The 230,686-nt window shown below is 46.8% G+C and carries 205 protein-coding genes, 2 pseudogenes and 2 other annotated features (2 of these 209 running past the window's edge); of the genes and pseudogenes, 152 read left to right on the forward strand and 55 right to left on the reverse strand.

Going from position 1 to position 230,686, the window contains the following annotated elements; all coding sequences use genetic code 11:
- From CRO25_RS11920 to CRO25_RS11935, 4 genes and pseudogenes are all read left to right on the forward strand, one after another.
- On the forward strand, positions 1 to 902 hold the 3' portion of the coding sequence (locus CRO25_RS11920; protein ID WP_079695125.1) for a TROVE domain-containing protein. 592 nt of this gene lie to the left of the window's left edge; only the last 902 of its 1,494 coding nucleotides appear in the window; its start codon lies beyond the left edge, outside the window; it ends in the stop codon at positions 900 to 902.
- A 24-nt stretch (positions 903 to 926) separates the two neighbouring features.
- On the forward strand, positions 927 to 1,733 hold the full coding sequence (locus tag CRO25_RS11925) for a nucleotidyltransferase domain-containing protein (RefSeq protein WP_079695126.1): 807 nt from the start codon (positions 927 to 929) through the stop codon (positions 1,731 to 1,733).
- Positions 1,717 to 1,971: pseudogene (locus tag CRO25_RS11930) on the forward strand (polynucleotide kinase); the annotation flags it as partial. The gene CRO25_RS11925 and the pseudogene CRO25_RS11930, both read left to right, overlap by 17 nt.
- 247 nt (positions 1,972 to 2,218) lie before the next feature.
- Positions 2,219 to 2,470: a hypothetical protein gene (locus CRO25_RS11935; protein WP_063567677.1), complete on the forward strand. Its 252-nt coding sequence runs from the start codon at positions 2,219 to 2,221 to the stop codon at positions 2,468 to 2,470.
- Positions 2,471 to 2,666: 196 nt separating this feature from the next.
- On the opposite strand, the gene CRO25_RS11940 is transcribed toward CRO25_RS11935, so the two are convergent.
- On the reverse strand, positions 2,667 to 3,587 hold the full coding sequence (locus tag CRO25_RS11940) for an AEC family transporter (protein ID WP_063567676.1): 921 nt from the start codon (positions 3,585 to 3,587) through the stop codon (positions 2,667 to 2,669).
- Between the two features lie 121 nt (positions 3,588 to 3,708).
- Here CRO25_RS11940 and CRO25_RS11945 point away from each other — a divergent pair, with 121 nt between their 5' ends.
- The 3 genes from CRO25_RS11945 (at position 3,709) to CRO25_RS11955 (ending at position 6,578) form a co-directional block, all read left to right on the forward strand.
- On the forward strand, positions 3,709 to 4,224 hold the full coding sequence (locus CRO25_RS11945; protein WP_072735185.1) for a mismatch-specific DNA-glycosylase: 516 nt from the start codon (positions 3,709 to 3,711) through the stop codon (positions 4,222 to 4,224).
- A gap of 199 nt (positions 4,225 to 4,423) precedes the next feature.
- Positions 4,424 to 4,996 carry an RNA polymerase sigma factor gene (locus CRO25_RS11950; RefSeq protein ID WP_079695128.1) on the forward strand — a complete coding sequence of 191 codons (573 nt, stop codon included), beginning with the start codon at positions 4,424 to 4,426 and terminating at the stop codon, positions 4,994 to 4,996.
- Positions 4,977 to 6,578, forward strand: a complete 1,602-nt coding sequence (locus tag CRO25_RS11955) for a DUF4179 domain-containing protein (RefSeq protein WP_079695129.1) — start codon at positions 4,977 to 4,979, stop codon at positions 6,576 to 6,578. Before CRO25_RS11950 ends, CRO25_RS11955 begins: the two co-directional genes overlap by 20 nt.
- Before the next feature lie 133 nt (positions 6,579 to 6,711).
- On the opposite strand, the gene CRO25_RS11960 is transcribed toward CRO25_RS11955, so the two are convergent.
- On the reverse strand, positions 6,712 to 7,770 hold the full coding sequence (locus CRO25_RS11960) for a LacI family DNA-binding transcriptional regulator (RefSeq protein WP_079695130.1): 1,059 nt from the start codon (positions 7,768 to 7,770) through the stop codon (positions 6,712 to 6,714).
- Between the two features lie 248 nt (positions 7,771 to 8,018).
- Between CRO25_RS11960 and CRO25_RS11965 the strand changes: the two genes are divergently transcribed.
- Positions 8,019 to 9,338, forward strand: coding sequence for a glycoside hydrolase family 125 protein (locus CRO25_RS11965; protein WP_079695131.1), 1,320 nt, complete (start codon positions 8,019 to 8,021; stop codon positions 9,336 to 9,338).
- A gap of 48 nt (positions 9,339 to 9,386) precedes the next feature.
- On the opposite strand, the gene CRO25_RS33330 is transcribed toward CRO25_RS11965, so the two are convergent.
- From CRO25_RS33330 to CRO25_RS11975, 3 genes are all read right to left on the reverse strand, one after another.
- Complete coding sequence (locus tag CRO25_RS33330) at positions 9,387 to 9,530, reverse strand: hypothetical protein (RefSeq protein ID WP_179800937.1); 144 nt, start codon at positions 9,528 to 9,530, stop codon at positions 9,387 to 9,389.
- Positions 9,531 to 9,645: 115 nt separating this feature from the next.
- Positions 9,646 to 10,701 (reverse strand): Gfo/Idh/MocA family protein, encoded by a 1,056-nt coding sequence (locus CRO25_RS11970; RefSeq protein ID WP_079695132.1) that lies wholly within the window; start codon positions 10,699 to 10,701, stop codon positions 9,646 to 9,648.
- A gap of 75 nt (positions 10,702 to 10,776) precedes the next feature.
- Positions 10,777 to 11,664 (reverse strand): sugar phosphate isomerase/epimerase, encoded by an 888-nt coding sequence (locus CRO25_RS11975; protein ID WP_079695133.1) that lies wholly within the window; start codon positions 11,662 to 11,664, stop codon positions 10,777 to 10,779.
- Between the two features lie 130 nt (positions 11,665 to 11,794).
- Here CRO25_RS11975 and CRO25_RS11980 point away from each other — a divergent pair, with 130 nt between their 5' ends.
- Positions 11,795 to 12,682, forward strand: a complete 888-nt coding sequence (locus CRO25_RS11980; RefSeq protein WP_072735192.1) for an AraC family transcriptional regulator — start codon at positions 11,795 to 11,797, stop codon at positions 12,680 to 12,682.
- A gap of 126 nt (positions 12,683 to 12,808) precedes the next feature.
- Here CRO25_RS11980 and CRO25_RS11985 read toward each other — a convergent pair whose 3' ends face one another.
- Positions 12,809 to 13,492, reverse strand: coding sequence for a hypothetical protein (locus tag CRO25_RS11985; RefSeq protein WP_063567667.1), 684 nt, complete (start codon positions 13,490 to 13,492; stop codon positions 12,809 to 12,811).
- A gap of 264 nt (positions 13,493 to 13,756) precedes the next feature.
- Between CRO25_RS11985 and CRO25_RS11990 the strand changes: the two genes are divergently transcribed.
- A complete protein-coding gene (locus CRO25_RS11990) occupies positions 13,757 to 14,674 on the forward strand; it encodes a PD-(D/E)XK nuclease family protein (protein ID WP_063567666.1) in 918 nt (305 codons plus the stop codon).
- A gap of 151 nt (positions 14,675 to 14,825) precedes the next feature.
- Here the strand turns inward: CRO25_RS11990 and ald are convergent, their stop codons facing one another.
- Complete coding sequence (ald, locus tag CRO25_RS11995; RefSeq protein WP_079695134.1) at positions 14,826 to 15,959, reverse strand: alanine dehydrogenase; 1,134 nt, start codon at positions 15,957 to 15,959, stop codon at positions 14,826 to 14,828.
- 190 nt (positions 15,960 to 16,149) lie between these two features.
- Between ald and CRO25_RS12000 the strand changes: the two genes are divergently transcribed.
- On the forward strand, positions 16,150 to 17,820 hold the full coding sequence (locus tag CRO25_RS12000) for a PucR family transcriptional regulator ligand-binding domain-containing protein (protein ID WP_079695135.1): 1,671 nt from the start codon (positions 16,150 to 16,152) through the stop codon (positions 17,818 to 17,820).
- Between the two features lie 54 nt (positions 17,821 to 17,874).
- Here the strand turns inward: CRO25_RS12000 and CRO25_RS12005 are convergent, their stop codons facing one another.
- Positions 17,875 to 18,159, reverse strand: a complete 285-nt coding sequence (locus CRO25_RS12005) for a hypothetical protein (protein ID WP_079695136.1) — start codon at positions 18,157 to 18,159, stop codon at positions 17,875 to 17,877.
- A 344-nt stretch (positions 18,160 to 18,503) separates the two neighbouring features.
- On the opposite strand from CRO25_RS12005, the gene CRO25_RS12010 reads away from it, so the two are divergent.
- The gene (locus CRO25_RS12010) at positions 18,504 to 20,573 is read left to right on the forward strand and encodes an ATP-binding protein (RefSeq protein ID WP_079695137.1); all 2,070 of its coding nucleotides are present in this window, start codon (positions 18,504 to 18,506) and stop codon (positions 20,571 to 20,573) included.
- Positions 20,574 to 20,871: 298 nt separating this feature from the next.
- Here the strand turns inward: CRO25_RS12010 and CRO25_RS12015 are convergent, their stop codons facing one another.
- Complete coding sequence (locus CRO25_RS12015) at positions 20,872 to 22,566, reverse strand: sigma-54-dependent Fis family transcriptional regulator (protein ID WP_079695138.1); 1,695 nt, start codon at positions 22,564 to 22,566, stop codon at positions 20,872 to 20,874.
- 453 nt (positions 22,567 to 23,019) lie between these two features.
- On the opposite strand from CRO25_RS12015, the gene CRO25_RS33025 reads away from it, so the two are divergent.
- From CRO25_RS33025 to CRO25_RS12030, 3 genes are read left to right on the forward strand one after another with little or no spacing between them, the layout of a single operon-like run.
- Positions 23,020 to 24,645, forward strand: coding sequence for a collagen-like protein (locus tag CRO25_RS33025; RefSeq protein WP_257018578.1), 1,626 nt, complete (start codon positions 23,020 to 23,022; stop codon positions 24,643 to 24,645).
- 58 nt (positions 24,646 to 24,703) lie between these two features.
- Positions 24,704 to 25,060: a hypothetical protein gene (locus CRO25_RS12025; RefSeq protein ID WP_079695139.1), complete on the forward strand. Its 357-nt coding sequence runs from the start codon at positions 24,704 to 24,706 to the stop codon at positions 25,058 to 25,060.
- A 54-nt stretch (positions 25,061 to 25,114) separates the two neighbouring features.
- Complete coding sequence (locus tag CRO25_RS12030; RefSeq protein WP_097115766.1) at positions 25,115 to 27,301, forward strand: YVTN family beta-propeller repeat-containing protein; 2,187 nt, start codon at positions 25,115 to 25,117, stop codon at positions 27,299 to 27,301.
- A gap of 222 nt (positions 27,302 to 27,523) precedes the next feature.
- Here CRO25_RS12030 and CRO25_RS12035 read toward each other — a convergent pair whose 3' ends face one another.
- Positions 27,524 to 28,447: a proline dehydrogenase family protein gene (locus CRO25_RS12035; protein WP_063564617.1), complete on the reverse strand. Its 924-nt coding sequence runs from the start codon at positions 28,445 to 28,447 to the stop codon at positions 27,524 to 27,526.
- 245 nt (positions 28,448 to 28,692) lie between these two features.
- Between CRO25_RS12035 and pruA the strand changes: the two genes are divergently transcribed.
- Both pruA and rpoN read left to right on the forward strand, forming a co-directional pair.
- Positions 28,693 to 30,240, forward strand: a complete 1,548-nt coding sequence (gene pruA / locus CRO25_RS12040; RefSeq protein ID WP_079695141.1) for an L-glutamate gamma-semialdehyde dehydrogenase — start codon at positions 28,693 to 28,695, stop codon at positions 30,238 to 30,240.
- Positions 30,241 to 30,358: 118 nt separating this feature from the next.
- Positions 30,359 to 31,663: an RNA polymerase factor sigma-54 gene (gene rpoN, locus CRO25_RS12045; protein ID WP_079695142.1), complete on the forward strand. Its 1,305-nt coding sequence runs from the start codon at positions 30,359 to 30,361 to the stop codon at positions 31,661 to 31,663.
- Between the two features lie 158 nt (positions 31,664 to 31,821).
- On the opposite strand, the gene CRO25_RS12050 is transcribed toward rpoN, so the two are convergent.
- The gene (locus CRO25_RS12050; RefSeq protein ID WP_063564614.1) at positions 31,822 to 33,252 is read right to left on the reverse strand and encodes an aspartate ammonia-lyase; all 1,431 of its coding nucleotides are present in this window, start codon (positions 33,250 to 33,252) and stop codon (positions 31,822 to 31,824) included.
- A gap of 321 nt (positions 33,253 to 33,573) precedes the next feature.
- On the opposite strand from CRO25_RS12050, the gene CRO25_RS12055 reads away from it, so the two are divergent.
- The 3 genes from CRO25_RS12055 to CRO25_RS12065 all read left to right on the forward strand — a co-directional run bounded on the left by CRO25_RS12055 (position 33,574) and on the right by CRO25_RS12065 (position 36,827).
- Positions 33,574 to 34,851 carry a methyl-accepting chemotaxis protein gene (locus CRO25_RS12055; protein ID WP_079695143.1) on the forward strand — a complete coding sequence of 426 codons (1,278 nt, stop codon included), beginning with the start codon at positions 33,574 to 33,576 and terminating at the stop codon, positions 34,849 to 34,851.
- A gap of 169 nt (positions 34,852 to 35,020) precedes the next feature.
- Positions 35,021 to 35,866, forward strand: coding sequence for a hypothetical protein (locus tag CRO25_RS12060; protein ID WP_079695144.1), 846 nt, complete (start codon positions 35,021 to 35,023; stop codon positions 35,864 to 35,866).
- 247 nt (positions 35,867 to 36,113) lie between these two features.
- A complete protein-coding gene (locus tag CRO25_RS12065) occupies positions 36,114 to 36,827 on the forward strand; it encodes a stalk domain-containing protein (RefSeq protein WP_079695145.1) in 714 nt (237 codons plus the stop codon).
- 103 nt (positions 36,828 to 36,930) lie between these two features.
- On the opposite strand, the gene CRO25_RS12070 is transcribed toward CRO25_RS12065, so the two are convergent.
- Positions 36,931 to 37,905 (reverse strand): ring-cleaving dioxygenase, encoded by a 975-nt coding sequence (locus CRO25_RS12070; RefSeq protein ID WP_063564610.1) that lies wholly within the window; start codon positions 37,903 to 37,905, stop codon positions 36,931 to 36,933.
- 227 nt (positions 37,906 to 38,132) lie between these two features.
- Between CRO25_RS12070 and CRO25_RS12075 the strand changes: the two genes are divergently transcribed.
- Positions 38,133 to 38,894: a TIGR02206 family membrane protein gene (locus CRO25_RS12075; protein ID WP_079695146.1), complete on the forward strand. Its 762-nt coding sequence runs from the start codon at positions 38,133 to 38,135 to the stop codon at positions 38,892 to 38,894.
- A gap of 156 nt (positions 38,895 to 39,050) precedes the next feature.
- On the opposite strand, the gene CRO25_RS12080 is transcribed toward CRO25_RS12075, so the two are convergent.
- The gene (locus CRO25_RS12080; protein ID WP_063564608.1) at positions 39,051 to 39,845 is read right to left on the reverse strand and encodes an SDR family NAD(P)-dependent oxidoreductase; all 795 of its coding nucleotides are present in this window, start codon (positions 39,843 to 39,845) and stop codon (positions 39,051 to 39,053) included.
- 157 nt (positions 39,846 to 40,002) lie between these two features.
- Positions 40,003 to 40,260 carry a YqkE family protein gene (locus tag CRO25_RS12085; protein ID WP_063564607.1) on the reverse strand — a complete coding sequence of 86 codons (258 nt, stop codon included), beginning with the start codon at positions 40,258 to 40,260 and terminating at the stop codon, positions 40,003 to 40,005.
- 128 nt (positions 40,261 to 40,388) lie between these two features.
- Between CRO25_RS12085 and CRO25_RS12090 the strand changes: the two genes are divergently transcribed.
- Positions 40,389 to 40,571, forward strand: coding sequence for a hypothetical protein (locus CRO25_RS12090; protein ID WP_024632483.1), 183 nt, complete (start codon positions 40,389 to 40,391; stop codon positions 40,569 to 40,571).
- Between the two features lie 187 nt (positions 40,572 to 40,758).
- Here CRO25_RS12090 and CRO25_RS12095 read toward each other — a convergent pair whose 3' ends face one another.
- Positions 40,759 to 41,409: a peptidylprolyl isomerase gene (locus tag CRO25_RS12095; RefSeq protein ID WP_079695147.1), complete on the reverse strand. Its 651-nt coding sequence runs from the start codon at positions 41,407 to 41,409 to the stop codon at positions 40,759 to 40,761.
- Between the two features lie 257 nt (positions 41,410 to 41,666).
- On the opposite strand from CRO25_RS12095, the gene CRO25_RS12100 reads away from it, so the two are divergent.
- A complete protein-coding gene (locus CRO25_RS12100) occupies positions 41,667 to 42,878 on the forward strand; it encodes an MFS transporter (RefSeq protein WP_079695148.1) in 1,212 nt (403 codons plus the stop codon).
- 176 nt (positions 42,879 to 43,054) lie between these two features.
- On the opposite strand, the gene CRO25_RS12105 is transcribed toward CRO25_RS12100, so the two are convergent.
- The 3 genes from CRO25_RS12105 to CRO25_RS33335 all read right to left on the reverse strand — a co-directional run bounded on the left by CRO25_RS12105 (position 43,055) and on the right by CRO25_RS33335 (position 44,038).
- On the reverse strand, positions 43,055 to 43,264 hold the full coding sequence (locus tag CRO25_RS12105) for a hypothetical protein (RefSeq protein WP_079695149.1): 210 nt from the start codon (positions 43,262 to 43,264) through the stop codon (positions 43,055 to 43,057).
- Positions 43,265 to 43,302: 38 nt separating this feature from the next.
- Positions 43,303 to 43,671, reverse strand: a complete 369-nt coding sequence (locus tag CRO25_RS12110) for a hypothetical protein (RefSeq protein ID WP_064640255.1) — start codon at positions 43,669 to 43,671, stop codon at positions 43,303 to 43,305.
- Positions 43,672 to 43,876: 205 nt separating this feature from the next.
- A complete protein-coding gene (locus CRO25_RS33335; RefSeq protein ID WP_017690239.1) occupies positions 43,877 to 44,038 on the reverse strand; it encodes a hypothetical protein in 162 nt (53 codons plus the stop codon).
- Between the two features lie 144 nt (positions 44,039 to 44,182).
- On the opposite strand from CRO25_RS33335, the gene CRO25_RS12115 reads away from it, so the two are divergent.
- Positions 44,183 to 44,464 carry a hypothetical protein gene (locus CRO25_RS12115; RefSeq protein WP_063564602.1) on the forward strand — a complete coding sequence of 94 codons (282 nt, stop codon included), beginning with the start codon at positions 44,183 to 44,185 and terminating at the stop codon, positions 44,462 to 44,464.
- A 205-nt stretch (positions 44,465 to 44,669) separates the two neighbouring features.
- Positions 44,670 to 46,529, forward strand: a complete 1,860-nt coding sequence (locus CRO25_RS12120) for a HAMP domain-containing sensor histidine kinase (protein ID WP_256863628.1) — start codon at positions 44,670 to 44,672, stop codon at positions 46,527 to 46,529.
- A gap of 77 nt (positions 46,530 to 46,606) precedes the next feature.
- Here the strand turns inward: CRO25_RS12120 and CRO25_RS12125 are convergent, their stop codons facing one another.
- Positions 46,607 to 46,867 (reverse strand): NHLP leader peptide family RiPP precursor, encoded by a 261-nt coding sequence (locus tag CRO25_RS12125; protein ID WP_256337944.1) that lies wholly within the window; start codon positions 46,865 to 46,867, stop codon positions 46,607 to 46,609.
- A 36-nt stretch (positions 46,868 to 46,903) separates the two neighbouring features.
- Positions 46,904 to 47,851 (reverse strand): hypothetical protein, encoded by a 948-nt coding sequence (locus CRO25_RS12130; RefSeq protein ID WP_079695151.1) that lies wholly within the window; start codon positions 47,849 to 47,851, stop codon positions 46,904 to 46,906.
- A gap of 219 nt (positions 47,852 to 48,070) precedes the next feature.
- On the opposite strand from CRO25_RS12130, the gene CRO25_RS12135 reads away from it, so the two are divergent.
- Entirely contained in the window at positions 48,071 to 48,805 is a 735-nt protein-coding gene (locus CRO25_RS12135) for a hypothetical protein (RefSeq protein ID WP_079695152.1), read from the forward strand.
- 50 nt (positions 48,806 to 48,855) lie between these two features.
- On the opposite strand, the gene CRO25_RS12140 is transcribed toward CRO25_RS12135, so the two are convergent.
- Positions 48,856 to 50,106 (reverse strand): acyltransferase, encoded by a 1,251-nt coding sequence (locus CRO25_RS12140; protein WP_079695153.1) that lies wholly within the window; start codon positions 50,104 to 50,106, stop codon positions 48,856 to 48,858.
- 162 nt (positions 50,107 to 50,268) lie between these two features.
- On the reverse strand, positions 50,269 to 51,258 hold the full coding sequence (locus CRO25_RS12145; protein ID WP_063564597.1) for an LCP family protein: 990 nt from the start codon (positions 51,256 to 51,258) through the stop codon (positions 50,269 to 50,271).
- 184 nt (positions 51,259 to 51,442) lie between these two features.
- Here CRO25_RS12145 and CRO25_RS12150 point away from each other — a divergent pair, with 184 nt between their 5' ends.
- From CRO25_RS12150 to CRO25_RS12170, 5 genes are all read left to right on the forward strand, one after another.
- Entirely contained in the window at positions 51,443 to 51,994 is a 552-nt protein-coding gene (locus tag CRO25_RS12150; protein WP_079695154.1) for an undecaprenyl-diphosphatase, read from the forward strand.
- A 200-nt stretch (positions 51,995 to 52,194) separates the two neighbouring features.
- A complete protein-coding gene (locus CRO25_RS12155) occupies positions 52,195 to 53,931 on the forward strand; it encodes a methyl-accepting chemotaxis protein (RefSeq protein ID WP_256863629.1) in 1,737 nt (578 codons plus the stop codon).
- A gap of 330 nt (positions 53,932 to 54,261) precedes the next feature.
- Positions 54,262 to 57,255 carry a glycoside hydrolase family 9 protein gene (locus CRO25_RS12160; RefSeq protein ID WP_079695387.1) on the forward strand — a complete coding sequence of 998 codons (2,994 nt, stop codon included), beginning with the start codon at positions 54,262 to 54,264 and terminating at the stop codon, positions 57,253 to 57,255.
- Between the two features lie 77 nt (positions 57,256 to 57,332).
- A complete protein-coding gene (locus tag CRO25_RS12165) occupies positions 57,333 to 60,608 on the forward strand; it encodes a glycoside hydrolase family 48 protein (RefSeq protein WP_079695155.1) in 3,276 nt (1,091 codons plus the stop codon).
- A gap of 426 nt (positions 60,609 to 61,034) precedes the next feature.
- Entirely contained in the window at positions 61,035 to 61,835 is an 801-nt protein-coding gene (locus tag CRO25_RS12170; RefSeq protein WP_063564594.1) for a C40 family peptidase, read from the forward strand.
- Positions 61,836 to 61,923: 88 nt separating this feature from the next.
- Here the strand turns inward: CRO25_RS12170 and CRO25_RS12175 are convergent, their stop codons facing one another.
- Entirely contained in the window at positions 61,924 to 62,832 is a 909-nt protein-coding gene (locus CRO25_RS12175) for a transcriptional regulator (RefSeq protein WP_079695156.1), read from the reverse strand.
- 179 nt (positions 62,833 to 63,011) lie between these two features.
- Here CRO25_RS12175 and CRO25_RS12180 point away from each other — a divergent pair, with 179 nt between their 5' ends.
- Positions 63,012 to 64,517 (forward strand): alpha-N-arabinofuranosidase, encoded by a 1,506-nt coding sequence (locus tag CRO25_RS12180; protein ID WP_079695157.1) that lies wholly within the window; start codon positions 63,012 to 63,014, stop codon positions 64,515 to 64,517.
- A 213-nt stretch (positions 64,518 to 64,730) separates the two neighbouring features.
- On the opposite strand, the gene CRO25_RS12185 is transcribed toward CRO25_RS12180, so the two are convergent.
- Positions 64,731 to 65,504 (reverse strand): MBL fold metallo-hydrolase, encoded by a 774-nt coding sequence (locus tag CRO25_RS12185; RefSeq protein WP_063564592.1) that lies wholly within the window; start codon positions 65,502 to 65,504, stop codon positions 64,731 to 64,733.
- Positions 65,505 to 65,631: 127 nt separating this feature from the next.
- Between CRO25_RS12185 and CRO25_RS12190 the strand changes: the two genes are divergently transcribed.
- The gene (locus CRO25_RS12190; protein ID WP_079695158.1) at positions 65,632 to 66,063 is read left to right on the forward strand and encodes an Lrp/AsnC family transcriptional regulator; all 432 of its coding nucleotides are present in this window, start codon (positions 65,632 to 65,634) and stop codon (positions 66,061 to 66,063) included.
- Positions 66,064 to 66,075: 12 nt separating this feature from the next.
- Here CRO25_RS12190 and CRO25_RS12195 read toward each other — a convergent pair whose 3' ends face one another.
- The 3 genes from CRO25_RS12195 to CRO25_RS12205 all read right to left on the reverse strand — a co-directional run bounded on the left by CRO25_RS12195 (position 66,076) and on the right by CRO25_RS12205 (position 70,294).
- Positions 66,076 to 66,591 carry a hypothetical protein gene (locus tag CRO25_RS12195; RefSeq protein WP_079695159.1) on the reverse strand — a complete coding sequence of 172 codons (516 nt, stop codon included), beginning with the start codon at positions 66,589 to 66,591 and terminating at the stop codon, positions 66,076 to 66,078.
- Positions 66,592 to 66,696: 105 nt separating this feature from the next.
- Positions 66,697 to 68,559: an ABC transporter ATP-binding protein gene (locus CRO25_RS12200; RefSeq protein ID WP_372828770.1), complete on the reverse strand. Its 1,863-nt coding sequence runs from the start codon at positions 68,557 to 68,559 to the stop codon at positions 66,697 to 66,699.
- Entirely contained in the window at positions 68,552 to 70,294 is a 1,743-nt protein-coding gene (locus CRO25_RS12205) for an ABC transporter ATP-binding protein (protein ID WP_079695160.1), read from the reverse strand. The genes CRO25_RS12200 and CRO25_RS12205 overlap by 8 nt, the downstream gene beginning before the upstream one ends.
- A 359-nt stretch (positions 70,295 to 70,653) precedes the next feature.
- Here CRO25_RS12205 and CRO25_RS12210 point away from each other — a divergent pair, with 359 nt between their 5' ends.
- From CRO25_RS12210 to CRO25_RS12245, 8 genes are all read left to right on the forward strand, one after another.
- Positions 70,654 to 71,577, forward strand: a complete 924-nt coding sequence (locus CRO25_RS12210; protein ID WP_063564589.1) for an S-layer homology domain-containing protein — start codon at positions 70,654 to 70,656, stop codon at positions 71,575 to 71,577.
- A gap of 1,196 nt (positions 71,578 to 72,773) precedes the next feature.
- Positions 72,774 to 73,745, forward strand: coding sequence for a sugar ABC transporter permease (locus CRO25_RS12215; RefSeq protein WP_063564588.1), 972 nt, complete (start codon positions 72,774 to 72,776; stop codon positions 73,743 to 73,745).
- 16 nt (positions 73,746 to 73,761) lie between these two features.
- A complete protein-coding gene (locus CRO25_RS12220; RefSeq protein ID WP_063564587.1) occupies positions 73,762 to 74,670 on the forward strand; it encodes a carbohydrate ABC transporter permease in 909 nt (302 codons plus the stop codon).
- Between the two features lie 41 nt (positions 74,671 to 74,711).
- Complete coding sequence (locus CRO25_RS12225) at positions 74,712 to 76,307, forward strand: extracellular solute-binding protein (RefSeq protein WP_064640230.1); 1,596 nt, start codon at positions 74,712 to 74,714, stop codon at positions 76,305 to 76,307.
- Between the two features lie 33 nt (positions 76,308 to 76,340).
- Positions 76,341 to 77,627, forward strand: coding sequence for an alpha-L-fucosidase (locus CRO25_RS12230; RefSeq protein ID WP_079695161.1), 1,287 nt, complete (start codon positions 76,341 to 76,343; stop codon positions 77,625 to 77,627).
- A gap of 63 nt (positions 77,628 to 77,690) precedes the next feature.
- A complete protein-coding gene (locus CRO25_RS12235) occupies positions 77,691 to 78,713 on the forward strand; it encodes a carbohydrate-binding family 9-like protein (RefSeq protein WP_079695162.1) in 1,023 nt (340 codons plus the stop codon).
- 7 nt (positions 78,714 to 78,720) lie between these two features.
- Entirely contained in the window at positions 78,721 to 81,354 is a 2,634-nt protein-coding gene (locus CRO25_RS12240) for a transglutaminase domain-containing protein (RefSeq protein WP_079695163.1), read from the forward strand.
- Positions 81,355 to 81,359: 5 nt separating this feature from the next.
- Positions 81,360 to 82,406 (forward strand): glycoside hydrolase family 18 protein, encoded by a 1,047-nt coding sequence (locus CRO25_RS12245; RefSeq protein WP_079695164.1) that lies wholly within the window; start codon positions 81,360 to 81,362, stop codon positions 82,404 to 82,406.
- Positions 82,407 to 82,519: 113 nt separating this feature from the next.
- On the opposite strand, the gene CRO25_RS12250 is transcribed toward CRO25_RS12245, so the two are convergent.
- Complete coding sequence (locus CRO25_RS12250; protein WP_079695165.1) at positions 82,520 to 84,820, reverse strand: helix-turn-helix domain-containing protein; 2,301 nt, start codon at positions 84,818 to 84,820, stop codon at positions 82,520 to 82,522.
- A gap of 405 nt (positions 84,821 to 85,225) precedes the next feature.
- Here CRO25_RS12250 and CRO25_RS12255 point away from each other — a divergent pair.
- Together CRO25_RS12255 and CRO25_RS12260 are read left to right on the forward strand one after the other, a co-directional pair.
- Positions 85,226 to 85,315, forward strand: a pseudogene (locus CRO25_RS12255) (helix-turn-helix domain-containing protein); the annotation flags it as partial.
- A gap of 42 nt (positions 85,316 to 85,357) precedes the next feature.
- Positions 85,358 to 85,717: a helix-turn-helix domain-containing protein gene (locus tag CRO25_RS12260; RefSeq protein ID WP_063564580.1), complete on the forward strand. Its 360-nt coding sequence runs from the start codon at positions 85,358 to 85,360 to the stop codon at positions 85,715 to 85,717.
- Between the two features lie 86 nt (positions 85,718 to 85,803).
- On the opposite strand, the gene CRO25_RS12265 is transcribed toward CRO25_RS12260, so the two are convergent.
- Together CRO25_RS12265 and CRO25_RS12270 are read right to left on the reverse strand one after the other, a co-directional pair.
- Positions 85,804 to 86,331, reverse strand: a complete 528-nt coding sequence (locus tag CRO25_RS12265; RefSeq protein ID WP_079695166.1) for an NAD(P)H-dependent oxidoreductase — start codon at positions 86,329 to 86,331, stop codon at positions 85,804 to 85,806.
- Between the two features lie 222 nt (positions 86,332 to 86,553).
- Positions 86,554 to 87,471 (reverse strand): transcriptional regulator, encoded by a 918-nt coding sequence (locus CRO25_RS12270; protein WP_079695167.1) that lies wholly within the window; start codon positions 87,469 to 87,471, stop codon positions 86,554 to 86,556.
- 351 nt (positions 87,472 to 87,822) lie between these two features.
- Between CRO25_RS12270 and CRO25_RS12275 the strand changes: the two genes are divergently transcribed.
- From CRO25_RS12275 to CRO25_RS12310, 8 genes are all read left to right on the forward strand, one after another.
- A complete protein-coding gene (locus CRO25_RS12275; protein ID WP_097115771.1) occupies positions 87,823 to 88,782 on the forward strand; it encodes a glycoside hydrolase family 43 protein in 960 nt (319 codons plus the stop codon).
- Positions 88,783 to 88,915: 133 nt separating this feature from the next.
- The gene (locus CRO25_RS12280) at positions 88,916 to 90,256 is read left to right on the forward strand and encodes a sugar ABC transporter substrate-binding protein (protein WP_079695168.1); all 1,341 of its coding nucleotides are present in this window, start codon (positions 88,916 to 88,918) and stop codon (positions 90,254 to 90,256) included.
- Positions 90,257 to 90,332: 76 nt separating this feature from the next.
- Positions 90,333 to 90,518 (forward strand): hypothetical protein, encoded by a 186-nt coding sequence (locus CRO25_RS12285; RefSeq protein ID WP_079695169.1) that lies wholly within the window; start codon positions 90,333 to 90,335, stop codon positions 90,516 to 90,518.
- Positions 90,502 to 91,392: a carbohydrate ABC transporter permease gene (locus CRO25_RS12290; protein WP_062324023.1), complete on the forward strand. Its 891-nt coding sequence runs from the start codon at positions 90,502 to 90,504 to the stop codon at positions 91,390 to 91,392. Before CRO25_RS12285 ends, CRO25_RS12290 begins: the two co-directional genes overlap by 17 nt.
- Positions 91,393 to 91,418: 26 nt before the next feature.
- On the forward strand, positions 91,419 to 92,261 hold the full coding sequence (locus CRO25_RS12295) for a carbohydrate ABC transporter permease (protein ID WP_063564576.1): 843 nt from the start codon (positions 91,419 to 91,421) through the stop codon (positions 92,259 to 92,261).
- A gap of 56 nt (positions 92,262 to 92,317) precedes the next feature.
- The gene (locus CRO25_RS12300; protein WP_079695390.1) at positions 92,318 to 93,739 is read left to right on the forward strand and encodes an arabinan endo-1,5-alpha-L-arabinosidase; all 1,422 of its coding nucleotides are present in this window, start codon (positions 92,318 to 92,320) and stop codon (positions 93,737 to 93,739) included.
- Between the two features lie 708 nt (positions 93,740 to 94,447).
- Positions 94,448 to 95,428: a family 43 glycosylhydrolase gene (locus tag CRO25_RS12305; RefSeq protein ID WP_079695170.1), complete on the forward strand. Its 981-nt coding sequence runs from the start codon at positions 94,448 to 94,450 to the stop codon at positions 95,426 to 95,428.
- A 201-nt stretch (positions 95,429 to 95,629) separates the two neighbouring features.
- A complete protein-coding gene (locus CRO25_RS12310) occupies positions 95,630 to 96,475 on the forward strand; it encodes an EcsC family protein (protein ID WP_079695171.1) in 846 nt (281 codons plus the stop codon).
- A gap of 323 nt (positions 96,476 to 96,798) precedes the next feature.
- Here the strand turns inward: CRO25_RS12310 and CRO25_RS12320 are convergent, their stop codons facing one another.
- Complete coding sequence (locus tag CRO25_RS12320; protein WP_079695172.1) at positions 96,799 to 98,073, reverse strand: MFS transporter; 1,275 nt, start codon at positions 98,071 to 98,073, stop codon at positions 96,799 to 96,801.
- A 211-nt stretch (positions 98,074 to 98,284) separates the two neighbouring features.
- On the opposite strand from CRO25_RS12320, the gene CRO25_RS12325 reads away from it, so the two are divergent.
- Positions 98,285 to 98,545 carry a hypothetical protein gene (locus CRO25_RS12325; RefSeq protein ID WP_079695173.1) on the forward strand — a complete coding sequence of 87 codons (261 nt, stop codon included), beginning with the start codon at positions 98,285 to 98,287 and terminating at the stop codon, positions 98,543 to 98,545.
- A gap of 98 nt (positions 98,546 to 98,643) precedes the next feature.
- Here the strand turns inward: CRO25_RS12325 and queF are convergent, their stop codons facing one another.
- From queF to CRO25_RS12355, 6 genes are all read right to left on the reverse strand, one after another.
- Positions 98,644 to 99,135, reverse strand: a complete 492-nt coding sequence (gene queF / locus CRO25_RS12330; RefSeq protein WP_063564570.1) for a preQ(1) synthase — start codon at positions 99,133 to 99,135, stop codon at positions 98,644 to 98,646.
- Positions 99,136 to 99,258: 123 nt separating this feature from the next.
- A complete protein-coding gene (queE, locus tag CRO25_RS12335; RefSeq protein ID WP_079695174.1) occupies positions 99,259 to 100,011 on the reverse strand; it encodes a 7-carboxy-7-deazaguanine synthase QueE in 753 nt (250 codons plus the stop codon).
- Positions 100,004 to 100,495, reverse strand: a complete 492-nt coding sequence (gene queD / locus CRO25_RS12340) for a 6-carboxytetrahydropterin synthase QueD (protein WP_079695175.1) — start codon at positions 100,493 to 100,495, stop codon at positions 100,004 to 100,006. The genes queE and queD overlap by 8 nt, the downstream gene beginning before the upstream one ends.
- A complete protein-coding gene (gene queC, locus CRO25_RS12345; RefSeq protein ID WP_079695391.1) occupies positions 100,495 to 101,181 on the reverse strand; it encodes a 7-cyano-7-deazaguanine synthase QueC in 687 nt (228 codons plus the stop codon). The genes queD and queC overlap by 1 nt, the downstream gene beginning before the upstream one ends.
- 360 nt (positions 101,182 to 101,541) lie before the next feature.
- Positions 101,542 to 102,246: an AIM24 family protein gene (locus CRO25_RS12350; protein WP_063564567.1), complete on the reverse strand. Its 705-nt coding sequence runs from the start codon at positions 102,244 to 102,246 to the stop codon at positions 101,542 to 101,544.
- 18 nt (positions 102,247 to 102,264) lie between these two features.
- Entirely contained in the window at positions 102,265 to 102,720 is a 456-nt protein-coding gene (locus CRO25_RS12355; RefSeq protein ID WP_024632428.1) for a hypothetical protein, read from the reverse strand.
- A gap of 340 nt (positions 102,721 to 103,060) precedes the next feature.
- On the opposite strand from CRO25_RS12355, the gene CRO25_RS33340 reads away from it, so the two are divergent.
- From CRO25_RS33340 to CRO25_RS12365, 3 genes are all read left to right on the forward strand, one after another.
- Positions 103,061 to 103,228 (forward strand): hypothetical protein, encoded by a 168-nt coding sequence (locus tag CRO25_RS33340; protein WP_170867871.1) that lies wholly within the window; start codon positions 103,061 to 103,063, stop codon positions 103,226 to 103,228.
- A gap of 207 nt (positions 103,229 to 103,435) precedes the next feature.
- Positions 103,436 to 104,140: a hypothetical protein gene (locus tag CRO25_RS12360; protein WP_139295681.1), complete on the forward strand. Its 705-nt coding sequence runs from the start codon at positions 103,436 to 103,438 to the stop codon at positions 104,138 to 104,140.
- 162 nt (positions 104,141 to 104,302) lie between these two features.
- Complete coding sequence (locus CRO25_RS12365; protein ID WP_079695176.1) at positions 104,303 to 105,268, forward strand: YafY family protein; 966 nt, start codon at positions 104,303 to 104,305, stop codon at positions 105,266 to 105,268.
- A 54-nt stretch (positions 105,269 to 105,322) separates the two neighbouring features.
- On the opposite strand, the gene CRO25_RS12370 is transcribed toward CRO25_RS12365, so the two are convergent.
- A complete protein-coding gene (locus CRO25_RS12370; RefSeq protein WP_063564564.1) occupies positions 105,323 to 105,994 on the reverse strand; it encodes a 3'-5' exonuclease in 672 nt (223 codons plus the stop codon).
- A gap of 531 nt (positions 105,995 to 106,525) precedes the next feature.
- Between CRO25_RS12370 and CRO25_RS12375 the strand changes: the two genes are divergently transcribed.
- On the forward strand, positions 106,526 to 108,295 hold the full coding sequence (locus tag CRO25_RS12375; protein ID WP_063564563.1) for a proline--tRNA ligase: 1,770 nt from the start codon (positions 106,526 to 106,528) through the stop codon (positions 108,293 to 108,295).
- 584 nt (positions 108,296 to 108,879) lie between these two features.
- Here CRO25_RS12375 and CRO25_RS12380 read toward each other — a convergent pair.
- The 3 genes from CRO25_RS12380 to CRO25_RS12390 all read right to left on the reverse strand — a co-directional run bounded on the left by CRO25_RS12380 (position 108,880) and on the right by CRO25_RS12390 (position 111,773).
- A complete protein-coding gene (locus CRO25_RS12380; RefSeq protein WP_079695177.1) occupies positions 108,880 to 110,685 on the reverse strand; it encodes a 5'-nucleotidase C-terminal domain-containing protein in 1,806 nt (601 codons plus the stop codon).
- 191 nt (positions 110,686 to 110,876) lie between these two features.
- The gene (locus CRO25_RS12385) at positions 110,877 to 111,284 is read right to left on the reverse strand and encodes an ImmA/IrrE family metallo-endopeptidase (protein WP_062323893.1); all 408 of its coding nucleotides are present in this window, start codon (positions 111,282 to 111,284) and stop codon (positions 110,877 to 110,879) included.
- 42 nt (positions 111,285 to 111,326) lie between these two features.
- Complete coding sequence (locus CRO25_RS12390; protein WP_079695178.1) at positions 111,327 to 111,773, reverse strand: helix-turn-helix domain-containing protein; 447 nt, start codon at positions 111,771 to 111,773, stop codon at positions 111,327 to 111,329.
- A gap of 751 nt (positions 111,774 to 112,524) precedes the next feature.
- Between CRO25_RS12390 and CRO25_RS12395 the strand changes: the two genes are divergently transcribed.
- The 7 genes from CRO25_RS12395 to CRO25_RS12425 all read left to right on the forward strand — a co-directional run bounded on the left by CRO25_RS12395 (position 112,525) and on the right by CRO25_RS12425 (position 118,493).
- Complete coding sequence (locus CRO25_RS12395; RefSeq protein ID WP_064640192.1) at positions 112,525 to 113,007, forward strand: ArpU family phage packaging/lysis transcriptional regulator; 483 nt, start codon at positions 112,525 to 112,527, stop codon at positions 113,005 to 113,007.
- 95 nt (positions 113,008 to 113,102) lie between these two features.
- Positions 113,103 to 114,773: a GAF domain-containing sensor histidine kinase gene (locus CRO25_RS12400; RefSeq protein WP_079695179.1), complete on the forward strand. Its 1,671-nt coding sequence runs from the start codon at positions 113,103 to 113,105 to the stop codon at positions 114,771 to 114,773.
- 18 nt (positions 114,774 to 114,791) lie between these two features.
- Entirely contained in the window at positions 114,792 to 115,514 is a 723-nt protein-coding gene (locus CRO25_RS12405) for a response regulator transcription factor (RefSeq protein ID WP_079695180.1), read from the forward strand.
- Positions 115,515 to 115,695: 181 nt separating this feature from the next.
- Positions 115,696 to 116,271, forward strand: a complete 576-nt coding sequence (locus tag CRO25_RS12410; protein ID WP_079695181.1) for an NADPH-dependent FMN reductase — start codon at positions 115,696 to 115,698, stop codon at positions 116,269 to 116,271.
- Between the two features lie 19 nt (positions 116,272 to 116,290).
- Positions 116,291 to 116,761, forward strand: a complete 471-nt coding sequence (locus CRO25_RS12415; protein WP_079695182.1) for a VOC family protein — start codon at positions 116,291 to 116,293, stop codon at positions 116,759 to 116,761.
- On the forward strand, positions 116,758 to 117,393 hold the full coding sequence (locus tag CRO25_RS12420; protein WP_079695183.1) for a VOC family protein: 636 nt from the start codon (positions 116,758 to 116,760) through the stop codon (positions 117,391 to 117,393). Before CRO25_RS12415 ends, CRO25_RS12420 begins: the two co-directional genes overlap by 4 nt.
- Before the next feature lie 146 nt (positions 117,394 to 117,539).
- Positions 117,540 to 118,493, forward strand: a complete 954-nt coding sequence (locus CRO25_RS12425; protein WP_079695392.1) for a hypothetical protein — start codon at positions 117,540 to 117,542, stop codon at positions 118,491 to 118,493.
- Positions 118,494 to 118,548: 55 nt separating this feature from the next.
- Here the strand turns inward: CRO25_RS12425 and CRO25_RS12430 are convergent, their stop codons facing one another.
- Positions 118,549 to 119,031, reverse strand: a complete 483-nt coding sequence (locus CRO25_RS12430) for a hypothetical protein (RefSeq protein ID WP_079695184.1) — start codon at positions 119,029 to 119,031, stop codon at positions 118,549 to 118,551.
- 353 nt (positions 119,032 to 119,384) lie between these two features.
- Between CRO25_RS12430 and CRO25_RS12435 the strand changes: the two genes are divergently transcribed.
- The 39 genes from CRO25_RS12435 to CRO25_RS12625 all read left to right on the forward strand — a co-directional run bounded on the left by CRO25_RS12435 (position 119,385) and on the right by CRO25_RS12625 (position 162,115).
- Positions 119,385 to 121,238, forward strand: coding sequence for a DUF4127 family protein (locus tag CRO25_RS12435; protein WP_079695185.1), 1,854 nt, complete (start codon positions 119,385 to 119,387; stop codon positions 121,236 to 121,238).
- A 290-nt stretch (positions 121,239 to 121,528) separates the two neighbouring features.
- Complete coding sequence (locus tag CRO25_RS12440) at positions 121,529 to 122,479, forward strand: hypothetical protein (protein WP_079695186.1); 951 nt, start codon at positions 121,529 to 121,531, stop codon at positions 122,477 to 122,479.
- Between the two features lie 188 nt (positions 122,480 to 122,667).
- Complete coding sequence (locus CRO25_RS12445) at positions 122,668 to 122,868, forward strand: hypothetical protein (protein ID WP_079695187.1); 201 nt, start codon at positions 122,668 to 122,670, stop codon at positions 122,866 to 122,868.
- Positions 122,868 to 124,331, forward strand: a complete 1,464-nt coding sequence (locus CRO25_RS12450; protein ID WP_079695188.1) for a phage tail sheath family protein — start codon at positions 122,868 to 122,870, stop codon at positions 124,329 to 124,331. Before CRO25_RS12445 ends, CRO25_RS12450 begins: the two co-directional genes overlap by 1 nt.
- A gap of 94 nt (positions 124,332 to 124,425) precedes the next feature.
- Complete coding sequence (locus tag CRO25_RS12455; RefSeq protein WP_079695189.1) at positions 124,426 to 124,833, forward strand: phage tail tube protein; 408 nt, start codon at positions 124,426 to 124,428, stop codon at positions 124,831 to 124,833.
- 183 nt (positions 124,834 to 125,016) lie between these two features.
- Positions 125,017 to 125,451, forward strand: a complete 435-nt coding sequence (locus CRO25_RS12460; RefSeq protein ID WP_072734388.1) for a hypothetical protein — start codon at positions 125,017 to 125,019, stop codon at positions 125,449 to 125,451.
- 35 nt (positions 125,452 to 125,486) lie between these two features.
- Complete coding sequence (locus CRO25_RS33845; protein ID WP_256337973.1) at positions 125,487 to 125,609, forward strand: hypothetical protein; 123 nt, start codon at positions 125,487 to 125,489, stop codon at positions 125,607 to 125,609.
- A 25-nt stretch (positions 125,610 to 125,634) separates the two neighbouring features.
- Positions 125,635 to 127,446: a hypothetical protein gene (locus CRO25_RS12465; protein ID WP_079695190.1), complete on the forward strand. Its 1,812-nt coding sequence runs from the start codon at positions 125,635 to 125,637 to the stop codon at positions 127,444 to 127,446.
- A 54-nt stretch (positions 127,447 to 127,500) separates the two neighbouring features.
- A complete protein-coding gene (locus CRO25_RS12470; protein ID WP_079695393.1) occupies positions 127,501 to 128,130 on the forward strand; it encodes a LysM peptidoglycan-binding domain-containing protein in 630 nt (209 codons plus the stop codon).
- A complete protein-coding gene (locus tag CRO25_RS12475) occupies positions 128,127 to 129,113 on the forward strand; it encodes a phage portal protein (protein WP_079695191.1) in 987 nt (328 codons plus the stop codon). Before CRO25_RS12470 ends, CRO25_RS12475 begins: the two co-directional genes overlap by 4 nt.
- Complete coding sequence (locus CRO25_RS12480) at positions 129,106 to 129,516, forward strand: hypothetical protein (RefSeq protein ID WP_079695192.1); 411 nt, start codon at positions 129,106 to 129,108, stop codon at positions 129,514 to 129,516. Before CRO25_RS12475 ends, CRO25_RS12480 begins: the two co-directional genes overlap by 8 nt.
- Entirely contained in the window at positions 129,509 to 129,964 is a 456-nt protein-coding gene (locus CRO25_RS12485) for a DUF2634 domain-containing protein (protein ID WP_064640166.1), read from the forward strand. The genes CRO25_RS12480 and CRO25_RS12485 overlap by 8 nt, the downstream gene beginning before the upstream one ends.
- A 4-nt stretch (positions 129,965 to 129,968) precedes the next feature.
- Positions 129,969 to 131,108, forward strand: a complete 1,140-nt coding sequence (locus tag CRO25_RS12490; protein WP_079695193.1) for a baseplate J/gp47 family protein — start codon at positions 129,969 to 129,971, stop codon at positions 131,106 to 131,108.
- Positions 131,101 to 131,358: a hypothetical protein gene (locus CRO25_RS33030; RefSeq protein ID WP_143806537.1), complete on the forward strand. Its 258-nt coding sequence runs from the start codon at positions 131,101 to 131,103 to the stop codon at positions 131,356 to 131,358. The genes CRO25_RS12490 and CRO25_RS33030 overlap by 8 nt, the downstream gene beginning before the upstream one ends.
- The gene (locus CRO25_RS12495; protein WP_079695194.1) at positions 131,318 to 131,908 is read left to right on the forward strand and encodes a YmfQ family protein; all 591 of its coding nucleotides are present in this window, start codon (positions 131,318 to 131,320) and stop codon (positions 131,906 to 131,908) included. The genes CRO25_RS33030 and CRO25_RS12495 overlap by 41 nt, the downstream gene beginning before the upstream one ends.
- Positions 131,908 to 133,410 (forward strand): tail fiber protein, encoded by a 1,503-nt coding sequence (locus CRO25_RS12500; protein ID WP_101749460.1) that lies wholly within the window; start codon positions 131,908 to 131,910, stop codon positions 133,408 to 133,410. Before CRO25_RS12495 ends, CRO25_RS12500 begins: the two co-directional genes overlap by 1 nt.
- A gap of 31 nt (positions 133,411 to 133,441) precedes the next feature.
- Positions 133,442 to 133,867 (forward strand): DUF6838 family protein, encoded by a 426-nt coding sequence (locus tag CRO25_RS12505; protein WP_079695196.1) that lies wholly within the window; start codon positions 133,442 to 133,444, stop codon positions 133,865 to 133,867.
- An 84-nt stretch (positions 133,868 to 133,951) separates the two neighbouring features.
- Entirely contained in the window at positions 133,952 to 134,191 is a 240-nt protein-coding gene (locus CRO25_RS12510; RefSeq protein ID WP_079695197.1) for a hypothetical protein, read from the forward strand.
- Positions 134,191 to 135,507 carry a phage tail sheath family protein gene (locus CRO25_RS12515; RefSeq protein WP_079695198.1) on the forward strand — a complete coding sequence of 439 codons (1,317 nt, stop codon included), beginning with the start codon at positions 134,191 to 134,193 and terminating at the stop codon, positions 135,505 to 135,507. The genes CRO25_RS12510 and CRO25_RS12515 overlap by 1 nt, the downstream gene beginning before the upstream one ends.
- A gap of 1 nt (position 135,508) precedes the next feature.
- Positions 135,509 to 135,967, forward strand: a complete 459-nt coding sequence (locus CRO25_RS12520) for a phage tail tube protein (RefSeq protein WP_017690162.1) — start codon at positions 135,509 to 135,511, stop codon at positions 135,965 to 135,967.
- A gap of 300 nt (positions 135,968 to 136,267) precedes the next feature.
- Positions 136,268 to 136,690 carry a phage portal protein gene (locus CRO25_RS12525; protein WP_079695199.1) on the forward strand — a complete coding sequence of 141 codons (423 nt, stop codon included), beginning with the start codon at positions 136,268 to 136,270 and terminating at the stop codon, positions 136,688 to 136,690.
- Between the two features lie 201 nt (positions 136,691 to 136,891).
- Positions 136,892 to 138,877: a hypothetical protein gene (locus CRO25_RS12535; RefSeq protein ID WP_079695201.1), complete on the forward strand. Its 1,986-nt coding sequence runs from the start codon at positions 136,892 to 136,894 to the stop codon at positions 138,875 to 138,877.
- The gene (locus tag CRO25_RS12540; RefSeq protein WP_079695202.1) at positions 138,878 to 139,573 is read left to right on the forward strand and encodes a LysM peptidoglycan-binding domain-containing protein; all 696 of its coding nucleotides are present in this window, start codon (positions 138,878 to 138,880) and stop codon (positions 139,571 to 139,573) included. It abuts the gene before it with no gap.
- Positions 139,574 to 139,586: 13 nt separating this feature from the next.
- Positions 139,587 to 140,597 (forward strand): hypothetical protein, encoded by a 1,011-nt coding sequence (locus CRO25_RS12545; protein WP_079695203.1) that lies wholly within the window; start codon positions 139,587 to 139,589, stop codon positions 140,595 to 140,597.
- Positions 140,598 to 140,603: 6 nt separating this feature from the next.
- Entirely contained in the window at positions 140,604 to 140,861 is a 258-nt protein-coding gene (locus CRO25_RS12550; RefSeq protein ID WP_179132156.1) for a DUF2577 family protein, read from the forward strand.
- Complete coding sequence (locus tag CRO25_RS12555; RefSeq protein ID WP_079695204.1) at positions 140,858 to 141,271, forward strand: DUF2634 domain-containing protein; 414 nt, start codon at positions 140,858 to 140,860, stop codon at positions 141,269 to 141,271. Before CRO25_RS12550 ends, CRO25_RS12555 begins: the two co-directional genes overlap by 4 nt.
- Positions 141,264 to 142,322, forward strand: a complete 1,059-nt coding sequence (locus CRO25_RS12560; RefSeq protein WP_079695205.1) for a baseplate J/gp47 family protein — start codon at positions 141,264 to 141,266, stop codon at positions 142,320 to 142,322. The genes CRO25_RS12555 and CRO25_RS12560 overlap by 8 nt, the downstream gene beginning before the upstream one ends.
- Positions 142,319 to 142,864, forward strand: coding sequence for a putative phage tail protein (locus tag CRO25_RS12565; protein ID WP_079695206.1), 546 nt, complete (start codon positions 142,319 to 142,321; stop codon positions 142,862 to 142,864). The genes CRO25_RS12560 and CRO25_RS12565 overlap by 4 nt, the downstream gene beginning before the upstream one ends.
- On the forward strand, positions 142,865 to 146,005 hold the full coding sequence (locus CRO25_RS12570; protein ID WP_079695207.1) for a pyocin knob domain-containing protein: 3,141 nt from the start codon (positions 142,865 to 142,867) through the stop codon (positions 146,003 to 146,005).
- Positions 146,006 to 146,214: 209 nt separating this feature from the next.
- Positions 146,215 to 146,709 carry a holin family protein gene (locus CRO25_RS12575; RefSeq protein WP_079695208.1) on the forward strand — a complete coding sequence of 165 codons (495 nt, stop codon included), beginning with the start codon at positions 146,215 to 146,217 and terminating at the stop codon, positions 146,707 to 146,709.
- A gap of 454 nt (positions 146,710 to 147,163) precedes the next feature.
- Complete coding sequence (locus tag CRO25_RS12580; RefSeq protein WP_079695209.1) at positions 147,164 to 148,093, forward strand: glycoside hydrolase family 25 protein; 930 nt, start codon at positions 147,164 to 147,166, stop codon at positions 148,091 to 148,093.
- 812 nt (positions 148,094 to 148,905) lie between these two features.
- A complete protein-coding gene (locus CRO25_RS12585) occupies positions 148,906 to 150,564 on the forward strand; it encodes an ABC transporter substrate-binding protein (RefSeq protein WP_372828771.1) in 1,659 nt (552 codons plus the stop codon).
- 155 nt (positions 150,565 to 150,719) lie between these two features.
- A complete protein-coding gene (locus CRO25_RS12590) occupies positions 150,720 to 151,724 on the forward strand; it encodes an ABC transporter permease (protein ID WP_079695210.1) in 1,005 nt (334 codons plus the stop codon).
- A 248-nt stretch (positions 151,725 to 151,972) separates the two neighbouring features.
- Positions 151,973 to 152,872: a nickel transporter permease gene (gene nikC / locus CRO25_RS12595; RefSeq protein ID WP_079695211.1), complete on the forward strand. Its 900-nt coding sequence runs from the start codon at positions 151,973 to 151,975 to the stop codon at positions 152,870 to 152,872.
- A 1,218-nt stretch (positions 152,873 to 154,090) separates the two neighbouring features.
- On the forward strand, positions 154,091 to 155,971 hold the full coding sequence (gene htpG / locus CRO25_RS12605; protein WP_079695213.1) for a molecular chaperone HtpG: 1,881 nt from the start codon (positions 154,091 to 154,093) through the stop codon (positions 155,969 to 155,971).
- 608 nt (positions 155,972 to 156,579) lie between these two features.
- Positions 156,580 to 157,995, forward strand: a complete 1,416-nt coding sequence (locus CRO25_RS12610) for a deoxyguanosinetriphosphate triphosphohydrolase family protein (protein WP_063564524.1) — start codon at positions 156,580 to 156,582, stop codon at positions 157,993 to 157,995.
- A gap of 30 nt (positions 157,996 to 158,025) precedes the next feature.
- On the forward strand, positions 158,026 to 159,021 hold the full coding sequence (locus CRO25_RS12615; protein ID WP_256863631.1) for an MsnO8 family LLM class oxidoreductase: 996 nt from the start codon (positions 158,026 to 158,028) through the stop codon (positions 159,019 to 159,021).
- Positions 159,022 to 159,383: 362 nt separating this feature from the next.
- On the forward strand, positions 159,384 to 161,096 hold the full coding sequence (locus CRO25_RS12620) for a methyl-accepting chemotaxis protein (RefSeq protein WP_179132158.1): 1,713 nt from the start codon (positions 159,384 to 159,386) through the stop codon (positions 161,094 to 161,096).
- Between the two features lie 44 nt (positions 161,097 to 161,140).
- Positions 161,141 to 162,115 (forward strand): TRM11 family methyltransferase, encoded by a 975-nt coding sequence (locus CRO25_RS12625; RefSeq protein WP_256863632.1) that lies wholly within the window; start codon positions 161,141 to 161,143, stop codon positions 162,113 to 162,115.
- 136 nt (positions 162,116 to 162,251) lie between these two features.
- Here CRO25_RS12625 and CRO25_RS12630 read toward each other — a convergent pair whose 3' ends face one another.
- Positions 162,252 to 163,208, reverse strand: coding sequence for a D-2-hydroxyacid dehydrogenase (locus tag CRO25_RS12630; RefSeq protein ID WP_079695216.1), 957 nt, complete (start codon positions 163,206 to 163,208; stop codon positions 162,252 to 162,254).
- Positions 163,209 to 163,397: 189 nt separating this feature from the next.
- On the opposite strand from CRO25_RS12630, the gene thpR reads away from it, so the two are divergent.
- Both thpR and CRO25_RS12640 read left to right on the forward strand, forming a co-directional pair.
- Positions 163,398 to 164,006, forward strand: coding sequence for an RNA 2',3'-cyclic phosphodiesterase (thpR, locus tag CRO25_RS12635; protein WP_079695217.1), 609 nt, complete (start codon positions 163,398 to 163,400; stop codon positions 164,004 to 164,006).
- A gap of 130 nt (positions 164,007 to 164,136) precedes the next feature.
- Entirely contained in the window at positions 164,137 to 164,994 is an 858-nt protein-coding gene (locus tag CRO25_RS12640; protein ID WP_063564519.1) for a cell wall hydrolase, read from the forward strand.
- A gap of 277 nt (positions 164,995 to 165,271) precedes the next feature.
- Here CRO25_RS12640 and CRO25_RS12645 read toward each other — a convergent pair whose 3' ends face one another.
- On the reverse strand, positions 165,272 to 166,492 hold the full coding sequence (locus tag CRO25_RS12645; protein WP_063564518.1) for a glycosyltransferase: 1,221 nt from the start codon (positions 166,490 to 166,492) through the stop codon (positions 165,272 to 165,274).
- Between the two features lie 357 nt (positions 166,493 to 166,849).
- On the opposite strand from CRO25_RS12645, the gene CRO25_RS12650 reads away from it, so the two are divergent.
- The 3 genes from CRO25_RS12650 to gltB all read left to right on the forward strand — a co-directional run bounded on the left by CRO25_RS12650 (position 166,850) and on the right by gltB (position 175,194).
- Entirely contained in the window at positions 166,850 to 167,431 is a 582-nt protein-coding gene (locus CRO25_RS12650; RefSeq protein ID WP_063564517.1) for a TetR/AcrR family transcriptional regulator, read from the forward strand.
- A gap of 207 nt (positions 167,432 to 167,638) precedes the next feature.
- A complete protein-coding gene (locus CRO25_RS12655; protein WP_079695218.1) occupies positions 167,639 to 169,921 on the forward strand; it encodes a YhgE/Pip family protein in 2,283 nt (760 codons plus the stop codon).
- Positions 169,922 to 170,595: 674 nt separating this feature from the next.
- Complete coding sequence (gltB, locus tag CRO25_RS12660) at positions 170,596 to 175,194, forward strand: glutamate synthase large subunit (protein ID WP_079695219.1); 4,599 nt, start codon at positions 170,596 to 170,598, stop codon at positions 175,192 to 175,194.
- A gap of 479 nt (positions 175,195 to 175,673) precedes the next feature.
- Here gltB and CRO25_RS12665 read toward each other — a convergent pair whose 3' ends face one another.
- Positions 175,674 to 176,042, reverse strand: a complete 369-nt coding sequence (locus CRO25_RS12665) for a helix-turn-helix domain-containing protein (RefSeq protein ID WP_063564514.1) — start codon at positions 176,040 to 176,042, stop codon at positions 175,674 to 175,676.
- A gap of 341 nt (positions 176,043 to 176,383) precedes the next feature.
- Between CRO25_RS12665 and CRO25_RS12670 the strand changes: the two genes are divergently transcribed.
- The 23 genes from CRO25_RS12670 to CRO25_RS12775 all read left to right on the forward strand — a co-directional run bounded on the left by CRO25_RS12670 (position 176,384) and on the right by CRO25_RS12775 (position 198,672).
- Positions 176,384 to 176,809 carry a hypothetical protein gene (locus CRO25_RS12670; RefSeq protein ID WP_179800938.1) on the forward strand — a complete coding sequence of 142 codons (426 nt, stop codon included), beginning with the start codon at positions 176,384 to 176,386 and terminating at the stop codon, positions 176,807 to 176,809.
- Between the two features lie 151 nt (positions 176,810 to 176,960).
- Positions 176,961 to 177,719, forward strand: coding sequence for a tyrosine-protein phosphatase (locus CRO25_RS12675; protein ID WP_079695220.1), 759 nt, complete (start codon positions 176,961 to 176,963; stop codon positions 177,717 to 177,719).
- Positions 177,720 to 177,787: 68 nt separating this feature from the next.
- Entirely contained in the window at positions 177,788 to 178,540 is a 753-nt protein-coding gene (locus CRO25_RS12680; RefSeq protein WP_079695221.1) for a YveK family protein, read from the forward strand.
- Positions 178,521 to 179,204 (forward strand): CpsD/CapB family tyrosine-protein kinase, encoded by a 684-nt coding sequence (locus CRO25_RS12685; RefSeq protein WP_079695222.1) that lies wholly within the window; start codon positions 178,521 to 178,523, stop codon positions 179,202 to 179,204. Before CRO25_RS12680 ends, CRO25_RS12685 begins: the two co-directional genes overlap by 20 nt.
- 258 nt (positions 179,205 to 179,462) lie before the next feature.
- Positions 179,463 to 180,371 carry a UTP--glucose-1-phosphate uridylyltransferase GalU gene (gene galU, locus CRO25_RS12690; RefSeq protein ID WP_079695397.1) on the forward strand — a complete coding sequence of 303 codons (909 nt, stop codon included), beginning with the start codon at positions 179,463 to 179,465 and terminating at the stop codon, positions 180,369 to 180,371.
- The gene (locus tag CRO25_RS12695; RefSeq protein ID WP_218670779.1) at positions 180,368 to 181,036 is read left to right on the forward strand and encodes a sugar transferase; all 669 of its coding nucleotides are present in this window, start codon (positions 180,368 to 180,370) and stop codon (positions 181,034 to 181,036) included. The genes galU and CRO25_RS12695 overlap by 4 nt, the downstream gene beginning before the upstream one ends.
- A gap of 33 nt (positions 181,037 to 181,069) precedes the next feature.
- Positions 181,070 to 182,041 (forward strand): NAD-dependent epimerase/dehydratase family protein, encoded by a 972-nt coding sequence (locus CRO25_RS12700; RefSeq protein ID WP_079695223.1) that lies wholly within the window; start codon positions 181,070 to 181,072, stop codon positions 182,039 to 182,041.
- A complete protein-coding gene (locus tag CRO25_RS12705; protein ID WP_079695224.1) occupies positions 182,038 to 183,231 on the forward strand; it encodes a glycosyltransferase family 4 protein in 1,194 nt (397 codons plus the stop codon). The genes CRO25_RS12700 and CRO25_RS12705 overlap by 4 nt, the downstream gene beginning before the upstream one ends.
- A gap of 1 nt (position 183,232) precedes the next feature.
- Positions 183,233 to 184,537 (forward strand): hypothetical protein, encoded by a 1,305-nt coding sequence (locus CRO25_RS12710; RefSeq protein ID WP_079695225.1) that lies wholly within the window; start codon positions 183,233 to 183,235, stop codon positions 184,535 to 184,537.
- A gap of 8 nt (positions 184,538 to 184,545) precedes the next feature.
- Complete coding sequence (locus tag CRO25_RS12715; RefSeq protein WP_079695226.1) at positions 184,546 to 185,697, forward strand: glycosyltransferase; 1,152 nt, start codon at positions 184,546 to 184,548, stop codon at positions 185,695 to 185,697.
- 14 nt (positions 185,698 to 185,711) lie between these two features.
- Entirely contained in the window at positions 185,712 to 186,797 is a 1,086-nt protein-coding gene (locus tag CRO25_RS12720) for a glycosyltransferase family 1 protein (RefSeq protein ID WP_179132159.1), read from the forward strand.
- Between the two features lie 181 nt (positions 186,798 to 186,978).
- Complete coding sequence (locus tag CRO25_RS12725) at positions 186,979 to 187,875, forward strand: glycosyltransferase (protein ID WP_079695228.1); 897 nt, start codon at positions 186,979 to 186,981, stop codon at positions 187,873 to 187,875.
- Complete coding sequence (locus CRO25_RS12730; RefSeq protein ID WP_079695229.1) at positions 187,875 to 189,260, forward strand: lipopolysaccharide biosynthesis protein; 1,386 nt, start codon at positions 187,875 to 187,877, stop codon at positions 189,258 to 189,260. Before CRO25_RS12725 ends, CRO25_RS12730 begins: the two co-directional genes overlap by 1 nt.
- Positions 189,253 to 190,227 (forward strand): polysaccharide pyruvyl transferase family protein, encoded by a 975-nt coding sequence (locus CRO25_RS12735; protein WP_257018590.1) that lies wholly within the window; start codon positions 189,253 to 189,255, stop codon positions 190,225 to 190,227. Before CRO25_RS12730 ends, CRO25_RS12735 begins: the two co-directional genes overlap by 8 nt.
- A gap of 31 nt (positions 190,228 to 190,258) precedes the next feature.
- Positions 190,259 to 191,647 carry a sugar phosphate nucleotidyltransferase gene (locus CRO25_RS12740; RefSeq protein ID WP_079695231.1) on the forward strand — a complete coding sequence of 463 codons (1,389 nt, stop codon included), beginning with the start codon at positions 190,259 to 190,261 and terminating at the stop codon, positions 191,645 to 191,647.
- Positions 191,644 to 192,975, forward strand: a complete 1,332-nt coding sequence (locus CRO25_RS12745; protein ID WP_079695232.1) for a UDP-glucose/GDP-mannose dehydrogenase family protein — start codon at positions 191,644 to 191,646, stop codon at positions 192,973 to 192,975. Before CRO25_RS12740 ends, CRO25_RS12745 begins: the two co-directional genes overlap by 4 nt.
- A 39-nt stretch (positions 192,976 to 193,014) precedes the next feature.
- Positions 193,015 to 193,932: an LCP family protein gene (locus CRO25_RS12750; protein WP_063564500.1), complete on the forward strand. Its 918-nt coding sequence runs from the start codon at positions 193,015 to 193,017 to the stop codon at positions 193,930 to 193,932.
- A gap of 44 nt (positions 193,933 to 193,976) precedes the next feature.
- Positions 193,977 to 194,543, forward strand: a complete 567-nt coding sequence (locus tag CRO25_RS12755) for a VanZ family protein (protein WP_179132160.1) — start codon at positions 193,977 to 193,979, stop codon at positions 194,541 to 194,543.
- An 87-nt stretch (positions 194,544 to 194,630) separates the two neighbouring features.
- Positions 194,631 to 195,149, forward strand: a complete 519-nt coding sequence (locus tag CRO25_RS12760) for a hypothetical protein (protein ID WP_079695234.1) — start codon at positions 194,631 to 194,633, stop codon at positions 195,147 to 195,149.
- 243 nt (positions 195,150 to 195,392) lie between these two features.
- On the forward strand, positions 195,393 to 195,644 hold the full coding sequence (locus CRO25_RS32930) for a hypothetical protein (protein WP_064640103.1): 252 nt from the start codon (positions 195,393 to 195,395) through the stop codon (positions 195,642 to 195,644).
- Positions 195,645 to 195,676: 32 nt separating this feature from the next.
- Positions 195,677 to 196,585 (forward strand): ABC transporter ATP-binding protein, encoded by a 909-nt coding sequence (locus tag CRO25_RS12765; RefSeq protein ID WP_064640101.1) that lies wholly within the window; start codon positions 195,677 to 195,679, stop codon positions 196,583 to 196,585.
- Complete coding sequence (locus CRO25_RS12770) at positions 196,578 to 197,372, forward strand: ABC transporter permease (protein WP_079695235.1); 795 nt, start codon at positions 196,578 to 196,580, stop codon at positions 197,370 to 197,372. Before CRO25_RS12765 ends, CRO25_RS12770 begins: the two co-directional genes overlap by 8 nt.
- Before the next feature lie 202 nt (positions 197,373 to 197,574).
- Positions 197,575 to 198,672: an AI-2E family transporter gene (locus tag CRO25_RS12775; RefSeq protein WP_063564495.1), complete on the forward strand. Its 1,098-nt coding sequence runs from the start codon at positions 197,575 to 197,577 to the stop codon at positions 198,670 to 198,672.
- A gap of 349 nt (positions 198,673 to 199,021) precedes the next feature.
- On the opposite strand, the gene CRO25_RS12780 is transcribed toward CRO25_RS12775, so the two are convergent.
- Positions 199,022 to 200,365, reverse strand: coding sequence for a hemolysin family protein (locus CRO25_RS12780; protein WP_063564494.1), 1,344 nt, complete (start codon positions 200,363 to 200,365; stop codon positions 199,022 to 199,024).
- Between the two features lie 376 nt (positions 200,366 to 200,741).
- Here CRO25_RS12780 and cls point away from each other — a divergent pair, with 376 nt between their 5' ends.
- A complete protein-coding gene (cls, locus tag CRO25_RS12785) occupies positions 200,742 to 202,181 on the forward strand; it encodes a cardiolipin synthase (RefSeq protein WP_079695236.1) in 1,440 nt (479 codons plus the stop codon).
- 348 nt (positions 202,182 to 202,529) lie between these two features.
- Complete coding sequence (locus tag CRO25_RS12790; protein WP_072734452.1) at positions 202,530 to 203,438, forward strand: YitT family protein; 909 nt, start codon at positions 202,530 to 202,532, stop codon at positions 203,436 to 203,438.
- Between the two features lie 59 nt (positions 203,439 to 203,497).
- Here CRO25_RS12790 and ligD read toward each other — a convergent pair whose 3' ends face one another.
- From ligD to CRO25_RS12815, 5 genes are all read right to left on the reverse strand, one after another.
- Positions 203,498 to 204,388, reverse strand: a complete 891-nt coding sequence (gene ligD, locus CRO25_RS12795) for a non-homologous end-joining DNA ligase (protein WP_079695237.1) — start codon at positions 204,386 to 204,388, stop codon at positions 203,498 to 203,500.
- 80 nt (positions 204,389 to 204,468) lie between these two features.
- The gene (locus CRO25_RS12800; protein ID WP_079695238.1) at positions 204,469 to 205,434 is read right to left on the reverse strand and encodes an RNA ligase family protein; all 966 of its coding nucleotides are present in this window, start codon (positions 205,432 to 205,434) and stop codon (positions 204,469 to 204,471) included.
- Positions 205,435 to 205,502: 68 nt separating this feature from the next.
- Positions 205,503 to 206,600 carry an endospore germination permease gene (locus tag CRO25_RS12805; RefSeq protein ID WP_179132162.1) on the reverse strand — a complete coding sequence of 366 codons (1,098 nt, stop codon included), beginning with the start codon at positions 206,598 to 206,600 and terminating at the stop codon, positions 205,503 to 205,505.
- A gap of 218 nt (positions 206,601 to 206,818) precedes the next feature.
- Positions 206,819 to 207,688 carry a VOC family protein gene (locus CRO25_RS12810; RefSeq protein ID WP_079695240.1) on the reverse strand — a complete coding sequence of 290 codons (870 nt, stop codon included), beginning with the start codon at positions 207,686 to 207,688 and terminating at the stop codon, positions 206,819 to 206,821.
- A gap of 307 nt (positions 207,689 to 207,995) precedes the next feature.
- A complete protein-coding gene (locus CRO25_RS12815) occupies positions 207,996 to 208,907 on the reverse strand; it encodes a Ku protein (protein WP_079695241.1) in 912 nt (303 codons plus the stop codon).
- 197 nt (positions 208,908 to 209,104) lie between these two features.
- Here CRO25_RS12815 and CRO25_RS12820 point away from each other — a divergent pair, with 197 nt between their 5' ends.
- The 8 genes from CRO25_RS12820 to CRO25_RS12855 all read left to right on the forward strand — a co-directional run bounded on the left by CRO25_RS12820 (position 209,105) and on the right by CRO25_RS12855 (position 215,325).
- Positions 209,105 to 209,401: a hypothetical protein gene (locus tag CRO25_RS12820; RefSeq protein WP_063564487.1), complete on the forward strand. Its 297-nt coding sequence runs from the start codon at positions 209,105 to 209,107 to the stop codon at positions 209,399 to 209,401.
- Positions 209,402 to 209,403: 2 nt separating this feature from the next.
- Positions 209,404 to 209,580 (forward strand): H-type small acid-soluble spore protein, encoded by a 177-nt coding sequence (locus CRO25_RS12825; RefSeq protein WP_053783520.1) that lies wholly within the window; start codon positions 209,404 to 209,406, stop codon positions 209,578 to 209,580.
- A gap of 193 nt (positions 209,581 to 209,773) precedes the next feature.
- On the forward strand, positions 209,774 to 210,256 hold the full coding sequence (tsaE, locus tag CRO25_RS12830; RefSeq protein ID WP_079695242.1) for a tRNA (adenosine(37)-N6)-threonylcarbamoyltransferase complex ATPase subunit type 1 TsaE: 483 nt from the start codon (positions 209,774 to 209,776) through the stop codon (positions 210,254 to 210,256).
- Between the two features lie 2 nt (positions 210,257 to 210,258).
- Positions 210,259 to 211,107: a tRNA (adenosine(37)-N6)-threonylcarbamoyltransferase complex dimerization subunit type 1 TsaB gene (gene tsaB / locus CRO25_RS12835; protein ID WP_079695399.1), complete on the forward strand. Its 849-nt coding sequence runs from the start codon at positions 210,259 to 210,261 to the stop codon at positions 211,105 to 211,107.
- 17 nt (positions 211,108 to 211,124) lie between these two features.
- Positions 211,125 to 211,646: a ribosomal protein S18-alanine N-acetyltransferase gene (gene rimI, locus CRO25_RS12840; protein ID WP_063564485.1), complete on the forward strand. Its 522-nt coding sequence runs from the start codon at positions 211,125 to 211,127 to the stop codon at positions 211,644 to 211,646.
- A complete protein-coding gene (gene tsaD / locus CRO25_RS12845) occupies positions 211,643 to 212,692 on the forward strand; it encodes a tRNA (adenosine(37)-N6)-threonylcarbamoyltransferase complex transferase subunit TsaD (RefSeq protein WP_079695243.1) in 1,050 nt (349 codons plus the stop codon). Before rimI ends, tsaD begins: the two co-directional genes overlap by 4 nt.
- Positions 212,693 to 212,786: 94 nt before the next feature.
- Positions 212,787 to 213,144: a binding site (T-box leader), on the forward strand.
- 66 nt (positions 213,145 to 213,210) lie between these two features.
- Positions 213,211 to 213,555: a binding site (T-box leader), on the forward strand.
- Between the two features lie 5 nt (positions 213,556 to 213,560).
- Entirely contained in the window at positions 213,561 to 213,785 is a 225-nt protein-coding gene (locus CRO25_RS33345; protein WP_064640083.1) for a hypothetical protein, read from the forward strand.
- Positions 213,769 to 215,325 (forward strand): 2-isopropylmalate synthase, encoded by a 1,557-nt coding sequence (locus tag CRO25_RS12855; RefSeq protein ID WP_079695244.1) that lies wholly within the window; start codon positions 213,769 to 213,771, stop codon positions 215,323 to 215,325. Before CRO25_RS33345 ends, CRO25_RS12855 begins: the two co-directional genes overlap by 17 nt.
- Before the next feature lie 523 nt (positions 215,326 to 215,848).
- On the opposite strand, the gene CRO25_RS12860 is transcribed toward CRO25_RS12855, so the two are convergent.
- Positions 215,849 to 217,807 carry an ABC-F family ATP-binding cassette domain-containing protein gene (locus CRO25_RS12860; protein WP_063564481.1) on the reverse strand — a complete coding sequence of 653 codons (1,959 nt, stop codon included), beginning with the start codon at positions 217,805 to 217,807 and terminating at the stop codon, positions 215,849 to 215,851.
- A gap of 278 nt (positions 217,808 to 218,085) precedes the next feature.
- Here CRO25_RS12860 and CRO25_RS12865 point away from each other — a divergent pair, with 278 nt between their 5' ends.
- The 9 genes from CRO25_RS12865 (at position 218,086) to CRO25_RS12905 (ending at position 225,094) form a co-directional block, all read left to right on the forward strand.
- Positions 218,086 to 218,724 carry a 5-formyltetrahydrofolate cyclo-ligase gene (locus tag CRO25_RS12865; protein WP_079695245.1) on the forward strand — a complete coding sequence of 213 codons (639 nt, stop codon included), beginning with the start codon at positions 218,086 to 218,088 and terminating at the stop codon, positions 218,722 to 218,724.
- Between the two features lie 15 nt (positions 218,725 to 218,739).
- Positions 218,740 to 219,243, forward strand: coding sequence for a cyclic pyranopterin monophosphate synthase MoaC (moaC, locus tag CRO25_RS12870; RefSeq protein ID WP_079695246.1), 504 nt, complete (start codon positions 218,740 to 218,742; stop codon positions 219,241 to 219,243).
- A 37-nt stretch (positions 219,244 to 219,280) separates the two neighbouring features.
- Complete coding sequence (locus tag CRO25_RS12875; RefSeq protein ID WP_024630749.1) at positions 219,281 to 219,766, forward strand: molybdenum cofactor biosynthesis protein B; 486 nt, start codon at positions 219,281 to 219,283, stop codon at positions 219,764 to 219,766.
- 202 nt (positions 219,767 to 219,968) lie between these two features.
- Entirely contained in the window at positions 219,969 to 220,217 is a 249-nt protein-coding gene (locus tag CRO25_RS12880) for a twin-arginine translocase TatA/TatE family subunit (RefSeq protein WP_064640077.1), read from the forward strand.
- A gap of 78 nt (positions 220,218 to 220,295) precedes the next feature.
- Positions 220,296 to 221,078, forward strand: coding sequence for a twin-arginine translocase subunit TatC (gene tatC, locus CRO25_RS12885; RefSeq protein WP_063564478.1), 783 nt, complete (start codon positions 220,296 to 220,298; stop codon positions 221,076 to 221,078).
- A gap of 449 nt (positions 221,079 to 221,527) precedes the next feature.
- Complete coding sequence (groES, locus tag CRO25_RS12890) at positions 221,528 to 221,809, forward strand: co-chaperone GroES (protein WP_024630746.1); 282 nt, start codon at positions 221,528 to 221,530, stop codon at positions 221,807 to 221,809.
- 73 nt (positions 221,810 to 221,882) lie between these two features.
- Entirely contained in the window at positions 221,883 to 223,514 is a 1,632-nt protein-coding gene (groL, locus tag CRO25_RS12895) for a chaperonin GroEL (RefSeq protein WP_079695247.1), read from the forward strand.
- Between the two features lie 91 nt (positions 223,515 to 223,605).
- A complete protein-coding gene (locus CRO25_RS12900; protein WP_079695248.1) occupies positions 223,606 to 223,842 on the forward strand; it encodes a hypothetical protein in 237 nt (78 codons plus the stop codon).
- Positions 223,843 to 224,041: 199 nt separating this feature from the next.
- On the forward strand, positions 224,042 to 225,094 hold the full coding sequence (locus CRO25_RS12905) for an NAD(P)/FAD-dependent oxidoreductase (protein ID WP_079695249.1): 1,053 nt from the start codon (positions 224,042 to 224,044) through the stop codon (positions 225,092 to 225,094).
- Between the two features lie 120 nt (positions 225,095 to 225,214).
- Here CRO25_RS12905 and CRO25_RS12910 read toward each other — a convergent pair whose 3' ends face one another.
- The 3 genes from CRO25_RS12910 to CRO25_RS12920 form a co-directional block, all read right to left on the reverse strand.
- Positions 225,215 to 225,787 carry a hypothetical protein gene (locus tag CRO25_RS12910; protein WP_143813187.1) on the reverse strand — a complete coding sequence of 191 codons (573 nt, stop codon included), beginning with the start codon at positions 225,785 to 225,787 and terminating at the stop codon, positions 225,215 to 225,217.
- 372 nt (positions 225,788 to 226,159) lie between these two features.
- Entirely contained in the window at positions 226,160 to 226,423 is a 264-nt protein-coding gene (locus tag CRO25_RS12915) for a DUF2642 domain-containing protein (RefSeq protein ID WP_064640066.1), read from the reverse strand.
- Positions 226,424 to 226,632: 209 nt separating this feature from the next.
- A complete protein-coding gene (locus tag CRO25_RS12920; RefSeq protein ID WP_079695251.1) occupies positions 226,633 to 227,217 on the reverse strand; it encodes a TetR/AcrR family transcriptional regulator in 585 nt (194 codons plus the stop codon).
- A gap of 296 nt (positions 227,218 to 227,513) precedes the next feature.
- Here CRO25_RS12920 and CRO25_RS12925 point away from each other — a divergent pair, with 296 nt between their 5' ends.
- From CRO25_RS12925 to CRO25_RS12935, 3 genes are all read left to right on the forward strand, one after another.
- The gene (locus tag CRO25_RS12925) at positions 227,514 to 228,578 is read left to right on the forward strand and encodes an LLM class flavin-dependent oxidoreductase (RefSeq protein ID WP_079695252.1); all 1,065 of its coding nucleotides are present in this window, start codon (positions 227,514 to 227,516) and stop codon (positions 228,576 to 228,578) included.
- Between the two features lie 28 nt (positions 228,579 to 228,606).
- Positions 228,607 to 229,575, forward strand: a complete 969-nt coding sequence (locus CRO25_RS12930; protein ID WP_079695253.1) for an alpha/beta hydrolase — start codon at positions 228,607 to 228,609, stop codon at positions 229,573 to 229,575.
- 197 nt (positions 229,576 to 229,772) lie between these two features.
- On the forward strand, positions 229,773 to 230,686 hold the 5' portion of the coding sequence (locus CRO25_RS12935; RefSeq protein WP_373560308.1) for a helix-turn-helix domain-containing protein. It continues 22 nt past the right edge of the window; the window shows 914 of its 936 coding nt (coding positions 1-914); it begins with the start codon at positions 229,773 to 229,775; its stop codon lies off the right edge, out of view.

The raw sequence follows: 230,686 nt of genomic DNA on the forward strand, positions 1-230,686 counted from the left end.
CGCAGTTGCAGGCACTAGAAAAATTGAAAGCTACTCCAAACCCGGCAAGTCGGATGCATCTGATTGAAAAAGGCAAACTGCCGTATACCGTGGTCACATCGATCATGCAGCCGACACGTACGGTATGGGAGGCGTTGATGTCCCAGATGCCGACCTTTGCATTGTTACGTCATCTGAATGCAATGGATCGGGCGGGAGTGTTTGAGAAATCGAAAAATATTGATTACGTAACGGGCCGTCTAACGGATGCGGAAGCCCTGCGTAAATCGCGCATCTTACCTTTTCGATTCGCCAGTGCGTATGAAATGATCGCAAGAGAAGAGCTGCGCTATGCTTTGCGGGAAGCGGTGGAGCTATCGATTGGCAACCTGCCATCGCTGCCGGGAAGAACCGCCATTTTCCTGGATCGCTCCGGTTCCATGCAAGGGGATTATTTGCGAATTGGTTCGGTGCTGGCACTGGCGCTATATAAACAAACACGAGGCAACTCGCTGTTCTGGTTATTCGACCATATGGTTGAAGATGCTCGTCCCAAGATGGATGAAAGCATCCTTTCCCAAGCTCACCGGATTCGCGCACAAGGTGGAACCGACACGGGACGGCCTGTACGAGAGCTTCGGGATATCGGAGAAAAAGTGGATCAGATCATTATGATTACCGATGAACAGCAGAACGAAGGAAGTCCGTTATATGTTGAGCTTGAACGTTATCGCCGGATGATGAATCCGGACCTGAAAGTATTTATTGTGGATATTGCACCTTATCAGCAGGCAATGGTACCGCCACGGGATGGCAAAACCTTTTATATCTATGGATGGAGTGAAACGGTACTGACGTATATTGCTGAGACTATAGCGGGATATGATACACTTGCAAACCGGGTGAGAGAGATAGAGATTTAAATTGGAAATGTGGAGGCCACAGAGATGACTCATGTTCATGAAGAAATGAGAGATACGATTAGACAGCAACTGAAGCAGATTGAAGAGGAGGAGCAGGTACGGATCGTTTATGCCTGTGAATCGGGCAGCCGGGCATGGGGATTTCCTTCACAGGACAGCGATTATGATGTTCGTTTTCTGTATGTGAGACCGCTGGAATGGTACTTGTCCATTGAGGATAAAAGGGATGTTATCGAACGCCCAATCAGTGATCAGCTCGATATGAATGGTTGGGATTTGCGCAAAGCCTTGAAGCTGTTTCGCAAGTCGAATCCACCACTGCTGGAGTGGCTGCAATCCCCGATTCAGTATGACGAACCGTACAGCGTGGCAGAGCATATTCGTGCACTGTCGCCTTTGACCTTCTCGCCAAAGTCCTGTATGTACCATTATCTGAATATGGCGAAGGGAAACTTCCGAGATTATTTGCAGGGTGAACAGGTGAAGATCAAAAAGTATTTCTATGTGCTGCGCCCACTGCTCGCCTGTGGCTGGATCGAACGTTATGATGCGATGCCGCCGATGGCATTTGAAGAGCTGGTGCAAGAACTTGTACCTGCGACTACACCGCTGTATACGGAGATTCATGAGTTACTACGCCGGAAAAAGGCGGGCGAGGAACTGGATCTGGAGCCGCAGTTGCCAGCAATACAGACTTTCTTAGCGGAGAAGATCGAGCATTTTGAACGACTGGCCGGCCAGATGGAGAATGAGCAGATTATTCAATTTGAAGAATTGGACCGGATCTTCCGTTTTGCGCTGCAAGAGGTGTGGGATCCAACCTGCGATTAAAGTACGAGGTCGTGCGTATTTGCACATCATTTACGGTATGGATTACCTCGCACCGGACAATTTGTCCCGGCTCAGCAAACGCAAAACGTCCAAAAAAGAGCGCCACGCTCTGATGGAAAGTGCCTTGGGTATGGAGGGAATCGAGCGTTTTGTGCGCATGGAGCCTGTGGAAAGGGTTCATGAATGTGTGCTCGCAACATTGGCTTTGGAGTCTGAACCGGTGGACCCACGTTTGTAATAGAATCGGTGAAGCATGAGACTTCTGATTCCTTTGGATGCAAGGTAATAGGGCAGGTTTGGTATATCCAAGCCTGTTTTTGTTTATTTTTCGTCAAAATATTTCATTCAAGATAATTAAAATTAGGAGTTTTAACGTTAATATAAATAACTAAAGCCCTATATGTTTCCAATCCATTCTGGGTAATAATTAATAGTAAGCAAGTGGTCATTGGAATCTCACAACGTAACGATAGGGGGTAACCTGTATGGCGTCAATGATTCTGTTGGTGAAACAGACGGAAGACGATGAAAAGGTTATTTATCGATTCGGACCGAATGAGCGGAAGATGGGACTCATTGAAATGAATAAGGTCAAGGAAAGTGTGAAAGAACTGGAACCTGTTCAGGTCGAGGGTGTCAGTCCGAGTTTTTATTTCAATCGGGCCGCACAGCGACTGGTTCGATGTTTGTTCAGAGAAGGCGGTAAGTTCCCTGAACGGACGACATGTGAATCTTAGTTTTTTAAGGCTGGTAAGTCGAACAACAGACTTGATCAGATGGCATATGAAGATAACAAAAGAGGTCCAAGTGCATCCGGAATATGGATGCGTTGGACTTTTTTTAGTTGAGCTGTTATATCATCCATATCCGCATAACCAAAAAGTTCACTGCTCCTTGGAGGAAAGTGAACTGGACATTTTTTAAAATATGGTATCAGAACGTCTTCGCAAAGGAAATCAGTGCAGTAATTGTAATGATGTTAAGCAGCGTCGAGATCAAAACTGTCTGGGCCGCAAAGTCTGGCTCGTTATCGTATTCCTCGGCCAGAATGGACGCATTGACTCCAGTAGGCATACCGGATGCGATAATAAGAGCCTGAGCGGCGATACCTTGCAAACCGAGCAGCAATACAATCGAAATCCCGATGGCCGGGCCAATCAGCAAACGCAGAAATGTGCTAATATACACATCAAGACGATACAGGCGGATTGGATATTTCACAATTTGGGCGCCAAGTGTCAACAATGCTACAGCGACCATACTTTGCTGCGCGTAAGTCAGCGGCATAGACAGGAAAGTGGGCAATGGAATATTCCCCATATGAAACAAAATGCCGAGCAACAGTGCATAAGGAACGGGCATTTTTAGAAATCCAATGATTACCGCACGGTAATTGCCTTTGAGCTTCGCACCCTGAATGGACAGCACACCATAGGTAAATGTCAGCAATGCCTGTAAAGACATGACCAGTGCCTGGATGGAAGAGGCCAGCGGATCGCCACGAAATACCAGGGAGTTGATGGGCAGACCATAATTGCCTGCGTTGTCCAGCATAATGCTGTTGTTGAAGGCGGCCTTCATGCCTTTGTTCATGCGAAGCGAGCGTGCGAACACAGACCCCACAATATAGAGAATAAGTACATATAAGGCGTAAAAAAGCGTGACAGTTCCGAGCAATTCCCCCGACATATCGGAGTGATACATGCTCATAAAGACGGCTGCGGGGGTAATACAATAGAAATTGATTTTGGCGAGGGTGTACAAGTCCAACTTGAACACCTTTTGCATCCAGGACCCGACGGCAATCAGGAGAAAGACGGGCAGGACGACTTCAAGCATGATGTCTGCAATCATCAGTTCAGCTTCCTTTTTCATGAAAATTTCAGTCCGATTTCGAAAATACTTCAACCATTATATCATTTTATACACAGATGAAAGATGTAAATGACTAAAAAAGATGAGGGGGCTTTTCATTATGATTCCAGATCATCTGGATTATGGTTTATCGATATTATTTATTGGATTCAATCCCAGCATCACTTCTGGAGAGACGGGTCATCATTACGCTTATAAAGGAAACCGTTTCTGGCGCATTCTTGAACGTTCCGGATTGACCCCTCGTTTATATGATGCACAAGAGGATGGAGAGTTGCTGAAGCTGGGGTACGGATTTACGAATATTGTGGCCCGACCGACAAGAGGTATGGACGACATTACAAAGGAAGAATATGCAGAGGGACGGCAGATTTTACGGCAAAAGTTGGAGGAATACCGACCAGACATCGCCTGTTTTGTTGGGAAAGGGGTATACACCCAGTACAGTCAGCGTGCCAAAGCGGAATGGGGATTTCAGGACGACCCGGTCGTCAAGGAAATTCATGAATTTGTAGCCCCGTCATCCAGTGGGTTAGTGCGTATGTCGATGGACGAGATCGTAGCGATCTATTCCCAGCTTAGTGATTTTGTCTCAGAGAAAAGCAGGGAGGACTGAAAAACGAAGCAAAAATGAAACTCCACATGGCAGCAAGTGAAGCAGTAACAATGAACCTTCAATGGTTGCAGAGTTCGGCTATCCGGTTTAACACGGGTGGCGCGAATTCTTTTTTTTGGATAAAGTGAGAGGTTTCAGGAAGTGTTTCCGTCTATATAGTACAGAACCATGCATGGAAGCTGTAGAGAAGGGGGATTACATGACTCAACAGATACCAGAGGAGGAGCTCATTCAGCGTATTATTGCGGGGGACAAACAGCTATTTGCTGTGCTCGTGGATCGATATAAAAATAAAGTCTTCGGCATTTTGCGCGGAATGGGTGCGAGTCATCAGGATGCACAGGATCTCGCTCAGGATACGTTTCTTCGGATGTACCGCTATCTTCCGACACGAAGGGAAGGAAGTAGTTTCTCATCTTGGGTATACACCATCGCTGTGAATCGGATGCGGGATTTTATGCGGCAACAGAAACCTGTGATGACCGCTGTTCATAATGGCTTGGAACAAACCAGTGGTGAAACGCCGGAGAAACATGTACTGCATAAGGAAATGCAGCGTGAAATCTATCGCCAGATGGAGCAACTGCCGGAATCGTATCGGCTTGTGCTGCTGCTTAAATATACGAATGAGCTGAGCTATGAAGAGATTGCAGATATCACGGACATGAGTCCGGCTCAAGTGCGTAATGCACTTTATCGAGGGAAGAAAACGTTGAAGAAACAAATGGAGCGCAAAGGAGGTTTATCGACGTATGAAGCCTATTCCAAATGATGAGAATCGATTGTGGGAACAGCATTTATTCTGTGAGGAGCCGGATGCGGACTTTACGCTTGAGGTCATGCGGAAGCTGGAAGGGGTGTCCATGGAGAGTGCAGAAGACGGGGATCCATTTACGAAAAAGGCTTCCAAGTCCCATTGGATGCGCCGTACGGGAATCGCAGCGGCGGCAGTTTTGATCCTTGTGGGAGGGGTCTGGTTTGCTTTTGATCACACAGAAAAATTGACTCAACCCACGGTGAATGCCGTAAATAACCCGCCATTACCTAACATACCTGTTCCAGAGGAACTTAAGTATTCCTATTATGCCGATGATTACAAACGTTTGAAGCCACTCGGTCTAGTAGTTAATCCAAATATCAACATTGAGGATCAGGGCTACACGCTTAAGATTGAAAATGTACTTGTAGATCGTTCTCAGATTGTAATGACCTTACAGCAAAATGCACCAGATGGCAGTATGATTAATCCGGTATATCCCGATTTGGGAAGAGTTCATATTACAGATGAGAAAGGAAATTCGATTGCATCATTGTCTTCGCCTGGGGATCAGACTCTGTACAGTTCAAAATATCAAAGATTTGTATACCAGTTGCAGGACGAAATTCCGGATAAAGTCGTTGTTCGAGGGGAACTTAGTCATTTAAAGATTCCCAGTTATTATAATTCCGAAAAGGAGGAATTTGTGGAATCTAGCGCAACAGTTGACTGGAGCTTTCAATTCAACATCGATATGACCAAAGCCAAATCACTGGCTGTTGAGGCTCCCATGAACAATACCTACACCACTCCTGAGGGTTTGAAATTAGATATGACACAGCTTGTACGTACGCCAAATGGGACCCGCCTTGATATGAACATCAGTCTGGATGATAAACTGCGTGCCAAAGTCGGAGAAGATTGGGCAGATGATATGGACTTGATGTACCACCTCGAAATTCCTGAAACGAGTGAGTATCGAATATTCAACGGGAGCAGACCAGATGCCCGTCAACCCAAGTTCCGGTTCCGAGATTTGAGTGGATTAATGGATGGTGGTCCATTGAAGTTATCGGAGACATGGGACCCTGCTTTTGTTACGGTGGATGCGAAGAAGATTCGCTTTGTCCTGGAAGGCTACACCATCCCAGTGTGGGGAGAGAAGTCGGTGGAAGTGGATCTGGAAAAGATGCGTAAGGATGCTGAAATTTACACCTACGTACTGCAATTTGAACAATATGGAGATGAAATTTTATTTTCTGATTTCAATTTCAAACCGGTGTGGGAATCCTATGACAAAAACTACTCACTAGTCCTGGAGGGAAGTGGTACGTTCCGAAATGCTTTCGTGGGCGATCGCTGGGTGGCTGTAGATCCGGAAGGAAAAGAGTATCCTGTTCAAGTAATCGGTTATCCAGACCAGCCTAATAATGACGGAGAATACGTTGCAGACAATCTGAAATTGGTCATCCGTGGTTTTTACAAAGAAGATGGAACGAAATTAACCTTAAAACGAACCGTAGTTAATCGTGAGTATCGGGACGTGAATTGGGAAGTAGATCTTCCATCGTATACCAGTCTGCCTTGGCAGAAATAAAGAAACGGAACGGAATAAGCTTGGAAGAATAACAAGATAGAGATAGAAGGGCCCAGCATAATAAAATGCTGGGCCTTTTTTATATTCAATAAAGTTAAGTTGTGCTGATGCTAAAAAAGTTGTGCACATTGAGCTACGCCGATTCCCGTGGAATAAGGGATGTGGATAACATGACTGTTTCCTTCGGTGTACCTGGACGTTCAATTCTGCGCTGCAAAGCTTCGATCGCACGCTGACCGAGCTCCTCTTTGCACAGATTGACTGTGGTCAGGGGCGGGGACGATGTAGCGGCGGCATGCACATTATCGATACCGATGACAAGGCAATCCCCAGGTGTGGAGAACCCCATTTCCTGCAACTTATTCATCCACTGCAAGGCGATATCATCATTGACGCCAATCCAGGCATCAGGCCGTTCGTCGGCGGGCATGTTTTTGATTGTGGCAGCCAATTGGTCGATCCATTCGCCGTTCTCATAAGGAATATTCCATTCTCTGAACGTGGTCAACCGACTGCTATCTGCGTGGAAATGGTTCAAAGCCAGTTCGATGCCGATCTTCCGCTGCGCAAAGCTGGCAGCCCGGCCATCATCCGTAATCAGACCGATGCGGCGGCACTGCATCGACATTAAATATCTCGCCACAGTAATGCCTGCTTCCAGGTTATCATGGCTGATGGTATCACAGTTCAACAGTGGCTCCTGATGATCCACGAGCACAATGGGGCGGCCTGTCTGGCTCAGTCGTTGCAGGACTGCATGGGGGAAAGCGCCCATGGCGATGACTCCTGCACAACGTTCCCAATCCAAGTGAGGAGCGATTGCCCGTTCTGGAGGCGTGTGTTCATCAGCGACTCCCAGAGAGGGAGATACAATGGCATGATGCCATCCTCTTTCATTACAGGCAGAGATCATGCCGGAGAGGACGCGCTGCCAATAGTGGGGCTCACCCCGGTTGAGCTGATTCATGCAGATGAGAGCAAATGGGGGCTCGGATTGTTCCGTATGGATTGCAGTTGGAACAGTGCTGCTTCCTGGGGTGCTTTGGCGATATCCCAAGGCACGGGCTAATTCCAGCACACGGACGCGAGTCGCTTCGCTGACACCAGTCTTGCCACTGAGTGCACGGGAGACGGCATATTTGGATAATCCAAGCTGGTCGGCCAGCGACTGGATAGATACTTTACGTGACATTTCATTACTCCTTCATATGTAAACAATTTGCATAAAACCAACGAGCCATTTCAATCTACAAGATATGATCCAATTTATTTTTTTAATATACCATCCGTTATGAATTGACGATCATCTTCCGGCACAGTACACTTACAAATAATAATGTTATTATAATTTATCATAACGAAAATAACAATGTGACACAAATCATTGAAGGAAACGATGCAAACAAATATGGAAACTTCAATTCAAAGGAGACGACATCCGTGGAACAGTTCAGATTACCGAAAATCCCCATGCCGCATCTGGAATTACCGCAAGCTGTGCAGAACATTCTTACCGAGGCCGAGGAACGACTGCAACATAGACCCAGATTGCTGGCACAGTTCCGTAACTGTTTTCCCAACACGTTGGAAACGACGACAAAGCTATTGGATGATGGGACAACCTTTGTTATTACAGGGGATATCCCGGCCATGTGGCTGCGTGATTCAGTGGAGCAGGTGATGCACTACGTTCCGCTGGCGAAGGAAGACGAACAGCTGCAGCGGATCATTGGAGGGCTGATCAAACGGCATACGTTCTATGCGGACATCGATATCTATGCCAATGCATTCAACGAAACGGCTAATGGATGGCATTGGGATGCAAATGATGAGACAGAGATGTCGCCTTGGGTGTGGGAACGCAAGTTTGAACTGGATTCACTTTGTTTCTCTATGCGGCTCGCCTATGCGTATTGGCGTGAGACGGAATTGACGGATATATTTGACGAGCGTTTCAAGAGGGTGATGGAGAGCATAGTAAGTCTATGGAAAACAGAGCAGCGCCATGGTGAGCAGTCCCCATATCGATTCATGCGGCGGAATTGTCCAGCCCATGATACGCTCCGTAACGAAGGATTGGGGATGCCGGTAAACTATACCGGGATGATCTGGTCCGGTTTCCGTCCTAGTGATGATGCATGTGATTTTCATTATAATATCCCGGCAAATATGTTTGCAGCGGTGACTTTGCGTCAAATGGGGGAGATTGCGAGGTGGGTATTCAGGGATGAGAAGCTGGTCAGCGAGATGGCTCATTTAGAAGAAGAAATACGACACGGTATTTCCTTATACGGTACTTACCGTCACCCCGAGTATGGGCAGATTTATGCCTATGAGACGGATGGTTACGGCAACTTTTGCCTAATGGATGATGCAGGAACCCCGGGACTTATGTCTATTCCGTATTTGGAGTATGCTTCCACCGAGGACATCGTGTACCAGAATACACGGCGCTTTATTTTGAGCAAGGAAAATCCGTTTTATTATGAAGGACAAGCAGCCAAAGGCATCGGCAGCCCTCATACTCCTCCCGGCTACGTCTGGCATATGGCGCTGTCCATGCAAGGTCTGACCGCAGACAATGATAAGGAAATGCTGGAGATGATAGATCTGCTGGAGAACACAGATGCAGGTACCGGGTACATGCATGAAGGTTTTCATTCAGATGATCCAAACACGTTCACAAGGCCCTGGTTTGCTTGGTCGAACAGCCTCTTCTCGCAGCTTGTGTACAAGGCAATGAAAAAAGGAATTCTATAAAATGATGTAAGTTCAAAAAAATAACTGCCTGCAAAGCAGTCGTTCCGGTTACGAATCGTTCTTTCGATCGCTGTTATCCCCGGATTTTTTGATTCCCTTTTTGTAAGGGGAAATCCGGTGATAAAGGCGAGCACTTCGTTTCTCCAGAATCGATTTCGTTCCCTGCACTGCGTTTGCTATTTGGCATGACATTTTTTCGGCTACATCATTTCTAGAATAGAAGAGTGAGTAGACAAAAAGCCCAAACTGCTAAAGATTCGCAGTTTGGGCTTGGTTTATGAGGAAGGATATGTGACTCACGGCTTCGCTATGTGGTTTTCAGCAGATCGGCGATGAGCACCTTTTGCCCTGTGCGGGCACTTTCGAGGGATGCGAGAACCATGGCCATACTGAACTGGTTGTCACTGCAATCGGTCTCAGGCAGTCGCCCGGATTCCAGCGCTGCGAACATGTCTTCGAGGCAGCCGTGATGTCCGGTTTTCTCCATGACGGGCAGGTATCCCTCAATCCGCTCACACGGTTGGAAAAAGGACGGTTTGCCTTCCGCATCCAGATGTTGCGCCGAGACAACTTCAGCATAAATGTCATCATTGCCATCCCAGATGGCGGTTCCTTTTTCTCCGGTTACGCGCCAGGATGCTTCCCATGAAGTAGGTACACCTTCTGCGCACCAGGACCCGCGATAGTTAAACACGGAGCCGTCGGACATTTCGAAGATACATAGTGCCATCGCATTGCCTTGATACCATGACCCCGGAGGATTGAATTCGTGGCAGTACACCGAGACCGGGTTGGCACCGAGAATATAACGTGCCTGGTCGAAGGTGTGAATCGCCATATCCAGCAGCAATGGACTATCCATCAGGTCACGGAATCCTCCAAAATGTGGACCCAGGAAGAAATCTGCCCCTGCAAAACCGACTTGGCCAATCGTTCCGTCGGAAATCAACTGCCGATAGGCGCGAATACGTGGATCGAAACGGCGATTTTGCATCACAGCCTGAATATTGCCCGTACGGCGTGCAGTCTGAACAATATCTTCACAGTCAGAGAAGGATTCCGCCAGAGGTTTTTCGCCAAATACATGGCATCCTTGTTGTAACGCCGTCATTGCAATGCCGTGATGGCTCGATGGAATGGTGACATCAAATACGATATTGGCATCAGTTGCTCGAATGGCCTTACTGATATCCGTAAACGTGGGACAGGAGAGACCGTGTCGTGCAGCGAGTGCAACGGCAGTCTGTTCATACAGATCGACAAGCCCTACAATTTCCGTGTCCGGTCTCTGCATGGCGTAATCAACCCAGGTATTGGACATGGCCCCACAGCCTGCCACAACTACCCGATAAGGATGACTCATCCTATCATCTCCTTATACTTTTCATTTTCTATGTTCGTGTAATGGACATCATGCCACTCAATGTTAATCCCGTTTCTATACCGGATTGGGAACAAAATCTCCACCACGACATTGTTTCAAATATTTTAAAGCGTGCACCTGTCCGGTCATTTCGAGTTCATCTTTGTAGACAGGATCATGCCAGCCTTCAATATCAATCGTTCCCTGATACCCGTTTTGGCGCAGAATCGTAATGATGTCGGACCAGTTGGTATCCCCGAAGCCGGGCGTACGGTGCCAGACGAATTCACGTGGGCCGTGCACGCCATATTCTTTGACAATGTCCCAGGCAATGGTGGCATCTTTGCCGTGCACATGGAACACTTTAGGCGCCCACTTGCGTAGCTGCGGAATTGGGTCAATCAGGCTGGACATTTGATGGCATGGCTCCCATTCCAATCCGATGTTTTCGTCAGGAACTGCATCGAACATCATCTCCCAGGCCGTTGGATTATGCGCAATGTTCCAATCACCCGTCTTCCATGTACCGCCCATATCACAGTTTTCAAAAGCAATGCGTACACCCCGGTCTGCAGCCCGGCGTGCCAGTTCTCCAAACACTTCCTTGAACCGTGGAATCGATTGGTCAATCGGTTGATCGGTCAGTCGTCCGGTGAACCCGGAGACGATATCCGCACCGAAGAGGTGGGCATGGTCAATCACCCGTTCCCAACTGGCCAGTGTGTCGGCGTTATCCCCGGCTCCGGTGAGCGGATTGCCGAACACGCTTACTGCAGAGATGACAATTCCCTGTTCGTCCACGATTTCACGGACACGTTTGGCTGTCTCGGCGAGGTCCAGATCACCAGTCGTTTGCCAGAAGGTCAGATTGAATGATTCGAAGCCATGTTTCATAATCTGTGGAATGACGCGGACTGCGTCATGTCCACCTACAAGTGTGCCTATGCGTAACGGATTATTCATGGTTGTATTTCACTCCAATATTGGCTTATAGTACTTCGTGACACACTCATTATAGCCGGGCATCTGCCGGATGGCTCTATACAATCTTGTGCAATATTAGTCTGATCTTGTGGGGAGAGGAGGAGACAGCGTGTTGGATCTGAAAGCGCTTCACGAAAACACCCGCATTGACCATAAATCTCATCCATTTCAGCTGTTCCAGAATCGTTGCTGGGGAATGAAAATGGAAGAATGTATTCTGTACTTGCACTGGCATGAACACTTTGAACTGATTTTTATGCGGAAGGGTAGTGCACTGTTTCATATCGACAGCAGGCCTTATGTAGCTCAAGCAGGTGAGGTTATTATCATTCCTGGAGGGGCGCTGCATGTTGGGTATGCTCTGGAGGAAGGGGATATCCATTTTGATTCGGTTGTGCTCAACAGTGCATTATTTCATGATTTTACCCATGATCCCGTTCACTTGAAATATGTTGCTCCCTATCTGGAGGGGAAGGTAAGGTTCCCGGTAAAACCGGCGGAGCTCGACATAGCTTGCCAAGGCTATTACTCCCTGTTGGATGAAGCCATCGAGGAGATGGCCTCACAGCCGCTTGCCTACCAACTGGTTGTGAAATCCAAGCTGCATGCCTTGTTCACACTGCTTGCCCGTACATTTATGCCACACCAGCTTCCTGATAAAACAAAGGGATCGTATTTTCCCAATCGAGAACGTTTCAAACATTTGATTGAGCAGATTGAAGCGGAGCCAACAGGGAAAATATCCGTTACCGAGGCAGCCGGTCAGGTGGGTCTGAACACGTATCATTTTTGCAAAATGTTCAAAAAACTGACTGGACGCACCTTTGTAGAATATGTGAATGGGTGCCGAATGACGAAAGCCGAACAGTTGCTGCAGGAGAGCAGCCTTACCATTACCGAGATCGCTGCCCAGGTTGGCTGTGATAATGCTAACTATTTTACGAAGCTGTATAAACAATACAAAGGGATGACACCCTCGCAGGGGCGGTTAAAATAGGAAGGCCTTGCGTCAACAGGGTACAAACAAAAATCCGGATCACCGCCAGAGATGCGCGAGTAATCCGGATTATTTTATGAATATCAGATATCAGAACAAACATTTGATCTGTTTTATAAACATTGCTTATTTCATGAATTTCGAGAATAATCGGTTGGCCTTCTTGGAGAGGTCGTCCAATTTGATATTGGCCTGATCCAGTTGATTGTATCCCCATTTGATCGTTTGCAGCATGCGTGGGGAGATGGGCGTACCTTTGATCCGTGGATAAATGTTGTGATAGGCCCAGACGAGATGCTCCCAGCGATTATCGTTGCCGTCCTGAATATACTCCGAGACGTCGATGACTTTCCCGCGTCCATTCTGGAGAATTACATTTTTCAGGTGAATGTCCCGTGGATTCAGGCCACGGCTGCGTACTGCCTCACGAGCTTCGTCCACATCGAGCATGACCTGCTCGGGGACCGGGATTCCTTTTTCCAGACATTCGAGCAAGGTATCTCCCGCTTCAAAACTAATCACAAGAACATTCCGGCCGCTGCCGTAATAGGTAGGGAAGTAGGGCAGGCCTTTGAGCTGCTCATATACCTGTTTTTCATTTTCAAGTTTGTCCAGGGCATGATCTGAGTACATCTTGAAGGCATACTGTGGCAAGCCGTCATACGTAAATACCGCCGCATCCGTTCCTGTACCAATACAATTCAGTCCTTCTACATGGCCAATGATGTTCACGAGCTCATTCCGGTCGCTTCCGATGACTTGGATTTGTTGTAATGCTTCTTCCGCCTGGAACCAATCCGGTCGATTCATGGGTGGTGCCTCCTTTTAGGATATGCCTGTACAATTCATCTGTCTAACTGCAAAATCCTGTACTCTTTTAGTATAGTATGTGTTCTGCGTTGTAATTTCATCTTTTGGTGATGTTACTATATAAACGTTACGCATTGAATCGGAAACGGTTGCGGATAGAAGAAAATTACGGAATGGTGCTTGCGGCGTTTTTGCCCTTTCCTATATACTGTGAGCATTAAGGGATCTCATGCAGATCCGGCATACAGAAAGGCAGAATATCTTATGGCACAATACCCGCAGTGGTCTTATTCGCAGTCGCGGGCGAGTATGTTCGATGAGTGCCTGCGCAAATATTATTATCATTATTATGGAGCCCATAACGGCTGGAAGGCAGAGTCGGCTGATGAGATGCAGGTACGTCTGTATCGATTGAAGCAGCTCAGTAATCTTTACCTCGTATTCGGTGACCTCGCGCATCGGATGTGTGAATCGGCGGTACGTAGCAGGGAAGAAGGCAAGGATAAACCGCGTGAACACTTTCTGGAACTGACGATGCGCAAGCTGCTGAATCAGGCGTATGTGGAATCCATGGATCAGGATCAGTGGCGGCTCGACCCCAAGAACCGGGTGATGTTGTCTGAGATGTATTACGGGGATGACACGTTAAATGACCGGATTGCCACGATCAAAGAACGAGCCTCGGCCTGTGTCGGCAATCTGTACCAGACGCTCACGTGGGAGGACCTGTCCCGTGCGAGTACGGATATTTTGGAGATTGAGAAATGGGATACGATGATGCTGCACGATACGCGTGTGTATGTGAAGATGGACTTGTTATATCGTCGCAGCAACGGCAACATCGTCATTGTGGACTGGAAAACGGGCAAGGAGGATGACTTCTCGGATCAGTTGATGCTGTACGCATCCTATGTGAGGGAGCATTACCGGGTTCCACTGGAGCAGATTGAGCTGCGGGTGGAGTACCTGTTAACTGGGACACACCGAGAGTTTACGGCAACGGAAGAGGATATTCTGAAGGTGGAGGAGAACGTGGGGCGGTATATTGCGGAGATGCGCTCCTGTGTGGATGATGAGTATTACAACCGTCCTAAGGATGTCTCGTATTTCACGCCAATGCCTTCACGCCGCGCTTGCCGGGACTGTAATTTCCGTGAGGTGTGCAGCGAACGTGTAGTATAGAGCGCCACCCGAAGCAACTTCAGATCTCATTCCTATTTCATGTAAAAATAAAACAAGAAGCGCCAGCCTGGACAGGATCTGCCCGGACTGGCGCTTCTATTACGTTCCACAGGCCGGCGGCAAGGCGCCAGGTGGAACGGTCATATCAAGATTACTGGACCGTGGCGGTATTCTCCAGCGCCTGTCCTGCGGGAACATAGGCATGCCCGAGATCCCGGGCAACCGCCTCATACGTGATATGTCCATTCAGCACGTTTACCGCGCTGCGAATGGACGAACTGCCGCGAATCGCGGCGGCTGCACCGTGGTTCGCCAGCTGCAGCGCATAAGGCATGGTGGCGTTAGTCAGCGCCACCGTAGACGTGCGCGGCACCGCGCCTGGCATGTTCGCTACCGCGTAATGCACAACACCATGCTTCACATAGGTCGGTTCATCGTGAGTCGTGATATGATCAATGGTCTCCACAATTCCACCCTGATCAATCGCCACATCGACGATGACCGAACCAGGTGCCATGGTGGTAACCATTTGCTCGCTGACAAGAGTTGGCGCTTTGGCGCCTGGAATCAGCACCGCACAGATCAGCAGGTCGGCAGCCGCAACAGCCGACGCAATATTGGATGGACTCGATACCAGCGTATGAATCTGATTGCCAAAAATATCATCCAGCTGGCGCAGACGATTCAGATTCAAATCGAGGATGGTCACATCCGCACCCAGACCGATCGCGATTTTGGCGGCATTCGTGCCCACCGTCCCGCCACCAATAACGACGACCTTGCCACGGCTTACGCCGGGTACGCCGGATAACAGAATGCCTTTGCCACCTTCCGTTTTCTCCAGCAGCTGCGCTCCAATCTGAGCCGACATCCGTCCGGCAACTTCACTCATCGGTGTGAGCAGAGGCAGCGTACCGTTAACTTCCAGTGTCTCGTACGCAATGGCGGTTACCCGGCTTTCAATCAGTGCCTTTGCCAGTGCAGGCTCCGCTGCGAGGTGCAGGTAGGTGAAGAGAATCAAGCCAGGACGGAAATAGGCGTATTCGCTGGCAAGGGGTTCTTTGACCTTGATGATCATATCTGCCTCAGCCCACACAGTTGAAGCTGTATCCCGAAGCTCCGCTCCAGCCGATTGATATTCGTTGTCTGTGAATCCACTGCCCAATCCTGCGCCACGTTCGATCATGACCTGATGTCCAGCTCTGACAAAATCAGCAGCTCCAGCTGGGGTCATTGCTACACGATTTTCATTGTTTTTGATTTCTTTCGGAATTCCGATTCTCATCGCCATGCACCTCGTCCATTTAATGGTTGTTAGCTTATACTACAAGTTTATGACCTGGATCATCGTTTTGCACCTTACCTCATGTCTATGTTTTGAAGAATTGATTCAACATAATGTCGAGAAAAGACTATTCAGGACATTTACCCATCGCTTATAATGTAAGAAAAAATGACATTATGAGGGATCGATATTGAGAAATGACCGCGTGTTTACGATAAAGGATATTCTGGCTCGCCCCGTCTTTGCCAAAGCCCGGCTTGCTGCGGGGGAAGAAGGAACATTACGTCAGGTTGGATGGGTTCATGTGTTGGAGATTACCAATGTTTCTCCATTTGTAAGTCCCCATGATCTTATTTTATCCACTGGACTATGGCTTCAATCGGAAGAAGGGCGCGAAGAATATCTGCTCCAGTTAATCCGGAGCGAAGCGGCGGGGCTCTGCGTGGAATTTGGTACGAGCATTCATGGCATTCCCGAAGAATTGATTGAACTGGCTGACAGGCATCAATTCCCGCTTATCGTGTTTGAGCAACCGGTCCGTTTTGTTGAGATCACGCAAGATATTCACGCTTTGCTTATTAATCATCAACACCAACTGCTGAAGAGTCTGGAAACCTATTCCCGTCAGCTTCAGCAGCGAACATTACAGAGTACAGACATGTCGGCTGTACTTCATCTTCTGCATGAATACGCGGCCAAACCGGTTGTGTATATCTCGTCCATGGAACCGGGCAGTTTTGTGCCGGAGCTACCCACCGAGACACAGCAAGCGATCTACACATGGTACGAACAGGAGGTTGAGCATCTGGATCTCAATGATTCAGACACCGAATTATGGTTCCATCTGGATGAGGAACAGGTGTTACTGTGTCACCCGGTCGTATGTTTTGGGCAGGTCTTTTCCGCGGTAGGCATGGTTGTACATCCTTCAGCACCCGTTGAGTATCTTAAGCTATTGCTCGATTATACAGCGAAGGCTGCGGCGGCACTGACTCTGCGGTCGCAGTTTCTGGAGGAGAAGATGGTACGCAACCAGAATGAACTGATCCAGGATCTGATGAACGGTAACATTCTTCATGAAGAGCAGGCGCAGACCCGAATGGGGCTCCGTCTGCTGGTAAAGGGACAGTACTGGTTTGCCGGCGGGGTTATTGAGATGGAGCACCGTCTGAAAGGCATCGGCCGTGAGCGAATGGAAACCAACCATCAGGATATTCTGGTTCTGCTGCGTTCGTTACTCAAAAAGAACAATCTGGCCAGCCTCATCATGCTGAAAAATAATCAGGTATATGTATGCTGTGCCAAGGAAGAGAGCAAGACATCCACAAGAAATCAACTGGTAAAGTCACTTGAAGGCATTATTGTTGATGTGAAGAGATTTGCGAGTCGCAACCTGAAGCAGGTTACGATCCATGCCGGATTTGGCAAGGTGCGTAACCGTTTAACAGGATTGCCAGACAGTCTGCGGGAAGCGTATCAGGTCATCGAAGTTTCACGATCCGTAGATCGGCTAGAACATATTCATTTTTACGAACGTATGGGTATATATCAAATGTTAAAAGCATTGCCCCAATCGTTTCTGCAGCCTTTTGTGAATGACCATCTGGGTGTTCTGATTGAATATGATCGGACACATCATCTAAGGCTGGTGGAGACCTTGGATGCCTTTCTGCAAAACTTCGGTTCCAAGCGGGATGCAGCTGCTCAATTGTTCATACATCGGCAAACTCTGTACAATAGATTGGAGAAGTTAGAAGAATTAATGGGACCTGATTTTATGGATCAGGAAAGAAGAATCTGCCTGGAGATGGCGCTGCTTGCTCATGCCATGATCGAGGAGGAACAGGATTTTTCGTCTTGATGGATCAGGCTGGAAGACAGTCTAGACTGTGCGTTATTGAAAGATGTGCACAGTCTAGCAATTTTTACTGATGCGACGAGCTTGTCGTAATGCTCTCGGTAATACAGGGTTGCCAGAATCCGGACGGCGGCCGCGAAACAGTCTCGGTTGGCCAGAGGAAGGTGCAAGGGATAATGAGGTGGGAGCAGCCAAGCGATATGGTGAAGAGCTGCGCTCCGGAAGAGTTCCCGTCTCCATTTTTTTGGATGTAACATTGGTTTGACGCAACCATTCATCAAGTCGTTCACGGTTGATTCCTAGTTGTCCGCTCAGATTACAGATATCGAGGTTTTTTTTCACACAAATCCGCCTTTCCTGGAATATCGGGCTGTATAGGTTCTGAAAGGGAAGCATGAAGTTTGAAAAAAGTAGCTGCTTATGGACTTCAGCGTTCTGAATCACATCAAATGCCCACTAGATTGGTGTGCTCGATTAGCGGAATGGCGAATATGTTGAACATCCTCATGAAAGATGTATGTACCCAGTGTTAAACGTTTGCATACAGCTGTTTTGTGTATTTTACTATAATTTGGCTTTTATCTAGATTTTATCACTTCACATGTAACTGTGCGTCTCAATATAGTCTCAACTTGTGAGAAAATACGGTTAAGGGAAAGTACCAGTATCTAGTACGGAGGACACAGATGGAAAACAGTAGTGAGATTCAATACGACAGCCATTATGGTCATGGAAAACGTTTTGTGGGTCGAGCCAAGGAACTGATGCTGTTGGACCGATGGCTCAGCAATCCGGAAGCACCTTTAACCATTTTTTCAGTTACGGGCATGGGGGGGATCGGTAAATCATCCTTGCTGTCCGAGATGTTGTCCGTTGCTCGAGACCAGGGATTAACTGCCATATGGATGGATGGCAGATCCTGCGGCTCTACACCGTCAGTCTTTTTGGAGTATCTCTCCTCTACATTGGGACTGGAGACAATGGGGAGTGATGGTAACAAGCGGCCATTAAGCCTGCTGAGTGAAACTTCAGTTCAGAGGCGGCTGGTCCTTGCTGTGGATAATTATGAGGAGCTGGCTCTTCTGGAGAGCTGGTTTATGGAAGTCTTCGTATCCAAGCTCCCGTTATATGGAGTGCTTATCATTCTAGCCTCAAGACCGGAGCCTGCTTCAGCGTGGCGGACACATCCAAGGTTGCGGCAGCGCCTCGTGCAGATGCCTCTTCAACATTTTACGGGTGAAGAAGTGTCCGAATACATTGCGGTGGCAGGATCATTGAACAGGAGCATAGCGGGGACGATTGCGCGTATGACGGATGGACATCCGCTGGGGCTGGCGCTTGCTGTGGAGGCTGCGGATCAGCGCAGGAATATTCCTCTTTCCGAGTGGACCGAATTGTCACAAATGATCAGCGCCAGGCTGCTGCTTGAATTGACGCTTCCCCGCCTGCATCCAATGGTAGAGGTATTAACGCTGCTGGAAACAGCGAATCAGGAATTGTTGGCATCTGTGCTGCAAACAGAGGTGACGCTAGAGGAGTATAACGTCCTGAGGCGTATGTCGTTCATTCGTTCCGGTCCTAATGGTCTGGCGCTGCATGATATGGCCAGATTACATCTGCTTCGGGATTTTCGCCAACGCGAACCACAGCGTCTGCAAGCCATGCGTGTGCGAATAGCGGGGCTGTTAAAGCCGCTCCATGAACAAGCGGGTCCGCATGAGAGACGCCAGATTACCAGGAAAATGCTCCTTTTGTGTCAGGAATCCATGCTACAGCATCGGAAGTACGCTGATGTATCGGCAGATTCACTATTTTCTCCCATGGAAGTGATGCGAGCGGAAGATTTGCCGGCGTTGCACAAATTGCTCCAACAGTGGTGTGAATATAGTGTAGAGCCCTGGCAGGCGCCGTCTTATCCTGCTTTCTTAGACGAACTTGCACAGCGTTATCCTGAGGGAATTGTACTGATGCGTGACAAGGAGGGCGATCCGATCGCGATGTTCATTACGGTGCTCGTGCACCGGGAGAGCAGCGGGATGTTGTGCAACTATTTTCCGGCCGAAATGCAGGAATGTTTCACACCAGAAGAGCTGGATTGTGATCCGGACCAGACGGATACTCACTTTGCGGTACTCGCTGCAGCAAGGGATGATGTGCCAGGTTACAAACGTGAAGAACTTGTGGGTTATATGTCGCTGGATCGGCTGTCACTACTGGGAGAAGGGGCCAGGGTCATATTGGTCGCAACCAATCCGTATCTGAAGCTGTTTTTGCAGAACATTGGTTTTCGGAGTAAAAGAGCACGTACTCGTTTATGTGACCTGTATGAAGATCAGGCATCTGTGCTGGATCTGGATTTACGTAGCGGGCAATTCGGTGACTGGGTGATGTCCCTTTTGGGTCCGGATACAAAGAGCAGCGGGTTACAACAGGGGACATCTGGCGTGAGTCAGGTTCCCTGGTCCGAACAGGATGTACGCAAAATGCTGACTCATCTGCACTCTCCCGGAGAATTGCATGGGTACGCAGCGCGAGTGAATGGCCTGACGGATGGAATTCAATTACAGACTCATATCCTGGATTTGCTGGAGGGCCGGGTTCATGGTATCTCCCAGCAGGATCAGATGCTGTTATACACGGCCTATTGGACACATGCTGGCAATCCAACTGCCGCAGCACAAGCATGCTCCATGAGTCGGGCGACATTCTATCGGCATCTGCGAGCGGCTTTGGTCCGACTGGCAAGAGTGCTATAGGTGATAGAAAGCATAATATAATTTCATTGGAAATTAGCATTATCGGAAATTAATATCATTGGAATAAACCAAAAAACACACAGTAACCGGCCTTTAGAGCTGGTCCTGCGTGTTTTTTTGATGGAATCATTCTCAATCAGTGACTATAAGATCCAGGGTTATATAAGTAAGGTCGATAGGTTAGTGAAATTGAAGTATTATCGATTCGTTTCCACTAAGCAGTCGGCCAGTTCTTCTATCTGGATGATGGTGGCAATGGGGTTCCGTCAGTACCGTTATAACGACAAGAAGAGGCTGGTCATAGACCGAGCCTCTTCATGCGGTTATAGAGCGTTGCTCTGGAGATGCCGAGCTGCCGGGCGAGCGTTCTTTTGTTGCCTCCGGCGGCTTTCAGATATTGCAGCAGCAGTTCCGACTCATAGGTGTCCAACTGCTCCTGATAAGATAGGGTGGAAGTATCTTGCGACTCGTCTTGTTCTCCTTCATGTATTGAAACAGCTGGGTCCGAGCTGCCAGGTAAACGAGACGAGCCTGATTCCAGGCCAGACTGTGGATGAAGCTGTACCGTCTCGTTCAAAATGGATTGTGCCTCATCCATGGATGAAATAAAGGTGTCAGGGAGATATTCAGGCTTGACCTCGCCATCCGTGGTGAGAATGGTAATCCGTTCAATCACATTTCTTAATTCCCGTACGTTACCCGGCCAGTCATACTGGAATAACAGCTTGAACACCTCGGGAGGGACCAGTTCAATATGACGATTATAGAGCAAGGAAAACTCTTGCAGGAAGGTCTGTGTCAACTCGTAAATATCTTCCTTGCGCTTACGCAGGGGAGGAATAACGAGATTAATGACATTCAGTCGATAATAGAGATCCTCCCGGAATTGGTTGCGGGCAATCATGCCCAGTAGATTCTGATTGGTTGCGGCGATAATCCGGCAGCTTGCCTGTTTCATGCGTGTTCCACCGACAGGGAAGTAACTTTTCTCCTGCAATACACGCAACAGCTTCACCTGAAGCTCCAGCGGCATTTCACCTATTTCATCCAAAAAGAGCGTACCGCCTTCGGCCAGTTCAATTTTCCCTTTTTTTCCTTTGGGATCAGCCCCTGAAAATGCACCCTTCTCGTAGCCAAATAACTCACTTTCAAATAATGAACCAGGAATAGCTCCGCAGTTAATGGCAATAAACGGAGCTGTCTGCGGTTCACGCAGGTCATGAATGGCTTTGGCGAATAGCTCCTTACCCGTTCCGCTTTCTCCAAGAATAAGCACGGTAGCTGAGGTAGTACTGATCTTGCGTATAGTCTCCAGACAATGGTTGATTACCGGACTGCTACCCTTGATTCTGGCAAACGGATCAGAATCCGGCCGCAGACGGGCAACGGCTTTCTCCAGATGCTGGACTTTGGATGTCATATGTAATAACTCTTGATGCAGACGAATTTCGGTTGTTATATCCACTTCGGCGGCAACCGCGCCTACAATACGTCCATCGAGTTGCACTGGACGTGCATTAATCAGGGCGAACAGGTCGGGTCTTGGTTGGTGCTGCTTTCGATACACGGTTTCCCCTGTATATAACGTTTTTAGCGATTGAAGGCGATCCGGGGGAAAGAAATCCGCTGCCGGTTTCCCAATGATATCTTTTTTGTGAATGGAAAAAACATGCTCCGCACCCGATGTCCAGTAGGTTACCTTTGCTTCTTCATTAATCAACGTCAGAGCTGAGCCTGCTGTCTCCAGTGTTGTCTCGAAATAAGCCTCCATAAGCCGATGGGCATGCATCATTTCTTGCAGAACATCGGATACAGCGATATAGCCCAACGGAGGTCCATCATCCTGGACTAACAGATAAGGACTGGTATTGAAAAGGGGGATGGCATCTGCCAGTCCAGTGGTTGAAGGGATGGTGGGCATGGGGAGGCCCGAATCCAGGATACTCGTATCTGTACGTAATAAGGTCATTAATTCTGGAAGTAAATGTTTCATCGATATCACCTCAGTTAGGGCATAACTTTCGGAAAGTACACGTGTTGCACGAGCTACTTACAAGTGGCCCCCAAATGAAATGATTGGGGGGATGATGGTTACCCATATTATAGCTTTCCAAATGTAGTGTGTATATATTTTTTGACATGAAGCATACATGTTATCGGCGCAGAAGAGAGGGATATTGATTTTTATTTTTGTTATGCGCTTACAATTTTATTGTTTAGGAATAATTGTTAATTGATATGAACGAATCAGGATTTTAAGTGAGGTACGAGTTATTAAAACTGACATTTGAATGGTGAGCTGCACTGTTATCTCTCAACCTGATACCGGGCTGTTTAAGTGATTATTACTATAGAACATGAATTGTCCACACCATTAAGAAACTTCTGAATAATGCTATAAGAAGGCTCAATCTGCATGAAGAAAAATAAAAAGGAGGCTGATGAAATGGCCATTCTATCAACCGGCCCCATTGAAAATAATATTTCAGGTGTAACCGGTACTCGACCTACTCAATTCGTCACCGTCAAAATTGATAATCGGGATTCAACAGACGTATATAACGTTCTTGTTTTGGGTTATTACCTCGATGGGGTCAGAACGTTATATGTGGAAGAACTGTTTAATGTGTTGCCCAATCAGGTCATAACCAAAGACTATAGTGCAAATTTTGATGGGTTCGAGTTTGTGTTTTCCACAGCAGACCTCGCTGCCCCGGAAGCGCAAATTTCCGTATGGGGCAAAGATGCCGAAGGTGAGCTGGTCACAGCTCACCGTTTGGTATCACAGGAGTTGCTGGGTGAAACCCTGAGCATAACAGGTGTAACTGGAGCGACAGGAGCAACAGGCGGCACTGGAGTAACGGGATTAACAGGCAGCACTGGAGTGACAGGATCAACGGGTGGCACCGGAGTGACGGGAGCAACAGGCAGCACTGGAGTGACAGGATCAACGGGTGGCACCGGAGTGACGGGAGCAACAGGCAGCACTGGAGTGACAGGAGCAACAGGAGTCACTGGAGTGACGGGAGCAACAGGAGTCACTGGAGTGACAGGAGCAACAGGAGTCACTGGAGTGACGGGAGCAACAGGAGTCACTGGAGTGACAGGAGCAACAGGAGTCACTGGAGTGACGGGAGCAACAGGCGCCACCGGAGTGACAGGAGCAACGGGTGGCACCGGAGTGACAGGAGCAACGGGTGGCACCGGAGTGACGGGATCAACGGGCGCCACCGGGGTTACGGGTGCAACTGGTGCAACAGGAGTTACGGGAGCAACAGGCAGCACTGGAGTGACGGGATCAACGGGCGAAACTGGAGTGACAGGAGCAACAGGCGGCACTGGAGTAACAGGAGCGACAGGCGCCACCGGGGTTACGGGATCAACGGGCGACACTGGAGTGACAGGAGCAACAGGAGCAACAGGAGTAACAGGAGCAACAGGAGTAACAGGAGCGACAGGCGCCACCGGTGTTACGGGAGCAACAGGAGCCACTGGAGTGACAGGATCAACAGGCAGCACCGGAGTGACGGGATCAACGGGTGGCACTGGAGTAACAGGAGCGACAGGCGATACCGGGGTTACGGGATCAACAGGCGGCACTGGAGTGACGGGATCAACAGGCAGCACTGGAGTAACAGGAGCAACAGGTGCAACAGGGCAAGGTTTGTCGTCTTATGGCTACATTTTTAATACTTCAACTCAGTCTGTAGCTACCGAGACGGATATAACCTTCGATAGCAATGAAAACCTTACTAACATTACTCATACACCGGGTACGGCTGGAATTATTATTGGTAATGCTGGGGACTATGCGATATTCTTCATCGTTGCAGGCGTTCAGGCAAACCAATTCACCCTTTATCAAAACGGAGCCCCTGTAGGCGGTAGTGTCTATGGTTCAGGAGCCGGCACTCAACCGAATCCAGGAATGATTATTATCACCGCCGCTCCCGGTGATGTGTTGACATTACGAAATCATTCAAGTGCATCGACCGTTGATTTGCAAACTCTGGCAGGTGGGTCACAGATCAATGCCAATGCGTCTATTCTTATTCAACAATTGAGCAGCTAACTCAAGCTGTGAGCTCTGAAGCAGAATGGGGAATAGGCTGCCTGAAGGAGGGGATTGTATGACTGTTCTATCAACCGGACCCATTGACAATAGTCCAGTTCTTGGTGTGAATCCTTCGAGTTTTGTAACGGTGAGGATTGTGAACAGGGATTTGGTCAATAGTTCAGCTCTTCAGATTTACGGTTACATCTTGAACGGTGAGAGAACGATGTATGTCAGTGAGTTGATCGAAGTGTTTCCTAACCAGGTAATCACAAGGAATTATAGTACAAACTTCGTTGCTTACGAGTTCGTATTCACTATCAGTGGTCCAGCTGTGAATGAGACCGAGGTTTCCGTGTGGGGAAAGACATCATCGGGTGAGCTGGTAGACGCGCACCGATTAGTATCTGCCGAACAATTAGGCTCTGGATGAAATAGATAGGCAACATGAGGGGAATTAAGTCATGATACAAAGGAGGGTGATTGAATGACCATTTTATCAACTGGACCCATTGAAAATAATATTTCAGGTGTAACGGGTACACGTCCCACTCAATTTGTCACAATTAAAATTGATAACCGAAATTTGACTGATGTGTATAATGTACTTCTTTTGGGGTACTTCTTGGATGGGGTTAGAACGTTGTATGTGGAAGAACTGTTTAATGTGTTGCCTAATCAGGTTGTGACCAAAGACTATGTGGCGAATTTTGATGGGTTCGAGTTTGTATTTTCAACCGCAGACACGGCTGCTCCGGAAGCGCAAATTTCTGTCTGGGGCAAAGATGCCGAAGGTGAGCTGGTTACGGCTCATCGATTGGTGTCACAGGAGTTGCTGGGTGAATCGCTGGGTATCACAGGTGTTACTGGAGCCACAGGAGCAACAGGTAATACGGGAGCAACAGGCAGCACTGGAGTTACCGGAGGAACAGGAGTCACGGGAGCTACCGGTGTTACAGGTGCAACAGGAGCAACGGGCGATACTGGGGTTACCGGAGGAACAGGAGTCACGGGAGCTACCGGTGTTACAGGTGCAACAGGAGCAACGGGCGATACTGGGGTTACCGGAGGAACAGGAGTCACGGGAGCTACCGGTGTTACAGGTGCAACAGGAGCAACGGGCGATACTGGGGTTACCGGAGGAACAGGAGTCACGGGAGCTACCGGTGTTACAGGTGCAACAGGAGCAACGGGCGATACTGGGGTTACCGGAGGAACAGGAGTCACGGGAGCTACCGGTGTTACAGGTACAACAGGAGCAACGGGCGATACTGGGGTTACTGGAGGAACAGGGGTAACGGGAGCTACCGGTGTTACAGGTACAACAGGAGCAACGGGCGATACTGGGGTTACTGGAGGAACAGGGGTAACGGGAGCTACCGGTGTTACAGGTGCAACAGGAGCAACGGGCGATACTGGGGTTACTGGAGCAACAGGAGTAACAGGAGACACTGGGGTTACTGGAGCAACAGGAGTAACAGGAGCTACCGGTGTTACAGGTGCAACAGGGGCAACGGGCAGCACTGGAGTTACCGGAGGAACAGGAGTCACGGGAGCTACCGGTGTTACAGGTGCAACAGGTGCAACAGGAGCAACGGGCGATACTGGGGTTACCGGAGCAACAGGGGTAACGGGCAGCACTGGTGTTACAGGTGCAACAGGAGTCACGGGAGCTACTGGAGTTACCGGAGGAACAGGAATCACGGGAGCTACTGGTGTTACAGGTGCAACAGGGGCAACGGGAGCTACTGGAGTTACTGGAGTCACAGGATCCACTGGTATACCTACTTCCGTGAATTTAATTTATGTAGCTAATTCTGGAAGTAATAATGTTAGTGTAATTAACGGGAATACCAATGCCGTTGTAACCACGATTCTCGTGGGCAGCGAACCCCAGTTTATAGCAGTAAATTCAAACACGAGCCTGATTTATGTAACTAATTTTGGGGATGATACGGTTTCTGTTATTAATGGAAATACCAACACCGTCGTCACAACCATTCCAGTGGGTGTTCAGCCAGAGGGAATAGCTGTGAATCTAAACACGAACCTCATTTATGTGAATAATTTCAGCGACAACACCGTTTCCGTTATTAATGGAAATAACAATACAGTTGTGACTACCATTCCAGTGGGTACTGAACCGTTTGGTGTAGGGGTAAATCCGATCACCAACCTCATCTATGTGGCTAATTTAGGTGACAACACAGTTTCTATCATTAATGGAGATACAAATACCGTCGTAAATACTATTAATGTAGGAGCACAGCCGTTGGGAGTAGCGGTGAATCCAACAAATAACCGGATATATGTGGAAAATAATGGGGACGATACGGTCTCTGTTATTAGCGGATTTTCCGATACCGTTCTAACTGCCGTTCCAGTAGGGACTGGGCCGTTTGAAGCAGGACTGAACGCAAACACGAACTTTGTCTATGTTGCAAATAACGGCAGCAATAATGTATCTGTCATTGATGGAGATACCAATACCGTCGTTGCCACCATTCCAGTGGGATCTGCACCATCCGGTGTAGGAGTGGATGCTTTAACTAATGGAGTTTATGTCGCGAACAATACGAGTGGTACGATCTCGGTTATTGATGGAAATACCAATACCGTTACAGCTACAATTACCGTAAATTCCGGACCATTGGGAATAGGGATAAATCCTTAATGAGAGTGCACCAGTGAATAGTAATTGGGTGTGTCTAAAAAAATAGACATTTTAAATTGGGGATGCTCATTTTTTAGACATTAAGAGATAAGCCGGAGAGAAGAAAAGTTGGATGCTCTGGAATGCTGTGTATACAGAAAAACCATGTGCCCTGAAAGAAAGTGGCAGCATGGTTTTTGTTTTTTTATGCTTGTGTTTTTATGTCTGAGTCCAGTCGAGAAATTATCTGAACATGTTTTTGACCACCATCCAGAGATTTGCTGGTTTCTCGGCCAGACGGCGGGTGTAATACGGGTACCACATGGTTCCATAGGGCACGTAACAACGAATGCGGTAGCCTTCCCTGGCCAGGCGTTCCTGTTCGCCCATGCGCAAGCCGTACAACATTTGAAATTCAAATGCATCTGGGGAAATTCCCCGATCCTTCGCATATTGCTTGGTCCAGGAGATAATGTGGTCATCATGTGATGCAACTGCTGTGTATACCCCCTGATCGAGATGATTGCGAATCATCGTTTTGAATTGATCAATCACTTCTGAAGTGTTCTGATAAGCTACGGATGCAGGCTCCTTGTAAGCACCTTTCACCAGACGCAGCCGGATTCCTTCCCGAATCATATCACGTGTATCTTCTACGGTACGATGCAAGTAGGCTTGCAGTACCGTACCTGTATTATCCAGTCCTTCCGAGTGTAAACGGCGCACAATATCCAAAGTCGCTTGGGTAAATGGGCTGTCCTCCATATCGATCCGGACGAACAGATTATGCAGCTTAGCTTGGGTGGCAACCGCACGTATATTTCGATAACCTTCCTCAGGGTCCAGCGCGAGTCCCATTTGGGTAGGTTTTAGCGAGACATTGGAGTCTGCACCCTGACGGGCAATGCCTTCCACCAGACGTATATACTCATCCCGATACAACGCGGCTTCTCTTAAATGGGTAATGCCCTCGCCCAGATGATCCAGTGTAGCCATAATGCCTTTGTTGTTGAGTACCCGAATCTCTTCGAGAGCTTCTTCCAGTGTGTTGCCTGCGATAAACTTTCCAGCCAGCTTTTTGCCGTATTTGATGGAGAGATTCTCCACAGCTTTATTACCTGCGACGGTCAGCAGTGTTTTACGGTACATTTCGGTTCCGATACTCATCGGGGTTCCTCCTTATGGATCATGTTTCTTTATAACAAAGATATCAAGCAATAATCATGCCAAGGTTGTTCTGCATAGAAGAAAATGGGCGGTAATTTTGAAGGATAATATTTATTTTTAAAAAATATTCCTTCATCAACCGGAGTTGGCACGGATCTTGCTACATATATTGGGTGATGAGTAAAATGCATGGCAACTCAGGCAAACAGCCAACGAACCCCCACATCTGAAGGAGGAAATCATTCATGAATATCCCTTTTGTTAACGAACCATTCACATCCTTTGCAGTCCCGGCCAACCGGGAAGCTTTTGAGAACGCACTTCGCAAGGTGGAGACTGAACTTGGCCAGGAATACTCCATTATTATTGGTGGACAAAAAATAACAAGCGCCCGCACGGTATCCTCCGTGAATCCTGCGTACAAAAATCAGATCGTCGGAAAGATCTATCAGGCCGATCAAGAGCTTGCTGAGAAGGCCATCCAAACGGCTGCGGAAACATTCAGCACCTGGAAGCATACGGACCCGAATGAACGTGCCCGTTATTTGTACAAAGCGGCGGCGCTCATGCGGCGTCGTAAGCATGAATTCTCCGCTTGGATGGTGTACGAAGCAGGTAAAACATGGCCAGAAGCGGATGCGGACACAGCCGAAGCTATTGATTTTATGGAATTTTATGCCCGTGAGATGCAGCGTCTGACTGAACCACAGCCGCTCACACGAATTGCAGGCGAAGATAATGAATTGAGTTATATACCGCTTGGTGTGGGGGTTGTAATTCCACCATGGAACTTCCCACTCGCGATTATGGCAGGCATGACTTCTGCTGCATTGGTATCGGGCAACACGGTTGTATTGAAGCCAGCTAGCACAACACCGGTTATTGCCGCCAAATTCATGGAGCTGCTTGCAGAAGTGGGTGTGCCGGATGGCGTAGTGAACTATTTGCCAGGACCGGGCAGTGAGGTTGGCGATTATCTGGTGGACCATGCGCTCACCCGCTTTATCAGCTTTACAGGTTCCAGAGATGTCGGTCTGCGGATCAATGAACGTGCAGCACGCACCGCACCTGGTCAGAAGTGGATTAAACGGGTGATTGCTGAAATGGGTGGCAAGGATTCAATTGTTGTAGATAGCGACAGTGATCTGGAATTGGCTGCGGAATCCATCACGGCTTCCGCGTTTGGTTTCTCGGGACAGAAGTGCTCTGCGTGTTCCCGTGCCATTATTCATAAAGATGTATATGACGAGGTACTGCAAAAAGTGATTGAACGAACCAAGCAACTGAGCATGGGCAGTCCGCTTGAAGTCGGAAATCAGGTAGGCCCGGTTATCGATGACAAGGCGTATTCCAAGATCACAGAATATATTGAAATAGGCAAGGGTGAAGGACGCCTTGTACTCGGTGGTAGTACAGGGAACGAGGCAGGTTATTTCATTGAACCGACCATTATTGCCGATGTGGACCCACAAGCACGGATTTCACAGGAAGAGATTTTTGGACCGGTTCTGGCCTTTATCAAGGCAGAATCCTTCGGGGATGCACTGGATATTGCCAATAATACCGATTATGGACTGACAGGTGCGGTGATCTCGCGCAATCGCGAACATCTGGAACAAGCCAGACGGGAATTTTTTGCGGGGAATCTTTACTTTAACCGTAAATGCACAGGTGCACTCGTGGGTACACATCCATTTGGCGGATTTAACATGTCGGGAACAGATTCCAAGGCAGGGGGAAGAGACTACTTGCTGCTGTTCACCCAAGCGAAGTTGGTATCCGAGAAATATTAGTTGAAAATTGGGTCTGGGCCCGCTGTAATCGCTTGGTTTTTATGCTATCATTTCCTGAAATAGTCTTTGTTCGTCAGTATACTGGAGTAGCTTGAGCAGCGCTTAAGGGGGGAGACGGATGTTAGGATTTCAGTTGGTGCAGGAGGGGCGTATTCGATTATCCATTACGCCGGAGATGAAGCAATCCATTCATCTGCTGACCTTGTCGGGTCAGGAGCTGACTCGTTATTTGCAGGAGGCGGCGGATGAAAATCCGGTGCTTGAGCTAGAAGAGCCCTCTACCCTGCGCACCCGTCTTCCCCGACGGTTGAATCAGGAGAGGTTCTCCTCTTATGATCCGCTGTTACAGATGAAAGGCGCCGAACCTACACTTGAACATTTATTGATATCTCAGCTTCGGTTGCAGAATCTTACACCTGCAATGGAGACAACAGCTGTATATTTGGCTGGTTGTGTCAACGATGATGGCTATCTACCGATGGAATTGACTGAGGTTGCATCGGCAAGGGGAATATCGTTGACTGAGGCTGAAGCAGCCCTGGACATTCTCCAGTCGCTGGACCCGGCAGGTGTGGGAGCGCGCAACTTGCGTGAATGCTTGTTGCTTCAGATTAGGCGTGATCCATTAGCTAACCAGCATGCGGAGTACATGGTGGCGAAAGGTCTGGAGGAGTTGGTTCGTTTCCACCCAGGCAGAGCAGGAACAAGACTAGGGATTTCTTCACAGCAGGCTCAGGCAGCCTATGACTATATTGCTTGTCTAGACCCGAAACCTTGCAAATCCATCGGTTGTACGGAACGTCCACATTATATTATTCCGGATGCCGTTGTGCAGATAAGGAATGATGAACTTTCTCTACGTTTAAATTCAGCGGGTGTGCCGCGGGTATCCCTGAACGAAGCTTGTTGTCGCTGGATCAAGGAGATTGATGCAGATCAGGTATGGTCAGGCCGGGCAGCAGAGGCGAGAGCGATCATTCGCAGTGTACGCATGCGTCGCCGAACTCTGATGCGTGTCCTAGCTGCAATCATGAGCGAACAGGAATCTTTTCTGCGTGAAGGACCTGCCGGTTTGAAGCCGCTCAATCTGGCGATTATTGCCGAGGCCATCGGCATGCATGAGTCGACGGTGAGCCGTGCGGTCAATGGCAAATATGTTCAGACACCGCATGGTGTCTTTGAACTCAAGGCTTTTTTTGCATCAGGTCTTGAAACAACGAACGGAGAAATGGCCTCTGCGCCGGCGGTGAAGCTCAGACTGAAAGAGCTGATTCGTTCTGAACGGGCGGAACGCCCATACTCGGATAGCCAACTCACCGCATTACTCGCGAATGAAGGCATCGTTATCTCCCGCAGAACGGTTGCGAAATACAGGGAAGAGCTTCAGATTTTGCCTTCACTTGAACGGAAGCGCTGGGCATGAATGACGTTTGCCTTCATTATATATCCTAAACAAGTAACCCCCGCGAGCCGTGGTAACGGTCTGCGGGGGTTATTCGTTCCGATTTAACAGCAATCGGAAGGTTGTTCTATCATCGGAGTGTCAATGTAAATATTCATTAGTGGAACTTAAACAGCTTACTACCGTTCCATATTGTGCAGGAAGTGCTCACCTGCAATACCAGGAGTAGTCATCTGCTCCGGATGCAAAATTTCTTCCAGTTCTTCCGGTGTCAGTAGACCCCGTTCCAGAATGATCTCCTGCAAGGTGTTTCCGGTCTTCAACGCTTCCTTCACAATGGAGGCTGCCACATCATAGCCCAGATGTGGATTAAGCGCTGTAATTACACTAAAGCTCTGCTTCATAATCAATGCACAACGCTCACGGTTCGCTTCCATCTCTTCAACGGCATAACGAGTAAAGACGTCGATACCATTATTCATGATTTTCAGCGATTGCAGTAAGTTGAACGCAATAACAGGGCCCATGACGTTCAATTCGAATTGACCAGCTTCACAGGCCATGCAGATCGTATGGTCATTCCCCATAACCTGGAAGGATACCTGATTGATCACTTCCGCCATAACCGGATTCACTTTGCCCGGCATAATGGACGAACCTGGCTGACGCGGTGGAAGACGCAGCTCATTGAATCCTGCGCGTGGCCCAGAAGCCATCATACGAATATCGTTACAGATTTTGGACAGACTGACAGCACATACTTTCAGTGCAGCCGACAATTCCAGATAGGCATCCGTATTCTGTGTGGCATCCACAAGATCCTCGGCCGTTTGCAAATTCAATCCTGTCACATCGGACAGATGCTCCGTGACTTTAACGATGTATTCGGGTTTCGCGTTGAGACCTGTACCTACAGCCGTCGCACCCAAGTTAATGGTGAGCAGGCGGCGATTTGCGAACTCCAGACGCTCAATATCACGTCCGATAACACGCGCATAGGCACCGAACTCTTGTCCAAGTCGAATAGGCACAGCATCTTGAAGATGTGTCCGGCCTACTTTGACTACATCGTTAAATTCCTGTTCTTTTTTGCGGAACGCATCCTGCAAACGTTTCATCGTATCAAGCAACGTTTCCGACAACCGATACGCAGCAATGCGCAGTGCAGTTGGGATCACGTCATTGGTGGATTGGGACATGTTCACATGGTTATTCGGGTTACAGTGGAAATAGTCACCCTTGTTCTGCAATAACAGTTCCAGTCCACGATTGGCCAGAATTTCGTTCATATTCATATTCATGGAGGTGCCTGCACCGCCCTGAATGGAGTCAACAATAAAATGATCCAGATGATGGCCTTTCATCATTTCTTCAGCAGCCATGACGATGACATCGCCAATTTTGCGTGGCAGCATCTTCAGCTCCATATTCGTGATTGCCGCAGCCTTTTTCACCGCAGCCAGAGCTGTAATCAGTTCCCGGTGCACAGGAACGCCGGTAATCGGGAAGTTCTCTACAGCCCGAACCGTCTGTATTCCGTAATAAGCATAAGCAGGAATTTCTTTTTCTCCAATAAAATCTTTCTCCGTCCTTGTGGACATTGTAGACATTTCGTTCGCCTCCAGTGGCATCCAAAAATAGGTCAGCTCCGGCAATGCCGAAGCGCACTCAGTATATCATTTAAGCAAAATGGATGCCAAGCTAAATCATTTCACCCTTCTTGCCGATAAATAATTTAAATTAAGGATATCACCTTGGCAGATTAAAGGTTCAGTCAGTCAAAACTCGTCTTATCAATTATGCTCCACTTAGAGGAGAAGTCATGCATGAAGAATAAGATGGGGGTTAATTTGTCGTTTTCAGTGATCTAAATCACATGTAATATGGTTATCTATTGGTAAAATAGGAAAAAAGGACTATGAGGTGTGGATATGAAATGGACTTTAGGCGCAAAAACCGTCGTAGGTTTGGTACTGATTTCACTGATTACGTACGGAACTAGCGGCTTTTTTATATTTTTCCTTCAGGATTGGCTCTCGTTCTCCATGCCAAGCTGGTTGTATATCTCTATCGTACTCATCATGGGCGTATGCTGGAACGCGATTCTGGGCTGGTTTGCCTCTCGTTGGTTGACTCGTCCAATTGTGCATTTGTCCCGTGCGGCACAACAAGTCTCATCGGGGGATTTGACGGCCGAGATTCCAGAGCGGAGAACACAGGATGAAATTACTGTATTATATGATGCTTTTCGCGTAATGGTTTTTAATTTGAGAAGTATTGTAAACGATATTACAGATAGTACACGTACAACCTCACAGAACGCCCAGTCACTTAGTGAAGCAATCGCCCAGGCAGCGGAGCAGATCGAGATGATGTCTGATGCGGTGGATCATATTGCTGTGGGTGTGGAAGAGCAGAAGACGACATCACATCAGTCTTTGATTACAGCGGATGAGATGTTAAACGATTTTCAGCGTATGCACAGTCAGTCGATCGGGATGACAGAGATGTCCGGCCAGATGGAACGTTCTGTAGATCATACGAAGCAGACCTTCTCTTCTTTGATGAAAGGAATGGACGAGCTGACGGAGTCACACAACCGTTCCCGGGACATCATGGTCCTGCTTGAGAAGGAAGCCTCGGATATTGAAGCCATTACTCAATCTGTCAAAAACATTGCAGAGGAAACAGGGCTGCTTGCCCTGAATGCTTCCATTGAGGCTGCACGTGCGGGAGAAGAGGGATCGGGCTTTGCTGTCGTTGCTCAGCAGATTCGTAAGCTGGCAGATGAGAGCAAACAATCGGTGCATCGGATTAATGAGCTGATCAGCCGTGTTCAGCAGCGTATCAAGGATACAGCCCAACTGATTCATGAACAGCATGGCCTCGTTGTGAATGAGTCCGAGCGCACGATCTCTGTTGATCAGACGTTGCAGGAGCTTACAGGTACGGTAGAAGTGTTTATGAAGGGCGCTCATGAAATCGGATCCAAAATTGGGGAACAGACCAGCCGCGTAGAACAAACGCACGGCCATGTGAAAAAGATTCAAGGGAAAGCCGGATCTTTCTCGGATGAGGCAAGACGGATTATGGATGCGGCACATGAAGAGACGGCAATTATGCAGGAGATTTCATCCTCGGCTGAAGAGCTGAGACAGTTAACAGATCGATTAATGGACAAAACGAAAGCATTTCGGATGCAGCCTTAAGCTGTTTCCGGGGTGTTTTTTTGCTTATTATGGTTAAAGCCGAACGTTCTTTCGTAGAAACTGAAATATGTAAAGATTTTTTTATGAAACATTAACAAAATCGCAACGCTTGGGCGATAAATGAAGATATAATGGTAGTATTCCACTACAGATTAAGGAGCCCAGCATATTGAAAACTTGGACAGGTATCCTGCTGATGATTATTTTGGCGGTAGCTACGATTAGTACAACTTCGTCTGCCCGAACCATGAATGAATCGCAAAAACAGCTTAACATAGATGATCAATCCAGCCAGACCTCAGCGGTCGTGGCTTCCAATATAGAAACAATGAATGAAGCAGCGTTTACAACGAAGGAAACGATTCCTGTAAAGGGAGAGTACGTTTCGGTTGCTCCAGAAAATGAGAATGTAAGACTATACCCCATGAAAGTCGAAGGTTCAGGATATATATATAACGGAATGGTGTTGGAAGTGAACGGCAAGAAACGTGAATTCAGCAAATGGCAAGGAGAAGGCGGATCCTACAAACCCGAAGTGCACGAACTGGATCTGAATGGAGATGGCAAGAAGGAGATTGTTGTGTTGTTTACAGCTGGTCATGGTACAGGCATCTATCTGGGTGAAGCACATATTATCGATCCAGAAACGCTGGAAGAGATGAAGATGCAATCACTGGATGAGATTGTGAAGCAGCATGTAAATTCGAAAGTCAGTGTTACACCAGGTCAGGTGACGATCAACGTTACCGTTGATGGTGTTCATTCAGAACCTTCCCTGATGGAGGAAGACACGAGCGAGGGAGTGTATAACGAGGAGCTCAAGTTCGGCGGTGTTGTATATTACAGTGTGGAGAATGGCAAGTTGATTGTGTCGGCATCCGGTGCATACGGTATGGGTTTATATGACGGTGACTTGAACTTTGCCTATGACTATAAAGATGGCGAGTGGCAGGCTGTGGACTTGGAATACAGCACGGAAGAGTATGAAGATGAGTACTATGAATCTTTTGATTGAACGGAAGTAATCAGAGAAGCGCAGAATAGCTGAGAACAATGATAAAAAAATATGTCCCCACGGTCTGAAATGACAGAGGGAAACGGGTGAGGCTGAAAAAATGATGTACCTTTAGCCTCGCTTTGTGCTATCCAAAATCGAATTTTTTTTCAGAGATTTACCATGAAATGGTTGACACAAACACTTTAGTCGTTTAAATGTATAAAGGATGGAACTCATCTATTTCATACTTTAGGAGGGATCAATCATGAAGAAGAAGGTTGTATTGGGCTTAATGGTGGGTACACTAACTCTCGGCATCGGCACTGGCGCACTCGCAGCAACGGGTCTGGAACCGATCAAAGCATATTTGAACAGCAAGATATCTCTGAAATTAAACGGGACGACGGTAACAGCCAAAGATGCTAATGGGAAAACGGTATTGCCGATTACTTACAACGGAACGACCTATTTGCCAGTGCGTGCAGTCGGCACACTGCTCGGTACAGAAATTACGTATGACAGCGCGACATCATCCGTTAACATTGGCAGCAGTAATGGATCTGCACCGCCATCCCAAACCGGCAAGCTGACATTAAGTTCGCTGGGAACTGCAGCCTTGGGCACCTCGGACTGGCATACCAAAGATCCGGCCGAAACGGCGTACAAAGGCAAAGATTACAAAGATGTTTACCTGCATACCGACACAGCCAAGCAAGGCAAGAGCTTCCAAGTTATGACCCAGAAAAAGTATGCCAAGCTTCATCTCGATTTGGCTGTTCTTGGCGGTTCACAGAAGCTTGAGATTATGGACGAAAACAATACAACGCTCAAGACGGTATCGCTTGCTCCTGAAGACGGATTGGTTGGGGTAGACGTGGATGTTGCAGACACGGATGCCATCTTTGTTGAAATTGTTGATGAGGACCCGGGTGCCTCCCTGTTTGTTCCGTTGACGACCTCATATTTAACCAAAAAATAAACGAGATATTAAAAACGATTATCGCCTATGCATCAGCCGGATGGTTGTTCCGGATTGGCATAGTGATAATCGTTTTTTTGTTCTTTTGGGACGTATGATCAGGTTAGCGAATTGCTGTATCGAGCGGTTTGAGATTCGCTTCAATCTCTGCACGGCGACCTTCAAGGAATGGAGGCAATGCCAGGGACTCTCCAAGATGAGCCAATTCTTCATCCGTGTCGAAGCCGGGACCATCGGTTGCTAGCTCGAACAGAATGCCATTGGCTTCACGGAAGTACAGGGAGCGGAAGTAGAAACGGTCTACGAAACCGGAATTCGGGAATCGGAAATTATGAACCCGTTCTACCCATTGTTTCAGTTCTTCTTCATTATCGACGCGGAAGGCAACATGGTGCACACTGCCTCGTCCAGGGCGTTCTTGGGCAAGGTCATTTCGTTCTTCGACATGCACCTCAGAGCCATTTCCACCTTCACCGGATTCGAAGACGAGTACATCGGGTTGGCCTGCGACAAAAGCAGGATAGGTTCCTTTTTGACGGAAGCCGAGCAGTTCAGTAAGAACTGGAGCGGTAAGGGACGCGTCTCTAACGGTAAGATGGACTGGGCCTAAGCCGACAATGCCATACTCGACAGGTACAGGGCTTTGTTCCCAAGGTTTGCCCCCTGCAACACCTGTATTGTGCTCATCAGAAACCAGAATCAGACGTTGTCCTTCAAAGTCCGTAAACGAGAGAGTGGCACGCCCACCGCGTTCAGTGATTTCTCCATGGGGGACATCGAATTCATCAAAACGCTGTTGCCAGTACGTCAGGGCTGCATCGCTAGGAACACGAAGTGATGTTGCTGAGATGCTATTCACGCCTTCGCGTGTTTGTCCGGCCATTGGAATTTCAAAGAAGGTCAGTTCGGTACCCGGATTTCCTTTTTCATCTCCATAGAAGAGGTGATAGACCGAAACATCATCCTGATTGACTGTTTTTTTGATCAGTCGCAAACCCATGACGTTGGTGTAGAACCGATAATTCTCAGCGGCGTGTGCGGTCAGTGCAGATACATGGTGAAGTCCTTTAATTTGCATTATAAATTCCTCCTGGTGGCTAATTTATTTTTTATAATATTCCCGTTAAGAAAGTTACTAACTTTTTGTGTGTTTTGTTGTTGGATTTATCTTAACATAAAGATATTTAAAATACAATCCTATTTTAGAATTCCATCTGGACAGTGTATTCATTCAATGACAAAATGAAAAAGTTAACATTAAAGAGATATAATGTGTTTGTGTAATGAGAAGGAGAGAAGAGGAACATGGCTTATCCTCAGTGGCTAGACCCTTATGATGCAAAACCGTTTATGCTGTTTTCCACTTCACACCTATGGGCGATCGGTGTGATTGCTGCACTGGTTCTATTGATGTTCCTGTTTCGGAATTGGCTGCGCTCATTTTCATCCAACACACGCCGTACCTTTCGGATCACTCTGGCATGTGTCATGTTCGGCTGTGAGATTGTGCTTCAGCTCTGGTATGTATATGGGGATGTGTGGAGTTTACAGACTTCATTGCCGCTGGAGTTATGCAGTCTGTCCCTATTGTTATCTGCGCTGCTATTATTGACACGCAGCCGACTGCTGCATTCTGCATTGTTATTCGCAGGAATAACAGGGGCATTGATGGCAATTGTAACGCCTAATCTCGGTTATGGTTTTGCACATTTTCGTTTCATTCAATTTTTTACTGCTCACGCTTGTATTATTCTGGCGTTGCTCTATATGACTTGGGTGGAACAGCTTCGACCAAGCTGGAGAGCTGTGTTGGGTTCGATGATATTCGTGAACGTGGCTGCGTTGGTCGTATATGGTGTGGATATCCTGCTTGAAGCCAATTATATGTTCCTGAGACACAAACCGAATACGCCTTCAGTGCTCGACATGTTGGGCCCCTATCCCTTGTACATTCTTGGGGAAGAGGTATTGGCGTTAGTCATGTTCTCCCTAATGTACGTCCTGCTCTTTGCCATTCCGGAGCGGCTGAATAATCGAGTGAAGAGAGGAAAGAGTTCAGCGCTCTAGTTAAAGGTCATCCGATACCGATGGTAGGCAGCGGAAGCTGTTCTTCGTTCTTCTATAAAGATATATTTCAAACTAAACATCCCGCAGCGGTCTGGATATCCAGATCGTTAGCGGGATGTTTGGCTGTTAACTCCACAGGGAACATGTTACTAAATATCATCCACGGAGCAAAGATTCCGCTCCATCCACGTAGATTCGGGTACCCGTCACATGGGAAGATTCATCGGAAGCGAGGAAGAGCACCAGATTGGCGACTTGCTTCGACGTTCCGGGTTCACCTTTGAGTGGATGTTCATGACCTTCGGGAAATTCAACCGGGATCTGTACTTCTTTCAGATCGTCCGAAGGATAGGTGTTGTCATCGATGTTCGTGTCTATGGCTCCTGGGCAGACGGCGTTGACACGAATCTTGTAACGAGCCAGTTCCAATGCTGCCATCTTTGTAAAAGCCGTCTGACCTGCTTTACTGGAAGCGTATGCAGAGAACCCTATGCCAGAGAATACACGGTTACCGTTGATGGAACTCGTAATAATAATGCTTCCTCCGCGGTCTTTCAAATGGGGTATGGCGTACTTCACAGTTGCGAACGTGCCGCGCATATTGATGCCCATCGTCTGATCCCAGTCCTCAGGTTCCATCGTTTCAATGGGAGCCATCGTGCCGTTGATGCCCGCATTGGCAAATACAATATCGAGCTGTCCAGCTTGCTCTGCCACCTGATTGATTGCTTTTTGTACGTTGTCCGGTTTGGATATATCACATTCAATGACGTGGCCTTCTCCGCCTGCATTCTCAATCGTCTGTTTGGTTTTCTCAGCATTCTCCGGGGTCCGGTCCAGCATGAACACTTTGGCCCCATGCTCAGCGAAACGAATGGCGGTTGCCTGACCAATTCCTGAGCCACCTCCGGTTACAATCGCAACTTTCCCTTGCAAACGTTGTTCAGTCATCCTGATCCCTCCGTATCGTATGGATTATCAGTAACTCTCTATCTCTACATACCCGACTAAAGAGTGATGAATCATATGCACGATACAAAAAAACAGGACCGTTCAACGGCCCTGTCTCTATCATTTAGATATCATGATGATCTGATTGCTGCAAAAGCTACTTATGTTTCTTCCAGTCCAACGAACTGTTGTTCAACAGGTACTCAAAATCATTATCTTTCCGCTTCTGTTCCGCTTTACGCGCTTCTTCCGCCTGCAGGCGTTCCTGCTCTTTGCGGTCTGCCTCGGCAGCCTTGGCTTCATCCGCCTGAGCTTTCAGTTTCTCTAACACATCACTGCTCAGCAGATCCTTTAGTGTGGTCGGTTTATCCTGTGCTGCTTTGGGAGCAGGGGTGTGTTTTTTGGATTTTGCCATAGAATAATCTCCTCTCAAAAACATGAATCAGCTTCCATCATCGTTCAGTAAATATATTATATCAGGTTCACCAAACCCATTCCATGAAACTACGGGACAAAAGCAGGAAATAGGGGGTTACGTGACGAATGAAAACGGGTATAAATTCATATATTATTACCGATACTGCGACTATTCCCTGGAGAAAGGAGTCGTTGTTCGTGGAAGTAAACCGTAGTTTACTGAAAGGGCTTGCATGGGGTGTTGCTTTCAGCTGTCCGCTATGGATTGCGATCATCGGTTGGTTGCGTTTGATGGGATGGATGTATTGAGATCAGCGGGTTGCAGAGCTGCTGCATATAGAGTTGTGCCAGAAGAGGGCATTTTTTATAAAGTCATTTATGTAAACGCTAACATTAAATAAAGCTCTGCCTTGCGTGAATACGCAGGACAGAGCTTTTGTTTGTCTTACAGGTTGTGAGTTAAGATGGATAACTGAAATCCGTTCCAAAGGTAAGGTTAAGGCATTTTTACCGGTTCAGGATATTCCAGACCGTGAGTGTCGACAGTGACTTTTTTCATCACCTGATCGGTAACCGGTTTGTCTTTTTCTCCTATTTGTTGAGCCGCAATCCCGTCAACGACGTCCATGCCTTCTGTCACTTTGCCAAAGGTAGCATAAGCATTATCCAGATAATCAGCATCAGCTAACATGATGAAAAACTGGGAGCCTGCGGAGTCCAGATTATCGGATTTACGCGCCATGGAAATCACTCCACGAGTATGATTCAGATGGTTTTTGTGACCATTAGATGTAAACTCACCTTTAATGGTATATCCTGGGCCGCCCGAACCATCACCGTTTGGATCGCCACCCTGAATCATAAAGCCTGGGATAACACGGTGAAAGTTCAAACCGTCATAAAAACCTTTATTGGCGAGTGAGATGAAATTGTACACGGTATTGGGCGCAATTTCGGGATATAGCTCAATGACGATTTTCTGCCCGTCTTGCATTTCAATTGTGGCCACTGGATTTGGCCCTTCGGGTGCAGCTGGGACTGGTGTTTCCGTCGCGCTGCTTGCAGGGCGCCCACAACCACTAATGACGATAAGCAGCATCGCTAGAACCAGCGACACAGCTGTTGTTTTTTTCCACCGAAAAGACATGAGAACGTTCCCCCTTGCATCTCTGCATAATATATTTAGTCAGAATTATTTTCGGATAATCCCTCAACTATCATACCGTTTTTGCGGACAAGATGGCAATGCAAGGCAGGATATTATGGGCGATAAGGGATGGTGTAAATGCTTACAGAGGTGTAAAATAAGGAAAATGCTTCCGCAGTCAGGGACGTACGGGTCTGTTCCGTCCGCTCCAATACACGGCAGTCCCGGCGTCAGTAACGGAAAGGGCGTGCGGGTATATGGACTTCTCGTGGAAGCGTAATCTGGTGATTTTGTGGATTGGTGTGTTTTTTTGCAGCACCGCTTATTCGATCTCCATCCCATTTCTGCCTTTGTTTCTGAGTGGCGATCTGGGCGTTCGTGATCACCTGGAGTTCTGGTCAGGGCTTGCCTTTGGCATCACGTTTCTGGCAAGTGCGCTGGTGTCTCCCTTCTGGGGATCACTGGCTGACAAATACGGGCGCAAGCCAATGCTGATCCGGTCGGGATACAGCCTTGCGGTTTTGTATTTGATCAATTATTTTGTGCAGGACCCGTATTCATTAATCGTGGTTCGTTTGTTTCAGGGATTGCTCGCGGGGTTTGTTCCGGCGGCGATTGCACTGGTTGGTACCAACACACCAGAAGAGAAGACAGGGTATGCACTTGGTATCATGTCAACAGCCGGGGCAACAGGAGGCATAATCGGCCCATTAATTGGTGGGGTGGTGAGCCACTATTATGGTAACCGGAATGCGTTTCTATTTTCCAGCATCGTAGTATTGGTCTCGGCGTTAATCGCAACCTTCTGGGTCAAAGAAGAGAACTTCAACCGGAACAAGGCACGTTCTCATGTGATGGATGACATCCGTGAAGCCAGGGCCAATAAATTGTTTATTACGGTGCTTGGCATGATGGGCATATGTACCTTCTCCGTGATGATTCTGGAGCCGTTATTGACGGTATACGTGATGGAAATGGGCATTCAGCCCGATCGTGCTTCTCTCAGCTCGGGCATTATTTTCTCTGCGGTTGGTGTGGCTACGGTTATTATGGCACCGCGCTGGGGTAAGATCGGTTCGCGAATCGGATATGGGAAAGTACTGATCATTGGCCTCGTTGGAGGGGCGATTGGTAACCTGCTGCAGTTTTTCACTACAGGTTATATTGGATTTGGCATCTTGCGTTTTGTGTATGGATTGTTCTTTGCTGCGGTGTTCCCGGCGATTAATGCAATGATTGTGCAAGTGACAGAACCTGGCTTCCGGGGAAGAGCATTCAGCCTGAATCAGTCGGCTTCCCAGATCGGTACGATGGCGGGGCCGATAATCGGTGGTGTTCTGGGTGGCTGGTTGCCGATTCGTTGGATTTTTATCATCAATGGAGTGGCGCTGCTGATTACCGCCATTGTGGCGAAATGGTCCCGACTGGAGCAGAAGCTGCCGGGAGCGGGCAAACCTTTGGCGAAGTAATTAAAAACGCCAAAATATGAAATGGCTAATTGGATAGCAGAGAGAGGGATGGCACCGTACGAAGACGGTAGCCATCTCTTTTTCAGGATAAAGTCATTGTTATTACGAAATTAAAGCAAAAAGAAACCTCTTGGGCAAGAGGCTTCCTATATTCTTAATGAATCTGTAATGCGTTCCTATTCATCCAAGGATGAATCTTTTCGTGGACCTTCAACGCCTTCAACGTTCTCCTTCGGAATGGCATGTTCAACAGCATCAAGCTGATCCTCATCTGCTAGGGCTTCGGGAAAGGAATCTTCCGTGAACAATCCAAAATTCGGATCAATATCCCGCTCGGTTACCAGATTATCGGGCTCATATACTTGTCGCTTGTGATTATCCTTCATCGTGTCTGCACCTCCTAATTCAGGCTGTGACAAGAGGATTAGCGCCGTGGTGGAATATCGTTCTCCGGTTTCGCATCTGCCCCAGCGCCGTTTAGCAGGTCCGTCCCGTGAAGAGCGTTGGGGTCGGGTGCCGCAGGATCAACCGGACTATTCGGTTGAATAAGATCAGCATCAGGTACGGATTCGAGTGCAGGCTCCGCTGTCCGTGACTCCAATTCCGGTTCTTCCGTAGCCGCTACAAGGGGCGGATTCACTGTATTATCAGTATCGATACGTTTTCCCGTAACTTCATCAAAAGTGTCTATGTCACCTTCAGGAACTTCGGTTTCCAGTGGAATATCACGGGACCTCTGATAACGGTCGTAGTAACGTTCACTCTCTTCATTGCTAATCGGTCTGTCTGACATAAGTAGCACTCCCTCTCAGTGGATTATATTTATTGGTTGTTTTTTTTGATTGTGCAGTTATCTTGAAAAGAAAGGTTCTTATTTCGTAGTTACCCAAAGGGCTAACGTTGTAATCTCGCACCCATTATGATTCCCTTGTGTTCCCAAAATATAAATATAAGCTGAAAGTGAATAATGTACGGATTACAGATTCAACGTATATGCTTTAAAATTTAGGAAATACATATTTGACCAGAAAGTACAGAAATCCAAAGAAAATAATGATATAAGCCGCATACTTGATAAACGTGGAAGCGACCATACTTGAATCCGATTTGTGTTGGACATCCTTATGTTCTACCTCTACCGTTCTGTGTGGCTCATTCATTTGAATCACTCCTCATTGGTAAGTGTTTGCTTTGAGGAACATTACACCCGGAAGGGACGATTGAATCGCAGAGATCAGTTTTACAGCTTTTCATCTTTGGCCTATGATATGATGAAACATGGATATATGAGGGAGGGATTCCAATTGGATTGGTTTACGCTGGGGAATATGATCACTCAAATCCGAATCGGGCAAAAAGCGTCTACGCCCGGGTTTTCCCGTACCGTTATTCGTCGTCCGGACGGGCTGTTCTGGGTAGGCGGGATATGGTCAGGACAGATTGTCCAGTTGCGGGACTATCTTTTCTCGGATATATGGACGATCTATGACGATGAGGAAACAGAGCAGTGGTTGGAATATCGTACGAAGATTGAACAGAAAGAGCGCGAAATGATTGAGAACCAGTTCGAAGATCTGCGCGGATAATGGAGAAAACACTCGGAATCTATCAAATAAATGGAAATAAAACTATAAATCTACTAAAATGTGAATTTTCATTTTCCTACAAGAAGGTGACACGTCAAACTGTGGCGAATGATAAATGAGAGAACTTGGGGATAGAGAAAATAAGAACTTTGAGGTGCTGTGAATGAAAAATGTGCCCAAAGCTATCATCATCTTATGGATAAGTATGTTGAATATTCTCTGCTTGCCGCATGATTTCGTCTCAGCGACTGCAGGAGAAGTTGACAAACCTGTATCCATTACGGGATGGGAAGTAAAATGGGGGAACGTACACGATCAGGGATTCATCAGTGAGGTTCAAGGTACGGAGGAGATCTGGGAGAAGCAAGGTGCTGAAAAGCTGGAATACAGCAGCGTAGAAGCTCCTTCGGGTTCCATGTGGACTCGTGTGACCATTCCTAAAATAAACGAAGATAGCTCAGCAATCCGTTTTGAGAATATTAAAGGGAACCACATTGTAATCTACTTGGACGATCGTAGGGTATATGAGAATTATCATTACAATTATGATAACAACGCTGTGTTGTTACCCTTATCAAGTGAGAATTCAGGTGGAAAACTTTACGTATGGTCAGAGAATGAAAAAGGCAGACTTGGCATCTACGGAACGGTTCAGGTTGGGCCTTATGCTACATTACAGGAAAAGTACATTCACAATGGACTGCTTGATGTGATATTGGGAGCGACCTTTGTGTTCACGGCTCTAACGATGCTGAGTTGCACTTTTTTCCTGGGCAAATTCCATAAAGGGTTGTGGATTTCGCTATGTATCGTGATGGGTTCAATCGGAACGATGATTATCACCTATTCACAGTTTTTATATACGTTCTACCAGGTTTACGGTAATCTGTATTCCGTATTGTTTGACCTGGCTATGCTGATGGGCATGCCTGCACTCTGTTATTTTTTTGAACAAATTATCGGACCAGGTCGTTATGGCATCTTTACCAAACTAAGAAAATTCCAATTCATCTATTCTGTAGTTGCTGTGGCTGCTCTGATGATTGATTTTATTTCAGGCGGTCAATGGGACATGCTCTATAGTTTGTTGGTTCAGAACGTGATTGGATTCGTTCTCGTAATCCTGTTGAGCATCTTAATGATCGGCACCATCTCCAAAGCGCTTCAACGGAGCCGGGAAGCTCTTTTGCTTGCTACGGGATTCGGCACATTTGCCTTAATCAGTGTTGCTGAACTACTGTGGTATTACCAGCGTAATGGAACATATCATCTGATATGGTGGAAATGGTCCATGGTTGCTTTTATTATCTCACTTATTGCCATACTGGGAAGCCGATTTGCTGAAAAACATACCAAAGTGCTTGAATACTCGAAAGAGTTGGAATTGTTCAATAATGAATTGCAGCGATCCGAGAAAATGGAAATCATTAGTGAACTGGCGGCGTCGGTTGCTCATGAGGTTCGTAATCCGTTGCAGGTGACACGAGGATTCCTTCAGCTCATGACAGAGCAGGAAGACAACAAAAACAAGGGATATGTGCGGATTGCTCTGGAGGAGCTTGATCGGGCTTCCGGCATTATTACCGACTTCCTAACGTTTGCCAAACCGGAGTTCGATCATATTGTCTCTCTGAATATCGCGGATGAATTTAATCATATTGAAGGCATTCTTGTACCGATGGCTAATCTGGAAGGCGGCAAAATAACAACTGACATTCCGCCAGATCTATGGATTAGAGGGAACTCTTCCAAGTTCAAACAGGCTTTTATTAATATTATTAAAAATAGTATAGAAGCGCTGCAAGGACAGGGTCAGATTGATATTTGGGCCTATGCCCAGGATGGGATCATTAAGGTACATGTAAGAGATAACGGTGAGGGCATGGATGAGGAAGCGCTGGTCCGCCTTGGGGAACCTTATTTCTCGAATAAAATTAAGGGAACAGGCCTTGGCATGATGGTGACCTTCCGAATCGTTGAAGCCATGCATGGGCAGATTAGCTTTACAAGCACAAAAGGGGTAGGAACAGAGGCCGTTGTATCTTTTGCCGCGTTCGTCGAATGACGAGCGGTAGAAGTATACAATGGCTTTTTTGTTCGCTACCCCTTGTGCCGTTCAATTACATATTCAATCTAATCCGTTTAGCTTCTCCATGGTCCGCAATTTACGTCATAATCCACTTTGGCTGGATTGGGAGGAATTACGAGAACGTAGTCGTTCTGTTGTTCTTCAACGGTACGGATTTGAATGTGTTCAGGAATATCAATGCCAAATGCTTCACGAAGCGCTTGCTTCGGGTTGGAGTGCAGTTGTTGTCTGAAGTGCTCATCGGTCCAGGCCTTTTCAATAATATCCTCGTGCAACGTTTTCTCTGATACCATCATCGTCAACATTCCCTTCATATTTAAAATTCAACTGTACCAGCTCTTCTTTTGTGATTAGGACAAATGTTGTTTCTCGCTGATCCAGTAATGAAACCCGCCTTGAAAAAGCACTTTTTTGTGTTGTTCAATGTCCTGAACAGTTTGTCCCAGAATGCCGCATAAGTAAGAATTAAACGCTTCGAGATGCGAAATTCCCGAGTTAGAAGATGTTAGTCTGATGTTATATTGCTTAGCAATGTCTACATAGGAGTTCATCAATTGAGTATTGTATACATTATCATGTACACGTTCGCTTACAGGATGAGCCGGGTAATTGTGTTCCAGTGCTGCGGATATGTGGGAGAGGAAGCTGTTGTAATTTCCATGCACAGCATCTTGTTTGGTGTCTGTGAAGTCATCTGTCATCTGGAGAGTCATCAGTGCAATGTTGACGGCAGAACATACCGGAGTGATACGATGCTCCTGTTCCAAAAGAAGCAGTGAGCCAGCAGCTCCAAGCAGAAGTGGGGCTGCTTTTTGGGCGATTAATAGCGGGCTTCTCTTGAAATAATCGATGGAGTTCTCACCGGTGACGCTCATGGCCCAATCCTCCACATACTGTCTGAAATACGTCCAGAACGGGGAAGAAAGGCTGAATAGCTCTGAATAGGCACAGATCGCATCCACGTAGTAAAGATTACCCAGTGATAATTTCAGTGTCACATCTTCTGGCTGTTCGTCCATAACTTCATCCTGATTCAGAAAATATAGCATATGCAGGAGACAAGCAGTACTCAGTTTGTGTGCCTTCTCTGGAGGTAGACCATCCGAGAGTTGCATCCACAATGGAATAATGTAGCCAATGTAACTGTGACCCGAATCTCGTAACAAAGGATTGACCAAATGAAGTTGTTCTAGTGCATGTTCTGACATTGGTTCAGGATATTTCTGTACCAGCTGCTCTGCTGCAGCGAACACCACCTCCACATCGGATCTAAACGGATCAAACCATTCTCTCCGCATCGTTTGGTTACGCCCTTCCCAAAATAAAGTAATAAGGACTATTCGACTAGATCATGAAGTTACTTTCAGTATACCGGAAATGAATTGAAAAAAATAGGAGGTTTTGTGATGAATTGTGAAAAAAACAATGACATTTTGTATTTTTATGGCATAAAAAAGCGGAAGTTAGGCTCAAACTAAGAGAGCACAGGATTTTGACATATGAAAGGAAGAAGAGAAATGAAATACAGATGGAAAAAATGGATGGCAGCCGGACTGGCAGCCGTATTTATAACAGCATCAACCGGCTATACGGCATCCGCTGATCCAAATGGATCTGTTGAGGATCATGTGGCGACACCATCTTCCTCCTCAAACCAGACCAAGCCATGCATGCAAGCAGGTCATGGCCTGTTTATGATTGGAGAAACCGCGGACCTGCTCGGTATTGGGCTCCGTGATTTAAAGGAACAGATGGAGCTTGGCAAAACGTTGACTCAGATTGCCAAGGAGCGCAAGGGACTTAGTGAAAATCAATTGTTGGAGAAGCTGAAGCCCTCGCTCTCTCAGCGATTGGATAAAGCAGCCGAAGAAGGCTGTCTCACGAAAGAGCAGGCAGCAGCAGCCAAAGCAGGAATGGATACCAAGCTGAAGAAGGTAATTAACACACCACTGCGGGAATTAAGACGTGAGTTCGCTCACCACGGCAACAGACGTCCGATGATGGACAAGGGGGCTATTGCACGCTTTATCGGCATCACCCCGGAGCAGCTCCATCAGCAGCTTCAAAGCGGGAAATCACTGGCTGAGATTGCTCGGGCAAAAGGCATCAGTGAAACGCAACTGGTAGACAAGCTGAAGGAGCAGTTGACGGGTGACCTGAAAAGGTTCGTTAATCAGAAGGGCAATGCACATCAAGCTCCTGGTCCTCACGAACCTGTACCCGGTCGATCCGCTTCAACAGAAGTGAAGTGACAAAGAGCGTCTTCCACGAAGGGAGACGCTTTTTCTATATTCGACTAGAATTAGCTGGTTTCCGGACTGCGGTTTGCGCTAGCTGACGGATTGCGCTCCGGTGAACTTGTTCTGCTCGCAGAAATAGTATCATGCAAACGGGGACTTAGGCGTTTCTTCCGTTGTAATCCTATGGTGAAGCGAGAACCAGGAAGTTGGGAAAGTCCCCAACTGATTGCAAGGGACATTGCTACGGTAACAAGAAACGAAAGCAATGTTATCGGTAGATGCCATCCGGTTAGTGTAAGTGGCCGGGTAATATACGCAATGCAGTAGATAACCAATGCATGAACCAGATAGCCACCAAAGGAATATCGGCCAATCCACGTCAGGAGACGCTGAAATGGTGAATCTTTGCCTCGCAGCAGTACAAGGAACCCATAGAACATGAACATCTGAGCCATGATGATGATGAATGTCGTGGGCTTCAGATAGGTTGAGATATTCAGATTAACGACATCGCTTGATCCCCGCAGCACATCATATCCAAGCCAGATGTACATGCCGATAAACAGACAGACCATCCAGGGCAATACCTTTGCAGTCCAACTTCTCCAACTATCCACTGACCAGGCACAGACTGCCCCCAGCAAAAAGTAAAACCAGTACATAAACCATGAATAAGAGCGATATTGCAGCAAACCCGACCAGGGTTGGGGTAAGGAAGCTGTCCACCCGCCCATATCGTAGTAGGACCATTTCATAAGTAAAGTGTATAATGCCATCCCAATGAGAATCAGCGTGATGACGGATTGCATCGGGGTGAAGCGTGTAACTTTTTCAATACGTTTCTGAATGAACTTGGCTCCCGCAAGAAACAGGGGAAACAGAATATAGAACTGAAACACCATAATCACAAACCACAGATGATATCCCGTCTGGGGGAGGAATAGTTCACGAACAAAATTCCGGAAGTCCGGCATACCCGAAAGCCAGAACTCAGGGGTGAATATCCGGACAAACAACCAATAGATGAATGTCCATACCACAAAGGGCACATAGATATCTCCAAACCGCTTACGGATAAAACGGGGGTAATCCGGTTTGGTGTGACTATGATGATAGAACAGCATTACACCGGACAGAAAGACAAATGTCGGCGTACCGAAACGAGTCAGATGATAAATCATGGTCAGCATGATGGAATCGGGTTGTTCAATATCGGCGCGATATATATATTCCGCGATGTTATGCTGCATCACAATAGCGAGAAATGCAAGGCCGCGCAGCTGAGTCCATTCCACGATTCGCGGTTTATTCACGTGTATTCCTCCTTCGTGTAACCGGAATTCATCATTTAAGGGTACCTGTTGAACATTAAGGCTGCATTAAATGGGGAAAATAGGTACAAAAAAAGATGGCGGCAGCCATCTTTTTAATCGGAGCATCATTGCGATACCTGCCTCATTTTGTTTCCATTCCATTTAGTTTAAGTCTGGTACTTTTGTTGATTCATCCTCTGAGGATTTCGCATCTTCTTCAAACAAATTCTGAATGTATGCTTGAAGTTTCGGTTTATTCACACCGAGTACTTGGGCAGAACCTGCAAGTTCATTGGTTAGCAACTTGTTAGGAGGGATCTGCTGTTTATCGATTTCATTTACGTTAATATCGAATCCGAGCGAAGCCAATTTTAACATCTGTGTTGGACTGAGGTCTGTCTCGATATATGGAGCGACAGCTTCCAATATTTCAGGAATCTTGAAGAGTGAAGTCGTACTTTGCATCTTCTTGGCCAGCTCAGTCATGAAAATCCGCTGCCGTTCGGTACGCGTAAAGTCTGATGTGGCATCATGCCGGAATCGCACATATTGGAGGGCGGTCTTACCGTCCATATGCTGAAGTCCTTTTTTTAGATCAATATCGTACATATGTTTATCTGCTTTGCTGGTATAATACATGTCTTTCTCTACATCAATATCGATCCCGTCTACAGCATCAACCAGCGCCATGAATCCGATAAAATCGGTATACACATAGTGCTGGATAGGGATGCCGAGCAAGTCACCGACCGTTTGTTTGGTTAATTCCGCTCCGCCGTATGAGAAGGCCGCGTTGAGTCTGCTCTTTCCGTGTCCCGGAATATCAACATATGTATCACGCAGAACAGAGAAGAGATGGGCTTTCTTGGATACCGGATCAATGGAAGCGACCATGACCGAATCTGAACGGCCAGCATCATCCCCCCTGGTGTCACCTCCAAGCAGCAAAATGTTAACTCGTTCCTTCCCTTCCCATTTAGGAACAGGGGTGGTTGGATTGTCCGTATTTTGGTTTGTTTCAGAAGTGGAAGTCTCGGAAGCGGTTGAGATGCTATTGGCAAAATGAACGATCGAGTATCCGTAATATACAATGACACCGGTTATAGCAAGTGCCAGGGTTAGGGATGTCCCCCATAACCATTTCTTAAGCATAATCTTCACCTTTCTATGAATGAACTATTATGTAACCCAAACTAGTTTAACAAAAAGTAAGAGAAATGTCCTCTTTGATTTCGAAAGTTCGGTTACTAGGCGACATATTTGACAAATAGTTAGTGTATATTTATTATGTAAAAAATAATCGTGATTTGTGTAATGGAGGTATTAAACGACTGTTATGAATCAATCTGTATTTAATTGGATCAACCAGTTTGCAGACCGAATTCCGTTTCTGGACTGGTTTATGATTACATCAGCTGAATATGCGGTTTGGGTTATGATAGGGCTTCTTGTGATTGTGTGGTTTCTTGGCAATCCGTCGAAGCAACGAATTGTGTTTTATGCGTGTGTAGCTTCGATCGTAGCACTTGTTTTGGCAAAATGGGGAATTTCACCTGTGGTAGGTCATCCAAGGCCGTTCGTGGAAGGCACGGTGCATCAACTGGTTCCGCATGTACCAGATCCATCATTTCCAAGTAAACATGCTTCCTTTGTATTCGCGCTCGCAGCAGCTTCGTTTTTTATCGGGCGTCGCTTCGGTATGTGGATGCTGTTGCTTGCTGTGCTGACAGGAGTGTCGCGTGTCTATGTAGGTGTACATTATCCTGGAGATATTCTGGGCGGATTCATTCTAGGTAGCCTGGTCAGTGTGATCTTGATCGCTACGCGTAATTATACCAAGTCGATTCCCGATTTCTTCATTAACATTCATCGGCGGATTTTCCGTTAGAAACAGTTGAATATAATAGGGATCAGAAGAGAAGTATCGGATACGAGAGCCTTAAGTTTTTGGTGAGCCAAAGACTTAAGGCTTTTTTGTGTTTATTTCGAAGTTAACTGAAATTTACAAAAATCGAATTCCGATATCTACAATTCATGACGATACGTGTCGATATACTATAAATATGTACTAGTTGAGGAGTGGGGAACATGAAAGATACGCGGGGAAACGTGAAGGGGAAATTGAGATTAACAATTCGAATGAAATTACTGACTGGATTTCTAATGGTAGTGGCTTTACTGGCTTTTGTAAGCATTTATGCGTTAACCCAAATTCATGATATGTCCAAAAAGGCCGATGAAATCGATAAGATGTGGATGCCCAGTGTGAGCCTGCTTGGTATGATGAATGGTGATATTTCGGACGTCGAGCGGCTTGCTCTTGCCGTAATTGTCGAAACAAATCCAACTGAAATCACCAAGATGAATGAAGTGTTGGAACAGCTCCAAGCCAAGATTGCGATTGAGCGCAAGGAACTGGTTTCACTCATCTCAGACAATACCGAAGCAGTGGCAATGTACAATACATTTAGCACGAACTATGAGGCGTATTTGGCGAAAATGCCGGAATTTATGAAATTGGGCATGGCTAACAATTACGAAGAAGCCAGCAGATTGCATTCAGAGGCCTATCCGTTATGGTATACAGCGAATGATACCATTGCCCAATTAATCACGATGGGGAACTCACTGTCGGATGCAGCAACGAATACATCGGTTGAGTCTGCTGAACAAGCATTTAATATTATATTGGGAGTCACTATTGTTGCTTTCCTGGTGGCCATGTTTATTGCCTTCTTCATTGCAAGCATCATCTCGCGTCCAATTCAGAAGATGAATGCAGCAGCGATGTTGATTGCAGGTGGGGATCTGACGAGTGAGAAGATCGTGCTCAAGAACAAGGATGAGCTGGGAACGCTGGCCGATTCCTTCAATGTGATGACAGGCAACCTGCGGGAGATGATTCAATCCGTGTCGATGACATCCGAACAGGTAGCCGCTTCCTCCGAAGAACTTCTCGCGAGTGCTGAGCAGAATACCAAGGCGTCGGAACAGATTTCCGAGACGGTTGAGGAATTGGCTGTAGGTACATCGGATCAAGTAGATATGGTGAAACGTTCTTCACAGGCGATGAGTGAGATGGCTCTTGGTTCGGAACAAATTGCTGAGCTTGCTCAAAGTGTATCCGTATCTGCCGTTGATGCAGCGAATCAGTCTGCCGAAGGAAATATGATTATTCAGCAGGCTGTTGAACAGATGGGATCTGTTCGCAATTCCATTGCATCACTGACAGAACTGGTTACAGGGCTGGGAGAACGTTCCGCAGAGATAGGTACGATTACCGAGGTTATCAACAATATTGCCCGTCAAACCAACCTTCTTGCATTAAATGCAGCGATTGAAGCGGCACGTGCAGGTGAGCACGGACGTGGCTTCGCAGTCGTAGCCGGAGAAGTACGGAAGCTCGCAGAGGAGTCTTCTACATCCGCACAACGGATTACGGATCTTGTCCAATTGATTCAGAAGGATACAGATCATGCCGTGCAGGCTGTGAAAGTGAACAGCAATGAAACGGAAGCCGGAATTGAGATTGTAACAGCGGCTGGACAAGCCTTTGAACAAATTTCGAATGTAGTGAACAAGGTTGCTGGTGAAATCCAGGAAGTATCGGCAGGTTCGGAGGAAATGTCAGCAAGTACGAATGAAGTTGTAGGGTATGTGGATCAGATCTCTAACATTGCGGGAGAAGCAGCAGGCGGGGTACATAATGTATCTGCCGCAACCCAGCAGCAGCTGGCTTCGATGGAAGAGATCGCTTCCTCCGCAGGTTCTTTGTCCAAAATGGCTGAAGAGTTGCAGGAGCAAATCAACAAATTCAGAGTGTAAACGATCCAAAAGTAGGGTGTTCAGACTGGATAGTACCATGGATCATCATGCAACCTGTAGCACGGGTTATTCAAAATATCAGGACTGTTTCTCATATTGCGTTCAAGCGATATGAGGGGCAGTCTTTTTTGTCATATCACTACCCAAACATGTCACAACAATGTTATTTCAGAAGTCACCAGCGCTGATATTGCAACTGGAGCAAAAGGATATAATGGTAATTAATGGTGGAAATACATGGAGTCACACCATAGAAAGGAGCGGGTCATTACATCAGTGTAATTGGAAAATTACGAGACGACTATTGCAAAAGGAGATGAATGGTTGAAGATGAAGGGAAGCTGGTGGAGACGAATCGCTATCCTCGCGTTATCGGTAGGGCTACTGGCAGGAAGTACATCCATACAGGCATGGAGTGGTAAGGCAGATGCGGCTGCCGGAAATCATAACTATGCGGAGGCATTACAAAAGGCGGTTTATTTCTATGAAACACAGCGTTCAGGGAATTTGCCCGAAGACAATCGGGTGGAATGGCGTGGTGATTCCGGATTAAATGACGGAGCGGATGTTGGGGTTGATTTGACCGGAGGGTGGTACGATGCTGGAGATCATGTGAAATTTGGTCTGCCGATGGCCTATTCGGCTACGATGTTAGCTTGGTCTGTTGTGGAATACCGCGAGGGATACGAGCAGGCAGGGCAACTGGAGCAGATTAAGGATAACTTGAGATGGGCCACAGACTATTTTGTGAAAGCGCATACGAAACCAAATGAATTATGGGGACAGGTCGGAGCGGGCAATACAGACCATGCCTGGTGGGGACCGGCTGAAGTGATGCAGATGAACCGTCCTGCTTATAAGATCGATGCATCCTGTCCGGGAAGTGAACTTGCGGGAGAAACTGCAGCGGCACTCGCTTCTTCATCCATTGTGTTCCGGGACAGTGACCCGGCTTATGCCAACAAACTACTTCAACATGCCAAGGAACTGTACAGCTTCGCGGATACGTATCGAGGCAAATATTCGGATTGCATTACAGATGCCCAATCGTTCTACAATTCATGGACAGGTTACTATGATGAACTCGCCTGGGCTGCAACATGGTTATATATGGCGACAAATGATAGCGCTTACTTGTCCAAGGCGATTGCTACAGCGAATCTGTGGCAGGCAGATGGACAGAACGGGAACTGGGCCTATACTTGGACCCAAGGCTGGGATGACAAACACTACGGAGCCCAGATTCTGCTGGCTCGCATTACGTCGAGTCTGAACATGCCAGAAGCGACGCGGTTCATTCAATCCACAGAGCGCAATCTGGATTATTGGTCTGTAGGCACGAATGGACAAAGAATCAAGTATACACCGGGCGGGCTTGCCTGGCTTGATACATGGGGATCGCTCCGATATGCAGCAAATGCATCTTTTATTGCTTTTGTATACTCCGACTGGGTCAGTGATCCGGTGAAGAAAGCAAGGTATCAGGACTTTGCCGTCTCTCAAATGAACTACATTCTGGGGGATAATCCTCGCCAGAGCAGTTATGTGGTCGGTTATGGTCAGAATCCGCCTAAGCATCCTCATCACCGGACCTCTCACAGTTCATGGACGAACAATGAAAATACACCTTCAGAGCACCGTCACACGTTGTACGGAGCGATGGTTGGTGGACCGGATGCAACGGATGCCTATACCGATTCCATTGGCGACTATGTCAGCAATGAGGTGGCAACCGATTACAATGCAGGCTTTACAGGCGCGTTAGCCAAGATGAATCTGTTATTCGGCCAGAATGATCAGCCCATCGCGAATTTTCCGGCTCCGGAAGTGAAGACAGATGAGTTCTTTGTCGAAGCTGCCGTGAAGGCATCCGGTCCCAATTACACGGAAATCAAGGCTCAACTAAATAATCGTTCCGGCTGGCCTGCGCGGATGGGGGATAAGTTATCTTTTCGCTATTTTCTGGATCTAAGTGAAGTTTACGCTGCAGGATATACCGTATCTGATGTCAAGGTTACAACCGCATACGCCGAGGGTGCTACCGTATCCCAACCGGTTGTGGTTGATGCAGCGAAACGAATCTATGCTGTTACGGCGGACTTTACTGGAACCAAGATATATCCAGGCGGGGAAGGACATTATCGCAAAGAGGTCCAGTTCCGCATTACCGGCCCGCAAGGCGCCTGGAATGCGAATAATGATCATTCATTCCAGGGCTTGGGAACAGGTAATGTGGCGAAGAGCGTATATCTACCAGTCTACGATGCGGGAATAAGGATATACGGTCAGGAACCTGGTGTTACACCGGTTGTCACTCCTGTTGCACCTTCTGGCGTGCAGGCTATATCAGGGAATGCTCAGGTCATCCTGAACTGGGTAGCATCACCTGGGGCAGAATCGTACACCGTGAAGCGTGCCGAGGTGAATGGGGGTCCATATACTTCTGTAGCGACAGATGTACATGGATTGACATACACGAATACGGGGCTTACGAACGGAAAGACCTATTATTATGTGGTGACGGCTGTTAATTCAGCCGGAGAATCGCCCGGGTCTGCACAAGCCTCTGCCACGCCGCAAGCTGGAACATCGTTGCCTGGCGAACTGACGTTAAGCGGTACGGCTGGCAACGCCCAGTCGATTCTGACCTGGACGGCAGCAACGGGAGCAGTGACTTATAAGGTACAGCGCTCCGTTGTGGGCGGCGCATATGCCGATGTGGCAACTGGATTGGCAGGGTTGAATTACATCGATGCAACAGCGGTAAATGGAACGGCGTACAGTTATCGAATCGCAGCCGTGAATGCGAGCGGACAGACGTTGTCCAATATCGTGACGGTGACACCGAGTGCGCCTCCGGTAACGACGGGCACGCTTGAGGTGCAGTATCGTAATGGAGGGTCAGGTGCTTCCGGGAATGCGGTGACTCCGCAGTTTAATCTAAAAAACACAGGCACTCAGGCGATTGATCTGAGTACCGTGAAGCTCCGGTATTATTTTACCAAGGACGGTGCAGGGGATCTGACCTTCTGGTGTGATTATGCTCAGATCGGCACGGCTAATATTGAAGGCAAATTTGTCACGCTGACTCCGACAACGGGCACAGCGGATACGTATCTGGAGATCAGCTTCAAATCCGGGACTGGCAGCCTGGCTGCTGGAGCGGAGACGGGTGTGATTCAGGGGCGCTTTTCCAAGAACAATTGGAGCAATTTCGATCAGAGCAACGACTATTCCTATGATGCAACCAAGACTGCTTTTACCGCATGGAATCAAGTAACTGGGTTTCAGGGAGGTACGAAAGTCTGGGGCATTGAGCCGTAACCTAACAGGGAGTTCAACAGCATGGGCAGACCCACGGTAATTCTAATTGAATTTCACCATTCCAGGGAGGTATATACATGTTGAAATCAGCTGCGAAAAAAAGTTTGTCTGCCATGCTAGCAGGGACCGTTATGCTGACCGGGTACACCGGTTTGTGGGCAGGTCCCCAAACGGTTTATGCCGAAGAGCAGACCATTGATGCTCAGGCGGACGGAATAAACGAAGCTCGATTTTTGCAATTGTATGATCAGCTGAAAGATCCGGCGAACGGTTATTTTTCTCCAGAGGGCATTCCCTATCATTCCATTGAAACGCTAATGAGCGAGGCACCGGATTATGGGCACATGACGACATCCGAGGCATACAGTTACTGGCTCTGGCTGGAAACGATGTATGGTCACTATACGGGAGATTGGTCCAAACTGGAAGCGGCTTGGGACAGCATGGAGAAATACATCATCCCTGTCAATGAAGGTGACGGCAAGGAAGAGCAGCCTACGATGAGTTATTACAATCCGAACAGCCCGGCCACCTATGCAGCGGAAAAACCTTTTCCAGATCAATATCCTTCTGCCATTAACGGTCAATATGCGGCCGGAAAAGACCCACTTGATGCCGAACTGAAATCTTCCTACGGCAACAATCAGACGTACCTGATGCACTGGCTGCTGGATGTGGATAACTGGTACGGGTATGGTAACCTGCTGAATCCGAATCATACAGCGGCTTACGTGAATACATTCCAGCGTGGAGAGCAGGAGTCTGTATGGGAAGCCATTCCACACCCATCCCAGGACAATAAAACGTTTGGCAAAACGGGCGAAGGTTTCATGAGCCTGTTTACCAAGGAGACTCAGACACCGGCTGCCCAGTGGCGTTATACCAACGCAACGGATGCTGACGCACGTGCGGTGCAGGTACTATATTGGGCGAAGGAGATGGGCTACACCAATACAACGTATCTGGACAAAGCGAAGAAGATGGGCGACTATCTGCGCTATGGGATGCACGACAAGTACTTCCAGAAGATCGGAAGTGCCAAGAACGGCACACCAACTGCCGGTACAGGCAAAGACTCTAATATGTATCTGATGGCATGGTATACCTCATGGGGCGGCGGCCTTGGCGAGGGTGGGAACTGGGCTTGGCGGATTGGAGCCAGTCATACGCACCAGGCTTACCAGAATCCGGTGGCAGCGTATGCCTTGTCTGATCCGGCAGGTGGCCTGATTCCAAAATCGACAACTGCCAAGGCAGATTGGAATGCATCGCTGAAGCGCCAATTGGAGTTCTACACCTGGTTACAGTCTCACGAAGGGGCAATTGGCGGTGGAGCGACGAACAGTTTTGATGGCTCCTACAAAGCTTATCCTGCTGGAACCAGTACGTTCTATGACATGGCTTATCAGGAAGCTCCTGTATATCGGGACCCCGACTCCAACACGTGGTTTGGTTTCCAGGCTTGGTCGCTGGAGCGTGTAGCTGAGATGTATTACATTCTTGCCGAGAGCGGGGACCTCAGCTCCGAGAACTTCCAAATGGCCAAAAAAGTCATTACCAAGTGGGTCGACTGGGCCAAGGATTATGTATTCGTCGATGAGCGTCCGGTGACGGATGCACAAGGATATTATCTGAATGCGGCAGGTCAACGGATACTTGGAGGTACCAATGCACAGGTTGCCACTACACCTGCACCGGGAGAATTCTGGATTCCAGGAAGCCAGGAATGGCAGGGGCAACCAGATAAATGGAATGGGTTCAGTGCCTTTACGCAAAATCCGAATTTCCATGTGGTAACCAAAGATCCTGCTCAGGATACGGGCGTACTGGGGAGTTATATCAAAGCCTTGACGTTCTTTGCTGCAGGGACTCAAGCCGAAGGCGGCGTACTCAGTGCCAAAGGACAGGAAGCCAAAGATATGGCCGAGAAATTGCTGAATACAGCCTGGGATTACAATGATGGTGTGGGAATTGTCACCGAAGAAGTCCGTAAAGACTACTTCCGCTTCTTTGCCAAAGAGATCTATATTCCGGCAAACTGGACGGGAACCTTCGGGCAGGGGAACACGATACCGGGTACAGCCGGCATACCTTCTGACCCGGCCAAAGGTGGTAATGGCGTATACATTGGTTACTCTGACCTGCGTCCAGCCATCAAGCAAGATCCGGCATGGGCTTATCTGGATAATCTGTACAAAACGTCTTATAATCCAACAACGAAAAAATGGGAAAATGGCGCACCAACCTTTACGTATCACCGTTTCTGGTCACAGGTGGATATGGCTACCGCGTATGGCGAATATGATCGTCTCCTTGGTAACACAGGAGGCCCAGTGGTCCAAGTGCCAGCAGCTCCGGCGGGTCTGACAGCTGCAGCAGGCAGTGAGCAGGTTGCTCTGAACTGGACCGCATCCACTGGTGCCGCTTCTTACACGATAAAACGTGCAGAGGTGAACGGTGGCCCGTATACTTCCGTAGCAACGGGTGTTACCGGTTCGACCTTCACAGATACAGCACTGACCAATGGAAAAACGTACTATTATGTGGTGACCGCAGTGAATACGGCGGGTGAATCTGCACCTTCTGCTCAGGCCTCTGCAACACCGCAAGCGGGAACCTCTATACCGGGAGTGTTAACCCTTACGGGAACGGCAGGCAATAATCAGGCTGTGCTGACATGGACCGCATCGACCGGAGCTGCAAGTTACAAGGTACAACGCTCGGTTGCAGGTGGAACCTACGCCGATCTGGCTACAGGTCTGACGGCGCTGACTTACACGGATGCCACGGCAGTGAACGGTACCGCATACAATTACCGAGTGGTGGCAGTAAATGCAAGCGGGCAGACCTTGTCCAACGTAGTGACGGTGACACCAACAGCGCCTCCTGTAACAACAGGTGCACTTGAAGTACAATACCGCAATGGTGGTTCAGGGACGTCAGGCAATGCGGTGACCCCGCAGTTCAATATCAAGAACACAGGCACGACAGCAGTGGATCTGAGCCAGGTGAAGGTGCGGTATTACTTTACGAAGGATAGTGCATCAGATCTGAGTTTCTGGTGTGATTACGCTCAGATTGGCAGCGCCAACGTTGAAGCTCACTTTGTGACGGTAGATCCGGCTAAAGGGACAGCGGATACGTATCTGGAGATTGGGTTTAAGTCCGGGGCAGGCAGTCTGGCTGCCGGAGCAGAGACGGGAATTATCCAGGGGCGCTTCTCGAAGAACAACTGGACGAATTTTGATCAGACCAACGACTATTCTTTTGATGCTTCCAAAACGGCCTTTAGCGCCTGGAACAAAGTGACCGCTTATATTAGTGGAGTCAACGCTTGGGGTATTGAGCCATAGTCGATTCATATTGAGACAGAGTACAGCCGGGGAGAGATCTCCGGCTTTTTGTATGATGATTTTAGGATTACAGGTACTCATAATCGGGAAATGAATCATAGTAATGTTTACCAAATATAGAATTTAAATATTAAAATATAGGTCATATGACGCATGTCCTAAGTGATGCGCGGTTTAGGCCTCTTTTCTGCGTAAAACGAAGCGTAGCAAATAGTTACAATAATTTAACCTTTGAAAAAGAAGAGATTTGCGGCAGTTTTAGCCAACTGGTGTGAGAGGTTTCCCTGATTCTTAGTGCTCAAGCCTGCCTGATCGAATACAGGACTTTGGACTGATGATCGTTATGGACAGCCCGTTTTACAATGGGGCAAGCCCGGCGAATGAGGCCAGGTTAAAATTCTGTAACATCAGGGGGAACACGACATCATGAACTGGAAAAGCAAGATCATTACTGCAAGTGTAACAGCAACGATGCTGATGGGAAGTCTGACAACAGGAGCATTAACGACACCTGCATCAGCAGCGGCAGTTGATAATTCAAAAGTTAAAGTCATCTGGGGAGTTAATTTGCGTACATCGCCATCTTCTTCCGCAAGCATTGTTCGTTTGGTGCCAAAAGGAGAGACTGTCACGGTAGTGCAAAAATCCGGATCAGGCTGGTATAAAGTTACGGACTCCGGTAACCGGACAGGATACATATCTTCTTCTTCAAAATATACACAAGCTGTGAAAGGCAACACGACAACAGGAAGTGGCAGTACTAGTGGGTCTGGTTCAGTTACAGGCAGTGCTTCGGTGGAGAAAGTGATTGCTGCCGGTATGAAATATTGGGGGACGCCTTATGAGTTTGGCGCAAGTCGTAACAGTACGGCTACGTTCGATTGTTCAAGCTTTGTCCGCCAGGCATTTATTGATGCGCTCGGAATCAAGCTTCCATCCGATTCGCGTAAACAAGGTGCTTATGTGAAAGCCAATGGTACCGTTCAGACGAATTGGAAAAATCTGAAGCGTGGTGACCTGATGTACTTTATGTCCTACAAAGGCAGCTCGGCTTCATCGTATTCTAGTGTGAACAAATCTACTGCTACGATTACCCACACGGGAATTTATCTGGGTGACGGCAAAATACTGCACACCTATTCCAACGCTGGCGGCGGTGTAACGATTAGTGATATCTCCGGAAAACATTGGGAGTACCGTTTCTTGTTTGGTGGAAGTGCACTTTAAGTTCCAGCATACTTATTAAATAATGACCATATATAGAACCTTCCATCTCTGCTCTATACGGGGGATGGAAGGTTCTTTTTGTTGTTTATTAGTCCTGGTAGTACAGACGGAACAGAATATCCTGATCGTAGTTGCCGAATCCTTGACCATACAACGTTAGCCCACCCACATGCTGCACATCTTCCTCCACGGAGAGGCGCAATGTCCACTGATTGCGTTCCACGGGGATATCCGCAAGCGTAATTTCGGACATATGCTGTCCATCAATAAATGTGCCCTCATGGGTGATCCGCAGCACCTTGAGCATGCCGTATTGATTGACACTGTCGCTCCACCATTCCGGGGTGAACATGCCTCGTCCATTTCCGGAATCTCCAGGACTTGTCCATTCACCGAGTCGAATTCCGTTGAGCATGAAGGTAATATCCGAAGGCCAGTTTGGGTTGACGGAAGGAGCTTCTGAACCTATCTCAAGTGACAATTCAATGGCACTGATCTGTTGACCTGACAAGATATAGTTTGGAATTTTGTATTCCACGAATCCGCGTCCAAACCAGAGAATATGGGCATGCATGCGTTCGGGATCTAGAAAATAGCGTGGATCATCATACTGTCCAATGACCTGATTGGATGTAGCCAGACCACAAGTTGGATACACATCAAAATGGGTGTAATGCCCGACAGGGATTGCCACTTCATGAAGCTTGCGGATGGTGCCCGTTTCCTGTGGCATAGAGATGCCAATCCAGTCGACTGCCAGGCTGTTCATTTTGTGCGTGCCGCCATCCTTGCGAATCATTTTGGACTGAATAATGCCCACATCCTGTAGCTTGCGAACATGCATGGTTACAATTGCGCTGCTCAGGCCGAGGGATGCGGCAATGTCCTTCACGTTCATTGGGGTCTCCGCGACAAGCCTGATAATCTGCAGACGGACTTCACTCGCGAGTGCCTCGTATAGGGGTAGCCATTCTGCATCGGTATTTGCTCTGATCACATCTGTTCCTCCATTTTTGATTTATAGAATTAAGTTAAACATAAATCCAGTCAAAAGAATAACATTTTGCAAAATTCAGGTTGAAATTGGTGCCATAATCGATTTTAATATAAATATGAACGTTGATCCATAGATTATCAATTAATTTTTATATTAATCTTAGGGAGCTGAACTTCACGATGGAAAAAGCAAAAATGACGGTAGACAAGGATTTCACAATTGGCGTAGTTGATAAGCGCATATACGGTTCATTTATTGAACATCTGGGACGTGCCGTATACGGTGGAATATATGAGCCGGGTCATCCTACAGCGAATGAAGCGGGATTCCGTGGAGATGTGCTCGAGATGGTTAAGGAGCTACAGGTTCCGGTTGTGCGGTATCCTGGAGGAAATTTTGTATCCGGTTACAATTGGGAGGATTCGGTTGGGCCTGTGTCTGAACGCAAACGCAGACTTGAACTAGCCTGGAGAACTATCGAGACCAATGAATTCGGGTTCAACGAATTTGTGGATTGGTCCAAACAGGCGAATTCGGAAGTGATGATGGCCGTCAACTTGGGAACACGGGGTGTAGACGCAGCCCGCAACATCGTGGAGTACAGCAATCATCCTGAAGGTTCCTACTATAGTGATTTGCGTATTAAACATGGATACAAAGAGCCTCATGCCATCAAAACCTGGTGTCTTGGCAATGAAATGGACGGTCCGTGGCAGATTGGTCACAAAACAGCAGAAGAGTATGGACGGATTGCACTTGAAGCGGCAAAAGTGATGAAGTGGACAGATCCAACGATTGAGCTGGTCGCTTGCGGAAGTTCATCCCTGGGTATGCCATCCTTTCCGGAATGGGAAGCAACGGTGCTGGATCATACGTATGATCATGTTGAATATCTGTCGCTCCACCAGTATTACGGTAATGCTGAACAGGATACGCCAACATTCCTTGCGCGTTCCCTTGAGATGGATCGTTTTATTGAGACGGTAAAAGCGACCTGTGATTATATCAAAGCGAAGAAGCGCAGCAAGAAGACGATGTTCCTGTCCTTTGATGAATGGAATGTCTGGTACCACTCCAATGAAAGTGACAAGAAGCTGGACCCGTGGCAGATTGCTCCGCCACAGTTGGAGGACGTATACAACCATGAAGATGCACTGCTTGTGGGATGTATGCTGATCAGCATGCTGAAACATGCGGACCGAGTTAAAATGGCATGTCTGGCGCAGCTCGTCAACGTTATAGCTCCAATCATGACGGATAATGGTGGTGCTGCATGGAGACAGACGATCTTCTATCCGTTCATGCATGCTTCCGTGTTTGGACGTGGAACTGCACTTGTACCGTTGATCCAGTCTCCGAAGTATGACACCAAACAAATTACGGATGTTCCTTATCTGGAGGGCATTGCGGTGTATAACGAAGAGCAGGGTGAAGTGACTGTTTTTGCCGTAAACCGTCATCTGGAAGAATCACTGCCGCTTGAAGTGGATCTGCGCAGCTTTGGGAAGTGCCGCTTGATTGAGCATATTGTGCTGGAAAGTGATGATCTAAAAGCAGCCAATACCGCAGCACAGCCGAATCGCGTTGCTCCGCATAATCGTGGTGATGCAGAAGTGTCAGATACACTGATCACGGCAAGCCTGGCCAAAGCATCGTGGAATGTAATCCGATTGAAAGTTCAATAATAGGTGAAATGAGACGAGGGAATCATTCTGGCTTTCACAGAGATACAGAGCACTCCGATGGCACAACTATCTTCGGATCGCTGTTTTCCTCAACTATAAACGCAAATAAAAGCTGGATGCGAACGAATCGCATCCAGCTTTTTTCGTGTTCCATGGAGAGAATTACTAGAGTATACTCCGTTTGTTAAAAGCCACTCACCGTATCAATGAACTTTATTTCAACTCAGTATCCGGTCCGAATACAAAGCTCTCGCCGTCGCGTGGAATGAGCACCTGTCCATCCAATTGTTCGGATGCCAGATAACTTGCGAGGTCCACGCGGGACATCATGCAATGGTTAATGGCATCCATATGCACAGCGATGACATGAGCATCCGGCGCATGGTGTTTCACGGCAGCTACGTCAGGCCCGTCCATCGTTATCGGATCTCCTTGCAGGAAGCGGGCACCGCCAGCATTCACCACAATTACCTCAGGTCGATATTGACGAATGGCTTCGGCGGGTTCTTCACACCAGATGGTATCCCCGGCGATATAGGAGACAGGTTCTTCGTCAGCTTCCAATACAAAACCAGACACTTTGCCCATACGTTCGCCGATTTCTCCAGTTCCGTGTTGTCCTGAGGTGCGGACAAAACGTACAGAATGATACTCATGTTTCTCATCCACGGCGGTAACGTTGGTAAATCCGGCTCCAGTGAACACGGCCTCATCTCCTGGCTGGCATAGCAAAGGTACATCCTTGCGGAGCTGCTTTGCTGCTGCTTCATCCCAGTGATCGGGGTGGGTATGCGTAACGATCACCAGATCCGGATTCACATAATCCGTTTCCGTCTCGGGTAAAGAGACTCTAGGATTGCGTAATTCATTGGGCGTGTTCGGGAAAGCGGGCATCACTTCTTTATCCATCAACATGGGATCAACCAGTATATTCAGACCCCCATATTCCAACCATAATGTAGCATTACGAATCAATTGAATTTTCATTGAACCTGCACTCCTTCGGGAATTAATGTTATTATCCTATATGTTATACAACCCGTTTATGGGCGTAAATAACACACTGAAAGAAAACAGGCCACTTTAATTTCAAGTTGAAAGGATTGCAAAATAGATGAATGAGACGATTGATGATACAGATATACGCATACTGAAAAGCCTGATCCGGGACTCCAAACGCTCTCACAAAGAGATCGGCGAAGAGGTGCATTTGACCGGACAGGCTGTAGGTGCGAGAGAACGCAAGCTGCATGATCTGGGTGTTATTGAAGGGTATACGGTAAAATGGAACCCCGAACGCCTCGGCTTGGGCCTGCAGGCATTTGTAACGATTTTTCTGAATTCCGGCGACCGACATGCCGCCTTCCGTGAATTTATGGCTGCACGTGAAGACATCGTGGAGGTTCACCGTGTCAGCGGAGAGGGCTGCTATTTGATGATCGTACGCACAGGAACAATGGAGCAGCTTGGCAGTTTGCTGGAAGCCATTTTGCCGTATGGAAATTATAGAATGAACCTGTCTGTTGGTATCGAAAAGTCGGAATGATGTGAGCTGAATTCAGATGTCCTGTTGCTGTTTCTCACGCAGCGTCTCCTGCAGAAGACCAACTGCTCGACTGAGCTCTTTTTTGGTGAGCAAATGATCGGTCTGGATATGACGCCGGGTGCCGTCTTTCAAATACAGGGCAATCATGGGGGAAGCAGACAATATCCATTTGCTGAAGGCGGGAGAGCCAAGCTCAATTTTACGAATCTCATTCCATGGAATGGTCCGTTTAAGGATACGAAGCCCTTCATCATTCCAGGATAATAACACAGGGGAACTTGCGATTGCCCGGGACAGAAACATAAAAAATACGGGCCCGATAAACCACATGCCAAGAATGGCTGCGATGGAATAATATAATGTCTCCAGTTGTTCAGCGTGATCTTCATAGATGATCCATAACAGGGTGACACATAATAGCAAGAACAGAAGACATATTGCTCCTTTCCATACAGCCGTGAAACGGCGATAGCCAATCTGTCGATGCTCCAGCTTCGACTCTGATGATTTATATAATTCAGGTTTCATAAATACGCCTCCTTAACATCATTTCCCAGAAAATATATCAAACATGCCGCCTGCATCGCAGAGCGGCACGTTCAACGTTTATTTAACCCCATTTGGTTCGATGAGCTATCCAGAAATAGCTGAATCATTACCGGCTTCACGAGCATGGGTGTAAAGATCAGCATATACCCCTTCAGCATCAATCAACTTCTGATGTGAGCCTTCTTCGACAATTTCACCATTCTCCATAACGAGAATCCGATCTGCATGCATGACCGTAGAGAGACGATGCGCAATAACAATCGTTGTTCTTCCCTGAGAGACGGATTCCAGCGCCTGTTGTACCAATTGTTCGGTATGCGAATCCAGATTCGCGGTTGCTTCATCCAGGATAAGCACTCGGGGCTGAAAGACCACGATTCGGGCAAACGATATCAGTTGACGTTCTCCGGCGGACAGACCGCTTCCGCGTTCGGAAAGACGTGTATCATACCCTTGTGGCAAACGTGAAATCATGGCATGTGCTCCGACGAATCGGCAGGCCTGAATAGCCTGCTCTCTAGTAATATCCTCGCGGAACATTCGTACATTGTCAATGATGGAGCCCGAGAAAAGGAATGGTTCCTGCTGGATCAGACCAACGATCCGATGAAGATTGGCCTGCGGGAAATGGCGAATGTCTATGCCATCAATTTCAATGCTGCCCTGATTCACATCGTAAAAGCGATTGAGCAGGGAGATCAACGTACTTTTGCCAGCTCCTGTAGTGCCTACAATGCCCACCATTTCACCTGGATAGAGATGCAGATTCATATGCTGAATCAGGGGGTGATCTGCCCGATAACCGAACGAAACATCATTAAAATCAATCTGTCCCATCACGTTCCGTGGTTCAAGTGTGGAGGCAGTCCCGGGTTTGGGGTCAGCGACTTCCGGACGGGTACTCAGAATGTTCCAGATCCGATCCATGGATACGGTGGTCGACTGGAATGTGTTCCACTGCATGGTGATCTGGTTAATTGGCTGGAAGAACTGGCGGATGTAACTGATAAACGCATAGAGCACACCCACCTGCAATGATTCACCCAGCACGGCACGTCCTCCAAGCCAGACCATCATAACGAGCGCCGCATTGCCAAGGATATCAAACGTCCGGTTGAATATGACATTCGAACGGGCTTGTGTGATATTGGCCTTCAGGTGAAGTTGGTTCTGTTCCGTGAATCTTTTCTTCTGCTCTTCTTCCTGATGGAACGCCTGGATCAAAAACATGCCGGACAGGTTCTCTGCCGTGAATGCAATCAAACGGGAGAGACGAGTTCGGGCATTCTGATAAGCCCTGCGCAGTTGGCTCCGAAATAATACAGCAACGATGGCGATCACAGGCAGCACGATGAGAGAGTACCCTGCGAGTACCGGATCGAGCTGGAACATAAAGACGATAATCAGCACCAGCATCATGCCATCCCGGATGAGACTTAGCAGTACTTGAGTGAAGAAACTGCTGATCGTTTCCGTATCACTGGATACATTCGTCACCAGACTGCCGATATGGAAGCGATCGAAGAAAGACATCGACATTTTGGAGATATGCTTGAACAGGTCCTTACGAATGCGAGAGACGATGTTCTGACCGACATGTTGCAGCAGGTTGTTTTGTACATAGGTAAAAATAAAGCTGATTACAGCCAGCCCCAAAAAGATGGCTGCCAACTGGACAAGAAAGCCTACACTAGTCTGACCAATTGCCAGATGATCATCGATCGCGATCTTCACCAGATAAGGCTGAAGCAGATCGGCGGAAATACCCAGCAGCGAACAGAAAAAGATACCTGCAAAGGCCCATTTATGGGGGTGGGCGTAGGACATCATCGCTTTGAAGGAAGTCCGCTTATTCTGGTCTGCGCCTGCGTCGGAACCGGACCCATGGCCTGACGGTTGTGCTTGGGCTCCCGCATCTGAACGAACTTCAGCGTTACGGTCAGTCATGATGTAATCCCTCCTCCTGCAAACGATAGGTTGCAGCATATAACCCTTTTGCGGCCATCAGCCCTGCATGTGTTCCCTGTTCAGCGATTCGACCTTCATCCAGAACGATAATTTCGTCCGCATGACGGACTGCACTGATCCGGTGGGAGATAATCAGCGTTGTTTTTCCTTTACCAATCTCACGCAGGCTGCGTAGAATGCCACTTTCGGTGACGGCATCCACAGCACTCATACTGTCATCTAGAATGAGCACCTGCGCTTTTTTGATCAACCCCCTCGCCAGACTGGTACGCTGACGCTGACCGCCAGACAACGTGAGTCCACGTTCGCCCAGCAGGGTATCGAACCGATCCGGGAACCGGATAATGTTCTCGTATATCATCGCTTGTCGTGCACTGTGCTCTACGGTGTCCAGCGGAACCTCGCGGTCACTAAAAGCGATGTTGTCCCGAATGGTTGTACTGAACAGGAATCCATCCTGCGGTACGTAGGCAATACGGGATCGCAGACTTTCCAGCGACAGCTGCCGGATGTCGGTGCCGTTAATGCGGATTGTGCCTTCAGGCGGCTCATATGTACGCAGCAATAGCTTCACAAAGGTACTTTTACCAGAACCTGTTTTACCCACAATACCCACGGTTCGTCCTGCCTGGATATTCAGACTGATGTTTTTGAGCGCAGCGGATGAACTGCCGGGATAGGAGAAAGATAGATTCTCAATCGTAATGTCGTTCACGGCTTGGAGACTTGTCGCATTGGGAAGCTCGCGCACGTCAGGCACTTCCGTCAACAGATCATTTACCCGCTCAAGTGATGCTCCAGAACGCTGCATAGTATTGATCACATTACCGATTTGTTGAAGCGGTCCCATGATGATCCGCAAATATAACGTCAATGCGACAAAACTTCCGAGTGTAATGGAATTCTGCATCGTCAAAATTCCGCCGACAAGCAGGGAGACAACCAATGAAATGGCACCCAGTAGCGGTAGCAAGGCCTGAAATAGAGAGGACAGACGAACAAGCCGCAGCTGTTTGCTTTTGATTGCATCTACTGTGAACCCAAATCGTTCACGGGCGCTGTCTTCAATGGCAAATGTTTTGGTTACACGAATACCACCAAGCTGTTCCTCTGCGGATTCCGTCATCGTTGCAAGGGCATCCTGCACATCACGAGAGCGCTTGCGAATTCGCGGACCGAAAAAAACGACCAGAAAGGGAATGGCCAGCAAAGGCACAATACTGATCAGAATAAGTTTCATCGGGATTCCGCTGAGCAACATCATCACGATGCAAGATAATAATAGAAATGTTGCATTGGTCATCATGGTGACGCCGTTGGAGATGGCTTCACGTACAGAGGTAACATCATTCATGACGTAACTGAGCAGTTTCCCATTTCCTTGTTTGGAAAAATAGTACTCGCTAAGTTCGGAAAACTTGCCGAAAATGCGCTCGCGTGTCATGAATTCGAAGCGGCGTCCGAGCTTCATGATCATGAATTGTCCGGTACCGAATAACAGATTATAAGCGATGGCTATAGCCAAAAGCGAAAGACTGTACCGAATGACCGTATTCATCTGAAGTGTGTTCTGCATGAGTTGATCCGTGAAACTGCCCAGAATTCGGGGTAAGGACGCCTGACCCACATTGGAGGCAATAATCAGTAGTGCAGCGAACAGATATACGGGCCAGTTGGCAGTGACATAGCCTCGTAGTAATCCTTTCTTGGACATAAGATTTGTTCTCCTTTGTTCAGGGTGAAAGTCGGTTTGGAATCGGAGTCAAGAAAAGGGCCGACACCTGATAATAGCGCGTCGTGCCCTCTTACTTTATGCGATCCGGTTTGCAGTTTATCCGTTATTCGCCAGAATTCTCTATTCTTATTTTTGCGCTAAACGGTAAGGATGTCAACGAAGCAAGCAAGCATAATAGAAAGAAAGCAGATCGGCGCCCGTAGGGTAAGGGATATATGCAGTATTTCCATCATTTATTCACCAGATGTCGATTTTACTGAAACATTTCAGGGGGGGCTACCGTCTGTAGGATTGAAGAGGTCAAAAATTGGGTTTACTAAATATGGAGGTGCCAAGAAATGAAACATAAAAAAGGATTGGCTGCAACGCTTGCGCTCTGCGTGTCTTTGACGGCAGGAGGTGCATCGGTACTTGCATTTTCGGATGTAAAAGATGAAGGACAAAAAACGATTGTGGACTCGTTACATTCCAAGGGTGTTGTTAATGGAGTAACGGCGGATCTATTTCGTCCGGATCTCGCATTGTCCGAGCCACAGGGTGTTCAACTGATTGTGAACGCTTTTGGTCTGAAAAATGAATATGCTGCCGCTTCGGCACAAAATAAAATTAGTCCAACGACCTGGTACGCCGATGCGGTTCAGGCTGCAACACAGAATGGTTTGTCCATTCCGGTGGAGTTGAATCCACAGGCCAAAATGACGCGTGAGCAGTTTGCCATTTTGCTCCTTGAAGGGATTAACACAACCGGAGAATATCCGGTGATCATGCTGTATAATGATATTAAGGACGAAAATAAAATCGGTAAGGACGCCAAATCTGCGGTCCAGAACCTGCTGAACATGGACATCATTGAACTGGATAAGGACGGAAACTTCCGTCCAGATCAGTCGCTTACCCGTATGGAGGCTGCAAGCATGATCTTCAATGCACTTGAATTTGTAGATAAGCACGGCAATGGCGGATCGACAGAACCGACTCCAACGAATCCAGGCGAAGGCCAACAGGGGATTGTGCCTACCGTGACATCAACCAAAGTGGATGACAAGACTGTAAAAGTCAAACTGACCGCGCAAATGCCTCATCCTGGTTATGGGTTGAAGATTGAAGATGTGAAACTGGAGAAGGATGGACGTGCCATCGTGCTGTATACGATTATCCAACCTGACCCGGACATGATGTATCCAATGGTTATTACCGATGTAACCGCAGAGACAGACATACCAACAGGATACACTGCAGAAGCACAGCCTTCTGGAAAATAATCAAGCTTTGCCAGCGTGCTCCGATCTGAGATCGGAGCGCGCTTTTTTTATTTTTTCTGAAACCGACGATCGATATGAAAAAGCTTGCGTAGGGAGAGCGGCTGTCTTCCAGTCCGAATCTTGATTAGTCCGACTGAAAAGTATTGATTCTATTTATATATGTTACATTTTGTAACTCGCAAGTAATTCAAAAAGTGGAATTAAGGTAATTAATGTGATGTTAAATAACATTGAAGGTGTCGTTTATAAGATGTAAATCAATATCTATATAAGCGATAAAGCCGCTTCGTGTTAACGGAGCGGCTATTTTTCTGGCCTGATCCGGAAATTATCATTCATTCAAGATCTCCATGTCATGTGCAAATTCAACATATATGACTGGATATACCCAGTTTTTATCTACGTTTATGTGCCTTGTAGCCAAGGGTGAAAACGACATATTTACGGAGACGGGAAGAAACTCATAGAATAAAGCCAAGCCATAAGGGAGCTTGATGCAGGTGGTAAATGTGTGATAGATAATATTACATTTATGTGGTTGAATTAAATCTATCCTTTACTTTTCCTAAGCATCAAGAGAGAAAAGGTGCGCCTCACCCATTACAAGAGCAGACCGAAAGACATTAGAAGGTCAAATACATGAGGAGGAGGTCGAAACACAGTAGCGATGAAGAGGAACTTCTATTACATTCAAGATGGTAATGCGCTATGGATGCTAAGACCTTGCGACCTGTATGACTGATGTGAATCCAGAATGCGACCTACACACATGGAATAGCTCTTTCCTAAACATATGTGGGTTTTGACTTCTAAGGTCTGTTTTTCAACTTTCATTCAGATCGGACATCTCTCAAGTTCATGCGAAGCTACTCCAAACGACAACTTCAAGAGGAAAATGGGTCAAATTCCACATGTTTTATGTCTCCAAAATGACAATGACAAGCTGGACCCAAAAGCGTAAACCCCTGTTTTAACAGTACTTTCCGTGTTTTTAAGAGTGAAGATCGAAATAGCATATTTACGGATTCGGAAATGATCCATAAACTCAGTATGTAAGCGTTACCAAATTGAGAGGGAAGCAAGGGCCTCGCATGATAGAAATGTGGTCCTGGACTCATTCCTTACATTTGAACAGGAGTGTTTCGCTCTTCTTACAAAACGGACGGATTTTCATTTAGAAAAGGAGGAAACAACTGATGCAGCCAGAAGGGAAGTCCGCCTTGTCGCAAAACCTATCGGTGTACACGATTCCGAACCGCAAGAAAAATAAATTATGGAGAAGGATGATTCGAAACTGGGAGTTGTATCTGTTTATCGCGCCAGCATTTCTATACTTTCTGATTTTTCATTACGGGCCGATGTACGGCATACAAATCGCATTCAAAAACTTTATCCCGACGCTTGGTGTTACAGGAAGCCCGTGGGTTGGTTTCGATCATTTTATCCGGTTCTTTAATTCGTATTATTTCTGGGATTTGTTATGGAATACCCTCAGTATCAGCTTGTATGAGCTGGCTATAGGTTTTCCGCTGCCGATCATTCTGGCGTTAGCCTTCAATGAAGTAAAGGACTCCTTCTTCAAACGTACCGTACAGACGGTCACGTATGCACCACATTTTATTTCGGTCGTAGTCATGTCGGGTATGATCATTACCTTCTTGTCACCTTCGTCAGGCATGATTGTCAATTTGGTGGAGGCTCTTGGATTTCAGGCCCCTCAATTTCTGACGGACCCTGCGTGGTTCAAGACGGTGTACGTACTCTCAGGTGTCTGGCAGAGTGCAGGCTGGGGTACCATTATATACCTCGCAGCTCTCTCGGGTGTGGACCCTCAACTGCATGAAGCTGCCGTGGTGGATGGTGCGAGTCGGTTTAAACGGATTCTGCATATTAACATTCCAGCGATCATCCCTACGATCACCATTTTGTTAATTCTGAATATGGGCAGTATTTTGGGCGTCGGATTCGAGAAAATCTTGCTGCTGCAAAATCCGTTGAACATGGGTTCATCCGATGTCATCTCGACATTTGTCTATCGGTCCGGTCTGGTCGATGCACAGTACAGTTTCTCCACAGCTGTAGGATTGTTCAACTCGGTAGTTAATGCGATTCTGCTGATTACGGTGAACCAAATTGCACGTCGCACCAGTGAAAACAGTTTGTGGTAAAAGGAGGGGAAAACACATGTCAACCGCGGTTAAGGAAAGCAGAAGCGATAAAGTGTTCTTATGGTGCAACTACATCTATCTGACGATAGCGCTCGTCATTGTGCTTTACCCGCTGTTATACATCATTAGCGCCTCAATCAGCGATCCCAAATTTGTAAGCTCCGGTGAGATGTGGCTGCTACCCAAAGGAATTACGTTTGAAGGGTATGCTCGCGTATTTGAGAACACCAACATCTGGATTGGGTACAAAAATACGATCATCTATACCGTCGTAGGTACACTCGTCAACCTGATGGTCACTCTTCCGGCAGCCTACGCGCTCAGTCGCTCTGATTTTGTGGGACGTGGATTCTTCATGGCGATGTTTATGGTAACGATGTTTTTCAGTGGAGGGCTTGTCCCGAGCTACCTGCTGATTAAGGATCTTGGTATGGTGAACAGCATGTGGGCGCTTATTCTGCCAGGAGCTGCATCTATCTGGAATATTATCGTATGCCGTACGTTTTTCCAATCGACCATTCCCAAGGAGCTACAGGAGGCGGCCCATATCGACGGGTGTACCAACACCCGGTTGTTCATCCGGATTGTGCTTCCGCTCTCCATGCCGATCATTGCCGTGATGGCGCTCTTCTACGGAGTCGGACACTGGAACAGCTATTTCAGTGCCATGATCTATTTAAATGATTCCTCGAAGTATCCGCTGCAGCTCTTTCTTCGCCAAATCCTGGTACTTCAGGAGATGGCAGCACAGGGCGGTGGAGCTATCGATACCTCTTCAGCAACGGCGATGAATTCCAAAGCGGAAATTGCTGCGTTGGTCAAATATGCCGTCATTATTGTTTCAACCTTACCTGTGATTGCGATTTATCCATTCCTTCAGCGTTACTTTGTACAGGGTGTTATGATCGGTTCCGTCAAGGGATGATCTTAAACCATAATCCATACTAAAAAAGGGGAGTTGTCGTCATGAAAAAGCTTCGCAAGGCTTCATCCATTGTACTCTGCCTTACCCTATCCGCAGCATTGCTTGCAGCTTGTGGTTCCAATGAAGATGGAGGTTCTGCGACTTCAAATGTCGAAGGGGTCAAAAAAGAAGGATTCCCGATTGTGGACAAACCACTTACGTTAAAGGTCATGTCCCAGGATGCGGGCGTTGCCGACTGGAACACGATGCCAGTCCTGCAAGAGATGGAGAAATTGTCAGGCATCAAGCTGGAGTACCAGCTTTCGCCGATCGACAGCTTTGAAACAAAGAAGAACCTGGTATTCGCAAGCGGCGATTTACCGGATATGTTCTATGCTGCGGATCTCAAGCCAGCTGAGCAGGTTACTTATGGAACTCAAGGCATTCTGATCCCACTGGAAAAATACATTGATGAGGGCTACGCCCCCAATATTAAGAAGATTCTCGACGAAAACCCGGATGTTCGCAAATCATTTACAACGCCTGACGGACATATGTATGCACTGCCATTTATTGATACAGCTGCCGTATGGTACAGAGGCCCGATGTGGTATAACGGGGAATTCCTAAAAGCACTTAATGTTGAGGAGCCTAAGACTACAGAGGAATTATATACGTACCTGAAGCGTGTTAAGGAAGAAGACCCTAACGGCAACGGACAACAAGATGAAATTCCGCTTACTTCTGTAAAACTGGATGATCTCCGTATGTACTTCTTCGGATTCTGGGGAATGTACAACGAAGGAATCTATGCGGATAAGGACGGAAAAGTTCACTATCCTTACCAAGAAGAAGGCTACAAAGGTTATCTGACGTTCATGAACCGCTTGTGGAAAGAAGATTTGCTGGATCATGAGACCTTCTCCCAAACCGGCGATCAGAAAAAAGCAAAAGGCGAAAGCAACAAGCTTGCGCTGTTCAATGACTACCATCCATACTTCACACTCGGCGGCGAGCCTAGCACAAAACATCCGCTGATGACACCCGTGAAGAGTGAGATCGCAGACTCACCTGTATACGGTAAACACCCAGGCATATCGGCACGTGGTACCTTTGCTATTACTAGCAGCAACCCGTCTCCTGAGGCAACTATGCGTTGGATCGATTATATGTACAGCTATGATGGGGCGACCCTGTTCAATCAAGGTCCTGAAGGTCTGCTGTGGAAATTCAAAGACAAGGAAAATCTCGTAAAAGAGTGGCTGCCTGTTCCTGGTGGCGGGGATCGTGAGGAATATCGCGGTAAAATCACGCCGAACTATGGCATTTTGACACCGGGTATTAATGATCCGGATATAGCGAAAGGTCTTCGCACCGAATTTGATGAATGGCTTGACCAGCAGAATCAAGAGAAGTTGGTACCTATCGGAAAATCACCATTCCCTAACGTTTATTTAACAAATGAAGAGCAAAGCGAAGCGACCGCTTTATTATCTGATCTGGATACGTACGTCAAGCAGATGGAAGCGAAGTTTGTAACAGGCCAAGAGCCGCTTGAGAACTGGGATAAGTATATTGCGCAGATCAAAAAAATGGGCAGCGATCGTATCGTTGAACTGTATCAAGGGGCTTACGATCGCTGGAACACAGGCCAATAAGAACAAGGACTCCAGAAAGAGGTGTGAACAAGGATGCAGAAATGGTTTGAAGAGGCCAAGCTGGGAATATTCATCCACTATGGCATCTATGCTGTGGACGGGGTTTCGGAATCGTGGTCCTTCTATAATGGAAGGATCTCCTACGAAGAGTACATGAAGCAGCTGGACGGCTTTACGGCATCGAAGTTTAATGCGGAGAAGTGGGCGGACTTGATTGAGAAATCCGGAGCCCGATACGCCGTGCTGACAACGAAGCATCATGACGGTGTTGCTCTGTGGGATACGCAGTATAGTGACCTCAATGTCGTTAAACAGACACCAGCGAATCGGGATCTCGTGAGGGAATATGCGGAAGCAATTCGGGAGAAAGGCATACATCTAGGGATGTACTTTTCGCTGATTGATTGGTCGCACCCGGATTATCCTAGCGTGTTTGAAGGTGGAAAGGTACCAGAGGATCTCAGCAATGTCAATCGGCATACAAGTCCTGTAGATGGTGTTCAGGATCAGGAGAAATGGGAGAAATTCCTTGAGTTCAATAACCAACAGCTGCAAGAGATCATGACGAATTACGGAAAGGTGGATCTGCTGTGGTTCGATGGGGACTGGGAGCGGAGCGCCGAGCAGTGGAATCTGCCGGAGTTCAAGCATTACCTGCAATCTTTTAACCCGGATGTCATCATCAACTCCCGCCTTCAAGGTTATGGGGATTATAAAACGCCAGAGCAAGGCATTCCGATTACAAGACCAGAGGGACCATGGGAGTTCTGCACCACGATCAACACATCATGGGGCTATGTGCCAACAGACCATAAATACAAATCGTTAAATCAGATCATTCGGATGTTCTGTGATTGTATTTCAATGGGGGGCAATATGCTGCTGGATATCGGTCCGCGCGAGGATGGCACCATTGATAAGAGGCAGGAGGATATTCTGCTTGGGCTGGGAGAATGGATCCGAACCCATGAAGAGGCCGTCTTCGGAACGGGTGAAGGTATTATGCCTCGCTATTATCTGGGGGGAAGCACCGTATCCGAGGACAGAAAGGCATTGTATCTGTTTGTTTATGACGATCCAAAAGAGAATGTATGCATCAAGGGACTATGCAATAAGATCAAGAAGATTACTGTGCTGCATTCGGGCAAAGAACTTAACCATGAGATTCATGGGGGCGTGCCTTGGTTCAATATCCCTGGCACAACGTGGATCAAAATGACCCCGGAGGACACACATGAGCAGGTGACGGTTCTTAAGCTCGAATTCGACGAGGAACTGGAAATGTACGGCGGTTCAGGAGCCGTTGTTACTCATAACTAACATTACGGGAGGGCATGCACCTATAGATGCATGCCCTCCCTCATGAAGCGGAGAGAGAGCGATATGAACCAAAGTGGAGTACCTGAGCCGAAGATTGAGTATGCTCCCAAACATTATATATGCAAGCGTGCGCAGGAACCGCTGATACTGGACGGACGCGTAGATAAGGCATTCTGGGGTGCGGCCGATTGGACGGAGGATTTCGTTGATATCGAAGGGGATCTTCGTCCGAAACCCGGAAAACAGACTCGGGTAAAAATGCTGTGGGATGACGACTATTTCTACTTTGCTGCCGAACTTATTGAAGATCAGATATGGGCTACGTTGACCGAGCGGGATTCTGTTATTTTCTATGACAATGATTTTGAGATTTTTATCGATCCCGACGGGGATACCCATCAATATTATGAGTTCGAGATCAATGCGCTGAATACAGTATGGGACCTGTTATTGGTGAAGCCATATCGGGATGGGGGACCTCCGGTCAACGGTTGGGATATCAGCGGTCTTAAGACAGCCGTACATATCGATGGGGAGCTGAACACACCTGGCGCCGCTAACCGAAAATGGAGCGTCGAGGTCGCAATTCCCTGGACCAGCCTAAAGGAATGTGCCGAAGGTAACCGTCCGCCAGCACCGGGTGAGTTCTGGCGTGTCAACTTTTCACGGGTGGAATGGCAGACTGAGGTGCAGGATGGTGAGTACCGCAAGGTGCTGAATCCGGATACAGGCAAACCTTATCCGGAGGACAACTGGGTCTGGTCGCCCATGGGTATTATCAACATGCATTATCCGGAGCTATGGGGATATGTCGTATTTTCGGATGACGGAACGGATCAGCCCTTGGAGCTGCCAGAAGATGAACGAATTAAATGGGAGCTTCGCAGACTCTATTACCGTGAACGCAATTATTTTGAAGCCCATGGTGAATTTACACAAGATGTGAAGTTACTTATGGGTGAGGAATCATTGATTTGCCAGCCTGTAATTGAAACGACCCGTAGCCTATTCCAGATTAGTACGCCTTCCTCGGATGGCACTACCTTAATCTGTATTCGGGAAGACGGAAAGCTGTGGAAGGAGTGAGCTAGCGATGACCAGCCAAACCTTGGTGTTCTCGATGGATGCACAGTCCTTGGAGCTGATCGAGCAGAAGTTCCAGGAGAAGTTAAACTTTGCGGATACCCGTAAAGATAAGCTGTTTCATGTGTTTCAGCAGCCATTAACTGAAGAAGAGGCATGGGCTTTGAAATATGTGTATGCCTACATGCCAGTGAACGACCTGGCTGATTATGATGGGGAACTGTTCCTCAGTCATGTGCGTCGGGCACTGGACATTCGCAAGCGTGTGCCTTGGGGGGAGCGCGTACCAGATCATCTGTTTCTGCATTTTGTGCTTCCCTATCGAATCAATACAGAGAATATTGAAGATTTCCGTGGCATTATCTTTGACGAGTTGGCCGACCGGACAGCGAAGTTATCCATGGCGGATGCCATTTTGGAGACCAATTACTGGTGTCATGAAAAAGCGACTTATATTGGCAGTGATCTGCGAACGATATCGCCACTGACGATGATTCGAAATGCCCGCGGCCGCTGTGGAGAAGAATCCACGCTGGCGGTAGCCGCTCTTCGCAGCATCGGCATACCTGCTCGTCAGGTCTACACACCACGCTGGGCTCACTGTGACAGCAATCATGCTTGGGTAGAAGCCTGGGCGGACGGCCAATGGTATTACATTGGGGCATGCGAACCGGAAGCCGGATTGAATCAAGGGTGGTTCAGTCCACCAGCCCGCAGGGCCATGCTGATTAATACGAGAATATTTGCCGACTATCCGGGACCGGAGGATATAACACTCTCCGAGAAGGGATATACGGAGATCAATTTACTGGAGAACTATGCGCCAGCGCATACCATCTGCGTGAAGGTGATTAATGAGCAGGGTGCGCCCGTGTCTGAAGCGAGTGTCCGTTTTGAGGTATACAATAGTGCTGAATTTTATCCGATCGCCGAAATCAAGACGGACGAACAAGGAGAAGCTTCCTTTAAGACAGGTCATGGCGACCTAGTGATTCGTGCGGTTAGTAGTGGCAAGTGGGGTGAAATTCTATTCAAAGCTCAGGACAGCGCTCATGTTGAGCTCGTGTTGAATTCGTTAGAGCAGCCATCAGGGATCTTGGATTTTGATATGGTTCCTCCTCCGGAAGGGGAGGGAGAAGTAGTGGCTTCGTTACCAGAAGAGAAGATCCTGAATCACAACCGCCGCCTGGAGGAAGGTACGAAGGTTCGGAGTGGATATGAGGAAACATTCCTGAGTGAGGAAGATGCATTTGCATTGGCTCGTTTGGCAGGACTGCCTTCGGAGCGGGTATGGGATATTTTACAGAAAGCACGGGGCAACAGCCGCGAAATCGCAGCTTTCCTAGAGGAATGTTCCGGCGAATTTGGTGGGTGGCCACTACAGTTGCTGGAGTCGATGAACGAAAAAGACTTGATCGATACTGTTCGGCTGACACTGGACGATCATCTTATAGGTTCACTCTCGCAGCGTGGACAATGGGCAGAAGAGACGTTTGTGAAGTACATCCTGTGCCCAAGAGTCTCCTATGAAATGATGGTGCCTTATCGATCCGTATTCCAGAATGCTTATTCCGAGGAAGAAGCAGCGGCGTTCAGGGAAGATCCTTCGAAGCTTGTATGCAAACTGGAACAGAGCTATTCGTATTATGAGGATCTTCCTAACCTGAAAGGTAAGGGAAACCCTGTAGGTACTTACAGCCTGATGAAGGGAGATCCACAGTCGCTCGATATTCTGTTTGTCGCGGTGTGCCGCAGTTTGGGCATTCCGGCCCGATTGCATCCGAGCGAGCAGAAACCGCAGTATCTTAGTGACAAAGGCTGGGAGGATGCGGTGTTCAGTCTAACTTCTTCTCGAAATCAGGAGAGCTCAAGCTGGGGAATGCTGCAACTTCTCAAGGATTCAGAGGCTCGGGAGGATGCGCCGTCAGCATCCTATGCGGAGAATTTCTCGTTGGCCCGTCTGGAGGATGGTGTGTACAAAACGCTGATTTATCCATATGGCCATACCGATGTTTATAGCGGTCCATTCGAGGTCGAACCAGGAGCTTATCGCTTAACGACCGGTATCCGTCTGAAAGATGGAACGGTAAGAGTCCGCTTCATCTACTGCACCGTTCGCGCCGGAGACACCACAGAGGTAGCACTGACTTATCGCGAGACGGTGGTAGACATCCCTGTGCTGGGCAAACTGGCAACCGGCAATGAGTTGACTCGTCTGGATGGTTCAGAGGTGGTACTGAAGGATCTTTTGGGAGCTGAGGGGGCCATTGCTGCTTGGATTGAACCAGAACGGGAACCGACCAAACATCTGATTCGTGAGCTGTGTGAGCTGGCTGAGCCGTTGGATAAACTGGGCGTGCCGATCGTGCTGGTGATCGGAGATACAGAATGGAGCGCCTCCTTTGACTCTGGGGCTTATCCGAAGCTGCCGATACGTACGATTTTTGTACGGGATTCCAGCTATGCGTCCTTGTCCGGTTTCATCTCGAAACCTGCCGCTCACGAAGCGGGCTATCCGCATCTGTTCGTGCTGGATAATCAGGATCAAATCCGATACTCGGCCTCTGGGTACAAGATCGGTACAGGCAAGGAAGCTCTGCAGATTGCTGCTGCGATATTTCAATCATTGAATGGATCGGAGTGAAGAGGATGACGAAATATATTGCTGCTGGTTATGTCGTCGATTCTGTTCTTCCCGACATGACGGATGAGGATCTGTTGAAGTTGACCCATCTGAATGTAGCCTTTGGACATGTCAAGAATGATGAAATCACCACCGAGCATTTAAAAAACGGAGAGGTTATCCGTAATATTAAGTGGAAGCATCCGAATCTAACGGTGCTGCTGTCCGTTGGCGGATGGAGCGCTGGTGGTTTCTCTGAAGCCGCCTCAACCCAAGCGGGGAGGGACAGCATGGCCGCATCAGCGGTTAGGGTGCTGGAGGAGTACCCTTTTGACGGGATCGATTTGGACTGGGAGTATCCTTCTTACGGTGAAGCCGGTATCGCATCCAGTCGTGATGACAAAAGGAATTTCACCTTACTTCTCAAGACGATCCGGGAAACACTGGATGCCAAGGGCTCCGAGGATGGCCGTCATTATCTGCTCACCATTGCGGCAGGGGCTGATCAATACTACGTCGACGGTACAGAGATGGCTGAGGTGCAGCAGTACCTGGACTTTGTGCAGTTGATGACCTATGATATGCGCGGCGGTTTTCAGGTTCTGACCGGACATCATACGAATCTGTATACGCCAACCGGAGATCTGTTCCGAATTAGTACTGATGCTTCCGTGAACCTGTTCATCCGTGCCGGCGTTCCGAAGGAGAAGATCGTTATCGGCGCTGCGTTCTACTCACGGATCTGGACTGAGGTTCCTAACCGAAACCACGGTCTTCACCAAATGGCTGGTAGCACAGGTGGCTATGGTCCGGCATTTGCCGAACTGGAAGCGAAGTACATCAACAAGAATGGTTACGTCCGTTATTGGGATGAGGAAGCCTGTGCACCGTTTCTCTTTAATGGGTCGAGCCTAATATCTTATGATGATGAAGAATCGATTCAGTGCAAATGCGATTACGTGAAGGATCAGGGCCTGGCCGGCATTATGTTCTGGGAATACGGCTGTGATCCGACCCATCGTCTGCTGGGTGCAATACATCAAGGGCTTCAAGATGTTCCGGTAGGGAAATAGAAGAAGAGAGTTGGTTGCAAGGATCGGCTTGCCTATATGAGTCAAAAACATACAAAAACCTCCCCGAACCAAAAGGTTGGGGGAGGTTTCTATTTATTTTACGAATCCATCCATTATCCAAGACATTCTTCGTCGTCATCTTCGGGGGAATCGGAGGAGTCATTGGGACGGTGCATTTTGCGGTACTGCCCTGGGGTATAACCCGTCTCTTTCTTGAATTTACGGATGAAGTTCGGTGTGTCCAGATAACCGACGCGAGTGATAATATCTTTTAACGGGTCGGTCGTATGCAGCAGCAGTCGGATAACCTCATCCATCCGTTTCTGCCAGATATATTGGGTAAAATTCATGCCGATCTTCTCTTTGAAGGAACGGCTGAAATACGATGAAGAGATCGTGAATTTTGATGAGATCGTACCCAGGCTAAGGTCATAATCGGAGTAATTGGCATCAATATAAGCGACAATTTCATCCATCAGGGAGCTTTCTTCCGTCTCGCTCTTCGCCTCGACATGAGCACAGATCTCGGCAGCAAGTCCTGTCAGTTTTTTCTCCAAATCCTCTAACGAGTCGTAGGAAGTGATCCTTGGAAGTTGATTAACCACGTGATGAATGCCAAGTTCCGAGGCCGTTTTGAGCATCGTATTCAGAATATCGAAGCAGATGCAGCGCAGCAATGGTACAGACGGCATTTCGGATTTCAGCGTATTCAACGCAGTTGATACCATCTGTACCGCCACATCGTAACTGCCCTGTTTCAAGCTCTGAACTAGTTTCAGCAGCACATCCTTAGGTACCCAGAAGGAAGAAACCTGTTCACTAGAGCCGGAAAGGGCGTTGAAGAAGGTACTGCTGCCCTGTCCGTGCAGCATGGATGCTTCCAGCGCAGTTGATGCCTCGATATAGGATTGGTTCAGCTGCAATGGAGAACTATAGCTGTTACCGATCCCGATCGCGGGAGAAACTCCGACGTGCTCTGCCACCATCGATTGTAGTGATTCAACAATAGACTCCATACGAGCATTCAAGCTGGATTCATGCCCGACTTCGGCATCAAATCCGACGATGAGGGCCACTTGGTCTGGCTGTGGAAGCTCCACGCCGTAAGCAAAAGCAGACAACTCGGGCAGTTCCATATCGTTGATCAGCTGCATAACAGTACGCTGTTCGGGATAATCTCCGCGGGGAAGATCGTGCATTTCCAATCCCAAGGTCATAACAAAATAATGGGATCGGTTAAAGCGTATGCCGAGATTATCCGTAAACTCAGAAGGGAGCTCTCCGGTATGACCATGCTTCAGTAGCATAAGCAGAATATGATTACGAGCGTAGGGCTCCTGAAGGTCCACACGCTGGCTGTAATCATGCAGCGTTTTCTTGATCCATTCCAACTCGTTGCTGGTTGTGGAAGGTTCAGGATTATTTTTTAAACGAATGAACTCCATCAAGTCTGATATCGGATGGTATTGTCTTCGGGCCAACAAAATGGCGAGGAAGGTGCCCATCACCACCATGAAGGAGAAAACAAGAACAACAAAGGTACGAATATGGACAATTCGGCTAAAAAATTGATTGCTTGGCATAGCGGTTACATAAGTCCAGCCCGCGTCTGATTTGACGGATACAACCGAATGCGGTTCTTGATTTAAGGAGAGGCTGTGTGTTCCCGGCTCAAGTTCAAACAGAGCTTTGACTTCCTGTTCGGTAATGGTCTCCCCCTTATAATTGGCGGCCAACACCTGCCCATAATTATCAAAAATATAAGTCATACCATGGTAGTCGCTGAGAATGGAATCAATCAATCCCGTCAGATTGGACTCGTGAATCAGGTACATGACAGTCCCGTGGGCGGGCGTATTGTTAGGTGCAATCGGTACAAGGTAGGCCAGCATGGAATTGGGTACTTTGGTTCCTTGAACGACTTGTTCGGCTGGTCGTATCGTGGGGAACTGAACGTTATTCAAATCCCGGATCATGTCCGTTTTGTTCCATGTATTAAATTTGTAGCGGCCCGTGAATACATCCAGGTTCTCAGAGCCCTGAGACGAGTAGATGCTATCATCTCCGCGGAAGAACAGGAATAGCTCATCGATAATGGAACTGGTGGCTTTGTATTTGACCAAGGCAGCAATTGATTCCCGGCTATAGTAGGGATGGTGAGTCCAATAACGGGTTAGCTGCTCATCATAGGCGATACGAAATGCGATGTCCTGTAATTCCTTCATGCGGTCATCAATGACCGTTTTTGCTTGGGTCAACTGATTGACATTGGTCTGTTCAATCTCTGAACGGAGCGTGTCCACAGCATTGTGATAAATAATAATAGTTAAAATAACAAGAGGTATAAGGAAAATGGAGATATAGGATAGTGTGTACTTAAGAAGAAGCTTGGACTTGAAGTGATTCCATTTCATATCTGCAACCTCCCGTTTTTCTTTAGAGCTGCAGCGATAGCGCTCTCATAAAGACAGTGAAGTATTACCATGATGCCGAGCTACTGGGTGTTCCTACTAAAAATATTAGGAGAACTTCTCTAATAAATCAATGAATCTTTTCTAAGTTTCAGAGCAAACAGGAAGAAAGTCACATGAAAGAAGAGGAACTCGGTGAGAATAACAGGTGTAAAGCTATGGAAGGGCTTTTTTTATGAGAGGTTCATTTGCTTCTGTACATGAGGAATTATATCGATCCAAGGATCAGCAAACCTTGATTTTTCGGACATGGAGTAGCATGATATAGACATTCATCCCAACATGAATCATTGAGGGCGAATTGTTGAGCAACGCCTATTTGAATTAGTTTAAAGCCAATTTTCTAATAAATGCGGGTTTAACGATAGCAATTATTTTACCCGGCAGTTCACAAAGGCGTATGGCATGTCTCCCAAAACGTACAGGCAATCTCTATAATAATCCGCTGTGGTGTGATGAACGAAAGAAGGAGGGGTGAGTGTGAGAGAAACCTGTGTTCCAACTGGCGTAGCTCTAAAAGATACCGGCTTTGGATATACGCTGTCCTTGGTAAACGGTAAATATAAAATGGTTATTCTGTATTGGCTGTCTGAAAACAAGGTGATGCGACATAATGAATTGAAGCGAAGCATTGGTACCATTTCCCACAAAACATTGAGCGTCATGCTTAAGGAGCTGGAGGAACATGATCTGATTTTACGCAAAGAATATCCCCAAATTCCACCCAAAGTTGAATATTCATTGTCGGAACGAGGACAATCAATAATGCCACTGTTAGATATGATGTGTGATTGGGGAGAAGCCAATATGGTGTCTGCCCCGGGGTTAATGCAAGGCTAACGATCAGGTTGTGAGATTAAAAAATCAAAAAAGCAGTATCTTCCTGAATCGGAGATACTGCTTTTTTGATCTGCTTGGAGTGAGTATTATAGGTTATCCATGAAACGTAAATAGTTTTGTGCGCTTTGTTCCAATTCATTTGCCGCAGGCTCGTGTTCTGCCCCATAGAAGGCAAAGAATGGTCGATAATCCGCATCGCAGTAAAGGAAGGTCGTCTCAAAAGGAGATAATAGTTGTCCAAGGGTATAGCGATATTTGCCCTCTTCCGTGTAATCTGCCTCTTTGATTCCGGCAGATACGGCCAAGGCGACTTTGCGTTGCTGCAATTTGTCGCCCTTGGAGCCATAAGCCCAGCCATACGTGAAAACTTCATCCAGCCATTGTTTAAGGAGAGGTGGGCTGCTGAACCAATAGAACGGAAATTGCAGCACAAGATGGTCATGACTTTCAATGAGCTGCTGTTCTTGCTGCACATCAATATGTCCATCGGGGTAAACTTTATATAGTTCATGTACCGTATATTTTTCCGGATATTGTTGGAGTTCTTCTATCCATCGTTTGTTAATGACCGACGTTTCCAGGTTGGGATGTGCTACGATGACGAGTGTTTTCAAAATGAATTCTTCCTCCCTAAGCTATAATGTTTCTTGAGTATAAAGGGAGTATTGCCGAGATGTAAGTACGCACTTTTAGTACATGTACTTACCTCAAGGTAAGCACCCTTCCTGAAGAACATCTTGGCGAGATTGGGTGAAAGAAATGAATATAGCCGTCAGTTTCTCAACTGACGGCTGTTTTAATGCTTTGTTTTATGATGACAATGTCTATTCGTTGATCTATTCCTCTTGCACATTATAGAGTACACGCGCAAGTAGGTTCTGGCCGTAATTGCCGAAATTTTTACCAAAGATCGTCAATCCCCGTTTGTTCACTGGTCCGTCCGTTACAGCGATTCGAAAGTGGATATCGCTTTTGTAATTCAGGCCAATCTGGTCCAGAGTAACATCGGAGATGCGGCATCCATCAATATAGCTGCCCTCTTGGGTGATGCGGATCAGCTTCAGCATCCCGTATTGATTCAGATGCGGTGGCCACCAGTCTGGATTGAACGTACCCCGGGTATTGCCAAAATCTCCTGGACTCGTCCAACAGCCAATCTCGATGCCGTTGACGTAGAAATAAATATCCGAAGGGTAGTTATCGCAAAAACCTGGTGCTTCTGAACCCAATTCCATGGACAACTGGATTTCGCTGAACGTCTGGTTAGGCTTAAGGTAGTTGGGAATGCGATATTCCAGATAACCTTCGGCCAGCCAAATCATCTCCGCATCAATACGGAGCGGATCAGCAAAGTAACGCGGATCATCGAACTCACCGACGATGCTGTCTCGGGTGGCGAGACCACATGTAGGAGCTGCCTGATAATCGCTATAATGACCTACCTGAATTTCAACCTCGTATCGGTTAAAAATCTCCTGTGAACGCAGGTCTACCATTAGTTTTTCCTCATTGAGATAACAAATCTTCTGAATTCCATGTTTGCCAACCGCAGTATTGATCTCAATCAGGCCGCTTTCTTCCAATTTCTTAATATGCATTGTAATGGCGCCATTGCTGAGCCCCAGTTTGGTTGCGAGATCATTGAGGTTAAGACTCTGGTTCTTGGCAAGCAACTCAATAATCTGGATTCGGATTTCCGAACTGAGTGCCTTGAAAATATTAACGCCAGACATCAGATCTTTAATATAAATCATAGGTGGTTTTCCTTTCCACGTTCTGAACAAAGCCCTTCTGATCCAGGCTTCTGCACATTTATATGGTTTGTTTTAGATAATTATAAATGATTACCGGATGGAAGGGAAGGGCGAGAAAAGAAAGCCGAATCCCTTGTATACATAGCATAAATGAGCGTATTATTCATAAAATGTTGAATATTTACTTTAAAAAATAACTTAAATCATTTCATATATATTTGAAATATACCATTGAAATGTAATGTAACCGCTTTTATAATCCTAGTATACCTAAATTGATTTAATACTTCATCAACCAAATTAACTATTTGATCAGGAGAGGTGGAATTCGGTTTGGAAAAGTTCAAAGGAATGACAGGATTCAGGAAGAAAGGTTGGGCATTACCTGCACTGCTTGTACTTGTTTTGCTATTGGCGGGCCAGTCCAGGGCATTCGCGGCATTTTGGAATCTGACCGGCGATATTGCCGTCCACGATCCATCCATCATCAAAGAAGGCAGCTCATGGTATACCTTTTCAACCGGTGCTGGCATTCAGGTACTGAAATCGGATAACGGGTCCTCATGGTACCGCGTTCCGCAGATTTTTCTGAGCAAGCCATCCTGGTGGGCCTCTGCCGTTCCGGGACAGAGTGGTCTGGATGTATGGGCACCTGACGTTGAGCAGTATAACGGAAAAGTGTGGCTTTATTACTCTATCTCTACCTTTGGCTCCAACAGATCGGCGATCGGGCTTGCGTCTGCAACCAGCATTGGAGCAGGCCAGTGGAAGGATGAGGGGTTAGTGCTTCAAACCACAACCGCCAACGATTATAACGCTATTGATCCGAATCTGGTCATCGATGCTTCAGGCAACCCGTGGCTTGCTTTCGGTTCTTTCTGGAGCGGCTTAAAGATTGTGAAGCTCGACAAAACCACGATGAAACCGACCGGAAGCATATCCTCCATAGCGGCGCGTCCGAATAATGGCGGGGCCATCGAAGCACCGAGTATTGTGTACCGTAACGGTTATTATTATTTGTTTGCCTCGATTGATTCCTGCTGCCAGGGCGTGAATAGCACGTACAAAATGGTCTATGGACGTTCAACGAGTATTACAGGTCCGTATGTGGACAAAAACGGTGTGAACATGTTGAATGGCGGTGGAACCCTGTTGGATTCGGGGAATGTCAAGTGGAAGGGACCGGGCGGTCAGGATGTGTATAACGGTAATGTGATTGCGCGCCATGCCTATGATGCTGAGGATAATGGCAATCCGAAATTGCTAATTAACGACTTGCTGTGGGATTCCAGCGGATGGCCAACATACTGATTTTGTTTTAAATAAATATGAAATGTTTTAATAAAGTATTGACTAAAGTGATCTGGATTTGATAAATTTAACAACAGAAATCTTATTTCATCTACTTGAATACGGTTACAAATCCAGATCAGGAGGGGTTCAGATGGTAAAGAAAAAGAGTTTGGTCACACTTGTGCTTCTAATGCTTGTAAGCGCAATCGTGTTTGCAGGCTGCGGTGGCAGCAGTGGTTCAAGCGGAGACAAGGAATTAACATTCATGTTCCGGGGCGGCACGGATGAACAGAAGGCATATCAAGCCGTTGTTAAGAAATTTGAAGAAGAGCATCCAGGTGTCAAAGTCAAAATTATCGTAACAGCTGCGGATCAATACGCAACCAAATTGAGAGCTGCCATTACAGGCAACAGCTTGCCGGACGTATTCTATTTTAACCCTGGCGATATAAAAGCCTATGTGAACAGCAATGTGTTGATGAATCTGACACCTTACGTTGAAAATAATGCGGATGTAGATCTGGATAACATCTGGAAATATGGTGTGGATCTGTATCGCTATGATGGCAAAATGGCAGGTCAGGGCGATCTCTACGGCATGCCGAAAGATCTGGGTCCGTTTGCACTTGGTTATAACAAGACATTATTTGAAAAAGAAGGCATCCCATTCCCTGACAAGGACAAGCCATATACATGGGATGAGTTCATTAAGGTCAACCAGCAAGCGACCAAGGATACGAATGGAGACGGCAAACCGGACGTATTTGGTACAGGCTTTAACGTACAGTGGGCCTTGCAAGCTTTTGTATGGAGCAATGGCGCCGACTGGCTGGATGAAACGAAAACAAAAGTGACCATTGATGATCCGAAATTCGCGGAGGCACTGCAATTCTTTGCGGACATGCAAAACAAATACAAAATCACGCCTTCCATTGAGGAAGCGCAAACATTGGATACGTACCAACGCTGGATGAAAGGGGAAATGGCCTTCTTCCCTGTAGGTCCTTGGGATATGAGTACATTCGAGAAACTGCCTTTCGAGTATGACCTGATTCCTTTCCCTGCGGGCTCTACTGGAAAATCCGCTACGTGGATCGGTTCACTCGGTATCGGTGTATCGGCCAAAACGAAATATCCGGAAGAGGCCGCAGCATTGGTGAATTACCTCACAGCTTCCAAAGAAGGCATGCAGCAGTTGGTAGATGCCAAAGTACAAATTCCGAATCTGCTCGATATGGCTGGCGAATGGGCCAAAGATACATCAACGAAACCAGCCAACAAACAGGAATTCATTGATATCGTAGAAGATTATGGCCGTTCTCTTCCAGGTAACTACACTTACAATGCGGAATGGTATGACCTGTTCTTCACCGACATTCAGCCGGTATTGGATGGCAAAATTACAGCCGCAGAATATGTGAAGCAGCAGCAGCCGAAAATGCAGAAGCTGTTGGACAAAGCGGTAGAGCAAGAGAAGAAATCTCAGAAATAAGCATGTTGCAAAATGCTGAAATAATGTGGCTGGAAAGATTGAAGAGTAGGTTCTATAGAGAAGCAGCTTATGCTAAATGGATAGAGTAGTTAATTCCGTTTTCAAAAAAGGCGGTGCCAGCAGCCTGCTATCACGCTGCTGGCATCATTTTGGATTCCATACGGGCATGTTGCATGAATTGATCAAACAAGCAGGCATCCATCGATTCATGCAACATGCTGATATTAGAAACAGGGGTGAGCGCAGTGATTACAAAATCTAGTTTGTATCGCAAAGAGAGGCTGTACGGATATTTGTTTATTTTGCCTCCGGTTCTTGGTTTGCTGATTTTTGTCCTGTTCCCTTTCCTATATTCCTTGTACGGTTCGTTTACGGATTGGGATGGCTTGGGACAGATGAACTTTATCGGTTTAGCCAATTTTAAGGATTTGCTCACGGATGATCTGTTTTACAAAGCGATGTTCAACACCTTTTATCTGATGCTGGGTATCCCCATTGGTTTGTTGCTCGCATTGCTGCTGGCGATGGGTCTGAATCGTAAAATCCCCGGCACAACGACGTTCCGTGTAATCTATTATATTCCGGTCATTTCTTCCCTCGCAGCGGTGTCCATCATGTGGAACTGGGCGTACAACGGGGATTACGGATTAGTGAACCAATTCCTTGATCTATTCGGTATTGAAGGCCCTAACTGGCTCGCAAACAAAGATACAGTTAAACCGGCCCTGATTATTATGACGGTGTGGAAAGGTCTAGGTTATACGATGTTATTGTATCTGGCTGCACTGCAAAGTGTATCACGTACATATTACGAAGCGGCTGAGTTGGATGGAGCAAACGGGTTCCAGATCTTCCGCAACATCACCTGGCCAATGGTGAAGCCGGTTACCTTTTTCCTCGTTGTTACAAACATTATTGGTGGTTCCCAAATCTTCACCGAAATGAACATTATGACCCCTACGGGTGGTCCTGAATATTCATCCGCATCCATTGTCTTCTACATCTGGCAGAAAGCATTCAGCAACCTGCAAATGGGTTATGCCTCTGCGATGGCCATGATTCTTGGTATTTTCATTTTTGTCATTACCTTGGTGCAATTCAAAATGAACGAAAAATCAGCCTATGATGGGGATTAATGGTCTAGGAAAGGAGTGAACCGGAGATGTCTTACAGTCAAAAGAGGAAATTAACAAACTCTATCATTTTTATCGTTTTGGCGCTTGGTGCTATTGCGATGATTGCACCACTGATCTGGATGTTGTCCACTTCCGTGAAGGAGAAGCAGGATGTGTTCGCGCTTCCGCCCGTGTGGATACCTGAAGTGTTCCAATTCGGAAAGTATAAGGAAATTTGGGAAGCAGGTCCGTTACTCAGCGGGGTCAAAAACAGCTTGATCGTGGCGGTCAGTGTTACCGTTGTCGGGACGTTTACGTCAAGTATCGCTGCCTTTGCTTTTGCCAAATTGAGATTTCCGCATAAAAACAAACTGTTTCTAGCTTTGCTCGCATCGATGATGATTCCGTATCCGACAGTCATGATTCCGCAATTCATCATGTTCTCGAAGCTGGGCTGGGTGGACACACTGCTGCCACTTATTGTTCCAGGATTATTTGGTAACGTCGTCATGATCTTCTTCCTTCGTCAATACCTGCTTAGTGTGCCTGATGCCATTATTGAAGCAGCGAAAATTGATGGCAGCTCCTATTTCCGACTGTACTCGAGCATTACGTTTCCGCTCATTAAACCGGCGATTGCAGCTCAGCTGATTCTCTGGTTCATGGGCATCTGGAACGATTATCTAGCACCAATTATTTATCTGAATTCACCTGAAAAACAGACCTTGCAGCTCGTTATAGCAAACTTCAATGCCACGTATGCGATCCAGACGGATTACCCGCTGATTATGGCAGCGTCCATTGTTGCGCTGTTGCCGGTATTGATCATCTTCCTGATCTTCCAGAAACAGATTATTGAATCGGTAGCAATCTCTGGAGTGAAAGGATGAATCTGCGGAGAACATTCCGCTGGTGGACGAATTCAGGAAAAGGAGTTGTTGCTTCGATGTTGCTGCTGTTGTTGGTTGGGGCTACAGGCTGTTCTGGAGAAGGAGCAGGGGAAGCGGTGTCCCCGCCGGTCTTTCCTGGGGCCCCCCAAGATACTCAATTGTATAACACCTCCATTCTGGACGACGAATCCCGTTGGACGGTAAACAATGCGCATGATCCGACCATTATCAAAACAGATCAGGGATATTACGTTTATTCCACAGACGTTCGTGTCGCAGGGGAAGCGAAACCAGGCGTCATGGTACGAAAATCGGATGATCTGATCAACTGGTCATGGGTAGGTCAAGCATTGCCGGGCATTCCGAAGGAAGCGCTCGATTGGACAGGGGCGGTAAATCTATGGGCACCGGATGTGATTCAGGCTGGCGACACCTACCGGATGTATTATTCGGCTTCAACCTTTGGCAGTACACGTTCGGCTATTGGTTTGCAGACATCCACGTCCCCGGAAGGCCCATGGACAGATGAAGGGTTGGTTGTTCAAACATCCGAGAATGAAAAGGATAAGTTGAATGCCATTGATGCCAATCCGGTATTGGATGCCGAAGGCAATTCATGGATGGTCTACGGTTCCTTTTTCGATGGGATATACATTGCACCTCTCGATCCGGAAACCGGAAAGTTCAAGGAAGAGGGGTATGGTACCCGCATTGCCGCCCGTGATCGTGCTACGGAAGAAGGAGCGGTGGAGGGTCCATATATTGTGTATAACCCGGAGTTCAAAAAGTATTATCTATTCGTCTCCTATGATTCCTTATTCGAAGATTATAACGTGCGTGTAGCCCGCGCTGATTCCATTACAGGCCCCTACACGGATGTAAATGGCATGAACATGCTGGATACGGAGCATCTGCCTCAATATGAAGTGGGAACCAAAATTCTGGGTGGATACCGCTTCACCGAAGGTGAGGGCTGGGTCGCACCTGGACATAACTCCGTCCTTAAGGATGGCGACGATTATTATATCGTGCATCATGCGAGAGGTGAGACGGATAAAAACTGGCCGTATCTGCATGTACGTAAAATGCTGTGGACAAAGGACGGCTGGCCTGTGGTGTCACCGGAACGTTATGCAGGTGAGTATGCACAGGACATTCCGAAGTCGATGATCGCCGGGGAGTGGGAAGGCTTGGCTGTTGACCCGTCGGTGGACGGACAGGTGCAGGCAGTGCCTTACACCTTGCAAGCCAACGGCAAATTGAAAAGCGAAAACGGTTCAGGCAAATGGACGTTTGACGGCAATCAAACACTGACGCTGGAGTGGAAAGAAAGCCCGTGGGGCGGAGCTTCCACAGAAGAGCTGAAGCTGCTCCCGTCCTGGGACTGGGAGCGAAGCCAGCCAGCGCTCGTGGTCACTGGCCTGAACGACCGCGGCATTGCCGTCTGGGGCAAGCAGATTAGCGCCGTGGAGAAATAGAGAGCCGCAGATATGGCTCGAAGTTTGGAATTGGAGCTGGCCCGAGAAAAAAGGCCAGCCATGCATTTAGTGGGGAGAGTCGCCCGAGCGAAGCGCGACCCCATAGATACAGAGCCACACCGATGGCTCGGAGTTAGATTTGATTCCAGCGAGCGCGGTTAGAGCGAAGCTGTTGCTTTTAAGGTGCACAAGCAGCGTAGGGGGAGGAAGGAGCCGAAGGAGCGTCTTTGGCATCCGATTTCAACCGCCAAGAGCGGTGGGAAAAAGAAATCGGAGGACAAGAGAGCGACAAGGCCCTGCCACCCCCGGAGTGTCCGCGGTGCACCAAGAGCTGGCCAAGAAAATACGGCCAGCCATGCATTTAGTGGGGAGAGTCGCCTGAGCGAAGCGGGCGACCCCATAGATACAGAGCCACACTGATGGCTCGGAGTTTGGATTTGGTTCAGCGAGCGCGGTTAGAGCGAAGCTGTTGCTTATGAGGTACACCAGCAGCAAAGGGAGGAAGGAGCCGAAGGAGCGTCTTTGGCATCCGATTTCAACCGCCAAGAGCGGTGGGAAAAAGAAATCGGAGGACAAGAGAGCGACAAGGCCCTGCCACCCCCGGAGCGTTCGCGGTGCACCACCAAAATAGTCTTTGCACTGTACCCATCAGCTTTTTCAAATCTTCTCTCCGAGCCATACACACACATTTGAAAGGGGAGCATTCCCATGACTGATTCCATTACATTTACCAATCCCATCCTGGAGCAGCGAGCTGATCCGTGGGTGTACCGTCACACAGACGGGTACTATTATTTCTCAGCTTCGGTGCCAGCCTTTGACCGGATTGAGATTCGGCGTGCACAAACCCTGGAAGAGTTGAGAGATGCCGAGCCGGTAACGGCGTGGCACAAACATGATACAGGACCGATGAGTGCCAACATTTGGGCACCTGAAATTCATTTTATCGATGGAAAATGGTACATACATTACGCTGCAGCCCATACCAGCGAAACCAATGAGGGCCTTTTCGACCACCGCATGTATGTGCTGGAAAATGACTCGGCCAACCCGCTCGAAGGCGCGTGGGTAGAGAAGGGACAGATTCGGACGCGTTGGGAGACGTTTTCCTTGGATGCAACGACGTTTGAACACAAAGGTACCCGTTATTTGGTATGGGCGCAAAAGGCCCCGGACATTCCGGGTAACTCTAACCTGTACATTGCCGAAATGGAAAATCCGTGGACTCTCCGTGGTGAGCAGGTCATGATTTCTACACCGGAGTATGATTGGGAGATTATCGGCTTCAAGGTAAACGAAGGGGCAGCAGTGTTGCATCGCAATGGGCGGATCTTCATTGGCTACTCAGCGAGTGCGACCGACTATAATTATTGTATGGGTTTGCTCACCGCGGATGAAGATGCCGACTTGCTTGATCCAGCGAGCTGGATGAAATCGCCTAAGCCGGTATTCCAAACGTGTGAAGCGAATGGTCAATATGGTCCGGGTCACAACAGCTTTACGGTATCACCGGACGGCAAAACGGATATTCTGATCTATCACGCACGAAACTACAAGGACATCGAGGGAGATCCTCTCTATGATCCAAACCGTCACGCCCGCGCGCAGGTTATTCGCTGGAACGAAGATGGCACACCTGACTTTGGAGTCCCTGTTCCAGATGGGAAGGCTGCGGCTGAAGCTAAATAATAATACTGTTAAAGTTTTAATATAGTAAGCCCTTAGTCAGCGAGCCATGCTGATTAGGGGCTTTTACTTATGTACACATTGAGAAGGGAGACTTGAAGACATAAAGACGGATACGAGGGTCTGCATATTAGCAACCATCCCGTGACCAATGCGTATGAGGAGTATACAATTCACTATACACATAATATTAGGAGGCCATATATGGATTCACGCGAGACATTGGACCGGGAGCTGGAACAGATTTTAAAATGGGAAAAAGGGCAGAAGGACTTGTTTATTTGGGACAAAATTGGTCGTTTGCCGTTTGCCATGTTGGATAAAGTTATGCCCAAAGCGCTGAAACAGAAGATTGGAGACTCGCTGAACGAAGTTGGTCAGTATGTGCAGAATGGCGGGAAATTTCTCGTCCAGAAAAAGAAGGTAGCGGAGCTGCTCCAAGAGGAAGCGATCAAATCCGGTTATTCCATGAAGGCCGATACCTCTTACGATGAACAGGATGGAGAGGCGAAGAATACGACGAAAATCCACAGTGTGGAAGGTTTACCGCTAGAAGTATTGGATCGCACTGCTGATAACATTACGGACAGTCGAACGAGGTTTGCTGCTGCACAAGGGGCCGCAACAGGTATCGGCGGCATTGTAACGATTGCGGCGGATATTCCGATGGTGATGGGGCTTTCCCTGAAGGTGCTGCAGGAGATGGCGTTATGCTACGGATATGATCCCGACGAACCCCAAGAGCGCATATTTATCGTCAAATGTCTGCAATTCTCCTCTGCTGATATTGTGGGCAAAAAAGCAATAATGGATGAACTCGCCGATTACGGTAATCCGGACAAGCAGGTTGAGGTTATCTCTCAAATGCAGGGCTGGCGGGAGGTTTTTAATTCCTACAGTGAATCGTTTGGTTGGAAAAAGCTGTTTCAGCTTATTCCGATTGCCGGCATGGTATTCGGTTCGGTAAGCAACAAAAATACGATTCGTGATGTTGCGGAAGCCGGAAAAATGCTGTACAAAAAACGGCTCATTCTTCAGCGTTTGAAATAATGTTACAGAAAACTTAACTGGAAGAGATGCATTTACGTGTTAAACAAACAAGGTTTCTATGATCTTTTAAACCGCAACAACATAGTTTACGAGAGCTTTGAACATCCAGCAGTATACACTATGGAGGAAATATTCTCTCATAATGTTCCACTTACAGAACATATCGTTAAAAGTCTATTTCTACACAAAGCGGCGACCTTTTCCCGATGGAATTTCGGGAAAAGGTCGCCGCTTTTATCTTTTTTTATTGCTTACTTGAGGAGTTGTGACTAAACCAGTTTGAGGCGAAAACCCCTTTTCAAGTGGCTGAATGTCTATATTCCTTATTCTTCGCTACCGTTCTCTTCAGCCCAGCGGTTCAGCAACTTATCCGATGGAAGCAGGAAGGTGAAGATACCGATCAGTGGCAGGAAGCTGCACATCTGCATAACTGGAGATACGCCGAACACGTCGATCCAGTTCCCCAGCACGAGTGCTCCCAGACCGCCCATACCAAATGCCAGACCCGTAATCAGACCGGAGACGGTTCCGATTTTGCCTGGAATCAGCATTTGCGCATACACAACGGTCACCGAGAAACTGGACAACATGATGAACCCAATAATACTCAGCAACACGGCTGTCCAGAACAAATTGGCGTAAGGCAGCAGAAGCGCCAGTGGAGCGGCCCCGGCCATCGACAGGAAGATCATGTTACGTTTACCGAAGCGATCCGCCAGTGGACCACCAAAGAACGTACCAAGAGCCCCAGCCGCCAGGAACAGGAAGATATAGATCTGTGCGTCCTCTATGGACAAGTTAAATGTATCCTTCAGGTTAAACGCATAGAAGCTGCCGATCGAAGCGACATACCACGAACGGACAAAAACGAGCAGAATCAAAATGGTTATGGCAGCAGCAATCTTTTTACGTAATGCCGGATTGGGTGCACGACGGGCTGCTGCCTGTCTACGCAAATACCCTCCTGATTGCAGCATGCGTCCATACCAGCGAGCGACATAGATTTGAACTGCGATCCCCGCAGCAGCAATGCCCGTGAATCCGATGGCACCGAACAATCCAAACGGGATGAAAACCCATCTGGTGAGCAATGGAGCCAGAGACTGACCCGCGTTACCACCCACCTGGAAGATCGACTGAGCCAGACCCCGACGAGGCCCTGCGGCCATATGGGATACTCGTGAACCTTCTGGATGGAACGCCGCCGAACCGAGACCGACAAAGATGACGGAGATCAGGACAGCCATATAACTGTCGGCGAAGGCAAGCAATAGCATACCTGTGAACGTAAAGCCCATGCCGATGGGCAGAATGGAAGGTGTCGGTTTTTTATCAGCAAACCAGCCTACAACAGGCTGCATAATGGAAGCAGTAAAGTTAATAGCAAACGAAATCCACCCAATCTGCGTATATGTGAGATGCATGGAGTCTTTCAGAATTGGAAAAATAGCTGGAATGACAGACTGGATTGAATCGTTGAACAAATGGACCAGACTGATGGCAATTAAGATCCGGTAAACGGTACCTTGAGCATCCAATCCGGGTGGAGCTTTCGAACGCGCAGCGGCGTCTTTGGTTAATGAATTTTGCATGGACATGAACAGTTCTCCTTTGGTCGCGGTCACGAGGGATCAGCGCCTGATGATGTGATGTGCCTAAGCATATTGTTACATAATAGGACAGATTTGAAAGGTCGACAAGGGGAACAGGGGAAATTAACGTTCTCATTTTAATGTAAACTATTGATATACTTTAAAGAATCTACTATTAAAGTTCTACTAAATCAGAAATGATAAAGGACTGATCCATATGAAATCGCTATCACCATATGTTCTTGCCAAACGTAATTTGACAATGACCATTCTATATATGGCAGTCATGACTTTTCTGGCTATCTATGTTGCATCGACGTCTCTGTACTTTGCTATCGGATTTTTTGTGGTTGTTCAATCTATAGGTGTACTTATGCTGAGACATTACATCAAAAAAGTGAAAGAACTGAAGGAAGACAGTAACCCTTGGATGCTAGTCCAATCCATACGATTGGTTGCAAACGCTCACGTTCCATAGCATACAAAAAAACAAAAGCCGAACTTCTTCAGATAGAAGATTTCGGCTTTTGTGTGTTCTATGATTTTATACAAAGCATAATTGATGTATCTACCAAATTAACGATTATCTATCGTCTCTGGATACATATCATGGTTCATCATGCGGTGCTCGGCCATTTGCTCATACTTCGTGCCCGGTTTACCGTAGTTGGTGTACGGATCGATGGAAATGCCGCCGCGCGGCGTGAATTTGCCCCATACTTCAATGAAGCGTGGGTCCATCAGCTTAATCAGGTCGTTCATGATGATGTTCACACAATCCTCGTGGAAATCACCATGGTTGCGGAAGCTGAACAGGTACAGCTTAAGTGACTTGCTCTCCACCATTTTCACATCAGGGATGTAGCTGATATAGATCGTTGCAAAGTCCGGCTGACCCGTGATCGGGCACAGGCTGGTGAACTCCGGGCAGTTGAATTTGACAAAATAATCCCGGTACGGGTGTTTGTTATCGAAGTTTTCCAGAATACCTGGATCATATTCAAACGTATATTTTACGCCCTGGTTACCCAGCAACGTTAGATCTTGCATTTCATCAGGTTGTCTCATGGATTCGTAAACGCTCCTTATTTCCGGCGACGCACGAAGCTGACCGGTATATATGATAGGCCATCTTAGCCTTAGTATGTTCCCAAAATTACATCATGCCGCCCATTCCACCCATATAGCCCATCAGACGCCGCGTTTGTTGCCCCACACAAGGGTATGCAGCTGTGGCAGCACACGAACGTTGTTCAGATCATCGGATGCACTGACTTGATCAATCAGCCATTCATAGCGAGCAAGCAGCGAAGTCGCCAGATCTGGGGTATCAGCAGAAGTGACATCCGGGTTCCCGGTTTGCAAAAATAAATCCGTGCCCGGATAACGTGCATGCACACGGCGGGCATAGTCCAAGTCTGTCTCATCGAAAATTACGATTTTCAGACTGTGGCTTCGTTCCACCGGACGAGCAGCCAGTCGGTGGATCAGATCATCTAGCACAGTCCAGTCGGTGTTCATGCCTGAGCTGGGAGGCTTGGGCGAGACCGTGACTTCGTCAATGTCCTCCAGCCAAGACTGCCAACGGGAGCCTTGCGTTTCTACCGCGGTGCGGATGCCGTTCTCCCGAAGCAGCTTAACCAATCCGCCCAGCGAAGCGAGCAGGGCGGGGTTGCCGCCTGAGATGGTCACATGGGAGAAGCGTGAGCCGCCAACGCGGCGCAATTCCTCCCACACGTCCTCCGGAGTAATCATCCGAATCAGGTCCTTGCCACTGCCGTCCCAAGTAAAGGCCGAGTCACACCAGGAACAGCGATAATCGCAGCCCGCGGTGCGGACGAACATCGTTTTCTGCCCGATAACCATGCCTTCACCTTGAACCGTCGGGCCAAAGATCTCCATCACAGGAATACGAGCCTCTTTGCTACGTTCCACGCTACTCATCGATCATCCACTCCCGTCTGGCCTCAGCGTAACTGGTCGGTGTCTCATATAAGCGGACAAACTCTGTTCGACCACCCTCGGTCAGTGCTGAATACGGTTCGGTCTGCAAGGCGTGTTCCATCTGCTCGAACAACCAGACGACCATATTTTCAGCAGTTGTGTTCATGAGGGGAAGGGTTTCATTCAAATACTGATGATCCAGATACCCTTCAATTTGTGTTTTCCATATCTCCTTGATATGTCCAAAATCAACCGTCAACCCGGTCTCACCCGGATAACCGCTAATGCCAAAAACAACTTTATACGTATGCCCGTGCAAATTCTTGCACTTGCCTTCATAACAATGCAGATGATGCGCAGCGTCAAATGTAAACTCCTTGCTGACAAGCACACGTTTGCGATGATAGCGAAGCTGGGCAGGAAGGATATCTTCCCCAATCCGCTGCAACCGCTCCACAATACGGAATGTTCCAGGCTCTCTCATCAAACATCCGCTCCCGCAGTTCCAACAGTAGCAGAATTCGTGCGTTGCTCCAGATAGCGATCCAGTCCAGCTTTGCGCAGTTTGCAGGCAGGACATTCTCCACAGCCATCGCCGATAATTCCGTTATAACAGGTCAGTGTGCGCTCCCGCACATAATCGAAGGCACCGAGCTCATCCGCCATTTTCCACGTCTGGGCTTTGTCCAGCCACATCAGTGGGGTGTGAATGACAAATGGGTAGTCCATCGATAAATTCAGCGTAACATTCATCGACTTTACAAACGAATCTCGACAATCCGGGTATCCGCTGAAATCCGTTTCGCATACACCTGTGACAAGGTGACGAGCCCCTTTTTGCTTCGCCATAATGGCTGCAAAACTGAGGAACAGCAGATTCCGTCCATCGACAAACGTACTTGGCAGTTCGCCTTCTTCATGCGTAATCTCCATATCCGTACGGGTGAGTGCATTAGGCGCGAGTTGGTTTAACAAACTCATGTCCAGTACCGTTTGCTGTACACCCTGATCGCGAGCGATCTCTACGGCGCATTCAATCTCCAGCTTATGACGCTGGCCGTAATCGAAGGTAACCACTTCAACCTCGGCAAATTGCTGTTTGGCCCAGAACAAACAAGTTGTACTGTCCTGACCGCCGCTAAATACAACGACTGCTTTTTCTTCGTTCAACATAAAAAAACCTCTCCATCTTCTTAAGATCAATCCATGCACATAGGCACAGAGTGTCGGAAGAACAGAGAAGTTCATGAACTGGCATCCATCAAAAAACACACCTTCTCGTAGGCTGCTTCAAAAAAGCAGGACGATCTAGTGTCCTTAGTTTTTTACGTACGTTGTTACCTAAAAAGTACGCAAGACTTATTGACCTTAATGAAGGTCGAGTCTTATAGAGGGAGTTCGCGAACCTCTCCCATGCCATAGGCATGGATTTTCTTCTTCAATTGTCCGGTACAGTATATCACATTTCCAATACGGTGAGCATGCTTTCCATGAGAACCCATTTATAACCGAGCCTAACGTCATCTGGACTTATTTGATTAATACATTTCCAAAAGGAATGACTTCCTTCAGAATCCGCTTAAATAAGCCTTCATCGTTCATATCCTGTTCCAGCCTATGATTTTCACGACCAGCCTGAAAGAGTACAGAGCCATGTCCTGTCATCTTCCAATGATAGTTCATATGCTGGCTGGCAAGGTTGTTCCCGTATACGGTAAGTTCCAGCTGCGCGTTCTCAGGATAGGCGATAATACTGCCTGCATCCACGTATAGTGGGGCGGTAGGGTGCAGTTCCTGTTGGCAGACCTGACCTTGTGTCAGCAAACCAATTTTGCCTTTGCCCGAAAACTTCATTTTCACGGCATCCCGAGTGATGAGCATGTTTTTGATTTTCTGAATTTTGGTATGCATCGTGACGCCGTCGGAGTAGAAGAAAAGGTGACGGAAGTCATACAGCAGATCGCTGTTCTCACTCAGTTCAACTTCCTTCATGGTGAATCCGGGAGGCAGGGCGGCCACAAATTGACAAGGACCGGTAATTTCGGATTTGATGAGCTTTTTTTTGCGATAGATACCCGAAATGTTCATGAATTTATCATTGCGACTGCTGCTTGGGCCGCGAAAAGCGACAATTTGCTGGGGATGGAGAATATGCAGGCGGTCGTCCTGGATCAACGAGAACGTGACCACTTGTCCGGCTCCGCCAGCTTCGGCATTATTCAGGTGTATGTGCATTCGGTTGCTCCTGTTCTTTTATACTCGGCCAGAACGGCGACGCATTCCCCAGCGCATCACCCGAATCAGAATAAAGTATCCCAATATGAGTGAAACGGCTGTGATAATCATCGTTTGAATGCGTTTGGCAGTTGCCGTTTTGGCATCCTGATCATTTTGCAGCTTGCTCACCATGTCGGTCAGTTTTTCGTTTTGTGCCAGCAACAACTCGTTCTGGGCCTTGAATGCTTCGACATTTGCCTGGGCTTGTCCCAATTGGGCAGAGGTCTGATTCAACTGCTCCAGCGTCTGTTTATAGCTTTCCTGCAAGGCGTTCACTTCTCCAGGTAGCTCGGAGACTCGTTCCCATCCACTATAGATATCGGAGAATATATTGGCATTTGCTGCACTGACTGTAGAAGTCAAAGAAACAGTAAACAATACACATGTGGTGAATAACACCCGAATGAAATAACCCTGAATGGGTTTTGGCATGAATGGCACCTTCTTTCGGTTACATAATCGTTTGCCGATTTCGTCGTCATTTGTTGAAATACGGCTCTTACATTATACGTCAAAACCGGGACAATGGGTTCAAGATGATATAGTTTTAATTACCCTATATGAGAATAAATCAATACATGTGGACAAGTGTTTAATTTTAAGAACGTCGGGGTAATAGAAGGACAGGGCAGCACTACGGACGGCCTTGACATCATTCTTTTACTTCAGCTCTGGGTGCCTGCTATTCATATTAACGAAATTTGTAATTTAATGAGTGAAAACAATATATCCGATTTTTATGAAGATCGTGAATACGAAGGGGTAGAAACGTATGTACACAACTAAACAAGCTGCAACAACCAAAACGATTATGATCACTGTAAATGGTGAGCCGATCGGGCGTGAATTGATTATCGACAGTATTACTTATGCTCCAATCACAGAACCTGATTCTGTACAAAGTTTACACAAAATGGGAATTGATCCATCTACGATTTAAGATAGGACTTGTCATATAAAAGTGGTCTAAAAGCTTGGCATACTGCCAAGCTTTTTCGTCGTTTATTGTCGTAATTACGCGGATTTAGGGATGAGAAACTAATATTATGGAAAAATTTCCTGCGAACATATGTTCCGTGACAATATAGTGTCCATTTACCCTGATAACTTAGAAGATAATACATATAAATCGGGGGAGAGACTACCAGTGAACTCAGTCTTTGAAGTATCTTATTCGTGGAATAGAGAGGCCATACCGACAGGGGGAGCCGACCCCGTATATATGATGGTGGAGTGGCGTAACGGAGCCCCTGCCAAAAGACTCAGGAAAATAGCACCCAAAATTGTGTCACGAGACTTGGAACTTTTGCTCAAACCGGAATTTGGAATTCAGCTCAAGGGCATCTACGGCTGTCGTTCCAAAGAAACGGATATCGGTTGGGTTTTAAGACTTGGTGATGTATACAAGGGAGAGAGTAAACAAATCTTACTCGAATTCGCCATGGGACCGCGTGTATCGGGGAAAAGTGCCGTATGTTCAGCTTATTGGAGTACGCGAAAGTTGAAACAAAGCCAGAGAGTGCTGCTGCGCAGAGAACAGTTGTATATTCAGTATACAAGTCATCTGGGCATGCTGCGTCAGCCGGAAGATCCCAAGGTAGAGAAGACAATCAAATTAAACGAAACAGTTCCTCTGATTAAACAAGCTTTGCGTGCTTATGAAAGAGGCCGTACACAAGAGGGCAGTGATATGCTGCGTCGTCATGCAGATGCTTTGTTAATTGAAGCGGCTCGCAAACAGGATCTAGATTATTATGAGGAAGCCGAAATATTGGAGAAACTTCGGCACCATTACGGGATTACTTTTAATTCCATGGTTCATAATCGCGGAAAAACGATGTTAGGTGAATAGGGATAAAGAACTAGGGAAGATGGGGCGGAAAGGAATGTTTCTACATAATTTTTTGAAGGTGAAGTCAAGGAATAAGTCGAATGTACTAAACAACATAATAATAAAAAAATGGATGGAGTTGTATCGAATTTATTGAAACAACATCGTGGAGGGTCCGGCAAAATGACAGACCGACTGATCCGATTAATGCGCATTATAACTCTTGTGCAGGCCAAACCGGGTATTCTGGCCCGTGAGCTTGCCGAGCGGTGCGAAACAACGGAAAGGACGATATACCGCGACATGGAGGCCCTCAGTGCAATGCATATCCCCATCGCCAATATGGGACACGGGAGAGGATACATGTTTATCAGCCATTTTGCCATGTATCCGCTGAATTGGTCTGATGAAGAAGCTCAAGCCTTTATGCACCTGGCAGAAGTCATGGAGAATATTCGTCCGTTGCTGAAGCCTGCTTTTGAGAGCGCGTATGAGAAAGTGGTTGCTTCGAGTCAGAAAAACAAAACAGAGCGAGTGGAATGGTCTGAGCAAATCAGCGGGTTGTTCAAAGTGGGTACATCTGCTTGGCAAAATGAAAGTACCGAACTTCTGAATCATTCCCTGGTGACCTTGCTTCAGGCCGGAATTTCCCAGAACACTATTGAAGGAGAATATCTGTTTCAAGGTAAAAAGGGGATTGCGCGAATGGATCCCTACTGTCTTATTCCTCGTGAATACCGATTTGATCTGTTGGCATATTGTCACCTGTCAGAAAGACTGAGAATATTTCAAGTGAATCGTTTGCACAGGGTTCGGATTTTGCCACGCACGTTCCGCAAAGATGATTACCTTTTACAATCTCACTTCCGCACGCCACAGGAACTTAGCGGCAGTACGGAGTGGACTGCATTCAAGATCAGATTCTCGCCGCACGCTGTGGAGCATGTCATGCAGGAGCAGTTTTTTGCACGCCCCATCTTGACGATCGAACCGGAAGGCACGTTGTTGTTTGAGGCCATACTGAGTGATGAACAAGGGTTTCTAACCTGGTTGTCTCAATATGGACCCGATGCCGAAATTCTGGAGCCTGAGAGCTACCGTCTTTTGATGAAGGAACGTCTGGAACGTTGGAGAGAGATTTACAACTGAACGTCAGTGCAGATCATGGCTGGTCTGCCTTTGTTCAACATGCGTTGTATGCAATTACTCTTTGGTCTTGAACAGGTGTGCAAGGTTACCAAAAGGGGAATCTTTCTCGTCATCTTCTACACTGCTGGAATAGACCACTTTGGATGTGATGCCCTCATCATCTGCGGCGCAATTGGTTTCCAGTTTGAATTGATCAAATTGATGCATGAATACTTTGGCTGTATTAATCGCATCATCCAAAGCGCGGTGCTGAGTGCCATCGAATTCAATACCACACAGTTCCAGAGCCTGAGCGAGTCCAAGCTGACGGAATTTTCCTTCCTTACGCACAGTTCGCGACCATTGCTGCTGAAGATCATTGTGGTTGGTGATCCAGGCTACATCGAGCTGATGAGTGCGACAATGAGAGATCAGTTTGGTGCGGTCATCCGGTCCCCAGGAGCACATGTAATAGGATTCACTTCCCATCCATGCAATAAATTGATTCAGTGCTTCCGGAAAAAGAGGGGCTGCGTCGATGTCTTTCTGCGTAATACCCGTAAACTGAATTGTATCGGCGGATAGCACCGATTTATTGGATGGACGAACATAAGTGTGGAACGTATCCGACACGAACAGGCCGTTCTCACCTTCCGTTACTTTGACGGCACCGATATCTATAATTTCAGAAGAGTAACGTGTATTGCGACTTACCGTGAATTCAAGATCGTAAATAATATATGGCATAGGACAAACTCCTTTATCAATTAATACATGGTTTCTATTTCTCTATATTACAGGGAACGCCCAGCCATGTCAGCCATCGCCCAGCAATTCATTTTAACGTAAAGCTGGCAACAGTGTGGTTGACAACTTCTTGTAAATACACTATGGTGATCAAAAATGATAACAGCGATTAACGAGGACACAATTACGTTAGCCAGCTTCTACAGAGAGGAAACCGCTTAGTGCAAGGTTTCTGTTGCTGTTTCGTTATTCCTACCTCGCGAGCTGCGGAGGAGAAGGCCCGAACGGCCTGTAACCTTCGCCGGATGGGCCCGTTATGCCCTGAAGGACTGCGCGTTCACGTTTTGCATCGGTTGCAAACGTAGAACCGGTTTATGGCAAATGACCTGATGATTTGAAGTCAGGTCAGCCGGCAAAGTGCAGTTAAATAAAGGGTGGTACCACGACACATTCGTCCCTTGACGGATGTGTTTTTTTGCTGTTTATAACCAGATTTACAATATCGATTAGAAGAATAAGGGGTGTGACAAGATGCGTCAAAGTGAAATGCTTGTTCCAACATTACGTGAAGCACCAGCAGAGGCAGATGCAGCAGGGCATCGCTGGTTATTGCGCTCAGGTATGATTCGCCAACTCGCAGCAGGGATATACAGTTACCTGCCCTTGGGACGTCGTATCTTGCTGAATGTCGAGCGTATCGTTCGGGAAGAAATGGACCGTGCAGGATGTCAGGAAGTATTGCTGCCAATCATGCAGCCTGCTGAGTTATGGGAAGAATCCGGAAGATATACACAGTATGGCCCTGAGCTAATGCGTCTGAAGGACCGCCATGCACGAGAATTCGCCTTGGGTCCAACCCATGAAGAGGTTGTGACTGCACTGGCTCGTGACGAGGTTAATTCTTATCGGAAGCTGCCGTTTACACTTTATCAGATTGGAACCAAATTCAGAGATGAACGTCGTCCAAGATTTGGATTACTGCGGGGACGGGAGTTCATCATGAAGGATGCGTACTCTTTTGCTTCCGATTGGGAAGAGCTGGATCGCACCTATCAGTCTATGAATACGGCATATTCGCGCATTTTAGAGCGTTGTGGACTGGAATATATTAGAGTGGAAGCTGATGCGGGCACCATTGGTGGTCAGGGGGAGACCCACGAATTCATGGCACTTGCTGATGTGGGAGAAGATACGATCGTAACCTGCAAACATTGTGGATATGCCGCAAATCTGGAGAAGGCGGGATATCAGACTTCTAAATCTTCTGCTAAGAATCCAGAAAAAGCAGAAGCTTCTGCTGACCTGAAAACGGTTGAAAAAGCTGATGGGAATACCGAGGGTGACACGTTGGTTCGTATCCAAACGCCAGGTGTACGTACGATCAATGAGTTAAGCGTCTTTGTGGGCAAGGATGCCCAGCATATGATCAAAACATTGCTTTATCAGGCTGATGGTCAACTGGTCGCTGCGCTTGTTCGTGGGGATCATGAAGTGAATGATATCGCGCTGAAGCAGGTATTGGGTGCAGAAGAGCTAATTCTAGCTGATGAAACTGCCCTTGCAAGTCATCCGAATTTAACTGTAGGTTTCCTGGGTCCTATTGGACTGGATCTGCCGATTGTAGTAGATGCGGATGTAGCTGCAATGGAATATGCCATTACAGGAGCGAATGAAATTGATGTACACTATTCGAATGTAGTTCCGGGTAAAGATTTTGCTTTGGACAGAGTAGATCGAATCCGTTTCGCTGCTGAAGGTGACGGCTGCCCAACCTGTGGAGAATCGCTTGTATTCACAAAAGGAATAGAAGTCGGGCATATCTTCAAACTGGGAACCAAGTACAGCGACGCTATGGGAGCATCCTTCCTGGATCGTAATGGACGGCAGTGCGCACCTGTAATGGGTTGTTACGGTATCGGTGTGTCTCGTCTGATGGCAGCTATTGCTGAACAATATGCCGGAGAGGATGGCATCCGTTGGCCAGCAGCCATTGCGCCTTATCATGTACATCTGATCGCAATGAGCTGGAAAGATGAACAGCAACGCGAGCTCACGCTTGAACTGGAACAACAACTAGTAGATGCCGGATACAGTGTACTGATCGATGATCGGGATGAACGGCCAGGGGTGAAGTTCAAGGATTCGGAATTGATCGGATTGCCTGTCCAGATTGTTATTGGCCGAGGTGCGGCAGAGGGACAGGTAGAATTTGGATCGCATGTGCTTGCAGCACAAGGCGAATCCAAACGAATCAGTATGACGGCACAAGAGGCTGTAAGTCAGGTGAAGGAACAACTATAGTCCAGAATTAAAAAAAATCCTTATGAAAACCATGCTACGTGTCTCTATATAATAGAGCGATGTATAATAGGTCCAGATATTATGCGGTAAGAGATGTTTGTGGTTATGTAACGGATTAAAGCGTTAAAAAGAGGGCTATAGTCATATAAGGATGCAACACTATTTGCGTATTGTCATACCAAATTACTAGAATTTGAAAAATTGTATTCTGTATACAGTCGGTTTGTCCATAAGAGCTTCTGGCGAACCATGTCAGGAATCTATGCAGGTGCAAATACGCAAATCATGGAACGAGAAATATATCGTTTGAATGTGAAATAACCGCATGAGAGTGGCAATTTTGGAGATATCTTCTATAGTCCATGGTAGAGGGCATGGGATGAAGTGATTTCTTAAAGTGGCTTTGGGGATTTATTTTTGCAGCAAAGCTATATTCATGTAAACATGGAGTGTGCAACTCGGTAGGTTAACTACTGAGTGATGTAATTTGTAAAATAAAAAAGGGTGTCCATCAGCCAGTTATGGCTTGAGGGACACCCTTTCTTTGAATTTTAATTGGTACAACTATCTGCTCTTCTCAGAACTTAAGAGGCTGCAGGCAGTTTCAATTGTTGGCCTGGATAAATCCAGTGTGGATTTTTGATCTTATTCAGCTTTTGCAGAGCTTGCCAAGTGGTACCGTATTGTTTGGAGATGGAATACAGGGAATCTCCGGATTTTACAACATGCACTTTGGCTGGAGCTGGTTTACTTGGCGTCGGTTTCGACGGTGTTTCTGGTTTTGGTGTCTCTGGTTTCGGTGTAGTTGGAGCTGGAGCTGGTGTTTCCGTTACTGGAGCTTCCGGTTCAACCGCAGGAGCCTTTGCTTCCTTGATTCGACCGTCTGTTTTGATTTCTACAGCGCCCAGTTTTTGCATGTATTCTATCAACGCTTCATCCATAGCACCGTACATGCCGGACGTTGTGTATTTCGCAAACATCGTGTACTCGTCACCACCAACAGCAGTGAAATCATTCGTAGCCATTGTGTACGTTGCTTTTGGATCAAGGGCTTTATCTCCGATCATGACGGAGTGTACACGGCTGCCTTTTGCAGCGGAAGAATCAATGCTGAATGTCATGCCGGATACTTGTGGGAATCCGCCACTTGGTTCTGGATAAGATCCTACACCGTTTTCAAGGGCTGCGAGTACATCGGAGCCTTTTACTTCAAGCGTTACAACCTGATTACCAAAAGGAAGTACAGTAATGATATCCCCTTTAGTTACGATACCTTTTTCAATGGAAGAACGAATACCGCCACCGTTTGTGAGTGCGATATCGGCTTTGCTGATGTCACGGATGGCATCTGCCAGCAGATCACCCAGGTTCGTTTCACCTGCGCGTACTTGTTCACGTTTGCCGTCCAGCAGAATCGCTGTATTGGCTACTTCTTCTTTCAAAATGGGTTCTTGTTCTTTCAGAATGGAGTTCACCAATGCGGCAACTTTCTCATTCGGTTTGATGTCTTTTGCTTCCGTTTCATCAATCAGTGTTGCTTGTTTTTTCGTTACTTTGTCGCCGTCAACCCACAGGTCGATCACGCCTACAAAGTTTGTATACTCTCCAGCGCTGGCGATCAGTGTTCCGTTATCCGATACAAGTCCATCTTGCAGAACCGTATGGCTATGACCGTCGATGAATACATCAATGCCAGGAACTTCTTTTACAACTTTGAAGCTAGTATCGGTGCTGGACGCGTCTTGTCCAAGGTGTCCCAATACAACAACAACATCTACTTTGCTGCGAATTTCGTTCACGAGAACTTTGGCTTCTGCAGTTGGGTCTGTAATATCAAGACCTTCCACATTTTTCGGATTCGTTTTATACATCGTTTCCGGTGTAGTCAGCGCAATGATACCGATCTTCACGCCGTCTACTTCTTTAATGAGGTAAGGATCGAAGAGACGAGTTCCGTCTTTCTTTTTCACATTGGCACTGAGCATGGGGAAGTTCATCATATCCGCAAGTTCGATGAGGCGCTCGGAACCGTAGTTGAATTCGTGGTTACCCGGTACAATCGCTTGATAACCGATTTCATTCATTACTTTGACAATGCTCTCACCGTTAACGAGTGTAGCAAAGGTTGTACCATGCACTGCATCTCCGGCATCCAGCAGAAGGGTATTTGGGTTTTCGCTACGGTATTTGTCCGCAATTCCAGCAACTTTGGCGAAACCCATCGCAGGTGAGGACTCAACTGCGCGTGCGTGTGTGTCATTCGTATGTAGAATAGTAATGTGCTTACCTGTGCCCGGAGTGGTATCCGTTGCAGCAGCGGCAATGCCCACACTGCCAAACAGCAGACAGAGCGTTAGCACAAGTGAAACATAAGTCTTCCAGATTTTCATATGAATCAGTAACCTCCCCAAAATAATAATCTACCTGAGCGTTTGCACAACTCATGTTGTATTTTACCAGACTACTATTAGGAAATCTCGTGATTCACGTAAAAATAGGTAACCTGAAAGTGACATCTGATTTTCATAGTGGAAGATTAAGAGAGAACTTCACTTGTAAGGAACGTATGTTCTTAAAATAGCTAAAAAAAATGCTGCACTTCACGTGGCAGTCCAGTACGCAAACAAAATTTCTCCAGTGATTCATCCGGCTCTGGCATCACCCCTGAAGTTAGAAGCTGTATGGCAAAACGATTGGCCTGTCTTTCCAGCTTGCCTGGGGCAAAATAGGAGTGTTCCTCCAAAAAGAACCGGTTTATGCCTTTGTGCAATCGGTCATGTCCAAGTTCATGGGCACACACGAAGCGCTGCCATTCCGGCGGTAAGTCATTGTGAATGACAATAAATCTGCGACGGAGCTTTCGGAAATACAGTCCTTTGGTAGACTTGCCCAGATTGGTGAACCGGATCTGTATTCCAATGGCTCTGGCAATGCTGAATGGGCAGTTTGTCCGGTGTTTTCGAATCAGCTTTGTTACAATGTCATCCATATCATCTCACCTGCTGCTTTAGTTTGTTCAGCTTGAAATGCTTCATGGGCGCTCGTCCGGATCATTCATTTTTTTGCGTTTGTTCATCTGTTTGGCTTCCCAGAACAGACCTGTTAGGACATCCTTAATTCGTTTCTTATCCTCATCATCCAGTGGGATGCCGTCAAACATCAGATCATCCTCGTCCTCGAGCATCTTTTTAAAGTCCCGACGGTCCTTATAAGTTGCCCATTCTGGAGCGTCATGGAGCTCACTTGCTGTATTTTCGGTTTCCAGATAGCCGGCCTGTTTCATCATATCGGCGTAGGGAACCGAGAGTGCGTCCGAGATTTTGCGGATGGTAGCAGGCTTGGGAACTCCGCGAACCCCATTCTCAATGCGTGAAATTTGCGAGTTGCTGATTCCTGCTGCTTCGGCGAGCTGATTGATACTGTATCCCTGTTGCTCGCGCAGTTGTTTCAGATAAGGACCAAAAGCGTGCTCCACAATTCATGCCACTCCTTTGATTCGTACAAGTGCCTAAATTATATATTAAGAGAACTTGTCTCACACGAGTCACTCCGATGGCAGAACAACCTTTCGATCACTGTTATCCCCAGATTTCTTTGATTCCCTTCTCATAAGGGAAAAATCCGGTGATAAAGGTGAACGCTACGCTTCTCCAGGTTTTTTCTACCCTCTCCGTTAAACGTGCAAATCTGGCATTCAATCTTAAAATATAAAAAGTCGGACTTATACGAGGATCTTTAATTATCTGTACTATAACGTATATATACCATTAGGTAAAGGGATATGAAACAATTATGCCAAAAGGTAAAGGAAATGAGAGCGCGGGTTTTATTTTATAGTTAAAACGACCCAAAATGAAGGTTTACGCCGATCCCCAGAAAGTGGTATCCTCAAATAGAAATACGAACAAAATACGAACAAAATGTAAAGTTGAGACAAGTTGGATGATGAGGAAAATGAATTATTCCTGCTTCATACCTGACTTTAACTGATTCCAAAAGGCAACAGAAAAAACTTGAAGAATGCCGTTACTATTTGAGAGAACTGGATAACTCTAATAAAAGGAGTATTTTGTATTAATCCCAAGAGTGATTCAAATCAGCAATAGGTAGATCGAAAAGCTTCTATTCGTCTAACTATTGTACCCACAAGCGACTGGAACCGAATAATACAAAATACCAAAGATGAGATGAATGCGAGTTTAACTGACCCTTTAAGGAGGAGAATGAATATGGAACTGATGCTGCCCGAATTGGACCGACGCAAAACACAGACTGCTGTTGAAGCCGCGCTGGAAAAATACCGGATTTATAAAACAATTGCTTTTGAAGAACGAGAGGTGATGGTGACGGCGAGTTACGCTGAGCGTTTCCATGGTGCAACGAATGTGACCGGAGATTCCACTGCAAGAACGGCAATCTATAATGTGGATGTGCAGCGCGCACGTCAGGCGTACTGCGATACGATTGATTTTGTGGTATCTCGACTGAGCGAGAAGGAACGTGTACTTGTCAGAGAACGTTATCTGAAGGATGACGATGTATTTGACTATAAAGTGTATAACCATGTGTTTGACCCGCCTGTCAGCAAGGATACGTATACGAAGATTCGGACACGTGCTTTCTATAAAATGGCGCTGGCTCTGTCGGATCGGGGTCTGATTAATATGGAGCCTTTATCTGCATCTCGCAAAGAGCGACAGAAGCTGGGCTAGAGGTGAATCAAGAAGTTCATCCTTTTATATCCTTCGCTGATTGTATACAATAATTGAAAACAACTCTAAGGATCAGTCAAAGGAGAGGAATCCGCATGACGGAACAAGCCGGAATGCAGGAGATGTACACACTGAAGACGATCGCGGAAACGCTCAACACATCCAACGACCTGAATCTGATGCTGGATACGGTACTCGGCAAACTGTTGGAACTGACGGGATTGACTACGGGCTGGGTATTCCTGATCAATAATCAGGGAGAGTACTCCTGTATTGCTGATTACAGTTTGCCTCCTGCTCTGCTGCATCATGACAAGGAGCCGATGCGCTGTGGGTCTTGCTGGTGCGTGAATCGCTTCCGGGACGGGAGATTGGATAATGCCGTCAATATTATTAATTGCAAACGCCTGGAGGATGCCGTCGATCATCAATGGGGAGATACCCATGACATCACCCATCATGCAACGGTTCCGCTCCGCTCGGGGGAAAAGATGCTGGGACTGCTGAATGTTGCTGCACCCGGGAAAGAGCATTTCAGTGATAGTGAGCTGGCGCTTTTGCAGGCTGTAGCTTATCAGATAGGTAGTGCAATGGAGCGGATGCGATTATATAGCGCAGAGCAAAGGCGAGCGGATCTGTATGTCAGGCTGGGGGAGTTCAGCCGATCGCTGGGCGTGACGGTCAACGATTGCAGCAGTGGAGACGATATGGCCAAGATGGTTGTAAAGCTGCTTGGGCATCATTACGATTGGCCTTTTGCCGCACTGTTATCCCAGAAAAACGGAAGTTTTATGGTACAGGCGGCTTATGCTCATGGCAGGTCCGAAATGATGACAATATCTGGACTCTCTCCAGAGTTGCAGACTCGCATGCATCGTGTGATTGATTCTCATCGGGCTATGGTATTGTCGGCAACGGAAATCCAAGATGTTTCTGCTATCTGCAATACCGGGCTCCCTAAGTCTGTTTTGGCTTCAGGCTTGGCTGCTCCCATCCCATTAAGTTCTCCTGGCGAAACGGCAGTACTGGTGGTTGGATTGGGCTCGGCCAATGGCTTCCTTCAGGCAGATCGTGAGGTTTTCGATGCACTCGCTGAACATATTACAGCCTCGTGGGAGAGTCTGAGACTGGTATACAAACGCAGGGAATTAACCCGACTGGAGGAACGAAACCGTTTGGCTCGGGATTTGCATGATTCGGTGAACCAAATTTTGTTCTCCCTGTCTCTCACAGCCAAAGGGGCAGAGAGCATGTTAGCCGGATCACTACAGCTGCATCCGGCTGCGGAAGCGATGAGGGATATACGTTCCTTGTCGCAGGAAGCATTGAAGGAAATGCGTGCCTTGATTATGCAGCTTCGTCCGGCGGGTTTGGAGTCTGGTCTGCTCAGTGCATTGCAGGAATATGGTACAGGACAGGGATTGCAGGTCGTTGTACATCGGACGGGTATGCGCTCCTTGCCTCAAAGTATTGAGGAAGGCTTATGGCGTATTGGACAGGAAGCACTCAATAATGTGCGTAAACATGCTGGAGTCCCTTCCGCTGAGATATCCCTCCAGCTAAGCGATCAGGAAGCGATATTAATCGTTACAGATCGAGGAAAAGGGGGAGCCAAAAAGCGTGAGGCTTTGCCTGCCAGTTCACTTGGTCTGTCCATCATGAGGGAACGGGCCCAATCGCTGGGCGGCAGACTTGAACTTGTGAGTTCATCCCGTAAGGGAACATCGGTAACGGTCGTCATTCCACTTCCGTCCGAATCTGTATAAAATCAGGGGGAAGAAGACATGCCGATTACGATTTTACTCGCGGACGATCATGCAATGGTGAGGCGCGGGTTGCACGTTTTTTTGTCCACTCAGCCAGATATGGAAGTCGTCGGAGAAGCCTCGAATGGACAGGAAGCACTGGAACAAGCAGAACAACTGCATCCGGATGTGGTATTAATGGATCTGCATATGCCCGTGCTTGACGGGATCGAGACGGCGAGAAGGCTTCGTTCGATCTTGCCTGGAATCCGTATCATTGTACTTACGTCCTTTTCCGATCAGGATCATGTCGTACCAGCCGTGCGCGCTGGAGTGAAGGGATATCTGCTAAAAGATATTGAGCCAGAGGATCTTGCCGTTGCCATTCGTAATGTGCATGCAGGTCAGGTAGAGCTTCATCCTGCAGCAGCAGGACAATTAATGCATGTGATGGCTTCGTCTGAAGTGTCGATGAATGAACCGCATGGGCGTGCAAATCCCCATTCGTCTACTCGGCTTCCAGAGCAAGAGCGGGTAGGGCTGGGAAAAGAAACTTCTCATGGACCGGACATGCTTACTCGCCGGGAACGAGAGGTTCTGGGGCTGATTGCACAAGGATTGAGTAATAAAGAGATCGCCATAAAGTTAATCATTACCGAGAAAACAGTGAAAACCCACGTCAGTCATCTTTTAGACAAATTGGGAATGGCAGACCGGACACAAGCAGCGCTTCATGCCGTAAGAAATGGTTGGGTCGTCTGATCCATCTTCCCATATTCTCAGACTAAAGTTGTAGAAACTCAACCCAAAGGTTGAGTTTTTTGTGCTGCAAGTTAAGTCTATCTGCCGACGATTCCGAGGTAGAAGCAAGGTAAGATGAGAGTAGAGAAAGTTGAATCGAAGAGAAAGAATGTTTTTATAAAATCGAAGGAGAGTGACATAGATGAATATTATCATTTTGGCAGGCAGTAATCGGAAAAATGCAACCAGTACACGTTTAGGGGAATATGCCGTGGAGGTAATCAGCGGTCAGGGGCATGAAGCCAGCTTGTTCGATTTATATCAGACACCGCTCCCATTCTACGCACCGGATGAAAAACAGAATGAAGATCAGAATCTGTCTGACCTGAACACACGTATGCTCGCAGCAGATGCCATTATCCTGTCTACGCCAGAGTATCATGGCAGCATCAGCGGTGTACTCAAAAATGCATTGGATCACCTGAGTCAGGCTCATTTCAGTGGTAAACCGGTATTGTCCATCAGCTCAGCAGGAGGTGCGGTGGGCGTAAGCTCACTTTTGCAGCTGCAGGTGATTATTCGCAATTTGCACGGTATTAACGCGCAGGAGTGGATTTCCATTGGTGGTGCACAGCGCAGAAGATTTGAAGCAACGTTTGACGGATACGAAGAATTTGAAGGCAGTCAGGACATTGAGGATCGGATCAAACGCGTGATTGGTTCATTTTTACACCTTTCCGAGACGTTAACTGCAGTACGGAAGCCGTCCGGGAGTTAAGAGAAAAGAGGTTTTCATCATGATTAAAGGCATATTTGAGACTCATCTGAACGTAACGGATCTGGAGAGATCCCATCATTTTTATGAACAGATCATTGGATTGCAGTATGCTTATGGGCAGAAGGAACGTGGGAACTCCTTTTACTGGATTGGCGGTGAAGGCAACGCGATGCTCGGACTGTGGCAAAAGGACCCTTCCAAGGTGCAGCGGCAGCATTTTGCTTTTCAGGTATCGTTGGAGGACATGAAGCAAGCTGTCACTTACCTGGAGGATAAAGGAATCAATACGCATAACTTTCAGGATGATGATATTGGCGAGTTATATGTATTTGGATGGATGCCGGCTGTGTCCGTGTATTTTACCGATCCGGATGGTCATTCCCTGGAATTCATATCGATGCTCTCGGATGAAGCGAAGCCGGGACTTGGCATGGTGCCATGGAGTGAGTGGGAGAAGATGCATGGTCGGGTGAAGGAGGATACAGCATGATTTTTGAAGAGGTCAAATTATATACAGCACGATTGGAAGACATCAAGCACTTTTATATCCATACTCTGGGGTTGAACATGGCTGAAGAGTCCGAACATTCCTTCACGCTACAGATTGGTTTAACGAAAATGATATTCAAGCGAAGTGAAGCAGATCAGAATCCGTTTTACCACTTCGCCTGGATGATTCCAACGAATCGTTTTCAGGAGGCCAAAGCATGGGCAGCGGCACGTGTCCGTCTAAGTAGGCATGAAGGTGAGGATGAGACCTATTCAACGAATTGGAACTCGAATTCGCTCTATTTCGAAGATCCTGTCGGTAACATTCTGGAGCTGATTGCTCATCATACCGTTCATAACGAAAGTGATCGCCCCTTTTCGGAGAAAGATCTGCTGCAGGTGTGTGAGGTGGGACTTGTCACAGAAGATGTGCTTTCTGCGGTAGATGAACTTGAGCAGATGGGGTTGAAACGATGGAGAGCGATTAGCGATACCTTTGCCCCTATAGGGGATGTGAACGGTTTGTTTATTGTGGTGAAAAAGGGGCGAACCTGGTTCTTTTCGGAGCAAAAAGCAAACATATATCCGCTGGAAGTGTCCATACGTGATGTTGGGAGACTTCGAATCGGCTAAAATGCGCGGAACAGCAGGCAAAACGGTCATATGTGCACCATTTGAATCATCTTATAGAAGTAAACGCTTTAAAAAGAGTGTTTTGCTAAAAAAAACTGTTGCTGGTCGTGTGTGTATCAGAGTTCGCATCGATGAAGGGTGGTGGCATGTTGGATCGACGTTTGTTGGAAGAAGGGCTGGCTGTTATTGTGTCCAGTCGGGAGCGTACAGGAGATTTGTGGCACGCCCATTATGGGGCGGGAGCTATTGCGGCTTACTTTTGGGTGAGGGAAAATCGTCTCACTGCCCTTGCGGCGGGCAGTGTTACGGCTGAAGCGAAAGCCATGCTTCGCCAGCACGGGTTGAATGATGGCTTGAACTCCCGGAATGGAGATGTTTTGCCAAGGGAAGAGGCCGAAGCGCGTATTACAGCAGCGCTGGATCGAACCATCGGAGAGCTGCACTGGGTGGGTCATCAGGCCATCTATGGTGCCCTTAGTCTGAAAGCCATTCGTGAACTGGATGGTTGGGGCACGGAGCAGGACATGGATCAGATGGTTGAACTTATTGATTCTTTTGAACGAACCATTCCAGGTAGATCCTGGGTAAACACAACTGTGAAAGAAATTCGCAGCTTGAAGTTAAGTGAGGCAGACGGATTCCCTGATATAGAACGCCCGGAACAATTGTCCCGGCTGATTCTGGATGAGCTTGGCGCATTTCGTACCATCTATCAGGCAGAAGCACATCATGATCTGATCGGCCACATGCTAACCTACGGGCACGCGCTTAATATATTATTTGAACTGGATTATCCTGCTTTGTTCCATAAAGGCATTCCGCCTTTTCTCAGGATGGTCAAGGCGCTGCGGCTGAGCCGGGATGTGGATGTTGAACAGGAGATGCCAACGCTGCAATCTCCAGTTGACCGTCTGCCATTGATCCGTGCAGAACGCTCTGTTGCACTTCCACATGAACTGGAATATTGGCTCACCGACAGACGTTCCCGCGATTGGCATGGAGGTCATGTGTTCAAATTTCCATTCAGCTTCTACCATCATGCCAGAAACGGAAATTCAGTTCCGGAAAGCTGGGAAAACTTCCGCTATATTATCGCGTGAGCAAAATACGTTTAAGAGAGCACAGCCTGAGATGGCTGTGCTTCTTTTAATCTTTTTAAAGAAGCCAAATTTCAAGGATAAACAGGATCAGAATGACTCTAGATACCAGCATGTATGGTGATTTTCGTATGGGCTGACGCGCTGACCAAATTCCCCAGGAACTCAAAAGCGCGATACTCCCCCAGAACACCCACAAGGGAATGCCTTCGGGCGTAAATGGAAAGGACAGCGAGGGCAGACCTGTATTGCCAGCCCCAAGAAGAACAGTGGTCATATAGACGAGCAGAAGGAAAAGTAACTCAAATAGCAGGGTTTGCAGCCAGAAATAATAGATGTGCAGCACTCGAAGCAGAATGACTGTGACCAGGATAAACAGGATACCAACGGATGAGAATGTTGCAGCGGTCCATCCAATGAGTGAAGTAGTTAGAACATCTGTTTCCTGATAAAAGGTGTACATTGTCAAAGCGTACATAACGGGGCCAGCCATATAACTGGTAATAGCGATCCACAGATAGAACCAGAGCTTTTTTTTCATGATCGTATCCATCCTTTATCGTAAATAAGGTTTGAAAGGCTACTTATTATCATATAAACAGCATCAGGAATGGATTTGTTGGGTTATCTGGAGGAAATCTCTGCAAGAAACCGACGTTTAACCGCCATGATGGCGACAACAAATAGACGTAATCCATACGGACAACCGTCAGCGCGACCGATTTAAACATGTAAGATTGTATTATCGGATCAGTAGCAAGTGACATATCCCGATAAGCACATACGCTAATGTACAGACCGGCCAGGGGTCGGTTTTTTTATGCGGTGAGTGCACACTTGCTCTGATCGGGTACTAAAGAAAGACTGAATATATCTAACAGGAGGTTTTAGGATATGAAAACAGTATTGTATGTTCCACTGGATGATCGTCCAGCGAATCTGGATGACGTCGTTGTACAAGGAAAAGCAGCCGGTATCCATATCATTACACCGCACCTGGGTGACATTCAAAATCGTCTGGATTCCGAGAAAACGGTAGAAGGTACCACATTGCTTGGAACGTCTACACCTACGTATGGGAAACCGTCCAACATTCATGATTTCATTTTGAAAAATGCCGCTAAAGTGGATGGCTTCATCATCTCTTCGGATATGCTGGCTTATGGTGGTCTGATCGGCAGTCGTCAGCTTCGTGAAGATGGAGGCGGAACATATCCTGATTACGACCAGGACACTACCCGTTTGCTCGATGTGATCAAAGCGATTAAAGGGAAATATCCACGAAAACCAGTGTTTGTGATGGATACCATTATGCGACTCGCTACCACCTCTTTTGCAGATGGTCTCGCATTGGATGCCTACAACGAGTCACGTGCACTGATGCAGCAGCCGCGCCAGTCCTTTACGGCATTCGAGGATATTGTGGACGGGTACAACCTTTCTCCAGAGGCTAAGGAATATGGGGAAACGACGTATTTTAATAAAGAACAGTACTACAACACCAGACAACATAAATTCAAAACGAATCTGTACATTCTGGATAAGCTTGCTCGCAAAGGATATATTGATTTCCTCGCCGTAGGCGTCGACGATGCGAATACGCAAGGCGTTCAGATTAATGAGATCAATTATGTGGAAGCACGAATCAATGAATGGCTCGGTGGGACGGATGGACAAAATCCCGATCGGGCGATTATCCTTCCAGATGCGGATGGCCTGGGTCACGCTCTGGTGGCACGTATGGCTAACCAACTGCTGCGCGGTGGGAAGAAGACGCGTTATGCAGTGAAATATTTTGGCCCGCATGGTTCCACGATTATCAATGCCTACGAATATATGAATTTGCATGAGAATGTGGTACGGCATGTGGATATTGTTGGTGGTGTGGTTGTAGCGGATTCCGCTTATCCACAGCCTGATGTGTTAACGGATACAACTCCCGATATGGAAAATGGAAATGAATTAACGAATGCTACATCTGTTGATGAAGCTTCTTCGTTTGATATGGCTTCTGAGCTGGATCGCATGACGAATCGTCATCCAGGCAAACCGGGTAATAAATCGGTGGACATTGAGATTATTGCTATTACGGCGCTGGATCAGGTGCAAGCGGCTGTGGCGCAATTGACGAGTAATAGTGAGAAGGGTCTTCCTTCGGTGCTGATTGATTTTGTAGGAAAAGGTCCAGCCAACGTCGATGTAGCCGAAGCACTCCTGAACAGTCCGTATACGGGTCGGGTCCTGGGGTACAGTGCCTGGAATACGCCGGGGAACAAAATCGGTATGGCTGTGGGTATGGGACAATCCCGTTATGCTCTGATTACAACCGAAACACATGCCCATACGTTGCGAGATGCCATGAATGCACATGGTTCATTGTTGTTCAAACGTTTCCTGAAAGATTACTACTATAAAGCAGTAGCGATTGCAGATATCCGCACGTATTCCAGAGCGCATGCGCTGTATACCAATGTGGCAACCCTTGCGGATCAGAATATGGTGTTGTTTAACTCAGAAGCAGATTATGCTCATTTGCAGACTTTACTCAGGGATCTGATGCAGACCCACACCACGGCACTGGCGAACAAAACAGCATTTGCTCAAGGGAACGTAGCGATAAAGCAAATTTGTAATGGCGAAGCAGCTTATGCGGAGTATTGCAGTGCACTGCTGGAATATGCGAATCCCGATTTCATCTGGGGACGTGCGTTTGAGATTACATTGAATCCAAAGTTTACGCTGAAATAAAGTGCTTATGGTATGAGACGCGCTGAGTCGTCTTTTTTCCACCCCAGATGCACCCTTAATCGCACCGAAGTCGTACGAATGACCATCCGCGCTAGGGATGAAAGGGTGTAAGATTGTATTATCGGATCAATAGCAAAGGACACACACCGAAAGCACATACGCTAATGTAAAGACCGGCCACAAGGGGCCGGTCTTTTTGTTGCGGTGAATGGTGTCCAGCTTTGGCGCCGGTAGATATGCAGAGGCTGAGCTAAAGGGGGAATTCGCTGCTGCAACATTGTCGCTGCGCAATGTGGGCAGATCGCAAACTTGCAGCTGAAGGGGGCGAAATGAATGTGTCTATGAGTAGTGGGGTAAACAACACGGCCAGTACAGGGCAAGTGAGCAACGTCATCAGGCGAACGCTGAAGCAGAAGCTGGAGGCTCTTGTCCCGGCATGGAATGGCCGAGTACAGGATATTGCTGCACCGGGAGAGGTGTTAGCCGGACCCTGTGCCGTGATTGCTTTTGCAGAAGAAGTACCGAAGTCTGCTTGGGCCGGGTATAGGAGGATTATCAAAATCTTTCCATATGCACGCCCCGAAGATGGAGGAGCTGAACAAGTGGAAGTATGGTCAGCAGCGCTGATGGAAGGACTACACCAAGTCAGGCTGGAGGATGAAGAAGGTGGGGCATTTACCTGTATTTATCTGGGTTCTTCGGATTGTGATCGTGTGGATGCCAGTTCTGGACTGGTTACGCGTAGCCTGCGGTTTGGGGTGTATGTTCCGGAAACAGTGGAATACGCTCAGGTTGAAACCACAGATTCGTGGATGGCTGCACTTCAGGGCTGGACACGAACTCAGCTTGGACAAGAATGGTCCATATATGGGGATGTTTGGCCTGGAGGTTATACGACCAAATCCATACTGTGGCGATTGACGGGATGCAGCACAACCACCGCAGGGACTTCTGCGCTGGAGGTTCGTAAGCAATGGATCGGGCATGTGCTGACTGCGAATGTGGCAGATGTCCGTCAAACGGTCACACATCTGGTTGAACAACTGGCTGTGCAGCCCCGTATTGCTCTGACGGATACAGACGGTACGCGATATGTGACGGTGGACGAAGTTTCAGCCGACTTGCAGGCAGATGCTTACTTGAACGGACAGATTCGTCTAACGCTGCAGCAGCGTATTCGCCGTCCGGGTACAGAAGCGCCATTGATCCGTGAGATTCACCATAACAAAGGGATAGAGTAAGCGTTAATCGAGAGGAACTGTTGATGGGGTTCCAGATGAGAAAGTCGATATCATACTTTAGCTTCAAATTCATAGGATCATAGGGACAATGTTCGTAGGTTCATAGGGACAAAAATTCATAGGTCAAAATTATAGAACCAAGATCAGGTTCCACGAATTCAGTAGTCAAACAATGAGGTGAGATTTCCATGGCAAGCTCCGTGAAAAAAAACAAACAGGCTACCCCGCAGTATACGCGGGCCGAGCTGATGCATCATGCCGAAGCCCTCTTTGCCGTTAAGGCAGAGGTGCTGTATGGTGCGCTGTACGAAGCAGCGCAAGAGACGTTTTCCATTGAGGAAGCGAAGGAACGCATCAACCAATTTATGAAAGCGAAGGTGAAGGGATAATGGCAGGCGGAACTTGGGAGCAAACGAATCGTCCGGTACTTCCGGGCTTATATATGAATTTTCAGGCGGCAGCGTCTTCAGCTATTCAGGCTGGTAATCGCGGAACAGTTGTTGTGCCGATCAAGGCAAACTGGGGTCCGGTGGGTACTTTTGTAGAAGTTGGCAGTGAAGCTGCAATTGAGCGTATTTTCTCGGCACATGCCTTGGATAACGGAACAGCTTATACATCCTTGAAGCTCGCTCTGTTGGGTGGACCGAAAAAGCTGCTCGCTTATCGGGTAGCCGGAGAGACGGCGAAAGCAGCCACGCTTACGCTGAAAGACAGCAGTGATGCAGCCGTGCTGCAACTGGACGCCAAGTATCCGGGTGACCGGGGTAACGGGTTCTACGTCACCATTCAGCCGGGTGTAATTGATAATACGAAGCATGAAGTGCGCTTGTTTGAAGGCAACCGGATGTTGTATGCACTGCTGACTGCGGATATTTCGGCAGCGTCGCTGGCGAAAGAGATCAATGCAGATGAAAGCAACATTTGGATTAACGCTCAGGCGATTGGCGATGGTACAGGTGTCGTTGCAACCGTTGCGGGAGCGGCGTTCAAAGGTGGTGCAAGTGGCAACGATGGACTGACCAATGCGGAGTATATTGCCGTGCAGGGCGCGCTGGAAGGCGAGCAATTCGACGTATTGGCACTGGATCATGCGGCGGATGCGCCTTTACTGGCGAGCTTTGCAGCATGGGTGAAACGTGTGCGCAGTGAGGGTAAACCCGTGTTGGCTGTATTCGGCGGTTCTACGGCGGATGACACCTCTGCGACCGCAGCACAGAAGGCGGCAGCACGTTCACTCACGTTGAACCATGAGGGTGTAATCAATGTTGGTACGGGTGTGCGTCTAGGAGATGCGTTCTACAGCTCGGCGGAAACGTCAGCTTATGTTGCGGGTCTGATTGCCGGACAACGTCTGAATGAATCCACAACCTACGCACCTTCTCCGTTCGATGACGTGACGCGTCGCTGGACGCGAGCAGAACAGGAGCAGGCGGTTCAGAATGGTGTATTTATTTTCTTCCATGATGGACGTCAGGTGAAGGCGCTTCGGGGAGTGAATACACTCGTGACCCCTGCCGCAGGACAGAATAATGCCTGGAAAAAAATCCGTTCCATTCGTGTTATGGATGCGATTAATACGGACTTGCAGCGCTCTGCTGAAGATACGTATATCGGCAAAGTGAACAATACGGAAGAGGGACGTCAGGCGCTGATCGGTGCGATGAAAGCCTATCTGGCGCTGCTCGCACAGAGCAATGTCATTGAAGCTGAGGGATACGATGTCGTTCTCGACCCAGCTTATTATGGTGCTGCACCAATTCTCAAGCCAGAGGCAGATCAGGTATTCCTGCAATGGAACGTGAAGCTGACGGATGTAATGGAGCAGTTGTTTGGTACGTTTTACGTGCAATAAGGTTTGTTTAGAAGGAAACTGTCTTTTAAAAGAGACGCCGATTCGTTGAATGGATGGTTTATACGATATTTTCTAATCTCAAGGAGGAATTGTCATGTTGGATGCGTCAAGAGTAATTCTCGGTACCCATGGTCAGCTGCATATCGATGGTGTGTGGCAGACAAATATTAATAAGCTGGAAGCCAGCGTTGAAATTGAGAAGCGTGAGCTGAATCTGGTCGGCAACGACTGGAAAGTACACAAGAATGGTGCGAAAAAAGGAACAGGTACCATGACAGGTTACAAAGTAACTTCGGACATGATCCAGCGCGGCTTCACCAAGTTCCAAATTATCTCGAAGGTGGAAGATCCAGAATCCTACGGTCATGAGAGTGTCTTGCTGAAAGGTTGCATGGTGGACAAAATCCAGCTCGCCAACTGGACAGCGGGTGAGGAAGTGCCGGAGGAAACAGGCTTTACATTTGAAGGATTTGAATTGTTGAACCCGATTGTAGCGAACTAAGGATGGAACGACTTTGAACTTCGGAAAGACCTCGTAACAAAGCTTGTCTAATCAGGCATACGGGCAACGAGACTTAACAGAAGTGGGATACACAGGCAGGCCGAGAAATTCTCGGTCTCTTTGTTGTCCCTGAATGTGGAGATGTATTAACCCAATTTTGAAATGAGAAGGAGATCGCACCCCATGAGTATGAATGAGAATATGTCTGAAGAACAAATTTTGGATCAGTTGTTTGAAGCAGCAGAGCGTTTGCCGGAAGAGAATGTACGGATTCAACGTTTGGATCTGTTGCTGACTCTGCGTGGATTGACGTCCTCCAAAGTGGATCAGATTCGCGAACGCTGTACGATTCGAAAAACAGTCAAAGGCCGCACCGAGGAAAAGGTGGATACCGAGACATTTAACGCGCTACTGATTTCCGAAGCAACGGTGAAAATGAATGTTCGCAGCCTGGAATTGTCCGGTTGGGGAGATAACCGTATTACCGGACGCATGAAGCTGTCCGGTGGGGAACAAGCGGTTCGCCGCATGCTGCTCGCGGGTGAGTTGGATGCCGTTGGCGACAAGGTACTTGAGCTTTCCGGCTTCGGTGTGGAGATTGAAGACCTAAAAAACTAATTCACTCCGGCGGGATGACCACGTTCTTATATCACATGTGGGTTCGTCATCATCTACGGCCCGGAGAATTCTGGTCTTTACCACGCGGGGAGCGCTCGCTGTTGATTGCGTTCTCGGAAGAGGAAATGGCAGCGATCACCTCGCAAATGAATCGATGATTAGATCGGACAGGGGGTGAAAGAAATGGCAGAAATGATTGTGGGTTTATCCAAATCCAATGCGGAAATGCGAACGACCATCCGATATCTGGATCAGATCCAGCGCTCAACGGAACGTCTGGGCAGAGTTCGCTATCAGAGTCTGATTAAAGTGAACAATGAGCTGAGAACAACCGGGCGTAGGCTGGAGAGCATTTATAGTACGGCTGTGCGATTGAGTAGGTTGCGGATCACGCCGAAGATCGGGCTGGATGATCAATTGAGCCCGGCCTTGGACCGTGCACTCGCGAAACTGAACCGTTTCCGAAACCAGATGGTGAAGGCTTCGGGGACGGTGTCTGTGGAGGTGAAGCAGAAGGTCGAAGTGGCGATGGGGAAGATGAGTCCTGCGAGCGGGCCTTCGCTGTCACTTAACATTGGGAGCAACAATAATACGGTAAAGAACGCACCAAAGGAAGAAGAAATAAGTTGGATACGGGAAATGGCACAAAAAAGTAATGATTTTCTTGATCCATTAAATAATGCAACGGACTTGCTCGGAAAGCTTGGGAGTGGTGTTAAGTTCTTCTATGAAAAAATCAAAGGGAAATCAAGTTCAAGCAATACTTCCCAATGTTGCTGCTGCTCTGGTGGAAGCCTTGTAGGGAGGATTTCAAAAGGCCGGGCTAAAGGTGGAAAAACCAAAAATGCAGGTGGTGGCAATGCTAAAACTGTAGCCGCAACAGAGGGCGGAAAAAAAGGTCCTTACAAGAGCGGTTCTAGGTCCTACCAGGAACGTGCACCTGGAACTGTAAAAACGTCTGCTTCCGATCGTGCGAAAAAAATCATTACCAACATGCCTCATGCAGAAGAGAAAAAGCTGAAAATGGACTTTGATCAAAAATTGAATCCGAATCGACATGGCTTTAGCGCAAATTTGCCTGGTTCGCCAATGTCCAATATGTTTTCGGGTAATGGTATGTTCGGCAAACTGAGTGGGGGACTTGCGAAGGGAGCGGGTAAACTGCTTGGACCGATTAGTATGCTTGCTGATGTAGCGAATGTTGCCACTGCTTCTCCCGAGCAGCGTGGGAGAGCTGTTGGATCCATGATCGGTGGGACTGCTGGTACCGCGATTGGTAGTGCTATTGGCAGTTTTATTTTACCTGGAATCGGCACGTATATTGGTGGAGCTTTAGGTGGATGGGCTGGCAGTTCGGCGGGAGGCTGGATTGGGGACAAAGCGAAAGATATTGGAAACTTCATGTCCAATGCCACGGAAGGTGCAGGCAAAGCGTTGTCGACTGCAGCCGATTTTGTTTCTGAAAAAACGAAGAACATTGCAAGTGGCATATCCAATTTCTTCAGCTTTGGTTCCAAAAAAGAAGAAAAAACCGTCTCAGCAACAACGGCGGTTGCTAATCCTACACCAGTACCCTCTGGTCCGTCAATGCCACCTGCCTATATTCCATCTGTGCTCACAACAACTGGTCCTATGGCTTATGCGAACAGCAATGGTGGTCAATCTACGACAGCCGCTCTCTTGGGAACAAGCGTGATGCAGTCCCAAGCCATGGGTCTAGGTAACGGAGCGCAAACTGCTGGAAATGCCAATGGCAAATCATCCACGATGACGGTACAAATATCCGAAGACCAGATGAGTAGTCTGTCCGGTTACCTGAAGGATTTTAAAACCGAGACGACCAACCAGATCTCCGTAAACGTACCACAAGGAGCTGTGCAGGTGACTGTCCGGGAGAACGCCATCGACTACGATGCCATCTCACATCAGGTTGGAATGAGATTTGCAGGCGAAGTGCGCCGTGCGATGGAAAATCGAAAAACCATTATGGCCTAGGCAGAAAGGAGGCCTGTCATGACTGTATTTAAAGATAACGTGGAAGGTATCAAAATGGAATTTACCCTGATCGACGGGAAAACGAAGTTTCAATTTCCGGTGAAACCGGAAGAACTGACGATCTCCCGATCCAAGGGATACGAAACGATTAATATGTTGGAGTATGGCGAGTTTGATTTTGCGCAGGGGGAGAAGGTGAAGGAGATCACCTTCTCTTCTTTTTTTCCCAAAGAATATGATGCGTCCTATTGCATGTACGAGCCTTTGCCTGATCCGCGTGTAGCGATGAATATGCTGAATACGTTTCTGGTATCGAAGAAGCCGCTGCGCTTCATCATTACCAACACAGGGGTGAACGTGCCCGTGTATCTGATCTCACACAATACGACCTTTCGGGGCGGTGAAAGCGGGGATATTTACTTTGACATTACGCTGCGAACGTGGCGGGATTCCAAAGTGGAGAAGGTTGGCGGTGCAACGTCTACGAGCAAGTCAGGTTCTCGTACGGATCTGAAAACGAGCAGCAAGACCTACACGGTCAAATCTGGCGATTCCCTGTCCAAAATAGCAAAGCTTGAGCTGGGCAGCAGTTCCAAGTGGAACGAGATTTACAAGCTCAATGTGAAGATCATCGGCAGTGATCCGAACCGGATCAAGCCCGGACAAAAGCTGGTGATGCCATGACCTACAAGGTCATTGTGGACGACAAATATGACATCACCAAGCTGGTGGAGACGATTACGCTGAAGGATTCGCTCGACCAGATTGCCTATCAGGCCAACATCCGGCTGGCGGTGTCTGCATCTTCGGGTCTGCCTGCGATCTCACCGGGTATGGCGGTGCGGATCAGCGGGATTCCTTTTGGCGAAAAATCTATGGTTCACTTGCTTCACCCTGCCGTCATCTGGGAAGTGGAGAGCTCGAACAGCGGCACCAAGCGACTGTCCCTGACCGTCTACGACCGGATGATTTATCTGGAAAAATCAGAGGACGAGTTCCTGCTGCCGAAAGACCAGACTGCCACGCAGCGACTCAAAACGTACGCCAAGGAATGGAAAATTCCATATGCCATGCTGCTGGATACCAAAAAGAAGCTGAGTAAAGCGGTGTATCGGTCGCAGACGATTTTTTCGATGTTGTTTGCCGATCTAAAGGAAACGGTGAAGTCGGGTGGGGATATGTTTCATCCACGAATGACGCCCGGCGGGTTGCAGCTATTTAAGGTGGGCAGCAATGCGAAAGTGCACGAGTTGGATCGACTGATCGATCTGACTCAGATGCGTACACTCGAAGGCGCGGTCACCAAAGTTAAAGTGATGGCGGCCTCCGAGTCCAGCAGTGGCAAAGAGGTTCCTTCCAAAGTGCTGGCGATAGAGCAGGAGGGTGTAGCCGAACTGGGCACGCTGCAAAAGCTGATCGAGGACGATCAGGTGAAAACAGCGACTGCTGCCAAGAAGTTGGCGAAAAGTCGTCTGACGGGTATTCAGGAGACCTTTACGATATCCGCACCTGATGTGAATACAATTCGTGCCGGAGACGCGGTGCTGCTCAAAGGGCTGAAGCTGATCGTCATGTCGGTCAGCCGTGATCTGTCTGCCGGACCTGGAACAATGACATTGGAGCTGGGGACAGCCGAGCTGGTGAAAAGGAGGTTTTACCTTGAATAAAGATGATCCGTATGGGCATTTTGCCGAGGTCATGCGCGGCGCGATGAGTACCCATACCCGTCAGGCCGTGAGCGGCATGGGCGCGGTGCTGGGAACGATGACTTCATCCGGCGTAAAGCTGGATGACTTCAAGCACGAAGTGCAGGACTATCTCGTGGCAGAGTTACCGGGCACGCTTGGGTTGCCGGAGCGCGAGGCTGCTGGCGCGATTTCCGGTATACCTGACGTGGCAAACGGCGGAACGACGGGCACGGGACGGTTTCTTTTGCAAAAAGGGGAAGTGGAAGAAGCGGTGTGGTCTCTTGGTAAAGGATTGAAAGCCGGTGACCGTGTGCTGGCGATGCGAGTGAATGGCGGTAACGACATTGTGGTGCTGTGTAAGGTGGTGAATGCGAATGCCTAGTTTGTTCCCGGAAACGGGTTTGGTATGGGGAGATGAGGAAGATCTGTCGGGGGCGGCTTCGGAAGAGGTGAGGTTTGGACGGAGCTGGCGATTCGATTACGATGCGGGGGATTTTGTGCTGACCCCAAGTGGCAAAGTCGCTGCGGCGGGTGCGCATGAAGCCTGGGTACAGTGGTGTATCAAAGCAGTGAAGACGCCGCGGTACAGACATGTGATTTACTCCCGAAACTATGGATCGGAGCTGGATGAGTTGGTGGGTCAGGGGGACAGCCGGGGTGTGATGGAAAGTGAGATTACCCGGATGGTTACGGAGACGCTGCTTGCTGATCCTCGCACAGATTCGGTGGACCAGTTTACGTTTGATTGGAATCGGGAGCAGTGCATGTTCTCGTGTCGGGTGGCGAGTGTGCAGGAAGAGATGTTTATTCTGGAAAGTGAGGTGATCTGACGGGATGGCTGAGATTCCACGTTATTTGGAGGACCAGACGGAGGAACAGATTATGCAGCGTATGCTGGATCGTCTGCCCGCGGATCTGGACAAGTCGGAAGGATCGTTTCTGTGGGATGCGGAGGCTCCGGTAGCGTTTATGCTGTCTGAGGCGGCGCTCTGGGCGCAGGAACTGCTGCGGCGCGGCTTTGCGAGCACTGCGGCGAGCAGTGATCCGAATTTTCGTTCGGAAGAGCTGGATCTGCGGGCGGGAGAGCATGGTCTTACGAGACGGGCTGCGGTAGCGGCACAAGGTTCGGTTAAATTCACGGGTACGTCGGGCAAGGTGATTCCTGCGGGGACGGTTGTGGCTACTTTGGCAGATGAAATCTCCGGTGAGGCTTCACTCGAATATGAAACCGTTGGTCGTGTGGAGCTGGGAGAAGATGGTCTGGGTAGTGTTGGTGTGCGGGCGCTCGTTGCCGGAAAAGAAAGTAATGTGCCTGCGGGCACCGTGACCGTGCTGTCTACACCTGTAAGTGGTGTTACCTCTGTAACAAATGTTGAGGTCATTAAAGGCGGTGCGGATATTGAGGCAGATACGGCGCTGCTGGAACGTTTTTATGCCAAAGTCCGCAATCAGGGAACAAGCGGCAACAAATCGCAATATGTGCAATGGGCCAGTGAAGTGCCCGGTGTTGGTGCAACGCGGGTTATTCCGTTATGGCAAGGGCCGGGCACGGTGGGATTGTATTTGCTGGATACGGACAAACGTGCCACGGGTAGCGATCTGGTAGCGGCTGTGCAGAAATACGTAGACCCAACGCAGGATGGACAGGGTGAAGGCGTTGCACCCGCTGGCCCTGTGGTGACCGTGATGCCGGCAGAGGAAGTGCCAATGAACATTCAGGTGAAGCTGACACTGGCAAGTGATGCCACACTGGCAGATGTAAGGGTGTTGATTGAGAGCGGGGTGACTGCGTATTTGAAGCAGTTGGCTTTTGCCGATCCGCTTGTGCGCTACACTCGAATTGCTGCGATCCTGCTCGACATTCCGCCGATTATCGACTATTCAGAGCTTACCCTGAACGGTGTGAGCGACCAGAATATAGAGATGACCGCGAACCAGGTGGCCGTGTTGGGGACGGTGGATGTGCATGAGTAGAGGTGTAGTGGAGGATACGAAGTTCGGGTGTGGGGGCAGAGGTAGTGTGGGACATCGGGAATGCTCTGACTACACGGCATATGGTTCAGCTGGAAATGAAGAAAGTGGCCGGTTAGAAGAGTGCTTGGGTCGTGTGGTACGCCGCTCGGGAGCGCAGCTATTGAGTGAAGCTGTCTACGTTGATGCGAAAGGAAAGGAGGATGCCGGTCATGAGTGCACCTTCTGCTGTACATGTTGGACTGACGAGTGAAAAAGGGCGGGAGCTGTTCTCGTATTTGCCGAGCTATTATGAGACTTCACGTGTGATGCAGGCGGATATGCAGTCCAAAGGAACCGAGATGGATCAGCTTTATCAGGCGCTGGATGAGACGTTGGATCAGTTTTTTGTCCGCACGGCAACGTGGGGATTGGATTTCTGGGAGCAGGAGCTTGGCATTGAGACGGATCGTCTCAAACCTGTGGATCAGCGGCGTGCGGTGGTCGAAGCGAAGCTGCGTGGTGCCGGAAAGTTTTCAGGGAGATTGGTTGCGAACGTGGCTGAGGCTTACGCCGGGGGCAAGGTGGATGTAAAGTTTCAACCGGAAGCGTGGAGCTTTACGGTGAGCTTTGTGGACACGATGGGCATTCCGCCCAATATTGACGATCTCAAACGCGCAATTGATGAATTGAAACCGGCCCATATGGCCGTGGAATATAAATATCGTTATCTGGTCTGGGATGATCTGGACGACAAACAGATGACATGGGACGAACTCGATGCCGCGTCCTTGACGTGGAATGGACTGGAGGTGTGGGCGTAATGCCAAAAGAAACAGATCGACTGAAGTTGCCTCTTCCATTAGGGAATGAGAATGTAACCCGGGAGAGTATTAACGGGATTTTTGAAAAGATTGATGCAGGCGTGGCGACACGAGAAGCCATCCTTATATCTGCGGAATCTGATCTTAATAGCTATATAACAGAAGGGGAATATTATTGCCCAACGAATGCCACAGTAGAAACTTTAGCTAATTCCCCAGTAGGAGTAGCCTTTCATTTGACGATAGAAAGACATGCTGGAGTGGTCCAAACTCTAACAACTTTTGAACCGAGTAACCTACAAGTTTTTCAAAGGAACTACTATGTCGGATGGGGTCCATGGAAAAAAGTACCTACAAGGGATGATATTGAAGAGGTAAAAATATACACCGATCAGAAAGTTCGAGAAATCGTTATTAATGATGCATCCTTAACAGATAAGGGTATCGTCCAACTATCCAACGCAATTGATGGCACCCGTGAAGATGTGGCTGCTACGGAGAAGGCGGTTAGAGATGCGAGGGTGGCGGCAGAGACGAATGCGGCAACAAATGCCAAGTCATATACGGATGGTCAAGTAAACCAAATCTCCAATTCGCTTAATCTATTTTCGGCAGCAGTACGTTCTATTGACAACATCTTTGTTTGTGGTTTCAATCGTTCTCTTATGGTAACTAACGGTTTGTCTTTTAAGATACAGTTCAATACGACGAATTCTTCAGTTAATCTGCCAACATATTTGCAGATTAACGATACTAACTATCAACTTAGGGTTGAACAATTTAAAAACTATACCCTACCAAATAATTTAATTGATACAAGTAAAATTTATGAGGTGAAATACAACTCCAACTTAGGAGTTTTTTTACTAATGGATTCGTTTAATGATGCGGATCTTCGTTCTTCAGAGATTACAATTATTGTAGGTAAAAGTGATGCTAATGCACAATTCACTACAATACAGTCAGCAGTTGACTATTTGAAGAAGTTTAATGCAGGCAGGCGTTCAATCAGAATAAAAAACACTTCTAACTCTGTTAATTTTACTGAGAATGTTATCGTTAGAGAATTTCATGGAGGCCCTCTTTTTTTTCTGTTCGATCCAGGGATTAAGTTAAACGGCTATTTTTCAATCGATGATTGTTCAGCTGAAGTATTTATTAATGGTAACTATGAAAAGCCCTTAGAGATTATTAATTCTAACGGTGGTGTTTCTGCACAAAATTGTTATAAATTAACATTGTATTTTGTCAATAAGGTTAGTGCAGGGCTTAGCTTTTTATCTGCTACCGGGGTCCTATCAGTCTATGTGAGTTCTTGTGTTTGTTCAAATCAATATATTCCTTTTGAATTTAATCGAGGTTGTTTAGCATATTTAGAAAATGTATCAGGAACAGGAAATGAGAGGGTTGGAAGGGCGGAGGGAGCACTTATTACTATGAAGAACGTTACCCTTACTAACTCTACTTTTACTGTTTCTGGTGGAGCACAGGTGTTCAAGTAATATTGTGAAACCGATTTAAAGGAGGTGAACTATGACCACAACCCAACTAACCGCCGCCATCGCGACAACACTATCGCATCACCTCCCTAACATCCCGATTTATCCTGCCACAGGAGCCGATACTCAAGATAGCCAATGCCTAGCTTACCGCTTGCTGGCTGCTAAACTCATCCGTGAGCGGAGCGACCGGTTTGTGCAGTCTCTCATCTACGAGATTCGCTGGATGGACGGGAAGAACATTCCGGAAGACCTGCCGGACAGGCTCTTCGAAGCATTGGAAACGCTTGAAGTGGAGGGAGTGTTATGTCGAGCGACGGAGCTACGATGGAAAGCGTGGGGAGAAACACCCAAACTGTGGGTGTATTACACGATGCGAACCACCAAAGTACCGGAGTCCTCCAGTCCAATGCAACATCTGGAACAGCAGCCAACTGTATTGAAAACGACACAGGCATGACTTTAAATTCAGACGGATATACACAGTCCGCGGAGTGACTGGTGTTAATATTCTTTATCTGAACGCATTTAAGGAGGACTTATCATGAAAGGAATAGGAGGCGTGCTCGCGATGTTCACCAAGAAAGAAACAGATCGAAAGAACCTTGAAGCAGAAGAGAAGCATAACGATACAAAATACAGCAAATCACAGTTCGCCGAATCCCGGCAACTTAGCCGGATAGAGAAAGATATTTTGGCAGCGGTGCTGCTGGAACAAGAGACTTACACCTTGCAAGAAGCGCAAGAACACATCCAACAATTTATGAATGGGGAGGCACAATAATGGCTGGAGGAACATGGACGACACAAAACAAGGTACGCCCCGGTGTATATATGAATTTTGCATCAGAGGGCTCATTGCCTGGTACGGTAGGGGAGCGGGGAACGGTGGCTTTGGCCCTTCCATTGTCATGGGGGCAAGCAGGCACAATACTGACGGTACAAATAGGTGAAGATGTACAAGCCAAATTGGGCTATGACTGGACAGCACCGCAACTGTTGTTGATTCGTGAAGCTTTGAAACGTGCGCAAACATTGCTTCTGTATCGACTCAATGCAGGGACCAAAGCCAAGGCAACCTTGGATAAACTGACAGTGACAGCCCAACACGGCGGTGTACGTGGTAATGATCTGGTTGTTGTAATCTCCGCAAACATCAATGAACCGGGACAATTGGATATCTCCACTTTGCTTGCGGGTAAAGAAGTGGACAAACAAACTTCGTCCACCATTGAAGCGCTGGAATCCAACGCATACGTTACCTTTACTGGTGAAGGTGCACTCACAGCTACAGCTTCACTTCCACTAACAGGTGGATTGGATGGTACAGCAACGAACCAGGAGCATGCCGATTTCCTGACCAAGCTGGAAGTACTGGATTTTAACACGGTCGGTCTGATTTCAGACGATGCCACACTCAAGTCAGTCTACACAGTCTACATCAAGCGCTTGCGTGATACCGAGGGCAAGAAAGTGCAACTAGTTTTGTCCAATTATCCGGCTGCAGATCATGAAGGCATTATTAGTGTCAAAAATGGTGTTGTGCTCGCAGACGGTACCGTTCTTACGCCGAAACAAACGGTAGCATGGACTGCCGGCGCAACAGCGGGAGCTAACCTGAATGAATCCCTGACGTTCCGTGCGTATGACGATGCCGTGGATGTCAACGGACGATTGACACATAGCGAGACAGAAGCAGCATTGCGCAACGGCGAGTTTGTGTTTACTGCGAGCAGCAACCGCGCAGTGGTAGAGCAGGATGTGAATACATTCCGTTCCATTACACCGGATAAGGCACATCATTTTGCCAAAAACCGTGTTGTACGCGTACTCGATGGCATCGCTAACGATATGAAACGGATTTTCGAGTCCTATTTTATCGGCAAAGTGAACAACAACGAAGATGGGCGTAGCCTTTTCCGTTCCCAATGTGTCACCTACCTGAAGCAGCTTCAGGATATCGGGGCGATTCAAAATTTTGATTCCAAAACTGATATCACCGTTACTCCGGGAAATGAAACCGACAGCATTCTTATCGAGATTCAGGTCCAACCTGTAGATTCCGTTGAAAAAGTATACATGAAAGTGAAGGTGGTTTAAGATGGCATTTTTGAAAGCAAGCGACACGATCTCCGGCCAGGAAGGCCGCGCATATGCAACGATTAACGGACAGACGGAAGAAATGTTCTATGTGAAGACACTTGAAGCAACCGTGGAAAAGCAAAAAGCAGAGGTCAAAACCCTCGGCCGCCGAGGTGTACAGCACAAAGCAACTGGTTGGTCTGGTTCGGGTTCCATGACGATCTTTTATACCACATCCCGTTTCCGTGAGCTGATGCTCCAGTACATGCAGAATGGTGTGGATACGTACTTCGACATTGAAGTGACCAACGAAGATCCTTCCTCTACGATTGGCAAACAGACTGTGACCCTCAAAGGCGTCAATCTCGACAGTGTGATCATGGCATCCTTGGATACCGAGGCCGAGGCGTTGGAGGAAGAAGTGAGCTTTACCTTTGAAGATGTCGATATGCCTGTATCGTTTAATCTGCCGAAGTAATATAGAAGTTACGGACATATGAACCATAAACTGTAACGAGTTTGACCTTAGCAGCGGGTTTGTAAAAGAAACCTGTTCAACTTGCCTGTGTTACGGGCTGTTTGGCGTGTCCAAATGATATTGTGCAATCTCTCTTCGTTCGAAGAGAAGCTGCATATAAGACTGGAATAAATAGCTACATTCAGCATCTTATCTGGCTTATCACTGGCTTCACATTCACACTAACGATTTAAAGCACATTATACATGTTCTTCGCCGCTTATTGCGGCGGGGAGCCTAACTTTAGAGGAGGAAAAATGCATGAGCGGATTGAGTATGTTTTTTGCCCAAAATACAGCAACGGATACAACGGAGGAGTTTATCGTATCCCTCCGATTCAAGGATGAGAAAGGTGAACCGGTTGCGTGGAAACTTCGCAGCATGACCGAGGACGAAAACCAAGAATGCCGCAAGGCAGCTACCCGCAAAATTAAGGGCAAGAACGGTGTCTATACACCGGACATCGACGCGAATGATTACATGGCTCGCCTGATGAGCGCAAGTGTAGTATTTCCCGATTTGAAAAACGCAGAACTTCAGCGCTCATATGGCGTAATGGGAGCGGAATCGCTTTTGCGCAAAATGCTGTTGCCTGGGGAATTTGCTTCGCTTGGCGAACAGGTTCAGAAGCTGAACGGCTTCAATCAGGACATGAACGAACTGGTGGATGACGTAAAAAACTAATTAAAGAGGGCGATTCCGAAGCCAATCTGGCTTATTACGCTCTCCACGAATTAAACATTTTGCCTCATGAGCTAATGGACTTCTCCATGCGAGAACGAGCGGCCATCTATGCGATGATCTCCATCCGGGTAGAAGAAGAGAAGAAAGAACGGTCCAAGAATCGCGCCCGGAAGAAATAAAAAGGAAAGGAGGGAGAAATGAATGTATGCCATGTTTGCAAGACTGTATATCATGTCAAACAATATGGTTCAGCAATTTCAAAATCTGCCTACCGTAATCAATTCGGTATTCAACCCTGGAAATCTGAGCCGAATTCAGTTGGCAGGCAACTTACTCCAAGGTGTGTCAGAAGAACAGGCTAAGGTAAATGCTGCCTTTACAGAAGGAGCCCAGCGCGTGCGTTCCTGGATCAGCATGATGAAATCAGCAGGACAAGCGGTTCTTGTACCAGCGGCGCAGGAAGAGGATCTGAAGCATCGCTATATGTCTACTACGGGTGATGATGCTCAAGGGGAGACGATCTTTAATCGGTACCGTGCGGAAGCGTTCAAGAGCGGACAGAATGTTACTGATGCTTTGAAAGGTGCGCTATCGCTCATCCCATATGCACAGAATACGGATCAGGTTGACCAACTGAGAGATATGACTAAACGGTTGAGTATGCTTTCTCCAGATGGAAAAAGTATGTCAGATGCATCCAGTGCCTTGGTCGCTGCCATGAACGGAGACAACGGTGAACTTGCCAATTCTTTTAACATTCCTGCAGAAGCTCTTAGCGGAGCGGGTCTGCAACAAACCATTGATTCATCCAATCTGGATGGGTTTATCACAAAGCTTGATGTCATTCTGCAAAAACAAGGCTATACTCAACAGGCTTTCGACACCATGTTGGATTCACCGTTGCAGAAGTGGAATGCATTAGTTAATCAGTTTAATGGGGTTCTCGGCCAGATTGGACAGGCAGCTCTTGTTGCGTTGACGCCTTTACTTGATCGATTAAATGAAGCCTTTGCAAATGGGGAGTTCACGGTCATTATTGAGTGGATTAGTAATGCATTTACTGTTGCGGCAAACGCGTTGACGATGCTGGTAAACGGTATTTTATACCTTGCAGCCGTGATTCAGCAGAACTGGGATATCATTCAGCCTATCCTGATGGCATTGGCAATTGTTGTACTGGCATTGGTCATCGCACAAGTCTATAGTCTAGTTGCTGCGTGGTTATTACTGAATTGGCCGATCCTGCTCGTCATTGCTGCAATTGCGGCAGTTATTGGAATTCTGAACATGATGGGGATGTCAGGTACACAGATCCTGGGGGTTATTATTGGTTCATTTATGATGCTTGGAGAAATCGTACGAGTAGTAGTGGCCACAATGTGGAACCTGTTTGCTTCGCTGGGGGAGGCTATTGTTAACTTTTTCATAGACCCAGTATATGCCATACAGAAGTTATTTAAAGACATGGGTATTTTCATTCTTGATATATTCTATAACGTCGTAACTGTTATTGAAGATGCCATGGAACGAATTAATGGTGGACTTAACAGTCTGATCAAACTTGTTAACAAAACTTTTGGCTTTAATATAGGTTTGTTTCAAGAGTCAGATATTAATTTAGGTGGCAAACAAATAAAGGAGTGGAAGAAAGGCCTGGAATCCTGGGAGCCTACGAGTGATAAAGATGTGAAGACATTCTTCAAAATGGACGGAGAATACAATCCTAAAGCTTTTGGAGATGGTCAGAAGGTTGCGGAGGATTTGATTTCTGGATTCTCTTCAACCTCGAATTCGGATTCCAAGGATAAAGGTCTACCAGGTAATTTTGGCAAAGACTTCACACCCGAAATACCCAAAACACCTTCCATTCCATCGATGCCAACTGCACCTGCTCCCACCGTTGTTCCCAACAATAATATGAGTAACATCAACAAAATCAACAATATCGGACAGGTGGACAAAATCGGAGACGTGGATGGCACAGTGGATGTGACGAGCGAGGATCTAAAACTGATGCGTGAGCTTGCAGAGATGCAGGCGATTCAGCGATTCGTTAGTCTGACCCCAACCGTTCAGGTCACCACAGGGGATATCAACAGTGGACATGATGTGGACAGCATTATCAGCAAAATCACCGATGGACTGAACAGTCAGATTGTCTCCAGTGCCCAGGGGGTGTATGGATAAGTGGAATATTATATTCAACTGAGTTTCAACAACCGCTCCGAATACATGTTTTTCCCGGTGACACCAGAGAGCATTGAGTTTTCGGATGCAGGGGATGGCAGTACGTTTAACGTTAGTGCCTTGGGTGAGATTAACGTCATCAAGTCGCCCAAGCTGCGTGAAGTCAGTTTCAGCGGGATTTTTCCAGCAGATTACAGCCCGTATCATCTGAATTACGATGCAAGCCATCCGGCAGTTCAGAAGCAATTTTACCGTGATCCGTATGAATATGTGAAAAAGATTATTCGCTGGATGCAGACGGGCAGACCCGTCAGGCTGTTTTTTTCCAGTGCAAGGTACACCATAAATATGGCTGTTTCCATTGAGAGCTTCGATTGGAAAGAGACAGCCGGTACGGTGGGCGATATTCAGTATGATATTAAGCTGAAGCAGTTCATTTTTTATTCTGCCAAAAAAGTAGTGCCACTCAAGGACAGCAAGGATACGGCTACTTCAAAAACAAAAACCAAAGCCTCCCGGCCCAATGAAAAAATCCAGCCCAAGACTATTACACTCAAAGCCGGAGACTCCTTGTGGTCTGTAGCCAAAGCCCAATTGGGAGATGGATCTCGCTGGAAAGAGCTGAAGAAGCTGAATGGCATCAAAGATGCACAATTGAAGAAGCTTCCGATTGGACTCGTGATCAAGCTTCCGTGAAAGGAGAGGGAACATGCAGCAGCAGATAAGTTTGGACGATAAGCAGGGAAACATGAAAGAGCGGTTATGGCTGGATGACAAGCAGGGCAACATCTGGGACATTAGCGAGATTGCTGGCGACATTACGTACAAAACCTCCCGCATCGGCAAGCCTTCCTCTCTGGAATTCACGTTGATTAAGGGCAGTCTGTACCAGAATAAGAAATTCACCTATGAGAATGGATATGTCGTGAAATATACCAGCAACGAGGTAGGCATATTTTATGGATATATCTTTTCGGTGGATAGCGGCAAGGACGAAATTGTCAAAATCAAAGCCTACGACCAGACTCGTTATCTAACCGCGAATCAGACGTATAAGTTCGTTAACGCAACCGCTACGGATGTGATCAAACGAATTGCTGCCGACTTTCAGCTGAAGGTGGGCGAGCTGATCCAGCCGAAATATGTTATTCCGCGCATGTTATTCGATAACAAAAAGCTGATCGACATGATCTGTGAGGCGTTGGATCGAACGTTGATCTATGGCGGCAAAAACTATATCTTCTACGATGATTTTGGCAAGCTCGTGCTTCGGGATGTGGAAGAGATGCCTTATAGATTTGTCATAGGGGATAACAGTCTGCTCACGGATTACAGCTATACGCGGTCGATTGACGACCAGACGTATAACAAGATCAAGCTGTATCGGGACAACAAGGATACGGGCAAAAGAGAAACGTTTGTACATCAGGATTCAGGCAGCATCCGTCAATGGGGGCTGCTTTTTTTGTACCAAAAAGCGGATGATGGCCTGAACGAAGGCCAGATTGATGCCATGCTGAAGACCCTGATGACCCTACGTAACCGCGAGACGCAGACGTTGAAAGTGGATGCGCTTGGTGATTTCAAGGTGAGGGCAGGTAGTCTTGTGAACATCCAGATCGATGAACTGAAGATTAATCAATATTTTCTGGTAGACGAATGTACGCATAAGGTACAAGGCGGCGTGCACACGATGTCACTGAATTTGAAGGTGGTGTAAGGATTTATGATGCTGGACGTGATTAAAAAGGCGGCGGTGGCCGCTGTGGATGCCAAGTCTCCCGTTCAGGTAATGTACGGAAATGTGACAAACACCCAGCCTCTGGAGATAACCGTTGAACAACGGCTGGCATTGGCTGAACCTTTCCTGGTACTGCCAGAATCCGTAGTGAACAAAACTTGGACCGTGGGGGACCATGTTTTGTTGTTACGTGTTCAAGGTGGAGACAGCTTTGTCGTGCTGGATCGGCTGGTGAATCCATGATTCCACAGGGTGCGCAGATGAGCGCAGAAGATCAGGAAGAAGCTGTTGTGCTTCCAAGTCTGACATATGTGTTTCAAGCTTCAGGACAGCGAATTGGAAGGCTGCAGCTGGATGGAAAAGATGCGGTAAAACAGGCAGTGTACAAAGCGTTGTCTACACGACGCTACGAGTATCTAATCTATTCTTCGGATTACGGCATGGAATGGTCCTGGGAAGGAATGGCCGGGAGATCCATGGTTGAATCAGAACTGGAACGCTGGATTCGCGAAGCGTTGCTTCCGGATGATCGCATTTCGGATGTAACGGAGTTCGATTTTGTCCACGAGGCCGATGGAGTAAGGGTTTCGTTTACCGTGGAAACAGATTTTGGCAGCTTCAGGGAAGAGACGGAGGTGAACATGAATGTATGAAGAGCAGACGTTTGAAGTCATTTTAAACCGAATGCTGGACAGAGTGCCGGATGGTGTGGATAAACGTGAAGGCAGCATTATCTATGATGCGCTTGCGCCAGCGGCAGTGGAAATGGCTCAGATGTATATCGAGCTGGATGTGAACGCCAATCTGAAGTTTGCAGATACAGCTTCTGGAGAGTATCTGGATCGCGCGGTGGCTTGGTCTGGCATTAGTCGGAAAGCGGCCACGAAGGCACGTTGGGTTGGTAGTTTTCGGGATAATGAAGGTAAGCCTGTTGAGGTTCCTTTGGAGAGTCGTTTTTCCACGGGGGATCGGGTGTACGTTATTGTGGAGCGCATCGCGGCAGGGCGATATGTGTTGGAATGTGAAGTCGCGGGAGCGGAAGGTAATGAATATACGGGGGCGCTGCTGCCCATCGATTATATTGCTGGATTAACAACAGCGGAAATGACACAGTTGCTGGTTCCCGGTGAAGACGAGGAAACGGATCAGGCCTTGTATGATCGATATCAGGACAAAGTTTCCCGACCGATTACGAGTGCCAACAAATATCAGTATGAGTTATGGGCACGGGAAAACTCTGGTGTTGGCAAAGCCAAAGCTTTTCCACTGTGGGATGGTCCGGGTACAGTCAAGGTGGCATTGCTGAATAATGAAATGAAAACACCTGCTGAGGCGGTCATTGAGGCGGTGCAGGAATATATCGACCCAACTCAGGATGGAATGGGCGAAGGTGCAGCTCCAATCGGACCCGTGGTCACAGTGGTGGGGGCGGAAGAGGTGCCTATTGATGTTGAGGTGCAGGTCACGCTTGCTTCTAGTTCAACGTACGAGGGCGTTAAGACACTAATTGAAAAGGGAGTTACGGCGTATCTGAAAGAATTGGCTTTTGCCGATCCGTTGGTTCGTTGGACACGTATTGCCAATGTCATTCTGGATATTCCGCCCGTGATCGATTATAGCGATCTGCTGGTGAATGGTGGTATGTCTAATCTGGAGATCGCCCCCGGCGCAGTAGCCGTTCTTGGGACGGTGAAGGTGACATGAGTAAAGCAGAGGTATTAATGACTCTTTTGCCCCCGTTGTATGAGAATGTGCTGGAGATGCAGCTCCTTACAGAGACCGAAGGTGTTGAGCTGGACAAGCTTACGGTTGGTTTGGAAAGTGTGCTGGACCAATTCTACCCGGAGTCTGCGACCTGGGCATTGGAACGTTATGAACGGGATTTGCAGATTTCGACGAATCAAGCCAAGCCGGATGATCAGCGGAGATCTGTAATCATTTCCAAAATGCGCGGCAGCGGCAAAGTCTCTGGTTCCATGCTCAAGAACGTGGCGCAGGCCTACGAAAGTGGCGGGATTGATGTATCCGTTTCGCCCGAGGAGTACTTGATCCGAATCCGTTTCATCGACACATGGGGCTTGCCGCCCAATCTGGACGATCTGAAGGCAGCAATTGAGGATATTAAACCAGCACATATGACCGTGGAGTACCGTCTGCGGTATTTGACGATTTCGGAAGTTGAAAGCATGACGCTGGAGGAGATTGAACAGACCCGACAGGATAAATTTGCAGGAGGTGGAGCATAGATGAATGAACCGAAAACACCGCATTTGGGATTGAATAAGATTGACCGTTCCTCGCCATCGACAACCTATTTTGATCTGGATAAGTATTTGGATCAGAACTGGGAGAAAGTTGATGAGGGTGTGGGGAAAGTCGAAGAAAAGGCTGAGGACACCGCGGCACAGGTGAGTAGTATTCAAGAGCGGTTGGATACGGAGAAGCGCAAGTCCGTGACGTTGGAGCCGGGATTGCAAGTTGTTCATTCTGAACGTGCCTCGGCGTTTAAGTTGGATGGGTTGAAGGGCCGAACGCTGGTGAATTTGTTGGGGCGTGATGGTGGTTTCTACAATTTAAACCACTGGTCTTATTGGTCAGCGTCACCGCCCAACGTGAACAATAACAAGGTAACGGTTATAGGTACAGGTTCAAATTTGAACCCACAAATCACCTATACTAACTTAGGACTTGCCCCCAAAGTGGGCGAGAAACTCTTTTTGCGTGCAAAAGCCATACCTAAAAATTTGTGCTCAGCAGTCCGGTTATATTTGTATAGCTCTGGAGAAAAAATTATCTTTAATGCTATGACTGCAGTGAGTCCAGCAGTAGGAGGAAAACTCGATTTGTACGGGATTATTACTGTTACGCAGCAAATCGTGGACAATTGGTCATCCATTGGATTCATTTTGGTAACCGAATACTCGACGACAACAAATGCCACTAATGCAGTGACCGAATATGCCCAAGCCGCTATGTACAAGATCTCAATTGTTGATCAGTCGTTGACACCACAGCAGGTAGCTGCTAAATACCCATATGTCGAAAGCGTTCAGCCTGTACGAAATCCATATGTGATTCGCTACGGAGAGTATTTATTGCCGCCATTCTATGAATGGGAGCACACAGGACACACTTTTCTAGAAACGTCTCCATATACGGCTACTGGTGAGTTAGTATCTGGTTCTATTGGAACTGATGCGTATGCCGTGACTTACTTAAGTGTATTAGCAAATCAAGATTACACGATTAGTAACCCGGCAGCAAGTACAGGCAAAATTCGAGTGAGTGTATACGATTCATATACAAGATTACAAGGTATGTTCATTAATCCGGGAGAGACTAAAACCATTAAAACGGTCTCAAGGGCCGTAAGAATGGGTGTAAATCTTAGTGGTGTTACGCAGTATACAGAAGAGTTTGATGTGAATAAATGGACATGGTCTACGGGGAATAAAGCGAGTTTTGCATATCCAATTATGACTCTTGGTAAGGAGGTGAAACCGTTAAAAACATGTGAAGATTCTATGCTTGCACTTCAAACGGAGTTATACTCAGACCCGGTGACAGGTTTGAATGCTGACGAAGTGTTTGAAAAGAATGGCCAATATTACAAGATGACCAAGTGGCGCAAGATAATTTTGGATGAAAGTCTTCGTTACCGATCAATAGCATCATCGTCGGGTTACAAAGTAGTTGGTTGTACTCTATCAGAACCAGTAGCAGCTTTTAACAGCTTGGTTGTTACGAAGTACAATGGTAATGTGCTTACTAAAAACGGAAATATGTCTGAATCTGATAACGCCTACTTCAGAATTGCAGATTTATCAGACTTCAATGTATCTATTGCTAGTGCAGATAGTGGATGGGGAGATTCATATACGCCGACAGCAGATGAGATTAAGGCATATTTTATGGGATGGCGTATGTATAACGGCGAATCAGCGTTCTACAACGGGGCAGGCACGAAATATTGGCATAAATTGTCTGACGGAACTTCGACTCCAGGTGTGGGCACAACTACTTTACCGACTACAAAAGCACCAGATTTGACTCCATATCAACTCGTATATCAGCTTGCAGTACCAACTATCGATCCGATCACGTCAGAGGGTCAATTAACGTTTTTTGAGGGAGATAATCAGGTTGAAGTAGGTTCAGGAATGATAATTAGAGAGAGTGTTAAACCAGTATATACTTCAGATGTGCATAAATCATATAACATTAATAACTATAATTTGTCAGCTAAATTAAATAGTAGGGTAAAAAAAATACTGTCCGTTTATAAAAATGATGTCAGAGATTACTGGGATATCCTACGCTTTAATCCGGAGTCAGAAGTTTTTGGGTTAGAGTTAGCTTCCTTGCCAGCCTCTCAATATGATCCATCGGCTTATTATACTGTAACATATCAGGTTCAGGATCAATTTTCACCAATATGGATTAACGGAACGATAGGAGTAAGTGAGAAATCTATTATAGAACAATTTATAAACGATTCTTCCAATATTTCAAGGCAGCTATCTGTAGTGGAAAGTAAAAATAACGAAATGGAATTACAGAAATATGCTGATAAAAACTATCTCAGAAAATCATCAGGTATTAGTGAAAATCAAGACTTAAATGGCTTTGTAGCTGAAGGAGAATATTATTGCCAATTTAATACGACAGCGGAAACTCTAAAAAATTGTCCTGTTGGAGTAGCTTTCAGTCTTAAGGTGAGTAAAAATGGAACGCAAAATAAAGAGTCCATCCTAGGAGTAACACAAACTTTAATAACATTTCTTCCAGTAGGATTTACGACATGGCAGCGAAATCTTTATGACATATGGGGCGTATGGGTACAAGTTCCATCCAGAGAAGAGTTTGAAAGTTTAAAGTCCTCTGTCAGTGATGGGAAATCGGCTATCGCTGCCGCCATTACTGGCAAAGGTATAGTGGCATCAGGCAGCGATACACATTTAGAATTTGCGAGAAAGATCAATCAAATTAATGTCGGACCGAAATATGCAACTGGAACGATTCAATCAGCGGCTACTTCAATGTATTTTATGACATATAACGGCAGCTACGCCTTTAACTATTTATCAGTATCCAATCTTGATTTCAGGCCAAACAAAATTATTATCCGCCGAACTGTACAAGCAAGTGGTGAGGATCTGAATGTTTACGATTATTACACTCGTGCTGCAGCAGAGAATTCGACAGGTTCAAACTACAACTACTATACATTTTCGAATGGTCAGGGAAGATCAGCATACATCGTGAATGTCTATGAATATTCAGGGCTTGGAATTCCATCTTCGAATGCTTTCGTAAACAGTAGTGGCTTTCGTGTTCCTGTTCTAAATTCAAATACGTCTTACACATGGGAAGCATTCAGGGTTTAGAAGTCGAAGTAAAGGACATTAGAACAAAAACTTACTAATAAAGTAAAAGATGGATTATCTGTTTATTCAGTTGCCTGATAACAGATAAATTTACTTAGTTTATCTTTTTACATGGGGAAGTGAAGAGTTTGCGAACAAATAGTTAAGGTAATTCTTCTCCTTACCAACTAAAACAAGTTAACAATTTTTTAGACCAAGGAGGTGAAAACATGGAACGATGGGATACCCTATGGAAATGGGGAATTGCACTCATGAGCAGCTCAGTAACCTACTTCTTCGGAGGCTGGTCAGGCGTACTCGGCGTATTGCTCGTATTCGTCATCCTCGATTACCTAACAGGCATCGCGGCGGCAGGCATGACTGGCAAGTTGGAGAGTAATGTCGGGATGTTCGGCATTGCGCGAAAGGTATTTATTTTTGCAATGGTATCGGTGGCTCATTTGGTGGACGGTGTTCTGGGGGACGGACATTTGTTCAGGGATGCGGTTGCCTTTTTTTATATCGCAAATGAGTTGTTGTCCATTATTGAAAATGGAGGCAAACTGGGCGCCCCGATTCCGCCTGCGATCCGGCAGGCTATTGAAGTGCTCAAGGGTAAGGGAGGAGACGGGGGGATTCCCGGCAAGTATACTCCTGATTCCAGAGAATCTTTTGTACAGTCAGATGATAAGGATGTTGAACAGACCAGAGATGAAACGAAGTAAAGACTATTCATTCATTCATTCATTCATTCAAATGTGTCCTGTAATAAGAGAGAGAGAAAATATTTGAATCGATAATCTGATCCATTGGCTACAAGTAGTGAAGGAGACGGAATCGATTCTGAAGAAGCGATAGCGGTCGCCTTTGTCTCCGAATTTCTAACCTTTAAGAAAATGAATTAAGAAAATTTGGAGACAACAGCGATCGGAAGAACGATCCGTATCTGGAACGGTCACGTACCGACTCGGTATTTTTATCTAGTGAGTTAATGGATAGCCAGTAGTCTACCGACAGACGACATAGAATGGAGTAGTCTGACACCAATATTGGAACACATCCCCAGCCATCGGGACTTACCTTTCATCAACAATCAGGGACATGCACACAAGCAACCCCTGATCCCCAAGCATTAACTATATACAAACGGCAATTTGCCGCATAAAGGGTGTGAGAAACATGCAAACAAGAAGCTCGGGCAACACGCAGGGCATAGACGTTTCCCGTTACCAGGGCGCGATCGATTGGGCCAAAGTGAAGGCAAGCGGTATGACGTTTGTGTTCATCAAGGCGACCGAAGGGCAGACGTATACGGATCCGAATTTCCAAACCAATGTGACTGGCGCACTGGCGGCGGGCATGCTGGTAGGGACGTACCATTTTTTTCGCGCAACGACTACCGACGGTGCCAAGGCTGAAGCGGCAAATTATGCCAATACACTTAACAAAGTTGGAGGGGCCAAGGCGCTACAATTACCTCCTGTGATGGACTACGAGAACAATCCGGGTAACCTGAGCAAAGCTCAGATCAATACGGTCGCCAAGGCTTTTTTAACGGAATTGCAACGTCTCACGGGTGTGAAACCGATCATATACACGGGCAATTCATTTGCCGGCAATTTTGAACCTTCAATGAGCTCATACGATCTATGGATTGCGCGTTACAGCAACACACGTGTACCAGATGACCAGCCTGCCTGGAAATGTTGGACATTCTGGCAGTATACGGACTCGGGCAAGGTGAACGGGATCAGCGGCAACGTGGATATGAACGAGTTCCAAGGATCGGCAGCGGAATTGAGAGCAAGATATGCAACAGCAACACCAAAGCCACCCAAACCAACCAATCCCACGAATCCAGCCGAACCACCGAAAGGGGGCGAACCGATGACAGCCGAAGAGAAAGCAGCGTTTGATGCGCTCAAATCCCAGGTCGATAAACTGCAGGCGCGCCAGCAGATGGAAGTTCCAGTCTGGGCGAAAGCGGCCGTTGACGCAGCACTGGCATATGACACCAAGAATCCGTTGTTCAGCATCGATAGTGGGGCGAGTTATGATTTTTACCGTTTTATCACGGTCATGTACCGCAGAGGTTTATTCAAAAAATAAGCTGACCTAACATAAAAATATAAGTTGGACCTGGTTTTAAAAGAGGGAACACAACAAGGGACACACGACACTTTTTGTCGAATAGTGTTCCTTTTTTGTGTTTTATGTAAATGATATTGACATATATAATAAAGTTGAAGACTTATGTCCGTAAATCTCTTGTCTAATTGATGAATGTGATGTAAAGTAAGTTACACGAAATCGTTTTTCACCACTGTTTATTTACACAAACCTCCTCATCATGACAAGACTTTAACATGAAAAGTTATTGTAATGTCTCCCTGTTGTAAAATCCAACATCTCTAGATCAATCTCGCAACGTTTTGAAACAATTCAATCCAACCCAACCTGTTTGAGAAACCACTAAAATGTTTTGTTTACCAACTTTCTGTTTCAGCTACTTACCACCATTAAATTTTTACCTATTACACTTTAGCCATGACGTTTAACTCCAAGCCAAACCCTAAGCCAAACTCCACCCCAGACATTTACTCTCAAAATCAGCCTTGTCGGCCGCCACACAGTCTGTACCATTCTACAGTTGCTTATTGACCTAAGTTCAATTATTACGCAACAACCACAGGCATTTACAACTCGTCACATCATCCGAAAAAACTTACAAAATGTGTACGGTTACATCCCGTTTTGCATTTCATATATACGCTTTTACTTATCCAGATTTACATGACAGGTATCAAAGGCATCTAAAGCCTTTCATATGATACAAAGCACCAAACCGATCGATTGTAATCATTGGAGTTTTTTCACGCCAGTATCACACACATTATGAGACAGGGAAGGGTGTTGTACGTATGCGAATGAGAAAAAAGTGGTTATCCGGGGTCATGGCAATGGCCATGAGCACAGTGTTGATTCTATCGGGCTGCTCCAGCGCCAGTAACGAGGGTACAGGCAATTCCCCCGTTCCGGCGGAAGGTAGCGAGCCTCCAGCAGAAGTGGCAGCACAGGATACAATGATTATGGGACGCGGCGGAGATTCTGTGGCGCTGGACCCGGCAATCGTTACGGATGGGGAGTCGCTGAAGATTGGACATCAGGTATTCGACTCATTGCTGGACTACAAGGAAGGTGGAACTGAGGTTGTTCCTGCACTGGCTGAAAGCTGGGAGATTTCGGCGGATGGACTCAAGTATGACTTCAAGCTGAAGTCCGGCGTGAAATTCCACGATGGTACCGACTTCAACGCAGACGCTGTGGTGTTCAACTTCAACCGATGGAGTGATCCGGCCAGTGAATATAAATTCGAGGGAGATTCCTTCGACTATTATGATTCCATGTTTGGTCCGGAAGATGGACGTGTGATCAAGGAAGTGAAGGCGATTGACGAGACAACGGTTGAGTTCACCCTGAACCAGCCACAAGCGCCATTCCTGCAAAACATTGCGATGACGCCATTTGGCATTGCAAGTCCAACCGCGATACAGGAGAAAAAGGAAAATTTCAAGAGCGAGCCAGTAGGCACAGGCCCATTTGTATTCAAAGAGTGGAAGCGGAACGACTCCATCACCCTGGAGAAGAATCCGAATTATTGGAAAGAGGGACTGCCGAAGCTGAACAAAGTGATTGTGCGCTCCATTCCAGATAACACGGCTCGCTTCAATGCGCTGCAAAACGGCGAGATTGATATCATGGAGGATCTGAACCCGGATGATCTGTCCATTCTTGAGGGAAATAGCGAACTGCAAAAAATTGAGCGTCCACCATTTAACGTGGCCTACATTGGTTTCAATTTTAAGAAAAAACCGTTTGATAACGTGAAAGTAAGACAAGCGCTCAACCACGCGGTAAACAAACAGGGCATTATTGATGCTTTCTTTGCGGGACAAGCGCAGCCAGCGGTGAACCCGATGCCGCCAACACTGTGGGGGTATAACGATAGTATTGAGGACTATGCTTACGATCTGGAAAAAGCAAAAGCATTACTTGACGAAGCCGGCTACCCTGACGGATTGCCTGACCCGGTAACATTCTATGCAATGCCAGTATCCCGGCCGTATATGCCTGACGGCAAGAAGGTTGCCGAAGCGATCCAGGCCGATTTTGAGAAAATCGGAGTGACCGTCAACATCGAATCACCGGAGTGGGCGACGTACTTGGATGATGCCAAAGCTGGGGAGAAAGACGACATTTACATGCTCGGCTGGACCGGTGATAACGGTGACCCGGATAACTTCCTGTACACGCTGCTGGATAAGGATGCAATCCCGGGCAACAACCGCAGCTTCTACGTAAACGAAGAATTGCATACGTTGCTGACGAGTGCGCAGAAAGAAACGGATCAGGACAAACGTGCGGAACTGTACAAGCAAGCGCAAGTGATTATTAAGGAAGATGCTCCATGGATTCCACTTGTGCACACCACTCCTATTTTGGCTGGTAAAGCGAACCTGAAGGATTTTGTACCGTCCCCATTGGGCACGGAATCCTATGCCAATGCCTACTTTGAATAACTTATGTATGAGCTGAACTTAGTATTAAATAGGAACCATTAGTTCAAAGCGCTGGCGTACACGCAATGCTTGGCAGAACCCACATCAGGATGTAACGATCTAAAGCATGCATGTCTGCCAGCGCTTTTTATACGTTAAAGGCAGGTGAATGAGGAGTGAACAGTTACATCGTCAAACGTGTACTCGTGTTACTGCCCGTGCTGCTGGGCATGACCCTGATCGTCTTTTCCATTATCCACGCCATTCCGGGTGATCCGGCCGAGACCATACTCGGGCAAAAGGCAACCGAACAATCCAAGCAAGCTCTGCGTGACCAGCTCGGACTGGACAAACCATGGTTTCAACAATATTTCGCTTATCTGGGCGACCTGTTTAAGGGAGATCTGGGCACATCCATCCGCACCAAGGTTCCCATTGCCCAGGAAATTGTGCCCTATCTGACAGCGACCCTTGAATTAACGATGGCGAGTATGCTGTTTGCGATCATTATTGGCGTGAATGCAGGGATCGTCAGTGCGTGGAAACATAACTCGTGGTTCGATTACTGCTGCATGGTCATTGCATTGGTGGGTGTATCGATGCCGATCTTCTGGCTTGGGTTGATGGAGCAGTGGTTGTTTGCGAACAAACTGCACTGGCTGCCATCCATCGGCAGAATGAATGCGCGTGATCCCATTGAAGCCATTACAGGTTTGTATGTGCTGGATACGATGATTGCCGGACGCTGGGATCAGTTGTGGACGGTAACGAAACATTTGCTGCTGCCAAGTATCGCGCTCGGCACAATTCCGATGGCCGTTATTGCCCGGATGACGCGTTCCAGCATGCTCGAAGTGATGAGTTCGGATTATATCCGAACCGCGAAGGCGAAGGGACTCGGCCCGTTTTTTGTCATATATGGACATGCGTTGAAAAATGCGTTTATTCCCGTGCTCACCGTCATCGGCATACAGACCGGATCTTTGCTGGGTGGAGCCGTGCTGACCGAAACGATCTTTGCTTGGCCTGGTGTTGGGCGCTATATATATGAAGCGATTAGTTCACGGGACTATCCGGTGATCCAAAGCGGCATTCTGATCGTGGCATTCTTCTTCGTTGTGATCAACCTGATTGTGGACTTGCTGTACGCCGTATTCGATCCGCGTATTAGTTATAAGTAGGAAATTCATCACCACGACACGAAGAGTGCAGAACCAATCTGTAGAAGCGAAGCTAAAAGCTTTCTGAAAGAAAGCTACATTGGAAGAATAGGCTGCCCATTTATCACCGGATTTTCACCTTTAAATAGGTGGATCAATAAAATCTGGGGATAACAGCGATCGGAAGATGGTGCTGCAATCGTAGTGCTTGAGTGTAATAGAACTCGTTGATCTTGTATTTCATTCATATCCAAGAAGGGAGACGCCGCATGGCCAAATTATCGACCAATACCGGAGCATCCATTGACGCCGCGTCGGCACCTGCATCAGGTCCATGGCGGGAAGCTTGGAGAACGTTTCGGAAAAATAGGCTTGCGCTGGCAGGCTTGATCATTATCGTTTTTTTTATCCTGTTGGCCTTTGCTGCCCCGTATATTGCCCCGTATGATTACAAAGAGCAGGTACTCACAGATCGATTGCAAGCCCCTTCGGCAGAGCATTGGTTCGGTACCGATGATCTCGGGCGTGACGTTTTCTCCAGAGTGCTGCACGGAGCGCGCATTTCATTGTGGGTTGGTTTCTTCTCTGTTATTGGCTCTATTTTTGCGGGCGCATTGCTCGGTCTGATTGCTGGATATTATGGAAAATGGGCAGACATGCTCATCTCACGTTTGTTTGACATCTTGCTTGCTTTCCCTGCTATCCTGCTGGCAATTGCCATTGTGGCGATTCTTGGCCCGTCTTTGCAAAATGCACTGCTCGCGATAGCGATCGTGAACATCCCGACCTACGGACGGCTGGTGCGTTCAAGGGTACTTAGCTTGAGACAGGAGGAATTCATTACGTCAGCGCGTACGCTGGGGGCTAGCAATATGCGAATTCTGTTCCGGCACATCTTGCCCAACAGTCTCACCCCGCTCATCGTTCAAGGCACACTGGGGATTGGAACAGCAATTATTGAAGCGGCTGCACTTGGATTCCTCGGCATGGGGGCGCAACCACCTGACCCGGAATGGGGCAAAATGCTGTCGGATTCCCGCCAGTTTCTGCAAAAAGCGCCGTGGACGCTCATTTTCCCCGGACTTTCCATCATGTTCACCGTGCTCGGTTTCAACTTGCTCGGGGACGGCCTGCGCGACACCCTTGATCCAAAGATGGCCAAAAAGTAGAAGATTGCATCTCCAACCGTAACCCTCTCTCTATCTCTGTAGCTCTAGCTCTAGCTCTAACTTTTGCTGTAACGCTGCTTGAACGCCAACGCTAACCGTAAGTGTAACTTGTAGCTGTAAACGCTAACTTCTTTTCCAAATCTAACGAACCTAGGAAGGTTTATTCTACGATTTAATGCCCATTTCCCAGTCTAACAACTTTCAAACACGCTATGTTGCGAAAAACCTGAGAAAAGTCTCAAAGGTTCGGCTAAAGGTGAGAAATAGCGTCTCTACGATTCGTTAGATAATGAAATCATTCTAAAGGGACCAATTAACGTTGCAAGGTTCGATAGCGTGTGAATTTCTACTGTCACCCACCCAAGACAGTCAACCAGCGCACTAGTTGCTACACAGCAAGGTGGATGCCCGTTCGAAATACATTAAATGGGAATGATGTGATAATAGCTACTATTCCTACATTACAATCTATCTCCAAGCCGGTTCGAACTGTGGTTCGAGGCGGCTTTTGTGTTGCATGATGTATTGCGCTAAAATGGTTAGAGATGTGCAAAATTTGAAGTGTTATTCGATGATTTTGTTAAAATAACCGCTTTCGTATTGACACCCAATTTTCCCATATGTTATATAAAAGGAAGGGTTTAGCACTCTAAAGACTGGAGTGCTAACAAATGATGTTTTTACTATACAACTACATATGGAATGATTGTATTTTTGAATATGGATTAAGTTAACCTTGAATAGGACATGCGAAGCTAAGGAGACACAATAAACCTGAAGAAGCGGCGCTCCACGTTTAATAACAGATATCACTTCATTGATGATCTCAATCCTAAAAATCAGTTCCTGATTAGATGCAAAAGTAGTGGAGGGGACGAAATCGATTTGGAGGAAGCGAAGCGTTCGCCTAAAAGCTTTCTGAAGGAAAGCTGCTACGGAAGCATACGCTATCACTGAATTTCTCCCTTTTCAAAAAGGGAATCAAAGAAATTCGGGGATAACAGCGATCCGAAAAACGATTCGTAACCGGAACGGCTAGATCGCAGAAAATCATGCACTTATTTTAAATGAACGATTGAGTGAATCAAAATAATCTAGTAATCAAAGCAATTGAAGGCTTTTCTAGTAACGTAATATTCTGCATAGGAGTATTCAAAGGTTTACTTTCTATATTCAACCCAATCATTCTATCCCCAATTTGAAAGGAGACACCCATTCATGGCTAAAAAAGAATTCCAGGCTGAATCCAAACGCTTGCTGGATATGATGATCAACTCCATTTACACCCAAAGAGAAATCTTTTTGAGAGAACTGATCTCCAACTCCAGTGACGCCATTGACAAAATATATTACAAAGCACTGACTGACGATACACTCGTTTTCAACAAAGAGGACTACTACATCAAGCTCACCATCGACAAAGAGAACCGTACGCTTACGCTCACTGATACAGGAATCGGGATGACCCAGGAAGAGCTGGAGAACAATCTGGGAGTTATCGCGAAGAGTGGCTCGCTGGCGTTCAAGAAAGAGAATGAAGCCAAAGACGGCCACAACATCATCGGACAATTCGGGGTTGGTTTCTACTCCGCATTTATGGTGGCGGACAAGCTGACTGTAACCAGTAAAACGCTGGGCAGTGACGAAGCATGGAAGTGGGAATCCGAGGGTGCAGACGGATACACGATTTCTCCAGCCGAGAAAGATTCCGTGGGTACGGAAATCGTCCTGACGATCAAACAAAATACCGAAGAAGATTCGTATGACGAATTTTTGGAAGAGTACCGCCTGAGATCCATCATCAAGAAATACTCCGACTTCATTCGCTACCCGATCAAGATGGATGTGACTGGTCAGCGTGCAAAAGAGGGTACAGAGAACGAATTCGAAGAGTACAAAGAAGAGCAAACCGTGAACAGCATGGTGCCGATCTGGCGTAAAAATAAAAGCGAACTGACCGAAGAAGACTACAACAACTTCTATATGGAAAAACGCTACGGTTTTGACAAACCGCTCAAACATCTGCACATCAGCGCGGATGGCGCATTGGTATATAATGCAATCCTGTTTATCCCGGAGAACACACCATTTGATTATTATACGAAAGAGTATGAAAAAGGGCTTGAACTGTACTCTAACGGTGTATTGATCATGGACAAATGCGGTGATTTGCTGCCAGATTACTTTGGATTTGTAAAAGGTATGGTCGATTCCGAGGATCTGTCACTGAACATCTCCCGTGAAATGCTGCAACATGACCGTCAGCTCAGTCTGATCGCGAAGAACATCAAGAACAAGATCAAGAGCCAACTGCAAAGCTTGCTCAAGGACGAGCGTGAGAATTACGAGAAGTTCTATCAAGCGTTTGGCCGTCAGCTGAAGTATGGCGTATACAGCGACTATGGCGTGAACAAGGATACCCTGCAGGATCTGCTCTTGTTCTCTTCTTCCAAAGAGAAGAAGCTGGTGAGCCTGGACGAGTATGTTTCCAGAATGCCGGAAGATCAGAAGTATATCTACTACGCATCGGGTGAATCCATTGAACGGATTGAGAAGTTGCCACAAATCGAGGGTGTACTCGATAAAGGTTACGAAGTATTGTACTTCACCGACGACATTGATGAGTTTGCAATCAAGATGATTACGAACTACAAAGAGAAAGAATTCAAATCCATCTCCAGCGGTGACCTGGGCATCGAGGACAGTGCAGATAAAGAAGAGACGGACGCACAGGACAACGACAACAAAGAGTTGTTCGAAGCAATGCAAGCACAGCTCGGCGGCAAAGTAAAAGCTGTTAAAGCTTCCAAACGCCTGAGAAGCCACCCGGTATGTTTGTCCACTGAAGGTGAGCTGACGATTGAGATGGAGAAAATCCTGAAAGCCATGCCGAACAGCGAAAATGTACAGGCAGATAAAGTGCTGGAGATCAACGTAAATCACGATGTCTTCAAATCCCTCAAAGACGCATTCGCACAGGATAAAGAAAAACTAAGCCTTTACACAAGCTTGCTGTATCATCAAGCATTGCTGATCGAAGGACTGCCAATTCAAGACCCGGTAGAGTTCACCAACGATATCTGCAAAGTTATGGTCTAACATCGCTGTACTATCATTTCCACCCGACAGGGCATTTCCGTCCTGTCGGTTTTTTTGTTTTTACCTCCTTACCCATACCGGGGAGGGGATGGGGAAGACAGACTATTATTGAAGTGATGAATGAAAATTCGGATGATATATGCATTGTAATCATTGATAATAAAGTCTCGTTATAAGAATCTTACATGTCATTGGGATTTGTTAATAAGAAACAGCCGAAAGTAGTGAAGGGGACGGAATCGATTTTTGAAGAAGCGCAGCGTTCGCCTTTGTCTCCGGGTTTTCCCCTTTAAAAAGGGAATTCAGAAAACCTGGGGACAACAGCGATCGGAGAAACGATCCGTAACCGGAACGGCTACTACGCACAGCGAGTACTTATTTGGTTTTTCTGTCTGCGGGTTGATGTGATGTAAATTGTGATTTCATTTTATATCATTATCATTTAGGTGCACGGATGATAGTCTGGCAGGGTATAATAAGAGAAGACGACTGTGCATCACAAGTTGATGTGAGAAGAGATGACAATCGCAGACAGGTTTTGCTTTTCGAAACTGCAGAATATGTGTATAATCACTCAAAATAGAGACAGTCGGCTAGGAGTGATCAACATGCAATGGAACGATCTGAGAGAACATAGACAATACCCTGAACTAACGAAACTGGACGGGGCTCGTGCAGCCTATGAGCGCGACTATTCCAGACTGATACATTCACCGACTTTTCGTCGGCTGCAAGGCAAATCGCAGGTGTTTGGCGCAGGAACGGGCGATTATTATCGCACACGATTGACCCACTCCCTGGAGGTGGCGCAGATTGCGCGAGAAGCAGCAAGAAGCTTGCTGCGTCGCTACCCGGAGGTGGAGTTGAACCAGGCGGACAGCCCCGGACTGATTATTGATTCGGAAGTGGTGGAGTGTGCCGCGATTGCGCATGACTTCGGTCACCCGCCTTTTGGGCATAAAGGGGAAGAAGTGCTGGATGGCATCCTCGATGATCTCATCAACACAGAGGTCAAGAAAATCATGAAGAAAAATCGCGGGGCCAAATCACCTCAACCGGAATCGGAAATTCGTGCAGAGCTCAAGCGGAAGTATGAGCACTTTGAAGGTAATGCGCATAACTTCCGTCTCATTATGTATTTGGAAAAACGGGAAGATATCGATGGGTTAAACCTGTCGGATGCGGTGCTGCTGGGCATCAATAAGTACCCGTATCCTGGTACGGAGAGCAAGAAAGGCATGTATCATCATGAATGGCAGTATATCCGCGAAATTCGCGATCGTTGGAACATTCCTGCTGGCAAAAAGACACTTGAAGCGCAGCTGATGGACCTCTGCGACGATATTGCGTATTCCGCACATGATCTGGAAGATGGCATTAAGGCAGGTAAAATCGAAGTACACGAGCATTTCCTGCAAGATCCACATATCAATCGATTGATTGTGGATAAGATTACCACACTGGAGGATCTGTTCTGGAACGGATGGACAAGGGAAGCGATTGGGAAAAAAGTCGAAGAAGTCCTCGCTTCGTTCCTGCGCATCTGGAATGAAAAGATGCCTTTCTGCGAGCATGATTACTCACGTACCCGCCGTGAGGTCAAGGCCTACTGGGTCAGCCTTTTTGTTGCTAGCCTGGGGGTTATTGATAACGGAGACTGGAAAAAGGTGACGTTTGTCCGTGAAGGAGCCGAGGATCTCGATATGCTGCGCACGGTGAGTGTGCTTAAGAGCTTTGCCTGGGTGACCATGATTCGTGACCTTCGTGTGCAGAGGTTGCAAAAGCGCAGTGAATGGATGATCAAGCGTCTGTGGGATGCTTTCCTTGACCCGGAAACGTCTAAATCCATTATTCCATCCGATTGGCTGCAACGCTATGAGAAGGATCAGGCGAAGGCGAATCCGATCTGGACTTGGGAGCATATGGTGATTGATTATATTGCCGGTATGACGGATGCTTTTGCCGAGAAAATATACAATGAACTTTACGGTCTCAAGGTTGGTTCCATCTACGATCTGGATTAGAGATAAGCGATACGAAGGGAGATGAGACGCTTGGGTGCGAACATCAGTGGAAAATACAATCTGGGCGTACTTGACCTTGTTCCAAGGTTGAACGGCGCCACAGCAGAACAGGCGCTGCAACAATCCGTTACACTTGCGCAGCATGCTGAAGCATGGGGCTATTCAAGGTACTGGACGTCTGAGCACCATGACATGGACGAACTTGCATCAGCATCACCGGAAGTGCTGCTTGCCCATATTGGCGCGCGAACGAACACGATCCAGCTTGGGTCCGGTGCCGTACTGTTACCACATTATAGCCCGCTTAAGGTAGCGGAGTCGTTCCGACTGTTGGCGGCGCTCTACCCGGGGCGTGTTGAGTTAGGCTTGGGACGTGCTCCTGGGGGCGGTCCCCATGCAACGATGGCCTTGAGTGGCAATTACTTGCAGCATGTGTCCAAGTTGCCTGAGTCGCTCGCAGCACTGACCGAACTGCTGGAAGATCGTTACACTTATGAGGAACATCCGGTGACGGCCCGTCCGATTCCGGAGCTTCCATTATCCTTATGGATGTTGGGTACCAACGTGAAGAGTGCTGAGTTTGCCGCTCGCTTTGGTATGGGGTATGTATTCGGACAATTCATGAGTGATGCGGATGGTACGGAGGCTGTGCGGCGTTATCGGGAGGGCTTTATCCCCAGCGCCATTAGGAAAGAGCCGGAGGTTATGGTTGCTGTAAGTGTGCTGTGTGCGGAAACGCAGGAAGAAGCTTTGTCCTGTAGCCGCGAAATGGCGGAGAAACGCAGAGCCGTTGGGAAAGAGATTCCAACGCAGTTTGGCAACATCAACATAAGTACCAATACCAACGACGGGACCGATGCCAATGAGAATGAAGTACAACGGCATTATGCCGGTACACCCACACAGGTCTGGAATCAGTTGCATCAGGTGTGCCAAAGGCTGGATACGGATCGGCTACTTGTGGTGACAGCTGGGCCGGATTACGAGCGAAGGTTGGCCTCTTACAAGCTACTGGCGAACGCATAAGAGGGCGGCGGTTAGCCGTTATGATACTAAGAATGGTGGGTTCCATACCCGCCATCTGCATGGAGTCAAATCGTAAGAGCTGCAGATCGGATATTTGCCGTATGCTGCAGCTCTTTTTTGCTTCATTTTAGTTTTGATTTTACATCATTCGATTCCGTTCAACAGATGATGTGAAATAATCACAAGATTTTACAAAATAAAGCATGACTAAAACAAAAGAATGTTATAATACTTTACGTCTCTTTTCCTATAGATATAATATAGAAAAGAGTATTTTGCAAGATGCCAAAAGAAGGGTAAAACAACGACAAAAGCACCTAAAATACGGAAGTGGCCGAAGATGGGCACAAGGGGGAAATCACATGTTTAGCAGATTCAGGATCAAGAGTATCGGTCTGCGTATCAGCATCGCGTTCTATCTATTAATCCTCTGTTTAATTCTTCTTAGTGTCACGATTGTTACACAAATGAACTCGATGGAAAAAAACACGAATATGATCACCAATAATTGGATGCCCTCCATCCAGCAGATTAACCGATTGAATTACACAACAGAACATATTTTGTCATTGAGCTATCGTCACTTTGATGCACAGGCAGGGGCCAAAGCGGACCTCGCTGAAGAGCGCACCAAATACATTCGCGAAACGTCTCAGGCTATTAAAATATATGATCAGCAGGAAAAGACGGCTGAAGAAACAGAACATTGGGAAGCGTTAAAGACAAAGTGGGAAGCTTACCTCAAAATTAACACGCAATCCATCAAGCTGAGTGATGAAGGTCAGGAAAAACTGGCTAAGGAAGTATCCGAAAAAGGGGCCGCCTCCTTCGATGCCATGCAAGTCCATCTGGACTATCTGGTGGATTACAATCAGGAGCAGTCCGATCTCTCTGCGGCTCAGACGATCAGATCCGTCCAGGATGGCCGAATCATTATCGTCATTGGTGTTCTCGTGATGATTATCATTACGGCGATTGCGATCCCGATCATTCGCTCCCAAGTCGTTAAACCCCTGCTTCGGGTGATCAGTGCCGTGAAATTGATTGCGGAAGGTCAATTAAATGTCCAGGACATACATACCAAACATGAAGACGAAGTTGGTGTACTTGCCAAAGCCGTGAATGACATGAAAGGTAATCTGACCTCGATGGTATTGAATGTCAGACGCATCGCTGAAGCCGTCAACCGCCAAAGCAGCGAATTGGCCATTTCCTCTGAAGAGGTTAAGATCGGCAGTCGCCAAATTGCCATAACGATGGAAGAGTCGGCAAAAGCGGCAGAGAGTCAGGCGGAAACGGCTGTTGAATCCGCCCGCACCGTCGAGGGATTGAACGCACATATTCAGCAACATTCCGATCAGGGAAACCAGCTTCGACTGATGTCAGATCTCATTCTGAAACAAGGACTGACTGGTCGCGAGTCCATGGAGCAATCCGTGAACCAGATGCAGCAGATTGCTGGTGCAGTTTCGTCTTCCATGAACAAGATGGAACAGCTGGACCGCAAAAACGAAGATATATCGCAGTTGGTTCAAGTCATTCATGACATTGCGCGTCAGACCAACCTGCTTGCATTGAATGCTTCCATCGAAGCTGCCCGTGCAGGAGAGAGTGGACGCGGATTTGCAGTTGTTGCAGCAGAAGTGAGGAAGTTGTCCGAAGCCGTTCAGACTTCTGTAGAAGAGATTACCGTCATCACGGAGGATATTCAGAAGGATTCTCAGGGTGTTGTTGAGGAATTGCGAACAGGTGTACTGGAAACAGAGCGCGGACAGCAGCAAGTACGTAATTCCGGCAATCTGTTCCGTACCATTAGTGAATCGGTAGAGGGTATGGTCCAGGTCATTGGTACAATGACAGATGGACTGGAAGGCATGCAGGAAGCGAGCGGGCGCATGAATGATTTCAGTCAACAAATCTCGGCAGTGTCCGAGGAATCCGCGGCAAGTGTAGAGGAAGTGTCAGCGTCGGCCGAAGAACAGGTGAGTTCAATGGAAACGATTAGCGGCAATATTCAAACCTTGAAGGATCTGTCCGAAGATCTGCTTTCTTCCATTGAAAAATTAAAAATATAAAACCTCTTCTTTTAATAGAAGAAACATGAAGGACGGCTACCATATTGAGCTCTACAAACAGCAAAGATTCAGTTGTCGGAAGTTACGTATATACCTTCGCTTGCCATGAGAATGAACGTGCCCTATGTGAATTGGAGTTGGGAACGATGCTCGTTCCTGGCACAGATATGGATTCAGGCGATCACGCCTATGTTCGCTCCAATATTTGCATTCCACCAGGTAGAAGTCCGTTTGTCCGGGGTAGACTGGATGTGATGGCCGAAGCGGATACAGTGGCAGATCTGAAGCCTGTCGCTTCACAAATCGATCTGTCATCTGTTGAAACGTTCAAGGTTGTTTGCTTGAAAGAGGGCGATGACATGCCGGATTATGCGCATTCCCGTCTGCTGGAAAAAGAGCTGGGCATGTGCATTCAAGGCAAAGCCATGATGAAACAGCCTGACGTGACTTTTGGACTAATGCATGTGAATGGAAAATGGCTCTTCGGTCAATGGACAGAAGCCGATCGCTCGTGGCAAACCCATCATCAGAAGCCGCAAAATTACTCCACAGGCCTTGGTGTTACGTTAGCCAGAGCGTTAGTCAATATTGCTATCCCGCAAGTGGAGGGACATCGGTTGCTCGATCCGTGCTGCGGAATGGGAACCGTTGTAATTGAGGCATTGTCGATGGGAATTGAGGCCAAAGGAAATGATTTGAACCCTTTGGCGGTACAGGGTGCGCGCATTAATCTTCCTCATTATGGTTATGATGCAGCCAGAATTACCCTCGGGGATATGAATGATCTGGAAGGTTTCTACGATGCAGCCATTCTGGACATGCCATATAATCTCTGTTCTATTCTTCCGGATGAGGAACAACTTGCTATGTTGACCAGTTTGAAGAGACTTGCAGGACGGGCAGTGATTGTTTCCACCGAATGGGTGGAGGGGCACATTCTGGATGCTGGATGGAACATTGATCAGTATCGAACGGTGAGCAAAGGCACGTTTATACGTCACATTTGGCTATGCACTTAGAACGACTGCGCTGAAAATAACAGAAAAAACCTCTAAACCGGAAAAAATCCATTTTCCGATATGGAGGTTTTTGATTTTTGTAGGGAAACTTCCTTACATGGATTTGTACAATTTCACATAGGAACAGGAAGCATTTTTAGTATTTATGACTATAATTCACCAGATTGAGCGGGAGAGTTTTTCCGGCAATATATGCTTCCAAATTTTGAACAAAAATATCAAGTGCCCGTTCGGTGTATTGCTCTGTACTGCCTGCAATGTGCGGCGTAATCAAGACGTTATCCTTACCCCATAGTGGATGGTCGGCAGGGAGCGGCTCCTCCTCGAATACGTCAAGTGCAGCAAAGGCAACCTGTCTACTGTCCAGTGCACCCAGCAGAGCTTCCGTATTCACGCTTGGGCCACGTCCCACGTTGACGAAACAGGAACCGGATTTGAAATGCTCAAATGCAGTCTGATTATAGATATGATGGGTTTCATCTGTGAGTGGCAAAATATTGATAACGTAATCGCCTTGCCCCAGTGCTTCATGTAGGCCGGACATATTGTACATTTGGTCTACATTTGGAACGTCTTTTCCGGAGCGCCGAACCCCAATGACGTTCATGCCCAGTGCTTTGAGAATGCGCGCAGTTTCTGATCCAATCTCTCCCACACCGACGATAACCGCTGTTTTGCCATGCAGTTCAGGAAGTGGTTTGCCTGGGGATTTCCACTCTGCCTGCTGCTGGTGCAGCATTGCTTGTCTGAGCCAGCGGCTGTGGGACAACATCATGCCCAGAATAATTTCGGTAATGGGAATGGCGTGTACGCCATTAGCACTGGTTACCAATATACTTTTTTGTTCCAAATCTGAGAAAGGAAGGTTGTCCACACCTGCGGACCAGACCTGAACCCATTTCAATGGGCTGTTTTCTTCAAGTGCATGTTCAGTTACCAGAGGAGACCAGCCTAAGATAATTTCGGCTTCTTTTAACTCCGATGTGTCAATCTCTTTGGCTTTGCCAACCGTAAGTGTATAACCTGGTGCTGCATCCAGAATACGTTGTTGCTGCTTTGTCGACAAGGATGGAAAACATACAATTTTACCCATAGTTAGTGGCCTCCTGAATTGAAATAAGTTGTGGTATTAGTGTAGCAGAAAAGAAGGTGATGTGCGTAAAAGGCAGGAATACAGCCTCTTGTGCAAATCCCAAAAATTGTGTCACTCTATACTTAACCAGCTTGAAACCATAGAGACGACTGTGAAATAATAAAACGAACTTTAGATGAGGTGTATACCATGAATAACTATTTACATTCACATACGGATCTTCCATCCCGACGGGAACGATTATTTATTGCACTCCGGGTGCCTGCACATATTCAGAATTCACTTCGGATGTCTGCGGAACAGGTGCAAGGAAAGCTAGATTTTCGCAAATGGACGGACTACCGGGATTATCATATTACATTGCAATTTCTGGGAGATATCCTTGTTAGTGACATTGGACAACTTCGGAAAGCGCTGCGTTCGGTAACGGCCGGGTTCCAGCCTTTTGAACTGCAATTATCCGGTTGGGGAACGTTCGGTTTGGAAGAGGCGCCAAAGGTGCTGTGGAAAGGTGTTGAAGGAGAAACGGATCAACTTCATCTTCTGCAAAAACGGATCGTCGACGCAACTTCCTCCCTTGGATTCGAGGCCGAATTAAGACCTTATTCTCCTCATATTACGATTGCGCGTAAATTTCTGGGTCAGGACCCAGGAAATGAAGATAAAGGGATATTTAAAGTGCTTCCAGGGAAATTTTTAGGTGTTAATTCTTGGATGGTGCAAGATTTTGTGCTTTATGTGACACAGCCAGGTCAGGCGCCGATGTATGGGGTTGTGGATACGTTTTCTTTTTCCTGAAACTCATTGATATGACATAAAATCACATTGACATTACGTTATTCCCTATGTAATATTAGCCATCGTTATTCAAATTCTTTTTTTGTGGTTACTTAGATTAGGGAATTGTTTCGACAGGAGGAATCTTCGAATGGATATTATAAGCAAGAATCGTTGGGTGGCACCGATGTTATCTGTGCTGCTTGTATGTATAGTGGGGGCTAACGTCGTTCAGGCGACTGGTAAGTGGAATGAGGCAAGTGATAGCAAACAGATGACCGAACTTGCGGCATCTGCAGAAAATAGCGAAAATTCTTTTAGCGGAGACAGGCGAATGATGGAAGACGGGACAAGTCTATCTACTGATGCGTCTATTCAGACTGATAACTGGACCAATTCGCTCCCGGCCAAGAACTGGCTGACGGCTGCCCAAGAAGAGCAGGAACAGAAAGAAGCCAAGGCTAAACATGCGGCCCGAGCTGCAGCTGCGGCCAAAGCGAAGAAAGAAGCTGCTCTGAAATTGGCCAAGATTGAGCATGCCAAAGCGTTAGCTGCAATTACGACTCCCCCCCAAAAACTTTACTTTACACGGACCAAACTCCTGAACCAGGAAGACTCGAAACTTGCAACCTGGTCATACAGTGTGTCCGATAAAGAGCTGCTTCTGCTGCAAAAAATCGTCATGGCAGAGGCGGAAGGTGAACCGTACGAAGGCAAAGTGGCAGTTGCCAATGTTGTCTTAAACCGGCTGCGGTCAGCCAATTTTCCCGATACCATTTACAAAGTAATCTACCAGAAATCTCAATTCAGTCCTGTAGCGAACGGGCGCTTGAAACGTGTTACTCCTAATGAGGACAGTATCAAGGCAGTTAATGCAGCGTTGAATGGGAAAAAGGAAGTCGCCGATGATACGTATTATTTCTTGTCATTGACGCTTGCGGATGATCTGACAGTGGCTCGCTCCCAGAAAAAAGTAAAAACGATCGGGCATCATACTTTTTACAAGTAATTGACCTGTAAATTCTGCAAACAGGCAGGGTAGTTAACTATGTATTTGCTACATAGACCTTGAAAAGCCCTGTAATGCAGTTTTATTTCGTCGTTTTTAATTTCATTGGTGATGAGAGTTTGTTATTTAAATTACCCTTTTTTGCAGCAAATCATACGTATATATGAATGAAATAAAAGAAGGTTCCCTTCCGGATCATTGGAGGGGAACCTTCTTTATGCATGTCCTTAAGAGATAAAACATCCTCGTAGAACGACTATAAGGGGTCATAGAGCTGCTAGAATGGGATTCGGGTACCTGACAGCGAAGTTGCCCCAAATCCGGCTGTGAGGCGTTCCTTAGGTGCGGATGTGACTTCCGCTGTAGCCGGGAACAATAAATCATGGACAGCCTGGGCACAACACGTTGGATCGTAGGTGTTTCTGCTCCCTGGTTTGTGGACTGATTTCAGCTGGCTTTCAGCTTCACGTGGTGCATAGATCTGCTCACACAAATGCCTGAAGCGATCGGCGATAACGTCAGCAGAGTGAATGACTTGGCCGTATCCGGCTTGTACAAAATATTCACAGTTCTCTTCTTCCTGTCCCGGCAATGGAGGTACGAATAACATCGGCAGGCCTTTAGCCAATGCTTCTGTACAAGTCATGCCACCTGGTTTCGTAATGAGAACATCGGATACGTCCATCAGTTTGCTGACCTCACGGGTATACCCAAGAATGCGTATATTCGGATGTTGGAAGCAGGACATTTCCTTCAGCTTGGCAATCATTTTCTCATTGCTTCCCAGGCAGAACAGCAGCTGTACACGATCCGCCCATGATGTGAGGGCCTTCATATGCTCTTCATCAAAGGAAAGACCCCATCCGCCACCCATTAGCAGAGCAGTGGGCATGTTCTGAAGCCCCATTTCCTGTCGGAGGCTTACCTTGTCTCCTGCTTCCCAGAAGTCAGGATGAACAGGAATACCGGTGATTTGGATGCGAGAGGGTTCAACACCCCTGATCTCAAGCAGAGCCTTTACCTGAGGTGTGGATACCAAATATTTGTTGACCTCGGGATTAATCCACGTTGCATGTACGTCGTAGTCTGTGACCAGCGTATATAGTGGAATATTAAGTCCCTGACGTTTCAGTCGTGAGATGACCGCATTCGGAAATGGATGGGTACAGATTACGGCATCGGGTTTCAATTGGGATACGACTTGAGCCGTCTGTGTATAGAAAATCCGGTGCAAGGCCAGTTTCGTAAATCCGTTTAGTGATTTGTTATATTGTGTCCGATACAGCAGACTGACTAACTTGGGCTGAACGGTTAGTGTCTTGCGGTATGCGGACAGAATAAGCGGAGCCATGGTTGGATTTAAAAATTTGCCGAGCTCAATGACCCGACTATGCACATGTGGACTGACTTTCTTAATGCCGCTTGCGAGCGCATGGGCGGCCTGGGTGTGACCGGTGCCGAAACCTTCGGATAACAAGAGCACTCTTGGTTTTCGCATGAGTTCACCTTTATTCATCAATTTAAATTTAACATTCACAGTTATACCGCACGTTGCATTACTACATGAATATACAGCGAAGCGGAAAATCATGTTCATTCGTTACATATTTACACTATAGTTAATGTTCTGATACATCAAAACTTCGTCTTTATCCGTGTTATTGGAGTCATCATACACTATAGACGACGATAGAAGCAGTTTCCACTGCATTTCGGTTAAAAAAAATTAACACAATTTTTTAATGTTAGGGTTGCAATCTGATGATGAGAGTGGTAATCTTTATTTTGACCGAATGACCGAATTGTATTTTTGGTCATTTAAAGAGGACGATCAACGAAAACGAGGAGGGATATGATGGCTCCGATTGACAGGAGACAGCAGGTCATTCATGCAGCTGCGCAGTCTTTTGCCATGTTTGGATACAAGGCAACCACGATGGATCAGGTAGCGAAGATTGCGAATGTTGGCAAGGGAACGATCTACACGTTCTTTACGAATAAGGAACAATTGTTTGATCAGATTTTGGTGGAAGTAATCCAGGAAATGAAAAACATTGCTCATCGTGAAGTTCATCAGGAAAGTGCTTTTTTTGATAATCTGTTTCGTGTACTTGATTCATTGCTGGAGTTTCGCCGTGATCACGATTTGCTGGTTAAATTGTCCCAGGAGCTTAAGGATTTTGGAACTCTTCAGGCCAAGGAAGGTTTGGAGAAAGTGGAGAAAGTCATCTCCGATTTTCTGGCTCGGGAGCTTGAGAAGGCAAGAGACAACGGAGAGATTCGTGAGTGTGATCCACAGGTAGTAGCTTTTATGATGATTCGTTTGTACATTGCCCTCACCTCAGATTGGAGCAAGCAACACGAACCGCTGAGCAAAGAGGAAATCAAGAATTACTTTCGCCTTTTCTTAATGGAAGGAATTGCTGCTGCAACGTAACCCGAATTTATTCTACTATAATATGGGTTAGTCATACGATTACAGGCAGTGAGGCTTGTCGAGAGACAGGTTTGTTTTTTTGCTCTAAAGTGACCGTTTGAGGAAAGTGGTCACTTCGTGTTTCGGTAAATTTTCCGGAACGCATCAAATTAATTTCATTATGGTTATTCTGCTTGGAAAGCAGAGAGAACAAGGGGAGAAAATGACATGAAATCTTTATCCGTGTTTTTCAAGGATGTGGGATCGGCCGTGAGAAACCCGAAGGTGTTGATCCCCGTTATTGCAATTTTGTTTATACCGATTCTATATAGTGGTATCTATTTGGCTGCCTACTGGGACCCATATGGTCATGTCGATGAAATGCCGGTTGCGGTTGTTAACCTTGATAAAGGTGCAGAGCTGGAAGGCAAATCATTGCATGTCGGTAGTGACCTCGTTGATGAGCTGAAGAAGAATGCAGATTTTAAATGGGATTTTGTCAGTGCCAGCCAAGCTAAAGAAGGCATGGAAAACGACAAGTATTATATGCAAATTACGATCCCGGAAAACTTTTCATCCCAGGCAACAACGTTGCTTGATGACAAGCCAGAGCCGGCTGATCTAATCTACGAACCAAATGGAAATTACAGCTTTGTGGGTGCGCAGATTGGCAAGACGGCTATCAAGGATCTGAAAGCTAAGGTTTCGGCCAAAGTAACGGAATCCTATGCGGAGACCCTGCTCGACAAGTTTTCCGAAGTATCGGACGGATTGGCTGAAGCTGGCGATGGCGCAGGAGACTTGAATACGGGCGCAGGCAAGCTGGATGATGGAGCTGTGAAGCTCAAGGATAATCTGGCGAAGCTGGCATCCGGTACATTGGAACTTCAGGATGGCTTGTCTCCATTAAGTGACGGTGTCAATGCACTGCACACGGGTGCAACCAAACTTGAAAGTGGAACATCGAATCTGGTATCCGGTTTGCAGCAACTTCAAGCGGCGGCAACAAGCCAGCTTCAGAGCGGAGCAGACCAGCTGAAGGACGGCAGTGCCAAGCTGGAAACTGGACTGAAGTCTTCCGTAGACGGAGCAGGCAAGCTGCAAGCAGGTCTGCAATCGTCTGAGCAGGGCAGTGCGAAGCTGTCCGAGGGTCTGCAAAGCGCAGTGCAAGGCAGCGGCACATTGGCCACTGGCTTGAAATCGGCAGTAGACGGCAGCAGCAAGGTTGCTGACGGTGCCCAGGGCGTTGCTGACGGGTTGAAGCAGCTAGCTGCATCCAACCCGGAACTGGCAGCCAGTGAAGACGTACAGAAGCTGCTGGCAGCCAGTGCAGCAGTTGCTGAAGGCAGTAAGCAATTGCATGAGAGCGAACAGAAGCTTGCGCAGGGTGCAGATCAGTTGCACCAGGGCAATCAGCAACTGGCAGCAGGTGCTTCCGAGATGCATGGAGGCCAAGAGCAGCTTCTGACGGGTGCGAACCAGTTGGTGGACGGTCAGCAGCAATTGCTGGCGGGCGCTGGACAGCTTAGCCAAGGCGGAGCGAAGCTCTCCGATGGTCTGAAGCAGTTTAGCGGCAAGTTGGGTGAAGCTGCAAGTGGCGGCACATTGCTGGCAGATGGAGCCAAGCAACTGGGCTCGGGAACCACAGCCCTGCAAACGGGTGTAGGTAAACTGAGCGGTGGCGTGAGTTCACTAACGGATGGTTCCAAACAACTCGGTGATGGGGCAGGCAAGCTGGCAGACGGTTTAACTGAGCTGAAAGACGGCTCAAGCGAACTGGCTACCAAGCTGAACGATGCAGCTCAGAAAACGTCAGAAGTCAAGAAAACGGACGATGTGGTGAATATGTTCGCCGAACCTGTGAATACATCCGAGAATACAACAGAGAACGTGAGCAATTACGGTACAGGGTTGACGCCGTTCTTCCTGTCCATCGGTTTGTTTGTTGGATCACTGATTTCAACAATTGTTTTGAAAATGCGGGAAACTTCCGTACCGGGCGCAACGGGTTGGAACCGTTTTGTCAGCCGTACACTCGTATTCGGTTTTGTGAGCATTATCCAATCCGTAATCGTGGCAAGCTTCATGCTGTACGGTCTTGGACTGGAAACGCACAGCGTACCGCTGTTCTATCTGTTCACGATCTTTACGGGACTGACCTTTATGTTTATTGTTCAGGCCCTTGTAACTTGGCTTGACTTGCCAGGTCGTTATGTTGTTATCCTGTTATTGGTCTTCCAGCTTGCAGCAAGTGCGGGAACCTTCCCGGTAGAGCTGATTCCGTCATGGCTCCAGTCATTTAGCCCTTGGCTGCCAATGACGCACAGCATTATGGGCTTCAAAGCAGTTGTATCCAGTGGCAATTTCGATGTGATGTGGCATCAGGTCGGTATTCTGTCAATCTATGCAGGTATATCTGTGCTGCTGACCTTGGCTTTCTTCCTTTGGAACGGCAGACGTCGCAAAAAAGAAGCCGAAGTGGCTGAATCCGGTCAAGTGGTGACGGCATAAGCCGAATTGAACCGGAATAGGACAGAATAGTGAAAATAAACTTTGAACTCAAGTATCAAAATTATGCAATATAGTAGTCAAATAGTGCAAAGAGTCTGTGACCCGAAAATGGGTTGCAGACTCTTTTTGTATACAAATGCATAAGGATGAAGATATTCGCTGGAGCATGGTATGAGAAATTGGCCCAACTATGGTTAAATGCAGGCTACATATGGAATTATTTTCTTTTGTCAGCAATTAAAATTAGTTGTACTCTGACATAAAATGTGTATAATTATTCGAAAAAGAGATGAATTTTAGCATCATCACACTAAAGCTGTACTGCAAAACATTTCTTATCAGAGGTATTAAAAAGTTTAAATTGCGCTGATGTTAGGTCGGTGTTAAAATAATAGAACTATATCAAAAAACGTCGCTCCATATCAGCGGCCGTGCCAGCGGTTGCGTGTTGTTATACCAAGCTGTTTACCGGGTGATCCGGATCAGCTCATCTCATGGATGGCCTCTGCCGCAATAGCAGCAATTATAAGATTGACAGCCCTTTTTGCTGTCGCCCTCGTTCATCTAGCAGGTGTTTATTCATATTGAAATGCCCGCTCCTTCCGTTTCATTGTTGCTTGTTGCCTATGTTCTTGATCTTTCCGAAATACTTCACTATAGAAAGGTTGCGTTCCATGAGACACATCGGATTACCTCCTAAACAGGGTCTGTACGACCCACAGTTCGAAAAAGACGCATGCGGAATGGGTTTTGTTGCCAACATCAAAGGAGTACCTTCACACGACATCGTTAGTCAGGCACTGACCATGCTCAGTAACATGGAACACCGCGGAGGACAGGGCAGTGAGCCGAATTCCGGTGACGGAGCCGGTATCTTGATCCAGATTCCACATCGCTATTTTGCACAGGAAGCGGACCGTCTTGGTTTTGCATTGCCTGAACAGGGCTTCTACGGCGTAGGGATGCTGTTCCTTTCACAGGACCCTGTCATTCGGAGAGCGCATGAAGAGAGCCTTAAGAAGATCATCGAAGAAGAAGGCCAGACGTTCCTGGGTTTCCGGGATGTGCCTACGTTTGATGAGATGCTGGGACGTTCTGCGCTTGCAGCAAAGCCTTATGTGCGTCAGGTGTTCATTGGAAGATCGACAGATGTTAAGGATGAATTGGGATTTGAACGGAAATTGTACGTCATTCGTAGACGTGCGGAGCTGGCTATTCGTTATTCGGCGGATGAAGCAGAAGGTGGTTCATTCTACCTGCCAAGCTTGTCCTGTCGCAAAATTGTCTACAAAGGCATGCTCACAACGGAACAGGTGGGACAGTTCTATCTAGATCTTCAGGAAGATCTCGTGGAATCAGCGATTGCGCTTGTTCACTCCCGTTTCAGTACGAATACATTCCCAAGCTGGGAACGTGCTCACCCGTATCGCTTCATGATCCACAACGGTGAGATCAATACGATGCGTGGTAACGTGAACTGGATGCATGCCCGGCAGTCGCTGTTTGAGAGCGAATTGTTCGGTAACGACATCTCGAAAGTAAAACCGGTTATCAATCCGGATGGTTCGGATACAGCGATGTTTGATAACACGCTGGAGTTCCTGTATTTGAGCGGCCGTTCATTGCCACACGTGGCCATGATGATGGTTCCTGAGCCTTGGAGTACAGATGAGGGAATGGACCCTGCCAAAAAGGCATTCTATGAGTACCACAGCACGATGATGGAGCCTTGGGATGGACCAGCAGCAATGGCCTTTACGGACGGTTTGCAGATTGGTGCAACTCTTGACCGTAATGGTCTGCGTCCTGCACGTTACTATGTAACGAAAGACGATCGTATTATTTTGTCCTCCGAGGTAGGGGTACTTGATATCGCTCCTGAAGAAATTCTCTATAAAGATCGTCTGCGTCCTGGACGTATGCTGCTTGTCGATACACAACAAGGACGGATTATCGCGGATGAGGAAGTGAAAGCTCTCATTGCGGCCGAGAATCCGTATCAGGATTGGCTCGATGAGCATCTGATGGATCTGAATGAGCTGCCGGATGCACCGGAACTGCCTGATCCAAAACATGATAACGTAACCCAGCTTCAGCTGGCGTATGGATATACATTTGAAGAATTACGCAAAGTGTTGGAGCCCATGGCTTCAACAGGTATGGAAGCTACAGGCTCCATGGGTTATGATGCGCCGCTTGCGGTTCTGTCGGATCGTCCGCAACGTCTGTACAACTATTTTAAGCAGATGTTTGCACAAGTTACCAATCCACCGATCGATGCGATTCGTGAAGAGATTGTAACGTCTACGGCAACAACGATCGGACCTGAGCGTAACCTGCTGAATCCTGAACCGGAGAGTTGTCGTCAGATTCGTTTGGATACACCGGTACTTTCTAATGAGGATTTTGCGAAGATTCGCCACGTTCGTCGTCCGGGCTTCCGTTCCATGACGATTCCGATCTTCTTTACAGCAAAAGAGGGCGCAGAAGGACTTCGCAAAGCGATGGAACTGCTCTTCGAAGCTTCAGACCGTGTCATTGACAAAGGTCACAACATTTTGATCCTGTCTGACCGTGGTGTGGACGCCGAGAATGCGGCTATTCCAGCATTGCTGGCAGTAGCAGGTTTGCATCACCATCTGATTCGTAAAGGAACCAGAACCAAAGTCAGCATTTTACTGGAATCGGCAGAGCCACGTGATATTCATCACTATGCCTTGTTGCTTGGTTACGGCGTAAGTGCCGTGAACCCGTATCTGGCGTTTGAAACACTGGATGACATGATTCAGCAAGGGCTGCTGCGTGGCATCTCACATGATAAAGCCGTGAAGAACTACATTAAAGCCGCTACCAAGGGCGTTATTAAAATATTGTCCAAAATGGGAATCTCGACGATTCAATCCTATCGTGGAGCTCAAATCTTTGAAGCGGTGGGTCTGAAATCAGACTTCGTTGATCGTTACTTTACCTGGACGCCTTCGCGAATTGGCGGAATTGGTCTGGAAGAAGTGGCTGCCGAAGCATTGACTCATCACAACCGTGCCTTTACAGACAAAGATGGCAATGACAAAGTACTGGATTCCGGCGGGGAATACCAATGGCGTAACGACGGAGAAGAGCATCTGTTCAATCCGCAAACGATCCATACGCTGCAGCATGCAGTACGTACGGGCGATTACAAACTGTATAAAAAGTATTCCAAACTCGTGCAAGGAGAAAATGATCAGTTGCTGACCATTCGCTCCATGCTGAGACTGAAACCGGTCGGTCCTGCGATTCCTTTGGAAGAAGTAGAGTCCGTCGAAGACATTATGCGTCGTTTCAAAACCGGGGCAATGTCCTTCGGTTCAATCAGTAAAGAGGCACACGAAGATCTCGCTATTGCGATGAACCGTGTTGGTGGTAAATCCAATACAGGTGAAGGCGGGGAAGATCCGGCTCGCTTCATTAAAGATAGTAACGGTGATTCTCGTCGCAGTGCGATCAAACAGGTGGCATCCGGACGTTTTGGTGTAACATCCAACTATCTGGTTAATGCCGATGAGATTCAGATCAAGATGGCACAGGGAGCAAAACCGGGTGAAGGTGGACAGTTGCCTGGACGTAAGGTATACCCTTGGGTTGCTGAGGTTCGTGGATCAACACCGGGTGTAGGTCTGATCTCTCCGCCACCGCATCATGATATCTACTCGATTGAGGATCTGGCTGAATTAATCTATGACTTGAAAAATGCCAATCCACGTGCAGAGATCAACGTTAAATTGGTATCCGAAGTCGGCGTTGGAACGATTGCGGCTGGTGTAGCTAAAGGTCGTGCCGACATTATCCTAGTAAGCGGTTATGACGGTGGAACAGGGGCTTCTCCACAAGGTTCGATTCGCCACGCGGGTATGCCTTGGGAGCTGGGGCTTGCAGAAACGCATCAAACGTTGATGCTGAACAATCTGCGTGACCGTGTTGTACTTGAAACAGACGGCAAAATGTTGAATGGTCGTGACTTGGCTATCGCTGCTTTGCTGGGAGCTGAGGAGTATGGATTCTCTACAGCACCACTCGTTGCACTCGGCTGTATCATGATGCGTGTCTGTCAGATGGATACATGTCCGGTAGGTGTAGCAACACAAAACCCTGAATTGCGTAAAAATTACACGGGAGATCCTGCTCATGTCGTTAACTTCATGCGTTTTGTCGCTGAAGACGTTCGTGAAATCATGGCTGATCTTGGCTTCCGTACGATTCAGGAAATGGTGGGCCGTACAGATTGCCTTGAAACAGTAGAGGCTGTAGACCACTGGAAGAAGAAAGGTGTAGATCTGTCCGTATTACTGCATGTGCCTGAAATGCCGGAAGGCTCTGCACGTTACCGTACACAGCATCAAAACCACCAATTGGAGGAGACGCTGGATATGCAGCAGTTGTTGCCATTGGCGCAACCTGCGCTTGAATCTGGTCAACCGGTTGAAGCGGTGCTTCCAATTACCAACGTTAACCGTGCAGTAGGAACCATTTTGGGTAGTGAAATCACGCGCAAATATGGAATTGCAGGATTACCGGAAGATACGGTTCAATTCAAATTTGTCGGCTCCGCTGGACAAAGCTTTGGGGCCTTTGTACCTAAAGGTATGACATTGACCGTTGAAGGGGATTCCAATGACTATGTAGGTAAAGGGTTGTCCGGAGGTAAACTGATCGTCATGCCTTCACCAAAAGCCACATTTGATGCCGAAGATAACATCATCATTGGTAACACGGCTCTATACGGGGCAACCAGTGGTGAAGCTTATATTCGTGGTATTGCTGGGGAGCGGTTTGCTGTACGGAACTCGGGTGCCAAAGTGGTTGTTGAAGGTGTAGGCGACCATGGTTGTGAGTACATGACAGGTGGCCGTGTCGTCGTTCTGGGTGATACAGGTCGTAACTTTGCAGCCGGGATGTCCGGAGGTATTGCTTATGTGTATGATCCAAAAGGCACATTCCTGAAACGTTGTAATCTGGAAATGGTACTTTTGGAGCGTATCGAAGATGTTTCTGAGAGTGCAGATCTGCGAGGCATGATTCAACGTCATGTTGCGAATACAGGTAGTGCGGTTGGTCAGCGCATTCTGGATAACTGGCAGCAATCTGTAGATCAATTTGTTCGTGTTATTCCGAAGGACTTCAAACGAATGACCGAGCAAATCGAACGGATTCAGGCAACGGGCCTGAGCGGAGAGGCAGCTTTGCTGGCTGCTTTTGAAGCCAACATGCGTGAACTTGCGCGTACAGGAGGTTAATATATTCCTGTCCGATTGCATGAACGGGTTGTATTAAGAATAATAGGAGCTTTATGGCGGCCAAAACGGCGCTGTAGAGCTCCTATTTGGTTTTCGACAAAATTAGAACCCGCACAAAAAACGCTATCGCCATGAGACGACAACATTGAAGAACTTTCTCAAGTATAATTAGGCTAGTTTTGGAGTGCAGGGAAAGTATAAAGATAAGAGAGGTTAGCGGAATGAATATGAAGCAACCAAACAGGGGCGATCGTAAGCCGAAAGGTAAACCAGTCGAAGCAACCCAGATGGACATCATGAAAGTTTAACTGCAATGCGGAATCGACCCGGAGCGTTGGAACCATTTCGTATCCTCCGACAACAACAAGCGTGCTTGACAACACATCGACAAGCCTAGAATAGATGGAGGGAAATCAAGACAAAAAAAAGCCCAGCAACCGGAGAGTGATGTTTTCTCGGTACTGGGTCTTCTTTGCGGTTTAATCCATACTACGCTCCATGCGGACAAAAGCAATAAAACGACGTGCCTCTTCTTCTGTTAAGGGTTTGCCATCAATCATCAGGCCGAAGCGTTCCAGCACTTCCTTATCTGATAATTCAAGGGCGTCCACGAACTCCCTTACGTCCTCATCCATTACGACATCATTTTGTTTCGTCCGTCCAATGAGATAATCAATAGATACGCCAAAGATGTCAGCAAGTCTCGTTAACACTTCGAAATCCGGTTTGCGTCGGTTTTTCTCGTAGTGGGAGAGAGCAGCTCTTGTAATATGAATGGAGCTCGCAAGTTCTTCTTGAGTAAGTCCCCGCTGTTCCCTTAATTCAGCAATGCGATTTCCGTAGCTCATATGCTATTTCCCCCTGAACGCCATCAAATATATATTGAAACAATCCTGAGCCAAGTGTTTGATCAGGGCAGCTTTCCTGCATCATCGTAACGCCTTAGTAGTCCTAGTTGTATATAGGTCTGTCTAAGGACATCTCATATTGTCGTAAATCAAAAGAACCATGTCCAAATACTGCTTGACATGATACAAAATGTATCGTAAATTGGACGTATGGAGTTACAAAATGTATCATTTGGGATATTTTAAGTATGACCACGTTGCCTACCCAATATACCTGTGAGAAGGAGTATAGGCAACTCTTGCAAGCTAATCCATTCTAAAGGAATGAAGCCATGAATTCAATGATTCAGGAATGGGCGGATCTCAAATTAAATGTCCATATGTACATTCAGGAGTTTCATGGCAAATTGGTAGACCGCAAAAGACGCCCCGTTCTGCTGCTAGGTATGGACACAAGAGCGATCACCTTCCTGAGCGACCTGGACTTGCCGATATCACCAGAGATGCTAATTGGTTTGGATGTAGAAGATAGCCATGTATGTGTGCGACTCCACGCAAAGTTGCAATGGAAACAGCCTTTCGGTGAGCTCACATTGTATCATTCAAACTTGCATATTCAGCAAGAGCAGACACTATATATAACGGGACAGTTAAATACAATGATTCGAGAAGTTCAGTTTCCGACCGTTTCCCGGTTTCAGTATGAGAAGGCATCGGAACAACCTAACTTGCAGGAAACCTATCATTACATTGATTTTACCATATGAAATGAACACATTCTAAACATATTCTGAACAAGCATGTACTTAACGCCATTTTACTATATTTCATAGCGTTATGCATTAGTTCTTTAACACCAAAAGCATTTGCGCAATGAATAAAGGGGCGAGGGGGATCATACATTGAGGAAGTTTGGATATGGTTGAAATGCACTGCCACATTTTATCCGGTCTGGATGATGGCCCTGTTCATATGGAACAGTCCATCGCGATGGCTGAGAAAGCGGCAGCCTCAGGAATTACCTCGATCATTGCTACTCCGCATCACCTGAACGGGCAGTACAACAATCAACCCAACGTGGTCAATCAGGCAGTGGACCTGCTACATGCAGAACTTCGCAAACGCAACATTCGCTTGGAGATCCGTCCCGGACAGGAGATCAGGGTGCATGACAACCTGATTGCAGACTTATACGCAGGAAAGTGCTGCACACTCGCCGGGAGCCGATACATGTTGCTGGAATTGCCCTTTGGTCATATCCCCTCGCAGTTCCCCGGGATACTCCAAGAACTTAAGTTGGCGGGTATCATTCCTATTATTGCTCATCCCGAACGAAATCGTCCAATCCAGAACAATCCCGATTTATTGGTTGAATATCTTGGGCAAGGTGCTTTATGTCAAATCACGGCTCAATCGGTCATAGGACTTTTCGGGCGAAAAGTTCAGAGATGGTGTTTTCATTTTTGCAAAGAAAACGGATTTCATTTCATTTCATCAGACGCCCACAATATGGAAGGAAGAACATTTTCAATGAAGGCCGCATATCACCTGCTTGAACGCCGATTTGGAGATCGTCTAGTTCAAAATTTGCAAAATAATGCGTGCTCGGTCTGGAACAATCAAATTATAGAGCTGGAAGAACCCGTAATTATGAAGCGTAGATTGTTGTTCTGGTAACCAGCTAAATATATATAGAAGAGACAATCTGCATCATAATTTGCTGACTTGAATGGGAGGAATACAGTGTGGAACTAAAAGAGTACATGAAAATTTTGCGAAAACGAATTTGGATCATTATTGGCTTTGTAGCAGTTGCTTGTATTGGGGCAGGGGTAAAAAATTATTTTTTGACTGTACCGATTTATGAGGCGAATGCCAAATTAATTGTTAACCAGGCATATAACGCAGAAGGTGTTCCAAACCTGGATATTGGTTCAATCCAAACCAACATTAAAGTGATAAATTCATATATGGAGATCATTAAATCTTCGGCAATCCTCGATAAAGTAGCAGCTACATACCCCGATCTTGGCATGAACGGTAATGAATTAGGACAGAACCTACGGGTATCCACCGCGAATGAATCCCAGGTTATGAGTTTGACCGTCACCGGTTTATCTTCTGAAAAAGCGGCAAAAACGGTAAATGCTGTTGCCAAAGTGTTTGAATCCCAAATCCCCGTAATTATGAAAGTTGATAATGTAACCATTCTGAGTGAAGCCAAACCTACGGATTCCTCTGGACCCATCAATGTAAATCCCGTTATGAACATTTTAATCAGTTTTTTTGTCGGACTTCTATTATCTATAGGATTTATATTCCTGTTGGAATATCTGGACGATACCTTAAAAACAGAGGATGAATTGGAAAAAGAACTGGGTATTCCTGCACTAGCTGTTATCTCCAGAATCCGAAAAGAAGATGCTCGTTTTTCCAAGCAGTCAACAACATCTCAAAAACAGGTAGGTGATGGCCAATATGCCACGGTTAACCAGTGATAAAGGGAGCCTCGTTACTATGGCCAATCCCAAGTCTACATCATCTGAAGCATATCGGAAGTTAAGAACCAATATCCAGTTCTCATCGATTGATAGTCAGATTCAAACGATCATGATTGCTTCGGCATTATCCGGCGAAGGGAAAACGACAACGATCGGCAATCTGGCAGTTACCTATGCCCAAGAAGGGAAAAAGGTTCTGCTAATGGATACGGACCTGCGAAAACCTGCGGTGCATCGGATGTTTAATGTTCCTAACCATGTGGGGCTGACGAGTGTATTATCCAGCCAATATAAAGTTACGGAAGTACTTCGAGAAACCGGAGTGGAAGGGCTTCATGTCTTGTCTTCCGGCCCTATACCTCCTAATCCTTCAGAGATGATTGGATCTCGTAAAATGACGGCTTTGCTCCAGGATTTGAAAGAAGAATACGATGTGATTTTATTTGATACACCACCTGTTCTGGCGGTTACAGATGCTTTAATTATTAGTTCATTGTGTGATGGAGTAATTCTTGTTGTGAGCGCGGGCAAGGTGAAAAAGGATCTTGTCAAAAAGGCAAAAGCCCATCTCGAACATGTTAACGCACGTATCCTTGGAGCCGTCTTGAATAATGTGCAGCTGCCCAAAAGTCGGAGTTCTTATTATGGTGGAAATGCATAACGAATGTACGCATTAAACTAAAGATAATATCGTCAAGGTGATGTCTACTATACCTTTATCAAGGTAGGCACTCGGTCACACTGTGGGTAGTGTACCTTAGACGTATATCGTCAAGGGTGTGATGTGAGGTTGGGTTTAATGCCCTTTTATGAAATTAAAAGTAAGAATTGCATCAATTTATTTCATGGTTTCATGGATTTAAATGATCCAACTCATGCTTTTAAACATAAAAAAATAATAATGGATAGGGTGGTATTTATGACTAAAGTGAGGAAAGCAATCATTCCCGCAGCCGGATTGGGAACCCGATTTTTACCCGCTACGAAGGCAATGCCTAAAGAAATGCTCCCTATTGTGGATAAACCGACCATTCAATACATTGTTGAAGAAGCTGTAGCTTCCGGGATTGAGGACATTATTATTGTAACGGGCAAGGGAAAACGTGCGATTGAAGATCATTTTGACAGCGCGTTTGAACTGGAGCAAAATCTGCTCGAAAAAGGAAAGCTCAGCTTACTGGAAGAAGTCCGGAAGTCCTCCAACGTTGATATTCATTACATAAGGCAGAAGGAAGCGCTGGGACTTGGGCATGCTGTATGGTGTGCTCGAAACTTTATTGGCAATGAACCATTTGCTGTATTGCTTGGTGACGATATTGTGGTTTCTGATGTGCCGTGCACGAAGCAACTCATTCAGCAATATGAGAAGGTCAACCAATCTGTACTCGGAGTGAAAACAGTAAGTCCAAGTGAAACATACCGCTATGGAATTATTGATCCATTGCACACAGAGGGGCGTTTGTCTTCTGTAAACAGCATGGTTGAAAAACCGCCATTGGGTACAGCACCTTCCAATTTGGCTATTATGGGCCGTTATATTTTGACACCTAAAGTATTTGAGTATCTGGAAGAGCAAAATGTGGGTGCAGGTGGTGAGATTCAACTCACGGATGCGTTGCAAATGCTGAATCGGGATGAAGGAATTAGTGCTTATGATTTTGAAGGCTCACGTTTTGACGTCGGTGAGAAGCTGGGCTATATCCTAACCACACTTGATTTTGCTCTCAAAAATAAAGAATTGCGTGCGCCGGTCCTAATGGCGATAGAAGAGATTCTGATGAAGGAACAATTGAACCAAATGCTTGTAGCAGGAGGGGATAGTCTGTGAAACTTTCAAGACCGGAATACTTTGGGAGTGGAGAAGCCCTGGCCAAGGATGGCACTTCGGCAGTATTGGAACAGCCATATTCGCAGCGTGTTGGCGGATATGCTGACGTAATAAAACCGTTTATCGATTTTATTATTGCGGCTGTGCTGTTGCTGATTACATCACCGGTCATGCTTGTTGCAGCGATTATGATTAAACTTGATTCTAAAGGTACTGTAATTTTCAGACAAGAACGTTATGGGAAGAACGGAATTAAATTTAATATTTACAAATTCAGAACGATGCGTACGGATGCACCAAAATACAGCATATCGCCGACCACAAGCGATGATCCTAGAATTACCAGGTTGGGTAGATTACTTCGGAAGACTAGTCTGGATGAGCTGCCTCAATTGCTAAACATTATCAAGGGTGATATGAGCTTCGTAGGTCCCAGACCTGAAATGAAGCGAATCGTAGAAGAAAGCTACACGGATTTGGAACGAAGACGTTTTCTGGTAAAACCAGGAATTACCGGACTATGGCAAGTAAGTGATGTTCGCAAGGAACCGATTCATCATAATCTGCAATATGATTTTCACTACATCTCTAACGTCTCTTTGAAGCTAGATATCATTATCGTTTTTAAAACCGTTGGCGTTATGATTAAAAGTAATACATTTTAACCTACTCATTAGATAATATGGAGTGTGATTGCATTGAAACATATTGTAGTGACGGGTGCAGCCGGTTTTCTGGGTTCCCATCTAGTCAAATCATTGATTGATCAAGGACATCAGGTTACCGGAATAGATAACCTTTCAACAGGCGTTTCTAAAAATCTGCAAGAGGTGGCTAACAGCCCCCTCTTTTTTTTCCGTGAAGCTGATGTTACGTTGCCCGACTCACTGGATTTTCTCGTAGATCAGCCAGTAGATGAAGTCTATCATCTGGCTTCACCCGCTTCACCCAAGTTCTATCAGGCAGATTCGATCGGAACGATCTGGGTGAACACTCGAGGAACCTATCATTTGCTGGAGCTCGCCCGTACCAAAGGAGCAAAGTTCCTGTATTCGAGTACGAGTGAAGCTTATGGAGATCCCGAAGTTCATCCGCAGCCTGAGAGTTATCGAGGTAACGTGAACACTTGGGGACCTAGGGCTTGTTACGATGAGGCCAAGCGCTTGGGTGAAGTTTTTTGTTATGAATACTACACGAAACACAGTGTTCCCGTGAAGGTAGCACGTATTTTTAATACGTATTCCTCAGGACTACGAAATGATGACGGTCGTGTCATTTCCAACTTTGTAACACAGGCACTGACAGGGCAGGATATTACGGTGTATGGGGATGGTTCGCAAACCCGTTCATTCTGTTATGTTGACGATAATATCAAAGGACTGCAAAAACTCATGGAAGCGGTTAGTGCCGATGGTGAAATTATCAATATCGGAAATCCTACGGAGTACAGCGTGCTTGAAGTGGCACACTTGGTCAAACGCCTTACACAATCAGAGAGCAGAATCGTATATTTACCTCTACCTCAGGATGATCCAAAGGTCAGAAGGCCGGTCATTGATAAGGCAAAGAAACTATTGAATTGGGAACCGGAAATCGGATTGGAAGAGGGATTGGGGCTCATGATCCAACATTATCGTTCAATGCTCCTGAGAATGAACGTGATGCCATGACGAAAATATTGATTGCCCACAGCCTTTATTCACCAAACATTATAGGAGGGGCAGAAATATCCACACAGATTTTGGCACAGACCTTGAATCGTTATTATGAAGTCCAGGTCATGACCGTTGGAGAACATACCGACAGGATAGTACAGTCGGACATTGTAAATGGGATCAATGTTATCCGCTTGCCGTACAATAATCGGTATTGGCTTGGGGATGGAGGGAAACGGGTTTCCGTTCCGAGTAAGATTCTGTGGAGAATTCAGGATATTTTTAACGTGAAACAATATCACCACGTAAAGGAGTATCTCATTAAGGAAAGACCGGCCCTGCTTCATACGCATAATCTACCAGGTCTCAGTTTGGCTGTGTGGAGAGCTGCTCATGAATTGAATATTCCGATTGTACACACACTTCACGATTTTTCTCTTATTGATCCGATTAAGGTATCTGCGTATTCAAAAGTGTACAGAATTGTATCAAGAAAATTCAGCCAGATGGCAGCATCAGTCATCGGTGTTTCCAATCATATTCTTGGTAGTCACACCTCACTTGGACTTTTTGAAAACTCAAGTAAACATGTGGTTCATAATATTGTTGATACTGATGCATATGCAACTGAACTGTATGAAAAGAAGAAGGTTAACACAAATGCTCCATTCCAAATTGGATATTTTGGACAACTCACCGAAGTGAAGGGTGTGCATTATTTAATTGAAGCAATAAAGGCATTAGATACTGATGTTGTTAGCAAACTTTGTATTTTTGGCGATGGCCCTATGTTGAATTCTTTGAAGCAATCAGCAGCTGGGGATAATCGTATTGAATTCAAGGGGAAAATACCCAAATCTGAGGTCATGAAGCAAATGGCTGCAATGGATCTCACCATCGTTCCGTCAACATGGGATGAACCTTTCGGATTAGTAGTAATTGAATCTTATCAGGTAGGTACACCGGTATATGCTTCACGCGTTGGTGGAATGTCCGAAATTCTTCTGGATACCGATGAATTCTCGTTTTCTCCGTATAGCTCAGAGGCCATTACTCAATCGATTCTAAAATATTACCATATGAGTGAACAGGAGAAAGTAGAGTTGAAGGAGCGCTGTAATCAATACAGTCAATCCTTCAACGAGGCTTATCTGCTCAAGAAACACGTAGATATATACGATAAGCTGATCGGGTATGGAGGTTAACATGCAAACTATTTCTATGAATGCAGGAAAACCTATATACGTCACAGCTAATGCTGAATCAGAGGGCTCACTGTTTAAGAAAATGGTTCATATTTTGATGATTTATCTGGCTTGTTATGGTCTCGTCTCCATATATGTTGATAACATTATTATTCGTTCACTGAAAGATTTGGGCATGCTCTTGATGGCCGTATTTGCTTTAAGTAAAGTATATCGAAGTCAACACAAGTTCGTTGTTCTTTTTCTATTCCTGTTTGGCTCAATTATGGTTATTGGTTCCATGAGTCTGTTACTTGGTGGAAGTATCGTCACTTGGGTCTATGGGGTGAAGGTTACTTTTTTACCGATGATGATGATGTTTGCCGGAATGTATATTGCTAAGCTTAAGGCAACATATGCGTTTGCCCGAACGAATCTAATTATTCTGTTCTTACTGATTGCTGGCTGGTTGATACAATATTCACTGGGAATAGAAAAGCTAATCTCGTTAGGCTTCGTCTACGGTGTAAATATCAAACACTATCTGGAAGGTGTGCCCCGCCTGAATTCCATCACCATTTCACCAGATAGTTATGCTTATGCTCTTTTGATTACTGGATTAATTGCTGAAAGAACTCGATTGGCTGAGAAGCATCGGCTGTTCCGCATATTCATTCAACTATTGACCATCAGCTTTTTATTGTTATCTACGATTCGATCTGCTCTAGTTTTCTGGATTGTTTATCAAATTGTAATATTTATTCTCCGTGTACGAAAATATAACCCCAATAACATGCTGCTACTGGCTGGCGTTTTTATGCTAATTCCAGCAGTTGCTGTGTTTGGGGTTCGATTGATGGATAACTATAACCTGCTCTCTATCAACTCCATGCTCGTGCGATTTCAGAGCTGGGGTTCCTATCTCACGTCACCATTCTCGATGGCAGGAGTCATTGGAAATGGTCTTGGTTCTGTAGGTGCTGCCAGTCGCCGAACACATATGCTTGGTTTGCAATCTAGAGATTATCCAGTGGATAACCAATATTTCTCTTTTTATGAGCAAACGGGATGGATTGGTATTATTTATCTAGTCGTGTTGATTTTGTGGATCACGGCATGCCTTGTTAAAAGAATGAAACGGCTACCTGTCTCTGACACTATGGGCCTTCCACAGATGGCTATTGCGCTTGGTATAGGAGTTGCAGCAGCAAGTTTTACGACTAATGTACTTGAACTGTTCCCTAGTAATGTATCAATATGGATTGTAATTGGCATGGCTCTCTTTCAGCAACACCAAGAAAATGAAATACCATTGCAAAGTAGGTGAACGGATAAATGAAGATTTTGCATATAGGGGAATACGTTGTTGGTGGTGTGGCGACCTATTTGAACGAGCTGGTTGCATACCAACGTCGTCATTTCGATGTATATCTATTAATGAGTGACTATAATTCGGCTTCTGATTTTGATTTGGAGCCGGATCACATTCTGCGTTATGAGTATACACGCCACCCCAAATATTTTTTCGCGGCGATGAGACAAATTCACCAAGCTATTAAGCGTATTCAACCAGATATTATTCATATTCATAGCTCATTTGCGGGGATGCTCGCAAGGGGCTTGTTTTTTATTTTCCCACAAAAATCCAGCGTTTTTTATTGTTCCCATGGTTGGTCCTTTTTAATGGATACCAAGCCTCTGCATAAAAAGGCTTATTTCATGATAGAGAAAGTATTGGAATTCAAAACGGATTTTATCATTAATATTTCAAAATACGAATTGGAGCAGTCCGTCCGGTTGGGAATGTCTCCTTCCAAATCCAGGTTCGTTTATAGTGGCTTGCGGGAGAAAAAAACAATTAATCAGCCTGGACATTCTAATCAAGCCGTTTGGAACCATTCGGAAGAAGAAGAAGTTATTCAGTTACTGTTTGTGGGCCGATATGACCGACAGAAGGGACTGGATATCCTTCTTGATGTATTGGGCAAACATCCTGAGATTCAGAAGCTGATCCGACTGTACGTTATCGGTGATAGTGTACTGGAAAATAATGAGTGGCATTTTCCGGATAATGTCGTTCGTCTGGGATGGGTTGATAACGCGGATATTGACCGTTACTATCAGCAATGCGATGCCGTGATTTTGCCATCCAGATGGGAAGGATTGCCTCTAGTTGCACTAGAGGCAATGAAGAACCGTAAAGCGGTAATCGCAAGCAATAGATCCTCTTTACCGGAGCTGGTTTCGCATGAAGTGAACGGTTATATCTTTGACCTTGATCATCCAGAAGAGTTAATGGAAATCCTGTTGAAGTTACAGAAAAAAACACTTGTCACTATGGGAGAAATCGGGTGCGGCATATACAAGGAAAGATTTAGCGCGGATCGTATGAATGAAGAGTTCGTAAGCCTCTATTACGAGGCGAGAAACATGGATGTTAATTTTAAGGATGCTCATGTGGCCTCACATTCAAAAAATTATAAGTAGAAATGGAGACTGGCATGATTAAAACAATATACATTAATGCACGCTTTCTTACTCAGACCGTTACTGGAGTGCAGCGGTATGCCATTGAACTTGTGAAAGAAATTGACAAATTAATTGATATCGGTGAAGTGGATGGAACGAGATACGAATTCTGTTTACTGTCTCCTTCCAACGTCATTACCAAGCTTGATTTAAAGCATATCCGTCATAAGGTGATTGGTAAATTCAAGGGTCATCTGTGGGAGCAACTCGATCTTCCGCTGTATTCCCGGGGAGGATTGCTGATTAATCTATGTAATACAGGTCCTGCTTTCAAGCGAAATCAGGTAGTTACGATCCACGATGCATCAGTATTTAGTTATCCGAAAGCATTCTCGTTTGCATTCCGCTCATGGTACCAGTTTTTGACGGTTAGACTAGGGAAAATATCCAAAGAGATTATTACGGTATCCCACTTTTCCAAGGGAGAACTGATTCAACATTGCAAAATTGCAGCACAGAAGGTATCCGTTACTCACTTGGGTATTGATCATATCCATCACAGGCAGGCTGCTGAAGGAACACTTGAGAAATATGGAATTAATTCGCCATACGTCCTGGCTGTGAGTACGATGAATCCCTATAAAAATTTTAAGCTGATTCTAGAGATATTGCCTGAGGTTAAGGCCCAAAATTTGAGCGTTGTTATTGTCGGATCCAAAAATAGTAAGGTATTCAGCAATCAGGAGCTGACTGAATCGGATGGGGTAAATTGGGTAGGGTACGTGTCGGATGAAGAATTAAAAGCGTTGTACGAACATGCGGCTGGCTTCATTTTCCCATCGTTGTACGAAGGATTTGGGTTGCCACCGCTGGAGGCAATGGCCTTGGGCTGCCCAGTAATCGTTTCCTCTCGTGGTTCCATTCCGGAAGTGTGCGGTGATGCAGGGCTGTATTTCGATCCACTTCATCCACAGGAAGCTGCTGCGCGTCTGGTCGAGATTACGTCCGATCGGGAACTTGGCCGGCAATTATCTACCAAAGGTAGGGAGCATTCGGCCCTCTTTTCGTGGAACAAATGTGCCAAAGATACAGTTAGCATTATCATGAATACAGTATAAAGAAACGTTAAATTGAATTTGCCCATGGAAAATATTCAGAATCCCTGCTTAGGCTCATGCCATATTTTCGCAGATGCCTGTGGATGGTCAAGACTGGGGCAATCCTGATATATGGGTGCACCGTAGTCAATTTAGTCAACCCGTTGGCATGAACGGAAAAATGCATATTTGGGGTGAGAAGATGAGGGCTTCAATAGCCATTTGTACACATAACCGAGGAAACGATACTATGCAAGCAATTGATAGTTTGTTGAAAGGTGATGCAGAAAACGAATCATATGAAATTCTTGTTATCGATAACTGTTCTACGGATAATACCAAAGTACTGTTTGATTCTTTAGATTTCCCCCCACATGTTCGCTATATTTTAGAGCCACAGTTGGGACTATCTTATGCAAGGAACAGGGCCATTGAAGAAGCGCAAGGAGAGTTTGTATTGTTTCTGGATGATGACGCTTTGGCTTCTTCCTCATGGATCGCAGAAATCGTAAAAATATATGATATGGACCCCGCAATTGGCTGCGTTGGTGGAAAAATTGTACCTATTTGGGAGGGGGGCAAGCCAGAATGGATTCCGGATGATCTTGTAAGTTTGTATACTCTATTGGATTTTTCGGACAGTGTTGTTGAGATGAACGCCCCACATATTCCTTTTGGAGCCAACGTATCTTTCAGGAAGAGCGTATTCAAGCAGATAGAACCTTTTAGAACAGATTTAGGACGTATAGGCAACAACCTGTTATCAGGGGAAGAGAGTGACCTTATTGAACGTATTCGAGTGCATTATAAGGTTTATTACAATCCATATGCAATAGTAGAACATAAAATCGCAAAAAGCAGACTAAACAAACGTTGGTTGCTGCGCCGAGTCTATTGGCAAGGGATTAGTGACGCAACCCAGCACCATAAAAGTACATGGGGCATTCTTAAACACCTGTTTATAATCTCATTGGCATCTGTATACATCCTTGTTTCAATGAATAACGTTAAAAAGGTAACCCGAGGTATGGCGAAAATATCTTATCGAAACGGAAGTATCGTAGGATCTTTTCGAAAAAGTAAAGGAATGAATGCCTAATGAGCCTAGCTATAGCACCTGCCTCGAGGCAGTATAGCATATTCCAAACCATTCTTATGACGAGCTTTGCCAATATTCTCATTATGGCTGCAACGACGTTTACTTCCATTATGACTGCTCGGATGTTTGGGGTGACAGGAAGAGGTGAACTTTCTGCTGTATTGTTCTGGCCCTCATTTTTGTCCGGACTTGCTGCCTTTGGGTTGCCGACCTCGTTGATCTTTAATGTGAAGAGAAATCAACATCAGCTTTCGACTTATATAGGAATGAGTTTTGCCTTGCAGATACCTATCAGCTTAGTGGTAGGATTAATCAGCTGGTGGGGCATCTCGTTCTGGCTTGATGGATATTCGGATTCGATCGTTAATATAGCCCGTTGGTATACGGTCCTTATGGTTCCATTATTGCTCCTTATGGGTGTTCTTGCTGCAGCTGCCCAAGGCACTGAACGATTCAAAATTTACAACCTTTCACGTCTACTTGTACCGCTTTTGAACTTAGTAGGCCTGCTTGTGATGTGGGCTTCCAGTACACTCACGGTGGAACGCGCCATTATGACAAGCTTGGTAGCTACCCTTCTCGTTTTGAGCCTGTACATGTATATAATGCGGAAGCAAATTTTCGATTCGTTCAGTCGATTAGTACATCAATTTAAGGCATGTGTGCATCTATTCAGTTATGGCATTCGTGTGTATGGTGTGGAGGTATTAGGAACGCTCTACACACAGTTTGACAAGATTATTATTATTACTCTACTAACACCGCGTGATTTTGGCTTGTATTCAGTTGTTTTTGCTTTATCGAGAATGTTCGATGTGGTACAAAACGCGATTACGAACGTCATTTTTCCAAAAGTAGCGGGTAAAGAGAAGGACCAAGTGCTTTTACTGGTAGGCAGGGCTTTTCGAATTAGCATGGTTCTAATGACGATTATCATTATCCCAAGCATATTTATTGGGCGTTTTTTTATTGGCCTTTTGTTTGGAGAGGAATTTTTGCAAGCTAGCAACGTTTTTTATTTGCTTTCTTTTGAATGTATTGTTGGCGGTGGCTCTTGGATTCTCGCTTCAGCGTTTAATGCACTAGGAAGGCCAGGCGTTATCTTACTGAGACAGGCTTGCGCCCTTGTTGTGACGGTTACGTTGTTTTTCGTACTTACCCCTAAATTTGGTTTGACTGGTATTGGAATTGCTTTGTTAACCGGATCGGTGGTCCGCATTTTGATGTCTCTGATCTCAATCTCCATTCTGTTTAAACTTCCAGTACGCAGTATGCTTTACGATAAGGAAGACATCTCATTCCTGAAGCAAAAAATCAGAGAGAAAAATCCATTCAAAGGAGCTCGGAAAGATGCCAAACGTGCAACAGACTCATCCAATGGATGAGCTGAAACAGCGATTAAAGCAAATTTTGGAGGTCATTCCTCCAAACTCAAAAATCTTATATATCGATTATCCCGTCCACAGTAATTGTGGAGACCTTTTAATTATGAAAGGAACCGAGGCTTTTTTCAAGGAGCATCAGATTAAGGTTACTAAAAGATACAGTGTCTATGATTTTAACGAAAAGTTGGAGATCCCTAAGGATCACATTCTTGTTCTACATGGTGGAGGGAATTTTGGGGATTTATATGAAATGCATCAAAATCTACGAGAAAGAATCGTCAAGAATTATCCTCATCACCGTATAGTGCTATTACCTCAAACTGTTTTTTATAATAATGAAGATGCTCTGCAAAGGACCGTCTCCATATTCAATAAACATGACGACCTGCACCTGTATCTTAGAGATGAAAAATCCTTCCAACTTGTGACCAAGCATTTCCCTAACTGCAAGGTGAGGCTTATGCCTGATATGGCACATCAGCTCTGGCCAATTAAGGTCAATTATGTGCCGAGAAAAGAACGATTGAACTTTTTACGGATGGACATTGAAGCTAACTCGGAACAATTCTCTGTCACTTCACAAATGCAGGGAGATTCTCTGGACTGGGCTACTTTGTATAACAGGTATGAAAGAAAACTGGTGCAATATGCAGGTGGGGGACTTCGCAGGTGTAAAGGGAGTACCCTGTTGCAGATTGGATGGAAAATATACAGTGATTACTTGGTGAATAAATCCATTCGCCGCTTTGCAAATTATGAGGTTATCTACACCTCCAGACTACACGGTCACATCCTTTCCTGTTTGATGGCGAAGTCGAATGTGCTGATTGATAACTCCTACGGAAAAAATTCAGGATACTATCAGCTCTGGACACATAAAGTCAATACGGCTAACATGGCTGGATCCTCCAAAAGCAGGGCGTCTGTGGAGCAGGGATATAGGGAAACACAAACTGCAACGCTATAAAGCCAAATAAACTAGGAGTGGAGTGATAACCATGAGAATCGTACTTCTCTCCGGTGGATCAGGCAAGAGGTTATGGCCCTTATCCAACGATACGAGATCGAAGCAGTTTCTGAAAGTACTGGAGGGCCCTGAAGGGCAGACGGAATCCATGGTTCAACGGGTATGGAGGCAACTGCAGCATACGGGATTAGGCGAACAGGCCACGATTGCAACGAGCAAGCCGCAGGTGGAAATTTTACGGAGTCAACTGGGCGATGAGGTTGAGCTTGTCGTAGAGCCAGAACGCAGAGATACCTTTCCCGCGATTGCCTTGGCAGCTGTTTATCTGTACTCGGTACAGGGCGTCAGTCTGAACGAAACGGTTGCTGTACTTCCCGTTGATCCATATGTGGAGGAATCCTTTTTCTATAAAGTTACGGAGCTTGAAGGAGTGTTGGATGAGTCTGGTGCGGAGCTCGCACTAATCGGGGTAAAGCCCACTTATCCTTCGGAGAAATACGGTTATATTATTCCTGATACACATGAAACCGAAAAACATAACCATTACGCCAAAGTATCACGTTTTCAAGAAAAACCCTGTGAGACTGAAGCGGCAGAGATGATAGAGCAATCTGCCCTTTGGAATTGCGGGGTTTTTGCATTCAAGCTGAACTATCTGATTAATCTGCTGATCTCCCTTGAACTGCCAATTCAGTATGAAGAGATGCTCAAACAATACGGAAGATTACAGAAAATTAGCTTTGATTATCAAGTAGTCGAAAAAGCCAGTCACATTGTGGTTACACCTTATGAGGGATATTGGAAAGATCTCGGTACATGGAATACGCTGACGGACGAAATGAGTACCCATATTGTGGGCAAAGGTGTAATGACGAATAGCTCGGTAAACACACATCTGATCAATGAGTTGAATATTCCGGTGTGTGTGCTGGGAGTATCCAACCTTATTGTTGCGACCAGTCCGGATGGAATTCTGGTTAGTGAGAAAGAGGCAAGTCCACAGATTAAAGAGATTCTTAAGGATGATAATCAACGTCCTATGTATGAGGAACGCCGCTGGGGTTGTTACAAGGTGCTTGATTACACGCGTAATGCCAGAGGAGAAGAGGTATTAACCAAACGCATTATTGTTGGGGCAGATAAGAATTTTTCTTATCAATACCATCTCAAACGAAATGAAGTATGGACAGTTGTTTCGGGACAGGGCGAACTGATTCTGGATGGTGAACTGAGATTGCTTAATCAAGGGGATGTTATCTCCATTCTGGCAGGTAGTAAACACAGTGTGAAAGCCGTAACCGAACTTGAAATCATTGAAGTTCAGATGGGCAGTGAGCTGGTGGAAGAGGATATCGTGCGAATCGAGATGGAATGGACAGATATTATCCAAAATTGCGTGAATTGGGGGAAAACAAGATGAATATTGCGGTGATTGGAACAGGGTATGTAGGTCTTGTATCGGGAGTATGCTTTTCGGAGATCGGCAACCAAGTCATCTGTGTGGACAACAATGAGGCCAAAGTAGAGATGCTCAACGAGGGCAACGTGCCCATCTATGAGCCTGGCCTCAAAGAGTTGATGGCTTCCAACATGCAAGCAGGCAAACTATCATTCACCTCCAATATTGCTGAAGCGATTAGCCAGTCGGATATTATCTTTATCGCTGTAGGCACGCCTTCTCTTCCGAGCGGAGAAGCCAACCTGAGCTATGTGGAGCAAGTAGCTATAGAGATTGGAAGTCACATTGAAAGCTACAAAATTATCGTGACCAAAAGCACCGTTCCTGTAGGCACCAATGATCGTGTCCGTGAGCTGATTAGCAGTATTTCATCTCAGCCTTTCGATGTGGCTTCTGTTCCCGAATTCCTCCGGGAAGGATCTGCGGTCAAGGATACGCTGAATCCTGACCGGATTGTCATTGGAACAGACAGTGATCGGGCGATTAAAACACTGAAGAAACTTCATCGGCCATTGACCGAGAACCTGATCATTACGGATATTCGATCAGCCGAAATGATTAAATATGCTTCCAATGCATTTCTCGCAACCAAAATCTCATTCATTAATGAAATCTCGAATATATGTGAAAAAGTAGGAGCCGACGTTACAAGAGTAGCCGAAGGCATGGGCTATGATAAGCGTATAGGAGCTTCCTTTTTGAAGGCAGGCATTGGTTATGGAGGTTCATGCTTTCCAAAAGATACACAGGCTTTAATTCAGATCGCAGGCATGGTCGATTATGATTTCAGACTGTTAAAATCCGTTGTCCAAGTAAACCAAGATCAGCGTTTACATGTCATTCACAAACTGGAAGAGGCGCTGGGATCTTTAAAAGGAAAAACAATTGCTGTCTGGGGGTTAGCTTTTAAACCGGAGACAGATGACGTGCGGGATGCTCCAGCGATCGATATCATTCAGCATTTAAGTGATGCTGGAGCAGTCATTAAGGCCTACGATCCCATCGCAACTGCGAATTTCCGTAAAGAGGTAGATGTCGCCTCCATCACGTGGGAAGAGCATCCACTTCACGCTGCGGAAGGAGCAGACGCTTTGTGCGTTTTGACTGAATGGAAGGAATTCGCTCATATCGATTTGAATGAACTGGTCAAAATCATGAAGGATCCAATTATGATTGATGGTCGTAATTTGTATAGTGCTGAACAGGTGCAGGCGTCTAATCTTCAATATTATTCGGTAGGTCGTCCGGGTTTGACGAAGCTGGAAGGGAAAGCGGCAGCAATCATTTAACCGCTATTCATCATCTTGAATGTGAGTGAGGAAGAACACATGAAAAAGTGGATGAAAGTTACCATCTGGATTGTTTCCTTGTTTGTAGTTGTTGTGTTTGGTTATGCCATATATCTCTATCAATCCGTTAAATCAACCGCTGACCAAATCTATGAGCCCCGGAATCCTGTAAAGCCCGTCTCGGTCACAGATAGCAGAGGTGGGCTACCAGTGGATATCAACAGTAAAGAGCCTTTTAATGCACTTATTCTTGGCGTGGATGAGCGTCCTAATGATCGAGGGCGCTCGGATACGATGATTGTACTGAGTGTGAACCCAGGGAAAAAACAAGTGCTCATGTTTAATATTCCAAGGGATACAAGGACAGACATTGTGGGACACAATACAGTAGATAAGATCAATCATGCTTATGCCTTCGGAGGCGTGGACATGTCGGTAAATACCGTTGAGCAATTTTTGGGAGTCCCCATTCATTATTATATGAAAGTGGATATGGAGGGCTTTGCCAAAATCATTGACCTGGTCGGAGGCGTGGATGTAAATAATCCTTTTGCATTTGATTATGAGGGCCAGAGTTATGATCAAGGGAATATTCATCTGGACGGTGTTGCTGCGCTCGGTTTTTCAAGAATGCGCTATGATGACCCGAAAGGGGATTTGGGTCGTAATGATCGACAGCGTGAGGTTCTGAAGCAGATGCTTAAGAATACGATGCAATTCTCCAGTGTACTTCATATCCAGAATATGCTTGATGAACTAGGTACTCATGTCAGAACGGATGTTACTTTTGATGAGATGAAGGAACTTCTCCTTGATTATCGTAATGATCTGGAGAATGTAGATACGGTGGAGATCAAGGGTAAAGGCGAGAAAATCAATGGGATTTATTATTACATCGTGGATCAGCAGGAAAAAGATCGCATTCACGGAATAATTGAAGAACATTTGGAGAAATAAACAAAAATAATGAAAGGCTTATGAAAGTGGTGAGGACCTTGCTTATGGAGGAGGATTACGGGAAACGAAGGCATAAGCATAGACGTAAACAACGACCTTTTGTTTATATCTTGTCACTGCTGCTGATTGCGGCCTGGGTTTTGGTGATTTGGCACTTTTCGACCCAATCTTATCAGCAGCAGACCATCCAGCCTTGGCTGCATAAATGGTCTGAAAAGGTGAAGATCGGATTTGCACTACCAGATGTGAAATTCACATACGGTGAGCTTGATTATTCCTTAAGACAACGACCGTATGATTTTGTTGAGTTCATATTTCGGAAAAGTGCACATTTATTTGTATATGCTGTGCTGGCGGTGCTTATCTATGGTGGGCTGAGATACAGGAAAATGCGGATGTTCACTTGTATCGCTGCTGCCCTGGCCGTAGTAGCGGTTATCGCCTCCATTGATGAATATATTCAGCAGTTCAGCCCTAACCGGACGAGTTCAATCCGTGATGTCGGCGTGGATCTGCTTGGCGGATGTGGCGGAATTGCCTTATATATGGGGGTTAATGTCGTTTTCAGAAGATTCAGGTCTCCAAGGCGATCGTCAGTAAAAAGAAAGTGATTTCCCAGGAAATGCTGCTCGCCAGTTCCCGCTTCTACTTGCTTGCCATCCATCATAAGTATGGAAGTAGGACAAGGGGGGCGGGGTATGCTGCGAAGAAGGAACCGGAATGCGTTACTTAAAAAGATCGGATTCATAGCACTTGTGCTGCTGCTGTTGTGGCTCATAGGCAGAACCATCCCATATCTGTTTCGTGCGGATGCACCAGATGAAGCTGCTGCCATTGCCCAGGAGTTTTACAAATATGAGCAGACGGGTGATTTCGGCAGTTCATGGGAGTTGTTTCATCCATTGATGAAAGAACGTTTTCCCAAAAGCGCTTATTTACAGTCGAGAGCGCATATCTTCATGCAGCATTTTGGGGTGGAAACCTTTGATCTGGAGATGGAAAAACCAGAGCGAGAGTTTGACGTTACGGTAATTGATGGCGTTAAGCCATTTGCAGAGGCATATCGCATTGGTGTTACCCAGAAGTTTACGGGAACCTTTGGTCAATTTAAAATCGTGCAGAATTGTTATATCGTAAAGGATGGGGACGATTGGACATTGCTTTGGTATTATCCGAAGAATGGAGATACCGAGACTCAGCATGACAAAACTGAATGATAGTGTTAACCCATACTATGTGCCGAATTGTATCATTTGTACTTGAAAAGGCTCTATGAATGCGAGACTTTAGTCGCATTTATAGAGCTTTTTTTGCATTTCATTTCTTTTTAAACCTTTAAGGGGTTGACATTAGTCCCGGTGTCAAGTAAATTACGAGTTGGATACAAAATGTATCAAAATTCAGCGTCTAACGACAAATAACAGGGACTTCAATGCTCCTTGTGAGGGGAAGGAATATCATTGATTGAAACGGACCGCTTTTACTGTGTCAGTTGTGGGATGATTGTGTCGGTCGCTAGGGGCTCTGTCGAACTAAAGGAAGAGGACTGTGGAGGCAATCACGTATTTCGCACCGGATTTTATCGGAGTGAGATGCCGCTTGGATGCTGTGAAGCGTGTGTAGTTCAAACGAAACGTCAGGGGAAATCCCAGTTTGCGGGACAATATACTAAAGATTATGATACACTATCTTCATATGAGAAGCGGGCATGATGTGAATGCCCGTTGATGAAGGAGGAAATGGAATGCAGCAGGAGCCGGTCGTCCGTCTTCAGGGCGTCAGTAAAATCATCTCCTCCCGATCATTGGTCAGTGACCTGACTCTGGATATTTCTCCGGGGCAGGTTTTTGGTTTTTTAGGACCCAATGGGGCGGGGAAAACAACAACGATTCGAATGATGGTAGGGCTGATGTCCATCAGTCAAGGAGATATCATCATCTCGGGACACAGTGTAAAGAATGAATTTGAACAGGCCATCGCTCAGGTTGGGGCTATTGTCGAGAATCCAGAAATGTACAAGTTTCTGACCGGATATCAAAATCTCGTTCACTTTGCCCGGATGTCACCTGGTATTACGAAAGAACGCATTGCCGAGACGATTGAACGTGTTGGGCTTACAGCACGCATTCATGACAAGGTAAAGACCTATTCTCTGGGTATGCGCCAGCGTCTGGGCGTGGCCCAAGCCATATTACATAAACCAAAGTTGTTGGTATTGGATGAACCCACCAATGGGCTCGATCCACAGGGAATACGGGAACTTAGGGATTATTTGCGTCAGCTCTGTCAGGAGGAAGGGATCACCGTCTTTGTATCCAGCCACTTGTTGTCGGAGATGGAATTGATGTGTGATACCGTTGCGATTATCCAAAATGGCAAATTGATTGATGTGAGAAATCTCAGAGCTGAGGCGGGAGCAGACGTACTTACTGAAGTTGCTTTTGAGGTAAATGATGCTCCACGTGCAGCCGAACTAATTAGCGAAGCTACAGTTCAGGGCAATGCCATTGTGATTCGTTTATCCCGTGAGCAGATTCCGGACTTGAATGCGAGGCTGGTCAGTGAAGGGTTCCAGGTATACGGTATCCGTAGCGTAACCCATACGCTGGAAGATCAATTTTTGCAGGTGACTGGGGGCGGAAGCATTGGGTAATTTCGGCAATCTCATTATGAATGAAAACATGAAAATTTTCCGTCGTCCGCGTACTTGGATTATGTTATCTATTCTGGCATTAATTTCGCTGTTGATGCCGGTTCTGCTCAATGAAGGCATGGGGTCCAGTGAAGTTCCATACTGGCAAGCAGCTATTACTACCGTTCAGGTCGTCTTTTTCCTGAATACTATCTTCTGTGTCGTCATTGCAGCCGAAGCGGTGGCCGGAGAGTTCACTTGGGGAACCATTAAACTACTGTTGATTCGTCCGTGGTCACGCAGCAAAATACTGGCATCCAAATATTTGTCCGTGATTGGATTCAGTATTCTGAGTACGTTACTTGTTGTTATTATGGCAACCGTAATGTCGTATATGCTGTTCTCCCATTCCTTAACTCCGGATGGAAACGGTGCTTCTGCATCACACGCATTTGCACTATGGGGATATCTGTACGTGGACTTGTTTATTACGCTCGCTATTGCCTTTATGGTCTCCTCCGTGTTTCGTTCGGGAGCTCTGGCCATCGGTTTGTCTCTATTTATCATGTTTACACAGAATTTGTTCTCATTGATCTTCAATCCCGTTCGTTATGAATGGGCCAAGTATGTTCTGTTCAATAACATGGATCTCAGTCGGTATATGGATCCAGTGACGGACTTTAGTATGTTTGATGGTGGGAATACAGGCATGACACTTGGCTTTTCTGTTGCTGTGCTAGCTGTATATTATGTTGTTTTCATGTTGATCTCATGGGTTGTATTCAACAAAAGAGATGTGGCAGGCTAATCGCCTGCTTCTTTTTTTTACCCAATTTCTCCTTCAGGATGGAAAAGAGAGTATATTCAGCATTCGCTGTGGCATGACTAGCATTTAAGGGTACATATAATCATACATAAGAATACGGCTTGGAATGGAACACGCTGTCCAAGCTGTATTAAGTTGCATGACATACATATTATCGCCGCAGTCGTATTTGGCAGAGCAGCGTATGGAGGGATCACGTTTCTTGATAAACAACAAGTTTTACCGTATATGCACAGCAATTATTTTGCTGCTGCTCATCGTGTATTTGGGGGATAAAGTCAACTTTATTTTCAGCCCCCTGACCTCGCTGATTCACATCATCATTATTCCGCTGCTGATTGCTGGTTTCTTCTATTATCTGCTGCGTCCGCTCGTCGACTATATGGAACGGCACAAAATGAAACGTGCACTGTCAGTCCTTATTATTTACGTGGTGATTGCGCTGATTATGGCAGGATTCAGTGTGCTTGTATGGCCTTCACTGCGTGAACAACTGTTGAATTTTGTGGAGAATGCCCCGGTACTGGTTACATCGCTCAGTGATCAGTTGGCTGAATTCGAAAAGAGTGGTTTCCTTTCAAAATATATACCTGAGGATTCCGATCTGTTCTCACGCTTCTCCGATTTTCTAAGTCAAGGCATTGCCCAGGTAACGGATTATGTATCCGGATTGTTTTCTGTCGTATCTAATCTGGTCATCATTCTGGCGACGTTCCCGATCATGCTGTATTACATGCTCAAGGAAGGCAGCAAATTTGGAACTAATCTTACACTGTTGCTCCCGAGACGTTACCGTAAAGATGGAGAAGAGACGGTACATGAAATCGATGAAGCTTTGAGCAGCTACATTGTAGGTCGTGTCATTGTCAATGTAGCCTTGGGCATCCTGATGTATATTGGTTTTCTCTTTCTCGGTTTGCCATATGCATTACTCCTGACGGCCGTATCCATTATTCTGAACTTCATTCCTTATGTAGGGGCTCTGCTGGCAGCCATTCCTGTCGTCATTGTGGGGTTCATTGAATCACCTTCAATGGCGATCTGGTCGCTTGTCATCATTGTTATCGCTCAGCAAATTCAGGATAATCTGATCTCTCCTTATGTCTATGGCAAACAGTTGGACATTCATCCGTTGACTACCGTCATCTTACTGCTTGTAGGTGCAGACCTGGGGAACATTCTTGGGATGATTATCGTTATTCCGTTATATATGATCATCAAAATTATTTTCCGGAAGATTCAGAATCGAATCGTCGAAGACAAGGCAGATCCAGCCAATTAATTCAACTAAGGTGCTAACAACTCTAGGCACCTTATCGTGTGAATTAGCATGAGTGGCCAAGGCTAACGAACTTCAGGGTCTCTTTTACGCAGGAAAAATGCGAAAGGACCAGCAGATCAAGGCATTAGAGTGTCTGCGATTCGTTAAACTGTTGTAACAGTGAAAATAGGGCCAATAGAACGTGCTCGATTCGTTAGATATTCGCCGCGAGAGCGAACTATGCTAAACAGCAAGTATCGCTAACCGCGACTCATCCCAATACGCCTGCCATATGAAAAAGGTGGTATCCATCATCTTCACGACGATGGACACCACCTTTTAGTGTATCTATATTGAAGAAGCGAGTTTATTAATTCGTCTCGTCTTCATCAGTGTAGTCGGACATGGTCAGCGGTTCCTTAGGAACAACGGCGACTTTGTAGAAGCGATTTTTGTCTTTTTCCAGCAACACAAAGGTGAGATTCTCGAACTCATATTCTTCCTGTTCATTCATCTCTGGACGATGGCTATAAAGCCATCCGCCAATGGTATCCCATTCGTCAGCATCCAGGTTTGACGTGAACATATCGTTTACTTTGGACAAGGACACCTTGCCATCCATAATGACATAGTTTTCATTGATAACCTGAATATCCTCCACTTCGTCTGCGTCGAACTCATCCCGAATTTCTCCGACAATCTGTTCAAGCACATCCTCAATCGTTACAATCCCGGAAGTACCTCCATACTCATCGACCAGCACGGCAATATGCACGCCGTCTTTCTGCATTTTCTTGAGCAGGTCCTTGACCGGAGTCGTTTCGTGAACAGCCGATACCGGCTGAATGAGGGAAGACAGATCGACAGGTTCTTCGTTCCCGTACAACTCCAGGAAAAATTGTTTGGTATTTATGATACCGATAATATCGTCTTTGCTCTCATTTACTACTGGAAAACGGGTGTATTGTTCTTGACGGATAATATCCAGGTTTTCCTCGTTCGATCTATTGACATAAAGGCAGACCATATCAGTCCGGGGTACCATGATTTCTTTGGCAAGCATCTCATCAAAAGCAAAAATTCGGCTTACATATCCGAACTCGGCTTGGTTGATTTTGCCGCTCTCAAAGCTTTCATTAATGATAAACTGTAATTCTTCTTCGGAGTGTGCATCTTCATGCTCCGATGCAGGTTTGATTCCGAACAACTTGACCAGTTGATTCGCTGAGCTGTTTAACAGCCAGATAAAAGGATACATAATTCGGTTAAACCAGATGATAGGTGTAGACGTCAGCAGAGCAACGGCTTCGGCTTTACGGATTGCAATCGTTTTAGGTGCAAGTTCGCCAACTACCACATGCAAATACGTGATGGCAACAAACGCAATAACAAACGATAAGAATGAAGAAACTGCCTCAGGCATGTTCATGCTTTCGAACACAGGGTGGAGAATTTTCTCTACCGTGGGTTCTCCCAGCCAGCCCAGTCCCAGAGATGTAATCGTGATACCCAACTGACAGGCGGACAAATATCCATCCAGGTTGGCAACGGCTTGTTTAACAGCCAAGGCACGCTTGTTTCCTTCTGCAATCATTTGGTCAATCCGGCTCGGACGAATCCGTACCAGAGCGAACTCCACTGCAACAAAAAACGCCGAAAGTCCTATCAAAAATGCAACCAATACTAAATTTAACGCATACCTCTCACTTTCCATTAACTAGTCTTCTCCTTTAAGTAATAAGTTTTTAACGAATATTATATCTAATTTTACGTAAGAAGACCACCTTCCAATCAAGAAAAGAGGAAGAGTCTGGAAGGCAGAGTATGCGAAATGGCGATGGAGTGCTGATCCGCAGACTGGAATGAATCATATGTAGAGGGGAACACAGTCAGAATATACAACGCCAAAGCATGGCAAGAACTGGCTGAGCACTGTTACAGATGCGCTATGTATGTAAAATTTTATCTAAGCAAGCGTTACGAACAGTGCATACATTGGGTATCTAATGATTAGCTAAAGGCTTTATCGTCAAAGCTTGTACAGTGAGAGAGAACGGCAAGGTTACACCTTGCCATGAGGAGGAAGCCGAATGTTTTGGCTGGTCATTATATTGCTCGTATTTACTTTTCAGGCAGCCACCATTCTGTTGCTGGAATTCCGTAATCCGGCGAAAGCTGTGGCATGGCTTTTTATTTTATTCTGTGTACCCTTGATCGGCTTTGTTGTGTATTATTTTGTCGCCCAGGACTACAGCAAACGCAAGAAGGTCCGTAAGGGCGGTTCGCGAATCTTTCGGGAAATACGGGAAACGATCTGGGAGCAGGCTCATATTGTCGAGCATGCAGATCAGATGTCTGGCAGCCGATATAATCATCAGCATCGTTTGTTCAACCTGCTGTCACACCTGTCTGAGAGCCCAATTACAGGTTGCAATCGGAGTCAAGTACTGACGAATGGTGAAGAGACATTTGAAGCCATGTTGAGGGCAATGGAACAGGCAGAGCACCATCTGCATGTTGAATTTTATATTTTTCGGGATGATGTCATCAGTACAAAGTTTCAGGACGTGATGATTCGCAAGGCGAAAGAAGGCGTCAAAGTGCGTTTGATCTGCGATGGACTCGGCAGTCACAAGATGAGCTGGAGCTTTATCCGCAAGTTTCAGGACGCAGGCGTGGAGTTTCATTATTTTCTGCCGCCGCTCATTGCAACGATTGACCGAAGGGTGAATTACCGGAATCACCGTAAAATTGTTGTGGTGGATGGAAGGATTGGATTCGTGGGTGGAATTAATATAGGTGATGATTATCTCGGACAATATCCGGAGGTTGGATTCTGGCGCGATACCCATGTACAGATTGAAGGAGATGCCGTATATTTCCTGCAAAATACGTTCTTGAACGACTGGAAACTTGCTTCCGGCGAGCAGATTACAGAGCCTCAACTGACAGAGCTGTTCCCTCCACATAATTGCAGCGGGGAAGAGCGGATTCAGATTCTGGCCAGCGGGCCGGATCAGGACTGGGATGCCATTCAAGAAATGTGCTTTGGGGCGATTTCCGTGGCATGCGAACGCATATACATCACAACACCCTATTTCATTCCGGACCCCGCATTGTATGAAGCGATTAAGACGGCTGCCGTGAGTGGGGTAGATGTGAAAATCATCATTCCTTATCAATCGGATTCCCGGCTTGTGCACTTGGCCTCACTGTCCTATGTCGAAGAACTGTTGCGTGCGGGAGTGAAATTCTATCAATATCGCAAAGGTTTTGTGCATGCCAAGGTCCTGATTGTGGATGATTTGCTTGCGACGGTAGGCACAGCCAATATGGATATGCGGAGCTTTTTCTGCAATTTCGAGTTGACCGCTGTGTTGTTCGAAAAATCATCCATGGAACGGCTGACCGAGGATTTTGAACGTGATTTGGATGAATGCAGCCAGATTGACGTGAAGGTGTTTCAGCAGCGTTCACGGTGGCAAAAAGGGGCAGAAATGCTTTCTCGCATGCTTTCTCCGCTGCTTTAGCCGTTATAGGGCGGATTTCTCAAGATAAGTTCACTTTTTGTGAATTTATCTTCTTTTTGCTAACTATTTTGCTCAAATTTGATCTTTTATGATATAATGTTTATATAAATTATGTCTTGGCGAAGGAGGGGAGTCTGCGGGAAAACAGGCTCCCTTTTGCTCTCTTTTGGAAGTGTCAACCGGAATTAAGACATACTTGAATACATTTCATATAGCCTTTAGGTGCTTTTATAACGGGGTGCATATAGCGTTGGGACGGTGTTGTTCCTCTGTATGTAGGGTTCCTCTGGGGTACTTAAATGATTTATGAAATGGATTCACATCTTGATCAAAACGGGGGGGGATACCATGTCCAATGTATCGGTTAAAGAACTAACATCCAAGCCGGACCGCAATGTGAAGAGTTCGGTGTTTTCACTGAAGCTTCTGCAGCGCATCGTGATGATTCTGGTCGGTGCTGCACTGATGGCTGTGTCACTCGAAGTATTTCTCGTGCCGAATGGCGTTATTGATGGGGGAATAACAGGGATCTCGATTATGGTGTCAGAGCTCACACATCTGCCACTCGGAATTTTCCTGACCTTGCTGAACTTGCCTTTCCTGATTCTGGGGTATAAACAAATTGGTAAAACGTTTGCGCTATCTACACTGCTTGGGATCGTTGTAATGTCCATTGGAACGTCATTGTTACACCGCGTTCCTGCACTGACGCCAGGTGAACCACTGCTTGGAGCTGTATTTGGTGGATTGATCTTGGGGGTTGGTGTTGGTCTCGTCATTCGTTCTGGCGGTTCACTGGATGGTACGGAGATTGTAGCCATACTGTTGAGTGAGAAATCACCATTGTCTGTAGGTCAGATCGTATTGTTCATTAACGTATTTATTTTTGCAGGTGCAGGTTTTGTGTTTGGCTGGCCAAACGCCCTGTATTCCATGATTGCTTATTATATTGCAATGAAGATGATTGATATTGTGAATGAAGGATTGGATCAATCCAAATCGGTATGGATTATCAGCGAGAAGTACCGTGATATTGGTTCAGCCTTAACCGACCGTCTAGGTCGTGGTGTCACTTTCCTGGATGGAGAGGGTGGCTTCAGCGGAGACGAGAAGAAAATTATCTTTGTGGTTATTACTCGTTTGGAAGAAGCTAAACTGAAGTCCATTGTTGAAGATTGGGACCCACATGCCTTTGTGGCGATTGGTAACATTCACGATGTGAAGGGCGGACGTTTCAAGAAAAAAGGTATACATTAGCGAATCTCATCGCGCGTAAACGAAAAGATAGCCGGTACCCTTGGTTTGAGGGTGACCGGCTATTTTTGTTTTAAATGCTGGATGATCAGTTCAACAGGCTGGGGATCGACAGCTGCGATCAGATCTCCGGTCTTCGTCAGGCGCTCCACGATGTTCATCAAGTGGTAATCCTTGATCGAAACGTTGTTCCGCACTTCATCCCATGTGAGTGGAGTAGACACAGTGCCACCTGGCTTGGCGCGGGGAGTGTAAGGAGCTGCGAGCGTTTTGCCACCGTAATGCTGGAGGTAATCAAAATAAATGCGATCCCCCCGGTCTTTTTTTAGTCGTTCCAGTGTAAATAGATCCGGATGTTTTTGAGTGACGTATTTGCCTACAAAATAACCGATGTCTCTTAATTCATCGAAGGTTACACCTTGGCGAATCGGAACAATAATCTGTACACCTGTGGCACCGGATGTTTTCGGTACCGATCTCAAACCAAGTGAAGTTAGCGTTTCCCCCACGATTAAGGCCGCCTGCATAATGCGAGGTTCTTCTTCCAGCGAAGGATCGAGATCAATCATCCACTCGCAAGGCAGATGGTTGCCTACGGCATGCAAGGAAGGATGAAACTCCAGAGCGGCCAGATTGCCAAGCCATAACAGATCAGGGAGGTCGTTCATCACCACATATCGTATCCCGTCATGCATCTCGGTTCGCACAAACTCCGGAACGGGCTCTGGGGCATTTTTCTGATAGAAAAACTCGCCGCCTGCACCATGCGGATAACGTATCGTGGTGAGCAGCCGATTACGGGTGTAAGTAAGTAGGTAGGGAGCCAGTGCCGCCAACTTTTGCAAATAGATAGCCTTGGTTACACCTGCTTCGGGCCATAACAACTTGTCTGGATTAGTCACAGTAAGTTCCATTCCATTAATCGTTATGGTGCCCTTTATTGTATGGGCCATGAATAACACCTCCTCTGGTGAACAAGTATAATTTTAAAAGGAAAGCCTTTTTACTGTTTCAGGTGGATGTAAAAATTAGTTTATCGTTCAGGGATAAGATGACTGATCTGGCTGATCTCACACTCATCTCGCTTTACCGAAGCAAAAGCCTGGATGCTTGGGTGACGTAGGGTAAGATGGTGGGTGAGTTCCATGAATTGCACTTTGACGCCGATCTGTGGTTCAACCCATGTCGTCTCCGCGCTTCTCTCAGGTATGTTATGGAATGGTCTATCCTTTCGGATGAGAGGCTGTACTTTTTCGGTTAGTTTACGCCAGGAGTCCGAGTTCAGTTTACCCGTGCCGACATGACCAATATAGACAAAGTTTGGCCCATCATATACACCGACTGCGATTGCATTGACGATACCACTGCGGTAGGTGACCCCGCCAATCATCGCATATAGATCGTGGAAAATCTTGACCTTCTGCCAGCGTTGATCCTTACCGTTAATTCCATAGGTACTGGAAAGGTCTTTACATACAATTCCCTCCATCTGGTGCTGTCTCATCACAGTGAGCAGGGCGTCCGGATCTGACGTGTTGGTCACCTCCTGAACATGGGGAGCAGGATTCAGAACTTGATGCAGCAGACGCTGACGTTTTGCAAGTGGTTGATCTGTGACCCATACCCCATCGCAGAAAAGAATATCAAATACCATATAAGTCACCGGAATCTGGTTTACAGCTTGGGCAATGCCATCCGGTCTGCTCATGCGATCTCGCCGCAACACGTGATAGAAGGACGGTTTTCCCGTATCCGGGTCAAGGGCAATAATCTCTCCATCCAAAATATAAGAAGGGACGGAGCACAGATTGCGTGGCTGAACCAGCTCAGGATATTGCGCAGTTCGGTTGTGCAATCTGCGATTAATTAATTGAATTCCCTGTCCGTCCTCGTAAGCAAGCATGCGGACCCCATCCCATTTGATTTGGGCAATCCAGTTTTGCCCGCTAGGGATCACATCTCGGGATATAGGTTCAAAAGGAACCAGAGGATTGAACATGTGCCTAAAACTCCTTTCCTCTTTCAAATCTGCCTGGAGGTTGATGCCCTAAGTTGACTGTCGCAAGTTTAACTCTTCCGCAGCCGTACCCTTAGTTTATGTACCATAATGAGCAGCAAAGGAATTGCAATGCCACAGGTCAGATCCCAATCAATCCAATACGGAATAACAACCTTGAGATAGAAATTTTCGTTTGGAGCTAGAACAATGGACATGGACAGAACCAACAGGGCACAAGGCAAAATGAGTGGACGATAGCTGGACAATTTGAAGAGATGAGTGATTCCGAGTACAAAGCTATAGAAGAACAGAATGCTTTTGAAAAAGACAGCAATAATCCAGACGGAGGCCATTAAGGCCTCGATTCGCTGCAAAAAGTTTCCTATATTGATCTTCAGCGACAGATTAAATGCTGCGAACCAATGGTGCTGCGTCATAAATGGACCCATGACCAGCAGACAGATGGTTAGCGTTAGGGTAAGCATCAATCCCCCTATGATGGCTGCTAGAAGGATATCCTTTTCCCAATGTGCTTCCTTTTTGGCATAAGGAAAGAGCATAAGAAAGATACACAATTCACAATAAGGATAGGTAAGCACAGCGACAAAGCCTTTAAAGGGATTCAGAAATCCTTCTCCAAGAATAGGCTTGATGTTGTCCAGATGCGAATGCGGGAACAGACAGACGGTCAGAATGAGCAGAAATAGCACGATCAGGGGAAGAAATACCTCGGCGCTCCTGCCTATGGGTTCCAGACCAGATAAGAGCCCCCAGACAAGAGTGAAAACAAAGAGCAAATTCACAATGAAGAGCGGGGATTCAGGCAAGATCTGGGTCGTCATGAAATCCCCAATTTCTCGTATAAACGCGGAGGTACCCATTAGAAAATAGAATAGATAAAAACAGCTAATGAAGGCCCCGATCCAGGGCCCAAGAGTATGCAATGCATGTTGAATCAGATTCATCCGGGGCTGCAGTTTGTATACAACGAGCATTATGGACAGTATGCCTGCTCCTCCAGCAACGCCCAATAATGCGGACAACCATGCATCCTGATGCGCATATGAGGTGACCATTGAGGGGAAGACGATAATCTGTTCACCAATCGTGCATAAGAACATCAGCGAGCCCAGTTGTCTTACAGTTAAACGCCCCTTTTCAATCATGTGGGTTCTCCTTCGCATGTCAATCTAGATATTTGGTTAGGATACGCCAATTACACCAATTTTATTAGGAAATGGATAAAGGCATATATCAACATAAAAAAAAGGTAGGCAAAAAAGCCCGGACAACTGAATTCCCTATATGGAGCGAGGGAATTTGTATCCGGGCTAATCAGAGTACTCAATTTAATACACAATATTAACTTCACGGATTTCCCGTGTTAGCCCGCTGTAGTCAAGCGAATACGAATATTCTGTGGGTCTACAGTAAACCAGTCCTTACCTTGCTGTTCGATAGATGCGTTCGATTGACGCAGTTGTTCTACAGCTTTTTTCAATTGTTCTTTCTCGTCATAAATGATGGTGAAGTAGTCAATGCCTGTCGCATTGTCAGGAGTTACAGGCGCGCCTGTACCAGCCCAAATGTTCAGCCCGATATGATGGTGATAACCGCCTGCGGACACAAACAGGGCGGACATGTTGGCGAAGTTACCAACGATATCGAATCCAAGCACTCCTGTATAGAAACGGCGTGACTCTTCCAGACTGCGTACATGGAAGTGAACATGACCAATGACCGTTCCGGCAGGCAATCCCTGCCAAGGCTCGTTTGCGGCCAGAGCGAACAGGCTGTCTACATCAACAGGATCACTTGACATAATGTAGTTATTATCTGCATCTCGCTTCCAGGTGTCGCGGGCGCGGTCTGCATAGATTTCGATACCGTTCTGATCCGGATCTGAAATGTAGAATGCTTCACTGACCAGATGATCACCCTGACCAATTTCAATGCCGGATTCAGCCAGATTACGGAGGGCAAGGCCCAGCGATTTACGGTCAGGCAGCAGGATGGCGAAGTGATATAGACCTGAAGTGGAGCGAACAGGCATCGTCACGGCATTGGTCAACTGCTCAAGGCGTAGAAGCGAATGCTTTCCATCGGCAGTCATGGTAGCGACTTTTTCACTGCGTTCAAGCAGTTTCAGTCCGACCACCTCGGTATAAAATTGAATGGATCGCTCCAAATTGCTGATTCGCAGACTTACTTCACCCAGATGGGTTGTAGCAGGAATTTGATAAGTAGAAGTCATAAGGATTTCCTCCTGTAAACAAGTTTAGTTGGTTTGTTGCGGTTCGCCCATTGGCAATGGTATAGGGCTATTGTAATGTCATAGCTCATGTAGATATGAGACTCAACTGTACATTTATAAATAAGTTACTTTTAATAAGTTAATATAAAATATAAATCAACTTTCGTCAATTGTATTTTCGATTTTGGTGTAGTCATTCTTGGTTGAATATTACTTCTATTATGGAATACAAAACAAAAATCCGGCTTCATGGCCGGATCTCCAATGTTGATGTTGGTGACAAACGAATCTCTTTGTTGTTTGCCGCTTAAGCCTTGGGCTTAGGCGCAGCCTTCTTTCTTTTCGCAGGAGCAGGAGCCTCTTCTTCTCCTCCAGCCACTGCTTGGACCGAAGTTTTCTTAGGAGCACGTTTTTTGGGTTTGGCTGTGGTGGTTCCGGGATCGGTTGGAATGGGCTTCACAGCTTCAATACTTGCTTGCAATGCTGCCATAAGATCCATGACATTCGCTTCCGGCTTGGCAGGGGCAATTTTGATTTCTTCACCGGCTACTTTGTGATTGATCAGATCCAGCAGTTTGGCGCGGTAGTCGTCTGTATATTTACCAGGTTCAAAAGGAGTGGATAACTGATTGATCAGCAGTTTCGCCATCGTCAACTCCTTCTCGTTTACGTTCAGGACCTCGGGCAGGTTGGGAACCTGAGAGACGGGACGGATTTCGTCTGGATAGAAAATGGTTTCCATAGAGAGGCAATCGTCCAGTACACGGATCGCGGCCAAACTGCTTTTGGAGCGAATGGATATCTTGGCGATGCCAATCTTTCCTGTATCCCGCATGGCAGTCATTAATAGCTGGTAGGCGTTTCCTCCCGCTTGATCGGGGGAGAGGTAATACGTTTTTTGAAAATAAATCGGATCGATCTCCGTTAAATCTACGAAGTCCAGAATGGTAATGGTTTTGCTGCTGGAATCATTTAACGCTTCAAGCTCGTCCTTCTCGAACAAGACGAATTTGCCTTTCTCATATTCATATCCTTTGGTGATCTCTTCCCATTGAACCTCAACTTCGCAGGAAGGACATTTACGTACATAAGCGAGTGGGCTGCCGCAGACTTTGTGAATGTAACGCATGGAGATGTCTTTGTCTTCGGTGGCCGAAAACATTTTGACAGGAACATGAACCAGACCAAAGCTAATTGCACCTTTCCAGACCGTATGCATGAACGGCTCCTTTCCGAGAACATTTTATGTATAGTATGGGCATTTCACGGGCGGGATAACCGTATTTCCCCGGAAGCGGTATGCTTCAGAAAGAGTGGGGGATGATAACAGAAACATCCTTAAGATCTGTGCTGTATGGCGCTGGTTTTGGAAGAGGATGATGTTAGTTATTAACTATCACGTTAGGAGGCACCCCTATGAAGAACAAACGAGACGAAGCTGAAGCTCACGCCCATACGTTCTCTCCGTATCCTCGTGCCGAGTCGGAAGGGTCTGAAGGTTTTCATACGCCTGCAACAGCGGTTAACTGGGAGGCTATTACCTCAGAAGAGCTGCCGCTTGACCGGGAGTCATTCATGCTGGACATTGACCGGATGGTGAATGAGGGTTTGGGCGGTGGACAAGTTACAGAAGATAACGGTTATATCGGTGAAAGTACGACAGATAGCATGGTGCGGGAATCGCATGATGATCCGGAAGGGGAGTATGAATAATGTTGGATGTGAAACGCGCGAAAGCCATTTATGATTCCAAAGATACGATTGCAGTTACATTGGAAGGAGATCCGGTCTGGATCGAAAATGTGGATGAAGCTAATGGCATGGCAACGGTGCAGGTGGGCAGCAGACCGGGGAATACCCAGACGGTACGTGTAGACCGTTTGGAAGAGTAAAAGGCAAAGTGCTGGTGAAGGATGTCTAGGAAGGCCGGTGCCGTCAGGTACCGGTTTATTTGTCGTTCGTGTGAATGGTGGCCTGTCTTCCGTACTGCTTCTGATCCTTCGATGTTGCGGGGGGAGAATGGGACCGATATAATAAAGTTCAAAGTGAACTCAGGCGGCTTGACCGCCAAAGGTGGGGCGTATATTGAATCAGACGCATGAGCAGTGGGTGTATCACTCCCATGGCATTGCAGATACAGAAGTACTCGCGTCCGCACTCGCTGAACAGGCAACCGCCGGGATGGTGATTGCATTGGACGGTGATCTGGGCGCGGGCAAAACGGCATTTTCGCAAAAGTTTGCCTGGCATTTGGGTGTACGTGATGTGGTCAACAGCCCCACGTTTACACTGATCAAGGAATACGAAGGGCGTCTGCCCTTATATCACATGGACGTGTATCGCATATCGCTGGAAGAAGCGGACGAGCTTGGACTGGATGAGTATTTCTATGGAACCGGAGTCAGTCTGGTTGAATGGTCCAGCATCATTCCCGAATTACTGCCGCAGGAACACTTGCATGTGCAGATCGAGACGACGGGTCCAGAGGATCGAACGATTACGCTGGATGGGTATGGCGAGACTTATGCTGCCATGTGCCAACAGTTCAGACAGAATGGAGTCAAATGATGATGGAAGATTTACAAAAACAGCCGCGCCAGCGGTTTTTGGCGTTGGATACATCGACTGCGGTGATGGCAGCCTCAGTTATGGAAGGCCACGCCCTTCTGGAAGAACGGAATGAACGGGCAGAACGCAACCATTCGGTACACGTCGTGCCTGTAATGGAGCAGCTGCTGGAAGCTAGCAGCACGCAGCCGGGACAGCTGGACGGCATTGCCGTGGGCATTGGCCCGGGCTCGTACACGGGCATCCGCATTGCGGTGACCGCGGCGAAAACGTTAGCCTGGGCGTGGGACATCCCGGTTGTCGGGGTGTCCAGCCTTCAGGCCCTGGCCTGGGGCGGCTGGCACAGTGGCCTCGCCGCCAAGGCCGAAGCTGCGGCAGAGGATGCCGCAGCAGGGGCTGGCGGAACGCCATCCGCGGACCAGGGCGGCACAGGTGCCGCCTCTGTCCACTGGATCGTTCCGCTTGTGGATGCAAGGCGCGGTCAAGCCTATACCGCGCTGTTTGCCTCCGCCGGGAGCGCTGCGCCCCGGCGGCTGGCGCCAGATGCCATCCGTATGGTGGACGGATGGCTGGAAGCCCTCGCCGCCCGCATGGCGGAAGCGGCGCCGGAAGAGCGGCCCGCTGCCGTCTGGATTGTCGGCGAGACGGGCCCGCATGTGGCACAAGCGGCTGAGCTTCGCTGCCCCGCAGGAACGGCGCTCCAGCTTGTACCCTATGAGCTGGAGGGCCGCTGGGTTGGGCGCTTAGGCGCCGAGGCGCTGCTTGCAGGTCAGCGAGATGACGTGCATGCGCTCGTGCCTAATTACACTCAGCTGGCTGAAGCGGAAGCCAACCTGCTACGCAAAGGCTAAAGGGGGAGGGGAAGCAGATGGACAACGTGGAGAATGATGAGCAGGAAGCAACGCTTCAGTTCAGGTTCATGACTCTGGATGATATTCCCGATGTAATGATTATTGAACATGAAGCCTTTACCCTGCCCTGGACGGAAGAAGCATTTCAAAATGAATTGACACACAATCATTTTGCTAAATATATGGTCATGGAATTGGAAGGTACAGCGATCGGCTATGCCGGCATGTGGACAATCATGGATGAAGCCCACATTACCAATATTGCAGTCCGGGAAGCTTATCGTGGGCGCAAGCTCGGTGAGAAGCTTCTGGACGAATTGATGAAAACGGCGGCTTATCTCGGGATGGAACGAATGACGCTGGAAGTCAGGGTTTCGAACCGGATTGCCCAGAGCTTGTATCAGAAAAAAGGGTTTGAATCGGCTGGTCTTCGCAAAGGGTATTACTCCGACAATGGGGAAGATGCGATGATTATGTGGGCGAATTTGCCGCCTGCGAGCCGGAGCGGCGAAGAGGAAGGAAGCGTAACGGATTCATGAAGGATTTCAATGAAAAGGTAAGTTCAGCACCATCTTATATATTGGCCGTGGAGACAAGCTGTGATGAAACATCCGTAGCGGTAGTCAAGGATGGACGGGAAGTGCTGTCCAATCTGATCTCCAGTCAGATCGAGACACATAAGGCATTTGGCGGAGTTGTACCTGAAGTGGCTTCGCGTAAACACGTTGAAGTGATTACGCTGATGTTGGAACAGGCTATTGAACAATCTGGCATCCGTCCGCGTGATCTGAGTGCAATCGCCGTGACGCAAGGGCCTGGACTGGTTGGTGCATTGCTGGTTGGTATCGTCGCGGCGAAAACCATGGCCATGGCACTTGGCAAACCACTCATTGGCACACATCATATTGCGGGACATATCTATGCCAACAGACTTACCCATGAGCTGCAATATCCAGCGATGGCACTGGTGGTTTCAGGTGGTCATACCGAGCTTGTGCATATGGAATCCGAAGGTAAGTTCAAACTGATCGGCCGTACGCGTGACGATGCTGTAGGCGAGGCTTATGACAAAGTAGCGCGTGCACTGGGTTGCCCCTATCCGGGAGGACCGCATGTGGACCGGATGGCTGCTGAAGCAGAGCAGGCGGTACCTTTGCCACGCGTCTGGCTGGAAGCAGATTCGTATGATTTCAGCCTGAGTGGTCTGAAGTCTGCTGTGTTGAATGTGCTGAATCAAGCCAAAATGCGCGGAGAAACGCTTGAACCATCGGCTGTGGCACGGGGCTTCCAGGAAGCTGTCGTCGAAGTGCTGGTAGAAAAAGCAGTACGGGCTGTCCGTGAGTATGGATCTCGTCAATTGCTGTTATGCGGTGGCGTTGCGGCAAACCGGGGATTGCGTTCAGCTTTGCAGGAGCGTTGTGCGAAGGAAGGGCTCGAATTGCTGATCCCGCCGATGGAATATTGCACCGACAATGCAGCGATGATTGGAGCTGCAGCGTATTTGAAATGGCAGCGGGGAGAAATCTCGGAATTCGATGCCAAAGCTGATCCTGGACTTTCACTTGAGGCATGGTCTGTTCAATAGTTATAGAATGATTCATGCATATGAAGACTTGACAGTCTCAAGTGAAGAATGTATATTAATTACAAATTAAAACAGGAATTATGATTCCTGAACTGAAAACGCAATGAACAGGAACAGTAGGGTATTTCCCGGTCTTAGAGAGCTGCGGTGTGGTGCAACGCAGTCGAAGGAAACCTGAAACTCACCTGGAAGCGGAACGATGGAACACGGTAACTCCTCGGGAGAAGCCGAAGGCCGATGATGGCCCAAAGTACATGGTTACGGGTTGCCTCCGTGAATGGGCCGTTGTTGATGGAATCCGGATGACATATCGGTAGAAGATCAACAATAACTGAGGGGGCTTTTGTCACTTTGGGCAATGATAACGGTATGGACGCATACAGGATCAGCTCGAAGGAAATGAAAGTCAACAAGAGTGGTACCGCGAAGGTGAACAGCCTGTCGTCTCTTGCATTATTGCAGGAGATGGCAGGCTTTTTTGATTTTCAAAATGGTGATTAAATTCATGGTCACATATCATAAATGTAATGAACGGGAGCAGTAAAACGATAAAGCGCACAGAGAGCTGCGGGTTGGTGCAACGCAGTGGCTGGAATCGTTTGAATCTCGCCCGGGAACGGAGCTGTGGAAGCAGTGAGACGATGTCTCATCCCTTGTCCTTGTAACCAAAGGACATCGTGGTACACAGCAACGGCTAACCTCCGTTATAGGGTGTTTCTCCGGCTGGATCGGTTGTTATTGTTGCGTGTACGCAACTGCAATGGATCTGGGCCGGAGACGACGAGGTGGATGGTGCCTGGCGCAAGCCTGACCCATCAAGCAAGAGTGGTACCGCGGAGGGATAATAACCCGCCGTCTCTTAGATGAGATGGCGGGTTATTTGTGTTTGCTGCCGGCAGCAGGGTGGGCGATGGGAATCCATAATCATGGTTTAGAAAGAAATAAGACTGGCGTGCAAGTCGACGTGCACGCCGGCATGGAGTGCAAAATGAATAAACATAGAAAACGGGAAGTGAACGCCTCGTTCCGATCCCAAAAATCCAATATACATTCAAATTTGATGGAGGTTGATGAATATGACAACGAACAATAACAAACGCATGATTGAGATTTTTGATACAACACTGCGCGATGGAGAACAAGCACCGGGAGCGAGTCTGCAGCCTGAACAAAAAATTGAACTGGCACATCAGTTGGCTTCTCTGGGCATTGACGTCATCGAGCCTGGATTCCCGATCTCAAGTCCAGGTGAGTTCGCGGCGGTTCAGGCGATTTCCAGACAACTGCAAAACGTGGAGATTTGCGGATTTGCGCGTGCGGTCAAAGGGGATATTGATGCAGCCGTTCGAGCAACGGCTGACGCAGCGCGCCGCCGGATTCACTTGTTTATTTCCTCTTCGGACATTCATATTGAGCATCAACTGCGCCGTCCGCGCAGCGAAGTCGTAGCTACCGCCCGGGAGATGGTCTCCTATGCACGTCAGTTCACGGATATTGTGGAATTCACTGCCATGGATGCGGCTCGCACGAAGATGGATGATTTGATCGAGATGGTCGAAGTAGCCATTGAAGCGGGAGCAAGTATTATCAATTTGCCAGATACGGTTGGGTACGCACTGCCACATGAATATGGAGAGATGTTCCGTCAGGTACGTGAGGGCGCAAGAGGCGGAGATAAGGTTCGATACAGCGCCCACTGTCATAATGATTTGGGCCTTGCGGTTGCCAACAGTCTGGCTGCGATTGCCAACGGTGCTTCCCAGATCGAAGTAACCATCAACGGTGTGGGCGAACGGACGGGTAACTGTGCATTGGAGGAGCTGATTATGGCTCTGGAGACGCGGGGAGATGTTATTGGCGCAACGACAAATATCAAACTGAACCAGATGTATGAGACATCCCGTCAGATTAGCCGTGCGATGCATTTCCCAATTGCATACAACAAACCGGTGGTAGGGCGCAATGCCTTCCAGCATGAGTCTGGTATTCATCAGGATGGTCTGCTTAAGAATCGGAGTACGTATGAGATTATGGACCCGGAAGCGCTGGGAATTCCACGCAGCATGATTATTCTGGGCAAACATTCCGGTCGTCACGCTTTGAAAGATCGGGTTCGTAAATATGGCTTTGAACCGGATGAGCAGCAAATGGAACAGCTGTATGAGATATTTAAAGAAACTGCCGATCAACAGAAAGTGGTCAGTGATGACCAGTTATTGCAGATGGTGAGCCAGACCATGAATATTCCTGCCCAGGATTATGAACTGGTTGAATTGCAGGTTACGGCCGGCAGCATGACGGATCGAATGGCAGCAGTTCGTATTCGCACGAGCGCAGGGGAGCAATCCTATTCTGCGGTTGGCGGTGGTCCGGTAGATGCAACGATTCGTGCGATTGGTCAAAGTATCTCGGACGACATTACGTTTGTCGATATGGAAATGCACGCACTGAGTGGAGGAGAGGCTGCGAGTGCAGAAGCTGCAGTTACTGTGGAACGTGCAGGACGTGAATTCAGAGGAACTGCCACGCACAATGATATTGTCATGGCAGCCGGTTTGGCTTATGTAGCAGCTTGCAATGCGGCCGGACTGAAGGCGGAGTCTTCCGAAAGTGATGAATCAGTGCACGCGTAATAGTACTCCAGTAAATCCATAACTTTATGTCAAAAATAAACCAGAGGCAGGCCTTAAATACAGAGGTCTGCTTTTGTCCTTTTATAGGAGAAAAATTTGAAAGAACGAATGCGTTTGTCAAGGTGTGATTATAGTTATCCACATATTCAGTGTAAATTGTGGGTAACTATCTCAAAGTCAAACCAGTAATGTTTTCGAAAATAAAAGGCTTTAGGGGATAAAATGGTCGAGTTATATTCACAAAGTTGTGGATAATGTGGATAACTCGGTGGATAAATATGGTTTTTGTGCAAAAAAAGCTATTCTACCGCCGTATAATTAAATGAATTGAATTGCTTGCTATCTTGCTTTCTTGTGGATAAATTAGAGGATTTACAACGTGAAAATATTTTACTTGATTCGAGTGGATTTGACAAATAGGGAATCATCCTACTCAAATCTGTCTCGCTTTATTCTCAAAAAAAAGCCAATCCCGTAAGGAATCAGCTTTTGATATAAAATCCAGTCTATTTTGTTTTTTTTCTTATTCCAAAGCTAATTCTTCCCACTCTTCATAAGCCTTGGCAAGTTGAAGCTTGTGATCCTCCGCTTTCTCCTGAAGCTCTTGCAGCTTCATGTAGTCCTGATATATTTCAGGCAGAGCCATCTGAGCCTCAAGCTCTGTAATCTCCGTTTCCAGCTTCGCAATCTGTTGTTCCAGAGCTTCCTGCTTGCGTTGCCGGTTACGTTCTTCGCGCTTGGCCTGCTTGTCCGCTTCGAATGAGGCGGCACCGGATTTTTCGGTTGCGGATAGACCTGGATCAGATTTGGCTGAGTTTTTGTTAGAGGCCTGGCGTGCTTCAGCAGCTTCGCGCGCAATATCTTCAAGCTCCTGTTTCTTCTCTACATAATCATCATAATTGCCGAGGTAATGCTCTGTTCCGCCGGGATGCAGCTCGACAATACGTTCAGCCATTTTATTGAGGAAATACCGGTCATGCGAGATGAACAGCAATGTGCCCTCATAGTCCATCAGCGCCGCTTCAAGCACTTCTTTGGCGAACAGGTCGAGATGGTTCGTAGGCTCATCCAGAATGAGCATATTGGCTTCCTTGAGCATGAGCTTGGAGAGGGAGACACGAGCTTTTTCTCCACCGCTAAGAGATGAGATCTTTTTGAGTACATCATCTCCACTGAACAGGAAGTTGCCTAGTACCGTACGAATCCGTGATTCTTCCATACCTGGATATGCGCTCCACAGTTCTTCCAATACGGTATTGGAAGGATTAAGTCCCGTCTGCTCCTGATCATAATAGCCAATCTGCACCTTGGTACCCCATTGGATCTCACCGCTTACAGGGCGCAAACTTCCGGTGAGGCATTTGAGCAAGGTAGATTTTCCGATACCGTTCGGACCGATCAAAGCAACCGTTTCCCCGCGTCTTAGATCAAAAGATACATTGCGGAATAACGGCGAAGCCTCATCGTAGGCAACGGAAAGCTGATCCACACGGAGCACTTCCTTGCCGGACATCACAGCCGGTTCGAACGAGAAATGAGCTTTCTTCAAATCTCCCATCGGTTTGTCGAGTCGATCCATCTTGTCGAGTGCCTTGCGGCGGCTCTGTGCCCGTTTGGTTGTTGAAGCACGGACGATATTCTTCTGAACAAACTCCTCCATCTTGGAGATTTCATCCTGTTGTTTCTCGTATTGCTTCATCTGGCTTTCGTACTCGGCAGCTTTCAGTTCCATGTACCGGCTGTAATTGCCCGTATATTTTTTGGAGCGGTGCCGTTCGATCTCCACGATGTTCGTTACAAGCCGATCAAGGAAATACCGGTCATGAGATACAACCAGCAGGGCGCCAGAATAACCTCTCAGGTAATCTTCGAGCCACGTCAGGGTGGCGATATCGAGATAGTTGGTAGGCTCGTCCAGCATGAGCAGATCAGGGGCCTGAAGCAAAATGCGAGCAAGCGCAAGACGTGTCTTTTGCCCGCCGCTCAGTGTGGCAATCTGGGTATCTGGTGAGAATTCACCGAAGCCCATCCCGTGCAGTACACTGCGAATGCGGGTTTCCATTTCATAACCGCCATGATCCTTGAACCAGTCCGAGCGTTTCGCATAACGCTCAAGCAGATCGGCATACTTTTTTTCATCTTCCATTTGCGCGGGATCAGCAATATCCTGTTCCATCTGACGCAAATCTGCTTCCGCCTGAGTCAGGTGGCCGAATACGTTCATCATTTCTTCCCATATGGAGCGATCGGATTGCAGTCCGCTGTTCTGAGCGAGGTAACCAAGCGTTGTTTCCTTGGATTTGAAAATCTGCCCACCATCGTAGGACATTTCTCCAGCCACAATTTTGAGTAAAGTGGATTTCCCTGCGCCGTTAACACCAACGAGTCCGATGCGCTCGCGTTCTAATATTTGTAAGTTCACGCCGTCCAGGATTGGATCGACACCAAAACGTTTGATAATTCCGGATACTTGCAGCAGCATAAAATTAAGTTCCTCCATAGGTCCAGTTCTTGATATGACAACTATACCCCAGTTTACATGAAATACAGAGCAAATGCACCGATTAGGAGTGCTTGGGGCGTGTAGTCTTTTTGGTCAATCAATGATAAACTGAAAGAAGGCATGTTAATACATGAGGATTTTGCAGAAAATGAATCATTTTAACGATTCCAACACGATGACAACTGGTGCATAACATATAAATGGTTTTAATTGAGAGCTAGTTTACCTTCCCGATCAACAGGAGGTTATTCAAGGACATGCAGGATCATACGGAACAGAAAATCCGTCTTCGTTCCAAGCTGAGACAGAGCCGGGATCTGATGGATGAAAGCATGCGTCAGCAGGCGATGAGTGAGATTAATGATGTGACGAAACGGGAGCTGGAGCGCCTTAGACGGGACAAATGGAAGCTGGGGAACAAGCGGCTTATGATTTTCAGCTATTTGTCTTATGGAAGCGAAGCATCTACGGCCTTTTTATTTGAAGAAGGCTGGAAGCATGGAGATCAGATGCTCGCGCCGAAAGTGCTGACGAATCCGGCTCGCATGGAATTGCGACGTGTCATGGGTGAACAGGATATTCAGCCGGGAATATGGGGGATACCTGAACCCAAGGATTCCTCTGAAGTGCTGCCACCTGATCGCTGGCCGGATATCGATCTTGTCATCGTACCGGGGCTGGGATATGACCTTCATGGAGGGCGCATTGGTTATGGCGGCGGTTATTATGATCGTTTTGCCGAGACACTTGCAGCGAAATGTGCGATGACGGACAAAAGGCCACGGATGGCTGCATTGGTATTGCCAGGCCAGCTACAGGATGAAATTCCGATGGACCCACTTGATCTGCGAATTGATCTGTTGATAACAACCGAAGGTATATTACATATCGAATAAAGGGTTGTGATGTGATTGAATTCAGAAACGAATAACGACCAGGCTTCGGGCAGTAAACTGACTCATTTTAATGAACAGGGCCGAGCTCGGATGGTTGATATTTCGGGTAAGGAAAGTACCGTGCGTACAGCTGTGGCGGTATCCAAAGTGACGATGAATCCGGCTACGCTTGAAGCGATTCGTGAGGGCCACATCGGCAAAGGTGACGTTCTGGCTGTGGCTCAAATTGCAGGCATTCAGGGTGCCAAGAAAACGTCGGACTGGATTCCGATGTGCCATCCATTGGCATTGACGGGTGTGGATATTCGTTTTCATGACAACGGTGTCGATGAATTGCAGATTGAAGTTACGGTCAAAACCGAAGGAAAGACAGGTGTCGAGATGGAGGCGCTCACGGCGGCGTCGGCTGCGGCACTGACGATCTATGACATGTGTAAAGCCATGCAAAAAGATATGATTATCGGTCCAACCATGCTTAATTCCAAAAGTGGTGGCAAAAACGGCGATTTCAGCCGATAAGGGACATTTATTTTCATAGAGGAGAAGGGTGATCTTTATGGTGTGGAGAACAGCAATCCTGACAGCCAGCGACAAAGGGGCCCGCGGGGAACGTGAGGATACGAGTGCCCAAGTGATCCGGGAACTTGTGGAAGAAGAACTGGGTGGGGAAATCGTGGAGTACCGCATCGTTCCGGATGAACCCGATGAGATTATTGCGGCATTGATTGAAATGACAGATTATTTTCACGCTGATTTGGTTTTGACCACTGGGGGTACGGAGCTTGCGATTCGTGATATTACTCCAGAAGCGACCCGGCGGGTTATTGAACGGGAAGTTCCAGGCATGGCTGAAGCCATGAGATACAGTGTTATGGGCAAGAATCGTTCTGCCATGCTGTTCCGCGGCGTATGCGGCATTCGCGGACGTACATTGATTGTCAACCTGCCAGGTACACCGAAGGGCGTGCATGAGCATTTGGCGGCCATCATGGATCAACTTCCGGAAGCGCTGCTGATGGTTACGGGGCAGTTCAAGCAATAAGAGTGAAACATATAGTAGCGGGTGTGAAATCAAGCAGGGAAAAATGATTGGATGTCGAGGTCTCTTTTGTGAATAATGTGGGTTATGTAAGTGGTTACATCTATGGTATGATTGACATAATTCAAAATGAAGCAAAGACATCCATGAGCCTATGGCCAAGCGTGTGCATCTTTGAAGCTTGAAACGAGGAGGAATAATATCAATGTTTAGTTCCATTGGACCAACAGGTTTTATTTTGCTGGCCGTTATCGCGTTGCTTTTGTTTGGACCTAACAAGCTTCCGGAATTGGGGCGGGCAGTCGGACGCACTTTCCGTGAATTCAAAGAAGGCGCACGTGAGATTATTTCGGATGATGATTCATCCAGTCGCAAGGAGCAGGAAAAGGCGAAGCCGCTGGCATCTGAAACTGCATCTGCAGACAAGCCTGAGGACAAACGCCTGCCGGAATAACTTTGACGGCAATGAAAGAGAAATCCCTTCCTGCCGGAAGGGTTTTGTATTTTAAGCTGGCAACAATGGGGGGCAGGCATGACGCAGCAGAAGGAAGAAATGACGCTTACAGAACATTTGAGTGAACTGCGCAAGCGGTTGATTTATGTGTTGAGTATTTTTATTTTGGGGCTGGTGGCAGGCTTTCTGGTGGCGGACCCGGTGTATCAATATCTGACGAAGGCAGAGACTGCTCAGGGGTTTGTGCTGCATGCATTCTCGTTCTGGGACGGGATTGGCATCTACATGAAGATTGCCGGTCTGTTCTCACTGGTCATCACGCTGCCGTTTACGGTGTTTCAGCTCTGGAAGTTTGTCAGTCCAGGTCTCAGGCCGCGTGAGCGAAAAGCCACGTTGAAGTATGTACCTTATGTATTTCTGTTATTTCTGATCGGGTTAGCTTTCTCCTATTACGTTGTTTTCCCGATGGCACTTTCTTTTACTTCATCGATTACGGAAAAAATGGGGCTTGTCGAGACTTACGGAATGAAGCAGTATTTCAGTTTTTTGTTTGGCATTGTACTGCCGGTATCCCTGTTGTTCGAACTTCCGTTAATCATTATGTTCCTGACAGGACTGCGCATATTGAATCCCATCCGGCTTCGCAAAATGCGCAGAGTCGCTTATTTTGTCCTGATTTTCATTGCGGTTGTGGTTACACCGCCTGACTTTATTTCCGATTTTCTTGTGATGATTCCTTTGCTCCTGTTATATGAGATCAGTGTGTTTCTGTCTGGCTTTGTGTATCGCAAACAGCTTGCAGCTGATGCAGAGGCTGAATCCCGTTACATCCGTGCCGAGGATAAGCAGAGCGCAGTATAACAAGAGAGATTCCATAGGATTTTTGTAACTGTGATAGTCTTGTATGGTGCCGTCCCGGGATAAGGCGACCAGTTCTTACCCGGGAACTAAAGGGAGACAAGCTTTTACGGTTATATATTCTGATGGACGGGACAAGCAGGCATATTATGTTCAACAATGGATACAATGGAAAAGGGCTGCCTGAGAACGATGCAGGAGGACTTACGGATTCTGTGGAATAAGTTAATGAGGTATTATGGCATTTACGCAGGCCAATCGGGAGTTTTTTGGCTGGGTTGGTGTAAATACAACGTAAAATCTCGCAGGAATTCATGAAAAGGACTTGAAATCATGCTTCAAGTTGAAGTATCATAAAGTTGGTTGTTAGCACTGAACACTGTCGAGTGCTAATACATATGGCTACAACCTACAATGTAACGTTATATAATTTCAAAAGGAGGCTATTTTTCATGATCAGACCTTTAGGTGAACGCGTATTGGTAGAACCACTGGAGCAAGAGCAAACAACTTCTTTCGGGATCGTACTGCCGGACTCCGCTAAAGAAAAACCGCAAGAGGGTAAAATTATTGCTGTTGGCGCAGGAGTATTGAAAGACGGAGTACGTGTAGCTCTGGAAGTGAAAGAAGGAGATCGCGTTATTTTCTCCAAATATGCCGGTACAGAAATCAAGTTCGAAGGTAAAGAATATTTGATTATGAAAGAAAGCGATATTCACGCGATTCTCGACTAATTCAAATTTAATCGGTTAACCGAACCATATAGCAACACCATTTTACACAATATACTAGGGAGGTTTTCTTACCATGGCTAAAGACATTAAATTCAGTGAAGACGCTCGTCGTTCCATGCTTCGTGGTGTGGACGCATTGGCTAATGCAGTTAAAGTAACACTCGGTCCTAAAGGCCGTAACGTTGTTCTGGAGAAAAAATTCGGAAGCCCGCTCATCACGAATGACGGTGTAACGATTGCTAAAGAAATCGAACTGGAAGATGCATTCGAGAACATGGGTGCACAACTGGTTAAAGAAGTAGCAACCAAAACAAATGATGTTGCCGGTGACGGTACAACAACTGCAACTGTATTGGCTCAAGCGCTGATCACAGAAGGTTTGAAAAACGTAACTGCAGGCGCTAGCCCAATCGGTATCCGTAAAGGGATCGACAAAGCGGTTAAAGCTGCTGTAGCTGAACTGCAATCCATCTCCAAACCAGTTGAAACCAAACAATCCATCGCACAAGTTGCGGCGATCTCTGCAGCTGACGAAGAAGTAGGCGAACTGATCGCTGAAGCTATGGAAAAAGTGGGTAAAGACGGCGTTATCACTGTTGAAGAATCCCGTGGATTCGCTACAGAGCTGGAAGTGGTTGAAGGTATGCAATTCGACCGCGGTTACATCTCTCCATACATGATCACGGATACGGACAAAATGGAAGCTGTTTTGGACAACCCGTACATCCTGATCACAGACAAAAAAATCTCCAACACGCAAGAAATCTTGCCATTGCTGGAGAAAATCGTTCAACAAGGCAAACCGCTTGTATTGATCGCTGAAGATATCGAAGGCGAAGCACTGGCGATGCTGGTTGTGAACAAATTGCGTGGTACATTCAACGCTGTAGCTGTTAAAGCTCCTGGCTTTGGTGACCGTCGTAAAGCAATGCTGCAAGATATCGCTGCCCTCACTGGTGGCCAATTGATCACGGAAGAACTGGGTCTGGACCTGAAATCCGCTGTTGTGGAACAACTGGGTACAGCTCGTCAAATCCGTGTAACTAAAGAAAACACAATTATCGTTGACGGTGCTGGTAACAAATCCGATATCGATGCACGTGTAAGCCAAATCCGTACGCAACTGGAAGAAACAACTTCCGAGTTCGACAAAGAGAAACTGCAAGAGCGTCTGGCTAAATTGTCCGGCGGTGTAGCAGTAATCAAAGTCGGTGCGGCTACTGAAACAGAATTGAAAGAACGCAAACTGCGCATCGAAGATGCCCTGAACGCAACTCGCGCTGCGGTTGAAGAAGGTATCGTATCCGGTGGTGGTACAGCGCTCATGAACGTATACAACGCGGTTGCAGGCGTAGCCCTGTCCGGTGACGAGCAAACAGGCGTAAACATCGTCCTGCGCGCTTTGGAAGCACCAATCCGTACAATCGCAGCTAACGCTGGCGAAGAAGGTTCCGTAATCGTGGAACGTCTGAAAAAAGAACAAACTGGCGTAGGCTTCAACGCTGCGACTGGCGAGTGGGTTAATATGATCGAAGCGGGTATCGTTGACCCTGCGAAAGTAACACGTTATGCATTGCAAAACGCTGCTTCCGTAGCAGCAATGTTCCTGACTACTGAAGCGGTTATCGCTGACAAACCAGAACCTGCAGGCGCTGGTGGCGTTCCTGATATGGGCGGTATGGGTGGAATGGGCGGCATGATGTAATAAAGGTGTAAAAACCTTTTGTAATGCCGATAGATGAAGGCTCCCGAAAGGGAGCCTTTTTTCATTTACTAAGATCGAGGGAGGAAATCATTTGAGAAAGGGTACGAAGTGGACATTGTGGATTCTGGGCTTGATGCTCGCTGCAATTTTTATCAACTTCTATATGAATCTATATAGCCTTGCTTATGCGCTGATTACCGTGCTTTTACTTGTATTTATGGGGTGGGGGTTCTTAGCCAAGTTAAAGAACGACGTTCGACAGCATGAAGATCATCATAGAAGAGAGCATCAATCTGCGATCGATGACATCGATCAATACACCAGGTAAAACTAACCAGCATATCAGGAATAGCATTAAAGATACGTTACAAGCAAACTAGGATTAAATGAGTAAAGGCTCCCGTGAGGGAGTCTTTTTAATTTTGATTAGTATGATGATAGTCTCTACTATTGCTAAATAGACAGTAGTTAAGTAAAATAAACATATGAATAAGTGCTCATATATTAATGCATAAGCGATATTGGAGATGATACATATGTATGATGTATTAGTTATCGGGGCTGGGCAAGCAGGCTTGGCGGCAGGTTACTATCTTCAACAGTCGGGGTTAACCTTTTTAATCGTTGACGCTGTCTCATCTGTCGGGGAATCTTGGCGTAAACGGTACGACTCCTTGCGTCTTTTTACCCCACGAATGTATGACGGATTACCCGGAATGCCTCCTAGTGGAAATAAAAATAGCCTGCCAAGCAAAGATGAAATTGCAGATTATTTTGAAAACTATGCTAAACAAATGGAGCTTCCAATAAAGTTGAACTGTTCAATCTCTCGTCTCTCGAAACAAGATGAGATGTTCTATGCTGAAACCAATGATGGAATGATAGAAGCGCGCAATATTATCGTTGCGACGGGACCTTTCCAGACCAAGAATGTTCCTCATTTTGCGAAATTATTATCCGAGAATGTAATTCAACTTCATTCATCAGAGTATAAAAACCGCTCTCAATTGCTTCCTGGAACAACAGTAGTCGTAGGTGGAGGGAATTCAGGCGCCCAAATTGCTGTAGAGTTAGCATCAGATGATAGACAAACCGTATACATATCCATAGCTCGAAATATAACATTTAGACCTTTGCATATCATGAAACGAAGTATATTCTGGTATTTCGAAAAGCTCGGAGTATTACGTGCAAGTGCAGATCGTATGGTCGGAAAATGGTTACGAAATCAGCCTGAGTACGTATATGGCTATGAGTTAAAAGAGTTGATCACTAAAGGGAAAGTTAACAAGCGTCCACGTGCTATGAATGCAATAGATAACCGCATCCTATATGAGGATGGGAGTGAGGCACCAATAGACAATATTATCTGGGCTACTGGGTTTAAACGAAATGATGGTTGGATTGATATCGCTACTGCTTTTGATTCCCAAGGTGAAATTTTACACGAGAGAGGAGTATCACCGGTTGCTGGACTGTATTTTGTAGGGCTGCCTTGGCAAACATCCCGAGGTTCAGCACTGTTGGGATGGGTTAAATACGATGCTCAGAGAATCGTTAATCATGTGATTCAAAGGTAAGACACATCATTGAGTAACTCTCGCATTGTGGAGGTGTTCATTATTACTGAACTATCCAAACAGTACATATCACACGTTAGGCCGTTCCTTCATGGAGCGGCCTCTTTACACATTGGGGTCTTATTTCGCAACAGTTATTTCAAAAGTAGATTGATCATGGTCCTGTACGCTGAAGCGATATTCAAATCCATTTCGAACCGTCGCTTCATCAAAATTACTCTGACTTACATCGCGATCCAATATACCGATATCCTGAATCACGTTTTGCGCATCATTATATGTGTACTCATTGTTGGTTGTCAGAATAAGTGTAGCGATAGCCGTCAAAAAGATTCCACCCGTTGGTTCGCTGACATCACCAGTCCCGTAAAACCTGACTTCCTGCACTTTTTGATCTGAATTTAATGTACCAACCAATCGTAATTTATCATTGAATACATACTCGAAAGCTCCAGTGCCCTGCTCTGAAGAGTCTTTCATATTCAAGCGGGTAATACTCAAACCATTTAGTCGGTATTTGCCCACGGCGCCATTAAACTTGTTTTTGAATTCCTCCGTTGTCATATGGAAGCCAGAGGCATTCGTTTGAGTTAGAGGTGCGTGATCTTCCTCTGTTGTAACAGCGCCAGATTCTTGTTTCTCCGTGTGTTCTGTCCCCGATGATTGCGGAGTATTTGAAGGTAAAGCCAACATGCCATACATTCCTATCGAAGCAATTGCAAAACATGCCGCCGTTAGCAAAACATGCTTTATCGGTATCCGGTTATGTTTTCGTATGGATAAGACCATCAAAACAATAAATACGAAGAAAGCCATAAAGCCTAGGATGAATAGTATTGTAAACAGATATTGCAAATTCTCACCTCGTAATGCATCGTTATTTCGTACTCTCATTATAATGTTCCTTCGAGAAACTTTAAACCTGTACTCGTCTCTTTAAAAAATATGAACAGTGGAGCGAGCAGACTTAAAAGATGACCCCTGTGCAGCACAGGAATCATCTCTTAAGTTTGGTCTAATTCTCCATTTTAAGAGGAGTTTGGTCCGTTAGCCCTCAATCAGTATTTAGTCAGGCATAATCCAGACGATTTCGGCAATACGCACGAAGAATTTTCTGTTTCTTTCCTCCAGAACAACATGGTCATGTTTAACAGCGACCACACATCCATCCAGTCTGCCGCGAGTCGTTTCCAGGATAACCACTTTTCCAACCAGGGACATCAGACTTTCGACTACGCAATGATCCACTGGATGAACGACAATGTTATGGGGCATATGGGGCACATAATGTGAGTTAGCCATTGGATGCATCATTTGATAATTATTCAAGAAAAAACCTCCCAAATCATTTATACGGCATCCTATGCGATTGCCCACGCGAACGACTGGGCGTTTGACCAAAGTATATACTTTTGGAAAATCCGAATGAGGTATTATGTTGGTCAGCCAATCGCAGAGGGTCAAGTTTACAGTGAAATGAATGAAGCACTGCCGGCGTTTTAGCCAGCAGTGCTATTTTTTCTTATCATCACTTGGACTTAATCCAGCAAGGAAAGTGTGACTCGAATCGAGTTTTCTATAAATGAACGATTGGGACGGGACTTCATGAAAACGGTCAGTCCAATTAGGGATACAATAAGTGCTTGCGCGACAGCCTTAGCGTCCAGGGAGGGGTTAAGTTCCCCTGATCGCATTCCCCGCTCGATATTTTCCTGAAAGATGACCGACAGGTACATCTGATGTTCCCGGGTGAGAATTTCAAATTTCTCATCATGGGGTGCAAGCTCAACCATCGTATTGATGCAAAAGCATCCACGACTGAGTCGCTCTGCGTTGTATTCTTCGTCCACGATTTCTGCAAAAAAAGTACGGAAAGCCTCTTTTACCGATGCAATACCCGCCAATCTGGTTCGCATCTCTGCGGCACGCGCCATCGTGTATTTCCGTAGCGAAGTTTCGAACAGTTCTCTTTTATCTCCAAAAGTGGAATATATACTGGGTCTTTGGATGCCCATCCTCGAAGTCAGATCGCTTAATGAAGTGGCCTCATATCCTTTTTCCCAAAAAAGCTGCATCGCAGCATCCAGTACCTTCTCTTCGTCAAATTCGCGAGTTCTCGCCATAATAAATACTCCTTGTTACTTATATTTTCTCAAGTATAGATATTTCGTATTGGATCGTGTTTTGATAATTATATTTCGTACTCATCAGTATGATATATAATATATAACTCTCAATAATTTGTCAAACCAACGTCTTTTTGATGATGTATTTAAGAAATGAGATACATATTTAATCAAAATAAATAGATTGACATTAAGCGAAACAGTGAGATATATTAACTACCTAAATAACATACCGATCGGTAATTTATTTTACGAGTAGTGATAGTCCAATTTTGAATAAGGAGAAATCAGTTATGGAAATAGGAATTACTTCGTTTGTGGAGACAACACCCGATCTTCGGACAGGTGAGGTCATAAGTCACGCACAGCGATTGCGTGAAGTGGTGGAAGAAATCGTTCTTGCCGATCAGGTGGGGTTGGATGTATTTGGCGTAGGAGAACATCATCGTAAAGATTATGCGGCTTCTTCCCCTGCGATGGTGCTGTCCGCAGCTGCATCCCTGACCAAGCGTATTCGGCTGACTAGTGCAGTAACGGTACTTTCGTCCGCTGACCCGGTACGTGTGTTTCAGGATTTTGCCACACTGGATGGCATTTCGAATGGACGTGCGGAGATTATGGCAGGGCGGGGTTCCTTTACCGAATCATTCCCTTTGTTTGGATATGAGCTAGGTGAGTATGATGAGCTGTACGATGAACATCTGGAACTGCTGCTTAACCTGCAAAAGTCCGAAATAGTCAACTGGCGAGGTGGGCACAGACCTGCAATACATAATCTGGGCGTATATCCACGGCCTGTGCAGAGCCCTTTGCCCATATGGATTGGCAGCGGGGGCAATCAGGAATCGGTGGTGCGTGCAGGATTACTGGGGCTTCCGTTGACGTTGGCTATTATTGGCGGGAGCCCGGAACGGAATTTTGGCCCCCTTGTACAGTTGTACAAGCAGGCAGCGGCACATGCCGGACATGACGCTTCGAAGCTTACTGTGGGATCGCATTCGCTGGGATTTGTGGCTGAAGATACAGAGCTGGCGGCTGATCTGTTCTTTCCTTCTACCCAGGCGGGCATGAACAAAATTGGCAAGGAACGCGGATGGGGACATTACAGTCGTGCCAGCTTTGATGCCGCGCGCAGCCCTGACGGTGCTTTGTATGTAGGTGATCCAGAGACGGTTGCCCGGAAGATTGTTCATCTACGCAAGAATGTGGGCATTACACGTTTCATGATGTACGTACCAATTGCCACGATGCCACATGATCAGGTGATGAGAGCAATCGAATTACTTGGAACTGAGGTAGCACCTCGAGTGCGGACAGAGTTGGCTAAGTGGGAAGCTGAGATTGGACAAAAAGCATAGAGAAGATACGCTGAAGGAGGAATTATATATGAGTTTTGTAGATCGGGTGGTACCTGAATTAAGAGATACACTAGCACAGTTTCCGGGCTTTAATTTGAAGGGGGCATTGCAGGTTAGCCGGGCGATGCTCATGAATCCACCGATTGAGAAGTCGGATGACGTACGCACAACAAAGAGAATTATTGCTGGGGCAGCAGGAGACATGCTGGTCAAAATATATGAACCGGCTGAGCGTACTGGAGATAAATTGCCAGCGATGTTGTGGATTCATGGAGGAGGTTATGTGCTGGGACATCCGGATATGGATGATGCATTATGTGAACGCTTTGTACAAGCGGCTCATTGCGTAGTTGTATCGGTTGATTATCGCCTGGCCCCTGAGCATCCTTATCCTGCTGGCCTTCATGATTGCTATGCAGGTCTGGTATGGATGACGGACGAAACGGAGTCGCTTGGCATTGATCTTAGCCGGGTCGCAATTGCAGGAGCAAGCGGAGGTGGAGGACTGACTGCAGCACTTGCACAAATGGTCCGCGATAAAGGTGGGCCGAGCCTGATCTTCCAAATGCCGCTGTACCCGATGCTGGACGATCGGAATATTTCGGCTTCGAGCCACGAAATTACGGAACAAAATGCCACATGGAATCGGACGAATAACCTGGAGGCATGGAGTATGTACCTTGGAGGAGAGATGGAGGGATTGGGGGAGAACGAAGAACACCACATGCCTTCTTACGCTGTCCCAGCAAGAACTGAAAATCTGGCAGGGCTACCCCCAATGTATACGTGTATTGGCCAGCTTGATCTGTTTCGAGATGAGACAATCGACTATGTGACACGCCTTGCGGCAGCGGGAGTGGATGTCGAAATGCACCTGTATCCCGGTGCTTATCACTGCTTCGAAGTATTTGTGCCTGATGCGGAAGTTAGCCAGCGGGCTAGTCAGGATTATATCCGTGCCATGGCTAGAGCGCTTAATCCTTCATGGGAGCAATAAATGTCTCCGGAGTTGTCCATAAAAATTGATGTTCTTTTCATCTTCATTTCAGATTCCGTTAAGGTAACAGGGGTAAGATAAGTCTTGTAAACCCCTTCTCGTGTTAAATAGATGTGTGACTAGCCCCGTCGGATCGTCCGGCGGGGTACTTTTTTTCTTCATTTCATCGGTTGATGGTATGATAGATAAATACATAAATGCTAGTAACGGAGGGATGGTTCGTGGACCGCAGCCTGCATCCGCTGTTCAGACCCATTCAGATGAATGGGACAGATCGGAACACGTATTATATTGAACAAATACCTTCTATTTCCCTAATGGCTCATGTAGCCTGTTATTGGGAATCCGGTTCTATTCCGCACACAGGAGAGCAAGATCAGGAACCTATATCAGTGCCCGCTAGGGTATTGCCGGATGGCTGCACGGACATGCTGATTACATACGACTCAGTCCGTTCGGCTCATTCCTATGTATACTGTGGTAATTATACGCATCCATTTGCTGTGCCCGAGGCATTCGATGTAAGTCCTTCCGCAGATTACACATTTGGCGTACGTTTTTTTCCGGGTGGGGCGTACGTCTTTCATGGTTTGCCATTGGAAGGATTTACGGACATGCGAATTCCGCTTGAGGAATGTTGGCCAGTCAGGTTGAATGAGCTTCAGGAGCGGATAGCTGGAACAAGAATCTTTGAAGAACGGGTGCAGGTAATGAATGCCTATCTGAGTCCACTATCCGTGCAAACCAATACATACGAGAATGATTTGATGAAAAACGCGCTGCATCGCATCTTTATCGATGGGGGACGTATGAGCGTCAGTGAGCTGGCAATGCGAGAAGTTGTCAGTGAACGCCAGCTGCATCGGAAGTTTGCAGAATGGATCGGAATCAGTCCGAAGCGATTCAGTGAGGTGGTTCGTTTTCATCGTGTCCTGGGCAGTATTCATCAGGGGCATACGGCGGATGGGGTAGCGCTGGCCCTGAATCATGGTTTTTTTGACCAAGCCCACTTGATTCGTCAATTCCGCAAGTTTTATGGGGAAACCCCGCTGACCGCTGCCAAGGAACATCAACAAAGGTTGTCCGATTTGTACAATAAGTCGGTTGCCCC

It is taken from the genome of Paenibacillus sp. RU5M (assembly GCF_900221055.1).
GTDB classification, from domain to species: Bacteria; Bacillota; Bacilli; order Paenibacillales; family Paenibacillaceae; genus Paenibacillus; species Paenibacillus marchantiae.

What these genes read in the sequence shown, in the direction of transcription:
- CRO25_RS12235 (WP_079695162.1), top strand. Translation starts at nt 77,691, where the DNA reads ATGAACCAAAGTGGAGTACCTGAGCCGAAGATTGAGTATGCTCCCAAA.
- CRO25_RS12780 (WP_063564494.1), bottom strand. Translation starts at nt 200,365, where the DNA reads ATGGAAAGTGAGAGGTATGCGTTAAATTTAGTATTGGTTGCATTTTTG.
- CRO25_RS12755 (WP_179132160.1), top strand. Translation starts at nt 193,977, where the DNA reads ATGGAGGAGGATTACGGGAAACGAAGGCATAAGCATAGACGTAAACAA.
- CRO25_RS12790 (WP_072734452.1), top strand. Translation starts at nt 202,530, where the DNA reads ATGTCCAATGTATCGGTTAAAGAACTAACATCCAAGCCGGACCGCAAT.
- cls (WP_079695236.1), top strand. Translation starts at nt 200,742, where the DNA reads ATGTTTTGGCTGGTCATTATATTGCTCGTATTTACTTTTCAGGCAGCC.
- CRO25_RS12750 (WP_063564500.1), top strand. Translation starts at nt 193,015, where the DNA reads ATGAAAAAGTGGATGAAAGTTACCATCTGGATTGTTTCCTTGTTTGTA.
- CRO25_RS12620 (WP_179132158.1), top strand. Translation starts at nt 159,384, where the DNA reads ATGTTTAGCAGATTCAGGATCAAGAGTATCGGTCTGCGTATCAGCATC.
- CRO25_RS12575 (WP_079695208.1), top strand. Translation starts at nt 146,215, where the DNA reads ATGGAACGATGGGATACCCTATGGAAATGGGGAATTGCACTCATGAGC.
- CRO25_RS12125 (WP_256337944.1), bottom strand. Translation starts at nt 46,867, where the DNA reads ATGAAGGGAATGTTGACGATGATGGTATCAGAGAAAACGTTGCACGAG.
- CRO25_RS12015 (WP_079695138.1), bottom strand. Translation starts at nt 22,566, where the DNA reads ATGAAACATTTACTTCCAGAATTAATGACCTTATTACGTACAGATACG.
- CRO25_RS12720 (WP_179132159.1), top strand. Translation starts at nt 185,712, where the DNA reads ATGATTAAAACAATATACATTAATGCACGCTTTCTTACTCAGACCGTT.
- CRO25_RS12250 (WP_079695165.1), bottom strand. Translation starts at nt 84,820, where the DNA reads ATGAAATGGAATCACTTCAAGTCCAAGCTTCTTCTTAAGTACACACTA.
- CRO25_RS12580 (WP_079695209.1), top strand. Translation starts at nt 147,164, where the DNA reads ATGCAAACAAGAAGCTCGGGCAACACGCAGGGCATAGACGTTTCCCGT.
- CRO25_RS12305 (WP_079695170.1), top strand. Translation starts at nt 94,448, where the DNA reads ATGACTGATTCCATTACATTTACCAATCCCATCCTGGAGCAGCGAGCT.
- CRO25_RS12280 (WP_079695168.1), top strand. Translation starts at nt 88,916, where the DNA reads ATGGTAAAGAAAAAGAGTTTGGTCACACTTGTGCTTCTAATGCTTGTA.
- CRO25_RS12560 (WP_079695205.1), top strand. Translation starts at nt 141,264, where the DNA reads ATGTATGAAGAGCAGACGTTTGAAGTCATTTTAAACCGAATGCTGGAC.
- CRO25_RS12500 (WP_101749460.1), top strand. Translation starts at nt 131,908, where the DNA reads ATGCCAAAAGAAACAGATCGACTGAAGTTGCCTCTTCCATTAGGGAAT.
- CRO25_RS12495 (WP_079695194.1), top strand. Translation starts at nt 131,318, where the DNA reads ATGAGTGCACCTTCTGCTGTACATGTTGGACTGACGAGTGAAAAAGGG.
- CRO25_RS12035 (WP_063564617.1), bottom strand. Translation starts at nt 28,447, where the DNA reads ATGAGTATCGGAACCGAAATGTACCGTAAAACACTGCTGACCGTCGCA.
- CRO25_RS12875 (WP_024630749.1), top strand. Translation starts at nt 219,281, where the DNA reads ATGGTGTGGAGAACAGCAATCCTGACAGCCAGCGACAAAGGGGCCCGC.
- CRO25_RS12630 (WP_079695216.1), bottom strand. Translation starts at nt 163,208, where the DNA reads ATGGGTAAAATTGTATGTTTTCCATCCTTGTCGACAAAGCAGCAACAA.
- CRO25_RS12070 (WP_063564610.1), bottom strand. Translation starts at nt 37,905, where the DNA reads ATGCAAATTAAAGGACTTCACCATGTATCTGCACTGACCGCACACGCC.
- CRO25_RS12725 (WP_079695228.1), top strand. Translation starts at nt 186,979, where the DNA reads ATGAGGGCTTCAATAGCCATTTGTACACATAACCGAGGAAACGATACT.
- galU (WP_079695397.1), top strand. Translation starts at nt 179,463, where the DNA reads ATGACTAAAGTGAGGAAAGCAATCATTCCCGCAGCCGGATTGGGAACC.
- CRO25_RS12650 (WP_063564517.1), top strand. Translation starts at nt 166,850, where the DNA reads ATGGCTCCGATTGACAGGAGACAGCAGGTCATTCATGCAGCTGCGCAG.
- CRO25_RS12310 (WP_079695171.1), top strand. Translation starts at nt 95,630, where the DNA reads ATGGATTCACGCGAGACATTGGACCGGGAGCTGGAACAGATTTTAAAA.
- CRO25_RS12150 (WP_079695154.1), top strand. Translation starts at nt 51,443, where the DNA reads ATGAATCAATCTGTATTTAATTGGATCAACCAGTTTGCAGACCGAATT.
- CRO25_RS12215 (WP_063564588.1), top strand. Translation starts at nt 72,774, where the DNA reads ATGCAGCCAGAAGGGAAGTCCGCCTTGTCGCAAAACCTATCGGTGTAC.
- tsaD (WP_079695243.1), top strand. Translation starts at nt 211,643, where the DNA reads ATGAAGGATTTCAATGAAAAGGTAAGTTCAGCACCATCTTATATATTG.
- CRO25_RS12745 (WP_079695232.1), top strand. Translation starts at nt 191,644, where the DNA reads ATGAATATTGCGGTGATTGGAACAGGGTATGTAGGTCTTGTATCGGGA.
- CRO25_RS12210 (WP_063564589.1), top strand. Translation starts at nt 70,654, where the DNA reads ATGAAACATAAAAAAGGATTGGCTGCAACGCTTGCGCTCTGCGTGTCT.
- CRO25_RS12080 (WP_063564608.1), bottom strand. Translation starts at nt 39,845, where the DNA reads ATGACTGAACAACGTTTGCAAGGGAAAGTTGCGATTGTAACCGGAGGT.
- CRO25_RS12030 (WP_097115766.1), top strand. Translation starts at nt 25,115, where the DNA reads ATGACCATTTTATCAACTGGACCCATTGAAAATAATATTTCAGGTGTA.
- CRO25_RS12910 (WP_143813187.1), bottom strand. Translation starts at nt 225,787, where the DNA reads ATGTTGGCTTTACCTTCAAATACTCCGCAATCATCGGGGACAGAACAC.
- CRO25_RS12365 (WP_079695176.1), top strand. Translation starts at nt 104,303, where the DNA reads ATGACAGACCGACTGATCCGATTAATGCGCATTATAACTCTTGTGCAG.
- CRO25_RS12525 (WP_079695199.1), top strand. Translation starts at nt 136,268, where the DNA reads ATGAGCGGATTGAGTATGTTTTTTGCCCAAAATACAGCAACGGATACA.
- thpR (WP_079695217.1), top strand. Translation starts at nt 163,398, where the DNA reads ATGAATAACTATTTACATTCACATACGGATCTTCCATCCCGACGGGAA.
- CRO25_RS12565 (WP_079695206.1), top strand. Translation starts at nt 142,319, where the DNA reads ATGAGTAAAGCAGAGGTATTAATGACTCTTTTGCCCCCGTTGTATGAG.
- CRO25_RS12645 (WP_063564518.1), bottom strand. Translation starts at nt 166,492, where the DNA reads ATGCGAAAACCAAGAGTGCTCTTGTTATCCGAAGGTTTCGGCACCGGT.
- CRO25_RS33340 (WP_170867871.1), top strand. Translation starts at nt 103,061, where the DNA reads ATGTACACAACTAAACAAGCTGCAACAACCAAAACGATTATGATCACT.
- CRO25_RS12300 (WP_079695390.1), top strand. Translation starts at nt 92,318, where the DNA reads ATGTTGCTGCTGTTGTTGGTTGGGGCTACAGGCTGTTCTGGAGAAGGA.
- CRO25_RS11935 (WP_063567677.1), top strand. Translation starts at nt 2,219, where the DNA reads ATGGCGTCAATGATTCTGTTGGTGAAACAGACGGAAGACGATGAAAAG.
- CRO25_RS12065 (WP_079695145.1), top strand. Translation starts at nt 36,114, where the DNA reads ATGAAGAAGAAGGTTGTATTGGGCTTAATGGTGGGTACACTAACTCTC.
- rimI (WP_063564485.1), top strand. Translation starts at nt 211,125, where the DNA reads ATGGACAACGTGGAGAATGATGAGCAGGAAGCAACGCTTCAGTTCAGG.
- CRO25_RS12535 (WP_079695201.1), top strand. Translation starts at nt 136,892, where the DNA reads ATGTATGCCATGTTTGCAAGACTGTATATCATGTCAAACAATATGGTT.
- CRO25_RS12135 (WP_079695152.1), top strand. Translation starts at nt 48,071, where the DNA reads ATGAAATACAGATGGAAAAAATGGATGGCAGCCGGACTGGCAGCCGTA.
- CRO25_RS12655 (WP_079695218.1), top strand. Translation starts at nt 167,639, where the DNA reads ATGAAATCTTTATCCGTGTTTTTCAAGGATGTGGGATCGGCCGTGAGA.
- CRO25_RS12470 (WP_079695393.1), top strand. Translation starts at nt 127,501, where the DNA reads ATGGAATTTACCCTGATCGACGGGAAAACGAAGTTTCAATTTCCGGTG.
- CRO25_RS12820 (WP_063564487.1), top strand. Translation starts at nt 209,105, where the DNA reads ATGAAGAACAAACGAGACGAAGCTGAAGCTCACGCCCATACGTTCTCT.
- CRO25_RS12405 (WP_079695180.1), top strand. Translation starts at nt 114,792, where the DNA reads ATGCCGATTACGATTTTACTCGCGGACGATCATGCAATGGTGAGGCGC.
- CRO25_RS12800 (WP_079695238.1), bottom strand. Translation starts at nt 205,434, where the DNA reads ATGTTCAATCCTCTGGTTCCTTTTGAACCTATATCCCGAGATGTGATC.
- CRO25_RS12170 (WP_063564594.1), top strand. Translation starts at nt 61,035, where the DNA reads ATGAACTGGAAAAGCAAGATCATTACTGCAAGTGTAACAGCAACGATG.
- groL (WP_079695247.1), top strand. Translation starts at nt 221,883, where the DNA reads ATGGCTAAAGACATTAAATTCAGTGAAGACGCTCGTCGTTCCATGCTT.
- CRO25_RS12490 (WP_079695193.1), top strand. Translation starts at nt 129,969, where the DNA reads ATGGCTGAGATTCCACGTTATTTGGAGGACCAGACGGAGGAACAGATT.
- CRO25_RS12730 (WP_079695229.1), top strand. Translation starts at nt 187,875, where the DNA reads ATGAGCCTAGCTATAGCACCTGCCTCGAGGCAGTATAGCATATTCCAA.
- CRO25_RS12095 (WP_079695147.1), bottom strand. Translation starts at nt 41,409, where the DNA reads ATGTCTTTTCGGTGGAAAAAAACAACAGCTGTGTCGCTGGTTCTAGCG.
- CRO25_RS12550 (WP_179132156.1), top strand. Translation starts at nt 140,604, where the DNA reads ATGATGCTGGACGTGATTAAAAAGGCGGCGGTGGCCGCTGTGGATGCC.
- CRO25_RS12120 (WP_256863628.1), top strand. Translation starts at nt 44,670, where the DNA reads ATGTTGAATATTCTCTGCTTGCCGCATGATTTCGTCTCAGCGACTGCA.
- CRO25_RS33845 (WP_256337973.1), top strand. Translation starts at nt 125,487, where the DNA reads ATGTGGGTTCGTCATCATCTACGGCCCGGAGAATTCTGGTCTTTACCA.
- CRO25_RS12710 (WP_079695225.1), top strand. Translation starts at nt 183,233, where the DNA reads ATGCAAACTATTTCTATGAATGCAGGAAAACCTATATACGTCACAGCT.
- CRO25_RS12050 (WP_063564614.1), bottom strand. Translation starts at nt 33,252, where the DNA reads ATGTCTACAATGTCCACAAGGACGGAGAAAGATTTTATTGGAGAAAAA.
- CRO25_RS12055 (WP_079695143.1), top strand. Translation starts at nt 33,574, where the DNA reads ATGAAATGGACTTTAGGCGCAAAAACCGTCGTAGGTTTGGTACTGATT.
- CRO25_RS12350 (WP_063564567.1), bottom strand. Translation starts at nt 102,246, where the DNA reads ATGCACATACACCTGAATAATGCCGAAGCTGGCGGAGCCGGACAAGTG.
- CRO25_RS12685 (WP_079695222.1), top strand. Translation starts at nt 178,521, where the DNA reads ATGCCACGGTTAACCAGTGATAAAGGGAGCCTCGTTACTATGGCCAAT.
- CRO25_RS12245 (WP_079695164.1), top strand. Translation starts at nt 81,360, where the DNA reads ATGACGAAATATATTGCTGCTGGTTATGTCGTCGATTCTGTTCTTCCC.
- CRO25_RS12505 (WP_079695196.1), top strand. Translation starts at nt 133,442, where the DNA reads ATGACCACAACCCAACTAACCGCCGCCATCGCGACAACACTATCGCAT.
- CRO25_RS12815 (WP_079695241.1), bottom strand. Translation starts at nt 208,907, where the DNA reads ATGCATACGGTCTGGAAAGGTGCAATTAGCTTTGGTCTGGTTCATGTT.
- CRO25_RS12160 (WP_079695387.1), top strand. Translation starts at nt 54,262, where the DNA reads ATGAAGGGAAGCTGGTGGAGACGAATCGCTATCCTCGCGTTATCGGTA.
- CRO25_RS11985 (WP_063567667.1), bottom strand. Translation starts at nt 13,492, where the DNA reads ATGAATCGACCGGATTGGTTCCAGGCGGAAGAAGCATTACAACAAATC.
- CRO25_RS12455 (WP_079695189.1), top strand. Translation starts at nt 124,426, where the DNA reads ATGTTGGATGCGTCAAGAGTAATTCTCGGTACCCATGGTCAGCTGCAT.
- CRO25_RS12435 (WP_079695185.1), top strand. Translation starts at nt 119,385, where the DNA reads ATGAAAACAGTATTGTATGTTCCACTGGATGATCGTCCAGCGAATCTG.
- CRO25_RS12295 (WP_063564576.1), top strand. Translation starts at nt 91,419, where the DNA reads ATGTCTTACAGTCAAAAGAGGAAATTAACAAACTCTATCATTTTTATC.
- CRO25_RS12465 (WP_079695190.1), top strand. Translation starts at nt 125,635, where the DNA reads ATGGCAGAAATGATTGTGGGTTTATCCAAATCCAATGCGGAAATGCGA.
- CRO25_RS12610 (WP_063564524.1), top strand. Translation starts at nt 156,580, where the DNA reads ATGCAATGGAACGATCTGAGAGAACATAGACAATACCCTGAACTAACG.
- CRO25_RS12765 (WP_064640101.1), top strand. Translation starts at nt 195,677, where the DNA reads ATGCAGCAGGAGCCGGTCGTCCGTCTTCAGGGCGTCAGTAAAATCATC.
- CRO25_RS33345 (WP_064640083.1), top strand. Translation starts at nt 213,561, where the DNA reads ATGGCGGGTTATTTGTGTTTGCTGCCGGCAGCAGGGTGGGCGATGGGA.
- tsaB (WP_079695399.1), top strand. Translation starts at nt 210,259, where the DNA reads ATGGAAGATTTACAAAAACAGCCGCGCCAGCGGTTTTTGGCGTTGGAT.
- CRO25_RS12555 (WP_079695204.1), top strand. Translation starts at nt 140,858, where the DNA reads ATGATTCCACAGGGTGCGCAGATGAGCGCAGAAGATCAGGAAGAAGCT.
- CRO25_RS12145 (WP_063564597.1), bottom strand. Translation starts at nt 51,258, where the DNA reads ATGCTTAAGAAATGGTTATGGGGGACATCCCTAACCCTGGCACTTGCT.
- CRO25_RS12410 (WP_079695181.1), top strand. Translation starts at nt 115,696, where the DNA reads ATGAATATTATCATTTTGGCAGGCAGTAATCGGAAAAATGCAACCAGT.
- CRO25_RS12225 (WP_064640230.1), top strand. Translation starts at nt 74,712, where the DNA reads ATGAAAAAGCTTCGCAAGGCTTCATCCATTGTACTCTGCCTTACCCTA.
- CRO25_RS33030 (WP_143806537.1), top strand. Translation starts at nt 131,101, where the DNA reads ATGAGTAGAGGTGTAGTGGAGGATACGAAGTTCGGGTGTGGGGGCAGA.
- CRO25_RS12275 (WP_097115771.1), top strand. Translation starts at nt 87,823, where the DNA reads ATGACAGGATTCAGGAAGAAAGGTTGGGCATTACCTGCACTGCTTGTA.
- CRO25_RS12190 (WP_079695158.1), top strand. Translation starts at nt 65,632, where the DNA reads ATGAATGAGACGATTGATGATACAGATATACGCATACTGAAAAGCCTG.
- CRO25_RS12670 (WP_179800938.1), top strand. Translation starts at nt 176,384, where the DNA reads ATGATTCAGGAATGGGCGGATCTCAAATTAAATGTCCATATGTACATT.
- CRO25_RS12705 (WP_079695224.1), top strand. Translation starts at nt 182,038, where the DNA reads ATGACGAAAATATTGATTGCCCACAGCCTTTATTCACCAAACATTATA.
- gltB (WP_079695219.1), top strand. Translation starts at nt 170,596, where the DNA reads ATGAGACACATCGGATTACCTCCTAAACAGGGTCTGTACGACCCACAG.
- CRO25_RS12380 (WP_079695177.1), bottom strand. Translation starts at nt 110,685, where the DNA reads ATGAAAATCTGGAAGACTTATGTTTCACTTGTGCTAACGCTCTGTCTG.
- CRO25_RS12640 (WP_063564519.1), top strand. Translation starts at nt 164,137, where the DNA reads ATGGATATTATAAGCAAGAATCGTTGGGTGGCACCGATGTTATCTGTG.
- CRO25_RS33025 (WP_257018578.1), top strand. Translation starts at nt 23,020, where the DNA reads ATGGCCATTCTATCAACCGGCCCCATTGAAAATAATATTTCAGGTGTA.
- CRO25_RS12185 (WP_063564592.1), bottom strand. Translation starts at nt 65,504, where the DNA reads ATGAAAATTCAATTGATTCGTAATGCTACATTATGGTTGGAATATGGG.
- CRO25_RS12440 (WP_079695186.1), top strand. Translation starts at nt 121,529, where the DNA reads ATGTGGGCAGATCGCAAACTTGCAGCTGAAGGGGGCGAAATGAATGTG.
- CRO25_RS11945 (WP_072735185.1), top strand. Translation starts at nt 3,709, where the DNA reads ATGATTCCAGATCATCTGGATTATGGTTTATCGATATTATTTATTGGA.
- CRO25_RS12665 (WP_063564514.1), bottom strand. Translation starts at nt 176,042, where the DNA reads ATGAGCTACGGAAATCGCATTGCTGAATTAAGGGAACAGCGGGGACTT.
- CRO25_RS12545 (WP_079695203.1), top strand. Translation starts at nt 139,587, where the DNA reads ATGCAGCAGCAGATAAGTTTGGACGATAAGCAGGGAAACATGAAAGAG.
- queE (WP_079695174.1), bottom strand. Translation starts at nt 100,011, where the DNA reads ATGAGTAGCGTGGAACGTAGCAAAGAGGCTCGTATTCCTGTGATGGAG.
- CRO25_RS11955 (WP_079695129.1), top strand. Translation starts at nt 4,977, where the DNA reads ATGAAGCCTATTCCAAATGATGAGAATCGATTGTGGGAACAGCATTTA.
- tatC (WP_063564478.1), top strand. Translation starts at nt 220,296, where the DNA reads ATGACGCAGCAGAAGGAAGAAATGACGCTTACAGAACATTTGAGTGAA.
- CRO25_RS12450 (WP_079695188.1), top strand. Translation starts at nt 122,868, where the DNA reads ATGGCAGGCGGAACTTGGGAGCAAACGAATCGTCCGGTACTTCCGGGC.
- ald (WP_079695134.1), bottom strand. Translation starts at nt 15,959, where the DNA reads ATGAGAATCGGAATTCCGAAAGAAATCAAAAACAATGAAAATCGTGTA.
- ligD (WP_079695237.1), bottom strand. Translation starts at nt 204,388, where the DNA reads ATGGCCCATACAATAAAGGGCACCATAACGATTAATGGAATGGAACTT.
- CRO25_RS12855 (WP_079695244.1), top strand. Translation starts at nt 213,769, where the DNA reads ATGACAACGAACAATAACAAACGCATGATTGAGATTTTTGATACAACA.
- CRO25_RS12100 (WP_079695148.1), top strand. Translation starts at nt 41,667, where the DNA reads ATGGACTTCTCGTGGAAGCGTAATCTGGTGATTTTGTGGATTGGTGTG.
- CRO25_RS12425 (WP_079695392.1), top strand. Translation starts at nt 117,540, where the DNA reads ATGTTGGATCGACGTTTGTTGGAAGAAGGGCTGGCTGTTATTGTGTCC.
- CRO25_RS12485 (WP_064640166.1), top strand. Translation starts at nt 129,509, where the DNA reads ATGCCTAGTTTGTTCCCGGAAACGGGTTTGGTATGGGGAGATGAGGAA.
- CRO25_RS12195 (WP_079695159.1), bottom strand. Translation starts at nt 66,591, where the DNA reads ATGAAACCTGAATTATATAAATCATCAGAGTCGAAGCTGGAGCATCGA.
- queF (WP_063564570.1), bottom strand. Translation starts at nt 99,135, where the DNA reads ATGAGACAACCTGATGAAATGCAAGATCTAACGTTGCTGGGTAACCAG.
- CRO25_RS12925 (WP_079695252.1), top strand. Translation starts at nt 227,514, where the DNA reads ATGGAAATAGGAATTACTTCGTTTGTGGAGACAACACCCGATCTTCGG.
- CRO25_RS12715 (WP_079695226.1), top strand. Translation starts at nt 184,546, where the DNA reads ATGAAGATTTTGCATATAGGGGAATACGTTGTTGGTGGTGTGGCGACC.
- CRO25_RS11925 (WP_079695126.1), top strand. Translation starts at nt 927, where the DNA reads ATGACTCATGTTCATGAAGAAATGAGAGATACGATTAGACAGCAACTG.
- CRO25_RS12090 (WP_024632483.1), top strand. Translation starts at nt 40,389, where the DNA reads ATGAAAACGGGTATAAATTCATATATTATTACCGATACTGCGACTATT.
- CRO25_RS12240 (WP_079695163.1), top strand. Translation starts at nt 78,721, where the DNA reads ATGACCAGCCAAACCTTGGTGTTCTCGATGGATGCACAGTCCTTGGAG.
- CRO25_RS12865 (WP_079695245.1), top strand. Translation starts at nt 218,086, where the DNA reads ATGCAGGATCATACGGAACAGAAAATCCGTCTTCGTTCCAAGCTGAGA.
- groES (WP_024630746.1), top strand. Translation starts at nt 221,528, where the DNA reads ATGATCAGACCTTTAGGTGAACGCGTATTGGTAGAACCACTGGAGCAA.
- CRO25_RS12880 (WP_064640077.1), top strand. Translation starts at nt 219,969, where the DNA reads ATGTTTAGTTCCATTGGACCAACAGGTTTTATTTTGCTGGCCGTTATC.
- CRO25_RS12320 (WP_079695172.1), bottom strand. Translation starts at nt 98,073, where the DNA reads ATGTCCATGCAAAATTCATTAACCAAAGACGCCGCTGCGCGTTCGAAA.
- pruA (WP_079695141.1), top strand. Translation starts at nt 28,693, where the DNA reads ATGAATATCCCTTTTGTTAACGAACCATTCACATCCTTTGCAGTCCCG.
- CRO25_RS12370 (WP_063564564.1), bottom strand. Translation starts at nt 105,994, where the DNA reads ATGCCATATATTATTTACGATCTTGAATTCACGGTAAGTCGCAATACA.
- CRO25_RS12165 (WP_079695155.1), top strand. Translation starts at nt 57,333, where the DNA reads ATGTTGAAATCAGCTGCGAAAAAAAGTTTGTCTGCCATGCTAGCAGGG.
- CRO25_RS12075 (WP_079695146.1), top strand. Translation starts at nt 38,133, where the DNA reads ATGGCTTATCCTCAGTGGCTAGACCCTTATGATGCAAAACCGTTTATG.
- CRO25_RS12805 (WP_179132162.1), bottom strand. Translation starts at nt 206,600, where the DNA reads ATGATTGAAAAGGGGCGTTTAACTGTAAGACAACTGGGCTCGCTGATG.
- CRO25_RS12385 (WP_062323893.1), bottom strand. Translation starts at nt 111,284, where the DNA reads ATGGATGACATTGTAACAAAGCTGATTCGAAAACACCGGACAAACTGC.
- CRO25_RS12930 (WP_079695253.1), top strand. Translation starts at nt 228,607, where the DNA reads ATGAGTTTTGTAGATCGGGTGGTACCTGAATTAAGAGATACACTAGCA.
- CRO25_RS11975 (WP_079695133.1), bottom strand. Translation starts at nt 11,664, where the DNA reads ATGAATAATCCGTTACGCATAGGCACACTTGTAGGTGGACATGACGCA.
- CRO25_RS12860 (WP_063564481.1), bottom strand. Translation starts at nt 217,807, where the DNA reads ATGCTGCTGCAAGTATCCGGAATTATCAAACGTTTTGGTGTCGATCCA.
- CRO25_RS12025 (WP_079695139.1), top strand. Translation starts at nt 24,704, where the DNA reads ATGACTGTTCTATCAACCGGACCCATTGACAATAGTCCAGTTCTTGGT.
- CRO25_RS12920 (WP_079695251.1), bottom strand. Translation starts at nt 227,217, where the DNA reads ATGGCGAGAACTCGCGAATTTGACGAAGAGAAGGTACTGGATGCTGCG.
- CRO25_RS12445 (WP_079695187.1), top strand. Translation starts at nt 122,668, where the DNA reads ATGGCAAGCTCCGTGAAAAAAAACAAACAGGCTACCCCGCAGTATACG.
- nikC (WP_079695211.1), top strand. Translation starts at nt 151,973, where the DNA reads ATGGCCAAATTATCGACCAATACCGGAGCATCCATTGACGCCGCGTCG.
- CRO25_RS12110 (WP_064640255.1), bottom strand. Translation starts at nt 43,671, where the DNA reads ATGTCAGACAGACCGATTAGCAATGAAGAGAGTGAACGTTACTACGAC.
- CRO25_RS12105 (WP_079695149.1), bottom strand. Translation starts at nt 43,264, where the DNA reads ATGAAGGATAATCACAAGCGACAAGTATATGAGCCCGATAATCTGGTA.
- CRO25_RS12375 (WP_063564563.1), top strand. Translation starts at nt 106,526, where the DNA reads ATGCGTCAAAGTGAAATGCTTGTTCCAACATTACGTGAAGCACCAGCA.
- CRO25_RS12775 (WP_063564495.1), top strand. Translation starts at nt 197,575, where the DNA reads ATGGAGGGATCACGTTTCTTGATAAACAACAAGTTTTACCGTATATGC.
- CRO25_RS12905 (WP_079695249.1), top strand. Translation starts at nt 224,042, where the DNA reads ATGATACATATGTATGATGTATTAGTTATCGGGGCTGGGCAAGCAGGC.
- CRO25_RS12430 (WP_079695184.1), bottom strand. Translation starts at nt 119,031, where the DNA reads ATGAAAAAAAAGCTCTGGTTCTATCTGTGGATCGCTATTACCAGTTAT.
- CRO25_RS12180 (WP_079695157.1), top strand. Translation starts at nt 63,012, where the DNA reads ATGGAAAAAGCAAAAATGACGGTAGACAAGGATTTCACAATTGGCGTA.
- CRO25_RS12205 (WP_079695160.1), bottom strand. Translation starts at nt 70,294, where the DNA reads ATGTCCAAGAAAGGATTACTACGAGGCTATGTCACTGCCAACTGGCCC.
- CRO25_RS12810 (WP_079695240.1), bottom strand. Translation starts at nt 207,688, where the DNA reads ATGACTTCTACTTATCAAATTCCTGCTACAACCCATCTGGGTGAAGTA.
- CRO25_RS12420 (WP_079695183.1), top strand. Translation starts at nt 116,758, where the DNA reads ATGATTTTTGAAGAGGTCAAATTATATACAGCACGATTGGAAGACATC.
- CRO25_RS12400 (WP_079695179.1), top strand. Translation starts at nt 113,103, where the DNA reads ATGACGGAACAAGCCGGAATGCAGGAGATGTACACACTGAAGACGATC.
- rpoN (WP_079695142.1), top strand. Translation starts at nt 30,359, where the DNA reads ATGTTAGGATTTCAGTTGGTGCAGGAGGGGCGTATTCGATTATCCATT.
- CRO25_RS12585 (WP_372828771.1), top strand. Translation starts at nt 148,906, where the DNA reads ATGCGAATGAGAAAAAAGTGGTTATCCGGGGTCATGGCAATGGCCATG.
- CRO25_RS12570 (WP_079695207.1), top strand. Translation starts at nt 142,865, where the DNA reads ATGAATGAACCGAAAACACCGCATTTGGGATTGAATAAGATTGACCGT.
- CRO25_RS12130 (WP_079695151.1), bottom strand. Translation starts at nt 47,851, where the DNA reads ATGCGGAGAGAATGGTTTGATCCGTTTAGATCCGATGTGGAGGTGGTG.
- CRO25_RS12760 (WP_079695234.1), top strand. Translation starts at nt 194,631, where the DNA reads ATGCTGCGAAGAAGGAACCGGAATGCGTTACTTAAAAAGATCGGATTC.
- CRO25_RS12510 (WP_079695197.1), top strand. Translation starts at nt 133,952, where the DNA reads ATGAAAGGAATAGGAGGCGTGCTCGCGATGTTCACCAAGAAAGAAACA.
- CRO25_RS12415 (WP_079695182.1), top strand. Translation starts at nt 116,291, where the DNA reads ATGATTAAAGGCATATTTGAGACTCATCTGAACGTAACGGATCTGGAG.
- CRO25_RS12200 (WP_372828770.1), bottom strand. Translation starts at nt 68,559, where the DNA reads ATGACTGACCGTAACGCTGAAGTTCGTTCAGATGCGGGAGCCCAAGCA.
- CRO25_RS12085 (WP_063564607.1), bottom strand. Translation starts at nt 40,260, where the DNA reads ATGGCAAAATCCAAAAAACACACCCCTGCTCCCAAAGCAGCACAGGAT.
- CRO25_RS12325 (WP_079695173.1), top strand. Translation starts at nt 98,285, where the DNA reads ATGAAATCGCTATCACCATATGTTCTTGCCAAACGTAATTTGACAATG.
- CRO25_RS11970 (WP_079695132.1), bottom strand. Translation starts at nt 10,701, where the DNA reads ATGAGTCATCCTTATCGGGTAGTTGTGGCAGGCTGTGGGGCCATGTCC.
- CRO25_RS12735 (WP_257018590.1), top strand. Translation starts at nt 189,253, where the DNA reads ATGGATGAGCTGAAACAGCGATTAAAGCAAATTTTGGAGGTCATTCCT.
- CRO25_RS12270 (WP_079695167.1), bottom strand. Translation starts at nt 87,471, where the DNA reads ATGATTTATATTAAAGATCTGATGTCTGGCGTTAATATTTTCAAGGCA.
- CRO25_RS12355 (WP_024632428.1), bottom strand. Translation starts at nt 102,720, where the DNA reads ATGCCAAAACCCATTCAGGGTTATTTCATTCGGGTGTTATTCACCACA.
- CRO25_RS12740 (WP_079695231.1), top strand. Translation starts at nt 190,259, where the DNA reads ATGAGAATCGTACTTCTCTCCGGTGGATCAGGCAAGAGGTTATGGCCC.
- CRO25_RS12675 (WP_079695220.1), top strand. Translation starts at nt 176,961, where the DNA reads ATGGTTGAAATGCACTGCCACATTTTATCCGGTCTGGATGATGGCCCT.
- CRO25_RS12285 (WP_079695169.1), top strand. Translation starts at nt 90,333, where the DNA reads ATGGATAGAGTAGTTAATTCCGTTTTCAAAAAAGGCGGTGCCAGCAGC.
- CRO25_RS12220 (WP_063564587.1), top strand. Translation starts at nt 73,762, where the DNA reads ATGTCAACCGCGGTTAAGGAAAGCAGAAGCGATAAAGTGTTCTTATGG.
- CRO25_RS12010 (WP_079695137.1), top strand. Translation starts at nt 18,504, where the DNA reads ATGGAAAACAGTAGTGAGATTCAATACGACAGCCATTATGGTCATGGA.
- CRO25_RS33330 (WP_179800937.1), bottom strand. Translation starts at nt 9,530, where the DNA reads ATGTCATGCCAAATAGCAAACGCAGTGCAGGGAACGAAATCGATTCTG.
- CRO25_RS12230 (WP_079695161.1), top strand. Translation starts at nt 76,341, where the DNA reads ATGCAGAAATGGTTTGAAGAGGCCAAGCTGGGAATATTCATCCACTAT.
- CRO25_RS12395 (WP_064640192.1), top strand. Translation starts at nt 112,525, where the DNA reads ATGGAACTGATGCTGCCCGAATTGGACCGACGCAAAACACAGACTGCT.
- CRO25_RS12515 (WP_079695198.1), top strand. Translation starts at nt 134,191, where the DNA reads ATGGCTGGAGGAACATGGACGACACAAAACAAGGTACGCCCCGGTGTA.
- CRO25_RS12475 (WP_079695191.1), top strand. Translation starts at nt 128,127, where the DNA reads ATGACCTACAAGGTCATTGTGGACGACAAATATGACATCACCAAGCTG.
- CRO25_RS12520 (WP_017690162.1), top strand. Translation starts at nt 135,509, where the DNA reads ATGGCATTTTTGAAAGCAAGCGACACGATCTCCGGCCAGGAAGGCCGC.
- queD (WP_079695175.1), bottom strand. Translation starts at nt 100,495, where the DNA reads ATGAGAGAGCCTGGAACATTCCGTATTGTGGAGCGGTTGCAGCGGATT.
- CRO25_RS33335 (WP_017690239.1), bottom strand. Translation starts at nt 44,038, where the DNA reads ATGAATGAGCCACACAGAACGGTAGAGGTAGAACATAAGGATGTCCAA.
- CRO25_RS12155 (WP_256863629.1), top strand. Translation starts at nt 52,195, where the DNA reads ATGAAAGATACGCGGGGAAACGTGAAGGGGAAATTGAGATTAACAATT.
- htpG (WP_079695213.1), top strand. Translation starts at nt 154,091, where the DNA reads ATGGCTAAAAAAGAATTCCAGGCTGAATCCAAACGCTTGCTGGATATG.
- CRO25_RS11940 (WP_063567676.1), bottom strand. Translation starts at nt 3,587, where the DNA reads ATGATTGCAGACATCATGCTTGAAGTCGTCCTGCCCGTCTTTCTCCTG.
- CRO25_RS11950 (WP_079695128.1), top strand. Translation starts at nt 4,424, where the DNA reads ATGACTCAACAGATACCAGAGGAGGAGCTCATTCAGCGTATTATTGCG.
- CRO25_RS12460 (WP_072734388.1), top strand. Translation starts at nt 125,017, where the DNA reads ATGAGTATGAATGAGAATATGTCTGAAGAACAAATTTTGGATCAGTTG.
- CRO25_RS11960 (WP_079695130.1), bottom strand. Translation starts at nt 7,770, where the DNA reads ATGTCACGTAAAGTATCTATCCAGTCGCTGGCCGACCAGCTTGGATTA.
- CRO25_RS11990 (WP_063567666.1), top strand. Translation starts at nt 13,757, where the DNA reads ATGGCACAATACCCGCAGTGGTCTTATTCGCAGTCGCGGGCGAGTATG.